We start from the raw sequence: 226,339 nt of genomic DNA on the forward strand, positions 1-226,339 counted from the left end.
CAAAAAAAACATCTCCTGGCGGGTGCGGCCCTGGTCCATGCCCCGTCAGGGGCGGCCGCCTCTTCGCTGCGCCGCGACCACTATAGCCCAGGCGCCCGCCCTTTCGGCAAGGTCAGACCGCCACGGGAAGGTCCATGCCGGTGCGGACGACCGTATCGCGGCCCGCCACGGTGGCCAGCAGGTCGTCGACGCTGCGCCCGATGGCGGGGTGCTGGAGGCCGCCCGCGATGTCGGCCAGCGGGGCCAGGACGAAGGCGCGCTCCGCGATGCGGGGATGGGGAATTTCCAGTTCCGGCGCGTACATCACCAACTCGCCATAGAGCAGGATGTCGATGTCGATCGGCCGTGGTCCGAAGCGGAGACCGCCGTCCAGGTCGCGGCCCATCTCCGCCTCGATGGCCTTGACGTGGCGCAGAAGCTCCCATGGGCCGAGTGCCGTCTGCCCGCACAAAGCCATGTTCAGGAAAGCCGGCTGGTCGGTCACATACATCGGGTCGGTTTCATAGACGGGCGATGCCAGCGTGACGCGGACTTGCGGAGCAAGCCGCCGCTGCGCCGCCGCCAGATTGGCGGCGCGATCGCCCAAATTGCTGCCCAGCGCAAGGTAGACCGTGGTCATCGCAGAACCGTTGCTAGTCGAAACCATACCCTTCTCACTCATACCACGATCCTCCGTTGCATCAACCGTCAAAGCGCCATCGCATGCGATACCGGCTTATCGTCCCTTGACGATCGCTGCGGAGCACGCTCCGGTTTAGGTAGCCGGCTTTCTCCGGGAACCGCAAGCGGTGGGCGGGGTTGTGCCAGTCGTGCAATGCTGCGTTGGAGGGTGAGGGTCATGACGCTTCGGCATGGTGGGACGGCGGCTCTGCTCGGGCTGGCCGGGGCGCTCCTGGCGTCCTGCGCGACGGGGCCGGACCCGCAGATCGCCCGGCGCGCCCAGACTGAATTGGTCGGCATGCCGAAGGAAAGGCTGCTCGCCTGTGCCGGGGTTCCGGCGCGCCAAGCCCAGGCCGGTGGGCGGGAATACTATACCTATGTTTCCGACCCCGGCGTGGCGGTCAGCCCGCTCGGCGGCAGCAGCATCGGCGTCGGCGGTTTCGGCGGGGGCGGTTCCAGCGGCGTCGGCCTCGGCCTGGGATTCGGGTTGCCGCTGGGCACATCCTCGCCCGGCATGTGCGAGGCGACCTTCGTCCTGGGGCCGGGCGGGACCGTGGAGCAGGTGTCCTATCCGGGCAACGCGTCGCTGTCCGCCTGCACGCCGATCGTTCAGAACTGCGTGCCGCCCGCCCCGCGCTGAACCCTCCCGTCCTGGCTGAAAGAGGGACTGTCGCCGGTTGCGGCCTTGCCGTATCGTCCGGCTAAGGCTTGGCTGTAAAAGAAGGCAGGGGAGGACAACGTCATGGACATGAGCGGCAGCCAGCGCATCACGGCCCCGCGGGACGAGGTTTGGGCGGCGCTGAACGATCCTGACATCCTGCGCCAGTGCATTCCCGGCTGCGAGGAGGTCCAGAAGACGTCCGACACGGAGTTCACCGCCAAGGTGGTTGCCAAGGTGGGGCCGGTCAGCGCCAAGTTTTCCGGCAAAGTGACGCTGTCCGATCTCGATCCGCCCAACGGCTACACCATCACCGGCGAAGGCTCCGGCGGTGCCGCTGGCTTTGGCAAGGGCGGCGCCAAGGTTTCGTTGGAACCGGATGGCGAGGAGGCGACGGTCCTGTCCTACACCGCCCACGCCACGGTCGGCGGCAAACTGGCGCAGATCGGTTCGCGGCTGGTGGACGCCACGGCGCGCAAGATGGCCGATGATTTCTTCAACCGCTTCACGGCGGTGGTCGGCGGGCCGCCCGAGCCGGTCCCCGAACCGGCCTCTGACGTGGCGCCTGCGGTGGTTGCGCGGCCCGTTGCGCGGAGTGCGGCGGCTCCACAGCCGATTACGCCCGAGGTGGCGGCTCCCGCCCCGGAAATTCCCATCCCGCTTCCCGCCGCCCGTGGGCGGGGCGGCTTCTATGTGCCCTGGGCGGCGCTGGTCGTGGTGGCGGTTCTTGTTCTTCTTCTCGCCTGGATGAAATAACCCGTATTTGGTGTTTGTGCTGTGGGCGCGACACGTTGAGGGGTTGGCCTTAACCACAGAATGTGTATGCTGCGCCCGAACCTGCCGGCATCCGAACGCCGGCCTCATCCGGAAGGGGGAATCTGACCAATGAACAAGCATATCCTGGGCGCCGCTCTGATCGCCGGCATTGCCATGGGCGCGGGCGCCGCGCAGGCCGCCGATGCCACCGCTGGTAAGGACGTCTTCAAGCAGTGCATGGCTTGCCACACCGCCGAGCAGGGCAAGAACAAGGTCGGCCCGTCGCTGTTCGGCGTCGTGGGGCGCCCGGCCGCCTCGATCGACGGCTTCAAGTATTCCAAGCCCATGCAGGAGAAGGCCGCCGGCGGTCTGGTCTGGACCCCGGACAATCTGAAGGCCTACATCACCGCTCCGAAGGAAGTCGTTCCGGGTGGCACGATGGCCTTCGCGGGCATCAAGGACGCCGGCAAGGTGGACGATCTGATCGCCTTCCTGGGCGAGCAGAAGTAAAGACGCCCGCGTTTCGGCGCGGGGGTGAGGACGGGCCGGAGGGGAAACCCTCCGGCCCGTTTCCTTTTCACTCAGCCTGCGGCCTCCAGGCTCTTGCTCGCCACTTCGAAGACGTCCGGCGACAGGCCCGGCGTGGCGACGATGCGCTCCAACTCGGCTTTCATCAGGGCGCGGCGCGGACCGTCGTAACGACGCAGGCGCGAGAAGGGCCCCACCATGCGGGCCGCCACCTGCGGATTCATCGGGTCGAGCCGAAGGACCTGATCGGCGAGGAAGCGATAGCCCGCTCCGCTGATGTCGTGGAAGCGCACCGGGTTGCCGCCCGCGAAGCCGCCGATCAGCGCATAGACCTTGTTCGGGTTGCGGATCTCGAAGGCGGGGTGGGCGAGCAGGCCCGTCACCCGCTCCAGCGTGTCGGTCCGGTGCGAGGTCGCCTGCACGCCGAACCACTTGTCGACCACCAGCGCCTCGCCCTTCCAGCGCTCGTAGAAGCCGGCGACGGCCTCGTCCCGCTCCGGTGCGCTGGAGTTGCTGAGGAACTGGAGCGCCGCCATCACGTCGGTCATCGCCTGGGAGCCGTGATACTGGCCGAGGCAGAGGCCGAGCGCCTCCTCGTCCTCCAGGGCCATCAGATAGGCGAGACACAGATTCTTGAGCGCCCGCCGGCCGATGGCCGCAGCGTCCACCGAGAAGGGCTCGTTGCCCGCGTTGCGGCGGTAGGTGTCCAGCCAGCCGGGCCGCAGCGCCTCGGCGAGCCGCCGGCGGGCGAACTCGCGCACGGCGTGGATGGCGTCGGGGTCGATCACCTCCATCTGCGTGCCGAGGTAGCTCTCGGTCGGCAGCACCAGGGCCTGCGCGGCGAAGGCGGGGTCCTGGTCGGCGTCCTTCAGAACGGCGCCCACCGCGTCGATGAAGCTCTGGGGCAGAGCCAGGTCCCGCCCGGCCTGCCGGTCGGCGACCAGCGAGAGCAGCAGGCGGGTGGCCAGCGTCTGCCCGGCCTCCCAGCGGTTGAAGGCGTCGCTGTCGTTGGCCATCAGGAAGGTCAGATCACCGTCCGTCAGGTCGGCCCGCAGCTTCACCGGGGCGGAGAATCCGCGCAGCAGCGACGGCACGGGACGGGCCGGCACGTCCACGAACGTGAAGCTCTGCTCGGCCTCGGTGATGTGCAGCGTGCGGCTGGTGCCGGCGGCTTCCGCCTCGCCCGTCAGGCGCAGCGGCAGGTCCGCCCCGTCCGGGCCGAGCAGCCCCATGACCAGCGGGATGTGCATCGGCTCCTTCACCGGCTGGCCGGGGGTGGGCGGCACGGTCTGCCTGACGGTCAGCCGATAGGTCTTGGCCGCCTCGTCATAGGCGCCGCTCACGTCCAGTTCCGGCGTGCCGGCCTGCCGGTACCAGCGCTTGAACTGCGTCAGGTCGACGCCGGTGGCGTCGGACATGGCCGCGGCGAAGTCGTCGCAGGTCACCGCCTGTCCGTCGTGGCGCTGGAAATACAGGTCCATGCCCTTGCGGAAGCCCTGCGCCCCCAGCAGCGTGTGGTACATGCGGATGACTTCCGACCCCTTGTCGTAGACGGTGGGGGTGTAGAAGTTGTTGATCTCCACATAGCTGTCCGGGCGCACGGGGTGCGCCATGGCGCCGGAGTCCTCGGGGAACTGCACGGTGCGCAGGCGCTGCACGTCGGCGATGCGCTTGACCGCCCGCGAGTTCATGTCGCTGGAGAATTCCTGGTCGCGGAAGACGGTCAGCCCCTCTTTCAGCGAGAGCTGGAACCAGTCGCGGCAGGTGACGCGGTTGCCGGTCCAGTTGTGGAAATACTCGTGGGCCACCACGGCCTCGATGCCCAGGAAATCCTGGTCGGTGGCGGTCTCCGGCTTCGCCAGGATGTATTTCGTGTTGAAGACGTTGAGGGACTTGTTCTCCATCGCCCCCATGTTGAAGTCGCCGACCGCGACGATGTTGAAGATGTCGAGGTCGTATTCAAGCCCGAACACCTCCTCGTCCCAGCGCATCGACTTGATAAGCGAGCGCATGGCGTGGTCGACCTTGTCCTCGTTCCCCGGCTCGACATAGATTCGCAGGGTCACGTCGCGGCCGGACGCGGTGCGGAAGCGGTCCTCCTGATGGACCAGATTGCCGGCGACCAGGGCGAACAGGTAGCAGGGCTTGGGAAAGGGGTCCTCCCACACCGCGCGGTGGCGCCCGTCGGGCAGGTCGCCGGATTCGAGGAGATTGCCGTTGGACAGCAGCACCGGGTAACGGGCCTTGTCCGCGGTGATCGTGGTGGTGTAGCGGGCCATCACGTCGGGCCGGTCGGCGAAATAGGTGATCTTGCGGAAGCCCTCGGCCTCGCACTGGGTGCAGAAGTTGCCGGAAGACTTGTAGAGCCCCTCCAGCGCCGTGTTCTCCTGCGGCTTGATGCGGACGACGGTTTCCAGCGTGAAGGTCTCCGGCACGCTGTGGACGGTCAGGTGGTCCGGCGTGACCGTGTAGTCGGCATCGCCCAGCGGCCGGCCGTTCAGCGCCACGGACACCAGCTCCAGCCGCTGCCCATCCAGCGTCAGTGGCTGGGAGGCCGCGTCGTCCCGCGCCGGATTGCGCCGCAGCCGGAGCTGAGCGCGGACCGTGGTCGCGTCCTCGCCGAGATCGAAGAACAGATCGACCGTGTCGATCAGATGCGCGGGCGGGCGGTAGTCCTGCAGGCGGATGGCCTTGGGCGTGCCTTTGTCCATGGTGGCTTTTCTCTAACCTTGTTTTGGCTGTGTCGGCGTCGCGGGTATGGACTCTAGCATGGAGAGTGGGGACGCGGGACGCCGTTGGACAGGGGCAACGGCCCATTCTTCACGCCTTGTTTCCGGAGGACGCGAGCGGTGATTTCAGGTGGTGGTAGTTGTTGATTATGCACTTAAAAATACATACAATCCAAAAAGTTTAACCCGAGTGATGTGAATATCCCAGTATGATGGAGCTTTTGCGTGCACGCTCGATCGTTTCCTGCGCTTTCGATGATCGGTAGGGTCGTCGCTGTTCTTTTGGCGGTGTTTCTGGTGTCAGCCTGCCAATCCTCTGTAAAACATGTCGAAACGATCAAGCGACCGGGAAACAGCACCCGGATCGTGCTGATGCCATTGGACGTGGAACTCAGCGAACTGTCGGCCGCCGGAATGAAGGAACCGAAGGCCGAATGGACCGAGGCGGCGCGCCGTCATCTGACCGTAGCGTTCGACGAACAACAGGCGGATCTGGGCCTGAGCATCGCCGCCTTCGACGAGAGCAAGGCCAAGCCGGAGGTTGTGGACACTCTGCACCAGTTGCAGCGGCTGCATGAGAAGGTCGGCACGTCGGCCATGATCCACCATTTCTTCGACGTCAAAAAACTGCCGGCCAAGCACGGCAAGTTCGACTGGACCCTGGGGACTGACGCCAGAACGCTGAAGGAGGCTACCGGGGGCGACTATGCGCTGTTCGTCTGGGTGCGTGACAGCTACGCGAGCGGGGGCCGGGTCGCGCTGATGGTCGCGGCGGCGGTCCTGGGCGTCGGGGTGCAAGGCGGTACGCAGGTCGGCTTCGCATCGCTGGTCGATCTCGAAACCGGGGACATCGTCTGGTTCAACCGGCTGATGCGGGGCGCTGGCGACCTGCGCACGGTGGAGCCGGCGCGCGAAACAGCCAAGGTGCTGCTGGCGGATTTTCCGAAATGACCGCAGTGCATCGCCACGCGGTGCATCGCCCGACACTGCATCGCCGAAGCCTTCTGGCCGGCTGCGGTTGTTGCGCGGCGCTGGCGCTGACCGGCTGCACGACCACAGGGACCGGGGAGGGCATCGCCGCGCCCGGCTACCGGCCGGCCGCGGCGACGGACGAAGGCGGCTTGTGGCAGGTGATGGATCGGACGGAGAGCGAACTGAAGCGTTCCCGAGCCCTCGTGCGCGACGAGGCCGTGAACACCTATCTGCGCGATATCGTCTTCCGCATGACCGCGGACCACTGCGCCGACATCCGGGTCTATGTCGTGCGCACCCCGGTGTTCAACGCGTCGATGGCGCCGAACGGGATGATGCAGGTCTATTCCGGCCTGCTTCTGCGCACCCGCAACGAGGCGCAACTGGCCGCCGTTCTGGGGCACGAGATTGGGCATTACCTGAGAAAGCATTCGTTGCAGAGATGGCGCGACGCGCGGGCCAAGGCGGATTTCGGGGCGTTCCTGAGCCTCGGCCTGGCCCTGGCCGGCATCCCCGCGGTGGGAAGCCTGACCCAGATGGCTCTGCTCGCCAGCGTATTCTCCTACTCCCGCGACCAGGAACGGGAGGCCGACGATATCGGCATCCAGCTCATGGCAAAGGCTGGTTATGCTCCGGGGGAAGCCGCCCGCGTCTGGGAACAATTGGTCGCCGAGAAGAAAGCGATGGCGGAGGAGGCCGAGCGCAACGTCTTCTTCGCGTCGCACCCGGAGCCGGAGGAGCGCCAAGCGATCCTGAAGGCGAAGGCGACCGGCTTGGCCCAGCCGGACCAGACCGACGGGGCCGAGGCTTACCGCAGAAACTTGCGGGGTTTGCGCCGGACGCTGTTCGAGGATGAATTGCGGATGCGCCAGTTCCAGCGGACGCTGGTTCTTCTCGATCAGCTCTGTTCCGACATCCCGCCCGACGCGGACATCATGCATTTTTACGGTGAGGTCCACCGTCTCCGCGCCGAGAACGGCGACCTGGGCCGCGCACGGGGATGGTACGAGCGGTCGGTTGCCATCCCGGACGCCCCGCCCGAAGCCTGGCGCGGTCTCGGCCTCGTCCTGCGCCAGCAGGGGGAAAGGGGACCGTCGGCTGAAGCCTTCCAGCGTTATCTGTCGCTCGTCCCGCGGGCGACGGACCGCGACCTGATTCAAAGCTACATCGCCCTGGGGAGTTGAACCGATGCCGCAGTTTGCAATTCGCACCCTGGCCGTGCTGTGCGCCTTGGTGGCGCTGTCCGGCTGCGTGCACTACGCGCTTGTCCCGTCCACGGAAAAGGTGACCGTCCGCAGCGGCATGACCATCGAACCGGGCATCGAATGGAACCGGATCACGGCTCTGGGGGCGGCGGATACGGGAAACCTGGATTTCTGGACGGTCGATGGCGAACAGCTGGATCTGCTGATCCTCGCCGCGGGGATCGAGGATGGAAAACCCCTGTTCAACATCGCCGCAAGCAACGAAAAACCTCCGGCCTACCGGTCAGGGATGCCAAACGAGGAGCTGAGCAGTCTGTTCGAATCAGCCTTCACCAAGGCTTTCACGGCCAAGGTCTTCACGGTCCGCTCGCTGAAGCCTCAGACGGTGTCCGGGGGCGAGGGCATTCGCCTCGATTTCTCCTTCTCAGGAGAGGATGAGCTGGATCGTGACGGTGTCGCCGTCCTGATTCAGAAGAATGGCAAGCTGTACATGATCGCCCACCAAGGGGCGAGGCTGCACTACCGCCCGAAATACGCCCCGGAGGTGGACCGCATCATCGCGTCGATGCGCATCATCGACAAAGCGTAACCGGGGCGTTCCGACGGATGCCAAGTGCTCGTCGCCTCTCCCGCTGGGAAGCGGGAGAGGCGGGGGCGTCAAACGTGGAAGCTCTCGCCGCAGCCGCAGCGGCCCTTCTCGTTCGGGTTCTTGAAGACGAAGCCGGTCTGGAACTTGTCGTCGACGTAGTCCATCTCGCTGCCGATCAGGAACATCACGGCGGCGGGATCGATCAGGACGGTGACGCCCTTGTCCTCCACCACCTCGTCGAACTTCATCTTTTCCTTGGCGTACTGCACGTCGTAGCTGAGGCCGGAGCAGCCCTTCGCCTTCACGCCGATGCGCAGGCCGATGTAGTCGTCGGTCGCCTTGGACATCAGCATCCGCACGCGCTCCGCGGCGGCGTCGGTGATGGAAAGGGCCTTGGGGAGAGAAGCCGTAGAAGCCGTGGCCATGGGGATCTTCGCCTCCTTAAAACATGTCCAGTTGGACCCGTGCGACCTCGGACATCATGTCCTGGCGCCAGGGCGGTTCCCAAACCAGTTCCACCTTGCATGTGGTGACGTCCTCAACGGACTCAACCGCCTGCTGCACCTGCATCGGCAGTTCGCCGGCCACCGGACACATCGGGCTGGTCAGGGTCATGTCGATCTCGACCTCGTTGTTCGGGCCGATATCGACGCGGTAGATCAGCCCCAGCTCCCAGATGTCCACGGGGATTTCCGGGTCGTAGCAGCTCTTCAGCGCCGAGATCACCGCCTCGCTCAGCGCGGCGCGCGGGTCGTAGGCGGCCTTGGCCGCGGCCATGTCCGCTTCGGTCTGGTTCATCGGCCTGGCCTCCGCGGCGTCGGCTTCCTTGGAGATCGCGTCATCGGGCATCGCGTTTCACCGTTTCCTGCAACTTACTCGCTGCTCGCCTTGTCCTCGCCTTCGATGGCCGCGTTCATCGCGTGCCAGGCGAGGGTGGCGCATTTCACGCGCACCGGGAACTGACGGACGCCGGACAGCACCATCAGCCGTTCCATGGCGTCCTCGTCCACCGGGCCGTGGTCGCCATGCTCGTGGTCGTCCTTGGTGCAGAGGTCATGGAAGGTCTCGAACAGGGCCTTGGCCTCCGCCTCGGTCTTGCCCTTGACCACCTCGGTCATCATGGACGCGCTGGCGGTGGAGATGGCGCAGCCGCGGCCCTGGAAGGCCACGTCCTCCACCACCCCGTCCTTCAGCTTCAGATAGACCATGAAGCGGTCGCCGCACATGGGGTTCTCGCCCTTGGCCTCCCGGTTGGCATCGTCGGGATGCCGGAAGTTCCGGGGGTTCTTACCGTGGTCCAGGATCACCTCCTGGTACAGCTCGCGCAGTTCGTCCATCATGCTCCGAAGAACTCCTTCACCGCGATCACCGATTCGACCAGAGCGTCGGCCTCCGCCCGCGTGTTGTAAAGGGCGAAGCTGGCCCGCGCCGTGGCGCCGACGCCGAAACGATCCATCAGCGGTTCCGCGCAGTGGCGGCCGACCCGCACGGCGACGCCGTACTGGTCCACGATGGTGCCGAGGTCGTGCGGGTGCACGCCCTCCAGCGTGAAGGAGATGATCGGACCCTTGCCCGGCGCGGTGCCGTAGACGCGCAGGCCGTCGATCTGGGAAAGCTGCTGCGTGGCGTACTGGAGCAGGTCGTGCTCGTGTGCCGCGATGGCCTCGCGGCCCAGCTTTTCCATGTAATCCAGCGCCACGCCCAGCCCGATGACCTCGGTGATGGCCGGGGTGCCGGCCTCGAAGCGGGCCGGCGGGGCCTTGAAGGTGGTGCCTTCGAAGCTGACGCTCTCGATCATGTCGCCGCCGCCCTGGAAGGGAGGCATCTTCTTCAGCAGATCGTACTTGCCGTACAGCACGCCGGTCCCGGTCGGGCCGTACAGCTTGTGGCCGGTCATGATGTAGAAGTCGGCGTCGATGTCCTGGACGTCCACCACGCCGTGCACGGCGGCCTGGCTGCCGTCGAACAGCACCGGCACGCCGCGCTCGTGCGCCATGCGGGCGATGATCTTGGCCGGCGTCACCGTGCCCAGCACGTTGGAGCAGTGGGTCATCGCCACCAGCTTCGTGCGGTCGGACAGCAGATCCTCGAAGGCGTTCAGGTCCAGCACGCCGTGCTCGTCCACCGGGACGACGCGGATGCGGATGCCCTTGTCCATCTGGAGGAGCTGCCACGGCACGATGTTGGCGTGGTGCTCCATGACCGAGAGGATGATCTCGTCCCCCTCCGACAGGAAGGTCCGGCCATAGCTGTGGGCGACGAGGTTGAACGCCTCGGTCGCGCTGCGGGTGAAGACGATGTTGCGCTCCGACGGGGCGTTCAGGAAGCGGGCGACCTTGCGGCGGGCCTCCTCGAACTGGTCGGTCGCGGTCTGCGACAGGAAATGGACGCCCCGGTGGATGTTGGAATAATCCTCCTCTAGGAAGCGGGTCATGGCGTCGATGACCTGCCGCGGCTTCTGCGCGGAGGCGGCGCTGTCGAGATAGACGAGCGGCTTGCCGGGCTTGCCCTTCCGCTCGTGCACGCTGCGCGACAGGATGGGGAAGTCGGCGCGGACGCGCTCGACATCGAAAGCGGCGGAGGCGGGGAGGGTGATCTGGGTGTCCATGTCCGGGTCCCTCCTCAGCGCGCGTTCTGCCAGTTGGCGACGTAGCTCTGGAAGGCGTCACGGACGCTCTCCTCGGCGATCTCCTCCAGCGCCTCGGACAGGAAGGCGCCGATCAGCAGGCCGCGCGCCGTGTCCTTGTCGATGCCGCGGGCGCGCAGGTAGAAGAGCTGGTCGTCGTCCAGCTCGCCCACCGTGGCGCCGTGGCTGCACTTCACGTCGTCGGCGTAGATCTCCAGCTCCGGCTTCGCGTCGATCTCCGCGGTGTCGGAAAGCAGGAGCGCGCGGTTCTGCTGGTAGCCGTCGGTCTTCTGCGCGTCGGGGCGGACGATGATCTTGCCCTGGAAGACGGCGCGGGCCTGGTCGTCGATCACGCCCTTGTAGACCTCGCGGCTGGTGCAGCAGGGCTTGGCGTGATCGATGAAGGTCGTGGTGTCGACATGCTGGCCGCCGCGCACCATGTAGGCGCCGCTGACATGCGTGTCGCCCTCCTCGCCGTCGAGGACGCTGTTCACCTCGTTGCGCGAAAGCTTGGCGCCGATGGTCAGGATGAAGTTGTCGTATATGCCCTTGCCGGCCACCTTCGCCGCGGTGTGCGACAGGTGGAAGGACTCCGTGTGCTCGCGCTGGACCTTGTAGTGGTGGACCGACGCGCCGGCGCCGACGAAGACCTCGGTCACGCCGTTCGACAGGGTGGTGCAGGAGCCCAGGCCCACGTGATGCTCGACGATCACGGCGCGGGAGTCCGCCTCCGCGACGATCAGGCCGCGCGGGTGGAAGGCGGTGGGCTGCGCCTCGGAGCCGACGGACACGAAGACCAGCTCGATGGTCTCGTCCACCGTGACGCCGCGCGGCACATGCAGGACCGGGCCGTCCGCCAGGAAGGCGGTGTTCAGCGCGACCAGGGGCTGATCGTCCGGTGCGGCGATGCGGCCCAGATGCCCGGCGACCAGATCGGGGTTGCGCGCCAGGACGTCGGCGAGGTTCAGCAGCTCGACCCCCGTCGGGAGGCCGGCGGTGGAGGACAGCTCCGCCCGGAAACGTCCGTCCACGAAGACCAGACGCGGGCCGGTCGTACCGTCCGCGCGGACCGTCGGCAGCACGTCGAAGCGAACGGCTTCGCCGGCGTCCGCGGCCGGCTGGAAGGCCAGCTTGTCGAGCGCGCGCAGGTTGGTGTAGCGCCAGGACTCGTTCTTGACGGTCGGCAGGCCGAGTTCCGCGAAGCGGGCGCCGCCCTGGTCGCGCAGCCCGTCCAGCCACGACAGGCCGCCGCCGGGCAGGCCGCCCTTCACGCGGTCGAGCTGCTCCAGGAAGGGCGTGGCCGCCGCCGGGTCGTAACCCCGCGGCGCCTTGGTGAGGGTCGTCGTCGCCATGGTCAGGCCGCCTCGTTCACGCCGAATTCGGCGTAGCCGTTCTTCTCCAGCTCCAGCGCCAGCTCCTTGCCGCCGGAGCGCTGGATCTTGCCGAAGGCCAGCACATGGACATGGTCCGGCACGATGTAGTCGAGCAGGCGCTGGTAGTGCGTGATGACCAGCATCGACCGCTCCGGCGAGCGGAGCGCGTTCACGCCCTCGGCCACGATCTTCAGCGCATCGATGTCCAGGCCGCTGTCCGTCTCGTCAAGGATGGCGAATTTCGGCTGGAGGACGGCCATCTGGAGCGTCTCGTTGCGCTTCTTCTCGCCGCCCGAGAAGCCGACGTTGACCGCGCGCTTCAGCATCTCGTCGGTCATGCTCAGCGCCTTGGTCTTCTCGCGCACCAGCTTCAGGAACTGCATGGCGTCCAGCTCCGGCTCGCCGCGCTGCTTGCGGATGGCGTTCAGGGCGGACTTCAGGAAGGTGGTGTTGGCGACGCCGGGGATCTCGACCGGGTACTGGAAGGCCAGGAACAGGCCGGCGGCGGCGCGCTCCTCCGGCTCCATCTCCAGCAGGTCCTTGCCGCAGAAGCTCACCGAGCCCTCGGTGATCTCATAGCCGTCGCGGCCGGCCAGCACGTAGCTGAGCGTGCTCTTGCCCGAGCCGTTCGGCCCCATGATGGCGTGCACCTCGCCCGGGTTGATCGTCAGGTCGATGCCCTTGAGGATTTCCTTGCCGTCCACCGTGGCGTGCAGGTTCTTGATCTCGATCATCGTTTCTTCTTCCTTCGCGATACGGTGGGCGGTCAGCCGACGCTGCCTTCGAGGCTGATGCCGACGAGCTTCTGGGCTTCCACGGCGAATTCCATGGGCAGCTCCTTCAGCACTTCCTTGCAGAAGCCGTTGACGATCAGCGACACGGCGTCCTCTTCCGACAGGCCGCGCTGGCGGCAGTAGAAGAGCTGGTCCTCGCTGATCTTGGCGGTCGTCGCCTCGTGCTCGACGCGGGCGGTGCGGTTGCGGTTCTCGATGTAGGGCACCGTGTGGGCGCCACACTGGTCGCCGATCAGCAGGCTGTCGCACTGGGTGTGGTTGCGCGCGCCCTCCGCCTTCGGCAGGATCTTCACCAGCCCGCGGTAGGTCTGCTGCGCCCGCCCGGCGGAGATGCCCTTCGACACGATGGTCGAGCGGGTGTTCTTGCCGATGTGGATCATCTTGGTGCCGGTGTCGGCCTGCTGGAAGTTGTTGGTGATGGCGACGGAATAGAACTCGCCCACCGAATTGTCGCCCTGCAGGATGCAACTCGGGTACTTCCAGGTGATGGCGGAGCCGGTCTCCACCTGGGTCCAGGAGATCTTGGAGTTGCGGCCGCGGCAGGCGCCGCGCTTCGTCACGAAGTTGTAGATGCCGCCGACGCCCTCCGCGTTGCCGGGATACCAGTTCTGGACCGTCGAGTACTTGATCTGTGCGTCGTCCAGAGCCACCAGCTCGACCACCGCGGCGTGCAGCTGGTTCTCGTCGCGCTGGGGCGCCGTGCAGCCTTCCAGATAGCTGACGTAGCTGCCCTCGTCGGCGATGATCAGCGTCCGCTCGAACTGGCCGGTGTTGGCCTGGTTGATGCGGAAGTAGGTGGACAGCTCCATCGGGCAGCGGACGCCCTTCGGAATGTAGACGAAGCTGCCGTCGGTGAAGACCGCGCAGTTCAGCGTCGCGTAGAAGTTGTCGGTGTAGGGCACGACGGAGCCGAGATACTTCTGGACCAGCTCCGGACACTTGTGCACGGCCTCGGAGATGGAGCAGAAGATGATGCCCATCTCCTCCAGCTTGGCCTTGAAGGTGGTGGCGACCGAGACGCTGTCGAACACGGCGTCCACGGCGATGGCCGGGCTCTTGCCCTCGGCCCCCTCGACGCCGGCCAGGATCTCCTGCTCACGCAGCGGGATGCCCAGCTTCTCGTAGGTCTTCAGCAGCTCGGGATCGACCTCGTCCAGCGACTTCGGGCGATCCTTCATCTTGGGCGCGGCGTAGTAGTGCGCGTCCTGATAGTCGATCGGCGGGTAGGACAGCTTCGCCCAGTGGCGCGGCTCCTCCATCTCCTGCCAGACGCGGAACGCCTTCAGGCGCCATTCGAGAAGCCATTCCGGCTCCTCCTTCTTGGCGGAGATGAAGCGGACGGTGTCCTCGTTCAGGCCCTTGGGCGCGACATCCGATTCGATGTCCGTCGTGAAGCCGTACTTGTACTTCTGCTCCGTGACGGCGCGGACCTGTTCGACGGTTTCGGTCGTGGCGGCCATGCTTGTCTCTCGTTCCCTGAAAGCGTTTCCGATGAAGGCGCCGAAACGTCAGACGGCGGCGCGCCGTGCCGGACCTGGGCCGGCTCCAATGCTGTCGAGCGGGCCGGGTGGGCCCTCCGCCCAGGCGGGCGGTCCCATCATGTCGGCCAGCGTCACCTGTTCGAGCGCGCCGCGGATGGCGCTGTTGACCTTCTCCCAGCCGCCGCGCATCGGGCAAAGGCGCTGCACGCCGCACTGGCTGTCGCCGCCCTCCACGCAGGCGGTGAGCGCGATCGGGCCGTCGAGCGCCGTGATGATCTCGGCGATAGAGATTGCATCGGCGGCGCGGCTGAGCGCATAACCACCGGCGGCGCCGCGGTGCGAGGTCGTGAGGCCCGCCGGGGTCAGCGTCTTCATGAGCTTGGCGACCGTGGGGGAGGGCACGCCCGTGCGCTCCGCCAGATGGGAGACGGTGTGAACCGTGCCCACATGGCGCGCCATTTCGCTCATCACGACGATGGCGTAGTCGGTCAGCTTGCTCAGCCGGATCATGACCACCCCGATACAGGACTAAATTGGTCCTGATTAAGTGGCCATCATAGGACCTTTGTCAAGCGGAACCGGAGCGGGATAACCGGGAAAAACACTCGGGTATAAGGATGGCAGGCCTGCGCCCGGCGCACGCTGCGGCGAACTGTCGCGGGTTGTCTCCACCCGCGGGAAACCCTGCGCCGCGGTCGGACAACGAAAAACCGGCCCCGCGGTCGAGGCCGCAGGGCCGGTGCAGTCGGCGTGGAACCCGAAAGGAGCCGTGAGCAATGCCGGATCAGCCCGGCTTGCGCACCTCTTCCCGCGCCGCGTCGCTGACCGCGCTCACCGCGTCGCCGACCTCTTCCTTGGCGGCTTCGACCGCCGCGCGGGCGGCGCGGGTACCGCGGTCCATGGCGTCGAGGGCCATTTCCTTGGCACGGTGCGTCGCTTCGTCGGCGTAGTCGCCGACCCAGCGGTCCTCATAGCGGGAGGAGGGGATGCTGGCGCCCAGCGCAGCGCCCAGGGCCACGCCCATCATGCCCGCGACCATCGGATGATCGTCCACCATCTCCCAGAAGCGGCCGGTGGCGCTGTGCAGGCGGTCCGACGCCCGGAAGTGGCTGGCACCGCCCTGGTTGCCGCCGTGGTTGCCGATATGGCTGTCCACGCGGCTGCTCATGTCGCGGCGCATGCCCTGTGCCCGGTCCCGTGCGTGATCGGTCAGATCCTGCGCTCGGTCCCGCGCGTGGTCGGCCAAGCCGCGAACGCGGTCGCTGGCTTCGTCCACCGCGTCGTGCGCCCGTTCATAGACGTGACTGGCCGCATCCCGCACACTGTGGCCGGCGCTGTAGAAGGTGTCGCGGGCGTACTGCGCGGCGCTGCCGGCGCGGTCGCGAACGTTGTGCATCGCGCCGCTGCGCGCGATGCGCCGGTCGTAACCCGAGGCGGTCAGGGCCAGCCAGCCCAGCCCGATGCCGATCATGGCAAGCGGGATCGGGTTGCTGCGCATGGTGTCGCCGACCGAGTGGGACCGCTGGCGGGTCTGGTTGCGGATCGGCTCGTAATAGCGGTCCTGGGCGCGTTCGCCGTAGCCGCCGGTCGTGGTGTGCATCCGGTTCATGGTTTGCTCCATCAGGTGACGGGGAGCGAGCCGCGCGGCCTTGCGTTTCAGGACCTGGATCGTGTCGCCGATCCGGGCCTGACGTTCGCGGATCTCCCTCTGCATCGCGTCGTAATCGTGGGGCGACCCGTGCCCCTTCTCTCCGCCGTTCATTGGTTCATCGCTCATCGGGCAAGCTGGGAGCGGGCCCAGCGCTTGTCGTCCCGCAGCGTCTCGATGGTGCGTTGCGGCTGGAGATTCTCAGGGCTGAGCCGCTTCTTCCCGATCATCGCCAGCACGCCGCCGATGACGAGCACGACGGCGCCGACGATGACGGCGGCCAGCCAAGGTTCGACCACCTTGGACAAGGCCAGAACCCCCGCGGCCAGCAGCACGAGAACGCCCGCAAAGGCGATCAATCCGCCGGCGACGACGTAGGCCGCACCGCCCGCCGCCTGCCCGGCCTTCTCGGTCAGTTCGGCCTTGGCCAGTTCGATCTCGGTGCGGGCGAGGTTGGTGGTCTCCCGCGCCAGATCGGCGAAGAGGCCGGCGATGGGCCGGTCCTGCCGCGGATCGTAGGAACGGTCCTCCGCAGCGCTCATGGTTTGATTCCCTGGATCGGGGTGCCGCCGGACACAGGCTTGGATTCGGTGCCGCTGCCCTGTGTGGTGCCGGGCGTGGTGCCGGCGACCATCTCGGCAGCGTCACGGGTGCGTGCGGCGGTGGTCGCCGCGGTGGCGGTGTTCAGCGGGCGCGGGCCTTCCTGGTTGCGGCCGATCCCGCCCCCGGCCGACGTTATGGCCGTCGTCGACGTCATGCCGGTCGACGTCATGCCGGAGGAGGCGATGCCGGACGACAGGCCGGATCTCGGGCGCGCCGCGCCGGGGCCTTCCGTGGAGGTCGCTCCGCCGATGCCGCCGGTCCCGGTCCGGCGATGGCCGGCGAGATCATGGTCCGTGCGCAGAGCCTCCTGTCCGGCACGGTCGGCGCCGCGCAGGCCGAAGTCACGGTAGTCGTGATGCTCCTGGTCGCGACCACCGTAGCCACGATCATGCCGACTGTAACCGCCGGTCAGATGCGACGACGATGCGCCGCGAAATCGCCGTTCCCCGGAGCTTTTGACGAAGCGGGCGAACAGAAAGCCCACGGCGAAGGCGGCGCCGACGAAGACCTCCGGCTGGCGCCGCGCGAAACGCTCCACTTGGCCGACCATGTCGTCCACGGTCGAGTTGCGCAGCATGTCGGCCACCCGCTCCACCCGGTCGGCGGCCTGTCCGGCGTAATGGGCTGCGGTTCCGTTGTTCTCGTCGTTCAGCTGTTCCGCAGCCTTGTGCAGCGCGTTGGCAACACTGCCCAACTGGTCAGCGGCGCGGTCTGTCTGCGTTTCCAGAAGCGAACGGATGCGGCCCTGGGCGGCGCCGAGGGTGTCGCGGCCGGCATCGGCGGCCTCGCCGGACAAGCGGTGGATGTCGTCCGAGGAACCCCGGTGCTGCGAACGATCACTGCCCGATCCACTGCCCGGCCCATTGCCCGATCCTCTGTTCGCCATCGGGTCCGGCGTCTTGCGGTTCGGTTCGCCGGTGCCCAACGTATCGCGGTCTGCCATCTGTCTTCCTCCTCGGGGTCGGCTGCGGGGGTGTGTCCCGGTCCGCAGCCTGCGGCAATTCGCCGCGCTTTGCGGTGTCCGATGTCGGGAATCAAACACCTTCATGGGCATCGGAGTTCCAGGGTGTGTATTGCGTTCCTGCGAGGCAACGCGGGGTTGCCGGAGCCGGATGTGCGGGTGTTGTCGGAATTGGACCTATAAAGAAAGTGTGCTAAACTTATCCGTGAATTCGTGAAGGTTCCGATGAACCGGAGGAGGCGGCCGTGAACGGCATTTTTTCCGCTCTCGCCAACGGCCAGAACAGCCTTTTCCAACTCCAGAAAGCCAAGAAGGATTGGGAGCGGGCGCTGGAGGCCATGAATTACAAGGACGCCACGCAGAGTTTGGCCGACAAGGCCGACCAAGCGAAGATGCCGTTCACCATGACTCCGGAGCAGCAGAAGAACTTCACCGCCGTGGTCAACGCGTTGGAAGAGGCCAAGCGTGTCGGTGGTCCGAAGGCCGTCGCCGCGCAAAGGCTGGAGGAGGTCGAGCGCAAGATCGAAGAACTGAAGATGATGATGCGCCACAGCCGGGGCGACCGGGAAAAGCTGGTGCAGCTGGCGCGGGAGGCTGCGATCCTCGCCAAGCAGGCTGGACGGGCGGCGAAGGAGTATGGCGCGGGCGTGGCCGCCGCGGCTGAGATGGGGCTTCCCGGCGGGGCTGGGGCGCCTTCCGCCGGTGGCATTACCATTGAGCGAACGATCACCCGCACCTCCATCACCATGGTTCAGACGGAAATCGCCGTCGATGTGACGATGACCATCCGCGGCGACGGCGCGACGGCCGAGGGCGCCTTGACCGAAGGGACGCCGCCGGGGATGGCGGCGGCTCCGCCAACTCCGCCGCTGGCAACGGACGCTGTGACCGCAGACGTCACGAGCACGGCCGAGGATATGGCGGCCGGCGAAGAGGCGGCGGAAGACGGAGAGGCGCGTGCCGCCGAGGCTGTCGCGGCGGAGGTCGCCGGTCTGGCCGGGCAGGCCACGGCCCAAGGCGTTGCCCCGGATGGCAAGACCCTGTCGGACGGTAAGTCCGCTACCGAAAAGACGGCTGCTGAAAAGACGAAAGACGAAAAGGAAAAGGACTGGGCCGAAGGCAAAACCGACGAGGACGCCAAGGGCGGGCAGGGGACCGACCTTGAGCAGCTTATGAAAGACGTGGCGCCCAGCCTGAACGCCGCCCCCAACGCCCCGCCGGGCGACCGGATCCGCAACTACATCCAGCGGATGATGGCCGACAACGATCTGAAGATGTCGCGCTACCGCGAGGCCGACGAATTCGGGCGCCGGGTGGAGGCCGTCCTCGCCGAGGCGAAGTCGATCATCTCCGAAGCAAAGGCCGCCAACGAGTTGGATCAGGCCGAGGAGCGGCGAAAGGCGCGACGGGAATCTTTTAAGGATTACGACAAGATCGTTGAGGAATCCCAGGACAACGTCAATGAACTGCGTCAGGCGGCGTTCGGGTCCGGCACGACCCTCAAGGACTTCGTCGAGGCCATGACCGACCCGACCGACACCGACAGCACGGACGGCGGTTCCGGCGATCCCGAGACTACCGGTGGGGAGTCCGCAACCATGCTTCCGGCGGACAGTCTGCCGGACTTCGGTGGGGCGGCGGATCTGGGAATGCCGTCGCTGTCCGGTTCGATCAATCTGCTTGCTTAGATGCGCCGGTGCGCCGACGCGGCGGGCAACCCCTTCGCAAGCGTGATGGGCTCATCATTGGAAGTATCGCCATTAGGGTAATCCAGCCCATTTCGCAGTCAAAGCAGTCTTGACGAGGGCATCGGACGGGCGCAGGATCGCGGGTGTGAAGGTTGATGCTCGAAAAGCATTGTACGCACATCGCCGACCAGCGGTAACGCTGGCCGGATAGAAGGCTGGAGTTCAAGCGGCAACATCCTGTGAGACGCTGATACGGCGCTCTCATCTTAGAGATACTGTTGCCCGTCCGGCTGACCGGCGGTGGGGCCATACCCGGGTGGCTCCGCCGCCGATTGTTTTTGGGGCTCTTTTCCGCCCTTTCCTTTTCCCTTCCCATCCGCCGGTTTCTGCGCCCATGGGCTCGCGGTGCCACGCGCCGTGCGCAAGGACTCCCCATGCTTTTCCCGTCATAGGATAAGCCAAAGGGAAGTAAGGGTATTTGAAGCGATCGGCGCCCTCCGATCTAACCTCCAAATAGGGAATTTAGTTCGAAATCCGACCTATCGATAGGAGTAGGAACAAAAATTGGCCGCAAATGTGCGCAAAAAGGGGGTATCAAACAGGGGTTTAACGCCACATTAACCAGACTGGACTGACCTTGATCTCACGGAGGCGGCAAGTGCAGGCATGGGGCCAGCAACACCGCCCGCGAATTCAACCACGATGCTTGAAAGGCCCGACGATGACGATGACGGGTACCATATGCGAAGTGGCTGGAACCAATGCCGGAGTGGGGTGCCGGCGGCGGAAGGCGGGCCTTGTGCTGGCGGTTCTTCTGCTGGCCGGGTGCCCCGGCACCACGGTTCCTCCCGAAACTCAGACCGCCGGACCGACCGCCATGGCCGTTCCGGTGCCGAAGACGAAACCTGCTCCTCCGCGCGTCAAGACCGCGGGCAAGGATCAGGCGGCCACGCCGGCGGTGAACGGTCCGGGGACCGGCCCCGCCGCCGCGGTCATCGCCATGGCTGGGACAGAGGTGGCGGGGCTGCCCCCCGTACCGTTCGGCGGCGCCAGCCCGCCCGCCACCCTGTCCCCCGAAACGCTCGTCGGCCTGGACCAAGTCCAGACCCGGCGTCTCCTGGGCACCCCTGCCGCAACGGAAGAGGCGCCACCTGCAAAGGTGTGGCATTACGCTAAGGGCGATTGCTCGCTCAAAGTCTTCTTCTTCATGGACATGACGTCCTCCCAGGACTTCCGTGCCCTTTCCTACGATATGAAGAGCAGCGAAAATGTCCCAGATGTCGATAAACGATGCTTCGCTCAACTCCTTGCCCAAGGCTGGGATGTCCGCAATGACTGAGGCCGCCGTCGCCCGCGTGGCGCTGGTCGACGACGATGACCTGTTCCGCGAATCCCTCAGCCTCAACCTCGCCGACGAGGGGTATGAGGTCATCACCTTCGACCGTGGCGAACCCGCGCTCGACTTCTTCGCCGAGGGCGGTTCGGTGGACATCGTCCTGCTGGACTGGCGCATGCCGAAGATGGACGGCATCGACGTTCTCCGCCAGATGCGCTCCCGCGGCATCGACCTGCCGGTGATCTTCCTCACCGTGCTGTCGGACCAGATTTACGAAGAGGCCGCCCTGGCCGGCGGCGCGCTCGACTTCGTGGAGAAGTCGCGCAGCCTGTCCATCCTGCTGAAGCGCATGCGCCTCATCGTGGACGGCTCCAAGGGCACGCCCGAGGAGGCCGAGGGGCCGAAGGAGTCCGTCTACGCTCTGGGCAACCTCGACCTGCGCCTGGACAACAGCCGTGCCCTGTGGAACGGCAAGCGCATCGACCTGACGCTCACCGAGTTCAACATCGTCAAGCTGATGGCGACCCGTCCGGAAGAGGACGTGTCCTACCGCGAAATCTACGACCTCGTGCATGGCAAGGGCTTCCTGGCCGGTTACGGCCCGTCGGGCTACCGCGCCAACGTCCGCGCCTTCATCAAGCGCATCCGCCAGAAGTTCCGCGTGGTGGACTCCGAGTTCGATTGCATCGAGAACTATCCGGGCTTCGGCTACCGCTGGGGCAACGGCACCGGTGGCACGGGCCGCACGCGCGACGACGACGCGGATGTGATGGCCGATGGCGCTGCTGCCGATTGAGGCCCGCGGGCCTGACGAGGTGCGGGACGGGGCGGAACTCACCAAGGGAGGCTTCTCCATGGCGGGTTTCCCCGGCGGCCGGTTGCGGTGGCTGTGGCACTCGCTGGCCAGCCGGCTGGCGCTGCTGACCATCGTCTTCCTGGCGGTCCCGGTGCTGATCTACGATCAGTTCCAGCGGGCCGACACCACAACGCAGACCCTGCTGCTGCAAAGCGCGCAGCGGCAGGGCGAGCTGATCGCCCGCGCGCTGGAGCCGGATCTGTCCCGCGCCAACCGCGCGGCCCTGCCGCAGCTCGGCCCCATCCTGCGCCGCTTCGCGGACGGGAACACGCGGCTGAAGCTGCTCGTCCGGCCGCGCGCCCTGGCCGGCAACAACCTGATGGGCAGCGACGGCTTCTACTACGTCGCCGCCGCCCCGTCGGTGCCCACCGACGACCTCGATGCCGAGCGGCACCAGCTTCTCGAACAGGGGGTCCTGGACCGGCTGGGCGCGTCCTGCGCCGGCAACGAACCGCTGGCCCTGCGCCTGCCGCGCGCCTCCGGCGGCTACGAGATTCTGACCTCGGTCACGCCGATCAACACCGCCTTGGGCTGCTGGGCGCTGGTGACCAGCCACACCGCCGGCGGCTATCTGGAATCCTCCCTGGGTCGGCCTTATTGGAGCACGCCGGTCGTCCAGGCCGCGGCGATGATCTACATCGTCATGGCGGCGCTGGTGATGGCCGTGCTGCTGGGGGTCTGGCGCAACCTGCACCGTTTCGGTGACCTGGCCCGCGACATCGTGTCGGGCGGCATCGGCGAGGGCGGGCAGGGGTCCTTCACCAACCGCAACACCGTGCCGGAGCTGTCCGGGGTGGCCGAGGATTTCGACCGGCTGGTCGATACCCTGCGCGAAAGCGCGCGGTCGTTGCGCCGCGCGGCGGAGGACAACGCCCACGCCTACAAGACGCCCATCGCGGTCATCCGCCAGTCGGTGGAGCCGCTGCGCCGCTCCCTGTCCACCGAGGACAACCGCAGCCAGCGCGCCCTGACCATGATCGAGAAGTCGGTGGACAAGCTCGACGGTCTGGTCTCCTTCGGGCGGCGCATGGACGAGGCGGCCGCCGACCTGCTGGTCCCGCCGCGCCGCCGGGTGGACCTGTCCGATCTGGTCGAGCGCATGGCCGGCGGCTACACCAGCCTGCTCGCCGAACGGCAACTCCACATGCGCTCGCGCATCGAATCCGGGGTGGTCGTCCGGGCCAGCGAGGACATCCTGGAGACCGTCATCGAGAATCTGGTGGAGAACGCCGTCAGCTTCTCCCCGCCGGACGGCACCGTCAGCGTGCGTCTGACCCGCATCGGCGCCTGGGCGGAGCTGGTGGTCGAGGACGAGGGGCCGGGCGTCGATCCGGCAAACCTGCCGCGCATCTTCGAACGCTACTTCTCCCAGCGCGAGCCGGGACGGGGCATGCCGGAGGACGCGGCGGCGCAGAACCAGGCCGAGGCGACCCATTTCGGCATCGGCCTGTGGATCGTGCGGCGGAACATCGAAGCTTTCGGAGGCAAGGTGCGGGCCGAGAACCGCTCCACCGGCGGCTTCCGCATGACGGTGACCCTGGCGGTGGCGTGACGGGCGGGGCGCCCTGTACGCGCCCCTCCGTACGAGTGTGACCGGACCGTACGTCCGGTCACACGTACGGAACAGCTTTGTCCCTTATCCTGACCTTGCTCCCGCCCCAATCGGGCGATACCGTGCGCCGCGACCCTCCAAGGGCAAGGCAGCCCCATGCACGTCATCGTCATCTATGTCCTCGCGGTTTCCGGCCTTTTGGCGCTGGTCAGCCTGCTGCCGCCATTGGCGGCCCGGCTGCGGGTTCCCTACACAGTGCTGCTGGCTGCCGTGGGCGTGGCCCTGGGACTGGCGATCCAGACCTTTGCCGGGCAGGGCGGCACCGGACCCTTTCATGACTTCCTGAATTCCCTGGCCGAGATGGACATCTCGTCCGAAGTGCTGATCTACATCTTCCTGCCGGTGCTGTTGTTCGAAACGGCGCTGGCGGTGGACGTGCGGCGGCTGTTCGACGACGCGTGGCCAATCCTGCTGATGGCCGTGGTGGCGGTGTTCGTCTGCACCTTTGCCGTCGGCTACGCGCTCAATCTTTTCACCTCGATGGGGCTGGTTGCCTGCCTGCTGCTGGGGGCGATCGTCGCCACCACCGATCCGGCGGCGGTCGTCAGCATCTTCCGCGACCTCGGCGCGCCGCGCCGCCTCACCATGCTGGTCGAGGGCGAAAGCCTGCTGAACGATGCCGCGGCCATCGCGCTCTTCACGCTGCTGCTCGGCATGCTGACCCGCAACGCCCATGGCGGGGCGACCGAAGCGGCGATGGAGTTCCTGCGCGACTTCGCGGGCGGTGTGGCCACCGGCTATGTCTGCGGGCGCGTGGTCTGCATGATCGTCGAGCCGGTGCGCGGCCAGCCGATGGCCGAGATCACGCTGACGGTGGCGCTCGCCTATCTCAGCTACGTGTTGGCGGAGCATTACGTTGGGGCTTCCGGCGTCGTGGCCGTGGTCACGGCGGCGCTGGTCGTCGGGTCGATCGGACGCACGCGCATCTCCCCGGCCACCTGGGGGGCGCTGGAGCATGTCTGGAAGCAGCTCGGCTTCTGGGCCAATTCGCTGATCTTCCTGATGACGGCGCTGCTGGTGCCGCGCCTGCTCGGCGGCATCGGCTGGAGCGACGTCGGGCTGGTGCTGGTCGTGGTCGGGGCGGCGACGGTGGCGCGCGCTCTGGTGCTGTTTGGTCTGCTGCCGCTGCTGTCCGGCGCCGGTCTGGCCCAGCGGGTCAGCCACGCCTACAAGGCGGTGATGCTGTGGGGCGGCCTGCGCGGGGCTGTGTCGCTGACGCTGGCCCTGGCGGTCACCGAGAACGGGCGCGTTCCCGACCGGGTGCAGGGCTTCGTCGCCGTTCTGGTCACCGGCTTCGTCTTCTACACGCTGTTCATCAACGGGACGACGCTGCGCGCCGTCATCAACCTGCTCGGCCTCAACAAGCTGTCGCCGGTCGAGCACGCCATGCGCAATCGCGCGCTGGCCCTGTCGCTGGCCGGCGTGCGCGAGCGGGTGGAGGAACTGGCCCATCGCTACGAGGTGGATGAGCAGGCCGTCGGTTCCACCGTCTCCCAGTACAGCGACCGGCTCGACGCCATCGACCGGGAGCGGTCGACCGAAGCGCCGCTGAGCAACGAGGACCGCGTGACCATCGGCCTCGTCATCCTGGTGAACCGCGAGGAAGAGCTGTATTACGAGCACTTCCGCGAGGGCATCCTGTCGCGCGGCGTGGCGGAGCTGCTGAATCGCCGGACCGGACGCCTGCTTGACGCCGTGAAGGCCCAGGGACGCGCCGGTTACCGCGCCTTCGAAGAGCCCTTCATCTCCTTCACGCCCTGGATGCGGGTCGCCAGCCTGCTGCACCGCCGGCTGGGCATCCACGCGCCGCTGGCCCGCCGGCTCGCCTTCCGGTTCGAGATTCTTCTGGGCGTGCGCACCGTGCAGCGCGAGCTGCTGGAGTTCATCAACGACAAGGTCGGGCAGGTGCTGGGCACCGACGTCGCCTGCGAGCTGGAGGGCATCCTCACGGTGCGCCTCGCCATGGTCGAGCAGGCCCTGGCGGCCCTGAAGCTGCAATATCCCGACTACGCGCTGCTCCTGCAGAGCCGCTACGTCAGCCGCGCCGCCCTGCGGCTGGAGGAGGCGGATTACCGGGCGCTCTTCGCCGAATCGATCATCAGCCAGGAGATCCTGAGCGATCTGCAACGCGACCTGGACGACCGCCGCCGCGCGCTCGACGCCCTGCCGAAACTCGATCTGCGGCTTGATCTGATGGACCTCGTCGGGCGGGTGCCGCTGTTCGAAGGGCTGGAGGGCGACCGTCTGCGCGGCATCGCCACCTTGCTGAAGCCGCGGCTTGTCCTGCCCGGGGAAACCATCGTCCGACGGGGCGAGCGCGGCGACGCTATGTTCTTCATCGCGTCCGGCGCCGTGGAGGTGCTGGTTCCGGGGCTGGACGAGCCGGTCCAGCTCGGCACCGGGGAGGTGTTCGGCGAGATGGCCCTCCTGACCCGCCAGCGGCGCAACGCCGATGTGCGCGCGATGGGCTATTGCCAACTGCTGGTCCTGGATGTGAGAGACTTCCATCGGCTGGTGAAGAAGGACGCGAGCCTGCGCGCCCATCTCCAGTCGGTGGCCGAGGCGCGGCGCAACCCGCCGCCAAAGCCGGCCGAGACCGTTCAGGAGGTTGCCCCGCCGGTGGCGGACGCGCCTGCGATGGTCGAGGCCCCCGCCGCCGAAAGCGCGCAGGCACGGGGATAGGAGACGACGAGAGACGATGACCGTGCAAGCGACCACCGCCGCCGCGGGCGGGCGGCCCGATTGGGTGCGCCTGATGCCGGGCGTTTTCGTCCTGCTGTGGAGCACCGGGTTCATCGGCGCCAAATACGGCCTTCCCTACGCGGAGCCGCTGACCTTCCTGCTGGTCCGTCTGGGGCTGGTCGCGGTGATCCTCGGCGTCGTCGCCCTCGTCACCGGCGCCCCCTGGCCGAAGAGCTGGGCCGAGGCCGGGCGCATCGCGCTGGCCGGTCTGCTGGTGCATGGCGTCTATCTGACCGGCGTGTTCTGCGCCATCGCGAAGGGGATGCCGGCGGGGGTCACCGCTCTGATCGTCGGCATCCAGCCGCTGCTGACCGCCGCCCTCTCCGGCCCTTTGTTGGGCGAACGGGTGACGGGGCGGCAGTGGATCGGCTTCCTGATGGGGCTGGCCGGAGTCGGGCTGGTGGTGGGCGAGAAGCTCCATTTCGATTCGACCGACGCGCTGGGCATCGGTCTGGCGCTGGCCGCCCTGCTGGGCATCACCTTCGGCACGCTCTACCAGAAGCGCCACGGCACGGCGATGGACCTGCGCAGCGGGGCGGCCATCCAGTACGCCGCGACCGCGGCGGTTCTGGCCGTTCTGGCGCCGCTGTTCGAGACCATGCGCATCGACTGGACCGGGGAATTCGTCTTCGCGCTGCTGTGGCTCAGCTTCGTTCTTTCGGTGGGGGCGATCTTCCTGCTGTTCCTGCTGATCCGGCGCGGCGCCGCGGCGCGCGTGGCGAGCCTGTTCTATCTGGTCCCGCCGGTGACCGCGGTGATCGCCTGGGCGATGTTCGGGGAGCGGCTGGGGCTGCTGGCCCTGTCCGGCATGGCGCTGGCGGTGGCCGGGGTCGCCCTGGTGAACCGGAGCGCCAGACGCGCGGCCTGACGCCGTGCGCATTGCCTCGGCGGAGCGGTCCGACTATGCTTCCCCGCACCGGCACGATGTCCGGCGGTGTCCGCTGGTTCAACCACGCTTCGGCAAACCAACTCGGAAGTGAGTGTCATGGACGGCCTGGAGCCCATCTCGCTCGATGACAACCAGACCCTGCAGGCGATCGGCATCCTGGCCGATGTCCTGGATGGTGTGGACGGCCCCGGCGGGCTGGACACGGTTCTGGTTTCCAAGGCGCTGCGGCAGGTGATCGCCACCAAGTCCCAGCCGGCCTTCGAATTCGCCACCCGCGCCTTCAACACGCTCGACGCCGACGTGCGCCGTCAGGTGGCGGAGAACGCCGATCAGGCGGCCCACGATTCGGTCGAACTGCGCGCCCGCGTCGGCGGCTTCCTGGCGACCTCGGCCAAGGCGCCGGGGGCCGGGGGGCCGGCCACGCCGGCGCAGGCCACCAGCTTCCTCAACGCGCTCAACCTGCGCAACCGCCGGCGGTCGCCCCAGTCGGAGTGAGCCGGCTCGGCATTGGTCAGAGGTTCAGATCACCTGGGTGTAGCGGTTCGGCTGGCCCTCGGCGGACCAGCGGGCGTGGATCTGCCCCTTGCCGTCGAAGATCAGGGAAAGCCAGTTGCGCTGCCGGATGATTCGCTTGCCCGATTCGGGGAAGGCGGGCATTTCGAAGACATAACCGTTGGACAGGGTTTCCTTGCGGCCGGCCAGCCACTCCAGCGCGAAGGCGGTGGCCTTGGCGGGCGGCGGATGAACGACCCCCGACGCGATGAGCTGCCAGATCTCCACGCCGCCGCCGCGCAGCACCGCCCGCGCGCCCGCATGGATTTCGCCCGACACGGACGTCACCCGGCACCCGGTGCGCCGCGAGAACTCGGCCAGCAGGTCGAGCAGGCGCAGCCACTCCTCGCCGTGGGCTGGGCTGCGCCACTGGTCGCGCAGATCGTCTTCGATTCCGACCCGGACGGGCGATAGGCCGACCGCCCGCTCCATCACGCCGGTGTCGAGATAGAGCAGGGGCACGCTGGACATCAGGATCAGATGCCGGCAGCCCTTGAAGCGTTCCAGCCACTCCGGCAGGGCGTCCCAGACCCGGTCCGACAGAACGCGGCGGGGCGTGCGGTCACTGCGCATATCGAGCGCCAGAACGCCGACATCGCCAAGCCGGAATCCTTGGCTGAAGGAGTTCAACGGCGCTCCCCACACGCATTCCGGCTGGGCGTCTTCCATGGCCGCCAGTTGGAACAGCGAGAAATGGCGGCGGGCGGCCTCATAGACGCCGCGCCAGGTCGGGGACGTCATTTCCTCGTCCGGGTGGGACCCCCAGCCATCGAAGATATCGTGGTCGTCCCACATCATCACCGAAGGAATGCGGGCCGTCACCGCCGCGGTTTCCGGCTGGCTCCAGACCCGCAGGTAAAGGTCGAAGTAGAAGTCCGCCGCCTCTTTCGCCATGGCGGGGGTGAAGGGCTCGTCCAGGCGGGCGGCGTCCGTCCGCTTTTTCCAGGCGCTGAGCAGCGGCGGTTGGCGCCACACCGCGTCGGCGTAGAGCTGGTCGCCGCCTTGCAGCAGCAGATGGAAGCGCTCGGTCTCATGGCGGCGGCGCAGGTCGCCCCACAGGGCGTTGCGCGGTGCGGTCAGACTGGCAATCTTCTCTTCGTCTTCCGCCCCGTTGCAAGAGACATAGGCGATCCGTGGCGACGAGACGCGTCCCGGCACGGTCACCGCCCAGATGTCCCCCGGCGAAGCGCTGTCGGTGAAGCCATAAGCGGCCTCGACATCGCGGACGCCGCGAGGAATCGCGAAATCGAACCGCCAGACATGCCGGTTGCCCCACTGGGCGAGGTGGCGGGGTGGAACGGGCAGGGTGACGCCATCCACCCGCAGATCGTAGGGTTCAGCGTCGCCGTCCAACACGAAGAGGGCGGACAGCCACCAGCGGTCGCCTTGCTCTCCCCGGAAATAAAGGACGGGACCCAGAATGATGTTCGGTGCCGGCCTGCCGCGCGCCATGGACGCTGTTCATCCTCTTCGTTCCCGCCGGTCCGGGCGCCCATGGCCCAGCTTCCGTTTCTGCGGCTCCTGTTTATGGGAAAAGCCGCGGGTCTGTAAAAGGGGCAAGCATCGATCCGAAGGGGGAAGCCGGGTGAAAATGCGGGAGACCCCGCCATGGCGCCCACCATGGGGAGGGAGGCGCCGGGGGTGCGCACAAAAAAGCAGGCGGCCGGAACGCCCGGTCGCCCCTCATGTGACGATGGAACACGGGAATCGGGCGGCTAGCTTTTGCGGCGTTGCCTCAGCAGTTCGAGCATGCGCGCCGGTACCGGTTCTTCCAGCACGGGATCGTAAAGGCGGTGAAGCTCCTCCACATGGCTTCTGTGGAAGGTCACCACGGCCTTCGCGTCGGCGTCGTCCTCTACGGACTGCTCGAACTCCTGACGCTCCTTATCGTCCAAGGCACCGTCAAGATATGCGTTGATATGGTTCATCGTCACACGCTTCATATCTTTTGATCCCGGAACGTCTCCGGAGGCCATCCCCCCGAGACGGAAACGATCCGCGACGCAGAGTTCAATATAGTACGGCGGGCACGGCGTCGGGAGTGGTGTCGTACCTCTTCTTATGGGGATGATGCCGATACCGCCAAATGGTAGGCCTAGCGTATCCGATCGTTCCCCGTGGATGGTTGGCCACTCCGCAGCAGCCCTGCTCGTTTCGCTCGCGGGATGTAACAGCCGCTCTCATCGGTTGTTCCGACGGCCGAATGTCCGGACGCGACGGAAAAATCAATCTGTTGTACGGCTGCCATACCCCGCGGCGCATTCCCTGCCACGTCCCGGGCAGTCCTCAGGCAGCCATCAGGTTGTTCAGACGCTCGCGGGCCCGGCACAGGCGGGACCGGATGGTGCCAATCGAGACATTCAGCTTCTCGGCGGCTTCCTGATAAGGGCGACCCTCGATGGCGACCAGCTTCACGACCTTGCGCTGGCTGGGTGTGAGGGCGCCGAAGGCGCGGTCGACGTCGCGGAAGACGAGGCGGGCAATCTGGGACGCTTCGACCGACATGGCGCCGTCCCACAATTCGACCTTGGTGACGTGCTTCTCACGTTGGAGGTTGTTGAAATGCAGATTCTTCAGCATCGTGGTCAGCCAGGCCTGCATGTTGGTGCCGGGCTCGAAACGATGCTGGCGGGACAGCGCGCGAGCAAGACAGTCTTGGGTGAGATCCTCGGCGGCGCTGACGTCACGCGTCAATTTGCAGGCATAACGCTGCAGGTTCGGCATGCAACGGATCAGTTCGGATTCGAAACAATACGCCATTGTCGCTCTTCCTCCAGCTTCTCTTCATTCGGCGGGGCTGCCGGTCGGTGGTGACGGCGCCCCCGTCCCGAGATTTCAGTTCCCGAGATTCCGACTCCCGAGGCTTCGATGGGAGACGATCCCTTTTTCGACGCGTGGTCCCTTCCGGCGCCGGTCCTGTGGCCGCGCCGGTTCTGTGAATCGTGTCGGTGGTTTAGAATTCGGTGGTGCTGTCTAGCAGTGTCCGGGCGTCGGTCCGGCGCAGCACATCGAGCAGTTCGTCGTCATCAACGGTCTCCCGCTCTCCAGCTTGGGCAACTCCAAAGCGTTGATGCGCTTCGGTGTTGCTCCCGTTCGTGGTGACGTTGAATTCATAACGCGGTGGAAAGAGGCTTGTTCCCCGGCGGCCACAGCCGAAAACATCTTAGGAGGAGAAGTGTTTGGAATCCGGGGGGTATCCAAAGGGATGGCGGAACTGCCCGAAAGGGGATTTCAGGCTCCGGCGCTGGGCTTGCGCGGCCGCGCTTCCAGGCGGCGCAGGAATTCGCCCATGATGAGGCGGTACAGACCGTCCTTCAGCTTGGCATCCTCGACGCCGAGGTCGATGCTGGGGTTGTCGTTGATCTCGATGACGAAGACGCCGCGCTCGTTCTGCTTCACGTCCACGCCATAGAGCCCGTCGCCGATCAGCCCCGCCGCCTTCACCGCGGTCTCAATGACCTCGCGCGGCGCTTCCTCGACGGCCAGCGTGCGGGAGGAGCCCTGCTCGGCCCGGCCGTTGCCGCCGTGCTTGACGATCTGCCAGTGCTTCTTCGCCATCAGGTACTGGCAGACGTAGATCGGCTGACGGTTCAGCACGCCGACACGCCAGTCGAACTCGGTGTACATGAACTCCTGGGCCAGGATCACGTCGGACTGCTCGAACAGGCTTTCGGCCGTCGCCTCAAGCTCGCTGCGGCTCTGCACCTTGAAGACGCCGCGGGAGAAGGAGCCGTCCGGGATCTTGAGGACGATGGGGTAGGGAATGTCCTGGTCCAGCGTCGCCAAGCCGCGCTTGTCGAAGATCACCGTCTTTGGCGCCGGAATGCGGTTGGCGCGCAGCAATTCGGCCAAGTAGACCTTGTTGGTGCATTTCAGGATCGAGTTCGGATCGTCGATCACCGGCATGCCTTCCGTCGCCGCCTTCTTGGCGAAGCGGTAGGTGTGATGGTCGAGATTCGTCGTTTCGCGGATGAACAGCGCGTCGAACTCGGCGAGGCGGGCGTAGTCCTTCTTCTCGATCAACTCCACCGCGATGCCCAGGCTTTCCCCGGCCTTGACGAATTTCTGGAGCGCGCGCGGGCTGGAGGGGGGAAGCTCCTCCTTCGGGTTGTGCAGGATGGCCAGCGTGTAGCGCGGCGGCGCCTTTGCCGCCGGCTCCCGCCAGGACGTGCGGGTGTAGGCGTCCAGAGCCGCCTGGAACAGCGGCTCCTGGTCGGGCTGCAGGTCGGCCAGCGACAGCGGCTCCAACGCGTGAACGCTCCACCCCTCCTTCAGCCGCACCTGAACCTTCAGCAAGGGACAGCGGAACAGGTCGAAGATCGTCCGGGCAATGTCCTGGAAACGGGGGTCGTCGGCGTGGCCGAAGAAGAGGGTGAGGTTGAAGGAGGCTTCCGGCGGATGGTCCATCCGCTTGATGGCCTTGCGCAGCGCCTCCTCCACCTCGGCCAGTTGGGCGCGGTAGAAGGACTTCTGCGACAGGTCCAGGATGGTCCGCACGGAGGGGATCACCCGCTCGCCGCGCGCCTCCGCCAGCAGAGAGACGTAATAGCCGGTGCCCAGATAGCGGTAGCTGCGCGACAGGTTCAGCACCCGCGCACCGCGCGGCGCCTGCTCCGGGTGGGCGATGTAGTCGCGGGCGCTGATCACCGGCAGCCCGTCCTTCGCCCATTTCACGTCCGCCCGGCGGTCAACGACGAGAAGATGCGCGGGCATCAGCCGGAGAACCCATCGGTGGCCCGATCAGAGGACTGGGGGCGGAGGAGAAGGGCAGCCTTCAACTGGGCCTTGCCGTAGCGGGCCATGCGCTCGAAGTCGGCTTTCGGGATCGGCATGTTCATCCGGTCGATGTGAGCGTGGTGACGGTCGTACACAAGCGGATCATGAACATAGAGAAAGCGGTCGTCGGCACCGGTCACGACGACCCAGTGCGGAAATTTTTCGTGATAGATCCGGTAGGAGCTGATGAGCACGATGGGGATGGCCCCGCCCGCCACCGCGTCGGCCATGTCCTGGGCGCTCAGGGTGTTGTGGCGGACGGTGGCGCCGCTGCCCTCCAGCTCGTCGAGGAAGTCCTCGTGCACGATGCGCATGACCTCCTTCTTCTCGTCGCTGCGCACGCTGTCCAGGAAGGGGGTGGCGTTGTCCTTGATGTGGATGTCCACCGCGAAGCCGCGCCGCGCCGCCGCCAGCGCCAGCCCGAACGGGCCGCAGCCGCCATGGCCCGAGGTCATGAAGACGGTGGTCGATTCCCGCCACAGCCGGATCTCCAGCTTCCGCCCCAGTTCGATCTCGGCGGGCTTCAGCGCCTTCATCGCCATCATCAGCGCCGACGGGCCGCAGGTGAAGTCCAGGGTCTGCTGGTAGTAGGGGACCAGGGGGCCGCCCAACGGCGCGCTGGGGCCGCTGTGGCCGAGGCGCTTCTCCAGCCGCAGCGCCTCCATGTGGTCTTCATAATAGTCGGTGTAGACGCCGAACTCGCGGTAGCCGGCCTTCTTGTAGAGATCGATCGCCGCGGCGTTGTCGCGCCGCACCTCCAGCCGCAGGTAGATGCAGTCCCGCGAGCGGGCCGCCTGCTCCGCCGCGGCGAGCAGCCGCTTGGCGACGCCCTGGCCGCGGTGGTCGGGATCGACGGCGAAGGAGTAGAGCCGGGCGAGCGAGGTCCCGGAATGGAAGGACACCAGGGCGTAGCCGACGACGGCGCCGCTGTGGACTTCCACAAGTCCAGTGGCCTTGGCTTTCGTCAGCAAATATTGAAAACTACGTCGGGTCAGGCGGTCGGTGGCGAAACACCGCTCCTCGATGGCCAGCAGCGCGGGGATGTCCGCCGGCTGGGCCTGACGGAGCAGGATGGTGGCGTCGCCGGGCAGCTCCTGGCGGGAGTCCGCAGATACGGTATTGTCGAGCATCGGGAGGTTCAAAGAGGCTGACACGGACGCCATCTTACTCCCTCCAGCGGGGCTTCGCAGCGATTACCGATCTTCGGTGCGCCGCGGGGACGGTTCCCGTTTTGGCACAGCGCGTGTGGCACAAGGGCAAGTCTTGGCTGTTGCTCTGGACGAACGGCCTAGCCAATTCGACAGGCCGATTCGACTGGTTGGCGCAGCGACTTAAACGTTGCTTAACCATGGACCCCGGAAACTGCCGCCGATGGAAGACCGGCTGAATAACCGCCGCTCCAGTTGGCCCTGGAAAGAAGAAAGTCAAGACATGGACGCTCGGTATAAGTCCCGCGAGATCGAACGCCGCAGTCTGGATGTCGACGGGCTGAAGCGCTCGTTTCTGGAGTGGCTGGTTTATTCCGTCGGCAAGGACGCCCGGGCGGCGACCCGGCGCGACTGGTTCCACACCGTGGCGCTGGCCGTGCGCGACCGCCTCGTGGACCGCTGGATGGACACGACGCGGACCTATTACCAGCAGGACGCCAAGCGCGTTTACTACCTCTCGCTGGAATTCCTGATCGGCCGCCTTCTGACCAACAGCCTCGCCAACCTCGGCATCACCGACCAGTGCCGCCAGGCGCTCGACCGCATCGGCCTGAACCTCGACGACGTGGTGGAAGCGGAGCCGGACGCCGCGCTCGGCAACGGCGGCCTCGGCCGTCTGGCCGCCTGCTTCCTCGACAGCATGGCGTCGGAAGCGCTGCCCGGCTACGGCTACGGCATCCGCTACGAGTTCGGCCTGTTCGAGCAGCGCTTCGAGCATGGCTGGCAGGTCGAGTATCCGGAACAGTGGCTGCAATTCGGCAACCCGTGGGAATTCCCGCGTCCGGAGGTGCTGTATCCCGTCCAGTTCTATGGCCGTGTCGAGGAGTTCCGGGACTCGGTGGGCGAGCGCGCCTACCGCTGGGTCGACGCCGAACGCGTGCTGGCCATGGCCTATGACACGCCGGTGGTCGGCTACGGCGGCGATACGATCAACACGCTGCGCCTGTGGTCGGCCCGCGCCACGCGCGACTTCAACTTCGGCCACTTCAACGACGGCGCCTACATGAAGGCGGTCGAGCAGAAGGTGCTGACCGAGAATCTGAGCCGCGTCCTCTACCCGAACGACGCGACGGAGGGCGGCAAGGAGCTGCGGCTGAAGCAGGAGTACTTCTTCACCTCCGCCTCGCTGCAGGACATCCTGCGCCGCTATCTGCAGCACCATTCCAACTTCGACAGCCTGCCGGACAAGGCGGCGATCCAGCTCAACGACACGCACCCGGCGATCGGCATCGCCGAGCTGATGCGGCTGTTGGTGGACCAGCACGGCGTGACCTGGGACAAGGCGTGGGACATCACCCGCGCGACCTTCTCCTACACCAACCACACGCTGCTGCCGGAGGCGCTGGAGGCGTGGCCGGTGCGCATGATGGAGCGCGTGCTGCCGCGCCACATGCAGATCATCTACGAGATCAACGCCAAGTTCCTGAACCGCTCCAAGGCGCGGGCGGCCGGCGACAACGGGCGGCTGTCCCGCCTCTCGCTGATCGACGAGCGCGGCGACCGACGGGTGCGCATGGGCAATCTGGCCTTCCTCGGCTCGCACAAGGTCAACGGCGTGTCGGCCCTGCACACCGAGCTGATGAAGCAGACCGTCTTCGCCGACTTCCACGCGGAATTCCCGGAGCGCATCAACAACAAAACCAACGGCATCACCCCGCGCCGCTGGCTGCATCAGGCGAACCAGCCGCTGGCCGCGCTGATCACCAGCCGCATCGGCAACGGCTGGATCAAGGACCTCAGCCAGATCAGCGCGCTGGCGGAGAAGGCCGACGATCTGGTCTTCCGCGAGGAATTCCGCCGCGCCAAGCGCAAGAACAAGAAGCGGCTGGCCGCCTACATCGCGCGCCAGACCGGGGTGGACGTGCAGGTCGACAGCCTGTTCGACGTGCAGGTCAAGCGCATGCACGAGTACAAGCGCCAGCTCCTGAACATCCTCCAGGCGATCGCGCTGTACAACGAGATGCGCGACAACCCGACCGTCTCCTGGGTGCCGGTGACCAAGATCTTCGCCGGCAAGGCGGCGCCGAGCTATCACATGGCGAAGCTCATCATCAAGCTCATCAACGATGTGGCGAAGGTGGTGAATCACGACCCGTCGGTGCACGACAACCTGAAGATCGTGCTGCTGCCGAACTACAACGTGACGGCGGCGGAGATCATCATGCCGGCGGCGGACCTGTCGGAGCAGATCTCCACCGCGGGCATGGAGGCGTCGGGCACCGGCAACATGAAGCTGGCCCTGAACGGCGCGCTGACCATTGGCACGCTGGACGGCGCCAACGTCGAGATCCGTGAGCATGTGGGCGAGGACAACATCTTCATCTTCGGCCTGACCGCCGAGGAGGTGAACGACCTGCGGGCCAGCGGCGGCTTCAACCCGCGCGACGTCATCGCGTCGAACCCCAGCCTGAAGCGGGCGCTGGACATGATCTCCACCGGCGTCTTCTCGCCGGACGATCCTCACCGCTACCACCCGATCCTCCAGGCGCTGACCGACGGCGGCGACCATTTCCTGGTGACGGCGGATTTCTCCGACTACTGCCAGGCGCAGCAGGCGGCCATGGACCTCTACCGCGACCAGGAGGAATGGACGCGAAAGGCCATCCTGAACACCGCCAACATGGGCTGGTTCTCCTCCGACCGCACCATCATGGAGTATGCGACGGAGATCTGGGACGTGCATCCCGTGAAGCCGGAGCACCCCGCCGAAACCAAGGACTGACGCAGGGCCGTCCGGCACCGGACAAAAATTGCGGCGCGAAGGCGCGGGCGCTTTACAAGCCCCGCGCCTTTCGTTTATCTACCGGGTTATGAATCGCTCGCTCGCCATCACCACCACCACTACCAAAACGACCCGCTCCGGCGGGCCGTCGGATGGTGGCGTGCGTTGATCGAGTAAGACGCTTCACCCACCACGAAGGCCCCGCCGGACACGGACGGGGCCTTGGTGCATCTGGGGCCGCCGTCCACGCTCGATCCGGGCAAGACCAAAGGACGGACCACACCCATGAGCACCTCTTCTCCTTCTCCCCGCCGCGTCGCCATCGTCGGTGCCACGGGCGCCGTCGGCCGCGAGATGGTCGATGTTCTTCACCGCCGTTCGTTTCCGGTCGCGGAACTCGGCCTGTTCGCGTCGGAGCGCAGCGCCGGCCGCAAGGTCGAAACCCCGTTCGGCGAGAAGACCCTCGTGGCGTTCGACGTCGAGAAGGTGAAGGGCTACGACATCGTCCTGCTCGCCGTGTCCGGCGATTTCGCCAAGGAGCACGCGCCGGCCATCGCCGCCGGCGGGGCGCTGGTGATCGACAACTCCTCGGCCTTCCGCTACGACGACAACGTCCCGCTGATCGTGCCGGAGATCAACGCCCACGCCATGGGCGACGCCAAGCTGGTCTCCAACCCGAACTGCACGACCGCCATCGCCGTCGTGGCGCTCGGGCCGCTGCACAAGGCCTTCGGCCTGAAGCGCGTGATCGTCTCCACCTATCAGGCGACCAGCGGCGCCGGTGCGGAGGGCATGGCCGAGCTTGAGGAGCAGACCCGCAACCAGCTCGACGGCAAGCCGGTCGTCAACAGCGTGTTCCGCCACCCGATCCCCTTCAACCTGATCCCCCAGATCGACGCCTTCCAGGAGAACGGCTACACGAAGGAGGAGATGAAGGTGACCTGGGAGACCCGGAAGATTCTGGAGATCCCGGATCTGCCGGTGAGCTGCACCGCGGTGCGCATCCCGACCTACCGCGCTCATTCCGAAGCGATCACGGTCGAGACGCTGTCCCCGGTCACCCCGGACGCTGCCCGCGCCGTCCTGGCCGACGCGCCGGGTGTGGTGGTGAAGGACGTGCCGGCGGACGGCGTCTACCCGATGCCCATCAACGCCACCGGCCAGTTTGACGTCGAGGTCGGCCGCATCCGCACCAGCCTGATCTTCGGCGACCACGGCCTGGACCTGTTCGTCTGCGGTGACCAGCTCCTGAAGGGTGCGGCTCTGAACGCGGTGCAGATCGCCGAGCTGAGCCTCTGATCCACGGCCCGATCCCCCTCTCCCGCATCCAGCGGGGGAGGGGCGGTCAGGCCACCCCGTCGTCGAGAATATTGCGCAAACGCGCGCACGCGGCATCGACGAAACGTTCGACCGCCGCCGCATCGTCGGCGTTCCGGAACACCGGCCGGATGTTGGGGCACCACAGCGAGCGCCCGTCGCGCAGGCTGAAGTTCTGAACGAAGGGGCGCGTCAACAGAACCGTCGGAACGCCCAGAGCATCGGCCAAGTGGGCGGTGACGTTGGGAATCGACACCACCGCGTCCAGCGCGGCGATCGCGCCGGCGAGCCGGTCGATGTCGGTGAACGGGTCGAAGGCGCCAGGTGAGTGAAGGACAAAGCCATGGCGGTCGCGCAGCGCGCGGATTTCCTCCGCATGGTCGCCGTACTGGAGCGTGACGAAGACGACACCCGGCAGGCCGAGCAGCGGGCGCAGCGCTTCCAGGGTGAGTGATTTTCCGGTGTCGGCGGTGCTGGAACTGGTCCAGGAAATGCCGACCTTGGGACCCGCTCCTAAGGCTTCGAAGTGGCGCCGGCTGTCGGCGACGGCGGATGGATCGGCGACCAGATAGCGGCGTCGGGCTGGGATGGTCGCCTCCGTGGGGCGCAGCCACCGCATCAGGTCGAAGGCGCTGCACTGCCGGGTGATCCCCCCCACCGTCGTGACCGGCGGATCGGTGCGCGGTATGAAATCGATGTCGGGAAAGCTGCGCCGGAACAGCGGCAACAGCTTTGGGGTGGTGTCGATGACGACGCGCTCCGCGCGTTCGGCGATCTCACCATAGAGGCCGGCATAGAGAATTTCCTCCCCGATGGCGTATGGCTGCCAGACCCGCAGCCGCTCTCCGGCAAGGGGGGCTCCCACCCAACGCGGCTCCGGAAACCGGCGCGCCCGTCCGGCGAATGGGCCATCGGGATAGGCGGCGTACCCTCGGTCGAGGTGGTGCCAAGCCTCCGCAAGACGGCCAAGGCCAAGGTGAATCCGGCAAAGGTTGAAATGTGCCCGCCAATCCCGGGCGTCGCCGGCCACGGCGCCGGTCAAGGCATCGACCGCTTCGCCGATCCGGGATTGCTGGAACAGTGCCAGGCCCAACGCGCACAACAGTCGCGGATGGTCCGGAGCGGTCCGCAGGCCGGCGCGGGCATGCTCCTCGGCGCCGAGCAGGTCATTGACCTCCCTGCGCGCGTCGGACAGGACGGCCCTGGCTTCGGGACATTCGGGATCGGTCCGCAACACATCCTGGGCCGTCTCAGCGGCCTCGTCGAACCGGCTGAGCGACGAGAGCGTCTTCGCCAGTTCGATCAGCGCCCCACCATGACCGGGCGCCAGGGCGAGGCAGGAGCGCAGGCTGTGCTCCGCTTCCTGAAATTGACCAGACAGCAGGTGGACACGGCCGAGATTCAGGTGAATGTCCGCGTTATCGGGGATGCGTGCGACCGCCGTGGCGAGGCTGTCCCGTGCCTCGTCCAGTCGGTCCATCTGCGCCTGGGCGATTCCCTGAAGGTACAGCGCATTGCCGTTTTCCGGATCGACCGCCAGGATTTGCCGGCAAACATGCTCGGCCTGCGCCGGTTGCCCCGCTTGCAGGCAGTCGACGGCCACCATCAGCGCTTCCTGGAGCGTCGCCATCCGGGTTCTTCCTCACACGGGCGTTAAGCCGGTGGAAGGCTACGGGTTGGAAATGGCGCCAGTCAAGCCACGCGGCGGTGCAGGCATATGGTCCCGCTCATACGGCGACACTGGCACCTTTGCCATCCCGCTGCTAAATATAGCCCCGAACGATGAGGGCCGAGGGGCAGCGACGCTTCCGGCCCTCCTTCTCTTTGTCGCTACGCTGGTTACGGGATTCGCGCATGTCCGAGCTTCTGGACGCTGTTTCCCGGCGTCGAACCTTCGCGATCATCGCGCACCCCGACGCCGGCAAGACCACCCTCACCGAAAAGCTGCTGCTGTTCGGTGGTGCCATTCAGATGGCCGGCGCCGTGAAGGCCCGCGGCGAGCAGCGCCGCGCCAAGTCGGACTGGATGAAGGTGGAGCGCGAGCGCGGCATCTCCGTGACCGCGTCCGTCATGACCTTCGATTACGAGGGGCGCACCTTCAACCTGCTGGACACGCCGGGCCACGAGGACTTCTCGGAGGACACCTACCGGACGCTGACCGCGGTGGACAGCGCCGTCATGGTGATCGACGGCGCGAAGGGCATCGAAAGCCAGACCCTGAAGCTGTTCGAGGTCTGCCGCCTGCGCGACGTGCCGATCATCACCTTCTGCAACAAGATGGACCGCGAGGCGCGCGATCCCTTCGACCTCATCTCCGAGATCGAAAGCTCGCTGGCGCTGGAGGTCACCCCGGCGAGCTGGCCTATCGGCATGGGCCGCGATTTCCTCGGCTGCTACGACCTGATCCGCGACCGCCTGATCCTGATGGATCGCACCAAGGGCGACGAGATCGACGACGGCATCGAGTGCAACGGCCTCGACGACCCGCGCCTCGACGAGCTGCTGCCGGACCACGCCGTGGCGAAGCTGCGCGAGGAGGTGGAGATGGCCCGCGGGCTGATGCCGCCCTTCGACCTGGAGGCCTATCGCGCCGGCCATCTGACGCCGATTTATTTCGGCTCGGCGATCAACAACTTCGGCGTGCGCGAGCTGCTCCAGGGCCTCGCTGAGAACGCCCCGCCGCCGCGCCCGCAGCCGGCGGAGCAGCGCTCGGTGCAGCCGGACGAGGGCAAGTTCAGCGGCTTCGTGTTCAAGGTCCAGGCCAACATGGACCCCAACCACCGCGACCGCATCGCCTTCGTGCGCATCTGCTCCGGCAAGTTCAAGCGCGGCGCCAAGCTGAAGCATGTCCGCTCGGGCAAGCTGATGGCGGTGAACAACGCCGTGCTGTTCCTGGCCCGCGACCGCGAATTGGCGGAAGAGGCGTGGCCCGGCGACATCATGGGCATCCCCAACCACGGCAGCCTTCGCATCGGCGACACGCTGACCGAGGGTGAGGATCTGCGCTTCACCGGCGTGCCGAGTTTCGCGCCGGAACTGCTGCAGCGCGTTCGGCTGGAAGACCCGATGCGCGTGAAGCACCTGCGCAAGGCGCTGGAGCATTTCGCAGAGGAGGGCGCCTCCCAGGTGTTCAAGCCACTGACCGGGGCGGATTGGGTGGTCGGCGTGGTCGGCCAGCTCCAGTTCGAGGTGCTGGCCGCCCGCATCGAGGCGGAATACGGCCTCGCCGCCCGCTTCGAAGGGGCGGGGGTGGACGCCGCCCGCTGGATCGAGACGGACGACGAGGACCAGCTCAAGAAGTTCCTCGACCTCAACCGCTCGGCGGCGGCGGAGGACCATGACGGCGCGCTGGTGTTCCTGGCCCGCAACGCCTGGCATCTGAACCGCACGCAGGAGGATTTTCCGGCCCTGCGCTTCCTGAAGACCCGCGAGCAAAACCGCAAGGTGCATACCGCGGCGTAACGTTCATACAGAACCATGCGGAACGCGCTGACCATTGGCTGGCATCGCGTTCCGCGTGTTGCTCCGCCCCTCTGATTCGAGTAGCGTTCGCTGATGCAGCCTCCGCGGCATGGTGCCGCAAGGCGTTGTGCTTCAAGGTTTCGGGGCGAGATCAGAGAAACGGCGGAATTTCTGGACCCGGCTGGACCGTGGTCGGAGACCGAAAAAGAGGGGCGGCATGTTCGGTGGCGTGGAAGCCTTCTTCGACACCAGCGCGTACTTGCCTCACGGCGTATGCCTGTTCTGGCGTCCGGAAATCCTGACCCTGCACATCGTCTCCGATGTGCTGACTGGCTTGTCCTATTATTCGATCCCGGTGGCGCTGCTTTACTTCGTCGTGAAGCGCCGCGACGTGGCCTTCACCTGGATCGTCTGGCTGTTCGCCGCCTTCATTCTGGCATGCGGCACGACGCATTTCTTCAGCTTGTGGACCTTGTGGTACCCCGACTATGCCGTGGAGGGCATTGTCAAGGCGCTGACCGCTCTGGTGTCCGTGCTGACCGCCGTCGCCTTGTGGGTGCAGATGCCGAAGGCGCTCGCCCTGCCCAGCGCCACCCAGCTCGCCGACGCCAACGCGGCATTGCAGCGCGAGATCGAGATCCGGCGCCAGGCCGAACTGCGCTACGCCAGCTTCTTCAACAATCTGGCGGAGGGGCTGTTCGTCGTCACGGTGCTGCCGGATGGTGACTTTGTCTTCGACACGCTGAACCCAGCCCATGCGCGGGCGACGGGGATCGACCCGGAAACCATCCGCGGCCGGCTGGTCCGCGAGGCCGTTCCCCCGGAGACGGCCGATGCGGTGATCGAGCGCTACAGCGCCTGCGTCGCCGCGGGGGGACCCATCGATTACGAGGAGACGCTGGCTCTCCCCGTTGGACAGCGCACGTGGCACACGGTTCTGGTGCCGGTGCGCGGCGAGGATGGTCGGGTGGTCCAGATCCTCGGCAGCTCCCGCGACATCACCGACCGCAAGAGGCTTCAGGAGGAGCTGGTCCAGACCTCGAAGCTGGCGACGCTGGGCACGCTCGCCGCCGGCATGGCCCATGAGATGAGCCAGCCCCTGAACATCATCCGGATCTGGGCGGAGAACGCCCTGTCCCGCCTGCGCGACGGCGACACCGACACCGCGCGCCTGGACAAGGTGTTGACCATCATGTCGGAGCAGGCGGAGCGCATGGGCCGCATCATCGACCACATGCGCACCTTCAGCCGCCGCGACGGCGCAACCCAGCGCTTCGAACCAGCGGCCTGCGTCCGCTCCGCCGTGGAGTTGGTGTCCAACCAGTTCGCCCTGGAGAACATCGAGGTCGTGAGCGACGTCCCGGCTGTCGACTGCGTCGCTCGCGGGCGTCCCCTGCAACTGGAGCAGGTGCTGGTGAATCTGCTGTCCAACGCGCGCGACGCCATCCTGGAATGGCGCGCCGACCCCGACGGGTCGCCGGCCGCCGGCCGGATCGACGTCTGGATGCGCTGCGACCTGACCGCTGGGCGGGCCGTCATCACCATCACCGACGACGGTGGCGGCATCGACCCGGGCATCCTGCCACGCATCTTCGATCCCTTCTTCACGACCAAGGAGGTCGGGAAGGGATCGGGCCTCGGCCTGTCCATCGGCTATGGCATCATCGATTCCATGGGCGGACGGATCGACGCGGCGAATATCGATCACGGGAATGGAAGCCGGGGCGTCCGTTTCACCATCACCGTGCCGGTGTCCCATCCCTCCGTTCAGGACGTGGAGCGCGCTCATGCCTGACCCCGTCACCGCTCCGCTGCATGTCCTGGTGGCCGAAGACGAGGCTCTGGCCGCCATGGCGCTGGAGGATTTTCTATCCCGCAAGGGATACCGGGTGACCCTGGCCCAGGACGGGCAGGAGGGGCTGGAGCGCTACAGCGCCGACCCCGCCGATCTCGTCATCACCGACCTGCGCATGCCGCGGATGGACGGCCGCGCCCTGATCCGCGAGCTGCGGACCCGGGCGGCCGGCCTGCCGATCCTGGTGATGACCGGGTTCCTGTCGATGGAGGCGGGGGAAGACGACCTGACGTCTGACCGCTGGCAGCCGCTGGTGGTGCTGCGCAAGCCGGTCAGCCCGCAGGTCATCCTGGACACGCTCGCCAGCCTCGCCCAGGCGGCGAAGCTGCGACCCGCATGATCGCCGACCGTTAGAAGCGGATTGCGATCCGCTTTGGACCGCGACGGTGGTCCCGGTCGCGCATGCGACCGGAGCCCGCCTCTCGCGGGAACAGAGTTCCCGCTGGCGGCAGGCGGATGCTGTCGGCATCCGCTGAGAGCTGGCAAACGAGGCGATGAGAGTCTAAAGCGAACGATAGTTCGCTTTAGAAACGGTCGCGCAGTTCCGGCAGGGGGACGATGCGGACCCCTTTGGCCTCCAGCGTGCGGCGCAGGTTGCCGGCCATGGCGACGGCGCTCGGCTCGTCGCCGTGGACGCAGACGGAATGGACGGTGCAGGGGATGCGCGTGCCGGTGACCGACAGGATCACGCCCTCCTCCAGCATGCGCAGGACGTTGGCGGCCGCCACGTCCGGGTCGTGGACCATGGCGCCGGGCTGGCCGCGCGGCACCAAGTTGCCGTTGTCGTCGTAGGCGCGGTCGGCAAAGACCTCCTCCGCCGTGGGCAGGCCCAGCGTCCGCCCGGCCCGCGCCATCTCCGAACCGGCGGTGGCGAGGTAGATCAGCGAGGGATCGACGCCCTTGATCGCCCGTCCGATGGCCAGGGCCAGCCCCTCGTCCACCGCCGCCATGTTGTTCAGCGCGCCGTGCGCCTTCACATGGGTAACCGTGCCGCCGCTGGCGGCGGCGACGCCCATCAGCGCGCCGATCTGGTAGGCGACCATCGCCTCGACCTCCGCCGCCGACATCCGCAGGGGCCGGCGCCCGAAGCCCTGGAGATCGGGGTAGGAGGGGTGGGCGCCCAGGCTGACGCCTTTCGCCACCGCGTTCCGGACGGTCCGCGTCATCACCAGCGGGTCGCCCGCATGGAATCCGCAGGCGATGTTGGCGGAGGCGACGATGCCGAGCATGGAGTCGTCGTCGCCGATGTCGTAGGCGCCGAAGCCCTCGCCCAGGTCGGCGTTCAGGTTCACGGTGATGGTCATGGTGCCCTCCCGCACATCTCTTCTCGGTTCAGGATGTCGCCGTTGCCGTTGACGATGTCGACGACTCCGGACACGAGGTTTTCCGCGTAGAGCGCTTCCAGATCGACGCCGCCCGCCGGGCGCACCGGGCGGATGGCGCGGACCCAGGCGGCGATGGTCTGTTCCTGGCGCCGCCGGATGACCTCCGCCTCCTCCACCGTGACGGCGCGGAAGCTGAGGGTGCAGCCAGGGCTCAGCCGGCCGACGCGGGGAAGGTCGGCTGAGATCACCGTGGCGATCTTGGCGTAGCCGCCCGCCGTCTGGTGGTCGTTCAGCAGAAGGATCGGCTGGCCGTTGCCCGGCACCTGGATCGAGCCGGTGACCAGCCCGTCCGACGGGATGTCGGCGGAGCCGGTGTGGGCCAGCGTCGGCCCATCGAGCCGCAGGCCCATGCGATCGGCGTCCTTGCCAACGCGGTAGGTCGCCGACAGGAAGGTCTCCACCGCTTCCGCCGTGAAGCGGTCCTCCTGCGGGCCGAGCACCACCCGTACCGGCCCGCCGCCGTAGTCCGGCGGCTCCGGCAGTTCCACGTCGCCGTCCGGCGGGGCGTCGTTGCGGTTGAGCGGCAAACGCGCCCCGTCGCCCAGCGGCTTGCCGCCGAGCGGCCCGATGCCGGCGCGCACGTAGGTGGACAGGCTGCCCAGGAAGGGCTCCAGCGCGAAGCCGCCAGCCACCGCCAGACAGGCGACCGCCGCCCCGGTGATGGCGCCCAGCTTCAGCACGTCGCCGCGGGCCAGCGTGTGGCTGCGGTGGGGGGCCAGCGCTTGGGGTGATTCTCCCTCGCGTTCCAGGCTCAGCGCCATTGGGCCGACGACGGCGACGCGCACGCCGTCGGCCTCCACCTTCAGCGCCGGTCCAAGCAGGGCGATCTCCACCCCCGCCGTGCCCGGCGGGTTGCCGACCAGCGCGTTGGCCAGGCGCAGGGCGATGGGGTCGAGCGCGCCGGCCACCGGCATGCCGAGTTCCTGATGGCCGAAGCGGCCGAGGTCCTGGATGGTGGCGAAGAGCCCCGGCCGGACGACGGTCAGGCAGGGGGCGTTCATGGCGTAGCCCTCAGCGTGTCGGGATCGAAGCGTCCGGTGGCGGCCTCGGCCGACAGCGCGTCGAAGCGGGCGCGGTCCACCGCCTCGAACCGCACCCGGTCGCCCGCGGCCAGCAGGACCGGGGAGGGGCGGGCGCCGTCGTAGAGCGGCACCGGGCAGCGCCCGATCAGATGCCAGCCGCCGGGGCTCTCCCACGGGTAGACGGTGGTCAGCCGCCCGGCGGTGGCGACCGACCCCGCCGGCACGCGGACGCGCGGCTCGCTGCGCCGCGGCTTCTCCAGCTCCGCCGGCAGATCGCCCATGTAGGCGAAGCCCGGCATGAAGCCCAGCATGTAGACGAAATACTCGGTCGATCCATGGAGATCGATCAGCCGCTCCTCCGACAGGCCGAGCGAGGCGGACAGCTCCGCGAGGTCCGGTCCCAGCTCGGCGTCGTAGCAGACGGGCAGGCGCCACAGGGCGCCTTCGGCCGGGGCGTCCCCGGCGTGGGCCAGTTCCGCCTCGACCGCGGCCTGGACCTCCCGGCGGCTGGTCACCGCCGGGTCGTAGACGACCTGGAGCGAGCGGAAGGTCGGCACCGTCTCCACCAGACCCGGCGGCGCGGCGGCCTTCAGCCGGGCGTGCAGGGCCATGACGCGGGCGTTGGTCGGGCGGTCGATGCCCTCGCCGAACTCCACGTTGAAGGCGGTGTCGCCCGCCGTGGTGAAACGGACGTCCATGATGCCCCTCATCACCCGATCATCAGCGAGGGCAGCCACGACACCATGCCCGGGAAGATCCAGAGCAGGGCCACCATGACGATCATCATCAGGAAGAAAGGCAGGCTGGCCCTGGCGATGGTGAAGATGTTCTTGCCCGTCATCGATTGCAGGACGAACAGGTTGAAGCCCACCGGCGGGGTGATCTGGGCCATCTCCACCACGATGATGATGTAGATGCCGAACCACAGCAGATCGATCCCGGCGTTCTGCACCATCGGCAGGATCACCGAGGTGGTCAGTACGACCATCGAGATGCCGTCGAGGAAGCAACCCATCACGATGAAGAACAGCGTCAGTACGACCAGCAGCGACGCGGTGGAGAGCTGCATGGAGGTGATCCACTCCGCCAGCAGGCGCGGAATGCCGGTGTAGCCCATGGCGACGGTCAGGAAGGCCGCCCCCGCCAGGATGAAGCCGATCATGCAGGAGGTGTGGGCCGCGCCCAGGACGCTGTCGCGGAAGGTCGCCCAGCTCATCGTGCCGGTGACCAGCGCCAGCAGCAGCGACCCCAGGACGCCGATGCCCGCGGCCTCCGTCGGCGTGGCGATGCCCGCGTAGATGGAGCCGAGCACGCCCGCGATCAGCAGCATCACGGGGATCAGCGACCCGGAGTCGCGGATCTTCTCCGCGAAGCTCTGGCGCGCCTCACGCGGCGGCACGCGGCCGGGATTGAGCAGGGACCAGCCGCCGACGTAGAGCATGAACAGGCCGGTCAGCACGATGCCCGGAATGACGCCGGCGATGAACAGCCGGGCGATGGACACGTCCGCCGCCACGCCGTAGACGATCATGATGATCGAGGGCGGAATCAGCAGGCCCAGCGTGCCGGCGCCGGCCAGCGAGCCGACGATCATCATCGGGTCGTAGCCGCGCCGGGTCAGTTCCGGGATGGTCATCCGCCCGATGGTCGCGGCGGTCGCGGCCGAGGAGCCGGAGACGGCGGCGAAGATCGTGCAGCCGACGATGTTGACGTGCATCAGCCGCCCCGGAAGCCAGCCCGTCCATGGCGCCAGCCCCTTGAACATGTCGGACGAGATGCGCGTCCGGAACAGGATCTCGCCCATCCAGATGAACAGGGGCAGGGCGGTCAGGGTCCAGCTCGTGCTCGCGCCCCAGATGTTGGTCGCCATGACCATGCCGACGGGGCGGGTGGTGAACAGCGCCATGGCGACGAAGCCGACGCCGGCCAGTGCCAGCGCCACCCAGATGCCGGTCCCCAGCATCAGGAGCATCGTCACGACGACGACGATGGAAGCGGTTGTCTGGTCCATCGGTCAGCCCTCGCTCTGCATGCCGGCGCTTTGGTAGGACGCCTCGCGCCCCTGGATCACCGCCAGCAGATCGTCGAGGAAGGCGATCACCAGGATCACCAGCCCGACGCCCATGGCGGCCTGCGGAATCCACAGCGGGATGGGCAGAACGCCCTGTCCCAGATCGCCGAAATCGTAGGAATCGTAGGTCATGCGCAGCCAGTACCACGCGAAATAGCCGCTGAGCGCCGTGCCGAAGCCGAGGCAGATCAGCTCCACGACGCGCCGGGGGCCGCCGCGCAACCGGTCCACCAGCACGCCGACGCGGATGTGCGCGCCGCGGCGCAGCGCCGGACCGAGCATCAGGAAAAAGGAAGCGGCCATGCAGTAGCCGGCCAGCTCGTCGGCTCCCGGCACCATGCGGTTGGCCAACCGGGCGAAGACCTGGGACACGATCAGCACGGCGATCAGCACCAGGAACACCGCGCCCAAAATCTCGGCGGCGCGGTAAAGGAAGGTCAATGCGGTGCGCATGGCGCGACCACCTCCGGGTAGGGCGGGCGGGGAGTGCTTTTTTTGGTGGTGGGCGTGTTGCCCCCACCCCGGCCCTCCCCCGCTATCGCAGGGGAGGGAGTTTAAATCCCCTCCCCTGCGAAGCGGGGAAGGGTTAGGGTGGGGGCAAGCGCCGCCGCTTACTTCCGGAAGGCCGAAATGATCGCCTCGCCGTCGGCGCCGGCGGCCTTGGTCCACTCGTCGGTCATCGTCTTGCCGATGGCGGCGAAGCCGTCCTTGATCGCCGCGGACGGGGTCAGCACCTTCATGCCGTTGCCGGACAGCGTCTGGTTCAGCTCCGCCGTCTTCTTCTCCCACTCGGTCCAGCCGGTGGCCTCGGCCTTGGCGGCGGCCTGCTCGACGGCCTTCTTCGTGGCGTCGTCCAGGCCCTTCCAGACCTCGGTGCTGACGAACACCATGTTGCGCGGCAGCCAGGCCTGCACGTCGTAATAGACGTTCACGAAGTCCCACGCCTTGGTGTCCACGCCGGTCGCGGCGGAGGTCATCATGGCGGTGACGATGCCGGTGCCGAAGGCCTGCGACACCTCGGCGGCTTCGATCTTGGTCGGCACGGCGCCGGCCAGCTCGGCGATGCGGGTGGTGGCCGGGTTGTAGGCGCGGAACTTCTGCCCCTTCAGGTCGGCGACGGAGCCGATCTCCTGCTTCACGTAGAGGCCCTGCGGCGGCCACGGGATCGAGTAGAGGAGCTTCAGGCGCTGACGCTCCAGCTTCTTCTCCAGATAGGGCTTCGACGCCTCGTAGAGCTTCTTCGAGGCGGCGAAATCGGTCGCCAGGAAGGGCACGGAGTCGAGGCCGTAGAGCGGGTCCTCGTTCGCCCAGGAGCTGATGAGCACCTCGCCGATCTGGGCCTGACCCGACTGGACGGCGCGCTTGATCTCCGGATGCTTGACCAGCGAGCCGTTGGAATGGACGGTGATCTGGATCTTGCCGTTGGTCGCCGCCTTCACGTCCTCGGCGAACTGGCGCACCGTGATGGTGTGCAGGTTCGTGTCGGGGTAGGGGGTCGGCATGTCCCAGGTCTCGGCGAAGGCCGCGACCGGGGTGGCGCAGAGGCCGATGCCGAAGGCGGCGGCGGCGAGGCGGGTCCGCAGGGTGATCGCGGTCATGTGATGAAGCTCCCTGTTCTTATCTGAAGAGTTGCGCGACCGAAGGGGACACGCCCTCCAGCTCGGCGTTCAGCCGGTCGGTGACCAGCATGTGGCCGGGGCTGTGGGCGATGGCGAAGGGCAGGCGGGCGGCGGCGAGCGCCACCTGGGGGGTGACGCCGCAGGCCCAGAAGACGGGGACCTCGCCGGGGGCGAGCGGAACGGAGTCGCCGAACTCCGGCCGGGAGAGGTCGCGGATGCCGAGCGCCGCCGGGTCGCCAACGTGCACCGGCGCGCCGTGCACGGCGGCGTAGCGACCGGTCACCGCGGCGGCGCGTTCGGCCTGCGCGGGCGTCATCGGGCGCATTGACACCACCATGCGGCCGGCGAAGGGCGGGACGGCCACGCAGTGCCGGTCGGTCAAGTACATCGGCACATTGCAGCCGCGCTCGATGTGGCGGACCGGCAGGCCGGCGGCGAGCAGCGCCTCCTCGAAGGAGAAGGAGCAGCCGATGGCGAAGGCGACCAGATCGTCGCGCCAGACCGACAGCAGGTCCTCCGGTTCCTCCGCCAGCCGGCCGTCGCGGTAGACGCGGTAGCGCGGGAAGTCGGTGCGCAGGTCGAGGTCCGCGCCAAGCTCGGCGAAGCGGTGGTCGCCCGGCGCCGACACGGCGAGCAGCGGGCAGGGCACCGGGTTGGCGCGGCAGAAGCGCTCGAAGGCGGGGGCCACGTCGGCGGGGACGATGGCGAGGTTCGCCTGCACATGGCCCGGCGCCAGTCCGGCGGTCGGCCCGCGATGCTCCCCCCGGCGGATCGCCAGACGCGCCAGCAGGGCGGCGGACGGGGTGCCGGGCGGGGAAGGGGTGCTTGGGGTCACGGACTGCATGGCGGGCAAAACCTCGGTGACCGAACTGTTGTGTCCTAAGGGTTCACGCATCGGACCGATCCGTCAAATTTTCATTTTGGATCGTTTGCGATAAATGGCGTTTATCAGTCGGCGCCCCGTGCCGTTGCGCCCGCACGATCTCCAAGGCCATGTCCGCCACGATGGGCACCAGCGGGTTGTCGCTGTCCACCGGGTGGCAGATGGTGAAGTCGAGATCGGGCAGCGGGTCCTCCGCCGGGATCAGCCGCAGCAGCCCCTCGGCCAGCTCGCGCTCGATCACCGCGGGCGGGATGGCGCTGATTCCGATGCCGTCCAGGGTCATCCGCACGATGCTGGCGAGCGAGCTGTTGCCGTAGAAGCGCAGCGGGGGCAGGCCGGGCCGCTTGAACATCTGCTGGATGGCCACCGACGGCTTGGTCTGCCGCGAAAAGGTGATGACCGGGTAGCGCGCCAGATCGGCCAGCCCCAGCCGCCCGGCGGGCAGGTCGAGCGAGGGGCTGGCCACCCAGGCCATGGAGTAGCTGCTCAGTTCGTGGTTGCGCATGTCCGGCTCGGCCACCGGACCCAGCATGAAGGCGATGTCGAGGTCGTGCGCCAGCAACCCGTTGCGCAGATGGATGGAGGTGTCGACCTCAATCTCCAGGCTGACCAGCGGGAAGCGGTTGTGCAGCCGCTCGATCAGGCGGCTCAACCAAGTGTGGACGATGGTTTCCGCCACGCCCAGCCGGATCAGCCCGCGCAGGGTCGTCGATTCGGCGACCGCGTGGACCAGCTCGGCCTGGAGCGTCAGCATCCGCTCGGCGTGGTCCAGCAGTTCCATGCCCTTCAGCGTCAGCGTCACCCGCCGGGTGCCGCGGTTGAACAGCTGGACGCCCAGCTCCTTTTCCAACTGGGCGATGCGGGCGGAGATGGCCGGCTGTGTGGTGTTCAGCCGCCCCGCCGCGGCGCGGAAGCCGCCCAAACGGGCGATCCACACGAAGGCTTCCAAGTTCTTTAGGTCCAGCATCGCCGAATTGCTCCGCAGCCCATACCCGCTGTTACAGTCTGTTACCAAATGGCTGTAGGATGGACATTAACCTGCAAAGCCTCTCCTGCGATAATGGGCCGCATTGCCTTATGGCGGGATGGCGCGCTCCGGCCGGACCGGGCAGCCCTACCGGGAGTTCGATGTGACGAAACGCATAGCGCTGTTTGCGCTCCTGCTGGCCGCGCTGATGGGCGGCGGTTACTGGTACACCCACCGGGCGGGCGGGGCCGACGCGCAGACGGCGAAGGCCGCCGCCCCGGCCGGACCTCGCGCGCTCCCAGTGGTCATCCGCACGGTCGAGCAGCGCGCGGTGCCGGAGCGGTTGGGCACCATCGGCTCGGTCCAGCCGGTGGCCGCCATCGCCATCAAGGCGCGCGTCGATTCGGTCGTCGAGACGGTCCACTTCACCGAGGGGCAGGAGGTGAAGGCGGGCGACCTGCTGTTCACCCTCGACTCCCGCGCGCTGGAGGCTCAGCTCCGTCAGGCCCAGGCCAATCTGGAGCGCGACCGCGCCAACCTCGACAAGGCGCGCGGCGACGTGAAGCGCTACGAGCAACTCGTCCGCTCCAACACCGTTGCCCGCCAGCAGTACGACGCCGCGGTGGCCGCCGCCGACGCGCTGGAGGCCACCGTGAAGGCCGGGCAGGCGGCCATTGAGGCGGCCAAGGTCTCGCTCAGCTTCACCCGCATCGCTGCCCCCATGGACGGGCGCACCGGTGCGGTGAACGCCAAGCCCGGCACGATGGTGCGCGCGGCGGACGCCACGCCGCTGGTCACGCTGACCCAGCTCCGCCCGATCACCGTCGCCTTCAACGTGCCGGAACGCCATCTGCCGACCATCCGTGCGGCGATGGAGACGAGCAAGCTGGCGGTCACCGCCGGCATTCCGGGCGCCGCCGTGCCGCCCGCCGAGGGCGTCTTGAATTTCGTGGACAGCCAGGTCGACCAGCAGACCGGCACGATCCTGGTGAAGGGCCAGTTCGAGAACGCCGACACGCGGCTGTGGCCGGGCCAGTTCGTCGACGTGGTTCTGACCCTGCGGGTCGAGCCGCAGGCCCTGACCCTGCCGGAAGAGGCGGTGCAGACCGGCCAGCAGGGCCGTTTCGTCTATGTGGTCAAGCCCGACGACACGGTGGAAATCCGCAACGTCACCGTGGCGCGCAGCCAGGAGGGCACCGCCGTCATCGCCGACGGGGTGCAGGCCGGTGAGCGCGTGGTGGTCGACGGCCAGTCCCGCCTGTATCCCGGCGCCAAGGTCGCCGCCGCCAAGAACGGCGGCAAGGAGGGGGCCAACGGCAAGGCTCCCCTCACCGGAGGCGCGTCATGACCCTCTCGGAGCTGTGCATCCGCCGTCCGGTGATGACCATCCTGCTGACGGCGGCGCTGGTTCTGGGGGGGCTCGCGGCCTACCGCCAATTGCCCGTCGCGGCGCTGCCGCGGGTGGACTTCCCGGTCATCAACGTCTCCGCCACGCTGCCCGGCGCCAGCCCGGAAACCATGGCGGCCTCGGTCGCCAGCCCGCTGGAGCGTGAATTCTCGACCATCGCCGGCATCGACACGATCACCTCGACGTCGAGCCTCGGCAACACCTCCATCACCATCCAGTTCGTCCTGGAGCGCGACATCGACGCCGCCGCTCAGGACGTCCAGGCGGCCATTGCCCGCACCCAGCGCCGCCTGCCGGCGGAGATGACCACCGCGCCCAGCTATCGCAAGGTGAATCCGGCCGACCAGCCGGTGCTGATGCTGGCGCTGTCGTCGCCGACGCTGACGCTGTCGTCGCTGAACGACTTCGCGGAGACCGCGGTCCAGCCCAAGGTCGCCACCCTGCCGGGCGTCGCCCAGGTGCAGATCTACGGCGCGCAGAAATACGCCGTGCGCGTCCAGGTCGACCCCAACGCGCTGGCCGTGCGCGGCATCGGCATCGACGAGCTTCAGCGGTCGCTGGCCGCCGCCAACGCCAACACGCCGGTCGGCACGCTGTCCGGGGCCAAGCAGCAGCTCGTGCTGGCCGCCAACCCGCAGCTTCCCGATGCCGAGGCCTTTCGCGGCCTGATCGTCGCCTACCGCAACGGCGCCCCGGTCCGGCTGGGCGACGTGGCGACCGTTCTGGACAGCGTCGAGAACGCCCGCACGGCGAGCTGGCACAACGGCACCCGCGCCATCGTGATGGCCGTGCAGCGCCAACCCGACGCCAACACGGTGGACGTGGTGGACCGGGTGCGCAACCTGCTGCCCACCTTCCGCGCGCAGCTTCCGCCCAGCGCCAAGGTGGAGGTGGTGAACGACCGGTCCACCTCGATCCGCGAGGCGGTGGAGGACGTCCAGTTCACGCTGGGCCTGACCATCGCGCTGGTCGTTCTGGTCATCTTCCTGTTCCTGCGTCGCCTGACGGCGACGATGATCCCGGCGCTGACCGTGCCGATCTCGCTGATCGCGACGGCGGGCGGGATGCATCTGATGGGCTTCTCCATCGACAACATCTCGCTGATGGCGCTGACGCTGGCGGTCGGCCTCGTCGTCGACGACGCCATCGTGATGATGGAGAACATCGTCCGCTACGTCGAAGAGGGGATGCAGCCCTTCGAGGCGGCCCTCAAGGGCTCGCGGGAGATCGGCTTCACCATCATCTCCATCACTGTATCGCTGGTGGCCGTCTTCATCCCGATCCTGCTGATGGGCGGGGTGGTCGGGCGCGTCTTCCACGAGTTCGCTCTGGTGGTGACCATGGCGATCAGCGCCTCGGCCTTCGTGGCGCTGACGCTGACGCCGATGATGTGCGCCCGCATGCTGACCCACGAACCGCACGGCGCCAAGGAGGGCTGGTTCGGCCGCGTCCTGGAGGGCGGGTTCAGCGCGCTGCACCGCGGCTACGCCGTGACCCTGCGGATGGCGCTGAGGCACCGCCCGGTGATGGGGCTGGTCATGATCGCGACGGTGGTGGGCTCGGCCCTGCTGTTCCAGGCCATCCCCAAGGGCTTCTTCCCGACCGAGGACATCGGCCAGATCACCGTCTCGACGGAGGCGGCACCCGACATCTCCTTCCCGGCCATGGCCGAGCGGCAGCAGGAGGTGGCTCGGATCATCCAGGCCCACCCGGCGGTGGCGGACATGACCTCGTCGGTCGCCATCGGCGGCAATTCGGTGAACACCGGCCGCATGTTCGTCGTGCTGAAGCCGCGCGCCGAGCGGCCGCCGGCGGGCGAGGTGATCCAGCAGCTCCGCCGCCAGCTTGCCGGGATTCCCGGCATGGCGGTCTACATGCAGCCGGTGCAGAATCTGCGCATCGGCGGCCGTTCGTCCAAGAACGAGTTCCAGTACACCATCCAGGGCTTGAACACGGAGGAGTTGTACGCGTGGTCCGCAAGACTGGAGCGGGCGATGCACGACATTCCGATCCTCCAGGACGTGACCAGCGACCTCCAGCTCAACAGCCCGCAGGCCTATGTGCATGTGGACCGCGAGAAGGCGGCGACGCTGGGGATCGGGGTCGATCAGGTGCGCTCCACCCTCTACAGCGCCTTCGGCCAGCGGCAGGTGTCGACGATCTACACGCCGACCAACGACTATCAGGTGCTGATCGAGCTGGCGCCCAAGTACCAGCAGGACGACAACGCGCTGTCGCGAATCTATGTGCGCTCCGGCTCCGGCAAGCTGGTGCCGCTGGACGCCTTCGCCAGCGTGCAGCGCACCGCCGGGCCGCTGACGGTCAACCATCAGGGCCAGCTTCCCGCCGTCACCCTGTCCTTCAACGTGGCGCCCGGCCATTCGCTGGGCGAGGCGGTGAACGCCGTCCGGCAGGCGGAGCTGGAGATGGCCCTGCCGCCGGGCATCACCACCGGCTTCGCCGGCACCGCCCAGGTGTTCGAGGATGCGCAGAAGAGCCAGGGCCTGCTTCTGCTCGCCGCGGTGCTGGTGATCTACATCGTGCTCGGCGTGCTGTACGAGAGCTTCATCCACCCGCTGACCATCCTGTCCGGCCTGCCGTCCGCGGCCATCGGGGCGCTGGCGACGCTGATGGTGTTCGGGCAGGAGCTGAGCGTCATCGCGATCATCGGCATCCTGATGCTGATCGGCATCGTGAAGAAGAACGCGATCATGATGATCGACTTCGCCATCGACGCGCAGCGCAACCAGGGCATGACCGCGCGCGAGGCGATCGAGCAGGCCTGCCTGCTGCGCTTCCGCCCGATCATGATGACGACCATGGCGGCGATCATGGGCACCCTGCCCATCGCCGTCGCCCACGGCGCCGCCGCAGAGCTTCGCCAGCCGCTCGGCCTCGCGGTGGTTGGCGGCCTGTGCGTGTCGCAGATCCTGACGCTCTACATCACGCCGGTCCTGTTCCTCTACATGGAGGACGCCGGCAACGCCGTCTCCCGCCTGTGGAAACGCCGTCACGGCGCCGCCCCGGAGGCGCCGCACCCGGTGCCGGGCGCGGAATGAGCGGCGAAGGCTAGGTGGCGCCGCCGGCCAGCCGCGTCACCAGCTCGCGGCTGTGGCTGGGCAGGGCGCCCAGCCGGCGGACGCAGACGACCAGCGAGCGGACCGCCCAGGGGTCGGTCAGGCGCACCGTGCGGATTTTCGTGAAGCGGCGGCAGCGCTTCGCCGAGGCTTCCGGGACGATGCCGAGCCCCACCCCCTGCTCGACCATCCGGCAGATCCCGTCGAAGCCGCGCACCCGCACGCGCAGCTTCAGCGGGCGGCCGGCACGGATGGCGTGCTCGTTGATGTGCTGCTGAAGGGCGTTGCGCGTCGCCAGCCCGACGAAATCCTCCTCCAGAACCTCGCGCAAGGCGACGCTGCGTCGGTTGGCCAGCGGGTGGCCGTGCGGGGTGACCAGCACCATGCGGTCGGTGCGGAAAGGAAAGACCTCCAGCCCCGACAGGTCGGCGTGATCGGACACCACCCCGGCGTCGGCCAGACCCTCCGCCACCGCCCGCACGATCTCGTGGCTGGGCCTTTCCTCCAGATCGATGTCGATGTTGGGATGGGCGGCGAGGAAGGGCGCCAGGGCCTCCGGCAGGAATTCCGCCAGGGCGGCGGTGTTGGAGAGCAGCCGGACATGGCCCTTCAGCCCCTTGGCGTAATCGCCCAGCTCGCCGCGCATCCGCTCCACCTGCTGGAGGAGGAGGCGGGCGTGATGGACCAGCGCCTCACCCGCCGGGGTCGGGCGGACGCCGCGCCGTCCGCGCTCCAGCAGCGGCACGCCGAGCGTCTCCTCCATCCCGCGGATTCGCGCGCTCGCCGAGGCGAGGGCGAGGTGCGTGCGCTCCGCGCCGTGGGTGATGCTCTCCGCCTCCGCCACGTTCAGGAACAGCCGCAGGTCGGTCAGGTCGAAGCGCATGGGCGGGTCTCCGGCAGGATAGAGCAGCCTTCGTCCAGCCCGAAGGCTGACTGCGTGACATCCACATTGCCGGAAGCCGTGGCCGGGCTTCAAGTGGTGAGCATGACCGACCTTCCCCTCCTCATCGTCGCCGCCATGGCCCTGACCTTCCTGCTGGCCGGGTTCGTCAAGGGCATGATCGGCCTGGGCCTGCCGACCGTCGCCATGGGTCTGCTCGGCCTCGTCATGCCGCCCGCCGAGGCGGCGGTGATCCTCATCGTGCCTTCGCTGGTGACGAATCTCTGGCAACTGGCCTTCGGCCCCGGCCTCGGCGCCACCATCGAGCGGTTCTGGCCGATGATGCTGGGGATCACGCTGGGCACCTGGGCCGGGGCGGGGCTGCTGGCCGGCGCCTCGTCGGGGCAGGCGGCGGCGGCGCTGGGCGGGGCGTTGGCGCTCTACGCGGTGGCCGGGCTGGTGAGGCTGCCGTTGCGGGTTCCGCCCGCAGCGGAATCCTGGCTGTCGCCGCTGGTTGGCGTGGCGACCGGTGTGGTGACGGCGGCCACCGGGGTCTTCGTCATCCCCGCCGTGCCCTATCTCCAGGCGCTCGATCTGGAGCGCGACCGGCTCATCCAGGCGCTCGGCCTGTCCTTCACCGTGTCCACCCTGGCTCTGGCCGCCGGGCTGGCGCAACACGGGCTGTTCGACGGCACGCTGGCCTGGGGCTCATTGGCCTCGCTGCTGCCGGCGCTCGCCGGGATGGCGCTCGGCCAGAGCCTCCGCCGGCGGGTGCGGGCGGAGGTGTTCCGGCGCTGCTTCTTCCTCGGCCTGCTGGCGCTCGGGCTGTTCCTGATGCTGGAGCATCTGGGGTGATGACTATTCGGCAGCCGTGCCCTGTGCGGCCGTGCCGTGCGCCACCGCGTCCGGGTCCTTGTGGGCGAACCAGCGCTTGAAGCGCCGGGACAGCGCGTCGAGGTAGGTCAGGATCACCGGAACCACCAGGAGGGTGAGCAGGGTGGAGCTGATGAGGCCGCCGATCACCGCGTGGGCCATGGGGGCGCGCTGCTGAGCGCCCTCGCCGATGCCGAGCGCCAGCGGGATCATGCCGAAGATCATCGCCATGGTGGTCATCACGATGGGGCGCAGCCGGATGATGCCGGCCTCCACCACCGCGTCGCGCAGGTCCACCCCGCGGGCGCGGGCCTGGTTGGCGAAGTCGACCAGCAGGATGGCGTTCTTGGTCACCAGACCCATCAGCATGATGAAGCCGATGGCGCTGAAGATGTTCAGGGTGGAGCCGGCGACCAGAAGCCCCAGGAACACCCCGACCAGCGACAGCGGCAGCGACATCATGATGGCGATGGGCTGGAGGAAGCTGCCGAACTGCGAGGCCAGGATCAGGTAGATCAGGATCACCGCCAGCAGCAGCGCCTGGGTGGCGTAGGCCGACGTCTCGGCGATGTCCTTGGTCGAGCCGCCGAAGACGATGCGGTAGCCGGGCGGCAGCTTGATCTCCGCGATGGCCGCCTGAAGCTCCTTGCCGGCGTCGCCCGCCGGGCGGCCCTGGACGTTGGCCTGGACGTTCACCTCGCGCGACAGGTCGCGGCGGTTGATCTGCGAGGCGCCGAGCGTCGTCTCGACCCGGCTGACCTGCGACAGCGGCACCATGCGCGGCGCCCCCTCGGCGTCGTTGGAGCCCGTCAGGTAGATGCGGTCGAGGTCGGCGCGGCCCACCCGGTCGTTTTCCGGCAGGCGGACCAGCACGTCGTAGGTCTCGCCGTCAGGCGCCTTCCAGGTGGACACCTTGTCGCCGGCGAAGAGCGGACGCAGCGTGTTCGCCACCTGCGCCGTGCCGACGCCGAGATCGCTCGCCAGATCGCGCTCCAGCCGCACCGACAGGGTCGGCTTGGCCGCCTTCAGGCTGACGTCCACGTCCACGAAGCCGCGGATGCCGGCCATGGCGGCGGTCACCTGCTTGCCGATGCGATCCAGCTCCGCGATGTCGCGGCCTTGGACGGACACCTGGATCTGCTTCTGCACGCCGCCGACGCCGGGAATGCCGATGCCGATCTGGACGCCGGGGATCGCCGACAGCCGTTCGCGCAGCGGCGGGGCCAGGGTGTTCGGGGTGCGCGTGCGCTGGTCGATCGGCTTCAGCCGGACATAGACGCTGCCCCGGTTCTTGCCGACCGACGCACCCGTGTTGACCGTGGAGTAGGTGTAGGCGACCTCCGGAAACTCGCGGATCGCCGCCTCGACCTGCCGCAGCTTGGCCGCCGTGTAGTCGAGCGACGACCCGACCGGCGTCTCCACATCGACGATGGATTCCCCGAGGTCGGCGGCGGGCACGAACTCGACGCCGATGCGCGGCACCAGGAAGAAGCTGCCGACGAAGATCCCGAGCGCCATCAGCAGGACCAGCCAGCGCCAGCGCAGCGCCCAGCGGAGCGTCCGGCCATAGACCCGCGCCAGCGCGTCGAAGGCGGCCTGGAAGCCCGCCGCGAAGCGCCCGAAGACGCCGCGTCCGTGTCGCCCGTGGGCCGCCGGGTCGTACCACAGGCTGGACAGCATGGGGTCCAGCGTGAAGGACACGAACAGCGAGATCAGCACCGCCGCCGACACGGTGATGCCGAACTGCAGAAAGAAGCGCCCGATGATGCCGCCCATGAAGGCCACGGGCAGGAACACCGCCACGATGGTCAGCGTGGTCGCCAGGACGGCCAGCCCGATTTCCTTGGTGCCGTCCAGCGCCGCCTGCCGGTGCCCCTGGCCCTTGCCCAGGTGGCGCATGATGTTCTCGCGCACCACGATGGCGTCGTCGATCAGGATGCCGATGGCCAGCGACAGCGCCATCAGCGTCATCGTGTTCAGGGTGAAGCCGAAGGCCGCCAGCACGCCGAAGGTGCCCATCACCGCCACCGGCAGGGTCAGCGCGGTGATCACCGTGCTGCGCCAGGAGCCCAGGAAGACCATGACGATGGCGATGGTCAGCACGCCGCCCTCGACCAGCGTGCGCTGCACGTTGCTCAGCGAGTTGGTGATCCCGCGCGAGGTGTCGCGCACCACCTCCAGGGCGACGTCGGAGGGCAGGGAGCCGTCGCGGCGCAGCTCGTCCAGCGCCTTGTAGAGGCCGCGCGCCACCTCCACCGTGTTGGAGCCCTGGATCTTCACCACATCGACGGCCAGCGCCGGCTGTCCGTTGAACAGGGCGACCGAATCCTGCTCCTCCTGGCCGTCGAGCACCTCGGCGACTTGGCGCAGCCGCACCGGCTCGCCGCCGCGGCGGGTGACGATGATGTCGAGAAGTTCGCGCGGGTTGATGACGCGGCCGTCGACCTGAACGACGCGCTCCGCCCCGTTGCCGGAGACGGTGCCGGCCGGGATGTCCTGGTTCTCGTCGCGGATCGCCGTGAGGACCTGATCGACGCCGACGCCCAGCGCCTCCAGCCGTTCGGGGCGCAGCCGCACCTGAACCTGCCGCTTGACCCCGCCGGCGATGGTCGCCCGCCCGACGCCGCGCACGTTCTGCAGGCGCTTCAGGACGATCTGGTCGGCCATGGTGGTCAGGTCGCGCAAGGACCGGATGTCCGACTTGACCGCGAGGGACAGGATGGGCTGGTCGTCCGGGTTGAAGCGGGTGATCTGCGGGTCCTTCACCTCGTCCCGGAACCTGGGGCGCAGGGCCGACACCTTCTCGCGCACGTCCTGCAACGCCTGGGTGGAGGCGGTCTTCAGGTCAAACTCGGCGATCACCACCGACTGGCTCTCGTAGGAGCGGGAGGTCAGCGTCTTGATGCCGGCGATGGTGTTGACCGCGTCCTCGACGGGACGGGTGACGTCGGTCTCGACCGATTCCGGGCTGGCGCCGGGGTACTCGGTGGAGATGACGACCAGCGGGAAATCCACGTCGGGAAACTGGTCGACGCCCAGCCGGTTGTAGGAGAACAGGCCCAGCACCATCAGCGCCACCATCATCATGGTGGCGAAAACGGGGTTGTCGACGCTGATGCGGGTGATCGGCATGGCGCGGCCCGCTCCCTTACGAATCCACGACCTTGACGGCCCGCCCGGCGGTCAGGCCGGGCAGGGGGGCGGTCACCGCCAGATCGCCGTCGGCCAACCCGCGCACCTCAACGAGATCGCCGCGCGACCAGGCGCCCAGCACCTCGACCTTGCGCCGCTCCACCCGGCCTCCGGAGACGACCAGCACGAAGTCGCCGTCCTGGTCATGGCGGACGGCGGCCGGGGGCAGGGCGAAGGCGCCCTCCACCTCGTCGACCACCGCGTCGCCCGCGGCGAACATGCCGCCGCGCAGGGCTCCGTCGGCGTTGTCCAGCACGATGTAGACGGGAATGGCGCGGGTGCCGGCGCGGGCCATCGGGTTGATGCGGGCGATCTGACCGGAGAAGTCGCGCTCGCCGAAGCCCTCCACGCGCAGCCGCACGGTCTGGCCGGGCTTCAGCCGGGCCACGTCGTCGGCGGGCACCGCCGCCTCGACCTCGACACGGCTGAGATCGACGACGGAGAACATCTTGGCGTTGACCGCCAGCGTCTCGCCGGGGTTGACCGCACGCTCGGCGACCGTGCCGTCGATCGGGCTCGCCACCACCGCGTCGCGCAACGCCTTGCGGGCGAGGTCCACCTGGGCCTCCAGCGCCGCGACGGTGGCCTGCTGGAAGCGGAAGGTGCTCTGCGCCTGATCCATGTTGGTTTCCGACACGATGTCCTTCTGGCGCAGCGCCAGATTCTTGGCGCGGGTCTTGTCGGCCAGCACGAGTTGCGCCTTGGCACCCTCCAGGTTGCTCAGCTTCTCGTCCAGCTTGGCCTGAAGCTCCACCGTGTCGAAGCGGGCCAGCACTTCGCCCTTGCGGACGGCCTGCCCCTCGCGCACCGGCACCTCGACCAGCCGGGCGGCGACCTCCGACTTCACCATGGACTGCTCCATCGGCTTCACCGAACCGCTGAGCCGCACCAGTTCGGTCAGGCGGCGCGGGGCCATGCGGGTCAGCTCGACGGGCGACAGCTCCACCGCCCGCTCCGCCGGGGGCAGGCTGGCCGCGGCCGGCGACACCGCGTCGTGGCTGCTCGTCACCTTCCAGGCGACGCCACCTGCGGCCAGCGCCCCGGCGATCAGCAGGGGCAGCAGCAGGCGGCGCCGCGGCTTGGCGGCGGGACCATCGGTACGGGCGGCGTCGATCATGGGGTGCGGTCCTTGGGTTCGGCCCTCAGCCCGTTGAGGACGAGGTCGAGATAGGCGTCGAGGTAGGATTCGGCGGAGGCCGCGGCGGGGTCCGGCTCGAAGGGGCGCAGCGAGTGGTTCCACAGCGAGAGCATGCTGAGCGGGGCGGCGATGACGCGGGCCATCTGCTCCACATCGACGGGGCGGAACTCTCCGCGCTCGATGCCGCGGCGCAGGATGCGCGCGAAGAAGCGCCGCCCGCGCAGGACGACCTCCTCCATGTAGAAGCGGGCGAGGTCGGGGAAGTTTTGCGCCTCGGCGATGACGAGCTTCGACAGCCCGGCGTTGGGGCTCTGCTCCATCTCCCAGAAGCCGTGGGCGAGGCCGCGCAGGAACTCTTCGCTGCTGCCGGTGAAGCTGTCCAGCAGGTCCTCGCCCATCTGGAACTGCGGCAGGATGGACTCCCGGACGACGGCTTTGAACAGCCCTTCCTTGTTCTCGAAATAGAGGTAGGGCAACCCGACGCTGACGCCGGCCCGGCGCGCGACATGCTCCAGCTTGGTTGCGGCAAATCCGCGCGAGATGAACAGGTCGCGCGCCGCCTCGATCACCTCGGCGGGGCGGGCCTCCTTGCGCCGGGACCGGCGTGAGGGGGGAAGGGGAGAGCTGTCGGGCATCGGTGCGAAGCTATAAATGAACGTTCATTCAATATGGAATGGTCATTGAAAAGTCAAGCGGTTGACGGGCGCTGCGGCGATCGGCCCGCAAGTTTAGGGCGTGACAGGAATGGGTCTCTCGCCTGCCTCGGCAAAGACGGCAACAGTGCCAAATGGGGCAGAAAAAGGGCCAATACGGATGAACAGCATTTGCCTGAAAACCATTCCAATGGGCTATGAAAAAGGGAAAGGCCGTGGAATCAGGACATTACACCCGCCTTGTTGCTTGACAGCCGACACCATTACATCGCAAAGAGAGGGTAACGCTTTCGATCTTTGTGCAACAAGCACGGACCCCTCCTCGTGGCTTATCGCGACTTCACCGCGGCCCGCGCCGCCGGTGCCGCCCTGATTCTCGCCCTCGGCTTGGCGGGTTGCGCCTCGAACGCTCCGGAAACGGCGGAACTTGCCGTCAAGGCCCCGGAGGTGGCCGAAGTCCCGATTGATCTGAACGACCCGCTCGGCCGCTGGGTCCCCCACATGCGCGAGGCGTCGGAGCGGTTCGACGTGCCGGAAAAGTGGATCAGGGCCGTGATGATGCGCGAAAGCGGCGGGCGCTCCGTCGTGAACGGCCGCACCATCACCAGCCATGCCGGCGCCATCGGGCTGATGCAGGTGATGCCCGGCACCTACGACATGATGCGCACGCAATACGGGCTGGGGTCCGACCCGTCCGATCCGCGCGACAACATCCTGGCCGGCACCGCCTACCTGCGCGAGATGTACGACCTGTTCGGCGCGCCGGGCTTCCTCGCCGCCTACAATTGCGGCCCGGCCTGCTACGCCTCGCATCTGGCGGGCAAGCAGCGGCTGCCGCGCGAAACCCGGATGTACATCGCGGCGTTGACGCCGAACCTGCGCGGCGCGGCGCCGCGCGAGCCGTCTCAGGCGGCGGGCGCCAGCGCGATCGAGGTCGCCATCGTTCCGGCGAGCGCTCCCGCGCCGACGCCCGTGGCGGTGGCTGCCAAGCCCGCCACCAAGCCGGCGGCTCCGGAACCGGTCGCCGTTGCCGCGGTGGTGCCGGAACCGGTGGCGCCGGTGCCGCAGACCCCGGCCGCCCTCGCGCCGGTCGCCGTGGCCGCCCTGGAACCCCGCCCGGCTCCGCTGGTGGTGGAACCGAGTGGCCGTGGCGAAGCCCGCCCGCCCGCGGAGTTCGTCGCCGCCACCGACCGGGACGCGCCAACCGCGATGGCGGCCCGGACCGGGCGGACGCCGTCCCGGACGGTGGAGACCCTGGTCGCCGAGGCGATGCTGCCGCCCCACGCGGTCGGCAAGGGCGAGCGGGTGGTCATCCGCTTCGTGTCCCAGCGCAGCGGCGGCTGCGGCAGCCTGGAGGGCCGCGACCGCGTCTGCGTCGCCCTGGCCGGAGGGGAGGGCGCCGGCCTGTAACGGTCCCTTCCGCTTCCATTTCACAGCATCGGCAACAACCAGAGGCGGCGCCCACCGGACGGTCGGGCGCCGTCTTCGGTTTTCCACAATAGCCTCACACCCACGTCCCCGAGCATATAGGTACTCAAACAATAAAGCCCCGGAGGAGCCGCCCCAGTGCCGCCCATCCGGAACAACGAAGAGTTCGGGGGAACGCTGCGGATGAGGTGCGGAGATGGTATCCGGTACAAGTGAGCGGGCGAAGCGCTCGACCTTTCAAGTCGTTGTGGTGGATTGCCTGATTGCGGGCGTCGTGGTGGCCGCCCTGGCGGTGTTCGGCGGCATGACCGCCATGGAGGCGACGCGCATCGCCGACGGCAACGCCGAGCTGGCGCAGCGGGTGGCCGAAAACCAGAGGATCGCGCTGGAGGCGGAGCGGCTCGCCAAGCTGGGCGAGGCGGTGATCGCCAGCGGCGACGAGGCGACGCGCGCCGAGGCGCTGAGCGGCCTGGACGCCCACGCCGCGCGGATGTCCGCCAACGCCGAGCCGGGCATCGCCCAGACCGTCGCCAAGGCGGTCGCGGCCAGCCGGGATGCCGCGACCATCGGCGCCAAGGTCGAGGCGCTGGACAAGAAATTCGGCTTCAACATCAGCCGCGCGGAAAGCCTGTCGGGCGACATCGCCCGCGGCCTGTCCGCGGCGATGCGCGCGACGACGCAACCGGCGGACGAGCAGGCGCTCGCCACGCTCTTCTCCACCATCCGCGACGCCAAGTTCCTGCTGACCCGCCTGCCGTCCCAGCTCTACCCGCCGGCGGTCGGCAACGACCTGCGCCAGTTCCGCGAACACATGGCCAAGGCGATGGAACTGCGCCGGCATCTGCCGGACGCCGACGAGTTCGAGAGCGTCGCCGACGACATCGCCTCTTTCGCGGCACTCGACGAGACCTTCGCGCAGCGCACCGAAACGCTGCGCCTGACCACCGACGCCCACGCCCACAACCAGGAGGTCCGGACGCTGGTCGACGGGCTGGTGCAGGGGATGAACGCCGCCTCCGACGCGGTGACCACGCGCAGCCAGGAGGGAGCCGCGGCGCTGACCGCGGTGCTCGACCGGCTGACGCTCATCGCGCTGGGCGCCTTCGTGGTGATCGGGCTGATCGGCGGCCTGAACATGCTGCTGGGCTACCGCTTCATCATGCAGCCGGTGCGCGACGCCAGCCGGGCGCTCCAGGCGCTGACCCGCGGCGAGGGCGCGGTGAACCTGCGCCCCTCGCCGCTGCGCGAGATCGCCGACATCCATGGCGCCGTCGAGGCCTTCCGCGAAGCGCTGGACGCCCGCCAGCGGGCGGAGGAGACCCGGCGCGAGCAGGAGCGCCGGGCCGAGCAGGAGCGCCGCGCCCTGATGGCGACGCTGGCCAACGGGCTGGAGCGCACCGTGCAGGCGGTGGCCGGCTCGCTGTCCGTGGCGGCGTCGGAGGTCACCGGCTCCGCCCGCGCCGTCGCCGGCATGGCGTCGGACACCGCGCAGCGCACCCGCGCCGCCGCGGACGCGGCCGGCACGGCGACCAGCAATGTTGGTGCCGTTGCCTCGGCCAGCGAGCAGCTTTCCGCCTCCATCGACGGGATCGGCCAGCAGATCGCCCAGTCGCGCAGCGTGGCGGAGGACGCCGTCGCCGAATCCCGGCGCGCCAACGGCCTGACCAAAGGACTGTCGGACTCCGCCCAGAAGATCGGGGAGGTGGTCGCCATCATCACCGCCATCGCCCAGCAGACCAACCTCCTGGCGCTCAACGCCAGCATCGAGGCGGCGCGGGCTGGCGACGCCGGCAAGGGCTTCGCCGTCGTCGCCACCGAGGTGAAGGCGCTCGCCTCCCAGACCGCCTCCTCGACGGAGGAGATCGCCACGCTGGTCCACGGCATCCAGCAATCGACCATGGGGGTGGTGGAGGCCATCGCCCGCATCGGCTCCACCATCGCCGTCATCGGCGAGAGCGTGTCCGGCATCGCCGCGGCGGTCGAGCAGCAGCGCCAGGCGACCTCGGAGATCACCCACAACGTGCGCATCGTGGAGTGCATGAACACCGACGTGTCGTCGAACATCGGCGACGTCAGCCGGGTGGCGGTGGACACCGGGCGCTCCGCCGACGCCATGATGGGGGCGGCCGACCGCCTGTCGGAGCTGGCCGGGACCCTGAACGGCGCGGTGGACGATTTCCTGCGGCAGGTGCGGGCCTGACGCCGGAGCGTCGGACCGGAGCGCTTTCCGGCGCTCCGGTCACCGGAGCTTCGAGCGGTCGCCCTTGTGGGTGTCCAGATACGCTTGCAGCTTGGGATCGTCGAGGACGGGCTTTCCATCGACGCCGTAGATCAGGCAGGGAACGCCCTTCGAATTGGTTTCGCAGACGCTGATGGCGGTGGCTTCCGACGGCCCGGCGCAGCCGCCGAAATCCGGGCAATAGACGATTCCGACGGCGCGGCCATTCTCGCTGACCGCGAAGGCCTTGGCGTGGGGGATGGCGGCCCAGTCGGCAAAATACTGCATGGCCGCGGGGGACATGCCGATGGGCTTTTGTGCGTAGGTCGTCTGGCAAGCGGCGAGCATCGTGATGCACGTCACAAGCACCATGGCATTTCTTTTCACAAAGTCCCCCTCGTGCGCGTCTAACCTGCGGGGGAATATCTAATAATGAATTCTTCTTATGGGAGCAACGCGCGTGATGCCCGTCCGCTCATTGTCCATTCCCGAACGGGCGGGCGGCGTGCTAACAGGCGGAACGACGACCACGCCTGCCCCCTCCCGGACCCATGGAACTCCCCCCTTCGCTCCGCCACGCGGTGGACCGCGCGCTCGACGGCATCGCCCTGTCCGACCTGAAGCGCGCGGCGGACCGCCTTTCCCAGCGCTACCGCGCGGAGGTGCGGGACGGGCGTTTCCACCTGTCCGACGATCTGGCGGCGCGGGCCTACCTTGCCACCCGCCTGCCGGCGACGTTCGCCGCCGTGCGCTCCAGCATGGCGGCGGTGGCCGAGGCGCTTCCCGATTTCGCTCCGGTGACCGCGCTGGATGTCGGGGCGGGGCCGGGAACGGCGCTATGGGCGGCGTCGGACTGCTGGGCCAGCCTGGACGACGCCCTGCTGATCGAGGGCAGCCCGGCCATCCGCGCGGTCGGCGAGACGCTGGCGCAGGCGGCGGCACCGGCGCGGATCGCCTGGCGGGCCGGCGACGCCGCCGGGGACCTGCCCGATCTGGAGCCGCGCGATCTGGTGACGCTGGCCTATGTGCTGGACGAGCTGGCGGAGCTGGCGCGCGACCGGCTGGTCGACCGGCTGTGGTCGCTCACCGCCGGGACGCTGCTGATCGTGGAGCCCGGCACGCCCGCCGGCTGGGTGCGGATCGTCCGGGCGCGGGAGCGGCTGGTTGCTGCCGGCGCGCATTTGGTGGCGCCCTGCGTGCACAGCGCCGCCTGCCCGCTGGCGGCGCCCGACTGGTGCCATTTCTCCCGCCGGGTCGCCCGCTCCCGCCTGCACCGCATGGCCAAGGGGGCGGAGGTGCCGTGGGAGGACGAGAAGTTCGTCTACGTCGCCGCCTCCCGCCGGCCCGGCACGTACCCCCACGCCCGCATCATCGCGCCGCCCTGGAGCGCCGGGAACGGGCGCATCGGCTTCAAGCTGTGCGGCCGGGACGGCGCCCGGACGGAGCGGATTCTCGGCAAGCGCGACGGCGCCGCCTTCAAGGCCGCGCGCCGGCTGGACTGGGGTGACGGCCTGTCGCTGACCGCCCCCCCGGAGACCTGACGGTTCCTACGCCGCGCGCCGCCGCCGGCTCTCGCTGGCGCGGGACCGCCGCTCGCGCTCCAGCCGACCACGCAGAAAGGCCAGCACGGCGGCCTCCTCGGCCTCCAGCTCGGGAAGCTCCTCGCGCAGCTCGGTCTCGACCTCGCGGGTCAGGGAGTCCAGCAGGTTGCCTTCCAGATAGGCGTCCAGAATCTCCGGGTGAACGTAGCTCTTGCGGCAGACGCTGGCGGTGTTGCCGAGACGGGCGGCGACCTGCTCGATGGCGTGGGTGACGTTGCGTTTGGCCTTGGCGGTGCTGTCGAAGGTCTCGAACTCGCGCAGCGCCATGGCGGCCAGGACGGTGCCGGCCCAGGTGCGGAAGTCCTTGGCGGTGAAGTCCTGTCCGGTGGCGGCGCGCAGATACTCGTTCACGTCGCCGGAACTCACCGCGTGGCGCTGCCCGTCGCGGTCGACATACTGGAACAGCTCGTCCCCCGGCACGTCGCGGCAGGCGCGGACGACGCGGGCGAGGCGGCGGTCCTTCAGCGCGACGTTCCATTCCTTCCCGGATTTGCCCTTGAAGGTGAAGCGGATTTCCGAGCCCTCGATGTCGGCGTGGTCGTCGCGCAGGGTGGTCAGGCCGTAGCTGCTGTTCTCCCGCGCGTAGCTTTCGTTGCCGACGCGGATCAGCGTGGTTTCCAGCAGCCGCACCACGGCGGCCAGCACCTTTTCCCGCGGCAGGCCACGGCGGGCGAGGTCGCCGTTAACCTGACGGCGGATGGCGGGCAGGGCGCGGCAGAAGTCGAGCATCCGCCCGAACTTCGTGCCCTCGCGCAACTCGGTCCAGCGGGGGTGGTAACGGTACTGTTTGCGCCCGCGCGTGTCGCGCCCCGTGGCCTGGAGGTGGCCGTCCGGGTCCGGGCAGATCCAGACGCCGCGGTAGGCCGGGGGGATCGCCAGCTTGCGGATGCGCTCCAGCGTGTCCTCCTCGGTCACCCGCGTGCCGTCGGGCCAGCGATAGGAGAAACCCTTGCCGGCGCGGCGTCGCCGGATGCCCGGCTCGTCGTCGCAGACGTAGCTCAGCCCGGCGCAGGCCGCGGCTTCTTCCGCGTCGTTACGGGGATCGGTGACCGTCAAACCGTCCATGCTGGTGTCCCCATCGCTTGCCGCCCGCTGGCGGCTTGGGGGAAACATCGCCGCCGCGTTTTGGTTGCACGGTTGCGGCGGGCGCGCCGTTCGGCGACCATGGCCCCGGCAAAGAGGCCACGCCGGCACCGAAGGGAAGAGGACGATGGACGAGACCAAGCTGACCGCCGCCCTGCCGAACCTGGAGATCCAGATCCTGCACCGGGACGACCCGGAGCGCGGGGCCGAGACGATCGCCGTGCAGATCACCGCCACGCCCTCCTTCGACGCGCTGCGCGGGATGATGGGGCCGGCGCTTCTGGCCTCGGCCAACCCGCTGCTCAATCCGGCCTTCACCAACGCCAACCCGATGCTCTCCCTGTGGATGGCGCCGATGCGTCTGTGGAGCGACGCCGTGCGGCAGGCCTGGGCGCCCTGGCTGCGCCTGACGCCGCCGCCGGGCGGCCGGAAGCCGTGACCAAAACCGGCCCGGTAACCGATCGTTAGGGCTATGGGGGGACCCTTTCCACGAGTCTCGTGTGGAGGGTCCTTATGTCCCAGGCGTCTTCGTGGCTGCGCGGTGCAGCGCTGTACCAGATCTATCCCCTCAGCTTCCTCGACGGGAACGGCGACGGCTGGGGCGATCTGGACGGCGTGCTGGACGGCCTCGGCCATGTGGCGTCGCTCGGCGTGCAGGGGGTGTGGATCAGCCCCTTCTATCCGTCGCCGCAGAAGGACTTCGGCTACGACATCACCGACCACCGGGCGGTCGACCCGCGCATGGGCCGGCTGGAGACGGTGGACCGCATCATCGAGGCGGCGCACGGCCACGGGCTGAAGGTGATCCTCGATCTGGTCTGCGGCCACACCTCGGACGCGCACCCCTGGTTCACTGACAGCCGCCGGTCGCGCAGCGGCGCGTTCGCCGACTGGTACGTCTGGGCCGACCCGCGCCCCGACGGCACGCCGCCCAACAACTGGCTGTCGGTGTTCGGCGGCCCCGCCTGGACCTGGGAGCCGCGGCGGCGCCAGTATTACCTGCACCATTTCCTGTCCAGCCAGCCCGCCCTGAATCTGCACGACGAGGCGGTGCTCCAGGCGCTCGACGACACCGCGGCCTTCTGGCTGGAACGCGGAGTCGACGGCTTCCGCATCGACGCGGTGGACTTCTTCGCCCACGACCCGCAGCTCCGCTCCAACCCCGCCGCGGCCTGGAGCGGGGCGGAGCCGCCGGCCAAGCTGTTCGCCCTGCAGCAGCATCTCCACGACATGATGCACCCCGCCATTCACACCGTGCTGGCCCGGCTGCGTGCGGTGGTCGACCGCTATCCCGACCGGGTGCTGCTGGGCGAGCTGTCGAGCCAGCCGGGCGCGGCGCGGCGCATCGCCGCCTATTGCGGGCCGCAGGGGCTGCACGCCGCCTACACCCTGTCCCTGGCCAAGCAGCCCTTCACCGCGCAGAACTTCGCTGGGGCGCTGACCGGTGTGCCGCAGCCGGAGGCCATCTGCTGGAGCTTCTCCAACCACGATGTCGAACGCGCCGCCAGCCGCTGGCTGCCGCCCGGCGCCGATCCGGAGCGCTTCAACGCCCTGCTGGCCACGCTGTTCGCGGCGCTGCCGGGCACCGTCTGCCTTTACCAGGGAGAGGAGTTGGCGCTGCCCAACGCGGTGCTGGAGGCGGGAGACCTGCGCGACCCGTTCGGAATCGCCTATTGGCCGGACTTCCAGGGGCGCGACGGCAGCCGCACGCCGATGCCCTGGCGGTCCGGCGCCGCCAACGCCGGTTTCTCCAGCGCGGTCGAGACGTGGTTGCCGGTGGCGGAACCCCACCATGCCCTGGCGGTCGACGCGCAGGAGCGGCGTACCGGGAGCCCGCTCGACGTTTGGCGGTCCGCCCTGCGCCTGCGCCGGCGTCATCCGGCGCTGACCCAGGGCGGCGTGGCGGCGGTGGAGGAGGCGGGCAGCGTGCTGGCCTTCGAACGGGCGGCGCAGGACGAAGACCTGCTGGCCGTCTTCAACCTGTCCGACCAGCCGGCGGAATACGCGCTGAAGCGCAAGCCGCCGATGGCGGCGCTCGACCTGCCGCGCCCGCCGGGCGCGCCGGTTCCCGAGGTCAGCGCGGACGGGCGGACGCTGGTCCTGCCGCCGCTCGCCGCCTTCCTGGGGCGGCGCGGCTGAGGCGATCGCATAATCCGTAGGACCAGGGTAGACCTGTCATGCGCATTTGTGCGATGAATCGGAACGAAAACGCTGCTTTGTTACAGTTGTGAAAATTCCCTCGCAACAAGTGGTCCGACGGGCTGCTTGAAACGAAAAGGGAAGGCGGAGTCCACGGGAGAAGAATCGTGAAAAGACGTGCGTTTCTGAAGTCGGCGGGTGCGGGCGCTGCGGCCGCGGGTGCGGGGCTGGCGGTTGCCGGCGTGGCCGCGCCGGCCATTGCGCAGTCGCAGCCGGAAATCCAGTGGCGCCTGGCGTCGAGCTTCCCGAAGAGCACCGACATCCTGTTCGGCGCCTCGGAGCTGATCGCCCGCCGCGTCGCCGAGAGCACGGACGGCAAGTTCCAGATCCGTGCCTTCCCGGGTGGTGAACTGGTGCCCGGTCTCCAGGTGCTCGACGCCGTGCAGAACGGTTCGGTCCAGTGCGGCCACACCTGCGGCTATTATTATGTCGGCAAGGACCCGACCTTCGCCTTTGACACGGCCATTCCGTTCGGTCCGAATGCCCGTCAGACCACCGCTTGGTTCCAGGCCGGCGGCCTGGAACTGATGCGCGCCTTCATGAAGAACCACAACGTCATCCAGTTCCCGGCGGGCAACACCGGCGCCCAGATGGGCGGCTGGTACCGCAAGGAAATCAAGACCGCGGCGGACTTCCAGGGCCTGAAGATCCGCATCGCCGGCATCACCGGCCAGATCATGTCGAAGATGGGCGCCACCCCGACCCAGATCGCCGGCGCGGACGTCTATCCGGCGCTGGAGAAGGGCACCATCGACGCGACCGAGTTCGTCGGCCCCTACGACGACGAGCGTCTGGGCTTCCATCAGGTCGCCAAGTACTACTACTACCCGGGCTGGTGGGAAGGCGGGCCGAACGTCTCGCTCTACGTCAACCTGCAGGAGTGGGAGAAGCTCCCCAAGTCCTACCAGTCGATCCTGACGGCCGCCTGCGCCGAGGCGAACACCTACATGATCGCCCGCTACGATTCGGAGAACGCCAAGGCTCTGAAGCGTCTGGTCGCCAAGGGCACCCTCCTGCGCGCTTACCCGCGCGACCTGATGGAGCAGGCGCACAAGATCGCCTTCGAGTATTACGACGAGTTGGCGAAGACCAACCCGAACTTCAAGACGATCTACGAAAGCTGGAAGCCGTTCCTGGACGAGACCCAGCTCTGGTTCCGCGTCGCCGAGCTGCCTTACGACAGCTTCGTCGCGTCCGCCGGCACCAAGAAGTAAGAGCGTCCCTTTAGAGAATGTGCCCCCATCCGCATCGCGGGTGGGGGCTTTTCTTTTTGGATCAGCCGACGTCCGTCTGCGGCATCAGCGCCATCTGGCGCTTGGCGCCGGGCTGGGCCAGCATGCGGGCGTGCCACGCCTGGACGTTGGGGTAGGTGGCGATGTCGATGTTCGACTCCTCCACGAGGTCGATCCACGGGAACGCAAAGATGTCGGCGATGGTGACCCGCTCGCCCTCGATGAAGGTCCGTCCCGCCAGATGCCGGTCGAACTGGGCAAGCCCGCTGGTTGCCGCGGCGTCGATCCAGGGCAGGGCGTTGGCGTCGCCGTGGAACTTGCGCACCGCGCGGGCGCGCTGGACCGGCAGCAGCACGTCGGCCAGCCAGGACAGCCATTCCGCCAGCCGGAGACGCTCCGCCTCGTCCCGCCCGCCGAACCGGCCGGTCTTCTCCGCCAGATAGGTCAGGATGACGCCCGATTCGGAGATGCTGAGGTCGCCGTGGACCAGGGTCGGGACCCGGCCGAAGCGGTTGATGGCGAGATAATCCGCCGACTTCTGCTGGCCGCCGCGCAGGTCGATGTGACGGTAGGCGTAGGGCACGCCGGCCATCGACAGGAACAGGACGACCCGGGTGGCGGGCTGCGAGTTGAGGTTGCCGTAGACGGTGAATTCGGCGGACACGATCGAAAACCCTCCATGCTGGTCGCGCTTGGCCGCGCGGATTGGCGAAAACCATGACCGCAAGCCCGCCGGGACACCAGAGCAAATCGCGGGGCGCCATGCCGCGGGGTGGGGAAGGGGGTTTCGCACCGCTTTGCCCCTCCCACATGTTATCAGAGCGGAACCGGTGCCGAGCGCTCCGGAGAGAACGATGGGAGGGTGGGGCATGCGCCGTATGGCCGCTGGATTGTTGATCGGGCTGATCGCCGCCGCCGTGGCCGGATCGGCGGGCGCCCAGACACAGAACGGCATGGCGCGGCACGGCATGGCGCTGTACGGCGAGCCGAAATACGGGCCGGACTTCCGGCATTTCGATTACGTCAACCCGGACGCCCCGAAGGGCGGGAAGGTGACGCTCCAGGCCATCGGCTCCTTCGACACGCTGAACCCCTTCACGCTGCGCGGCGTTCCCGCGGCGGGGGCGGCGCTGATCTATGACACGCTGATGACCGGGTCCGCGGACGAGCCCTTCACCGAATACGGCCTTCTTGCGGAAAGCGTGGAGATGCCGGAGGACCGCTCCTCCATCGCCTTCAATCTGCGCTCCGGCGCGCGGTGGCACGACGGCAAACCGGTGACCGCCGAGGACGTGGTGTTCTCCTTCACCATCCTGACGGAGAGCCATCCTTTCTACCGCAGCTATTACGGCGCCGTGGACAAGGTCGAGGCGGAGGGGGAGCGCCGGGTCCGCTTCACCTTCAAGCCGGGCGACAACCGCGAGCTTCCGATGATCGTCGGGCAGTTGCCGGTGCTGCCGAAGCATTACTGGGAGGGCAAGGACTTCCAGGCGACCACGCTGGAGCCGCCGCTGGGCAGCGGTCCCTACCGCATCGCGTCCTTCGATCCGGGCCGCGGCATCACCTATGAGCGGGTCGCCGACTATTGGGGCAAGGACCTGCCGGTGAATGTCGGCCGGAACAATTTCGGCAGCATGGCCTACGAGTATTACCGGGACGCCAGCGTCGCCCTCCAGGCCTTCCGCGGCGGGCTGTACGACTTCCGCCAGGAGAACGTCGCCAAGACCTGGGCCACCGGCTACGACTTCGACGCGGTGCGCGACGGCAAGGTGGTGAAGGAGGAGATCGCCAACGAGGTGCCGGCGGGCATGCAGGGCTTCGTTTTCAACACGCGCCGCCCGGTCTTCGCGAACCCCAAGGTGCGCCAGGCCATCGCCTACGCCTTCGACTTCGAATGGACGAACCAGACCCTGTTCTACGGCGCCTACAAGCGGACGGAGAGCTACTTCGAGAACTCGCCGCTCCAGTCCAGCGGGCTGCCGCAGGGCCGTGAACTGGCGATCCTGGAGCCTCTGCGCGGGAAAATCCCTGCCGAAGTCTTCGAGAAGACCTATCATCCGCCCAGCACGGAGGGCCAGAACGGGCTGCGCCGCAACCTGCTGGAGGCCAAGCGGCTGCTCGACGAGGCGGGGACCGACGTGCGCAACGGGGTGCGGGTCGACGTCGCGACCGGCAAGCCGCTGGACTTCGAAATCCTGCTGGACAGCCCGACCTTCGAGCGGGTGACGCTGCCCTTCATCGAGAATCTGAAGCGTCTGGGCATCCGGGCCAGCATCCGCACGGTGGACACCACCCAATACGAGAACCGCACGCGCGACTTCGATTTCGACATGGTGGTCCATGTCTGGCCGCAGTCCCTGTCGCCGGGGAACGAGCAGACCGGCTATTGGGGTTCGGCCTTCGCGGACCGTCCGGGAAGCCAGAACATGGCCGGGGTGCACAGCGAGGCCGTCGATCACCTGATCGGCGAAATCGTCCGGGCCAACAGCCAGGAGGATCTGAAGGCTGCGGTGTCGGCTCTGGACCGGGTGCTGCTGTGGAACCATTACGTGGTGCCGCACTGGTACTCCGGCGTCTACCGCGTGGCCTATTGGAACCGGTTGAAGCGCCCCGACACCGTGCCGCCTTATTCGCTCTCCTTCGATTCCTGGTGGCTGACGGGCGCCTCGTCCGCGACGGCGGCCGGCAAGACGGCGCCGTAACGGGCGGGACGGACGCTATGAATCCCCATTCTTCGGACGGGACGAGGACCATCCTCGTCGTCGATGACAACGCGCTGATGCGCAAATTGCTGGTCCGTTGCCTGGAGGAAGGCGGCCACCGCGTCACCGAGACGGATGACCCGCGGGGCGTCTTGGACCTGATGCGCACGCTGAAGCCCGACCTGGTGATCATGGACGTGGTGATGCCCGGCCTGTCCGGCGTCGAATTGGTGCGGATGATCCGCGCCGACCCGGCGTTGGCACGCACGCTGGTCGTCGCTGTCACCAATCTGTCGACGCCCACGGACATGCTCCGCTTTTCAAGCGCCGGCTTCGACGGGCATGTGCCCAAGCCGATCCAGCCGAGAGACTTCCTGACGACGATCACCCGCTATCTGGAGGGCAAAGGAGAGCGGATATGAAATTCCTTTTAAAACAGTATCTTAAAGATGGTTAATGAATTCTTGCTTTAAGGATGAAGCCGTATAGTGTTTTTATGATTATGTTTAGAAAAGCCTTTTAATGAATTGAAAGGAAACGATTTTCTCAGTTCTCGCTCGCCCTTCGCCCCCCGCTGGCCGGCTGTTCGTGCTATGATCCTGTCGTCCCCGGCGTTTTCACCGCTCAGACCATGAAAGCCATCGCCGCTGTTCCACTGTTGCTCGCGCTGTTGGCAGGGCCCGCGGCGGCAGACCCGATGCGGGTCGAGCGGACCGACCCCAGCCATCTGCGCGCCTTGAATCGCTCCCTCCTCTCCCCCGAGGTCATTCCGCCCCGCACCCGCCATGTGCGCAGCCAGGTGGTCTACAATCTGCCAACGGGGCTCGACGGGCTCGCCCGCTACGACGCCGCCCTGTCGCGCCTCTGCCAGCGGGGCGCCTTCGGGCAGGAGATGGACGGCTTCTATTGGGCGCGGACGCCGGAGAAGCGATACGGCGTCGCCTTCTCCGGCGGGGCGAACCTGTCGGACCCGCAGAACAAGCGGAAGGCCGGTCAGGTGTATTTCTTCGACGGCCAAGACAGCCGCTGCAATGTCCATGTCGGCGATCAGGCCAAGCTGATGCCGCATTACGTTGGCCCCTGAAAGCTGCCCCTGAAAGCTGGCCTTAGAAAGGGCCGCAAAAAGGCCCCGCCGGGCGGGGCCACGGAGACCGCTACTTCGCCATGAACGCCGAAATCGTGTCTCCGGCCTTGGCGATGTTGGCAATGCCGTCGAGATGGCCGAGGCTGGTGGTGATCGCGTCGGTGTAGGTGACCGCCACACCCTGCTTTTCCAGCCGTTCCTTCAGCGGATGCATGGCGCGCTCCGGCGGGAAGACGAGGTCGTCGGCGGAGGGGATCAGCAGAACCGGCGCCTTGATCTTCGCCAGCCCCTCGTCCAGCGCTCCGCCGCCGCCCACCAGAAAGGTCTGGTTGGCCTTCACCAGATAGAGGAAGTGGTTGGCGTCGCTGACCGCGGCGCGGGCCGCCGCCGCCTTGTCCAGCCACGCTTCGATGGCGTACTGGTTGTTCATGCTGGCGGCGGGATCCTTGCCGTCCTCCGCCCAACCGCGGCCGAAGGTGGCGTCCGCCCATTTCCAGTGGCGGGCGTGCAGGGTCACCAGTTTCAGCGCCTCGGTCAGCCCGGCTTTCGGCTCGGCCTTGCCATAGTAATCGCCGCCCTGCCAGTTCGGATCGACGCGGATGGGGGCCGCCCACAGGTTCAGCCAGCCGATCAGGAAGGGATCGGCCTCGGCCCCGCCAATCACCGCGACCACGCGCTTGACCATCTCCGGATGGGCGGCGCCCCATTCCAAGGCCTGGAGCGATCCCATCGACCCGCCCGTCACCGCATGCAGAGACTTGACATTAAGACTGTCCAGCAACGCTTTCTGTACATTGACAAAATCGCGGATGGTGACGACCGGGAAACTCATGCCGTAGGGCTTGCCGGTGTCGGGGTTGACACTGGCCGGGCCGGTGGTGATGACAGCCGGGTCCTTCGGCGACAGGTTCACCAGCGTGTCGGAACTGACGATGAAGTACTTGTCGGTGTCCAGCGGCTTGCCCGGCCCGATGATGGAGTCCCAATAGCCGGGAGCCGGGTCCTCCATCTTGTATTTGCCGGCGGCGTGGCTGTTGCCGCTGAAGAAATGGGTGACGAGGATGACGTTGTCCCTGGCGTCGTTCAGCTTGCCGTAGCTTTCCCAGCCGATCCGGACGTTCTTGATCGTGCCGCCGCCCACCGTGGTGTAGGACGGCATCTCGAACACCTTCTTCTCCACGAGGCCCTCGAAGGCCAGGGCCGGCGCCGAGCAGAAGAGCCCGGCGGCCAGGGCCAGGCCGCCGAGCCTTTTCGCCAGAGAACGCATGTCGTCCCTCCCGTTTATCAGGTCCCTATCGATGCGGGGAGGGAGTGTAAGGGGGTGCGACCGCCCGTCCAGGCGGGCAATCGGCCTAAACGGTTGGGGGAACTCAGCCCAGCCGGACGGCGGTTCCGTTGATCGAAACCATCAGCATGCCGTTTTCCTTGCCCAGCACCTCGTAATCGATGTCCACCCCGACGATGGCGTCGGCGCCCAGCGCCCGTGCGGCGTCCTGCAGATCGGCGAAGGCGGCCTCGCGGGCGTCGCGCAGCGCGTTCTGGTAGCCGCCCGCCCGGCCGCCGACGATGTCGCGGATGCCGGAGAACAGGTCGCGGAACATGTTCACGCCCAGAATGGCTTCGCCCGCGACCATGCCGAGATACTGGGTGACGGGACGGCCTTCGACGGTGTCGGTGCTGGTGACGATCATCGGTTCCTCCGGTTTCGTTGTCGCCAAGCAGATGGCGGCGGGCGCGGCGCGGCGCAATGGGATCCGTCGAAATGGAAGGGTGCGGTCCGGGCGCGCTTCACGGTGTCGGGTCGGCCGGCAGGCGCGGCTCCAGGATGATGGAAAGGAGATCCTGCGGTTTGTACGCTCTGCAACTCGGCGCCCACATGATGGTGGCCAGCAAATGCGGCGTTGGCGTGACCCTCTCGATGCCCTTGGCGGGCGAAGCCGCCGGCCGTCGGGAGACATGAACATCCCCTTTGCGCCCACCAATGCCTTGCCATGCCATCTTGCCGGCGGAGCCCTGCGCACATCGTGTAAGCCGGGGAGGCGGGGAGTCCGTCGCGATACTGCGAAATCGCAGCGCATCCTCGGCGAAATTGCGACATAAGCAAAGAAACCTTGCACGTTCTTTCAACGTTCTCTCTTATAGAACGCTCTTTTGGCGGAGAGGACGGCGGTTATGGACGACACGCGGCGGGCGATCCTGCGTTGGATGACCGGCGTGATGGAGGCCCAGGGCTGGAGCGCCGGGGCCTGGGCCCGGATGGCCGACGTCACCGCAACCAACATCACGCGCTTCCTGCGCGATCCGGCGCGGGGCAGCGTTCCCAGCGCGGAGACTCTGGGGCGGTTGGCCCGCGTCGCCGGCACCGAGCCACGATTCCTCGACGAGACCGCCTATCCGCCCGTCGCACGGGTGCCTCTGCTGTCCGTGGAGCAGGTGCGGGCCTATCTGGACTTGGGGCGTCGGGCTGGGGAAGCCTTCATCGCCGCGGCGCTCAGCGGCGGGGCGCGGGGCATCGCCGTGGACCGTCCCGCCTCGCGCCGCGCCTTCGCGCTGACCATCGCCTCCTCCAGCCTGAACGCTGCCGGGGTGTTGCCCGACGATTGCGTGGTGCTGGAACCGCTGGACGTGCTGGAACCGCAGGCCGGCGACGTGGTGGTGACGGTGGGCGATGGAACGGTGTGCGGCTACCGCTTCTTCCCACCGCATCTGCTGCCGGTCAGCACCGACCCTGGCTGCCGTCCGACGCCCATCGAGCGCGCAGACGTCGCCGGTGTCGCGGTTCACGTCACGCGCTGCCTGCGCGCCTGAACGCGCGTATTTGGCGGGAATCTAAAAGAAAAACGGTGCATTCGGGCACCGGAAATTCTTTTCCGCAGCCCCCTTTGACGCCACGAATCCATACCCATCTGTGCCGAGTCGCTCGAGTCGGTCATAGCGAGACCACGGCTGCGGCGCATTCTACTTAGTTTTTTGAAAAGGTTCGAAGATTCGATCCTACGGCCAAGCCGCAGGTTCTCTTTTTGTTCTTGAATCCTGCGTGTTCGCAGCTCATATTCACGATACGGGTGATGGTTAACGGCGACAGCGCTGCGAAGACGCACCGACTCGAAGCCAGAATGCAGGGAAACGGCTGGGGGCCGGCAACGGAATGGCGATTACGGACGCGCAGCGCGCCGCGCGGGCAGGGCGGATCGGGTCTTCCGACACCACGCGCATCATGGCGGGCGATTGGCTGACGCTGTGGCGCGAGAAGACGGGGCGGTCGGCGCCGGCCGACCTGGATCTCGTCGCCGCGGTGCAGATCGGCATTGCGACCGAGCATCTGCACCCCCGCTTCGTGGAGAAGGCCACCGGCCTTCCCTGCGTGCCGGCCGAACGGACCTGGGTCCATCCGGAGCATGACTGGATGGTCGCCCACCCGGACTTCCTGACATGGGAGGACGGCACGGATGGCGGCGTGCCGGGCACGCTGCCGGACACGCTGGTGGAGGCGAAGTTCACCGGTGGATTCCAGACGGACGCGGAACTGGCCCAGCGCTACCACTGGCAGGTCCAGCACCAGCTGGTGGTCACCGGGCTGGACCGGGCGATGCTGTCCATCCTGCGCCCCACCGGCCATACGCTCGTCCGCGTGCCGCGGCGGGCGGCGGATTGCGGGCGGCTGATGGAGACGCTGGACGCCTTCTGGTGGCACGTCGTCAACGATGTGGAGCCCGGCGACCCGCTGCCCACGGAGGCGCCGTCCTACGAGACCCGCCGGGTGGTCGACATGGCCCGGCACAACCGTTTCGCCGCCCTGGCCGCGGAGCTGGTCGACCGCCGCGCTGCCGCGCTCGCCGTCCGCGAGGCGGAGGCCGCCCTGAAGGCATTGATGCCCGCCGACGCGCGCATCGCCTTTGTGGCGGGGGACGAGCCGGGCCGCGGCCTGTATCTCGCCCGCGACCGCGAGGGGCGGCTGTCGCTGCGTTACGGCGCGCCGCCGCGGCGGGCGCTCGACACCGCTGAACCGTGGCAGCCCGCCACGGCCGATCCGTCCCCTGACCCGAGCCTGGACGCTGTGCTCAGCGGCGGCTGGGGTGAGGGGAGAGACGAACGCTATTGAACAAAGGGGAACCCGACGACCATGGGACGCATGAGCAAGACCGACACCGTTGCCGAGACCGAGAAGACCGTCAGCACGGCGGCCCCGAAGATCGCGGGTTCCCAGACCGCTGCCGTGGACCCCATGCATTTGTGGAACCGGCTGAAGCGGACGGACCCGAAGGCGACCAAACCCTTCACCCGCTCCGGCGGATTCCGCGGCACGCAGATCGATCCGACCTGGCGCCTGATGATGATGACCGAGGTGTTCGGTCCGGTCGGCAAGGGCTGGGGCTATGAGCAGATGGACTGGACCATCGCCGAACGCATGGTCTTCATCTGCGCCCGGGTCTGGTACCTCGACCCGGAGACGCGCGAGAAATGCTGGACCGGGCCGCAGTGGGGCGGCACGGAAATGGTCCGCCGCCGCAACGGCATCGAAGCGCCCGACGATGAGTGCTTCAAGATGTCGATGACCGACGCGGTGGGCAAATGCCTCGTCCAGCTCGGCCTCGCCGCGGACGTCCATATGGGCCAATTCGACGACAGCAAGTACCGGGAGGAGGCCGAGGCCTTCTTCGCCGCCAAGTCCAACCCGGACCTGCAGCCGGCTGCCATCGCCGCCTTCGAGGAGGAGATCCGCAAGCGGCTCGGCGCCTGTCTGGACCTGGACGACCTGGAGGAGCTGTGGCGCACCGGCGCCGGCACCCGCCTTCGCGAAATCGGCACGGTGGACCGCACGGCCCAGCACCGCATCACCAGCCTGTTCGCCCAGAAGAAGGCGGAAATCCTGAAGCAAGACGAAGAGGGCGGCGATCTGGAGGCCGCCTGAGCCACGCCACTCTGCGGCGTGGAAGGGAGAAGCCCTGTATGACACCCGCAAGCACCACCACCAAAGGCTCGCGCACCGAACGCTCGCCCAGCGGCCTGTTCCGCATGAGCGCTTGGGAAGGCGAGATGGAGCGCAGTTACCCCCAGCTTCCGCGCTGGTACTGGAACGAGGCGGAACGCCGCAAGCAATACGCCCGCTGGGTCGAAGCGGAGGCGGAATCGCTCGCCCTGCGGCTGGCCGGGCTGCTCCGCCCCGACACCCCGGCGGACTCCGCCGGCCCGGCCCGCCTGCTGGTCGAATCGCTGGCCCGCGACGCCGAATGGGCGCGCAGCCTGGAAGATCGGCTGCTCAGCAACGCCGCGTGATCGAAAGGCTGCCTGATGTTCAAGAAGGATGCACGCGCCATGACCATCGAAGAGGTCCAATCCAGGCTGCGCGCGGCCCACGCCCGCATCGGGCATGAGGGACGCTTTGCCCTGACGCTTACTTTGAACGGGACCGAGGACGGCTACATCACCCACTGGTTCCGTCCCGACCCGCACGCCTTCGAGGACTGCCGGGCGGTCGGGTCGGGTTCGATCGCCGACTGCCTCACCGCCCTCGACCGCTATGTGGAGGCCTACCGGCGCCAGCCGACGACCGAGGAGGTCGGCCGGACAATCGGGCTGCCGGACCTGCTGCCGCACGCCCACCACGGCACGAGCTTTCTAATGGCCGCGGAGTGACGGCAGGCGGAACGCCGCGACCAATTGACCGGCTGACGATCAAGCCCGCCATCCCTAAACTGCGGCTTTTCCGATCAACGGAGCCGGGACCATGGCTGGGTCCGTTCTCGCCCTATTGAGCATCCTCGGCGCCTTGACCGTCGGCGCCGTCAGCCCCGGACCCAGTTTCGTCCTGGTGGCCCGCACCTCCATCGCCGTGTCGCGCCGCGCCGGGCTTGCCGCAGCCGTGGGCATGGGGATCGGCGGCGTGGTCTTTGCCACCCTGGCTCTGCTCGGCCTGCACGCCGTTCTGACCCAGGTCGGGTGGCTCCATCTCTTCCTGAAGATCGCCGGCGGGCTCTACCTCGTCCATCTGGCGGTGCGGATCTGGCGCGGGGCGGCGGAGCCCATCCGCGTTCCCGACGGCACGGCCGACGCGGGCGGTGTCCTGCGCGCCTTCGGAATCGGCCTGGCGACGCAGATCAGCAACCCGAAGACCGCCATTGTCTATGCCAGCATCTTCGCGGCCCTTCTGCCGGCCTCGCCGCCGGCCTGGGTTCTGCTGGCCCTGCCACCCGCCGTGTTCCTGGTCGAGACGGGCTGGTACGCCGTCGTTGCCGTTGCCTTCTCCGCCGGCCGCCCCCGCGCCGCCTATCTGCGGTCCAAGGCATGGATCGACCGGGTGGCGGCCTCGGTCATCGGGGCGCTGGGCATTCGGTTGGTGATGGACGCGGCCAAGCCGTCCTGACGCCGCCGTCCTGACGCCGTTATCCCGGTCAGGCGGTGCCGAGTTCCAGCCGGTTCTTCCCCAGGCGCTTGGCACGGTACATCGCCTGATCGGCGCAGCGCAGCAGAACACCGGCATCGGCGCCGTCCGACGGGTAGAAGGCCATGCCCACGCTGGCCGACACCGACGGGTCAAGGCCGGGCGTCGGACGGTCGATCGACGCGATGATCTTTTCCGCGACGGCCCGGGCGTTCTCGACGGAAATGTCCCCCTCCAGCAGGACAGCGAACTCGTCGCCGCCGATGCGGGCGATGGTGTCGCTGCTGCGCAGCGCGTCGGACAGGCGCTGGGCGGTGGTCACCAGCACCTCGTCACCCTTCTGATGGCCGTGGGTGTCGTTGACCTCCTTGAACCCGTCGAGGTCGAGGAAGAGCAGGGCGAAGCTCCTGCCCTCACGCTTGGCGCGGGCGATGGCGTGCTCCAACCGGTCCTCGAAGCGGATGCGATTGCACAGCCCGGTTAGGGCGTCGTGTCCGGCGAGGTAGCGCAGCCGCTCCTCAAGATGGTGCTGGGCGGTGGTGTCGCGGGCGATCCCCTCGACCCCGATCGGCCGTCCAGCGGGATCGCGGCGGACGTAGGCGTTGGCGGAAATCCAGAAGGTGCTGCCATCCTGCCGCCGCATCGGCATGCGGTGGTCGCGGACCTCGCCACCCGATTCTTCCAGCGCGGCGAGGAACTTGGCGCGCCCGTCCTCCTCCACGTAATGGTCGGCGATGCGGGTGCCGATCACTGTTTCGGGGGACAGCCCGAACTCCCGCGCGAACTGCGGGGAGGCCATGCTGACCCGGCCGTCGAGGTCCGTGCGGAAGAAGGCGTCCGGAAGCTTCTCGATGACCGAGCGGAGGTCGGCCTCCGACTGGGCCAGCCGTTCCAGCGTGGAGCGCAGGGCGTCCTCCGACCGGGTGCGGCGCTGAAACTCCTGGCGCAGGAAACCCCACAGGGCGAGGGCGGTGAACAGGACGAAGGCGGTGCCCTTGACGTTCTGGATCAGCACCACCTCGCCCAGCCCGGCGGCATCCAGAAGGCGGTCGGACCCCACCACCCAGGCGGTGGCGAGGACCGTGTACAGGCCGACGATTCGGGTTGCCGAGGAGAGCATGGGCGCCTGTGCGGTTGGCGTCGGTGAAGACTAGCCTTTGGCGCACGAAGCGTCCATGGGGAGAGTACCGGAGCTCCGGAACCCGCCCCACGCTGCGCCCGCCGTGGCCTTATCGCTTCTTTCCGGCCTGCGCCCGCGCGAAGGCTTCGGCGAAGGCGTTGTTGATGGGTTCCGGCGCCTTGGCGGGTTTGGGGGCCGGCTTCGGAGCCGAGCCGCCCTTGCCGGGCGGCGGGCCGCGGCGGTCATCCCGGCGCTTGTCGTCGCCGCGCTGCCCCTCGGCACGCTGCCCCTCTGCCCCCCGGCCTTGGCCACGCTCCGGGCGCGGGACGGCGTCGGTCAGGCGCATGGTCAGGCCGATGCGCTTGCGCGGGATGTCCACCTCCAGCACCTTGACCTTCACGATGTCGCCGGCCTTCACGACGGTGTGCGGGTCCTTCACGAAGGTGGTGGAGAGCTGCGAGATGTGGACCAGACCGTCCTGGTGCACGCCGATGTCCACGAAGGCGCCGAAGGCGGTGACGTTGGTCACCACCCCTTCCAGAACCATGCCGGTCTCGAGATCCTTCAGCTCCTCCACCCCGTCCTGGAAGGTCGCGGTCTTGAATTCCGGTCGCGGGTCGCGGCCCGGCTTCTCAAGCTCCTTCAGGATGTCCTCGATGGTCGGCACGCCGAACCGCTCGTCCGTGAAATCCTCGGCGTTCAGCCCGCGCAGGAAGCGCGCGTCGCCGATGACGCTGCCGAGATCCTTGCCGGTCTTCTTCAGGATGCGCTCGACCAGCGGGTAGGCTTCCGGGTGGACGGCCGAGGTGTCCAGCGGGTTGTCGCCCTCGCGGATGCGCAGGAAGCCGGCGGCCTGCTCGAAGGTCTTCGGGCCGAGGCGCGCCACGTCGAGCAACTGCTTGCGCGAGCGGAAGGCGCCGTTGCGGTCGCGGTGCTCAACGATGTTGCGGGCGATCGTCTCGTTCAGGCCGGACACGCGGGTCAGCAGCGGGACCGACGCCGTGTTCAGGTCCACGCCGACCGCGTTCACGCAGTCCTCGACCACCGCGTCCAGCGAGCGGGCGAGCTTGCCGCCGGACACGTCGTGCTGGTACTGGCCGACGCCGATAGACTTCGGTTCGATCTTCACCAGCTCGGCCAGCGGGTCCTGGAGGCGGCGGGCGATGGAGACGGCGCCGCGCAGGCTGACGTCCAGCTTCGGGAACTCCGCCGCTGCGGTCTCGGAGGCGGAGTAGACCGACGCGCCGGCCTCGCTGACCACCAGTTTGGTGAGCTTCAGCTCCGGGTGGCGTTTGAACAGGTCGGCGACCAGCTTATCCGTCTCGCGGCTGGCCGTGCCGTTGCCGATGGAAATCAGCTCCGCCTTGTGGCGCACCGCCAGGGCGGCGATGGTGGCGATCGAGCCGTCCCAGTCGTTCCTCGGCTGGTGCGGGTAGACGGTGGCGGTGTCGACCAGCTTGCCCGTGGCGTCCACCACGGCGACCTTCACGCCGGTCCGGATACCGGGGTCGAGGCCGATGGTGGTGCGCGGGCCGGCCGGGGCGGCCAGCAGCAGGTCGTGCAGGTTGCGGGCGAAGACGCGGATGGCCTCGTCCTCGGCGCGCTCGCGCAGGTCGCCCATCAGGTCGGTCTCCACATGCGGGCCGATCTTCAGCTTCCAGGTCCAGCGCACCACGTCGGACAGCCATTTGTCGGCTGGGCGGCCCTGGTCGCGGATGCCGGTGTGAGCGGCAATCGTGCGCTCGGCCGGGTGGGGCTGGCCTTCCTCGACCGGCAGGTCGAGGCGGATGTCCAGAACGCCCTGCGTCCGGCCGCGGAACAGCGCCAGCGCGCGGTGCGAGGGCACCTTCGCCCAGGGCTCGTCGAACTCGAAGTAATCGGAGAACTTGGCGCCTTCCGCCCGCTTCTCCTCGATCACCTTGGAGGTCACCACGCCCTTGTCGGCCATGGTGGCGCGCAGCCGGCCGACCAGTTCGGCGTCCTCGCCGAAACGCTCCACCAGGATGTGGCGGGCGCCGTCGAGCGCCGCCTTGACGTCGGCGACGCCCTTGTCGGCGCTGACGTAGCTGGCGGCCTCGGCGTCCGGCTGGAGCGACGGATCGGCGAGAAGCCGGTCGGCCAGCGGCTCCAGCCCGGCCTCGCGGGCGATCTGCGCCTTGGTGCGGCGCTTCTGCTTATAGGGCAGGTAGAGGTCTTCCAGGCGCGTCTTGGTGTCGGCCTGACGGATCTGCAGCTCCAGCTCTGGCGTCAGCTTGCCCTGCTCGCGGACGGAGGACAGAATCGCCTCGCGCCGGTCCTCCAGCTCGCGCAGGTAGGACAGGCGTTCCTCCAGCGTGCGCAACTGCGTGTCGTCGAGCCCGCCCGTGGCTTCCTTGCGGTAACGGGCGATGAAGGGAACGGTCGATCCTTCGTCGAGCAGCTTGACGGCCGCGGCGACCTGGGATTCACGGACCGAAAGCTCGTCGGCGATGCGTTGGCTGATGGACGTGGACGGCATGGAGGACCGGTGACTGATGAAAGGGAAGGGGCCTCCTATAGCGCGAAGCGGGCCTTTTCGGCCAGTGCCGATCTGGGAGAGGGCGGGGAGACCGGTCCGGAGTGGACGCGCGAACCCGCGGCGCGCCGTGTGCGAAAAAGTATAGCCAAAGAAAAAGCCCGCGCCCTTTACGCGTCGTTAACCTTAACGGGCGCATATCTTCCCTTGCAACTTGGTTGCGTTTCCTCCCGAACAGACTCCGGCGGCTCCCAATTTGGTGAGCCGCCTTTTTTCTGTGCGCGTGGCGCCCAAGGCACGCGCACTCCCAAGATGAACGCGACAGAGTTTTTCCCCTTGCGTTCGTTGGGAGAAACATCCTTACTGATTGTGGGTCTAATCCAAACGGATTCGCAGCCTTGGGACTGGTCGTTTCGGCAATCGCCTTCCTGTTCGCTGTGGCCGTCGCCGGCGCCGCGGCGAGGCGGCTGCCGCAAGCGTCCACGGTGGTCTATGGCGGAACGGCGGCGACCTGCGCGCTGATCGCGCTGTGGGCGGCGCTCCGGCTGGCCGAGGGCGGGCCGGACGCGACGCTGGTCCTGCCGGTCGGGCTGCCCTGGGTCCAGGCCCATCTGCGCGCCGACGCGCTGTCCGCCGTCTTCCTGATCGTCGTCAACCTGGGCGGCATCACGGCCAGCCTGTTCGGCTGGGGGTACGAGCGGGCGCATCACGAGTCCCACGGCGGGGACCAGGATGGCCACAAAGAGGGGCCGGTGTTGCCGCTCTACCCGCTGTTCCTGGCGGGCATGAACATGGTGCTGATCGCCGCCGACGCCTTCACCTTCCTGCTGTCCTGGGAGTTCATGTCGCTGGCCTCCTGGCTGCTCGTGCTCTCCACCCACCGGGAGCCGGACACGCCGAAGGCCGCACGCCTCTACCTCCTCATGGCGAGCTTCGGCACGGCCTGCCTGCTGCTCGCCTTCGGGGTCCTGGCGACGGCGCACGGCGACTACAGTTTCGCCGCCATCCGCGCCCACGCGCCGGACGCCGGGGCGGCGGCGCTGGTCGTGGTGCTGATCCTGTTGGGGGCAGGGTCGAAGGCGGGGCTGGTGCCGCTGCATGTCTGGCTGCCGCTGGCCCATCCGGCGGCACCCAGCCATGTGTCGGCCCTGATGTCCGGGGTGATGACCAAGGTCGCCGTCTACGCGATGATCCGCGTGCTGTTCGACCTGCTGGGCGAGCCGGAATGGTGGTGGGGCGGCGTGACCATGGGGTTCGGCGCCCTGACCGCCGTGATGGGCGTGCTTTACGCGTTGATGCAGGACGACGTGAAGCGGCTGCTCGCCTATTCGACGGTCGAGAACATCGGGGCCATCGCCATCGCGCTCGGGCTGGCGCTGGTCTTCAAGGCCGCCCACACGCCGGTGATTGCCGCGCTCGCCCTGGCGGCGGCGCTGCTCCATGTGGTCAACCATTCCCTGTTCAAGAGCCTGCTGTTCTTCGCGGCCGGCGCCATGCTGACCGCCACGGGGTCGCGCGACCTGAACCGGCTGGGCGGTCTGATCCACCGGATGCCGACCACCGCCGTCCTCGCCCTGATCGGCGCGGCGGCGATCTCGGCCCTGCCGCCGCTGAACGGCTTCGTCGGGGAATGGCTGCTGTTCCAGGCCATCCTGAACGCTCCGGCGCTGTCGGAATGGTCGCTGAAGATCGAGATCGCCGTGGTCGGCGCCGCCCTGGCGCTTGCCACCGCGCTCGCCGGGGCCTGCTTCGTCCGGCTCTACGGCATCGCCTTCCTGGGCCGCCCGCGGTCGCGCGCCGCGGGGGAGGCGGTGGAGGTCGGGCGGGCGATGCGGCTGGGCATGGCGGTTCCGGCGGTGCTCTGCGTCGTTCTCGGCGTCCTGCCGACCCCGCTGATCCGCCTGTTCGAGCCGGCGCTGCGCCTGCTGGTGGAGGCCGGGCCCTTCGACGGGCGCTCCTACCAGCCGTGGTTCTGGCTGGCCCCGACCTCGGCCATCGGAAACTCCTACAACGGCCTGATCATGTTGGTGGTGATCGCGCTCCTGTCGGTCGTGCTGGTGCTGGGCATCCACCGCAAGGCGAGCGACCGGGTGCGCTGGTCGATCCCCTGGGGCTGCGGCTTCGACGGGCCGGACCCGGCGGCGGTCACCCAATACACGGCCTCCAGCTTCGGCCAGCCGATCCGCCGCGCCTTCGGCAGCACGGTGTTCCGCGCCCGCGACCATGTGGACATGCCGGCGCCGGGCGACACGCGCCCCGCCCGCCTGTCGGTGACCTGGACCGATCCGGCCTGGGTCGTGGTGGTCGAGCCGCTGGCCCGCGCCGTGGGCTGGCTGGCCGAGAAGGCCAACCGGCTGCAGTTCCTGACCATCCGCCGCTACCTGACCCTGATGTTCCTGGCGCTGGTCGTGCTGCTGGTGATGGTGGCGGTGACGCAACGATGACGCTGCTGCTCGCCACCCTCTACCAGATCCTGCAGATGCTTCTGGTGCTGGCCCTGGCGCCGCTTCTGACCGGCTGGGTGCGGCTGGTCAAGGCGCGGCTGGTCGGGCGGCGGGGGCCGTCGGTGGTCCAGCCCTACCGGGACCTGCTGCGGCTGCTGCGCAAGGAGGTGGTGCTGGCCCGCAACGCTTCCTGGCTGTTCCGCGCCGTGCCCTACATGATGTTCACGGCGATCTGGCTGGCCGCCGGGCTGGTGCCGGTCTTCACCACGCAACTGGCGCTCGCCCCCACGGCGGACCTGATCGCGCTGATCGCGCTGCTCGGCTCGGCGCGGTTCTTCCTGGCCCTCGCCGGAATGGACACGGGGACGAGCTTCGGCGGCATCGGCTCGTCGCGTGAGATGATGATCGCGGCGCTCGCCGAACCGGCCATGCTGATGATCGTCTTCTCGGTGGCGATCCTGGTCCGCAGCACCTCGCTCGCCGAGATCGCCGATTTCATGTTGTCCGGTGCGGTCGGGCTGCGCATCTCCCTGGCCCTGGCGCTGATCGCATTGGTGATGGTGGCGATCGCCGAGAACGCGCGCATCCCCATCGACAACCCGGCCACGCACCTGGAACTGACCATGGTGCACGAGGCCATGGTGCTGGAATATTCCGGCCGCCACCTCGCCCTGGTCGAGGCGGCGAGCATGCTCAAGATGCTGCTCTACATGGCGCTGATCGCCTGTGTCTTCGCGCCCTGGGGCATGGCGACCGCCGGGTCCGGCGTGGCGGCGGCGCTGGGCGGCGTGGTCGTCTTCGTAGCGAAGCTGGCCGTCGGCGGCACCTTGCTGGCGCTGTTCGAGACCTCCATCGCCAAGATGCGCGTCTTCCGGGTGGGCGAGTTCCTCGGCGGCGCCCTGCTGCTCAGCCTGCTGGGTGCCATCTTCCTCTACGTGTCGCGGGGGGTGTGAGGTGAGCGACCTGGGTTATGACGCCGCGCACATGCTGGGGGCCGTCGTCCTGCTGATGAGCTTCGCTCTGCTCTACCAGCGGCGGCTGTTCTCCCTGCTCAACGTCTTCACCATGCAGGCGCTCGCCCTGACCGCCACGGCGGCGTGGCAGGCCTATTCCCATGGGGAGCCGCACCTCTACATCACCGCGCTGCTGACGCTGGTCCTCAAGGCCATCCTGATCCCGGTGGCGCTGCACCGCATCGTCGTGAAGATGAAGATCCACCGCACCATCGAACCGGCGTTGGGCATCGGGCTGACCATGGTGGCGGGCGTGTCGCTGGTCACCCTGTCGATCCTGCTGGTTCTGCCGGTGACCGCCGACGCCACCGCCCTGACCCGCGAGAATCTGGCGCTGTCGTTGTCGGTCGTCCTGCTCGGCCTGCTGATGATGATCTCGCGGCGCAACGCGGTCAGCCAAGTGGTCGGCTTCATGTCCATCGAGAACGGGCTGATCCTGGCGGCGGTCGGGGCGGCCGGCATGCCCCTGGTGGTCGAGATGTCTGTGGCCTTCTCCGTCATGGTCGCCTTCATCATCTTCGGCATCTTCCTGTTCCACATCCGCGAGCGATTCGACACGCTCGACATGCAGAAGATCGAGAGCTTCCGGGGGGAAAGCGATTGAGCGCCGTCGCCGTCATCGTCGCCACCCCGCTGATCGGCGCCGCCATCCTCGCCCTGGTTCCCGGACACCGGCTGGGCGCGCGGCTGAACATCGGCTTCTCCGCGATCACGCTGCTGGCGTCGCTGGCCCTGTTCGTCGTGGAGCCGTCGAGCGGTGCGCTGTTCGTGGTGGACGCCTTCAACATCTACCTGATCGCGCTCACCGCCTTCGTCGGGCTGACCACAAGCGTCTTTTCCGCCGGCTACATCGCGCACGAGATCGCGATAGGGAAGCTGGACGAGCGCAAGCTGCGCTTCTACCACGCCATGTACCAGGCCTTCATGTTCACCATGCTGCTGGCCCTGTCGGCCAACAACCTGGGCGTCATGTGGGTGGCGGTGGAAGGGGCGACGCTGACCACCGTCCTGATGGTCAGCCTGTACCGCACCGCCGCCAGCATCGAAGCGGCGTGGAAATACTTCATCCTGTGCGGCGTCGGCATCGCGCTTGCCCTGTTCGGCACCATCCTGATGTACATGGCCGCCCAGCCGGTGATGGGGCCGGGCATGGCGGCGATGACCTGGACCGAGCTGATGGGGCATGTCGCCAAGATCAGCCCGGCGATCCTGAATCTCGCCTTCGTCTTCCTGCTGATCGGCTACGGCACCAAGGTCGGGCTGGCGCCGCTGCACGCTTGGCTGCCCGACGCCCACGCGGAAGGGCCGACGCCGATCTCCGCCGTGCTGTCGGGCCTGCTGCTCAATGTGGCGCTCTACGCGGTGCTGCGCTTCAAGATGCTGCTGGCGGCGAACGGGCAGGCCATCGCGCCGGGGCCGCTGATGATCGCCATGGGGCTGGCCTCGCTGCTGCTGGCCGGGCTGATGCTCTACCGCCGGCGTGATGTGAAGCGTTTCTTCGCCTACAGCTCCATCGAGCATATGGGCATCATCACCTTCGCCTTCGGCATGGGCGGGCCGCTCGCCAACTTCGCCGGGCTGCTGCACATGGCGATGCACAGCCTGACCAAGTCGGCCATCTTCTACGCGGTCGGCCACGCCGTGCAGGTGACGGGCACGCAGCGGATCGAGCGGATTTCCGGCCTGACGGTCAGCCATCCGGCGCTGGGCTGGGGGCTGCTGGCCGGAGTGGTCGCCATCGCCGGCCTGCCGCCCTTCGGCGTCTTCATGAGCGAGTTCCTGCTGGTCACCAGCACCTTCGCGCGGCAGCCGCTGCTCGCCCTGCCGCTGGTGGTCGGCATCCTGGTCGCCTTCGGGGCGCTGGTGCTGCGGGTCCAGCAACTGTGCTTCGGTGCGCCCGGCACGGTGGAGGGCAGCGGCGCCCCGGTGGCGTCAGTGCCGGTGCAGGGAACGCTGGTTCCGCTCTACGCGCATCTGGCGCTGGTTCTGGTGGCGGGGGTCTGGCTGCCGGGGCCGCTGGTCGCGTGGTTCCAGACCGTCGCGGCGCTGCTGGGGTAGGGGAGGCGGCATGTACGGGGAAGAACCGCTGTTCGGCCTGTTGAACCGCATCGGCACACCGGTGGAGGGGCACCGGCCCTGGCCGCGCTACCGGCTGGGCCGCGACGGCTGGCTGCGCCTGATCGAGGGGTTGGCGGGCAACGGCTGGAGCCTGCTCGGCCTGTGGGGCGAGCCCAAGGCGGTCCACGCCGCCTTCCGCGAGGATTTCTCCGGCGACGTCGCGGTGGTCAGCCTCGACTGCCCGCAAGGCCGCTTCCCGAGCCTGAGCACAGTGCGCCCCGCCGCCAACCGGCTGGAACGCGCCGCCCACGACCTCTACGGCCTGGTGGCGGAGCGCACGACCGACCCGCGCCCGTGGCTGGACCACGACGCCTGGGGCGTGCGCCGTCCCCTGTCCGAACAGCCGGCGGCACCGGTGCCCAACCCCGGCCCCTACACCTTCCTTCCGGTCGAAGGCGAAGGGCTGCACCAGATTCCGGTCGGCCCCGTCCATGCCGGCATCATCGAGCCCGGCCATTTCCGCTTCACCGCCAACGGCGAGACCGTCGTCCGGCTGGAGGAGCGGCTCGGCTACGTCCACCGCGGCGTGGAGGGACTGATGCAGGGCAGGCCGGCGGCGGAGGCGGCGAAGCTGGCCGCCCGCATCTCCGGCGACTCGACGGTGGCGCACAGCCTCGCCTTCGCCCGCGCGGTGGAGGCGGCGCTCGGCGTCGAGGTGCCGGCGCGGGCGGTGTGGCTGCGCGCCCTGATGGCCGAGATGGAGCGGATCGCCAACCATCTCGGCGACATCGGGGCGATCTGCAACGACGCCGCCTTCGCCTTCATGCTGGCCCAGACCAGCCAGTTGCGGGAGCGCGTGCTGCGCACGGCGGACGCCTGCTTCGGCCATCGGCTGATGATGGACCGGGTGATCCCCGGCGGCGTCGCCACCGACCTGCCCGAGCGCGGCGCGGGCCTGCTGCTGGAATTGGTGGCCGAACTGCGCAAGCGCTTCCCGCCGCTGGTCGCCATCTATGACGGCAAGGCGTCCTTGCAGGACCGCACGGTCACCACCGGGTTCGTGTCCGCGGAGCTGGTCACCCGCTTCGGCGCCGGCGGTCATGTCGGGCGCGCTTCCGGCCGCGACCAGGACGCCCGCCGCAGCCCCGGCTACGCGCCCTACGACGGGCTGACTTTCGAGGTGCCGGTGCTGACCGAGGGCGACGTGAACGCCCGCGTCTGGGTGCGCATCCGCGAGGTGGAACAATCTCTGTCGCTGATCGAACAGATCGTGGCCCGCCTGCCAGCGGTCTCCCGCGGCCTGGACCATCCGTCGGTCGCGCTGGAGGCCGGGCGGGGCGGGGAGGGCATGGCCCTGGTCGAATCCTTCCGCGGCGAGATCCTGACCTGGGTGCGGTTGGACGGGGAGGGCGTCGTCACCCGCTGCCATCCGCGCGACCCGTCCTGGTTCCAATGGCCGTTGCTGGAGGCGGCCATCGGCGGCAACATCGTCGCCGACTTCCCGCTGTGCAACAAGTCGTTCAACTGTTCCTACGCCGGACACGACCTGTAAGGAGGCCGCCGATGCTGAAGCACATCCTGACCTCCCTGACCGGCGGCCCGGTCACCGAAGCCGCCCCGGCTCCCTCTGATCCGGCCCTGGCCGAGCTGGCCGGAAAGCTGGACAAGGCCGCCAAGGCCCGGCTGGGCCGCAGCCTGTCGATCCGCGAGGTCGATGCGGGGTCCTGCAACGGCTGCGAGCTAGAAATCCACGCGCTGAACAACCCGATCTACGACCTGGAACGGTTCGGCATCCGCTTCGTCGCTTCGCCACGCCACGCCGACGTCCTGCTGGTCACCGGCCCTGTGGCCCGCAACATGCGCGAGGCGCTGGTCCGCACCTGGGAAGCCACCCCCGGCCCGAAATGGCTGGTGGCCTGCGGCGACTGCGCGGTCAGCGGCGGGCTGTTCGCCGGCGGCTACGCCTGCGTCGGTCCTGTGGAGGAGGTGCTGCCGGTCGATCTGCGCATCCCCGGCTGTCCGCCGCGGCCGACCGATCTGCTGGCCGGCCTTCTGGCCTTGCTGGAGACCAGCGCGGCGCGATGAGGGAGGGTCAGGACTCCCCGCGTTCCTCGCGCTTGGCCTGCTGCCAGAAGGCCTCCATCTCCTCCAGCGTCGCCTCCTTGGGCGTGCGGCCCTGCGAGGACAGCAGCGCCTCGATGCGGTGGAAGCGGCGTTCGAACTTGGCGTTGGTGCCGCGCAGCGCCGATTCCGGCTCGACCTTCAGGCGGCGGGCGAGGTTGACGAGAGCGAAGAGCAGATCGCCCAGTTCGTCGGCCACCCGGTCCGGGGCGGAGCCGCTGTCCATCTCATGCCGCAACTCGCGGACCTCCTCCTCGATCTTGTCGAGGATGTCCCGCGCGTCGGTCCAGTCGAAGCCGACGCGGGCCGCGCGATTCTGCAGCTTCAGGGCGCGGGTAAGGGCAGGGAGGCCGGCGATCACGCCCTCCAGGGCGGACGGGGCGCGGCCTTCCTCGGCGGCCTTGGCGGCACGCTCGGCCGCCTTGTGGTCCTCCCAACGCGAGGTCTGCATGTCGGCGCCCTTGACCTCCTCGGCGCCGAAGACGTGCGGGTGGCGTCGGATCATCTTGTCGGCGATGACGCCGGCGACCTCGTCGAAGTCGAAGAGGTTCTCCTCGCGGGCCATCTGGCTGTAATAGACCACCTGAAAGAGCAGGTCGCCCAGTTCCTCGCGCAACGCCGGCATGTCGCCTTTCTCGATGGCGTCGGCCACCTCATAGGCTTCCTCGATCGTGTGCGGCGCAATGGTGGCGTAGGTCTGCTCCAGATCCCACGGGCATCCGCCGTTGGGGTCGCGCAGACGGGCCATGACGTCGATCAGGCGGTCGATGTTGCGGGCCATGGGAAAGTCTTCTTCGGCAGCGGGATGGGACGGGACAGCGACCTTAGCCGACCCGTCACAGCGAGAAAAGGGAACAGGCCCTGCCGGATCATCAAAATCGTATAAGCAAGATTATGGAAAATAATGTCAGGAGGAAGCGAGGAGGGCGACTCTGGCCGCCCTCTGCTCTCCGATTCTTCAGCCTCCGCGGAATCCCTTCAGGCTTTCAGCAGGCGGCGGCGGCGGAAAATCCGCGTCACGGGCGGCCTGGATCAGCGATTCCACGAAAGACCGGTACGGATCGCTGGACGTTTTGGGAGCCTCAGCCGGCTCGATCGGACCGTCATAGCCGGTGTCACTCGGAATGAGCGCTCCATACTCCGAACTTTCCAGCGTTGGCGATAGAAAAACCGAATGGGTCGTCGTGGCCGGCTCGCCGACATGACGTTGGGAAGGCTTCAGCGAGAAATTCCCGTTGGCGTCCGGCATCGACAGGATCATCACCCCGTGCTCCACCGTCTCCTTGTCCCGCGCGTTCTGCCGCGCGTCGGTGTCGAAGGCGCTTCGTGGGTAGACGCTCTCGATGCTCGAGGGATCGTGGATGTTGGCCGTCTGCATGGAATCACCCGCCGTTGTTGCGTTGGTCCAACACACATTGGCAATGCCGGGTTCCGGGAGGCCGGGGCCCATGTCACTCCATGGAATGCACGTGCGCGGCGGGGCGCGCCTTCCGTCGCTGCGGCGGCGCCACGCTGAGCACCGGCTCGGTGTCGATCGCGCGAACCTCCTCATGTTCCAAGGCAACATCCGCGGTGTCGGAGTCCGAGGAGCACCGCACCGCACCGGCGAACGATGTGCTCCCATCTGCGGGTTGACAGTCGGCTATCCGCTCCGCACAGGCCGTAGGCACCAGCAATGCCGCCACCAACAGCACGCTCTTCAGGGCAATGGCCTTCATGTTCGGGCGCTCCGCAAGGCTCACGGCGGCCGTTTCCGGCATCCTGGCACTATAAGGCCGCCGTGCTCGCCGAGTTCCCGCCGAATCCGGTCCCCGCCGTAGGACGTGTGCGGTAGTCCGGTGCGCCCCCGCCTTAGCCGAACAGATGCCGGTGCATCACCTCCCAACTCGCACGGTCGGGGGTCAGCATCACCCCACCGTTGAGGACGGTCGGACGATAGGGCGAACCGTCGAACAGCGCGCTGTAGCCGCCGGCCTCCGCGTGGAGCAGAACGCCCGCCGCGTGGTCCCAGGGCATCAGGCGATGGTACATCGAGAAATGCGCCCGGCCGTCGAGCAGGCGTAAATACTCCTGCGCGGCGCTGGACAGGCAGACGCGCGGTCCGAGGGAGCGTCCGCGCTCGTCCAACTGGCGCCCCAAATCCTCGGCGCAGAAGCGCGTCGACAGCGCACCGGTCATCTCGGTCAGCGGGACCGCCGGGGCGACCGTAACGCGCTTGCCGTTCAGGTAGGCGCCCTGCCCTTTCACCGCCGTGGCGATGCGACCGTCGCACGGGTCGTAGATCCAGCCGGCCAGCGTTTCGCCGCGGCAGGCCAAGGCAATGATTACCGCAAAGAGCGGGCGCCCGTTCGCGAAGTTCAGGGTGCCGTCGATCGGGTCGATGATCCAGACCGGTGCGTCGCCGTGGATGCGGTCGAGCAGCGATTTGTCCTCGGACACCGCTTCCTCCCCCACCACCGTGCTGCCGGGAAGCAGGTCCAGCAGGCGCGGCGTCAGAGCGCGTTCGCCCGCCTCGTCGGCCAGGGTCACGAGATCGGCCGGCCCGGTCTTTTCCCGGATGCCGGCGTTCGCCAGATCGCGGAAATAGGGAAGGATCTCGCTTTCCGCGACCTCGCGGATGATCGCGGTGACACGGTCGACGTCAGGAATCGGAAAATCTGTCACGGTTTCGGTGCCGCTTTGTTGGATCGGGGGTCGAGTCTCAGAACCGTTCCGCCATCCTTCGGCGGTTCGGGCAGCATGACTTTGCCGTCCAAGCCGCTGTCTTTCAACGCTTTGACCAGCGCGTCATAGGTGGCCTGATCGGCCGTCGGGTTCGGGGCGGGCGGCGTGCCGGTCAGCGGACCGGGTTCCGGCGGCTTGCGCGGCGCGTTCGGGTCGGGCGGAGACTGCGGCACGTCACGGGCCCCCCGCGTCTCCTCCTTGGGCGGTGGCGGGGGCGGACGCCACAGGCGGAAGCAGTCGGTGAAGGTCGCTTCCTTGCAGGCTTTCAGCAATTCCTTCGGGTCCGGCGCCACAACCAGCGGGCTGAACGGGGCGGCGGGAAATTCCGCGGGTTCCGGTGGCAAGGGATCTTCCGGCGCGACCGGAGGCTCTTCGACGAATCCCGGCGGCAACACCCGCTCGGCGGCGGCAGCGGTGCCCGCGAAGGCCAAAAACGCCAGGGACAGGAGAGCGATCGGGACGCGCAAGGGAATCCGAAAACGAAAAGGAGCGGGCCGAGCACCCATTATGGCGCCCTGCCCGCTGCATAGCCACGGACAAATCCTTGTCCGGCCACCCGTCACCTTCGTCAGGAGCGTGGCAGGCTGTCGCTTGGGGTGGCGTGCAGCGCCCAGGCGGCCAGCTCGGATCGCAGGGCGGCAATCTTGCCGCTTTCCGTCGGGTTGGTTTCCTTGCGCCAAGCGTCGCTGATGATTTCCAGAAGACGGGCGCGACCGGCGGTGTCGCGCGACAGTTCCTGGATGCGCAGCACCGCGGCACCGGGCGACAACTGCTCCTGCCGGGCGACCAGGGTCACCTGATCGGCCAGAAAGGCGGTGATCGAAAAGTGTGTTGGATCGGTCTGCAAACGCATAGGCGGGCCTCCTCCCGGGGATAACCCATCGGCTCCCCGGCTCAAATATCGGGGGCGCGTTGGGAAAAGGCTACACCTCGGACGTCGTAGGACGGGGCTGAAATCGGGCGCGTCATGTCGTCGCACGTATGCGAATGAATTATGACGCGCCCGATGCCTCTATGGCGAAAGATCAGCCGTGCACGAACCTTTTCTCGAAACGGGCCAGATCCGCAGGGTCGATGGCCACCTGGATGTGGGCCTGGACCTCGTCGTCCCGTCGTTCCAGCACCTCACCTTTTGCATAGAGCCACGCGAGCGCCGCTCCGTCTCCCAACTCCACGGACAGGTCCACCACATGGCGGTGGGCGTTCATCCGCTGGTCGAGCAACCGGTCGAGGTCGGCGATCCCCGCACCCGACAGGGCGGACACCGCAACGGCGCGCGGGTTGCGGGCCGTCTGGGCAAGGATCGCCTCGCGGGACTCGTCGTCCAGCGCGTCGATCTTGTTCAGCACCTCGATCACGCGGTCGTCGGCGTCCGGGTCGATGCCCATGTCGCTCATGACTTCGTGCACGTCGGCCTTCTGGGCCTCGCTGTCCTGGTGGGACACGTCGCGGACATGCAGGATGATGTCGGCGGCGTCCACCTCCTCCAGCGTCGCTCGGAAGGCGGCGACGAGGCCGTGCGGCAGGTCGGAGATGAAGCCCACGGTGTCCGACAGTATCACCTTGCGCCCGGATGGCAGGGTCACCTGACGCATCGTCGGGTCCAGCGTGGCGAACAGCAGGTCCTTGGCGAAGACATCGGCGTTGGCCAGCCGGTTGAACAGCGTCGACTTGCCGGCGTTGGTGTAGCCGACCAGCGCCACCACCGGGTACGGCACCTTGGCGCGGGCCTTGCGGTGCAGGCTGCGGGTGCGGCGCACCTCCTCCAGCTCCTTCTTGATCTTGACGATGCGGTCGCCGATCAGGCGGCGGTCCATCTCAAGCTGGGATTCGCCGGGGCCGCCGAGGAAGCCGAAGCCGCCGCGCTGGCGTTCCAGGTGGGTCCAGGAACGGACGAGGCGTGACTTCTGGTAGGTCAGGGCGGCCAGCTCGACCTGGAGCATGCCTTCGCGCGTGCGGGCGCGGGCGCCGAAGATCTCCAGGATCAGGCCGGTGCGGTCGATGACCTTGACCTTCAGGGCCTTTTCCAGATTGCGCTGCTGCACCGGCGACAGCGCGTGGTCGAGGATGACGAGGGATGCCTCCGTCTCCTCCACGATCTGGGCGAAATGCTCCACCGTCCCCGACCCGAGAAGGATCGAAGGCTGCGGGCGGTTCACCCGCGCGCATTCGGCGTGCACGACCTCCAGATCGATGGCGCGGGCAAGGCCCACCGCCTCGTCCAGGCAGGATTCGGGATGGCGCAGGACCCCGTCCGCCTCATTGCGGAGGACGGGGTGGACCACGATGGCGCGGCCGGAGGCATCAGGCGTCCGGCCGTTGCCATTGGTCGGAAGATCAGACGTTTTCACCTTCCTTGGGCGGCTCGAAAAGTTGAATCGGATGCGCGGGCATCACGGTGGAGATGGCGTGCTTGTAGACAAGCTGCGAATGCGCGTCGCGTCGCAGCAGAACCGAGAAGTTGTCGAACCAGGTGATGATTCCCTGAAGTTTAACACCGTTCACGAGGAACACGGTTACGGGAGTCTTGTTCTTGCGGACGTGGTTGAGGAACACGTCCTGCACATTTTGGCTTTTTTCAGACATTTTATGTCGCCCCCTTCTTCAGTGTTTTTTGGAGCTCCTTGTTGGAAGCCCGCCCCCTGCAGCGATAAGGTTATGGTTGGTCGCAACCGTCTCGACTACTGGTCATCCGATATGGTGTCACCACCGCTGCCCACCAAGCCGCACAATGCATGGCAGGTGTCGTACCGATGGGCCGGAGGGAAGCGGGTGAAGCCGCTGCCCTCGCCCGCCCCTATTAGCACCGGGACCATTCCCGCGCCATGGGCACATTCCATGTCGATGTCGGCGTCCCCCAAGAACCAGACGTCCGGGCCGGGCGGAATGTTCGCCGGTTCGAGCGCCATGAGGACCGGCGCCTGATGCGGCTTGTCGAATTCGGCGTCCTGGGCGCCGACCAGACGGCCGAAAAAGCCGGTCCAGCCCAGCGCGTCGGCCTCCGCGCGCAGGAAGCGGCCGGTCTTGTTCGACACCACCGCCTGGTAGATTCCGCGGTCTGCGAAGCCGCGCAGCAAGGATTCCGCACCCGGCAGGGGCCGGAGATGCTCCAGGTGATGCGCCTCGAAATAGGCGTAGAAGAGGTCGCGCGCGTCGGTCCAGCGCTCCCCGAAGATCCGGGGGAAGCTGTCACGCAGCGACTGCTTGATGCGCTCCCGCGCCTCCTCCTCGGTCCAGGCCGGATGGCCGAAGGTGACCAGCGCGTGGTTCAGCGCGGCGCGCACGGTGCCCCAATTGTCGACCAGCGTGTTGTCCCAGTCGTAGAGGACGGCGCGCGGCAGCACGGGCAGACGGTCGATGACGGCGGCGGCGTCGCTCATGACGGCACCCCGGCGGCCACGTAATCGAGATAGGCCTGACGCAGCGTCCGGGTGATCGGCCCCGGTTTCCCCTCGCCCACTGGCTTGCCGTCGATGCGGGTCACCGGCAGCGCAAAGGTGCCGGCGGACGACACGAAGGCCTCGCGGGCGGCGAGCGCCTCCTCCACCGTGAAGCTGCGCTCCTCCACCGGGATGCCGCGCCCGCCGGCCAGCCGCAGGAGCGACTGGCGGGTGATGCCGTTCAGGATCTCCCGCGACGGGGCGCGGGTCACCAGAACGCCGTCCTGGGTGACGATCCAGGCGTTGGAGGAGGAGCCCTCCGTCACCGTGCCGTCGGGGGCGACCAGCCACGCCTCGTAGGCGCCGGATTCGGCGGCCTGCTGCTTCGCCAGCACGGGAGCGAGCAGGCCGACTGTCTTGATGTCGCACCGGCCCCAGCGGATATCGGGCGCCGTGACGACGGCCACCCCCTTCTCAAGCTGCTCCGGCTTGGCGAAGGCGGTGACCTTCTTGACGGTCATCACCAGCGTCGATGGAATGTCCGCCGGAAACTTGAAGTCGCGCGGGGCGACGCCGCGGGTGACCTGGATGTATAGCGAGCCGTTGCGGACGCCGTTCCGCCGCACCAGTTCGCGGGCGATCATCGTCACGACGCGCGGCGCCGCCGGCCAGTCCATGCGCAGTTCCGACAGGCTGCGGCCCAGACGCTCCATATGGCCGTCCAGATCCGCGAAGCGCCCGTCGAGGAGGGTGACCACCTCATAGACGCCGTCGGCGAACTGAAAGCCACGGTCTTCCACATGAACCGACGCCTGCCGGTGCGGCAGGTAGCGGCCGTTGACGTATGCCCATCGAGCCATGGATGTTCTTTTTGTTGGTGCCAGAAACGATACGAGGATGGATCAGAAAAATTCAAGCCGGACGGCGAACATCTTCTCCACCTTTTTCACCTGACCGGCGGTGGCGAGGATGATGACGCGGTCCTTCGGGCGGATCACCGTGGCCGGACGCGGGATGATCACCTCGTCGCCGCGCACGATGGCTCCGACGATGACACCGGAGGGCAGTTTCACCTCCCGCAGGGGGGTGTTCACCACCGCAGAGGTTTCCAGCGCCTCCGCCTCGATGACCTCGGCGAAGCCGTCGCGCAGGCTGTGCACCGCGCGGATGCGGCCGCGACGGACGTGCTGGAGGATGTTGGACACGGTGATGGCGCGCGGGCTGACCACCGCGTCGATTCCCAGCGGCGACACCAGCGAGGTGTAGGACGCCTTGTTGATCAGCGTGATGGCGCGCTTCGCCCCGTGCCGCTTGGCGAGCAGCGAGGACAGGATGTTGCCCTCGTCGTCGTTGGTCACCGCGACCACCGTCTCGGTGGCCCGGACGTTGGCCTCCTCCAGAATTTCCGGGTCCAGCCCGTCGCCGTGCAGCACCATGGTGCGCGACAGGCGCTGCGCCACATACTGGGCGCGGCTGCGGTTCATCTCGATGATGCGGGCGCTGACCTGGGGGTGTTTGGCCTCCAGTTCCTCCGCCAGACACAGCCCGATGTTGCCGCCGCCCAGGATGATGATGCGGCGGGCCTCCACCTCCTCGTGGCCGAAGGCGGCCATGGCGCGGTTCAGGTGGCGGTTGTCGCAGGCGAAATAGACCTCGTCGCCGGGCAGCATCTGGTCGTCGCCGCCGGGGATGAAGGACCGGTCGTTGCGGATGATCGCCACCACCTCCAGCCCAAGGTCGGGGAACAGGCCGGTCAACTGGCGCAGCGGCGTGTGCAGCACCGGGCAGGTCTCGGTGCACAGCACGCCGACGACGCGGACCTTGCCGTCCGCCAGCGGGATCATGTCGAAGGCGCCCGGCACCTGAAGCCGGCGCGCGATGGCCCGGGCCACCGCGATCTCCGGCGAGATGATGACGTCGATCGGCATGTGGTCGCGGCTGAACAGGTCCGCCCAGATCGGCTTCAGATAGCTCTGGTTGCGCACGCGGGCGATCTTCGTCGGCACCTTGAACAGGGCGTGTGCGACCTCGCAGGCGACCATGTTGATCTCATCGATCTGGGTGACCGCGATGATCATGTCGGTTTCGCCCGCCCCGGCCGCCTCCAGAACATCCGGGTGCGAGGCGTGGCCGACCATCGCCTGCACGTCGAGCGTGTCGCCGATCCGCTGGATGAGTTCCGGCGAATGGTCGATCACCGTGACGTTGTTGCCCTCCGACGCCAGATAGCGCGCGATGTTCGAGCCGACCTGGCCGGCTCCGCAAACGATGACCTTCACGGCCTCTGCACCCTTCCCTGCCCATTCTCCAGGCACTTAGGACAGGGACCTTATCATTTTGCGCGAGGGCGCACCAACTCTATGTTTGCGAAGGAAAATACGGGCCGACAGGCAAGCGTGGACAGGATGAAGGGTGATGGACGCGCCCTGCCCCATCACCCTCCCCCAGCGGTCATCGCGAAACGGATGCCCGTCTTCCAGCCTTGGCGTCAGCTGTTGTCGATCGTGTAATAGAACTGCGTAACGACTCCTTCCGGAGCACCGTCCTTGCGGGTGTCGAAGTTGAAGTCCTGCGATCTGCCGTCGATGTTGACCGAACCCTGGACATGGGCCGGCCCGTTGAAATTCACTCCGACTAGCAGAAGCTGATTCACGCCGGCCTGGAGATTGCCGGTCAACGCGACCTGTTCATTGATCGATTCACCGCCGCCAATACGGTTGTAAACTTGAGCGCCGTTCAGATAGGCAACAAGTTGGTTGTCAGTGTAATTGACCGTCAAAACAGCAATGGTCGCCATATTGCGATTCCTCCTCACAGAAAGAAATTTTGTTCGTCTTTAAGCAAGTCCATAAGACAATAATTATTTAGGCAACTATGTTAGATCAACGCTAAAAATGTTAATATTGATTTCATAAAATATATAAATACGACTGTATTTACCTACACTTTGAAAAGATAGAAAGGACTCACTCTGGGTTAATCAAAAATAATAGAATTTTCGCGGCGCAAATTTAGAAGACACACACACTTATGAAGCAAATCGGCATCCACCGTTTTCAAGAAAACAAAAGCAGGTTTTCAAGCCGTCCGCGTTCAGGACATGCTCGAGAAACCTGCTTCTGGAGAAAAAATGGCGCCTTGTGCTTGACGAAGCTGGACCAGCCTATTCGACGAACAGCTTGCCCTTCTCGCTGCCGTGCACGCCAAGCGATTTCAGCTTCCGGTGCAAGGCCGAGCGCTCCATCCCCACGAAGGAGGCGGTGCGTGAGATGTTGCCGCCGAAGCGCGTCACCTGGGCCAGCAGATACTCGCGCTCGAACACCTCGCGGGCCTCGCGGAGCGGCAGGCCCATGATCTCGCCGCCCTTGTCCCATTTCAGGACGGTGGGGGTGATGGCGCCGATCTCCGGAGGCAGCTGATCGGCGCGGATCGGCTCCTTGGGGTCGCCCTGCGCCATGATGAGCAGCCAGTCGACCACGTTGCGCAGCTGGCGCACGTTGCCCGGCCAGTCGTAGGCCTGGAGCGCAGCCATGGCGTCCTCGCCGAAGTCACGCGCCGGCAGGCCGGCGGCCTCGGCGGAGCGCTGCATGAAGTGGCGCGCCAGCAGAGGAATGTCCTCGCGCCTCTCGGCCAGCGAGGGCACGCGGATCGGCACGACGGCGAGGCGGTAGAACAGGTCCTGGCGGAACCGGCCCTGGTCGATTTCCGCCTGGAGGTCGCGGTTGGAGGTGGCGACGACGCGCACGTCCACCTCCACCCGCTGGCCGCCACCGACCCGCTCGAACACCTGTTCCTGCAGGGCGCGGACGATCTTGCCCTGGGTTTCCAGAGGCATGTCGGCCACCTCGTCGAGCAGCAGCGTGCCGCCGTGCGCCTGTTCGAAGGTGCCGATCTTGCGGCCGCCGCCGTCCACCCCGGCCTCGGTCCCGAACAGTTCCATCTCCAGCCGGTCGGGGCGCATGGTGGCGCAGTTCAGCCCGACGAAGGGACCACCAGCCCGGCGCGACCGCGCGTGGATCAACCGGGCGACGACCTCCTTGCCGGATCCGGCGGGGCCCGTGACGAGGACGCGGCTGCCGGTGGGCGCCACCTTCTCGATGCTCTGGCGGACGTGGTTGACGGCGGTGGACCGGCCGATCAGCTCCACCTCGCCGCCGGCCCGCAGCTTCAGCTCCTCGTTCTCGCGCTTCAGCCGGGCCGCCTCGATGGCGCGGTCCACCATAAGCAGCAGCCGGTCGGCCTTGAACGGCTTCTCGATAAAGTCGTAGGCGCCGATCTTGATCGCCGAGACGGCGGTCTCGATGTTGCCGTGGCCCGAAATCATGATGACGGGCAGGTTCCGGTGGTCGCGCATGAGCTGTTCGAGAATCTGCAGCCCGTCCAGCCGGCTGCCCTGCAGCCAGATGTCCAGCACCACGAGACTGGGCCGGCGCGCGGAGACCTGGGCGAACGCCTGGTCGGCGTCCGCGGCCTCGCGCGTTTTCATACCCTCATCGTTCAGGATGCCGGCGATCAGCATCCGGATGTCCGCTTCGTCGTCGACGATCAGAATGTCATGCGCCATGGGCTGCGTGCCTCTTCTCTTCACCGGTCTCCGCCGGCGTGCCAACGCCAGCGGGGGCGTCGCCCGCGGCCATGCCGGAGCTGGTGGACGTGTTGGGGATGACCAGACCGACGCGCGCCCCGCCGCCTTCGCGGTCCTCCAGGGTCAGCACGCCGCCGTGGTCCTCCATGATCTTCTTGACGATCGCCAGCCCCAGCCCCGTGCCTTTGGCACGCGTCGTCACGTAGGGTTCGGTCAGCCGGTCGCGCTCTTCGGTCGGCAGGCCCTTGCCGTTGTCCTCGACGATCATCGCGATCCGCTCGGCATCGGCCTCGACTCGGATGGCGACATGGCCGGGCGGCAGTTCTGCACCCTCGGCGGGCGGCGGGCGCCCTTCGATGGCGTCCGCGGCGTTCTGCAGCAGGTTGGTCAGCGCCTGGCTGATCTGGCGGCTGTCGCAGGGCACGGTCAGCGGCCCCTGGGGAAGCACCATGTCGAACTTGATCTTCCCGGCGTGCGCGCTGGATTGCAGGAACACCGCCTGTCGAACGAGGTCGTTGAGGTTGCAGGGCTTCATCACCGGCTGCGGCATGCGCGCGAAGGCCGAGAATTCGTCCACCATGCGGCGGATGTCGTCCACCTGCCGGACGATGGTGTCCGTGCACATGGTGAAGACCTCGGTGTCGCTGGTGATCTCCTTCAGGTACTTGCGGCGCAACCGTTCGGCGGAAAGCTGGATCGGGGTCAGCGGATTCTTGATCTCATGGGCGATGCGGCGGGCGACGTCGGCCCAGGCCGCCTTGCGCTGGGCGGACACCAGTTCGGTGATGTCGTCGAAGGTCACCACATAACCGCGGATCTCTCCGCTGCCCCGCCCTTCGGTGGAGATGCGGACGAGCAGGGTCAGCGGCGTCGTGCCGGGCCGGCGGATCTGGATCTGGTCCTGCACCACGCGGCCCGGGCGCCCCGGCGCGTGGTCCAGAAGCTCCCCCATTTCCGGTGACAACTCGGCCAGCCTCATGCCGATCAGGCTTTCCGCATCCTCGACGCCGAGAAGGCGTGCGGCGGAGAAGTTGGGCAGGGTGATGCGGCCTTCGGCATCCAACCCGATCACACCGGCCGACACACCGCCCAGAACGGTCTCTGTGAAGCGGCGGCGCTCGTCGATCAGGCGGTTGGCGGAAAGAAGCTCGTGCCGCTGGCTTTCGATTTCCGTGGTCATGCGGTTGAAGGCGCGCGACAGCAGGCCAAGCTCGTCCTCACCCGGCGGTTCGGTCACGCGCACGGTCAGATCACCGGCGCGCACCCGCTCCGCCGCACCGATCAGGGCGCTGATCGGCCGCGCCAGACGCGTCGCGAAGATCAGCCCCGCCCAGACCGCGGCCAGCAGAAGCAGCATGGCCACGACCAGGAAGATCAGAGTGAAGGTGATCTGCAGGCTGCCGCGCTGGCTTTCCAGCGCCCCGAACTCCCGCACCGCCCCTTCCGCCGAGGCCATGTGCGAGAGCACGCGCGGCTCGACCATGCGCCCGACGTAGAGATAGGTGTCGGCGAAGCGGTCCAGCCGGACCAGCGCGCGCACGCGGTCGTCGTTCTCGCTGACGATCATCGCCACCTCGCCGCGGCGGGCGGTGGCGAGCTTGTCGTCGGGAATCGGATCGAACTCCAACGCGAAGGTGTAGCCGGAGCGCGCGACGATGGCGCCGGTCGTCCCGTTGAAGACGATGGCCTCCGACAGGGCGCGCAGCATCGCCTGGGTGGCGACCACCTGCTCGAACCGCTCGGGGTCGCTGGCCAACCGCGCCGCCTCCTGGTTCAGGTCGTTCGCCATGGCGAGCGCGTCGGCGCGGATGTTCTGCTGATGCTCGTGCAGATAGGCGCTGGCGACCGCCAACGATTCGTTGACCGCCGTGCGCACCCGCTCGCTGAACCAGGACTGCACGCCGACATAAAAGAAAACCGTGGAGAAGATGGCCATGATGATGGCCGGGGCGACGGCGAGCAGGCTGAACACCGCGACCAGCCGCACATGCATCTGCGACCCGGCGAGGCCGCGCCGCCGCCCGATCCACAAATAGACAATCCTCCGCGCGATCAGCACGCCGAGAAGGAGCAGAAGCGCCAGATCGAGGGTCAGCAGCCACGTGACGGTGCGCGGGTTGGTCTCCCCGAAGGGCGCGCTCTCCGTCAGCGCCGTGTAGGTCGCGAAGCCCGCCACCAAGGCGGCCAACGACAGCGCGAAGGCAAGCCGCTTCGCCAACCCGACCCGGGTTGCCCAGCGAAGGAACTGCTGCCAAAGCGGCGTGGCGGTTTCAGGGGGTGTGGGCGACATCAATCCGGCAACCAGTCTGTTGCCAGAATGATACATGAGCTGTTGCCGTCCTGCCAAGCGGCAACCCCTCTGCCTTTCGCACAGTCCCTAAGGAGCATCGCGAACGGCAGAGGCGCCGCAGGCCTGTCGCAAAAACAACACGCTGTGGAGCGGCAGCGACGCCCTGCCGCCCCGTCGGGCGTCGGGTCACTTCAGCCCGCGCACCACCTGGATGTCGAGATCGCGGATCTTCTTGCGCAACGTGTTGCGGTTGAGGCCCAGCAGTTGCGCCGCCTTGATCTGGTTGCCCCGTGTCGCCGAGAGGCTGAGCGAGATCAGCGGCCGCTCCACCTCACGCAGCACCCGGTCGTAGAGGCCATTCGACGGCATGCCGTCCTTGTGTGCGGCGAAATAGTCCTTGAGGTGCCGCTCCACGGCGGCGGACAGACCCTCGCCCTGGGGTTCCTCCACCGTTTGGACGGCGGGCGTGGCATCCGCGAGTTCCGCCTCCACCACGTCCAGCCCGATGACCTCCTGCGAATAGAGCGCGGCGAGGCGGCGGACCAGATTCTCCAGCTCGCGCACATTGCCCGGCCAGCGGTAGCGCTTCAACCGGTCCATGGCGGGCTGGTCGATGCTCTTCACCGGCAGCCCTTGGGCCGAGCACTGGTTCAGGAAATGGCGGACCAGGAGCGGCACGTCCTCCGTACGCTCGCGCAGCGGCGGCAGGCGGATGGGGACGACGCACAGGCGGTAGAACAGATCCTCGCGGAACAGGCCCTGGCGGATCAACGTGCGCAGGTCGCGGTGGGTCGCGGCGACGATGCGTACGTCCGTCTTGATGGGTGTACGCCCGCCGACGGTGGTGTACTCCCCCTCCTGCAGCACGCGCAGCAGGCGGGTCTGCGCCTCCAGCGGCATGTCGCCGATCTCGTCGAGGAACAGGGTGCCGCCCTGCGCCTGCTCGAAGCGGCCGGTCGAGCGGTTGGTGGCCCCGGTGAAGGCGCCCTTCTCGTGGCCGAACAGCTCGGACTCGATCAGCTCGCGCGGGATGGCCGCCATGTTGATGGCGACGAAGGGACCGTTGCGTCGCTTGCCGTAATCGTGCAGCGCACGCGCCACCAGCTCCTTGCCGGTGCCCGACTCGCCGGTGATCGTCACCGTCAGGTCGGTGCCCATCAAACGGGCAAGGACGCGGTAGATCTCCTGCATCGCCGGCGAGCGGCCGATGAGGGGAAGCTGTTCGTCCGCCTCGCCGGCATCGGCGGGGAGAGGGGCCGGCGGGGTGTTGGAGTTCAACGCCCGCTCGACGACGGAGACCAGCTCCTTCAGATCGAAGGGCTTGGGCAGATACTCGAAGGCGCCGCGCTCCGCCGCCTTCACGGCGGTGATCAGCGTGTTCTGCGCGCTCATCACGATGATGCGCAGGTCGGGCCGGATCTTCTTGATCCGCGGGATCAGGTCCAGACCGTTCTCGTCGGGCATCACCACGTCGGTGATGATGAGGTCGCCCTGCCCGTCCGCCACCCAGCGCCAGAGCGTGGAGGCGTTACCGGTGGTGCGCACCTCGTGGCCGAGGCGGGCGAGCGCCTGGGTCAGAACGGTGCGGATGGCGCGGTCGTCGTCCGCAACCAGGATCGTGGCCGCACTCATCCGATGGCCCCTCGGATGCTTCTGGCCGGTGCCGGATCGCCGCTCATCTGCGCTTCATCGAACATGGGTAGCGAGACCTTGAAGACGGTGCGGCGCGGCTGGCTGTCAAATTCGATGACGCCGCCGTGGTCGCCGACGATTTTGGCTACCAATGCAAGTCCCAGGCCAGTCCCATTGACCTTGGTCGTAATGAACGCATCGAACAGGTTGGAGCGCAGGTCGTCGGGTATGCCGTCCCCATTATCCTGAACGGACACCAGCAACGGCAGGTGCAGCCGGGTATCGCCGCCGGGCAGCGCCATGCGGACACCGTGCTGATAAGATGTGCTGAGTATGATCTCGCCGCCCGATTCTGGTGCAGCTTCTGCCGCATTTTTAATCAGGTTGAGGAAAATCTGAATGAGCTGGTCACGGTTGCCGTAGACCGGCGGCAGCGACGGGTCGTAGCGCTCGATGAAACGGATGTTCCGCGCGAAGCCGCTCTGGGCCACCTTGCGGACATGCTCCAGAACGGTGTGGATGTTCACCGCATCGCGCTCCAGCGGGCGCTGGTCGGAGAAGACCTCCATCCGGTTGACCAGGGCGACGATGCGGTCGGCCTCGTCGCAGATCAGCCGGGTGAGCACCCGGTCGGCCTCGCTGCAGTTCTCCTCCAGAAGCTGCGCGGCCCCGCGGATGCCCGACAGCGGGTTCTTCACCTCGTGCCCGAGCATCGACGCCATTGCGGTGACCGAGCGGGCGGCGTTGCGGTGGGTCAGCGAATTGTCGATCTTGCGGGCCAGCGTGCGCTCGTTGACCGTCAGCAGCACATGGTCGGCCGGCTCGCCCAGCGCGGTCACCCGCACGGTGACGTGGTGCGGGCCGATGCGTGGGGTGTCGATGACGACGCCCTCCTGGGAGGCGCGATGCCGGCCCTGCTGGACCTGCTCGATCAGCTGGCTGACCGGGCTGTTGGGCGGCAGCAGCTCGGCCAGCGGCATGCCTTCCATCATGGCGGCGGACAGGCCAAAGAACTCCTGCGCCTCCAGATTCACGTAGCGGATGTCGCCGGAGCCGTCGACGACCAGAACCGGGTCGGGGAGCGCGTTCAGCATGACGGACGGATCGATGCAGGGACGGACGGGGCGGTAGGAACTGGAGGGCGCGCGGGGCCGCGCCGGGCGGCGGGGCAACGGAGCAGCGGCAGATGCACGGGCCATCAGGCAGCCATCCTTTCGATCGCCGGGGCGTAGAAGTCGCGGATGAAGCCGCGCACTCGTTCGGGATCGGACATGCGGTTGACCTCCGAGCGGAATTCGGCGGAGTCGCGCAGGCCCGTGGAGTACCAAGAGATGTGCTTGCGGGCGACGCGCAGCCCGCCCTCGACGCCGTAATGGGTCAGCATGGCGTCGTAATGCTCCAGCAGCGTGTTGAGCTGCTCGTGGAGCGGTGGATCGGGCAACCGCTCGCCGGTGCGGATGTAATGCATCACCTGGGCGGGGAACCAGGGGCGCCCGTAGGCACCGCGCCCGATCATCACCCCGTCGGCGCCGGACTCGGCGAGCGCGCGGTCCACCGCGTCGAAGGACGTGATGTCGCCGTTGACCACCACCGGGATCGACACCGCCTCCTTCACGGAACGGATGAAGGACCAGTCGGCGGTGCCGTTGTAGAATTGCTCGCGTGTCCGGCCGTGGATGGTCACCAGCTTGATCCCGCACTCTTCGGCGATGCGGGCCAGCCGGGGAGCGTTCAGGCTGTTGTCGTCCCAGCCCTTGCGCATCTTCAGCGTCACGGGGATGGACACCGCCTTCGCCGTGGCCTCCAGGATGCGGGCGGCGAGCGCCTCGTCCCGCATCAGGGAGGAGCCGGCGTGGCCGTTGACCACCTTCTTCACCGGGCAGCCGAAGTTGATGTCGACGACGGCGGCTCCGCGGTCCTCGTTGAGCTTCGCCGCCTCGGCCATCACCTCGGGCTCGCAGCCGGCAAGCTGGACGGCCATGGGGAACTGCTCCGGCTCGCATTCGACCATGCGCAGGGTCTGGCGGTTCTCGCGGATCATCGCTTGGCTCGCGACCATCTCGGAGACGACCAGCCCGCAGCCGGACCGCTTCACAAGCCGCCGGAACGGCAGGTCCGTGACGCCGGACATAGGGGCGAGGATCACCGGACCCTCAAGCGAGATGGTGCCGATTTGAATGGCCATGTTCACCTGCCCACATGATGGGCACATTAGCGATATGATGAGAATTTGTGCACGGTAGCACAGCGTTTCGGCATGTTGCAAGTGCACATCCCGCGTGCGCCGCGGTGGCTGTCATGCGCCGGGTTTAGCCAATCAGAACGTCGGTGACGAATTTGACGCCCGGATAGGCGAGGGTCAGCAGCAGATAGGCGATCAGCACGAGACGCGCCGCCATCCGCCCGCGCACACCGGTGCGGGCGTGGGCCAGCAGCAACCCGCCGATGACGACGAAGCTGGCGACCGACAGAAGCGTCTTGTGGTCGGCGCGCAGCGGCGCGCCGGTTTCGTAATAGAGCACCGCCATTCCCGTGGCGAGACCGGCGCCCAGGACCGCCTCCGACGCGGCGAGCAGATGGAGCTGCATCCGCTCGCTTTCCGCCACCGGAGGCAGGAAGCGGGTCAGCGGGGTCGGGCGTTTCGACTTCAGCGCCCGCTCCTGAAGGAAGGCGGCGAGCGACGCCACGGCGGCCATGGTCAGCAGCGCGTAGGTGATGACCGACACGGCGATGTGCAGGTCGATCCAGATGCCCGGGGCGCCGCCGCGCAGCACCGGCGCCGGGGCCTGCTGGGCCAGCGTCGCGAAGGCGCCGACGGTCAGCAGATAGGGCAGCAGCAGCGGCGACAGCCGCCACGCCGACCGGGTCAGCGCGCTCATGGCCATGAACAGCAGCATGCAGGCGGCGATGGTGATCCACAGCGCGGTGGACAGACCGGTGTGCCAGCGTCCCGCCACCTGGGTCAGCGCCCAGGCCGCCGGCCCGGCGAAACCCAGCGCCAGGGCGCCCCAGAAATAGGCGGAGCGGCCGTCCGCCCCCTGCCCTGCGATCCGGTGGTACGGGTAGATGGACGCCGGCAGCAGCGCCATCAGCGCGGTCAGGCTGTAGACGATGTTCTGCGACATGCGGCGGACCCGTGCCCTTCCCTCTGCGGAAACCCAAAGTCGCTGTTGGACAAGTCTCTGAAGCTCTTGGCGGAACGCCGGTGAGCGGCTAGGCTCCGCTGCATCCGGCCGCCATGACGTAAGCGTCATGCGGACGGCCCGTCAAGCGCGGATACCATAGCCCAAACGGCACGGATACGTCCCATGTCTTCCTGTATCGCGCTGATCGTCGCCGCCGGAAGCGGCCAGCGTTTCGGCGCCGAACAGCCCAAGCAGTATCTCGATCTGGCCGGGCAACCCGTTCTGCGCCGCACGGTCGAGGCCTTCCGTCGCCACCCCAAGGTGAGCGCGGTGCGCGTCGTCATCAATCCCGTGTTTCGCGATCTCTACGATGCGGCCGTCGCGGGGCTGGACCTGCCCGAACCGGTGGCCGGCGGGGCGTCCCGCCAGGATTCGGTGCGCAACGGGCTGGAGGCGTTGGCCGACTCGGCCCCTGACCTGGTGCTGATCCATGACGCGGCCCGCCCGCTGATCGATGCCGACACCATCGACAGGGTAATCGCGGCTCTGGCGACCCACCCCGCGGCGCTCGCCGCCGTGCCGGTCGCCGACACGCTGAAGCGTGGCAATGGAGATCCGGGCGGCGGGTTGGTGGCCGGCACGGTGGACCGCAGCGGCCTGTGGCGTGCCCAGACCCCGCAGGGTTTCCGCTTTCCCGACATCCTGGCCGCGCACCGTGCCGCCGCCGGGCTGGAACTGACCGACGACGCGGCGGTCGCCGAACGCGCAGGCCTGCCGGTCGCGCTGGTGCCCGCCAGGGAGGAGAATTTCAAGGTGACGACCCCCGACGACCTGACCCGCGCCGCCCGCGCGCTCGACTCCGCCCTGTCCGACATCCGAACCGGGTCGGGCTTCGACGTGCACCGCTTCGCCGAGGGCGACCATGTCACGCTCTGCGGCGTGCGGGTGCCGCACACGCACCGTCTGGACGGCCATTCGGACGCCGACGTCGGGCTGCACGCGCTGACCGACGCCATCCTGGGCGCGCTCTGCGCCGGCGACATCGGCAGCCATTTTCCGCCCAGCGACCCGCAATGGCGCGGCGCCGACAGCGCGCTGTTCCTGAAACACGCCGCGGAGCTGGTGACGGCGCGCGGCGGGCGGATCGCCCATGTCGACGTGACGATCATCTGCGAGCGCCCGAAGGTCGGCCCGCACCGCGAGGCGATGACCACGCGCGTTGCCGAAATCCTGGGCATGCCGGTGGACCGGGTCAGTGTGAAGGCGACGACGACGGAGCGGCTGGGCTTCACCGGGCGCGGCGAGGGCATCGCGGCGCAGGCGATGGCGACGGTCCGCCTGCCGGGATAGGTATTCTCAGCCCTCTCCCCTTTGGGGAAAGGGGATTCCGCACGACGACGAAAGGGACCCCGCATGTTTCCCGATCACATCCGTGAACTCGCCGCCAAGCTGCTCGCGGAATACGAACTGGCCGGCTACACGGTGGCGACCGCCGAATCCTGCACGGGCGGCCTCGTCGCGGGGGCGCTCACCGACATCGCGGGGTCGTCCAAGGTGGTGGACCGCGGCTTCGTCACCTACTCCAACGTCGCCAAGTCCGAGATGCTCGGCGTGCCGCCCAGCCTGATCCATGCCCACGGCGCGGTCAGCCCGGAGGTGGCGGTGGCGATGGCGGTCGGGGCGCTGGCCAAGTCGAAGGCCGACGTGACGGTGGCGGTGACCGGAGTCGCCGGTCCCGGCGGCGGGACTCCGGAAAAGCCGGTCGGGCGGGTCCACATCGCCACGGCGGTCCGCCGCGGGACCGCCAAGCACAAGGAATACACTTTCCCCGGAGACCGCGAGGCGGTGCGGTTGGCGACCGTGCAAGCCGCGCTGGAGCGGCTGCGCACGGCCCGCCCGGAAACCGCGATCCGTTGAGGGAGGACCGGCCTCAGGCGGTCCGCGCCGCGGCGGGCCGGGTGGCGCCGGCACCGTAGAGCTGGTTGGCGCGGGTCTCGAAGGCCTGCACCATCCGGCGCACCGCCTCGTTGAACAACACGCCCATGATCTTCTGCAGCATCTTCGAGCGAAACTCGAAGTCCACGTAGAAATCCACGCAGACACCGCCCTCGTGCGGGGTAAAGATCCAGTGGTTGTTCAGGTACTGGAACGGTCCCTCGGTGTACTGGACATTGATGCGGCGGTTCGCCTCGTCCAGCTCCACGCGCGAGGTGAAGCGTTCGCGCACCATCTTGAAGCCTATGACAAGGTCCGCGAACATCACGTCGCCTTCGTGGCGGCGGATGCGGGCGGCGAGGCACCAGGGCAGGAATTCCGGGTACTTCTCCACATCGGCGACCAGCCGGTACATCTGCTCCGGCGTGTAGGGAAGAACCTTCTTTTCCGCGTGCGTCGGCATACCCGCTCCGTTTCTCTTTCGGCCGCCTCTCAGCCCACCGCTGCCGCGAGCTTGCGGAGGCGAGCCTCCCGCAGCTTCGCGAAGTCCGCCCCCGCGTGATAGCTGGAGCGGGTCAGCGGCGTCGAGGCCACCATCAGGAAACCCTTGCCGCGGCCAAGTGTTGCGTAGCTCTGGAATTCTTCCGGAGTCACGAACCGGTCCACCGCCGCGTGCTTGGGCGTCGGCTGGAGGTACTGGCCGATCGTCATGAAGTCAACATCGGCGGCGCGCAGGTCGTCCATCACCTGCCCGACCTCCTCGCGCGTCTCGCCCAGGCCCACCATGATTCCGGACTTGGTGAACATGGACGGGTCCAGTTCCTTGACCCGTGCCAACAGTTGCAGCGAGGTGAAGTAACGGGCGCCCGGACGGATCGTCGGGTAGAGGCGCGGGGCGGTTTCCAAGTTGTGGTTGAAGACGTCGGGCTTCGCCTCGACCACCACCTCCACCGCACCCTTCTTCTTCTGGAAGTCGGGGGTGAGGATCTCGATGGTCGTGTCGGGTGACGCCGCGCGGATGGCGCGGATGGTGCGGGCGAAATGCTCCGCCCCGCCGTCCTCCAGGTCGTCGCGGTCCACCGAAGTGACGACGACGTGGCTCAGCTTCAGCTGGGCCACCGCCTCCGCCACATTGTCCGGCTCGTGCGGGTCGAGCTGGTCCGGGCGACCGGTGCCGACGTTGCAGAAGGCGCAGCCGCGGGTGCAGACGGAGCCGAGGATCATGAAGGTCGCGTGCTTGTGCTTCCAGCACTCCCCGATGTTCGGGCAGGCGGCCTCCTCGCACACGGTGTTGAGCTTGAGCCCGCGCATCAGGTTGCGCGTCTCGTTGTATTCCTGGCTGGTCGGCGCCTTGACGCGAATCCAGCCCGGTTTGCGCTGGATCGGGTTGTCGGGCTTGTGGGCCTTTTCGGGATGGCGAAGCTTCTCGGGGTGATCGGCCACGGTCATGGTCTGAAGTGCTCCCACGGGCTGCCCGATGGCAGCGCCGATGCTGAACGGTAACGCGCCGCCAACCGCGCAAGGGGCGGCGCAAAGGAACGGCGCAAGGCCGGCAGACACGGTCCCGCCGGATAGGCCGGAATGACCGACCGGTCAAGTCTGATTATTGGCCGCGACGAAACGACACCGCCAAAAGGATGACGGAGCCGCAATCGTTGCTCCCCCGCCCCGGAGGGCGAGGGAAGAAACGACCGTCGATCAGACTCGCCACTTAGAAGTGGATGGCCCGGCCATAGGCATCAAGCACCGACTCGTGCATCATTTCCGACAGGGTCGGATGCGGGAACACCGTCTGCATCAGCTCCTGCTCGGTGGTCTCCATGGTCTTGGCGACCGTGTAGCCCTGGATCAGCTCCGTCACCTCGGCGCCGACCATGTGGGCGCCCAGCAGCTCGCCGGTCTTGGCGTCGAACACGGTCTTCACCATGCCGTCCGCCTCGCCCAGCGCGATGGCCTTGCCGTTGCCGATGAAGGGGAAGCGGCCGACGCGGACCTCGTAGCCCGCCTCCTTCGCCTTCTTCTCGGTCAGACCGACCGACGCGATCTGCGGGTGCGAGTAGGTGCAGCCCGGGATGTTGCGGACGTCCAGCGCGTGCGGGTGCTTGCCGGCGATGTGCTCGACGGCGATGACGCCTTCGTGGCTGGCCTTGTGGGCGAGCCAGGGAGCCCCCGTCACGTCGCCGATGGCGTAGACGCCCGGCTCGTCGGTCTGGCAGTTGGCGTTGGTCTTGATGTGGCCACGGTCGGTCTGGACCTTGGTGTTCTCCAGGCCCAGATTCTCCGTGTTCGGCGAAATGCCGACGGCGAGGATCACGCGGTCGACCGTGATGTCCTCGGTCTTGCCGTTGGCCTCCACCGCCACCGTCACGCTGTCGGCGCCCTTGCGCAGGTTGCCGGCCTTGCCGTTGGTGATGATGCGCATGCCCTGCTTTTCGAACTGCTTGCGGGCGAAGGCCGAGATTTCCTCGTCCTCGACCGGCAGGATGCGGTCCATCACCTCGACCACCGTCACCTTGGCGCCCAGCTCGTTGTAGAAGCTGGCGAACTCGATGCCGATGGCGCCGGAGCCGATGACCAGCAGCGACTTCGGCGTCGTGTTCGGGGTCATCGCCTTGCGGTAGGTCCAGACGAGGTTGCCGTCGTCCTCCAGACCCGGCAGGGTGCGGGCGCGGGCGCCCGTGGCGATGATGATGTTCTTCGCCCCGAAGGTGCCGACCGCCGCACCGCCCTTGGACACGGCCACCTGCCCCTTGCCGAGCAGCTTGGCCTCGCCCTCGATGACGGCGACCTTGTTCTTCTTCAGCAGGTGCTTGACGCCGCCGTTGAGCTGCCCCGCCACCTTGCGGGACCGCTGAACGACCTTGTCCAGGTCGAAGGACGGGTTCTGGATGACCAGCCCGTACTCCGTGGCGTGCTTGGCGTTGCGCAGCACCTCGGCCGAGCGCAGGAGCGCCTTGGTCGGGATGCAGCCCCAGTTGAGGCAGATGCCGCCGAGGTTCTCGCGTTCCACCACCGCGGTGCTGAGGCCGAGCTGGGCGGCGCGGATCGCCGCCACATAGCCGCCCGGGCCGCCGCCGATGACGATGAGGTCGTAGTTCATGTCAGCCATGGTCGGCGCCCCCTTACAGCAGCATGCTCAGCGGGTCCTCGATCAGCTTCTTGAAAGCCGCGAGGAATTCCGCACCCTGCGCGCCGTCGGCGACGCGGTGGTCCACGGTGACCGAGACGGTCATCACAGTGGCGATGGCGAGCGCGCCGTTCTTCACGACCGGACGCTGCTCACCGGCGCCGACCGCCATGATGCAGGCCTGCGGCGGGTTGATGATCGCCGCGAACTCCCGGATGCCGTACATGCCGAGGTTCGAGATCGAGAAGGTGCCGCCCTGGTACTCTTCCGGCTTCAGCTTGCCGTCGCGGGCGCGCTCCGCCAGACCCTTCATCTCGTTGGAGATTTCGGCCAGGCCCTTGGTCTCCGCCTTCTTGACGATGGGCGTGATCAGGCCGGTCGGGGTGGCCACGGCGACCGAGATGTCGACGTGGTCGTAACGGAGGATGGCCTCCTCCGACCAGGCGGCGTTGATGTTCGGGAACTTCTTCAGCGTCAGCGCGGCGGCGCGGATGATGAAGTCGTTGACCGACAGCTTGTAGTCCTTGGAGCGGGCGTTCAGGTCGGCGCGGACCTTCAGCAGCGCGTCCAGTTCGCAGTCGATGGCCAGGAAGTAATCCGGCACCGTCTGCTGCACCTCGGTCAGACGACGGGAGATCGTCTTGCGCATGGAGCTGTTCGGCTGCGCCTTGTAGCGCATGCCCAGCTTGTCCGAGAGGTCCTTGGCGTCGATGCCCGCGGCCTTCGGGGCCGGAGCGGCAGCCGGAGCAGCCGCCGGGGCCGCGGCGGGAGCCTGGGCGGCGGCCTGCGGAGCGGCGGCCTTGGCGGTGCCGCCGGCCTTCGCGGCCTCGATGTCGGCCTTGACGATGCGGCCGTTCGGACCGGTGCCCTTGACGGCCTTCAGGTCGAGACCGGCCTGCTCGGCCAGACGGCGGGCCAGCGGGCTGGCGAACACGCGGCCACCGCCATGGGCGGGGGCCGAGGCCTGCGGAGCAGCCGCCGGAGCCGGAGCGGAAGCCGTCGGGGCCGGGGCCGCGGCGGGCGCCGCCGCGGGGGCGGGAGCCGGGGCAGCCGCCTTGGCGAGCGCGCTGTCGTCCTCGCCCTCTTCCAGCAGCACGGCGATCGGGGTGTTCACCGCGACGCCCTGCGTGCCGGCCTGCACGAGGATCTTGCCGAGACGGCCTTCGTCCGCCGCCTCGACTTCCATAGTGGCCTTGTCGGTTTCGATCTCGGCGATCACGTCGCCGGACTTCACCGCATCGCCTTCCTTCTTCAGCCACTTGGCGAGGTTGCCCTCGGTCATGGTCGGAGAGAGGGCGGGCATGAGAATCTGGATGGTCATTCGCTCGCCCTCCTTACTTGCGGTAGCAGGCCTTCTTCGCCGCTTCCGCGATGCGGTCGGGCGAAGGAAGGACGAGCTTTTCCAGGTTCGCCGCGTAGGGCATCGGCACGTCGAGGCCGGTCACGCGGATCACCGGGGCGTCCAGATAGTCGAAGGCCTGCTCCATCATCAGGGCCGACAGCTCGGCGCCGATTCCGCAGGTCGGCCAAGCCTCCTCGACGGTGACGAGGCGGTTGGTCTTCTTGACGGAGTTGACGATCGTCTCCGTGTCGAGCGGACGGATCGTGCGCAGGTCGATGACCTCGGCGCTGATCCCGTCCTTCTCCAGCAGATCGGCGGCGGCGAGCGCGTAGCTGACCATCAGCGAATGGGCGGTGATGGTCACGTCCGTGCCGGCGCGGCGGATCTTGGCGCGGCCGATCGGAACGATGAAGTCCTCGCTCTCCGGCACCTCGAAGGACTGGCCGTAGAGGATCTCGTTCTCGAGGAAGATGACCGGGTTCGGATCGCGGATGGCTGACTTCATCAGGCCCTTGAAGTCCGACGCGCTGTAGGGCGCGACGACCTTCAGGCCGGGCACACTGGCGTACCAGGGGGTGAAGTCCTGGCTGTGCTGCGCGGCGACGCGGGCGGCGGCGCCGTTCGGGCCGCGGAACACGATCGGGCAGCCCATCTGGCCGCCGGACATGTACAGCGTCTTGGCCGCCGAGTTCACGATGTGGTCGATCGCCTGCATCGCGAAGTTGAACGTCATGAACTCGACGATCGGGCGCAGGCCGCGGAAGGCCGCACCGACGCCCAGGCCGGCGAAGCCGATCTCGGTGATCGGCGTGTCGATGACGCGGTCGGCGCCGAACTCCTGGAGCAGGCCCTGCGACACCTTGTAGGCGCCCTGGTACTGCGCGACTTCCTCGCCCATCAGGAAGACGGTCGGGTCGCGGCGCATCTCTTCGGCCATGGCGTCGCGCAACGCTTCGCGGACGGTCTTCTTCACCGTCTTGTCGAAGAACTTGTCCTCGTCCGAGGCCGGCGGCGCGGCGGCCGGGCCAGAGGCCGGACCGACCGGCAAGGTGGCCGGGGCGTGCGCGCCCGTGTCCTTCACCACCGGCTCGGCGGCGACCTTCGGGGCCGGCGTCGGGGAGCCGGACACGGCGTCGGTGACGCTCTCGCCCTCGCCGAGGATCACGGCGATGGGGGTGTTCACGGCGACGTTCTCGGTGCCCTCGGCGACCAGGATCTTGCCGATGCGGCCTTCATCGACCGCCTCGACCTCCATGGTCGCCTTGTCGGTCTCGATCTCGGCGAGCACGTCGCCGGACTTGACCTCGTCACCTTCCTTTTTGACCCACTTCGCCAGCTTGCCCTCGGTCATGGTGGGCGACAGCGCCGGCATCAGCACTTCGATCGGCATTCCTCAACCTCCGGCGGCGCGGGTTCGCCGGGAGGCATAGCCTCCGGCCCTCGGCGCCGCTCCTCTTATCGTTGTCGTCAGGCTTCGACCAGGACGTCCGTCCACAGCTCCGCCGGATCGGGCTCGGGGCTCTGCTGCGCGAATTCGGCAGCCTCGGTCACCACGGCCTTGACCTCGCGGTCGATCTCTTTGAGCTGGTCCTCGGTCACGTAAGCGCCTTCCAGCAGGACGCGCTTCAGGTTGTCGATCGGATCGGACTCGCTCCGCATCTTCTCGACCTCCTCCTTGGTCCGGTACTTGGCCGGGTCGGACATCGAGTGGCCGCGGTAGCGGTAGGTCTTCATCTCGAGGATGACCGGGCCGTTGCCGGCGCGGATGTACTCGACCCACTTGTCGGCGGCCTCGCGGACCTCGAGGACGTCCATGCCGTTGACCTGATGGCCGGGAATGCCGTAGGCCGCACCGCGCTGGTGCAGTTCGCCCGCCGAGGCGCGCTCCTGCGAGGTGCCCATGGCGTACTTGTTGTTCTCGATCACGTAGAGCACCGGCAGCTTCCACAGCGCCGCCATGTTGAAGCTCTCGTAAACCTGCCCCTGGTTGATGGCGCCGTCGCCACAATAGACCGCGGACAGGCCGTCGTCCTTGTTGTACTTGTGCGAGAAGGCGAGGCCGGTGCCCAGCGGGACCTGCGCGCCGACGATGCCGTGGCCGCCGTAGAAGTTCTTCTCGCGGCTGAACATGTGCATCGAGCCGCCCTTGCCCTTGGAGTAGCCTCCACGGCGACCGGTCAGCTCGGCCATCACGCCCTTGGGGTCCATGCCGCAGGCCAACATGTGGCCATGGTCACGGTAGCTGGTGATGACGTCGTCGTTGTCCTTCAGCGCGGCCTGGATGCCGACCACAACGGCTTCCTGGCCGATGTAGAGGTGGCAGAAACCGCCGATGAGACCCATGCCGTAGAGCTGGCCCGCCTTCTCCTCGAAGCGGCGGATCAGAAGCATCTCGCGATAGTACTTGATCAGGTCCTCGGTCGAAGCGGCCTGCTTCGACGCGGAGTCAGTCTGCGCCTTCGGACGGCGTCGTGACGCGGCCATGTTTCCTCCCCAGGGTTTATGCAGCGACGGCAAGCGAACAGCCAGGGCTGCAGCACGTTGCGAGGGTACATCCCACTTATGAGGGTGCATCCCCCTCGCACCGGAAGCGGATGCGGGGCGCACAGTACACGACAAGCGCACGAGACGCAAATATCTGTTTTTAAACGCGAAATTCGGCGTTAACCGACTTTCGGTTAATTCACTGATATGGCCTACTTCTCAGCGCTAGCATCACCTTCGACCTGCGCCGGAGGGAGTGCGATTATGACGTCGCGGGGGCCTGAAAGGTTCAACATCGTGCGCGCACGCTCGTCCAGCATGTCGCGGTCCAGGTGGTCGCTGCGCATCAGTTGCGCGCGGCGGTCCATTCGCTCGCGCTCGGCCTTCACCTGATCCAGGACGGATTCCGCCGTGGCGATCTCCGCCTTCAGGTGGTTCATGGCGAGCAGCCCGCGGTCCCCCTGGACGGCGTAATAGACGAAGTAGGCGACGACGCAGGAGCCGATGGCCGGCCCGATGGCCTGGCGAAGGGCGCTTTTGGCGGCGCGTTTCAGCGAGTCGGTGAGGTTCTGGAGCATGGTCATGGCGGTATGATGGAATCATACGCGATTCCTTCGGTCAAACGGAAAAGAAGCAATCCGAAAGAATTCACCGCGCCATGCTCTTTGCGGCGCCGAGTAATAGGCGGTTTACACCCCCAAAGGAGAATGACACAGCGCGCAACCTTCGAAAGAAGGCGGGTTGCGCTTCACTCCGGCGGGACCTCGCGCGGGCGGCGGTCCTCGCCGATGGCGACGTAGGTGAACACGCCCTCCGTCACCTTGATCGCCTCCCCCGCGCTGCGCTGGCGGCGCACCCAGGTCTCGACCCGGACGCGGATGGAGGTGCGGCCCACCTTGGTGACATGGGCGAAGCAGCTCACCTCATCGCCGACATAGACCGGCTTGTGGAAGGTCATCGCCTCGATCCCCACCGTCGCAACGCGCCCGCCCGCACGGCGCAGGGCGGCGACGCCGCCGGCCAGATCCATCTGGGACAGCAGCCAGCCGCCGAAGATGTCGCCGTTGGGGTTGGTGTCCGCCGGCATGGCGATGGTGCGCAACGCCGGACCGCCTTCCATGTCGGGTTGGGCTTGGTTCTGATCGGTGGGAGTGCCGTCGCTCATCGTGCCTCCGCCCTCGTTCATTCTGGGGTCGAAAAAGCGCATCACAAAATATGGTGCGGGGAGTATATAGGAGCCACCGCATGCGCTTGCGCAGCCCTGACGAAATTCCTATAACTGGGGCCATGAGCGATCTTTTCGAGAACACGGCGCGCAAGGCCGAGACCTATTCCGCCCAGGATATTGAGGTTCTGGAGGGGCTTGAGCCCGTCCGCCGGCGCCCCGGCATGTACATCGGCGGCACCGACGACCGGGCGCTGCACCATCTGGTGGCCGAGGTTCTGGACAACGCCATGGACGAGGCGGTGGCCGGCCACGCCAGCCGCATCGACCTGGAGCTGACCGCCGACGGCACGGTGGTGGTGCGCGACAACGGGCGCGGCATCCCGATCGACGACCACCCCAAGTACCCGGGCAAGTCGGCGCTGGAGGTCATCCTCACCACCCTGCATTCGGGCGGCAAATTCTCCAACAAGGTCTACCAGACCTCCGGCGGTCTGCACGGCGTCGGCCTGTCGGTGGTCAACGCCCTGTCCGACCGGCTGACGGTGGAGGTGGCGCGCGACCGCCAGCTCTACGTGCAGCAGTACAGCCGCGGCCTGCCCCAGGGGCCGCTGACCCGCCAGGGCGCGGCCAATCGCCGCGGCACGACCATCCGCTTCCACGCCGACCCCGAGATTTTCGGTGAGGCCGCCCATTTCGAGCCGCACCGGCTGTACCGGCTGGCGCGCTCCAAGGCCTACCTGTACCGGGGCGTGGAGATCCGCTGGAGCTGCGACCCGTCGCTGCTGTCGGCGGAATCCACCACTCCGGCGCAGGAGACGCTGCACTTCCCCGGCGGCCTGCTCGACTACCTGAACGCCGCCCTGAAGGAACGCCGGACGCTGACCCGCCTGCCCTTCTCCGGCGCGCTGGACTTCCCGAACCAGCAGGGCCGCGTGGAATGGGCCATCGCCTGGCCGGAGGATGACGAGGGCTTCTCCCACACCTACTGCAACACGGTGCCCACCCCGCAAGGCGGCACCCACGAGGCCGGCCTGCGCGCCGCGCTGACCCGCGGCCTGAAGGGCTACGGCGAGCTGACCAACAACAAGCGCGCCGCCCAGGTCACCGCGGACGACGTGATGGGCGACGCCTGCATCCTGCTGTCGGTCTTCATCCGCGAGCCGCATTTCCAAGGCCAGACCAAGGAGAAGCTGGTCACGGCGGAAGCCCACCGGCTGGTCGAGGCGGCGATCAAGGATCACTTCGACCACTGGCTGTCCGGTGACCCGTCCTCGTCCAAGGCCCTTCTGGAACGGCTGATCGAGAAGGCGGAGGAGCGCGCCAAGCGCAAGCAGTCCAAGGAGTTGGGACGAAAGTCCGCAACCCGGCGCCTGCGCCTGCCCGGCAAGCTGGCCGACTGCTCGCGCAACTCGCCGGAGGGGACGGAGATCTTCCTGGTCGAGGGCGATTCGGCAGGCGGTTCCGCCAAACAGGCGCGCAACCGCGAGACCCAGGCCATCCTGCCGCTGCGCGGCAAGATCCTGAACGTCGCCTCGGCCTCCTCCGACAAGATGAAGGCCAACCAGGAGCTGAACGACCTCACCCAGGCGCTGGGCTGCGGGGTGGGCAAGGACTTCTCCAGCGACAAGCTGCGCTACGAGCGGGTCATCATCATGACCGACGCCGACGTGGACGGCGCGCACATCGCCTCGCTGCTGATGACCTTCTTCTATCGGGAGATGGGCGGGCTGATCCAGAACGGGCACCTGTATCTGGCCCTGCCGCCGCTCTACCGCATCAGCCACGGCGCCAAGTCGGTCTACGCCCGCGACGACGCACACAAGGACCAGCTCATGAACAAGACGTTCAAGGGCAAGAAGGTGGAGATCAGCCGGTTCAAGGGCTTGGGCGAAATGATGCCGGCCCAGCTCCGCGAAACGACCATGGACCCGGCCAAGCGGACACTGCTGCGCGTCGTCGTGCCGAACAGCGCCGACCCCGAGCAGGCCGAGGACGTCAAGGCCACCAGGACCCGCGTCGAGGAACTGATGGGCCGCCGTCCGGAGCTGCGCTTCCAGTTCATCCAGGAGAACGCAAAGTTCGTCCGGGTCGACGACATCGACGTGTAAGCCGCGGCGCGCTACGCTCGTTGGCGCACGAATCAACGTCATGGACCCCGGCCGTATGACCGCGACGCTCGCTTTGTACCAGACGGACCTCTTCCGCCCGACCTACCGTCCATGGAAGGGCGAGCGCTGGGAGCTTCTGCTCGCCCCGATGCTGATCTGCAAGGGCTATTGGAGCGAGGCGATGCTGGTCACCGACATGGCCGGGCTGATCCGCCATGACGGGCCGGCGTCGCGCACCTGGATGTCGATGACCCCCATGGAGATTGAAAGCCAGGAGATCGGCTGCCGCTTCGCGGCGGGGCACACGGTGGTCATGGGGCTCGGCATGGGCTGGGCCGCCGCCAATGCCGCCCTGCGGCCCGAGGTCACGCGCGTCACGGTGGTCGAACTCGACCCCGAGGTGATCGCGGTGAACGCCACGATGGACGTGTTCGGCCAGCTTCCGCCCGAGGCCGCCGCCAAGGTGACGGTGATCCAGGGCGACGCCCTCGCCCACAGGCCCGACGAGCCGGCGGACACGCTGATGGCCGACATCTGGCAGCCGCTTTACGGCGACGACCGGCTGGAGCAGGTGCGCCGCATGCGGGACAACACCGGCGCCTCCCAGGTCTACTACTGGGGCCAGGAGATGGACATCGCCCATCGCGCCCGCCAGCTCGGCCTGCCTCTGGACACCGCCTCGGTGGGCCGCATCGTCGGGGACATGGGGCTGCCGCTGGTCGGCCCCACGGAGGTCCCCAATTATCCGGAGCTGATCGAGCGCGCCGCCCGGAACTGGCTGCGCACCGACTGGACCCCGCCGGGATACGCGGTCGGCTGAGCGGCGGTTCTTCCGGAGGGCATGGGCTTGCCGGTGCCGAAGCGGCATCCCATGATTGTTCACCCCCCTGTCCACTCAGAAGCCCAGGCGAGCCATGACCTTCCTGCCCCGTGCCAGCCTTCTCGCCCTCTGCGCGATGGCGGCGGCCTGCACCAACGAGCGCGTGGTGGCCGACCTGCCAGTTCCCGCCTATACGCTGAGCGAGGTGTCCTACGCCGCCTCCAACCGCGACCTGCGTGTGGTGATCCACGGCAATCCGTTCGGCATGGACCCGCAAACCTTCGGGCCTCTGGTGACCGCCAACATGCAGAACCGCATCTCCGGCGTGCGCACCAACTTCACCACCACGCCGAACCAGACGGCTCGGCCCGACTACCGGGTCGTCCTGGCCTTCAACCCCGCCGAGACGACGCTGAACTCATACCTGTGCAGCGGCCAGCCCCTGCGCACCAGCCCGCCCGGGGGTCCCATCGTGGTCCAGGGCGCTTTCTGCCGCGGCGGCGGCACGCTGTCCTCGGCCACCGGCTGGCTCGACCGTCCGCAGGGACCGAACGACCCGGATTTCCGGTCGCTCATCAGCGATATGACCTTCGCCCTTTTTCCGGCCCGCCGCGCCGACCTGGACGGCTGCAGCGGAGGCCCTGACTGCTGAGGCGAGACGGCGTTCAGGCGTAGAGAAGCCACTGCCGAAGCAACGCGGTGACCGCCTGCGGCCGCTCCATGGCCGACAGGTGGCCGCAATCCTCGATCAGGGCGAGACGGGCGCCGGGGATCCCCTCGGCGATCTCCTCGTGCAGCGCCGGGGGCGTGATGGCGTCCTGCCGTCCGCACAGCACCAGCGTCGGGCAGGCGATGGCCCCCAGCCCGGGGCGGCTGTCCGGGCGGTTCATGATGGCGGTCTGCTGCCGGATATAGCCGTCCGCCCCGACCCGCTGGGCCTGGGCCTGCACCGAGTCGACCAGAGCGGCTTCGCCGCTGCGGTCGGGATGGACGAGGCGCGGCATGCCGGCGGCCACCACCTGGCGCAACCGTCCCTGCCCCACCAGACGCATGGCGTCTTGGCGGGTGGCCGTCTGCTCCGGCGTATCGGGGCGGGCGCTGGTGTCGAGCAGGGCGAGCTTCGCCACCCGTTCCGGCGCCTGCCGCAGAATCTCGAAGGCGACATAGCCCCCCATCGACAGGCCGGCAAGCGCGAATCGCGCCGGAGCCTGCGCCAGCACGGCGGCGGCGAGGGCGGTCATGGAGTCTTGGCCGGTCAAGTCGCCGACGACGGTCTCCGCCACATCGGCCAGATGGCCGGTCTGGTGCTCCCACAGCGCGGCGTCCAGCGGCATGCCGGGCAGCAGGATCAGGGGAATTCGGTCGCTCATTCCTCTTCCTTTCCCACAGTCAGCGGATCAGATCCAGAACCGCCTTGAAAGCGGGGATGTCCGACCGCTCCATCCATTCGAACAGGACCATCTCGGTGCTGACGATGGTCGCCCCGGCGGCGCGCATGCGGGCGATGCCAAGTTCCGCGTTGGCGGGCACGCGCGACGACACGGCGTCGGCCACCAGCACCACTTCGAACCCCAGTTCGACCAGCGACAGCGCCGTCTGCATGACGCAGACATGGGCCTCCGACCCAGCCAGCACGATCTGCCGACGGCCGATCCGCTCCAGCCGCTCCAGGAAGGCCGGCTCCCGCGCGGCGGAGAAGCTGATCTTCTCCACCACCCCGTCCGGCGGCAGCAGGGCGCGCAGGGAGGCGGCGGTGGGACCGAGCCCCTTGGGATATTGTTCGGTGGCGAAGGCCGGCACGCCGAGCAGCGCCGCGCCCTTCAGCAGCCTCGCGGCGTTGTGCTCCACCCGCGCGGACTCGGCGATCGACGGCATCAGCTTTTCCTGGATATCGACCACCACCAGGACGGAGCGTTGGGAAGAAAGGAGCATCGCGGGACTGCCTTTTTGATTGTCCGGTTCAGACGGCGAAAATGGACGCCAGAGCGTCCACAACCGCCGCAAGGGCCGGATTTCCGCGGTTTGCGCGGCCTTTTCACAGCCTAGCCGAGCGGGCGCGGGACGCCAAGCGGCCCGTCCGGACCCGCGCGATGAGCGATTTCATCACAAGGTCTATTGACACCGCCCTTTGACTTCATATTCTGCCGCACCATCTACTCGTCGGGCCGCATCGGCACGATTTTCGCACTCCAGACAGAAACAGGTTGGATGCTCTTTTCGGAACTTGGGCTTGGACCTGACGTCCTGCGGGCAATCGAGGACAAGGGTTACACCCAGCCGACGCCAATTCAGGAACAGGCCATTCCCTGGGTCCTGCAAGGCCGCGACGTGCTCGGCTGCGCGCAAACCGGCACCGGGAAGACGGCCAGCTTCACCTTGCCGATGATCAGCATCCTGGCTTCGGGCCGGGCGCGGGCGCGCATGCCCCGATCGCTCATCCTGGAGCCGACTCGGGAGCTGGCGGCGCAGGTCGCCGAGAGCTTCGAGACCTACGGCAAGCACCACAAGCTCAGCATGGCGCTCCTGATCGGCGGGGAAACCTTCACCGAGCAGGTGAAGCGGCTGGACCGCGGTGTTGACGTGCTGATCGCGACGCCGGGCCGTCTGATCGATCTGTTCGAACGCGGCAACATCATGCTCAACGACATCAAGGTCTTCGTCATCGACGAGGCGGACCGGATGCTCGACATGGGCTTCATCCCGGACATCGAGCGGATCGTCAGCAAGCTGCCCAAGCTGCGCCAGACGCTGTTCTTCTCCGCCACCATGCCGCCGGAGATCCGCCGTCTGGCCGACGCCTTCCTGTCGAACCCGAAGGAAGTGACCGTCGCGCCGCCGGCCTCCCCGTCGGAGACGGTGACCCAGGCGATGGCCTTGGTGCACGAGGAGGACAAGCGCAAGGCGCTGCGCCACCTGCTGCGCACCGAGGACGTCAAGAACGCCTTCATCTTCTGCAACCGCAAGCGCGACGTCGCCATCCTGCAGAAGTCGCTGGAAAGCCACGGCTTCAACGCTGGCGCGCTGCACGGCGACATGGTGCAGTCGAAGCGGATGGAGACGCTGGAGGCCTTCAAGAAGGGCGAGATCACGCTGCTCGTCTGTTCCGACGTGGCGGCGCGCGGCCTGGACGTCCAGGGGCTCAGCCACGTCTTCAACTTCGACGTTCCGGTCAGCGCCGAAGACTATGTCCACCGCATCGGACGCACCGGCCGGGCGGGCCGCTCGGGCCGCGCCTTCACGCTGGCCAGCCCGCTGGACGGCAAGCAGGTTTCGGCCATCGGCCGTCTCATCAAGCGGGAGATTCCGTTGATCGCGATTGACGGCCTCGAATCGGCCGAGTTCCTCAGCGAGGACGAGGCGCGCCGTGGCCGCAGCCGGGGCCGCGGCAAGGACAAGGAGCGCGGCGACCGCGCGCCGCGCGAACAGCGTGCCGAACGTCCCGACCGCGAGGATCGGGCGCCCCGCGAGGATCGGGCGCCCCGCGAGGAGCGTCAGGCCCGGGAGGAGCGCCCGGTGCGTGAGGAGCGTCAACCGCGTGAGGAGCGCCAGCCGCGCGAATCGTTGGCCGCCGCCGAGGCCCGCCGCCAGCAGGAGCCCCGTCGGGACCGCGACCGTGATCGCCGCCGTCGCCGCGACGAGGACGAGGACGACGCGCCTGTGATCGGCTTCGGCGACCATATGCCGGCCTTCATGCTCCGCTCCGCGCGGCGCCCGGCCCCGGCTGAACCCGCCGAGCAATCCTCGCAGGAGGGCTGACCGCCATGCAGACCATCTTCGTCATGGTCAAATGCGAGCTGGGCAAGGCTTATCAGGTGGCCGATCAGGCCGTTCAGGACATCGAGCAGGTGTCGGAGGTGCACTCCATCTCCGGCCAGTACGATCTGCTGATGAAGTGTTACCTGCCCCAGGATCTGGACATCGGCCGATTCGTGACCGAGAACATCCAGACCCTGGCCGGGGTGCGCGACACCTTCACCCTCATCGCCTACAAGGCCTTCGCCTAGGCGCTCGACGGGTGCGAAAACCGCCTCCACGAGGCGCGGACCGGGCATGAATGAGGGGACCTCCGCGACTTGCGGCCGGTCCCTTTTTTCATGACTCAGCCTTACGGCAACAGGCCTTGGACAATTCGCGAGACGCGCCGCGAAACCGTTGACTTGGCCGGTTGGTTACCTCAAACGTTCCGCATGTCCCAGCTCCCGTCCCGACATGCCCGGCGCGCCCGCGCCACCAGCCCGAAGATGCACCGCCCGTTGGACCGCCGGTCGCTGGTCCTGCGATCCGGCATCGTCGCCCTGATGGCCTCCTGCGGCGTCGTCCTGGCCGATCTGGCCGACGCGCAGCAGCCCCCCCCTCCGGCACCGCAGGCGAACGCCGCTCCGCCGGTCGGGGCGGATCGGGGCGGACGTCTCGACGTCGTCGTGCCGTCGCCGGGACCATCCAACGGAAAGCCGCAGGACCCGCCCGTCCTTCTCGGAGCCGACACGGTTACCTTCGACGAGGCGAACAGCCTCGTGACGGCGTCCGGCAACGTGGAACTGTCGCAGGGCGCGCGAACCGTTCACGCCGACTCGATCACCTACAACCAGAAGACCAAGGTGGTCATCGCGTCCGGCAACGTCCGTCTGGTCGAGCCGTCGGGCGACATCCTGTTCTCCAACTACGCGGAACTGACCGACGACATGCGCGACGCGTTCGTCGAGAACGTCCGCATGCTGATGACCGACAACAGCCGCATGGCCGGCACCGAGGGCGAGCGCCGTGGCGGAAGGCTGATCCGCCTGAACCGCGCCGTCTACAGCCCCTGCGAGCTGTGCAAGTCCGATCCATCCAGCCCGCCGGTCTGGCAAATCCGCGCCGCCCGCGTGGTCCAGGACAACGAGGACCACGAGGTCCGCTACCGCGACGCTGTCATGGAGATGTTCGGCGTCCCGTTCTTCTACACTCCCTACCTGTCCCACCCCGATCCCACGGTGGACCGGCGCTCGGGCTTCCTGACGCCGAGCTTCCGGAACAACTCCGAACTCGGCTTCGGCGCCATCTCCCATTATTACTGGGACATCGCGCCGGACCAGGATGCCACCTTCGACCTCGGCGGCTACTCCAACCAGGGCCTGTTCCTGGGCGGCCAGTACCGCAAGCGTTTCGAAAACGGGCGGTTGCAGCTCGACGTGTCGGGGACGCAGGGCGAAATTCCCAACGGCACGCTGAAGGGCGCCGACGACCGCCGCTGGCGCGGTCACGCCTTCGCCAGCGGCCTGTTCGACATCGACGAGACGTGGCGCTGGGGTTTCAACCTGAAGCGGGCGAGCGACGAACTGTATTTGCGCCGCTACTTCAACATCCGGGACGAGGTGCTGACCAGCCGGGCCTTCGTCGAGGGCTTCAACGGCCGCAACTACGCGGCGGTGAACGCCTACAGCTTCCAGGATCTGCGTTGGGGCAACACGGTGCAGGAGCCCTACGTGCTGCCCGAGGCGCGCTACAACGCCCTGGGCGAGCCGGGCAGCCTGCTGGGCGGGCGCTGGTCCCTGGACAGCAGCCTGCTGGCCGTCGCCCGCCCAGGCAGCGGTGGCCCGGACACCCAGCGTCTGGCCATGCAGCCCGGCTGGCAGCGCGACATCTATTCCAACCTCGGCTTCGTCACCACGATCGAGGGCAGCGTCCTGCTGGCCGGCTACACCGCCCAGCGGTTCGATCCGAACGATCCGGCCGGTACCGGCAACGACAGCGTCCAGCGCCTGCGCTTCTTCCCGCAGGCCACGACGACGGTGCGCTATCCCTTCGTCCGGTACGGCGAAAGCAATTTCCAGACCATCGAGCCGATCGGGCAGATCAGCGTGTCGCCGAATGTGGACAACGATCCGGCCTTCCCGAACGAGGACAGCCTCGACGTCGAGTTCGACGAGGTCAACCTGCTGATGCCGAATCGCTTCACCGGCATCGACCGGCTGGACGGCGGCCTTCGCGCGACCTATGGCCTGCGCACGACGTTCCAGGGCTACAAGGTCGGATCGGCCAGCCTGTTCGTCGGTCAGAGCTTCCGCGCCGACGACACGGAGAATTTCCGCGGCGGGTCGGGTCTCGACAAGAAGTCGTCGGATTATGTCGGTCGCCTCGACCTGCGCCCGGCGGACTGGCTGGACGTGAACTACGGCTTCCGCATCGACCACGACACGCTGAAGCCACGCCGCCATTCGGTCAACGCGTCGGCCGGCGTGCCGCTGCTGCGCGTCGCCAGCACCTACACCTACGTCGACCAGACCGAGAATCCCTACGTCGTCGAGCGGAACGAGGTGGAGCAGGCGGGCATCTCGGTGTCGTCCCAGTTCTCGCAGCACTGGTCGATCGGCGTGTCCCATTCCCAGTCCTTCCGTCCCGATGCGGGACCGCGCTCCAGCGCGGGCATCCTGCGCTACCAGGACGAATGCCTGATCTTCGAAACCATCGCCCAACGCGACTACACCGTCATCCAGAACGGCGAGCAGGAGGGGAACACCATCTTCTTCCGCTTCGTGTTCAAGAATGTCGGCGAGTTCCGCACGCCGGGGATCAGCGCCGGATTCCTCGGCCCGTCCGGGGCCAGCAACTGATCGGGAGCCGAGTCTCCCGCCAAGGTCAAGGGGTTGCATCGGGCGGCCGATCTGGGTAGCCATAGCACCCTCTCCTTCCGCTCGGGTTTGCTGCACATGGCCTTGGGACGCTACGACTACGAACGCCGTTATCGCCGCCGCTTCTGGGCGGGGTTTGCGAAATTCGGTCTGTTCGCCGCCGTACTCCTCGGCGTCGGCCTGTTCGCCTACCAGATGGGCATCGAGCAGTTGAAGGGCCGCGACGTCACGCTGCGCGAGGAAATCTCGACGCTGTCGCGCCAGAAGGCAGAGTTGGAACTGCTGGCCAGCCAGATGCAGCATGCCGCGCGCACGGCGGAGGCCCGCGCAGCGGAACTGGAGGGCCGTCTCCAGCGCGAGGTGCCCTCCGGCGATCTGGCGCGGCTGACCGGGCTGGTGTCGGAACGGCTGAAGGGCGGCATGGACCCCAACCGGCTCGCCTTCGTGATCGCCCAGGTGCAGGCGGTGCGCAACTGCCAACCGGCGGAAACCAAGCGCTTCGCTCTGGCCACCCCCCTCCTGAAATCGGGCAACCGCAGCACCAGCTTCAACAATGGCGCGGTCACCGTGAGCGGCGAGGGCCAGTCGTCGCGCAACCCGCAGGGCAACGCGGAGAGTTGGTTCGACCCGGCGCAGCCGGTGACCATCAAGATCGCCGGCATGGGCGGCAAGGAAACGGTCGCCAAGGGCGTTCTGCCCCTGCACCAGACGGTGGTGCTCGACAATACCGAGTACCGCTTCACCTTCACGCCCGGCGCCCGCTCCTTCGTAGACGTGACCGCCGACCGCTGCCCCTTCCCTTAATCACCCTCGTCCGGAACGGTGAAGGCACGGGGCGGCCTGCCGGACTCATGGATATCCCACATCGTCGCGTAGGCGCGCTCCAGCGCGCGGGCGAAGCGTTCGGCGTCGAACAGCGGCGCGCGGTTCCGCTCCGCGGCGAGGCGCGCCTTCAACCGGGTGAGTCCCTCCGGATCGCCGGCCAGCCGCAACGCCGCGGCCTCATAGTCATCCAGCGAGCGCACCGCCAGTTCAGGCAGGCCGGCGGCGCGCAACAGGCTCGCTCCGACGCGGGACGCGAACCCCTCCCCCGGCACCGTCAGCACCGGCAGGCCCGCCCACAACGCGTCGCTGGCGGTGGTGTGGGCACCGACCGGCGTGGTGTCCAGGAACAGGTCGGCCAGCCGGTAGCGCGCCAGATGCTCCGCCGGGGAGCGCCGCGGGGCAAAGACCAGCCGGCCGGCCGGGACACCCCGGCGCTCGGCCTCGCGCCGCAGGTTCGCGCTCGCCTCCGGATGGCTGTCGAGCAGCCAGAGCACGCTGTCCGGCGCCGCGCGCAGCAGGCGGCACCAGCGGTCGAACAGGTCCGGCGTGATCTTGTAGGCGGCGTTGAAGCAGCAGAAAACCATGCCCCGCTCCGGCAGGCCGCAGGCGGCGCGGGACGGGATCGGCCCGATCGGCCGGCTGCGGTCGTTGGGCTGGTAGCAGACCGGAAGCTGGACGATCCGCTCCGCATAGAACGGCTGGTGATCGAACGGCGTGACCAGCGGGTCGCCGATCACGTAATCGATGAAGCCAGCGCCCATCGTTCCCGGATAGCCCAGCCATTGCACTTGCACGGGGGCGGGCCGATGGGCGGCGATCTCCGGCCGGGCGTGCTGGGTGTAGCCCTTGAGGTCCACCAGGATGTCGATCCCATCCGCGCGGATGCGCGCCGCGGCGTCGGCGTGGGAACCGGCGGCGAGGTCAACGAAGCGGTCGAAGCCGCCGGCCAGCCGGCGCCGCATCGGGCCGCCGTCGTCGGGGCCATAGCTGTAGCCGGCGACCTCGAACCGGCTCCGGTCGTGGCGCTCGATCAGTTCGGCGATGAGGGCGGCGGTGGCGTGCTCGTGATAGTCGGCGGACAGATAGCCGACGCGCAGCCGGTTGCCCAGGGCGGCGTCGCGGCGGGCTGGCATGGCGGCGATGCCACGGGTCCGCCAATCCGCGTAGCGGCCGGCGCAGGATAGCTCCGCCGCCGGCCCGGCGCCCTCGCCGAGGAAGATCCAGGGATGGATCTGCCGCGTCGCGCCGCCGCGCACCAGGGCGGCCAGTCGCGCGGAGCGCTCCGCCAGCCCGTTCCAGCGGCAGAGGTGCCGCATCTGCTGGACGAGTTGGGCGAGCACGCCGCCGGCGTCGGGCAGGCCGGCCGCCAGGGCGCGCTCGAAGGCCGGCAGGCTGTCGGCGAGGCGCCCGGCCTCCCGCGCCGCCAGCCCGAGATTCGCGTGGGCCTCGGCCAGATCGGGACGCAGCGCCAGGGCGTTGCGGTAGCAGCCGGCGGCCTCCTCCGCCTGCCCCCCCTCCTGGACAACCGCGCCGAGGTTGAGCCAGGCTGGAACCAGCGCGGGGTCGAGCGCCACCGCCCTGCGCAACGCCGCCTCCGCCGCCGCGCGGTGCCCCAGCGCGCGGAGCAGGACTCCCTGGTTGCAAGGGGCCGGGGCGAAGCGCGGCATCAGCCGCGACGCCTCGCCGTAGGCGTCGGCCGCCTCCTCCCTGCGGCCGAGCGCCTGGAGCGTCAGGCCCAGATTGAAATGGTTGCCGCCGAAATCGGGGAGCCAGGAGAGGGCGGCGCGATGGTGCGCTTCGGCCTCCGCCGCCCATCCCTGCCGCCTCAGCGCCTCGCCGAAGGCGGAGCGGGCCACCGCTTCTTCCGGCGTGCCGGGCTCGCCCAGCGCGTCGAGCGCGCCGAACAGCTCCCCCAGCGCGGCGGAGTCGCCGGGCCGGGCGGCCAAGGCCGCCCGGCACTCCTCGACCCGGGCGCGGAGGGCGGCGGTCATGGTCGCAGCCGGCCTACTTGCGGACCCACCGCCCACCCGACAGCACATACTGCCCGGCAGGGGTCCGCTCGATGAGCTGCTTGCCGGCGAGGGCCTGGACCTGGTCCACCGAGGTGCCGTTGCTTCCGGCGATCTCACGGTAGCGGGCGATGCGCTGGGCGTTGACCTGCTCGGCAAGTTGGGCCGCGGCGGCCGGCGCGCCGGGCACCGCCCCGACCAGCCCGTCCGGCCGTTCGCCGATCTGCCCGGCGGCCTTGGCGGCGCCCAGGGCGTCCTGGGCCGGCGCCGTCGCCGGACCCGACAGGGTGAGCGCCAGGACCAGCCCGGCGGCGGCAACGATGCGCTTCATGGCTTTTTCCCTCCCTTCATGCCGCCCGAGCCGTCCTGGGCCGGCGGCAGGCCGAACAGGGCCGGATCGTCGGCGATGGCCTTCTCCAGGTCGCGTTCGACCTTCACCCGGACCTCCTGCTCGATGCGGATGTTCAGGTTGATCTCGATGGGCTTGTCCGGGGCCTCGACCTTGACAGTCGGGGTGCAGGCGCCCAGTCCAGCGCCCATGGCGGCGGCCAACCCGGCGATCAGTGCGGCGGTCGGGACGCGCCGGCTTCGAACCGTGTGTCTCATGGATTCTTTCGTTGGAACTCCGTCATGCGGTCGCGCACCGTCTCGGGAATGCGGTAGGTATCCAGGCTCTGCCGCAGTATCCGGTCGAGCGCGCCGCTCACCTTAAGATTAAGCGCGACCGGATAGCCATCGTAGAATGCCGGGTTGGAACCGCGGATGGCGATGCCGACCGCCAGTTCCCCGCCCGCCTGCCCCTCCATGGTGGCGCTCAGCGTGTCGTAGCGGAAGTCGGTCAGCGCCCCCATCAGCAGGGCCGTCGGACTGCCCTCCTCCCCCTTCAGGAAGCCCGGCGGATTCTCGGGGTCGTAGCGCAGCGTGCCGGGAGCGTCAGCCTCCAGCAGCCCGTTGTCCAGATGGACGGAGTCGGCCTCGATGCGCACCGGCAGGCTTCCGCTGACCGTTCCGCTCGCCTCCAGCCCGTCCACCGCGACCATCTCCAGCATGGGGCCGAGATGGACGCGCTCCGCCCGCAGCGTAACCGTCCCCCGCGGAGCCGCCGGGTCGATGGCGAAGGGATCCGCCCGCAACACTCCGCCGGCCCAGTGCCATTCGGCGTGCTCCACATTCAGCCGGCCCTTCGTCCCATAGCCGAAGCGAAGGGTGCCGTCGGTCAGCGGCAGCCCGACGTCGAGCAGCTTCACCGCCAGCGTCTGGCCGGGCGCGACCACCGGTGGGAACAGGCTGGGAAGCGACAGCACGCCGTTGATCCCACTGGCCGACACCGGTCCGAACCGCCCGGCGAGGTCGGCGAGCAGCAGGTCGCCCTGGGCTTTCAGCGCCGTGCCGTCCCAGGTGAGGCGGGCCTTCGCCGTCAGGGTGCCCACCGTCTCGGCGATCGTGCCGGCGCCGGTCCAGTGGGTCAGGACGGACAGGCCCTTGGCGGGGGCGGTCAAGGCCGCCTGCCCGCGGTGGATCGCGCCGTCGCGGGTCATGGTCAGGCGCAGCGTCCCGACGGCCGTGCCGCGCGGAGTGGCCAACGTCACCGCGGTGTCGCCAAACTGGATGGCGTCGATGGGAATCGCCAAGGCGCCGTCGCCTGCCGGCCCACCTTTGCCCGCCGCCCCGGCGGTATCGGCCAACGGGTGGCCGGCGATGCTCAGGCCGCCGTCCTTGGCCACGTCGATCCTCAACCGGGCGTCCGTCAGGTCCAGCCGTTCGATTCGCCCCTCCCGCAGGGCGTCCAGAGGGTGATGGAGGGTGAGGGTGCCGGCGACCGTCCCCTGCCGGTCCAGGCGGACCAGGGCACGGGTCTGCTCCGCAGACAGTTCGGACACCGTCACGGCGGCGTCCGGAAAGCCGGCGCGGCGCAGCGCCTGGGTGGCGGCGGTGCCGGCAAGGTCGGTCCGGTGCTCGACGGCCAGGGCGACCGCCCCGCCGATCAGCGCCAGCTTCACCAGAACCAGCCATCGTCTCATCCGCCGCACGCTCTGCTGCCGCACGCCCCACCCCTCGCCGTCACGTTCGCCATTGCCTCTTTCGGGTATGAACACCCGAACGGCAGTCTATCGTCCATCGGGGGCGGGGCGCGACCACGCAGCGTTGGGACAATGATGGGCCGGCGGCGGAAAGGGGCTGCGTTCGCGCCGATGAAGGCAGCCCCGCAGGGCGTCTTTGCATCGGCGCCGGTTTCCCCTATGGTCGCGTCCGCGGAATCGGCACATCGGAGTGTTTCGCATGTTGCGGTGGACGCGCATTCTCATGGCGGCACTGTTCGCCACTTTCATCTTCGCTCAGGGGGAGGCCAAGGCCTTGGATCCGGAAAACACCCTCTACCTCGACCTCAAGGACGGCCGCGTGGTCATCGAACTGCGCCCCGACCTGGCACCGAACCACGTCGCCCGCATCAAGGAACTGACCCGCCAGGGCTTCTACAACGGCGTCGTCTTCCACCGCGTGATCGACGGCTTCATGGCCCAGACCGGCGACCCGACCGGCACCGGCACTGGCGGCTCCGGCAAGAAGCTGAAGGCCGAGTTCAGCGGCGAGCCGCACGTCCGCGGCACGCTGTCGATGGCCCGCACGCCGGACCCGGACAGCGCCGACAGCCAGTTCTTCATCTGCTTCGCCCCGGCCCCGTTCCTGGACAAGCAGTACACCGTCTGGGGCAAGGTCGTCGAAGGCATGGAATTCGTCGACAAGATCAAGAAGGGCAGCCAGTCCCGCAACGGTCAGGTCAGCGACCCGGACAAGATCGTCAAGATGCAGGTTGCCGCCGACGCCAAGTAACGGCCTCGGGATCGGGCCGCCGAGCAGGGCGGCCCCGATCAGGCGATCGGGGCGGTGAAACCGCGCACCGCCCCATCCCCTGTGCCGACCCTCCCGGCGTTCACGGCCCGTTGATCGCCGAGGTCAGCGCCACCAGGAGGTCCCGCATGCTGCGCGGGCGATCCTGCCAGCGCATCGACAGGCCGCTCAGCAACACCTTCTCGAACCCAGGCGGCACCGTGGCGCCGCCTTCGGCCAGACGGGGCACCCGGTCGCTCATGAAGCGGCTCGTGGCGTCGGGCGGCGTCTTGCCGGTCAGCGCGTAGTAGACGGTGGCGCACAGCGCGTAGACGTCCGTCCAAGGCCCCTGCTTGCCATCCGGCGCATACTGCTCGGGCGGCGCATAGCCCGGCTTCAGGATCACCGTCAGGTCGGCGCTCTTGCCCGCCGCGTGGCGCGCGGCGCCGAAATCCAACAGCTTGCGTTCGCCGCCGCTCGTCAGGAAGATGTTGTCGGGACTGATGTCGCGGTGGATCAGGCCCTGTTCGTGCACGGCGTGCAGCGCCTTGATGATCGGCGACAGCAGGGTCAGCGTCGGACGCGCCGCGATCCGCCCACCGCTTTCGGCGACATGCCGCTTCAGCGTCCGTCCGTCAAGAAGCTCCATGACGAGGTAGGCGGTCTCGTTCTCCTCGAAGAAATCCTGGACGCTGACGATTTCCTTCACCTCCCGCAGGCGGGCGAGCATCCGCGCCTCCTCCAGGAACTTCGCCAGCCCAGCCGAAAAGCCGCGCGCATGATCGTCGGAAAAGGGGACGACTCCCGACGATCCGGCGGCGCGCGACACCAGATTGGCCGGATAGAACTCCTTCACCGCGACCTTGATCTGCAGCCGTTCGTCCCAGCCGAGATAGGTGGCCCCGAAGCCCCCCTGCCCCAGGACCCGGCCCACGAGGTAGCGCCCCAGAAGCCGCGTGCCCGGAAGCAGATGGACGCCGGCCCGGTTCTGGACGCGGACCGGGTATCCGCAATCCCGGCACGCCTCGCGCGGTCCCTTCGGCACGAAGCAGGCCGGACACAGGCCCGGTGCGGTAACCGGCGCCTCTGTCATCGCAGCGGCGATGGCGGCGGGCGGGACGACGCCGCGAATCGATGGCGCCACGACGGTCGGCAGCGCCGTTGCACCGCAGGGTTCGGACACGCCCGCTGATCCCAAACGGCCGGCGGGCGGCGATGGCTTGGCCGTGGGCAGCGCCTTCTGGCTCAATCGGTCCAGAAGCTCGTAGAGGCGGCGGACCTCCGCCTGGGCGATGTCGTCCCCCTGGGCAGCCGCCAGTTCGGCCTGGAACGGCGGCTGGCGGACCGTGTCCAGAATGTGCTGGCGCAGCGCCGAAAGAGCCGCGTCGTCGCCGATCAAACCGGAACAGGCCAGCTCAGCCAACCGGATGATCCGACGGCGCGGCAGCGGTTCGATCTGGCGGAGCCGCTGGACGAGCCGGCCCCGGCGGGTGAATTCGTCGACCACCGAGGCGGCGCGGGCGGCGATCCGCTCCCGGTCGTGGTCAGGCAGGGCGGCCGCCCCCCGGATGGCGTCCACCGCGCCGGTCAGTGCCTGCCGCACCAACGCCGTGTCCGGCGTTTGGAGCACCATGTTTTCCACCAGCAGTTCGTTCTTCAACGCGGCGTCCAGCGCGTCCACGATCTCGCCCATGTGCCGCTCCGCTGCGGGCACCATGGAGACGGCGGCCAGATAATGGATCCGGCAGATCAGGTCCGGCTGCGTTTCGCTGAGTCCGACGATGGAGCGCCGGAAGGCGCTCGCCCCGCCCTGCTCCAACCGGCGGGAGTAACGGACCGTCAGCGCGTCGGCCATGGCGGCGCCGCCGGTCAGCCCCGCCGGTGACAGCAGATGTCCCATCAGCGCGCGCAGCAGGTTGGCCTCCTGCTCCGCCGTGCCGCGCCCGAGCGGCTGCGGGGCGCGGAGCTGGCGCCGGATGCGCTCCAGCACCATGGCGCGGGCGGCAGGCAGCCGGCCCTGGCGGAACAGACCGTTGAGAACGCCCAGCCGGTTCGGCCCGAAGGCGTCCATCGGCACCCGCCCGAACAGCAGGTTGCACAGCGTGACCAGCGGCGCTCCGCCGGCCGGCGCGCTTCCCAACAGCTCATGCGTGGCCGCGGGAGAGGCCAGCAGGTCGCCGATCACCTCGTCCAAAGCCGTCGACAGCGCGTCCTGCCGCTCCGCCGGGAACATCTGCATCAGAGCGTCGAGCTTCGACGTCCAGGTCCGGCATTCCTCCAGTTCCATGGAGAGCGCCGCGCGCAGGTCGAATTCGACGTCGCCGGTCGGCGATTTTCCCGCCGCGTTGCGCAGGATGGAGTCGATGAGGGCGCGCCCCCGCGCCAGACCAGAGAGGGCGCTCTGCGCGGCGCGCGCCTTCGCCGCGGTTTCGGCGACGGCGTTGTCCAGCGCGCGGCGGCGGGCCTTCGCCTCCTGGCCGGGAAGGCGAGCCTGGACCGTGGCGATCCGGCCAAGGGCGGACTCCATCAGCGTCGCCTTGGCCTGGAGCGCCTTGAGATGCCGGCTGTTGTGGATCAGCTCCGTCGGGGTCAGCACGAGGCCGTCCAGATGCGGCCGCAGGACGATGCCGATGACCATCCGCGCCGGTCCGCCATGGTGCTCCGCGAGCGTTTGGCACAGCGCCGCCTCATCGAGCGTGCCGGCGGAGCCGGTTGCCCCTGCGGAGACGGGCATCCTGGAGGCGGGCATTGACACGGGCAGCCTTTGGGCGGGATCGGCGCGGCGGCGGATGGCGTGGGCGGTCCGTCATCATCCGGGCGATCCGGTAAACAGCCGGTATACGGGCTCCGAAATGGCTGAACGGTCCGGTTGCGCAGCAAACCGGGCCGTTTGCGCAAAGGTGTTGCAAGAGGCCATCGGGCTTGGCCCGTGGCACACCTTTGCGCGCAAGCCCGCCCTTTCCTTCCCCTGCGGGCTGTGCGATACCCGAACGATACCGGCGCCCAACCACCGCCGGCAGGAGGACGCATGGAGCAGGTCGCACTGGACCAGGGAATCGGCGCCCAAACCCTAACGCTGAATCGCAGCGCTGCGAACGGTTCCTTTGAATGCACGCTGTGCCCGGAGCGCGGCGGCGTCGTGGTCCGGCTTGCCTGGCGCGGTACGGACGGCACCATCGACCTTCTCCGCCCGGCCTCCGACTGGGCGCTGCGCCACGGGTCGGCCGTCGACACGGGCTGTTTTCCGCTGGTGCCCTTCTCCAACCGCATTGCCGGGGGGCAGTTTACCTTCGACGAACGGCGAGTGCGGCTTCCGCTCGACGGGGACGGCAACCCGCACGTCATCCACGGCCATGGCTGGCGCGCCGGCTGGACGGTCGAGGACGCCAGCGCCTCGGCCGCGCGCATGGTCTTCCGGCACCGCGCCGACGCCTGGCCCTGGCGCTACCGCGCGACGCAGACCGTGGTGCTGGAGGAGGATGGGGCCAGCCTGACCCTCTCCCTCGTCAACGAGGACGACCGGCCGATGCCGGCCGGGATCGGGCTGCATCCTTATTTCCCGAAGCCGCCGGGCACCCGGCTGACCGCCCGCGTGGACGGCGTCTGGCTGAACGGCCCGACCATCCTCCCGGTGGAGCGGGTCGCTGTACCGCCCCGTTGGGCCTTCACGGACGGGATCGTCATGGACCGGACCGTTCTCGACAACGGCTTCACCGGCTGGGACGGGAAGGCGATGCTCGACTGGCCGACGCTCGGCCGGCGGCTGTCGATCGAGACGGAGGGGCCGTTCGGCCATCTCATCGTCTACGCCCCGCCGGACGCGGATTATCTCTGCGTCGAACCGGTGTCCCACATGACCGATGCGGTCAACCGACCGGAGGAGCCGGACAGCGGCCTGCGCCGTCTCGAACCGGGCGAGGAGTTGGCCGGCACCATGCGCCTGCGCCTGGAACCGCTCGCCCGCTGAGCGCCGGGCCCCGGAGTCAGCGGCAGCGGACGAAGGTGGCGCCGAAAGCCGGTTGGTCCAGAGACAGGAACAGGCGGTCCAGCCGCGGCGCATCGGCGACGTCCATGCGCAGCATGCCTTCCGGCAACCCTTCCTCTCCACCGAAGGACAGCCCCTCCGCCAGATCGCCCTCGCCGGGCGCCAGCGGGCCTTCCAGCGGAAAGGCGGCGATCCGCGGGTCGTGCAGGCTGAAGGCGCCGTCGCCGGTGATCTCCAGATAGGAGGTCCGGCAATCGTCGATGGGCGTCCGCGTCACCGGGTCGGCCTTGGCCCAGCGGCCAATCAGTGCCGGCAGGTCCGCCGAGCGCTTCGCCGGACCCGGCTTCGTCTGGCTCTGGGCAACGCTGGCAACCGGGCGCTGCGGGGCCGACGCCGAAACGGTCAGCGGCTCGTCGGCCACCGGGGCGCGACGGGCGGCCAGTTCGGTCTCCAGCGTCTTGGTGCGTTCGGCCATCTGGCGCGCCAGACAGGCCGCGCGGTCCTTGCCCTTCTTCGGGTCGGCCAGATCGGCCTCCGCCACCGGACAGGCGGCGTCCCGCCGCTGGACCCACGCGCGCTGGCCGGCGGCGACCGCTTCCTCCCCCGCCTTCCCGGCCTCGTCGGACAGCGCCCGCAGCGCCGAATCGAGCTTGTCGGCAGCGGTGGCGAGCGAGGCGTCGCGGCAGAGCAGAAGCGCGACCGGCGCGTCCCCGGCGCAGTCCGCGGGCTTGGCGGCCTCCCCGCTGGTGTCCGCCGCCATGGCCGTGCCGGCCATCAGCATGCCCGCCAGAAGAATCGCTGCCCGCATCGCCAAAATCCCTTACGCCGGAAACGCTTCCAGGACGGCCCTCACCTGCCGCTGGAAATCCTGGTCGCTGCGATAGCGCGTCAGGACCGTCTTGTCACGCTGAACGAGGAAAAAGATGTCCTCGCGGCTGGGCAGAGAGCGCGGGTTGGGCTTGTCCAGCAGCTCCCCGTTCCAGCCGATCCGCGCCATGAAGTAGACGGCGCGCGAGTTCAGCATGAACAGCTTGTTGTCCGGCGCCAGCTTTTCCCGACGCAGCAGCGCATAAAGGTAGTAGTTCCGTCCGTGAAAATAATTGACGTAGATCGATTGCAGCGCAGCGAAGCGCTCGTCGGGGCTGGTGTATTTCTTGATCTGCCGCTCCAGCTTGAAACCGGCAAAGAAATACTCACGCGCCTCGTTCTCAAAGGAGAAAGCGGAGCCGCGTATCTGGGTGAGCTGTTCCCCATACTTGCGCAGGACGCGCCCCATCAGCAGTTCGAGGAAGCGCCGCTCCGCCGCGAGGTCATCGGGCGGCTGCAGGATCATCTCGAAGACATGGCGGAGATGATAGGGGTGCCGGACCACGATGACCGGAACGCTCGACGCCGGACGCTTTTCCCGCCATCCCCGCTCCCCCAGCATGGTCGCCGCCGGCGACACCGAGGCGATCACCGAGGCGATGGTGTCCTGGATCTTCCAGCGCCGCTTCACCTGGGCGGACTGTTTGCCGATGTGGAAACGCGCCAGACGGCGCTGCCACCGGCTGCGCCACGTCTCCTTCGGGGCCTTGTGGGTCGGCAGGTTGGCGACGACCAGCGGGTTGCCGAGCATGTCCGGCGGCGGCGGCAGCGGATTGAAATTGAAGTATTTGCCGGTAACGACGCCGCGCGTGGCACCGCCGGGCGCTCCGTCGCCCGCCGAAGCACCGCCACCCAAGGACAGGCCCGCCAGCGTCGCCATTTTCGATTCACACTCTGCTTGGGTCGCTCCCGTCCGGCGGGCAGGGCCGTCGGTCAGGGATCAGGTCTTTATAAAGCGGGCCGAGCGCTGATGAAAGACGCAACCGATCCACTCTGACACTGCATGTTTTTTGTGCAACCAGTTCGTGCCGCGTTTGCGAAGGCGCTCTGGTCTGCGCGAACTCTTCGATGGTACTATGCCCTTGTCCGTGCGGCGGGGAGCCGCAGGGGACCGGCCAGCGCAGACAACGGGTGGAACTTCATGGCGATCCACGTCGCTCTCAACCACAAGACCGTCTACCGTTACGACCGTTTGGTCAATCTGGGGCCACAAATCGTCCGGCTCCGCCCGGCCCCCCACTGCCGTACCCCGATCCTCAGCTACTCGCTGCGCGTCACCCCGAAGCACCATTTCCTGAACTGGCAGCAGGACCCGCAGTCCAACTACCAGGCCCGCTTCGTCTTCCCGGAAAAGACCCGCGAGTTCGTCGTGGAGGTCGATCTCGTCGCGGAGATCGCGGCGATCAACCCCTTCGACTTCTTCCTGGAGGAGAAGGCCCAGACCATCCCCTTCGCCTATGAGCCATGGTTGGAGCGCGAACTGCGCCCCTACCTGGAGGTGGAGAAGCCGGGTCCGCTGCTGGCCGACTACCTGACCGGCATTTCGCGGGAGCCGGCGGCGTCCATCAACTTCCTGGTCGACGTCAACCAGCGGCTCCAGAAGGACATCGGCTACGTCATCCGCCTGGAGCCCGGCATCCAGACCTGCGAGGAGACGCTGGGCAAGCGCACCGGCTCCTGCCGCGATTCGGCGTGGCTGCTGGTGCAGATCCTGCGCAACCTCGGTCTGGCCGCCCGGTTCGTCTCCGGCTACCTGATCCAGCTCACCGCCGACCAGAAGGCGCTCGACGGACCGTCCGGTCCCGAAGAGGACTTCACCGACCTGCACGCCTGGACCGAGGTCTTCCTGCCCGGCGCCGGCTGGGTCGGGCTCGACCCGACCTCCGGCCTGCTGGCCGGCGAGGGGCACATCCCGCTGGCCTGCACGCCGGACGCCTCCTCCGCGGCCCCCATCTCCGGCCTCATCGACGAGTGCGAGGTGGAGTTCGGGCATGAGATGTCGGTCACCCGCATCTATGAGGCGCCGCGCGTCACCAAGCCCTACACCCCCAAGCAGTGGGCGGGAATCGAGGCGCTGGGCCACCGCATCGACGAGGAGCTGGCCGCCGGCGACGTGCGCCTGACCATGGGCGGCGAGCCGACCTTCGTGTCCATCGACGACATGGACGGGGCCGAGTGGAACACCACCGCGCTCGGGCCCAACAAGCGCAAGATGGCCGCCGACCTCGTTCACCGGCTGGCCAACCGCTTTGCGCCGGGCGGGCTGCTGCATTTCGGCCAGGGCAAATGGTATCCCGGCGAATCGCTGCCGCGCTGGGCGATGACCGTCTACTGGCGCCGCGACGGCGAGGCGCTGTGGGCGAACAGCGACCTGCTGGCCCGCGAGGACACCGACTACGGCCACACGGCGGAGGACGCCGGCGCCTTTCTGGTCACGCTGGCCAAGAAGCTGGGGCTAGACTCGGCGCTGGTGCTGGCCGCCTACGAGGACCCGTGGCACTACCTGCGCCGCGAATCGTTGCTGCCGGTCAACGTCGATCCGCTGGACAGCAAGCTGGAGGACAAGGAGGAGCGCGCGCGCCTCGCCCACGTCTTCACCCGCGGCCTGAACGAGCCGGTCGGCTTCGCCCTGCCGATCAACCGCAAGATGACCCAGCAGGGGCCGGTGTGGCTGTCCAGCGCCTGGCCGCTGCGCCAGGAACGGCTGCTGCTGATGCCGGGCGACAGCCCGGTCGGCTACCGCCTGCCGCTCGGCTCGCTGCCCTGGGTGGCGCCGCAGGACTATCCCTACTCCTGGGAGACCGACCCGTTCGAGGAGCGGGCGCCGCTGCCGCCCAACCGGGTACCGCTGCGCCAGCACGCGCTCCGCGAGGAGGCCGAACGGCAGGACGCCACCCGACGCAACGAGCGCGTCCAGCGCGCCATGGCCGAGGTGCGCAGCGAGATGCCGGAGCACGGCAAGTCGGCGTGGTGGGTGGTCCGCACCGCCCTGACCTGCGAGGCGCGCAACGGCCGCATCCACCTGTTCATGCCGCCGATGAACACGCTGGAGGACTATCTGGCGATGCTGGCGGAGATCGAGGCGACGGCGGTCGAGCTGGACATGCCGGTGGTGATCGAGGGCTACCAGCCGCCGAAGGACCCCCGCCTGAACTCGCTGGCCGTCACCCCCGACCCCGGCGTGATCGAGGTGAACATCCACCCCTCGCACACTTGGGACGAGCTGGTCCGCAACACGCTGGAGCTTTACGAGGACGCCCGCCAGTCGCGGCTGGGTGCCGAGAAGTTCATGATCGACGGGCGCCACTGTGGCACCGGCGGCGGCAATCATGTGGTGATGGGCGGCGCCACCGCGGCGGACAGCCCCTTCCTGCGGCGGCCCGACATGCTGCGCAGCCTGATCACCTTCTGGCAGAACCACCCGTCGCTGTCCTACGCCTTCTCCGGCCTGTTCATCGGCCCGACCAGCCAGGCGCCGCGCGTGGACGAGGCCCGCGACGACGCGCTCTACGAGCTGGAGATCGCCTTCAATCAGATCGACAAGGCGGCCGCGACAGGCGATTGCCCGCCCTGGATGGTCGACCGCGTGCTGCGCAATCTGCTGACCGACGTGCAGGGCAACACCCACCGGGCCGAGTTCTGCATCGACAAGCTCTATTCCCCGGACAGCTCCACCGGGCGCCTTGGGCTGGTCGAGTTCCGCGCCTTCGAGATGCCGCCCCACGCGGAGATGAGCCTGACCCAGCAGCTTCTGCTGCGTGCCCTGGTCGCCCGCTTCTGGAAGACGCCCTACAAGGGCAAGCTGGTGCGCTGGGGGACGGAACTGCACGACCGCTTCATGCTGCCTTACTTTGTGCAGCAGGACTTGGCGGACGTCGTCGCCGACCTTCGCGATCACGGCTATCCCATCGAGGAGCGCTGGTTCGACCCGCACATGAACTTCCGCTTCCCGGTCTACGGCCACGTCAACCAGCGCGGCATCGCGCTGGAACTGCGCATGGCGCTGGAGCCCTGGCACGTCCTGGGCGAGGAGCCGGGCGGCGGCGGCACCGTGCGCTACGTCGACAGCTCGGTCGAGCGGGTGCAGGTGCGGGTCACCGGTCTGACCGACGCGCGCTACGCCATCACCTGCAACGGCCGCCGCGTGCCGCTGATCCCCACGGGGACAGAGGGCGAGTTCGTGGCCGGCGTGCGGTACCGGGCGTGGCAGCCACCCTCCTGCCTGCACCCGACGATCCCGGTGCATACGCCGCTGGTCTTCGACATCCTGGACCTGTGGGCGGGCCGCTCCATCGGCGGCTGCACCTACCACGTCATGCATCCGGGCGGGCGCAACTACGACACCTTCCCGGTCAACGCCAACGAGGCGGAGGGGCGGCGCCTCGCCCGCTTCTTCCCCTTTGGCCACACCCCCGGCCCGATGGACGCACCGGCGGAGGAGCGCAACCCGCAATTCCCGATGACGCTGGACCTGCGGCGGGGCTGATCGGGCCCCCTTCCCCCGGCCGGAATACGCCTTTCGGCCGGGGGGCACCGATGCGCCGCTTGCATCGGCGGGACCGGGCGTTCACACTTGCTGCGCATTGCACCGCCGTGAACGTACGATCCGAACCTTGGCCGACCGCGAATCCCCCTTTCTTGACCCCGGCGCGCCCCCTCCTCCGGGGCTGCGTCCGGTGCCGTTCCTCCAGGGATCGCTGTTCGGCGAGGCCGACGCCATGGGCTACGGCCGCGGCGAGGTCTATGACGAGATGGTCACCGGCCAGGGCCGCCTGCGCCCGCACTGGCAGACCTTCATGGGCACGCTGGGCCCCCTCGACCCGGAGCTGATGGCCGAGCGGTGGGAGGAGGCGCGGCGCCTGCTGCACCAGAACGGCGTCACCTACAACATCTACGGCGATCCCAAGGGGATGGAGCGGCCCTGGCCGCTCGACATGGTGCCGCTGCTGATCCCCTCCCACGAGTGGAAGGCGGTCGAATCTGGTCTGATCCAGCGCGCCACGCTGCTGAACGCGGTGCTGGCCGACATCTACGGGCCGCAGACCCTGACGCGCAGCGGGCGGCTGTCCCCGGCGGTGATCCACGCCGATCCCGGATTCCGCCGCGCCGTGCACGGCATTCCGGTGCCCAACGACATCCATCTGCATTTCTACGCGGCGGACCTCGCCCGCGCGCCGGACGGGCGCTGGTGGGTGCTGTCCGACCGCACCCAGGCGCCGAGCGGCAGCGGCTACGCGCTGGAGAACCGGGCGGTGCTGGCGAAGGTCCTGCCGGACAGCTTCCGCCACTGTCAGGTAGAGCACCTCACGCCCTTCTTCGAAGCGTACAAGGAAACGCTGCTGTCGCTGAGCCCGCGCCGCGACCAGCCGCGGATCGTCCTGCTGACGCCCGGCCCCTACAACGAAACCTATTTCGAGCACGTCTATCTGGCCCGCTACCTCGGCATCACGCTGGTGGAGGGGGCCGACCTGACCGTGCGCGACCGTCAGGTCTATCTGAAGACCCTGTCGGGGCTGGAGCCGGTGGACGTCATCCTGCGCCGCCTGGACGCCGATTTCGCAGACCCGCTGGAGCTGCGCGCCGACAGCTCGCTGGGCGTGGCCGGGCTGATCGAGGCGGTGCGCGCCGGCAACGTCGTCGTGGCGAACTCGCTCGGTTCCGGCTTCCTGGAATCCATGGCGGTCAAGCCGTCGCTGCCCATGCTCTGCCGCCATCTGCTGGGCGAGGAGCTGAAGATGCCCGGCGTCGCCGTCTGGTGGTGCGGCAACGACGACGAGCGCGCCTACGTCATCGAGCATCTGGACGGGCTGGTGGTGAAGCCGGCCTTCCCCTCCCTGTCCTTCGAGCCGATCTTCGGCGCCGACCTGTCCTCGGCCGAGCGCGCCGCCCTGGTCGAGCGCATCAAGGCCCGCCCCTGGTGCTACGTCGCGCAGGAGCGTCTGGCCCTGTCCACGGCGCCGGTCTGGCAGGGCGGGCGTCTGCAGCCGCGCCCCCTGGTGCTGCGCGTCTTCCTCTGCGCCCGCCCGGACGGGAGCTACACCGTCATGCCCGGCGGCCTGACCCGCGTGTCCACCGAATCAGGGAAGCTGGTCGTCTCCATGCAGCGGGGCGGCGGCAGCAAGGACACCTGGATCCTGTCCGGGCGCCGGGCCGAGGCCACCCCGGCAACGCCGCGCCCGCAGCCGGTCCAAGAGCCGCAGCCGGCACCCAAGGCGGCCTCCGCCGACCTGCCCAGCCGGGTGGCCGACAGCCTTTATTGGTTGGGCCGCTACGCGGAGCGGTCGGAGGGCACGGTGCGCCTGCTGCGTTCCACCCATTCCCGCCTCACCGACGGCAACGTACCGGGCGCGTCGCTTCAGCTCCGCCCGCTGCTCCATCTGATGGCCTGGGAGGGCATGATCCCCTGGGACCTGACTCGGGTCACCGCGCTCGGCGGCGGACGGGCGCTGCGGGCGGCGCTCTACAGCTCCGTCGTCGATCCCGACCATCCCAACAGCCTGCGCGCCCAGGTGCAGCGGGTGCACCGTACCGCCTATTCGGTGCGCGACCGCCTGTCGCTCGACATGTGGCGGGTGGTGACGATGCTGGAGCGGCAGAGCCAGCCGCCGGCGCACAAGCTCGACGCCGCCGCCATGCTGCTGCGGCTGGACGACCTGATGACCTGCCTCGCCGCCATCGCCGGGCTGGAGCAGGAAAGCATGACGCGCGGCCAGGGCTGGCGCTTCCTCGACATCGGCCGGCGCATCGAGCGGGCGCTCCACATCATCTCGGTGATGCGCGGCATCCAGATCCAAGCGCTCGACCGCCAGGACGAGCCGGTCCAGGTGGCGACGCTGAGCGTACTGCTGGAGTTGGGGGAGAGCGTGATGACCTACCGGTCCCGCTATCTGACCAGCGTGCGCCGCCGCCCGGTTCTGGAACTGCTGCTGGCCGACGAGTCCAACCCGCGCGCCCTGGATTTCCAGCTCGCGGCCCTGGAGCGCCATGTGGCGGCCCTGCCCACCGGTTCGCAGGCCGTGCCGGGCGACACGGCCGCCTCGGCCCGCTCGATCCTCGGCGCCGCCCGCGCCTCGCTGCGCGCGCCGGAGGCTCTGGACTCGGGCACGGCCCTGCACACGCTGCTCGACTCGCTCGCCCTGTCGCTGCCCGAAATTTCCAACCTCCTGACCCACGCCTATTTCAGCCATGCCTTTGCCCGACCGGCCTGACCTCTCCCCGACCGTGGCCGGCGCGGCCCCCGCCGACGATCCCTCCGGCGATGGATTCGGCGTCCGCTTCCGCGTGCGCCACACGACCCGCTACGAGTATGGCGAGGACGTGTCGGTGTCGCACCACCTGCTGCACCTGACCGCCCGCCCGCAACCGCGCCAGCGCGTTCACCAAAGCGCCCTGACCATCCTGCCGGCGCCGGCGGTGCAGTCGTCCCACACCGACTATTTCGGCAACACCGTCACCTACGTCGCGATGCAGGAGCCGCACCGGCACCTGATCGTCACCGCGGAAAGCGAGGTGGAGGTCGGCCCGCCGCCGCCGCTGGACGCCGCGGCGACACCGACCTGGGAGCATGTGCGCGATTCGTTGGGCGGCCTGAGCGGCCCGGAGGACGGGGCGGAAGTGGTCCAGTACCGCTTCGACAGCACGCTGGTGTCGGCCAGCCCGACGCTGCAGGACTACGCCGCGCAGTCCTTCACGCCCGGCCGCCCGGTGGCGGAGGCCGCGCTGGACCTGATGCGGCGCATCCACGACGATTTCACCTTCGACCCCACCGCGACGACGATCGCCACCCCGATGGCGGAGGTGATGCGGCACCGCCGCGGCGTCTGCCAGGACTTCGCCCACATCGTGGTCGGCTGTGTGCGGGCGATGGGACTGCCGGCCCGCTACGTCTCCGGCTATCTGCGCACCCTGCCGCCGCCGGGCCGGCCGCGTCTGGTCGGCGCCGACGTCAGCCACGCCTGGGCCTCCGTCTGGTGCGGCGCCGAGGCCGGCTGGATCGACGTCTGCCCGACCAACGCGCGGCGCGCCGACCAGGACTTCATCACCATCGCCTGGGGCCGCGACTACGACGACGTCAGCCCCGCCCGCGGCGTCCTGATGGGCGCCGCCGGCCACACTCTGTCGGTCAGCGTCGATGTCGAGCCGTTGAGCGGGTTCGGGGCGCCCTCCTTCCCCTGATAGCGATCGAGTCCTCGCGTTGGCCCCCACCCCGGCCCTCCCCCGCTAACGCAGGGGAGGGTGCCTTCTGCGAAGCCGCGGCAATTCCCTCCCCTGCGTTAGCGGGGGAGGGTTAGGGTGGGGGCCCAACGCAACCACTCGCCAAGCACCTCTGCCTTCCTGCCCGGCTGGTCACTCCGCCGGCTGAGGGTGCGCGCCCGTGGGGTGGCTGGCGGAGCCGTCCACCGCCGGCAGGGGCTTCTTCCTGGCGATGTAGCTGTAGACCGTCGGCACCACAAACAGCGTCAGGAAAGTGCCCAGCAGCATGCCGCCAACGATCACCGCGCCGATGGCCTGCCGGCTCTCCGCGCCCGCCCCGTGTGCGTTGGCGAGCGGCACGGCGCCCAGCACCATGGCGCCGGTGGTCATCAGAATCGGGCGCAGGCGCAGCACGGCGGCCTCTTCCACCGCCTTGCGGATGTCCACCCCCTCGCGCTGGAGCTGGTTGGCGAACTCCACGATCAGGATGCCGTGCTTGGTGATGAGGCCGACGAGCGTCACCAAGCCGATCTGGCTGTAGACGTTCATCGTCCCGCCCGTGAAGTGCAGGGCGGCCAGCGCGCCGGTCATCGACAGCGGCACCGTCAGCATGATCACGAAGGGATCGATGAAGCTCTCGAACTGCGCCGCCAGCACCAGATAGATGAAGGCCAGCGCCAGGATGAACACGAAATACAGGCCCGTCGCCGATTCCCGGAATTCGCGGCTTTGCCCTGCATAGTCGGTCTGGGCGGTGGCCGGCAGCACGCGGTTCGCCGCCGCCTGGAGGTAACCCAGCGCCTCGCCCAGCGAGGTGCCCGGCGCCAGAGTGGCGGTGATGGTGACGGAGCGCAGCTTGTTGAAGTGGTTCAGCTCCTTGGGCGCCACCCGTTCCTCGATGCGGACGAGGTTGGCGAGCGAGATCATCGCCCCGGCGCTGGTGGCGACCCCGGCTTCCGCCGCCATGGTCGGCGTGCCGCGGACGTAGATGGAGGCGATGTCGTCCGGGTTGCGGCGGTCGAGGTCGCCGACCTGGACCACCACGTCGTACTGCTTGCCCTCCTTCTTGAAGCGGGTGACCTGCCGCCCGCCCAGCAGGGTTTCCAGCGTGCGGCCCACCGTCTCCACGTCCACCCCGAGGTCGGCCGCCTTGTCGCGGTCGATGGTGATGCGCAGCTCCGGTTTGTTCAGCTTCAGGTCGGTGTCGAGGTTGGTCAGGCCGGGGAACTTCCGCGCCTCGGCCATCAGCCCGTCGACCATCTTCTGAAGCTCGTCGTAGGGCAGCGAGCTTTGGATGACGAAGTTGACCGGCTTGTCCACCGGGCTCTGCCCCAGCGAAGGCGGGTTGGTGACGAAGGCCAGGATGCCCGGAATGCCGAACATCTTGGGGAAGAGCTGGGCGGTGATCGCCTGCTGCTTCACGTCGCGCTCGTCCCAGTCGATCAGGCGGACGAAGGAGATGCCCTGGTTGACCACCGGGAAGCCGACCACCACGAAGAACTTCTCGACAATGGGGATCTGGCGGAACAGCTCCTCCATGCGCTTGGCGTAGCTTTCCGTATAGTCGAGCGTCGAACCCTCCGGCGCGATGGCGATGCCGACAATGGTGCCGCGGTCCTCGACCGGGGCCAGTTCCGACTTCAGCCCGGTGAACAGCGTGTAGCTGAGCCCCGCCACCACCGCGCCGACCAGCAGCACCAGCGGACGCGCCTTCAGCGACACGCGGAGCAGCGCCCGGTAGCCGTTGGTCAGCCCGTTCAGCAGCCGTTCGATGGCGTTGTAGAGCGCGTTGTGCTTGGTCTGGTGCTTCAGCAGCTTGGAGCACATCATCGGCGACAGCGTCAGGGCGACGAAGCCCGACACGATCACCGCCCCCGCCAGCGTCAGGGCGAATTCGGAGAAAAGGCGGCCGGTGCGGCCGGTCATGAAGCCGATGGGTGCATAGACCGCGGCCAGCGTGATCGTCATCGCGATGACCGCGAAGCCGATCTCCTTCGATCCCTGCAAGGCCGCCTGGAAGGGTGGCACGCCCTCCTCGATGTGGCGGTAGATGTTCTCCAGCATCACGATGGCGTCGTCCACGACGAGGCCGATGGCCAGCACCATGGACAGCAGCGTCAGCGTGTTGACCGAGAAGCCGAAGGCGTACATCAGCGCGAAGCCGCCGATCAGCGACACCGGGATGGTCACCAGCGGCACCAGCGTGGCGCGGAAGCTGCGCAGGAAAACGAAGATGACCAGCACGACCAGGACGATGGCCTCGAAGATCGTGCTGAACACCGCGTCGATCGACTTGGCGATGAAGACGGAGCTGTCATAGCCGACATCCACCCCCATGCCCTCCGGCAAGGCGGCGCGGATCTTCGGCAGCGCCTCGTTCACCGCTTTGGAAACGTCCAGTGGGTTGGCGGTGGACTGTTTGACCACGCCGATGGCGACGGCGCCGCGCCCGTTGAAGCGGGCGCTGACCCGCTCGTCCCGCGCCCCCAGTTCGGCCCGGCCGACGTCCTTCAGCCGGACCAGATAGCCGCCGTCGTCGCGCAGGATGATGCGGTCGAACTCCTCCGGCGTGCGCAGGTCGGTCTCGGAAACGACGGTGAACTCCCGCGCCTTGCTCTCGACGCGGCCCGCCGGAATCTCGACGTTCTGCTTGCGCAGCGCGTTCTCCACGTCCTGCGGGGTGACGCGGTAGGCGGCCATGCGCTGCGGGTCGAGCCACAGCCGCATGGCGAAGCGCCGCTCGCCGAAGATGCGCACCTGGGCGACGCCGGGCAGGTTCTGCAGCCGGTCCTTGACGTAGCGGTCGGCGAAGTCCGTCACGTCCAGCGGCGAATGGCGATCGGACGAGAAGGCCAGATAGATGATCGGCTGCGCGTCGGCCTCCACCTTCGCGATGACCGGCTCGTCGATCTCGTTGGGAAGCTGGGCGCGCACGCGGCCGACGCGGTCGCGCACGTCGCTGGCCGCCGTGTCGACGTTGCGGTCCAGGCGGAAGCGCAGAGTGATCTGGCTCTTCTCGGCGCGGCTGATCGAGGACATCACGTCGATGCCCTCGATGCCCGACAGCGAGTCCTCCAGGATCTGGGTGACCTGGCTTTCGATGATCTCGGCCGACGCGCCCTTGTAGGTGGTCTCCACCGTGACGACGGGTTCGTCGATCTTCGGGTATTCGCGCACCGACAGGCGCTGGTACGACACGATGCCGATCAGCATAAGCGCGAGGCTCATGACCGTCGCCAGGACGGGCCGGCGGATGGAGATGTCGGAGAGGACCATCGGCTCAGCTCCCCGCCGGCTTGTTGTTGACGACCATCACCGGTGCGCCGTCGCGGATCTTCAGCTGGCCGGCGGTCACCACCACGTCGCCGGGCTGCAGGCCGGCGGTGATCTCCACCTCGGCGTTGCGGCGCTCGCCCAGCGTGACGGTGGTCTGCACGGCCTTGCCCTCCACCACCTTGAAGACGAACTGCTTGTTGCCGAAGGCGCTGACCGCCTGCTCGGGCACCAGCACGGCGTTCGGGGTCTGGTCCAGCGTCAGGGCCACGCGCGCGAACAGGCCGGGGCGCAGCGCACCGTCCGTGTTGGGGACGCGTGCGCGGATCACCACTGCACGGCCGTTCACGTCCACCAGCGGGTCGATGGCGTAGACCGTGCCGTCGAAGGTCCGCCCGCCGAAGGAGTCCACGGCGACCTTCAGGGTCTGGCCGGTGCGGACGGTCGGCAGATACAGCTCCGGCACCCGGAAATCGAGCTTCAGGATCTCGATGGCCTCCAGGTTCACGATGTCCTTGCCCGCCGCCACCACGTCGCCCACCGAGACCTTGCGCAGGCCCAGCACGCCGTCGAACGGCGCGGTCAGGGTCAGCTTCTCCAGCTGCGCCTTGGCGAGCTGCACCGCCGCCTCGTCGGACTGGAGCTTGGCGAGTGCCTGCTCGCGGTTGCGGGCCGGGCCGGTGCGCTGGCGGTACAGCTCCTCGGCGCGGGACAATTCGGCACGAGAAAAGGCGATGCTCGCCTGGGCCTGGGCCAGCGTGGCGCGGGCGATGGAATCGTCCAGCCGGATCAGCACCGCGCCCTTCCTCACCGCCTGCCCTTCCAGGAAGGCGATCTCGGACACCTTGCCGGCCACCTCGGGCCGGATGACCACCGATTCGCTGGACAGCAGCGAGCCGACCGCGGTGACCTGACGCGACACGGTGCCGACCTTGACCGGCGAAGCCTCGACCGGCATCGGCGGCGCACCGCCCGGCGGCCCCCCCGCCGCCGGAGCGCCAGACGACGCGCCTCCGGGAGACGGAACCTTGCCGGCGAGCAGTGTGTTGATGGTTCCGCCCTGCTTGACGAAGTACCAGTAGGCGCCGCCGCCGAGAGCGACCAGGACCAGAAGGGCGACGATGCGAAGCGTGTGGCGCATGGATACGGAACCCGCACAGGCCCGACGGCCCGCCGGGCGGGCGCGCGGAGCGTTTCGTGTCAACCGGGCCGCTGCGATGGGCGGACGGTAAACTGAACTATATCGTTCAGTTCAGTTCCGGAGTCGAGACGGTTGCGCGGGTTCAGACGCCGGATGGCGGAAGATCGGGTTGCACAACCCGGCCCTTCTCCATCTCCAGCCGTTCTCCATCAGGAAGAATCACCGTCAGATCAGCGGGTTGACCGGGACCGACCGCGGCGCAGCCGCCACGCGGACGGACCGGCCCGCCATCGAGGCAGAGGCCGGGCGCGCAGCAGGGCGCTTCGCCCGCCGGTAGAACCGCGCGAATCCGATCGCCTTCGATGCGAACATCGGCCAGCAGGGCGCCATCCGCGCCGGGTGGCGGGGTGCCTTCGCCGAGGTCCGGGGATTCGATGCGGGCGCGCTTCAGCCAGAACTTCCCGGACACCAGCAACCGTGCGAGCAGGCAGGAGGAGGTGGACGCGCTCATTCCCCGATCCGATGCTGTGGCGGCAAGACGGTCGTTCGGCCGACGGCTCAGCCTGTCACGGAAGCGTAAAGGAAGTTTTGCTCCGGTTGGACTCTTGAACACATCCGGGAAATCGGCGATGTGACAATCCTTGGTCCTCCGACCCTCGCGTCCCCAGGGGTGCCCGATGCTGATCGCCCAGATGTCCGACCTGCATGTGACGGCCCCCGGCACCGCCCCGACGACAGCCTACGACACGAACGCCCGCCTCGCCGCCGCGGTGGCCCATCTCAACGCGCTGGTGCCGCGTCCCGACCTCGTCCTGATCACGGGCGACCTCGTCAACGGGCCGAAGCCCGGCGAGTACGAGGCGCTGTCCGCCCTGCTGGAACCACTTGCCGTTCCCGTCCGCGTGCTGCCGGGCAATCACGACGACCGCATGGAACTGCGCCGAACCTTCACCGGCAGCGGCTGGATGCCCATGGAGGGACCCTTCCTCCACCACGCGGTGGAGGAGTTTCCGGTCCGCATCCTGATGCTCGATTCGGTCGTCCCCGGTTCGGCGGTGGGCGGCCTGTGCGCCGGCCGGCTGTCCTGGCTGGCGGAGCGTCTGGCGGAGCAGCCGGAGCGGCCGACGGTGCTGGCGCTGCACCACCCGCCCTTCGACACCGGGCTGACCTTCCTCGACACGCTGCGCTGCCTGGAGGGCGCGGAGGAATTGGGGCGGCTGGTGCGGAGCCGTCCGAACATCCGGGCCGTGCTGTGCGGCCACACCCACCGCCAGACCGCGGTCGCCTGGAACGGGGCGCACGGCTATGTCGCCCCATCGGTGGCGTATCAGATTGCCCTGGATCTGGCGCCGGAGCCGCCATACCGATGGACGGAGGAGCCGTCCGCGCTCGCTCTTCATCAGTTCCGACCGGATGGCACGGTGGTGACGCATCTGAGCGTGATCGGCGACTATCCCGGCAGGGAGTTTTCCCGCAAGGCCAGGAACTCCTGAAAATTGACGCAGCGTCCGGCGGCCTGCGCGGCGATGTAGGCGGCGTTGAGCGCGCGCTTGGCGTCCAGGGCGGCGGCGAAGCGGTGGCGCAGCGCGGCGTCGGCGATCCGCAGACCGTCGCCGGACAGCCGGTCGAGGACATGGCGGTAGCAAAGGTCGGCCCGCGTCCCACTGTCGGCGGAGCAGGTGATCGACCCCTCCCGCTGCCGATACTCGTAGAGCGGTTCCAGCACGAGTGGCAGACGGCCCAGCCGGTCGAGGAGTTGGACGTTGAAGACCACGTCGTCGCAGAAATCGACGTCCTCCTCCCAACCGCGGACGAGGTCGCGGCGCACAACGGGGAACATCGGGACGGAGGTCTCCAGAAAAGCCGCCGCGTCCAGTGCAGCGGTCCCGGCACCGGGCGGGAACAGAGTGGAGAGCGGCGAGCCGTCGCCGTCGCGCACCACCGCCACGTTGTCCGCCGCCGCCCCCTGCACCACCGCCAGCGGGGCGAGCCGCGCCAGCCGGTCCGGCTCGAACCGGTCGTCGGCGTCCAGCGGTGCGATCAGCGGCAGGCGCGCGCAGCGCAGCCCGGCGTTGCGCGCCGCCGGTGCGCCGGACCCGACGCGGCCGGTCCCGGTGAAGGTCAGGCGCGAATCGGCGATGCCGGCAGCCGCCAGAAAAGCGCGGTAGTCGGCGCCGTCGTCGCTGATCACCACCGCTTCCCAGTCGGGAAAGCTCTGCGCCAGAAGGCTGGACACGGCGCGGGCGATGGTGCCCTGCGCCCGGAAGGCCGGAATGATGACCGAGACGCCGCTCCCGCTGCCCCCCTCCATGCACCGCCCTCCGATTGTGCAGAGGATAGTGTGCCTCTCGTTCCCGACGGTCGGCAAGCGGCGATCCGCGTCGATACGGCCAGCCTGAGCGCGACTATGACGGTGCGGGGGTGGGATTTGGCGTCGCGGCCCGTTGAACAAGGAACCGATACGGGCTATGTGGAGAAACGAGTGGCGTGGTTCGGTTCCCATCCGACATCACAGGCCCCCGCAAGCCAAAGCCCCCCGGTAGACACGCCGACCTCAGGGAGTTCAAAAACGATGGCGCAAGACGGATACACCCGCTTCGACGACGAACCCGAGCAGGAGCCGGACGAGAAGTCGAAGGAAAGCGCCCCGCCGCCGTTCGCTGCCGTGCAGTCGAACCTGTTCAAGGCGCGCACGGTGCTGATCTTCGGGCAGATCGACATGAAGCTGGCGCAGGCCGTCTCGGCCCAGCTGCTGGCTCTGGCCCACGAGAGCAACGACGACATCACGGTCGTGGTGAACTCCCCCGGCGGCCACGTCGAGGCGGGCGACACCATTCACGACATGATCCGCTTCGTGAAGCCGCGCGTGAAGATGCTGGGCACCGGCTGGGTCGCCAGCGCCGGCTGCCACATCTTCCTGGCCGCGAAGAAGGAAGACCGCTTCTGCCTGCCGAACACCCGCTTCCTGATCCACCAGCCGCTGGGCGGCACCGGTGGCCGGGCGACGGACATCGCCATCGAGGCGAAGGAAATCATCCGCATGCGTGAGCGCCTGAACCGCATCATCGCGCGCGAGACTGGTCAGCCGGTGGAGAAGGTGTCCAAGGACACCGACCGGAACTACTGGATGATGGCCGACGAGGCCCGCGAGTACGGCATCGTCACCCATGTCATCGAAAGCTTCGACGAGCTGAAGTAAGCGGTCCTCCGGAACGCACGAAGCCCCTCTCCTGCGAGAGGGGCTTTTTTTATGTCCGCGGCTCGGCTTGAGCGATCAAGCCAGTCACATCAGCCGTTTAGACAACGATGTTCAGATTCTGTCCGCGCGTGGCCGTGACGTTGCCACCGGCCGATGAGGACCCATCCGTTCCGCCCTGGAGCAGCGCGGCAATGGCCTGATCCTGCTGCTGCGCGGTCTGATTCAGCGTCTTCACGCCGAAATCCATCTGTCCCTGCGCCTGCCGCAAGCCGACCGCGGCACCCAGGGTGGAGGAGGATATGTCGAGAGCCATCGGAAAAAAGCCTTCAAAGGGAACCGTCGGCCGAATCCGACCGCCCGCGCCGTGCCGGTCAGATGACCACGTTGACGGAACCGGCCCCCACCGAGGGAGCGGCCGCCGCGTGTGCCACCACCGGGGTCGAGGCTACCACCGGAGACGTGTGCGCGGAAGTCCCCTGTGACAGGCTGGAGCGGCCCCCACCGGTTCCGGAATGGCCCGCGGCCCAGCGGTGCACGGGCGAGAAGTTGGCTAAGGTCCCGCTCTGGCCGGCACCGTTCAGCTGGTCCTGCCCGTCCGAGCCACCAACCAGAAGCTCAAGCGACGCCTTGCCGCTCTTCCGGTCCTTCTGCGCCTCGCGGTACTGCCGCAGCGCCGCCTCGGTCGGAATCTGGTCGAGGGTCGCCCCGTCCTCCGGGCTGCGGAACAGCAGCACCAGCCGCGACGCGTCGGCGTCGTACCGGTAGGCGGTCTTCGTGTAGCGCCCGCCGAGCGGTTCGGACTGTCCGGTGACGGGATCCTTCGTGGACGGAGTCCCGGCTTCGGCCGCGTTTTCAACAGCGTCGCTGTTGCGGGCCGTCATGAAGGCCAACGGCCTTGCAGCCGTTGCGGTGGCGATGGCCACGTTCATGACATTACACCGATAATTGGACAATCCAGATCATATATTGCAGTCGTATTCTTGCATTGTAAAGGGTTCGTTCACCTTTTTTCGGGCTATGCCAAAGGACGAAATCGCCCAAGCTGTTTCCGGTACCAAAGCTTCGCATTTCAGGACCATTGGGGCCGTCGCCCACCCATTTCACAGCCATGGCGCTTGCGGAGGGGCGCCGGGGTGCTTAAGCCTGTAGGCATGGTTACGATCGCGGAAGCGCTGACGCTCGCCCTGGACCACCATCTGGCCGGCCGGCTGGCCGAGGCCCAACAGCTGTACAACCGCATCCTCGATGTGGACCCGGATCAGCCGGACGCCCTGCATTTCCTGGGCGTCCTGGCCGGGCAGGTGGGCGAGCGGGCACTCGGGCTGGACCTCATCGCCCGCGCCATCGTCCAACGGCCCGAGGCCGCGGACATGCACGCCAACAGCGGCAACATCCGCCGCTCCTCCGGGCAACCGGAGGTCGCGGTGGAGGACTACCGGCGCGCCGTCGCCCTCCAGCCAGATTTCGCGGAGGCCTGGACCGACATGGCGAACGCCCTGCGCGCCCTGGGCCGCTCCGTCGGCGCCATCACCGCCCTGGAGCGCGCCGTCGCCTCCGTCCCCAGCCTGACCATCGCCGTGGAACGCCTGGGCGCGCTGCGCCACGAAGAGGGGCGCCTCCTGGTCGAACAGGGGCGCGGCACCGAATCCCTCCGCCCGCTCGGCCGCGCCGCCGAACTGCTGCCGCTGGACGCCGACGTCGCCTTTCTCTATGGCAACGCCCTGTTCGCCATGGGACTGCGGGAGGACTCCACCCTCGCCTACCGCAACGCCTTGGCGATCACGCCGGATTTTCCCTCCGCCACGTTCAACCTGGGGATCGCGCTGGGGGGCGTGGACCGGCTGGAGGATTCCGCCCGCGCGCTGGAGCGGGCCGCCCGCCTGGACCCCCGCCATCTCGACGCCATCGACCGGCTGGTCGTCGCCCTAGCCCTTCTCGGCCGGGAGGACGAGGCCGCCGCGTGGGGCGAACGCGCGCTGGACCTGAAGGACCGGACGGCCATCGACACGGCACCCGCCCTGCCCCCTTTGCCCGCCCGGCCACGCGGGGCCGAGGCGCGGCGGCACAACGTCATCGCCTTCAACCTGTGGAGCGGCCAACCGTCCGGCACCCACGACCCTGCGGAGATTCTGCGGCGGACCGGTGCGCTCTATCCGGGTTGGACCTGCCGGGTTTATCACGATGACACCCTCGCCGCCGACCGGCTGGCCGAGCTGGCCGCGGCCGGGGCGGAGCTCATGGCGGTGGCCTCCGATGCGTCGACCGGCGGTCCCTACTGGCGCCTGGCCGCCGCCGACGATCCCACCGTGGCGCGCTTCCTCTGCCGCGACTGGGACGCCCTGCCGTCCGCCGACGGAAAGGCGGCCGTCGATGCCTGGGCCGCGTCCGCCCGGCCCTTCCACGTCCTGCGCGACGGGGTTCTGCACACGGAGGTGATGTCGGGCGGTCACTGGGGCGGCATCGCCGGGCTGCTGCCCGACCTGTTGCCGCTCGCCGAGCGCCACGCCGCCGCCGAAGCGGACCGGGCGCAGGACCACCGATTCCTGCGCCGCATCGTCTGGCCGATGATCCGCGACCGCGCCCTGATCCACGACCGCGCCCACCCCCGGCACGGCCTGCCCTTCCCCGCGGTGTGATCGGCTACAGCACCTGCTTCGGCAGCGACAGCAGCTCCTTGCGGATCTGGCCCATGCTCGGCCGGTTGTCGGGACCGAAGGCGATGGGACGGCACAGATGCATGGCGGTCAGCCCGACCCGCGCGGTCAGCAGACCGTTGATCACCCCCTGCCCCATGCGGGTGGAGATGGCCGCGGCGATGGAGCCACCCAGCGCCTCGACGGCAACGTGGTGGGCGCTTTCCGCCACCCCGGCCACCGCGAGGTTGGCGAGCATCCGCCGCAACAGCCGCAGCGACCCGACATAGCCGGGCCGCGCCCCGTAGAGCGCCGCAATCTCGCGCACCAGCTTCAAGTTGCGCCACAGCACCACGGCGAGGTCGACGACCGCAGCCGGGCTGAGCGCCGTCGCTACGGCGGTGTCGCGCGAGGCGCGCAGGACGGTCTGGTAGGCGCGGCGGTCGAGCGGCCCCATCACCTCGCGGTCGAGCAGGCGCAGGATCTCCGCGTCGTCGTGGGCGTCGGTCACATGGTCGCGCACCCGCTCCAACGAAGGCGCCAGATCGGGACGGCCCTCATAGAGGCGGGTCAGCGACCCGGCGAAGCGCTCGGCGTGGCCCGGCTCCCCGGCCTGCGTCACAATCTCCGTGGTCAGGCGCCCGGCCTCGCCGCGCAGTTCCTCGATCTTGCGCAGGCGACGCAGCGCGCGCAGTTCGCGCAGCAGCATCGCCACTGCCGCCCCGCCGGCCACGGTCACGGCGGCGGCCACCAGGACGCCCAGCGCGGCGCTGGTGGCGAAGGCGCGGTTGAACAGGTCCCAGGTGTCGAAGCCCAGCGCGATCAGCACCAGCGCGGCGACCGAGCCGGCCAACCAGCGGCCGAGCCGGCTGCGCGGCCGGTCCTCCGCCAGCAGCGCGGGGAGGCGCTCCGCCGCCGAACCGGCCAGGGGGCCGGCCAGGGGGCCGGCGATGATCGCCTCCTCCTCCGCCGCGGGGACGGCGGCGGCGCGGGCGGGGTCCAGCTCCATCGGCGGGACCCAGCGGCGGTCGCGCGTGTCCTCGCTCATTCCAGATAATCCCCCAGCAGGAACTGCATGGCCTGGTCGAGCCGGATGTGCGGCAGGCCGCGCGCCTCGCGGGCAAGGTCGGCGGGCGGCTGGAAGGCCATGAAGTTGTAGGGCCGCTCCTGCCCCGGCGGGAAGTCGGCATCCTCGGGGATCTCACCGGGGAACAGCACGGTCGGACGGTCGCGCCCGAGCGGCACGCCGCGCACGCAACGCAGTTGCCGCCCCTCATGCTCGGTCACCACCGTCTCTGTGGACTTCAGGGCGGCGATGGCCATGGTTTCCACCCGCGCGCCTTCGAAGCGGATGCCGGCGCGGGCGTCGGACACCAGCCGGTCCAGCAGATGGCGCAGGCTGTTGTGCTGGTGCGAGGCGACATGGTCGGCCTTGGTCGCGGCGAACAGCACGCGGTCGATCTTCCGGCCCAGCAGCCAGTCCAGCCAACTGCTGGACCCGTGCCGGAACGGCTCCAGGCTCAGTTCCAGGGCGCGCTTCATGTCCGCCATGCCCGCCGGGCCGGAGTTCAGCGCCCCCAGCACGTCGATCAGGACGATCTGGCGGTCGAGCCGGGCGAAATGCTCGGCGAAGAAGCGGCGGACCACCTTGGACTTGTACGCCTCGTAGCGGTCCTCCATCAGCGCCCACAGGCTGCCGCGGGTGCGCGGACGGTCGCCCGGCAGCGGGCAGAAGGTCAGCAGCGGTGCGTTGGCCATGTCGCCCGGCTCGACGAAGCGGCCGGGCTGGATCAGGCTGAGCAGATTGTCGGAACGGCGGCAGGCGTGCAGGTAATCGGTGAACAGCGCCGCGCCGCGCCGCGCCTCCTCCTCCTCCGCCGGGGCTCCCGTGTCGATGGTGGCGAGCCAGCCGCGCCAGGACACCGACAGCTCGTCGCGCGGCGGCCGCCCGGCCAGTTCCAGGGTCAGCGCGCTCCATTCCGCGAAGGACTGGTGGAGCAGCGGCAGGTCGAGCAGCCATTCGCCGGGATAGTCGACGATGTCGAGATTCAGCGTGGCGACCGGCTGCACCGTGCGCTTCAGCACCGCGTTCGGGCGGTAGCGCATGGACAGGCGGAGTTGGCTGATGCCCTGCGTTTCCTTTGGCCAGCGGGGAATGGGCCCGGTCAGCTCGGCAAGCCGCTGCTCGACCTCGAAGCGGGGAACCTGGGCGTCGGGCTGGGGGCGCAGACGCGACGCCTGGAAGCGCCCGGACGACACCACGTCCAGGAAGGGAAGCCGCCCGGCCTTCAGCAGATTGTCGACCAGCGAGGTGACGAACACGGTCTTGCCGGCCCGCCGCAGCCCGGTGACGCCGAGACGGACGTCCTGCTCCAGGATGCCGCCGGAAACGAGATCGCCGGCCCGCCCCAACAGGCGCGAGCCGGCGTCGTAAAGGTCGTTGAAAATGGGCACGCGCACGCTCAGCCGGTCCGTGTTGGGGACGATCGCCCCTCTATATGGGGGACCGTCCGCCCACGCCTATACCCTGACCGGCGCTTTAGGACGCCCCGAAGTCGAGGTTCCAGGCCTCGTAGCGCTCCGGATCGTTCTCCCAGTCCTCGCGCACCTTGACGAACAGCATCAGGTGGACGCGCTGCTCCAGCATCTCTTCCAGCTCGGTGCGGGCGGCCTGCCCCAGTGCCTTGATGCGGGAGCCCTGCTTGCCGAGCACGATGGCCTTCTGGCTGTCGCGCTGGACATACACGACCTGGGAGATCTTCACCGACCCGTTCTCGAACTCCTCCCACTGCTCGGTCTCGACCGTCGCCGAATAGGGGAGTTCCTGGTGAAGCTGCTGGAACAGCTTCTCGCGGGTGATCTCCGCCGCCAGCAGGCGCATCGGCATGTCGGAGATCTGGTCCTCCGGGTAATGCCAGGGGCCTTCCGGCATGCGGGCGGCCAGGAAGCCGCGCAGATGCTCCACCCCGTCGCCGGTCGAGGCGGACAGCATGAAGATGTCGGTGAAGATGCCTTCCTGGTTGAAGCTGTCGGCGAGACCCAGCAGCTTCTCCCGCGGCACGAGGTCGATCTTGTTCAGGATCAGGATGGCCTTGCGCCCCTGCTCCTTCAGGCGGGCAATGATGCCCTGCGTGTCCTGGTCGATGCCGCGGCGCGACACGTCGAACAGCAGGCCGACCAGATCGGCGTCCTCCGCCCCCTGCCAGGCCGCCGCCACCATGGCGCGGTCCAGACGGCGTTTCGGCTTGAAGATGCCGGGCGTGTCCACGAAGATGATCTGGCTGTCGCCGGCGATGGTGATGCCCAGCACACGCGTACGGGTGGTCTGCACTTTCGAGCTGACGATCGACACCTTGGAGCCGACCATCGCGTTCAGCAGGGTCGACTTGCCGGCGTTCGGCGCGCCGACCAGCGCGACGAAACCGCAGCGCGGGTTCTCGGGCACATAGGCAGCCTCTTCGGCGCCTTCTTCGGCACCAGTGTCGGCACCCTCGTCCACGCTCTCGCTCACGCCCTCGTCCTTATCGTCGAAATCGTCGTCTTCAAACTTGTCGCGGCCGTCAGTCATCGACCTGCACTCCCAATTGGCGCAGCAAAGCGCTGGCCGCTTTCCGTTCGGCGACCCGCTTGGACGGGCCGGTGGCCGTGACCGGCTCCATGCCCTTCAATCGGACCGCGATGCGGAACACCGGCTCGTGCGCCGGGCCGCTCTGCTCGATCAGTTCATAGGTGGGAAGGGGCCGCTTGTTGCCCTGCGCCCATTCCTGCAACGCCGTCTTGGAATCCAGAGGCGGCGGGTCCGCGCGGTCGATCAGCCCGGCCCAGGCCCCGCGGATGAAGTCCCGCGCCTTGTCCATGCCGCCATCCAGATAGAGCGCCCCGATCACCGCCTCGCAGGCGTCGGCCAGGATCGTGTTGTTGCTGCGTCCGCCGCCCTGCGCCTCCGACGGGGACAGGCGCAGGTAGCGCCCCAGATTCAGCGTGTCGGCGACGCGGCTCAGCGCCTCCCGCCGGACCAGCGAAACGTGCCGCTTGGCGAGCGCGCCCTCGCGTTCGTTGGGGAAGCGCTCCAGCAACCATTCCGCAATGACGAGGCCGAGCACCCGGTCACCCAGGAACTCCAGCCGCTCATAGGCGAGGCCGGGGCCCTGCTCGGGCCGCCCGCCGCGGACGTTGCGCTCCAGCCCCATCAGGCTGGGATGGGTGACCGCGTCGGCCAGCCGCTGCGGGTCGGCGAAGCGATGGCCGATGGCCGCGGCCAGCTCCGCGAGGTCGGCGGAATCGGCGCTCACGTCCGGATCGGACGCCATGGGGGTCTCCCGTTCTTCAGGGCTCACAACAACAAATCTCCGCGCCCCGGTGCTCGACGGGGCTCACTTCACGGCGTTGAACAGGCGGCTGAACCGCAGGTCCGCCGGCCAGCGCCACACCTCGAAGAAGCGCGTCCCGTCCTCCAACGAGAAGAACAGGAATTCGGCGCGACCGACCAGATTCTCCATCGGGACATACCCCACCTGCGACGGCACGCGGCTGTCCAGCGAGTTGTCGCGGTTGTCGCCCATCATGAACAGGTGGTTCGCCGGGACCTTGAAGGCCGGGGTGTTGTCGAGCGGACCGTTGTCCGACTCCTCGATGATGCGGTGGCTGCGCCCGCCCGGCAGGGTCTCGACATACTGGGCGATGCGGACCTCGCGGCCCAGCGCGTCGCGGGACACGTAGTCCTCGATGCGCTCGCGCTTCACCGGCTGGCCGTTGATGTGCAGGACGCCGCCGGTCACCTGCACGGTGTCGCCCGGCAGGCCGATGACGCGCTTGATATAGTCGGTCTTGTTGTCGCGCGGCAGCTTGAACACGGCGACGTCGCCGCGCTCCGGCGCGTGGCCCAGGATGCGGCCCTCGAACAGCGGCAGCCCGAAGCCGACCGTGTACTTGCTGTATCCGTAGGAGAACTTGGACACGAACAGGTAGTCGCCGATCAGCAGCGTCGGGATCATCGACCCCGACGGGATGTTGAAGGGCTCGAAGGCGAAGGTCCGCACGCCGAAGGCGATGATGACCGCGTAGAGGACCGTCTTCACCGTCTCGGCAAAGCCGCCTGTCTCTTTGGATTTGCCGGTCAAGGCGGTCTCTCTGTTCATGGTCATGCGGATGGTGCCGTGGAGGTGGTGATGGAAGTGTCGGCCGGTTCGGCGCTGATGATGACGAAGGCCTCGGCCATCGGATACTCGTCCGTCAGCGTCACGTGGATGCGCGCCTGCATGCCCGGCGGGGTGATCGCCTTCAGCCGCTCCAGCGCTCCGCCGGTCAGGCGCATGGTCGGCTGGCCGGAGGGCAGGTTCACCACCCCCATGTCGCGCCAGAACACGCCGTCGCGGAAGCCGGTGCCCAGCGCCTTGGAGCAGGCCTCCTTGGCGGCGAAGCGCTTGGCGTAGGTCGCGGCCCGTGCGCTGTGCTTGCCGGCCGCGCCGGCGCGGCGCTCGGACTTGGCGCGTTCCACGTCGGTGAAGACGCGGGCGATGAAGCGGTCTCCGAAACGGTCCAGCGACTGCTCGATCCGGCGGATGTCGATCAGGTCGTTCCCGATGCCGAGGATCATGAAACGACTCCGGCCGCCGCTCGGGCGTCCTTCATGACGGCGCGCATGCGCTGGAGCGTGTTGCCCAGCCCGACGAAGATCGCCTCGCCGATCAGGAAATGGCCGATGTTCAGCTCGACGATGGTCGGGATGGCGGCGACCGCCCCGACCGTCTCGTAGCTCAGCCCATGGCCGGCGTGGCATTCCAGGCCGATCGCCTCGGCGTGGGCCGCCGCCCGGACGATGCGCTCCAGCTCCGCCGCGCGCTCCGCCCCGGCGGGCGCGTCACAATAGGCGCCGGTGTGCAGTTCCACAACGGGTGCGCCCAAGGCCTTCGCCGCGTCGAGCTGCGCCGGTTCCGGGTCGATGAACAGCGAGACGCGGATGCCCGCGGCGCCGAGATCGCCGACGGTGCGCTTCAGATTCTCCATCTGGCCGGCGACGTCCAGCCCGCCTTCGGTCGTGACCTCCGTGCGCTTCTCCGGGACGAGGCAGCAGGCGTGCGGCCTGTGGCGCAGTGCGATGGCGAGCATCTCGTCCGTTGCCGCCATCTCCAGATTCAGCGGCAGCCGGATGTCCGCCATCAGCCGCTCGATGTCGGAATCGATGATATGGCGGCGGTCTTCGCGCAGATGGGCGGTGATGCCGTCGGCCCCGGCCTCGGCGGCGAGCTTCGCGGCGCGCACGGGATCGGGGTGGCGCCCGCCCCGCGCGTTGCGGACGGTCGCCACATGGTCGATGTTCACGCCGAGGCGCAGAGGGCGGGGCATAGGCTCGAAACTCCGGTGTCGCGCCGGTCCCGCATCCTGCATCCGGCGGGCACCGGTTCTCCCTGCTATATAGCGGTGGTGCAGCGTCGCGTCACGCCGTCATTGTCGGGCCCTCGCCCCGGCGGTGCCGCGCCGCCGGAGTTACCGTCCCCGCGCCCGCTCCACCGCGTTGATGGCGGGTGTGGCGCGCAGGGCCGCCATGATGTTGGTCAGATGCTTGGCGTCCTTCACGTCGATGTCGATCAGCAGCTCGAAGAAGTCGGTGTTGCGGCTGGTGATCTTCAGGTTCGTGATGTTGCCGCCGTTCTTGCCGATGACCGTGGACAGGGTGCCGAGCGAGCCCGGCTCGTTGTTGACCACCAGCGAGATGCGCCCGACATGCTCCTCCGGACTGTCCGGCCCGATGTCCCAGGCGACGTCGATCCAGCGTTCCGGCGACTCGTGGAAGCTCTCCAGCGTCTCGCAGTCGATGGTGTGGATGGTCACGCCCTTGCCGGTGGTCACGATGCCGACGATGCGGTCGCCCGGCAGCGGGTGGCAGCAGCGCGCGTAATGGACCGCCATGCCGGGGATCAGGCCGCGGATCGGCAGCGGTGCGTTGTGACCTTTCGCCTTCGGCTTGGGCTTCGGCACCGTGATGGCGTTCTTGTCGTCGCCTTCCTTCGGCGTCGCCACATGCGGCTTGTGGCCGGGGAAGACGGCGTGGAAGACCTCGCGGCCGGAATGCAGGCCCGATCCGACGCTGGCCAGCAGGTCGTCGGCGCTCGGCTGCTGGAAGATCTTGACGACTCCGTCCAGCGCCTTTTCCGAGAACTCGTAGCCTTCCGACTTGAACTGGCGCTGCAGGATGGCCCGGCCCAGTTCGATGTACTGGGTGCGCTGCTGGGTACGCAGGAACTTGCGGATGCGCGCCCGCGCCTTGCCGGTGACGACGAAGCGTTCCCAGCCCGGAACCGGGGTCTGGGCCTTGGACGTGATGATGTCGACCTGATCGCCGTTCTGCAGCTGCGTGCGCAGCGGCAGCATCCGCCCGTTGATCTTGGCGCCGACGCAGTGGTCGCCGACCTCCGAATGGACGGCGTAGGCGAAGTCCACCGGAGTGGCGCCGCGCGGCAGAGCGATCAGGTCGCCCTTCGGCGTGAAACAGAAGACCTGGTCCTGGAACAGCTCCAGCTTGGTGTGCTCCAGGAACTCCTCGGGCTTCTGGGCGTGCTCCAGGATGTCGAGAAGCTCGCGCAGCCAGCGGTACTCGCGCCCCTGCTGGGTGCGCGGCTCGCCCTGCTTGTAGGCCCAGTGGGCGGCGACGCCGAGTTCGCAGATCTCGTGCATGTCGCTGGTGCGGATCTGCACCTCGATGCGGTTGCGCTCCGGACCGATCACCCCGGTGTGGAGCGAGCGGTAGCCGTTGGGCTTGGGGGTCGAGATGTAGTCCTTGAAGCGCCCCGGAACGACCGGGTAGTGGGCGTGTATGACGCCCAGCGCCTGATAGCACTCTGGCACCGTGTCGACCATGATCCGGAAGGCCATGATGTCCGACAGCTGCTCGAAGCTGACGTTCTTGCGCTGCAGCTTGCGCCAGATCGAATAGGCGGTCTTCTCGCGCCCGGTGACCCCGGCGTTGGGCAGCCCCTCCTCCGCCAGCGTGCCGCGGAGTTCCTGGATGATCCGCTGGACGCGGTTCTCACCCTCGGTGCGCAGGCGGGAGAGCTGGGCCAAAATGCTGTCGCGGGCGTCCGGATTCAACTCCGCGAAGGAGAGATCCTCCAGCTCGTCCTTGACCTGATGCATGCCGATGCGCTCGGCGAGCGGCGCGTAGATTTCGATCGTTTCGCGGGCGATGCGCTTGCGCTTGTCCGGGTTCTTCAGGTGGAACAGCGTGCGCATGTTGTGCAGCCGGTCGGCCAGCTTGACGAGGAGGACGCGGATGTCCTCCGACATGGCCAGCACCAGCTTGCGGAAATTCTCGGCCTGCTTGGCCTGCTCGCTGTGCAGCTCCAGGCGCGACAGCTTGGTCACGCCGTCGACCAGACGGGCGATCTCCTTGCCGAAATGCTTTTCGATGTCCTCCAGCGTGGCGACCGTGTCTTCGACGGTGTCGTGCAGCAGCGCCGTCGCGATGGTCCCGGCGTCCAGCTTGAGCTGGGTGAGAATGCCGGCGACCTCCAGCGGGTGGAGGAAATAGGGATCGCCCGAAGCGCGGGTCTGCGACCCGTGCGCCTTCATGGAGAAGACGTAGGCGCGGTTGAGCAGCTCCTCGTCCGCCGAGGGGTCGTACGCTTTGACGCGTTCGACAAGCTCATATTGCCGGATCATGCCACCCGACCCGGCGCAGCGTGCGCCATGAAGTTTCGCAAATGTCTTGGTTCTGGACGGAAAGGGGGGCCATCGCCCCCCAAGGCCGGTCGCAATCGGTCAGCGTCAGAGATCCCCGTCCGCATCGCGGCCGACGACATCGTCCTCGGTCATGCCGAAGGCCGCCGCCGGGTCGCTCTCCATATCGGACAGCAGATCGTCGCCTTCGCCGACCTCCTCCGCCTCGCTCATCCCGTCCTCGTCCTCCAGCGACGTGTCGCCGCGGGCGGCCCAGTCGTGCTCGCCGGCCATCAGCTCGACGATCTCCTCCTCGGGCTCGTCGGGCTCGACGTGCTTCTGGTGGCCCTTGATCAGGGCGTTCTTCAGATGCTCCAGCATCACCGTCTCATCGGCGATCTCACGCAGGGCAACGACCGGGTTCTTGTCGTTGTCGCGGTCGATCGACAGCGGAGCGCCGGACGCGATCTCACGCGCGCGCTGGGCCGCCATCATGACCAGTTCAAACCGGTTCGGAACCTTGAGGACGCAATCTTCGACGGTAACGCGAGCCATACCAAACCAACTCCGGGATCTGCGAAGGCAACCGAATATATTGATGCCTTCGCGCCGGCGCAAGCGCTTCGAGCCTTGACGGGTGCGCCCGCCGTACCCCGCCCGCAGCGGCCTCATGCCCGCGCGCCCCCTTGCTCGCGCGTAGACGAAGCCCTACGTTACTTATCTGGTGGATCGCAATTTCGCGTATGCCTGAGATATAATTCAATCCATCGTGGAAGGATTACGGAATTGGATCGCAATACGACTTTGCCGAAGGATGTTACCAAGCTCTTTTATAAGGAAGAGCGTCTGGCGATGTTCATTGACGGCGCCAATTTGTACGCGGCCGCCCGGTCCTTGGGCTTCGATATCGACTACAAGCGCCTGCGCGACGGCTTCGCTTCCGAGGGACGCCTGGTTCGCGCCTTCTACTACACCGCGTTGGTTGAGGATCAAGAGTACTCGCCGATCCGCCCCCTGGTCGATTGGCTGGACTACAACGGCTACACCATGGTCACCAAGCCGACCAAGGAGTTCACCGACGCGTCGGGCCGGCGCAAGATCAAGGGCAACATGGACATCGAGCTGGCCATCGACGTGATGGAAATGGCCGAGCGGGTGGATCACATCCTGCTGTTCTCCGGCGACGGCGATTTCCGACGGCTGGTCGAGGCGGTGCAGCGCAAGGGCGTGCGGGTCAGCGTCATCAGCACCGTGCGCTCACAGCCGCCGATGGTCGCCGACGAATTGCGCCGTCAGGCCGACAACTTCATCGAGCTTCAGGATCTCGCCCCGAGCATTGCCCGCGTCCATCACCACCGCGAGCCGATGGGGAGTCCGGGCGCTCCGGGCGCTCCGGATATGTCCGGCCAGGGCGGCCCCTACGCCAACTTCTGATCCACGCCGCTTTCGGCGGGGCGCGTCTTCCGGTCAGCGCCCCGCTACGGTGGCTTTGAGGGCGCCGGCCGGAATCTGGAACATCATCAGATAGGTCCGCTGAAGCGGGCTGCGGTTGTCGTCGGAAACGACGTAGACGAACTGGTCGCCGTCCGCACCGGGCCGCACGGCCATACCTTCGAAGTTGTCGGTCAGCAGAGGCGGTTCCAACCGCGCCAGTTCCACCCCATCCATCGTCGCACCGCCACGCAGCGAGTCCGCCGACACATGGACGATGCGCGCCGCCCAGCCGCCCAGCAGGGACACCCGCCGCTCCAGGACCAGCACCCCGCCGTCCGGCAGGGGCGCCGCCGCCGTGGGACGGAAGCGCGGCGCCGCACGGTAGGTCAGCGGCTGCCAGTCGCGAACGGTTTTCAGGTCGGCGGACGCGATCCAGGCGTGGCGTTCCCGGACTCCGTCGTCGTCGCCTTCTTCGATGGCCAGGATGCGGCCGTCCGGCAGCGCGGCCAGCGCCTCGACCCCGCCGTTCGACGGCGCCGTCTCCAGGCCGGGCGGCATCGGCAGTTTGCGCGGCGCTCCCTCGGGCCGCCCGGCGCCATCGTAACGGAGGATGCGGTGGTTGCGCTCGAACGGCACCAGCCAGCCGCCGCCCGGCAGGCGGGCGAGGTCTTCCGAATCATTGAGTCGCCCGCGATGGCTCGGGTCCTTGTCGAGGACCAGGCGACGCGCATCATACTGACCGGCGCCGGCCAGATGCCCACGGGAGTCATAGAACAGCCGTCCCGTGACGCTTTTCCCGTCGTCGGAGACGGCGACGAAACGGTCGCCCGAGTCGCTGACCCACAGGCCGGACAGGCCCCCTACGCCCGCCCCGTCAGGCAGGCGGAGCGCACCACGGAATCGCAGGGCCCCGACCTCCGCCAGAGCGGGGCGATCCGAGTCCAGCGCAACCGGAACGGACGACTCGGCCGGCCCACCGTTACCGGCCACCGCGGCGCAGCCACCGGCCACCGCCAGCAGGGCGCAGAAGGGAATCACCAGGGTTCTCAAACGCATGGCGGCACTCATGCCACGACGGCGCGAACAGGGGAACGCATTTTCCGGCTTGCCCCGCCTGCCCGCGAATCCGACCCTTTGTCCGCCGGGCTCATAAGCCCTGCCCCTCCGTCCGAACGTGAACGAACGAATCGGATATGCGCAGAGGGTTACTTCCTCAGAACCAATTCGGTAGTGGGTTCAAGCGCATAAATTGTTCTGTACCTAAGGAAAACATTGCCCAGCTTCAGCCGAGAATTGCGTGATGCCCAATCCCCTCCGGTCCCAGCCGGTCGCCCTGCCTGCTGATCGCCCCGCCACCGGTTCGGGAGCGCCGGAGGACCCAATCGCGGATCGCATCCGCGAGCTGGAAGCCGAACTGCGCGAGCTTCAGCATCGGGCCAAGAACAGCCTCCAGCTCGTGATCAGCCTGCTGAAGCTGCAGACGGGCCGCATCCGCGATCCGGACGCCCGAGCCGCCTACGAGCAGACCCTGGTCCGCATCGAGGCGCTGGCCATCCTCTACCGCCAGCTCCACGAGTCGGGCACCGGCACCCATGTGAATCTTGGCCGCTACATCGAATCGCTCGCCGACGCGGTGAAGCACGGGACGCCCGGCGGCCTCGCCAACGTGCCCATCGAGGTGAAGAGTGATCCCATCCAGATCGGCTTGTACGAAGCCATGCCGTTGGGGCTGATCACCGCGGAGCTGATCACCAACAGCCTTCACCACGCCTTTCCGGAGCAGGGCTGGATTCGCGTCTCGGTGACGCAGGAGCACAACGGGCGGGCCCGCCTGATCGTCGAGGACAACGGACGCGCCCTGCCCGCCGGCTTCGACACGACGGCGGATGATGGGCTGATGCTGGCCGAAGCGCTGGCCGCGCAGCTCGGCGACACGCTGAACACGGAAAGCGACGCCGCCGGCACCACCGCCAGCGTGTCCTTCCCCGTGTGACGGTCAGGCCGGCGCCCCGTGATATTCCTGCGGGGCGTCCTCGGGGCCGTGATCGTGATGCTCGTGGGGATGTTCGGGCGGCGGCGCCGTCTTGACGGTCCCCGCGAACCAGTCGCGGATCGCCTGCACCGGGTTGGTTTCCAACGTGGTCACCGGCTCGATGCCGCGGCGCTTCATATGGTTGATGAAGCCCTCGCCGGAGGAGCCGGTGATGACCACCCGCACCGCGTCAATGGGATGGGGGCGCCCGTCGCCGGCGAGATGGAGCACCTCCCCCTCCGCCAGCTCGATCCGTCCGACCTCGACGGGGTCGCCGCCCGCCTCGGCCTCGAAGACCAGGAAACGGCGGGTGCGGCCGCCGTGGGTGGCGATGCTGCGGTAATCCTGCGTGCCGACGGCGAACTTCATCCCACATCCCCCTCGATGCCCAGCGGCCTCACCGTGGCACGGCGTCCCGCCGCGCGCACTGAGGGAGGTCAATGCGCGTCAGAGGATTTCCGTTTCGTCGGAGCGGATGACGTCCGTCCATTTGCGCTCCAGACGGCGCAGCGTGCGGTAGGTGACCTCGAAGTCCTGGCTGTCGCCGTCGGTACGGATCAGACCGTCGGAGTGGACCGACGCCATGTGGCGCAGCCGCTCGCACAGCTCCAGCCCCCTTGCCGACAGCTTCAGCCGGGCGGCGCGCTTGTCGCGCGGCGAGGCGGAGCGGTCCACATAGCCGCTGTCCACCAGCTGCTTCAGGTTGTAGGAGGCGTTGGAGCCGAGGTAATAGCCGCGCTCGATCAGGTCGCGCACGCTGATCTCTCCGTTGGAGATGTTCAGCAGCATCATCACCTGCACCGGGCTGATGTCGTCGATGCCGATGCGGGACAGCTCGATTCGCAGAACGTCGAGGAACCGGCGGTGCATCCGTTCGATGATCCGCGCCACCTCATGGTACATCTGGGTGGCGGAGGCCTTGCGCTCGGCGTCGCTGCGCTCGGCGTCTTCGGTCGGCTGGGGCTGAACGAGCGTCGTCATGGGCCTCGGTTCTGCGTGGGGATCGGGGGAGCACGGCCTTCCTTGCCCGACGCACCGTAGGGACCTAACTGTTTAATTTATATTAACTGTGATGGCGGCACGAAGGCGCACCGGACCTTCCTGAAAGGTTGGTGCGCCTGCCGCCAAGGACTGGATAAGGTCAGATCCAGCTGTCGTCTCCGCCAGCGTCGCCGCCACCGTCGTCGAACGAGGAATCGTCGGTCTGATAATCGACGTTCTGAAGGTTGTTGTCCTCCGGCGGGAAGCCCTGGTCCGCGCTCTGGTCGGCGGAGTCGCCGTAGTAATTGTTGATGACCGTCTCGCCATGGCTGGCCGTCTGGCCCGCCGCCGCGGCTTCGCCGAACGGTCCTGGCGAATGGCTGAGCATCGAGGAGATGGCGCTGGCCGCCAGCATGCCGCCGGCCACGCCCGCCGCCGTCTGGGCGGCACCGCTCAGGAACCCGCCGCCGCGCGGCGCGTAGCCCTGCGGGCCGAATCCGGGCTGGGGCGGATAGGCGGGCTGGCCGTAGCCGGGTTGCCCACCGGCCTGCGGGGCGGCGCCCCACGGGCTGCGCGACGGGGCCCCAGGGGACTGCATCGGGTTGTAGGCTGGCCCCTGGGGGGCCTGAGGCACCGGAGCGGGCCGCTGCTCCGCCGGACGATTGCCCCCGCCGGCCCACGGGCTGCGCCCCAGCCCGAGCGCGTTGGACAGGAAGCTGCCGCCGGACGGCTGCGTCTGGGTCTGCTGGGCGCGGGCCTGCGCCTCCCTCACCTGCCGCTCCAGATCCTCGATGCGCTGCTGGGCGGCGGTCAGCGCCTGCTGCTGCACCAGGACCGACTGCGCCATGTAGTAGGCGGCGGCGGGCTGGCCCTGGATCATCTGCTGGATGAAGCGTTCCGCCTCCGGATCGCGGGGTTGATTCTCCACCTCGCGCAGGTGCGTGAACAGATCGGAAAGGAGGGTGCGTTCCTCGGGCGTCATGATCGTCTCCTGTGCGCGCTCCGTGCGGGCGCGCCATTGATGTGGCGCACCGCACCCCTGGTGCGCAAGGGTCCCGGCCCCTGCGGAGAACGCTACCCGGCCTTGCGCTCCGCTGCCTCCTCGGAGGTCTCCGATACCAGAGCGGCGCGGACGGCGTCGTCCACCCGCTCCAGCCAGACGAAGCTCAGCCGCTCGCGCACCGCCGCCGGAATGTCGTCGAAGTCCTTGCGGTTGCGGGCGGGCAGCATGACCGTCTTCAGCCCGGCGCGCTGGGCGGCCACCACCTTCTCGCGGATGCCGCCGACCGGCAGGACCAGCCCGCGCAGGCTGATCTCCCCGGTCATCGCCGTGTCGGAGCGGATGCAGCGCCCGGACAGCAGCGACACCAGGGCCGTGAAGATCGCCACCCCGGCGGACGGCCCGTCCTTCGGAATGGCGCCGGCCGGGACGTGGATGTGGATGTCGAAACGGTCCAGTCCCTCCGGGTCGAGGCCGAGGTCCTTCACCCGCGACTTGACGAGGCTGAGGGCGGCCTGCGCGCTCTCCTTCATCACCTCGCCAAGCTGGCCAGTCAGGATCAGCCGGCCCGAGCCGGAGAAGCGGCTGGCCTCGATGAACAGGATGTCGCCACCGACCGGGGTCCAGGCGAGGCCGGTCGCCACGCCGGGCACGCTGGTGCGCATCGCCACGTCGTTCTCGAATCGCGGCGGCCCCAGGATCGCCGTCAGGTCCGCCGGCTCCACCCGCATCCGCTCGATCTCGCCCTCGGCGATGCGCACGGCGGCGTAGCGTCCGACCGCGCCGATCAGCCGTTCCAGCTGGCGGTTCCCGGCCTCCCGCGTGTGGTCGCGGATGATGGCGCGCAGCGTGTCGTCCGGGATCGCCAATTGCTCCGCCGTCAGCCCGTTGGCGGCGAGCTGGCGGGCCAGCAGGTAGCGCTTGGCGATCTCGAGCTTCTCGTCCTCGGTGTAGCCGGACAGCTCGATCACCTCCATGCGGTCGCGCAGCGGGCCGGGGATGGTGTCCAGCATGTTGGCGGTGGCGATGAACATCACCTTCGACAGGTCGAAGGGCACGCCCAGGTAATGGTCGCGGAAGGTGGTGTTCTGCTCCGGGTCCAGCACCTCCAGCAGGGCGGCCGAGGGGTCGCCCTGGAAGCCCTGCCCCAGCTTGTCCATCTCGTCCAGCATCAGCACGCAGTCGCGCGTCCCGGCCTTGCGGATGGCCTGGACGATGTTGCCGGGAAGCGCGCCGACATAGGTGCGGCGATGGCCGCGGATCTCGCTCTCGTCATGGACGCCGCCCAGCGAGACGCGGGCGAAGGCCCGCCCGGTCGCCCGCGCGATGCTCTGGCCGAGCGAGGTCTTGCCCACCCCCGGCGGGCCGACGAAGCACAGGATGGGGCTGCGCCCCTCCGGGTTCAGCTTGCGCACCGCCAGGAATTCCAGGATGCGGCGCTTGACCTTCTCCAGCCCGTAATGGTCCTCGTCGAGGATGCGGCGGGCCTCGGCGATGTCGATGCGGGATTCCGACCGGCGGTCCCACGGCATCTCGATCAGCCAGTCCAGGTAGCTGCGCACCATCGAGTATTCCGCCGCCGCCTCCGGCATGCGCTCCAGCCGGCGCAGCTCCTTTTCGGCGTGCTCGCGAACGTCGGGCGGCATGCCGGCCTTGGCGATGGCGTCCTGAAGCTCACCGATCTCGGCCTGCCGCCCCTCGTCGGCCTCGCCCAGCTCCTTCTGGATGGCGCGGAGCTGCTCGCGCAGCAGATACTCGCGCTGCCGCTCGTCCATCGCCTCGCGGGTGCGCTCGCGGAGGTCGCGGGACAGCCGCAGCACCTCGATCCGCCGGGCCAGCAGGCCACCGACTTTGTCGAGCCGCTCCGGCAGGTCGACGGTTTCCAGCACCTCCTGCTTCTCGGCGGGCTTCAGGTCCATGTAGCTGGCGGTCATGTCGGCAAGCTCGCCGGGGCTTTCGAGCGCCTGGACGGCGGCCAACAGCTCTTGTGGGGCCTGGGGCAGCAGTTGCAGCGCCTCCACCGCCTCGTTGCGCAGGTTCAGGAAGCGGGCCATGACCTCCGGCGTGGCGGTGTCGCTTTCCTCCACCATCTCCACGCGGGCGGCCATGAAGGGGTGGCCCGGCACCCACTCGACGACACGGAAGCGCTGCTGTCCCTGGCACACCAAGTGGTGCGAGCCGTCGGGCGTGGTGACGTAGCGCAGAATGCTGGCCGTCGTGCCGACGCGGTGCATGTCGGCTCCGGTCGGGTCCTCCACCGCCTCGTCGCGCTGAAGCAGGATGCCGACCGGCCGCTCGGTGCGGGCCGCTTCCTGGGCGGCGGCGACCGAGCGCGCCCGCCCCACCGTCACCGGAAGCACCACCCCCGGAAACTGCACGAGGTTGCGCACCGGGATGACCGGGATCACGTCCTCCGGCAATCCGGAGGCGGGCGGCGCAGCGCTTGACGTCTGGGACGTTGGCGGCGCTTCGGCGGCATGTTCATCAGTCATTCCGACGTCCTTCATCCCATCTTGTCGAGCGTCAGGACGAGGCAGCCCGTCGACAGCTCGCGCCGTCCCATGCGGAAGGCCCCGGCGGGCAGCTCGATCCGCCGCTCGAAGCGGCCATGGGGAATCTCAAGCCGATGGATGATCCCGTCGCAGCCCAGCGGCAGCGTCCGTTCCCCGGCGACCACCAGAACGCCGTCCTCGACGGCGACGTGAAGCTGGTCCGCGCCGACGCCGGGAAGAGCGACGACGATGGTCACCGCATCCTCCGTCTCGTAGACGTCGACGGGCGGTGTCCAGCAGGCGCGGCGCGAACCGGGCGGCGCCGGGCGGAAGAACTGCCGATGCAGCCGCTCGGCACGGTCCAGCAGTTCGACGGCCTCCGACCACATGAAGGAAGCGGGATCACGGCGGGGCGGCATGGCGACTCCTCGGAGCAAAGAGTGTGATGGGCGTCAGATGCCGGCGCCCGAATCCGCGGAGGCTTGGGCAAGGTCGCGCGGTTCCGAACCCTTTTCCTTCGTCCGCTCGTCCTCTTCCCGCAGTTCGCGGCAGGCGCGCTCCCAGTGCTCGGCGCGGCGGCCTTCGGGGCGGCCTTCCTGCTCCCAGATCTCGTAGGCACGGTGGCGGATGCGGTGCTCGTCCATCGCGGCGTTCCCCTCCTTCCCGCCCCGGCCGCAGGCATGGCCCGTCCGGCCGCAAGAACCGGGGCTCCTTCGTCCCTTTAGCAACGGCGGGGAATTGCAGGCGTTCCGCCGACCTTGCGGACATCAGACGGAAGAAAGGGCCGATGGCCCCTTTCGGGGTTGGGGCTTTAGAACCGATCCGGCCCGTCCGTGGGGTCCGGGCGGCCCGCCGCCTCGTCGTGGCCGCTGCGGTTGCTGAGAAAGACCAGAGCCATCAGGCCGATGGCGACGGCGCTGGTCAGCACGGCACCGCCGACCAGGGCGAGCAGGCCCGGCAGGCTGAGGCCGAACAGGTCGAAGCCCGTCGCCGCCCAGGCAGCGAACAGCGCCGCCAGGACGAGGACGGGACAGGCGATCAGGAAGACGCGGAGCCAGGACATGAACGCTCTCCAGCCGGTGCCGGGAAGCCTCTACATGGCCGCCCGGCACGGCGGAGGAAAGCCCGCCGCCTGTTTGCGCCAGCCGGACGGCGTCAGTGGGACAGCAGCAGAGGCACCGGGCAGGTGCGCAGGACATGGCGCGTCCCGCCGCCGCGGTGCAGGAAGGGGAAGCCGTAATGGCCGTGCGCGCCCATCACCAGCAGGTCGGCCCCGGAATCGATGCTGCGGGCCAGGAGCGCGTCCATCGCACCGATGTCGGTCACCGTGAAATGCGTCTGGTCAGCCGTCACGCCGTGCAGCGCCAGATGGTCGAGCAGGCCGATGCGCTGCGGCTCCGATCCGGCCGGCGGGGCGGCCTGGGTCAGCACGGTGATGACGGTGACCTCGTCGGCGGCCTGGAGGAAGGGCATGGCGTCGGCCAGGGCGCGGACGGCCTCGCGCTCGGCGTTCCAGGCGACGGCGACGCGCTTGCCGATCACCGGGAAGGTGCCCGCGAAGGGCAGCACCAGCACCGGGCGGCCCGAGTTCAGCACCACCTGCTCGTTCAGCTCCTCCGGCGCCACGCCGTCGGCGGGGGCGCTGCGGTCGAACTGGCCGAGCACCGTCAGGTCGGCGAAGCGCGACCAGATGATGACCTCGCGGATGACGTGGTTGTGCTCGCCATGGGTCAGGCCGTGCCACTGGCCCTGCAGGCCCGACGCCTGGAGCTTGTCGCGGAACATCGCCTCGCTGCGGGCGGCGGCCTGCTCCAGATGCTCGCTGGAGCGGCGGGCGATGACGCTGGTGGCGCTGCGGTCCGGCTGGGCGAACAGGCCGCGCAGGAAGGCGCCGCTGGTCTTCGCCAGCGCGATGGCCGCGTCGAGGCGGGTTTCCACCTGCGGGCCGGAATCGAGATGCACGAGGATGTGCTTGTAGGCCATAAAACTCCTCCCTCTGTTTTTGTTCGGGCCGTTGTTCTTGTTCGGGCGGGCGCGCCCGGGGGCGGCGCACCGGCTCCGATTGTTCCTCCTGCCGCGCCGCAACGCCAGCAGGAAAAAGCCCTCCGGGAGGATGGACCAGGCGATTCCTCAGAAGCTCATCCGCAAGCGGGCGGTGAAGGCGTGGTTGTGGCCATCCGCTCCCGACAGTTCGCCGCGGTAGCCGACCGTGGCGCCGACCGCCTGCCAGAGCTGCGCCGACAGGCCGGCGCCGATCACCAGGGAATCGCGGCCGTCGCCGCTCGGGCTGACGCTGTTGGCCGCCCCGCCGGGCAGGCGGACGGTGACGGTGCGCGCGTCCTCGGCGAACTGGTGCTCCCACGCGACGCCCAGGCTGGGCTGAAGCACCGTGCGCCCGATCTCGACGATCGTGGAGGCTTCGGCGCCGACGCTGCTCTCCAGCGATTCGGCGCTCTGCCGCTCGACGCCGAGCGACAGCAGGCCGGCGCCGCTCTCCTGATAGCCGTCGATCCGCGTGTGGATGTAACGGAGGCCCAGCCGCGGCCCCAGCGCCAGCGCCCCGAGTTGCGCCGTGTAGCCACCGGCGACCGTCAGGGCGTAGGTCCGGCCGTCCGTCTCCGCCGAGGCGTTGGGGAACGGCGCGAAGCCGGTGGTGCGGTCGATATCACCATAGCGGTCGAAGGAGACGCTGCCCGCCACGGCCAGTTGGAAGCCCCGCGCCTCGGTCACCGCGTGCAGGCCGATGATGGTGCTGGTCATGTCCAGCGTGCCCGCCCCCTCGTCCAGCTTGGCGCGGCCGCGCGAGCCGCCGACCGACAGGCCGACGCGCGAGGCCGTCCCGACCGGCAGTTCGGCGCCGACGCCGCCCGACTGGGTGTTGAAGCGGAAGCCCTGGCGCTCCGGCGTACCGCCGAGACGGCCCCAGGCGGCATCGCCGATCAGGAAGGCCCTCAGCTCTCCGTTGCCGAGCGGCGCCTCCACCCGCGTCGCGGCGGGGCCGGCGATGGAGCCGAGCAGCGCGCGGTGCCAGCTCCGCGTCGCCTCGAAGGCCAGTTCCGGCTGCATCGCCACGGTTTCGGCGGCATCGTTGAGGGCGAGCAGCGCACCCTGCATGTATTGCGCGATCAGCAGATGGGCGGCGCGTGTCGGGTGGATCTCGTCCCAATAGACGGTCTGGTCGGCCTGCGCCTCGGTCCCGCAGGCGCCGGTCGGCGCGTTGTTCGTCAGGCAGGGCGTCACGGTGTTGGTAAAGCCATAGGCCGTCGGGTTGGCCGCCACCGCGCGGTACAGCGCGTTGACGTCAGCCACCACGACGGTGACTCCCAGCCGCTTCTCCACATCGGCCATCGCCTGCGACAGCAGTGTGTTGTGGGAGGCGGTGACGGCGTTCAGCACGGCGGCGCGGTCGGAATTGCGGGTGTCCGGGATGGTGCCGAGGTCCGGCAGGTTCGGAACCAGGAAGGTCTTCCCGCCGACCGCCGCCAGACGCTCCACCGTGGTGACGATGTTGCCGACCGTCTGGGTGACGAGGCCCGACGGGTCCGCCCCGGCGGAGACCCGGTTGAAATAGTCGTTGCCGCCCGCCCAGACCGCGAACAGCCCACCGTTGGTGCCGCCCGGCCGGCTGAGCAGGAACTGTCCGACCTGCCCCTGGATGCCGGGAACGCCGGTCTGCGACAGGGGCCCGGTCTCGGCACCGCCATAGGCGAAGTTGGTCTTCTGGTCGGGCTGGCTGCCGATCAGCGGGGCCAGCCGCTCGACCCAGACGGGACCGTTGGAGAAACGCCCGTCGTAATAGGGTGGACTCTGCGGAATGCCGCCGCGCGTCAGCTCATAGACCCGGCCGGTGTCGGACAGGCTGTCGCCAAAGACGAACACCCGGTCGAAGGGTACCGCCCCGGCGGGCGCCGACACCAGCAACGCGGCTCCCGCCGCCATACCAATCGCCTTACCCGTCACCGCCTCACCTCCCCCGCTGGACAGCCGGAAAACAGGGGCGGTGCGTCAAAGCGGGGGGCGGTACCGCCATTGCGTCGGGAAGAGAAGCCGCTTGGGCGGGTTCATCAGACCATGGGGGACCCGAGCATGGGTCCATCCATGGAGGAGGCAGGACCTCGCCACTCAGCGGGCGGCGCCCACCGGAACCCCGGTGCCGGCGCCGCCCGCCCTTTTCTCATCTCAGCGGTTTCCCCAGGGCAGCATGCGGCTTAGCGTCCCGTCCTTCAGGACATACTGGTGGACCAGGGCCGCCACCGCGTGCAGGCCGGCCAGCACGATGATGGCGGTGCCGAGCAACTCGTGGGCTTCCTCCAGCGTGTCGCCGAAGGCATGGTTTTCACCCACGATGGTCGGCAGGGTGAACAGGCCGAAAAAGGCGACGGGATGGCCGTGGGCCTGCGTCATCGTCACGCCGGCCAACGGTACCGCGATCATCAGGGCGTACAGCGTCAGATGCCCGGCCTTGGCCGCCAGAAGGAGCAGCGGCGCGGTGTCGGCGGGCATGGGCGGTGGCGGGCTGACGGCGCGCCAGACCATGCGCAGGGCCACCAGCGCCAGCACCAGGACGCCGAGCGAGCGGTGAAGGTCCATCAGGGCGGTCCGCTCCGGCCCGCGTGGCACCAGCCCGCGCCCCTGGGCGATGGCGAAGGCCACCAGGATCAGCAGGGCGACGCTCCAGTGCAGGAACAGCATCACCCCGTCGTAGCGGGTTTTGACAGGCGGCCGGGCGGCAGCCTCGGAATAGGCGTTGGACATCGGAAGTCCCCTCATCGGCAAAATCGCGCAAGTCCTGCCGATCCTGTCCGGGGGCGACTGAACCGAAGCTGAACGGCGGAACCCGGGACTGAGATGGGGGCGCGAAGCGGATTCGCGCGGTGGTCGCACGGGTGACCCGGCCAGCCAGCCGGATCACCACCATCAGAGAGAGGCGCCCCGATGTCGGCTTTGACCAGCCCGCGTCACACCGCCGCTTCGGACTCCGGCGCCAGTTCGGACGCGGGCAGCAGGCGGCGGATGGTCAGGCAGACGATGTCGCCGGTCTGCCCGCCCGGACCCACATGAGCCTCCACCGCGCGCAGCAGCAGTTCGGAGCGGTCGCGCGCCGACAGGCCACGGCCCTGGTGCAGGACGGCCGCCAGACGCTCCTCGCCGAACGGCTCGCGCTGGGCGTTCACCGCCCGCAGCACGCCCTCGGTGCACAGGAACAGCGTGTCCTCCTGCTCCAGCCGGGTCACGGCCTCGCCGTAGGGGATGCCCTTGCGCACGCCCAGCGCCGGGCCGCCGGCATCGGCCAGGGTCAGAACGCTGCCGTCCGCCCGGATGCGGCAGGGCGCGCGGTTGCCGGCGCTGGAATGGCTGAGCATTCCGGTCTCGCGGTCGTAAAGGGCGACGAAGGCGGTGGCGAAGCCGTCGAAGGGGCTCTGCCCGCACAGCCGGTCGTTGGCCGCCGCCAGGATGGCCGCCGGAGTCATGCCGGGCCGGGCCGCCGCCTCGCGGATCGCGCCGCGCACCAGCAGCATCAGGAAGGCCGCCGGGACGCCCCAGCCGGACACTCCGGCCACCACCAGCAGGCAATGGCGCTCGTCCAGCTCGATCACGTCATAGAAGTCGCCGCTGACCGCCGGGCCGGGGACCAGCAGGCCGAAGAACTGGCTGTCGCGCCCGGCGGGGAGCTGCTGCGGCAGCAGATTCGCCTGCACGTCGCGGGCGGCGCGCTGCTCCTCCTCGATCAGCTGTTCGGCGGCCGCCAGCTTCTCCGTGCGGGTTTCCAGCTCAGCCGTGCGCATCAGGAGCTGGGCGTCCAGCGTCTCCTCGCGGTAGGACGCCTCCAGCGCCATGCTGCGGAAGACGCGGGCGAGGCGGCCCATCTCGTCGTTGCGCTCCATCGCCTCGTTCAGGGTGAAGGGGTTGAAGCGCCCGGCTTCGACGGCGGCGACGGCCTCGCCCAGCCGCTCGATCGGGGCCATCTGGCTGCGCGCGAAGCGGACGGCGCCGTAGACGCCCGCCGCCAGGACGAGCAGACCGACCAGAACGCCGATCTTCACATGGCGGCCGACTACCGACGACAGGTCCTCGGCCGGCAGGCGGACCACCGCGATCCCCGCCCCCTGCCCGGCCGCCCCCTGCCCGGCAACCGCCGGCACCGGGGCGAAGGCGGTCAGGTGATCACCCTCGCGCAGCAGGCCGGTCTCGCCGGCCGCCGCCGCGGCCTTCGCCGCCTCCACCGCCCGCTCCGACAGCGGCCCGGCGCTGGGGCCGGTGGCGTGCACGGCGAGGCGCCCGTCGCGCTCCAGCAGCCACGCGCCCTCCACCGTGCCGCCGGCCAGCAGGGAGGCCATCACCCCCTCCACCCCGGCCTTGCGGGCGATGTCGCCCAGCCGGCGCACGTCGGCGCCGACCTGGACGATGCGCGGCTTGTCGACGCCGGCCACGCCGGCGAACTTCATCAGCTTGCCGCCTTCGGTGGCGGCGTCGGTCACCACCCTCTCCGGCGCGCGGTTCAGCAGCCCGTAATAGGGCGCTTGGCGCGGCTGCGCCCGCGAGTCGGGGCCGAAGGTGATGTCGGGGCCGGGGATGTTGTGCAGATAAGCGCGGCCCCGGTTGTCGGTGACCCAGATCTCGTCCGGCCCGCCGCCGTCCGCAACGGCCTTCAGCCGGTCGGTCACCGCCTTGACCGGCGCCTTGCCCGCTTCCATCACCGCCACGAGGTGGGCGGCGAGCGTCGCCTCCGACAGCAGCCGGTCGCCGAGCAGCGCCTCGACGTCGCCCGGGACCTCGCGCGCCAGCGTGGCGGAGCGGGCCAGCAGGCTCGCCGCGCCGCGGCCGTCCGCTTCCACCCGCGACTGGATCGCCGAATGGGTCGTCCAGGCCAGCAGAATCGTGACCAGCGCCACCGCCAGCGTCACCAGCCCGGAGATCAGGAGGACCAAACGCCCTTGAAAGGTCATGGAGGGGACCCGCCTTTTGTAGCCAACCGACCGCCGCGGGCGCTCCGCCGTCCCCGGACAAGCCTGGGATCTGGAAAAATTGCCCGACCGCGCCCGTCGGTTCTACCCAGCCGGGCACCCCGAGTCCAGGAGTGGCGGACGCGCTCCCCTGTAACCTCAGTACCAGTAGCCGCCGATCCGGTAGCGCGGGCGCCGCAGCGCCGCCGGCATGGCGAGGTGCGGCGGGGCGTGCAGGGGCTGGGCGTCAAGCCCCAGCATGACCGGCGGCGGGGTGCGCAGCGCCATCAGGCGGCGCACGCGCTCCTCGGTCTCCGGGTGGGTGCGCAGCAGGGATGGGATGTTCTGCGCCCGGCGGCGCCCCGGAAAGCGCAGCCCTTCCCACGGGCTGTGCTGCAACCGCTCGATCCGGGCAAGCGCCGAGGCGACGCCCTCCGGGTCGCCGGTCAGGTGGGCGGCGTCGAGGTCGGCGTCGAACTCCCGCGTGCGTGACAGGGCGAGTTGCAGGAGCACGCCGATCCAGGGTGCGGCGATAAGCAGCAACACCAGCAGCCAGGGAACCGCCTCCTGCCGCATCATCAGCAGGGGCAGGTTGAGAATCAGCAGGGCCATGCCGAAGACCGACATCAGCCGGGTCAGGCTGGTCACCGTGTCGGCCAGCCCCATCACGGTCAGGTCGTTGTTGCGCACGTGGCTGACCTCGTGGGCCAGCACGCCGGCCAGCTCGCGCAGGCTGAGCGCGCGCAGCAGCCCGTCGGTAACCGCGATGGCCGAGCGGCTGCGGCTGCCCACCGCAAAGGCGTTCAGCGCCGGGCTCGCGACGTACCACAGCTCCGGCACCGCAGGCAGTTCCGCCCGGCGGGCGATGGCGGCCAGCGCGTCGAACAGGACCGGGGCCTCCGCATAGGTCAGGCGGCGGGCGCCGAACATGCCGAGGACCATGCGCGGCGACAGGCGCGGGCTGAACAGCAGGCTGATCGCGCCCCCGAGCAGCGCCCACAGCACCCCCTCCACCCCCGCCAGGATCATCCCGCACAGCGCCAGCAGCAGCACCATGCCGCCGAGCAGGAGGAGGGATTGCAGCACGTTCGCGATCTTGTGGCGCCGCCGCAGGTCGGCGGCCGCCTGATCCGTGGGCATGAAGGACCGGTGCGTGTGCGGCATGACGGGGGCTTCCTCCCTGACCATCTCCCTTTGGAACCGTTCAACCGGAACCAAGTCCGGCCCGCCTCATATTGGCGCGCGCCGCCCCGTCTTCATCCCGACCGCAAGCACAGGCGCCCTGCGTTGAACGGAAGGGCACCCCTCTTGATTTGCGGGGGAGCGTCGAACACATACACGTCGAACGTGCTCACCCGTCAGCCGCTGACCCCCGCTTTTCAATCACGGTCATCGCCATGAGCAATCCTTACGAGATTCTGGGCGTATCCCCCACCGCTTCGGACGACGAAATCCGCAAGGCCTACCGCAAGCTGGCCAAGAAGCACCACCCCGACCTCAACCCCGGCAAGGCGGAGGCCGAGCAGCGCTTCAAGGACATCAGCGCCGCCTACAGCCTGCTGTCCGACGCCGAAAAGCGCGCCCGCTTCGACCGTGGCGAGATCGACGCCTCCGGCCAGGAACGGCCGCAGCGTCAATATTACCGCGACTTCGCCGAAGGCCCGGCGGGCGCCCGCTACGCCCACGCCGAGGGTTTCGCGTCGGACGACCTGGAACACATCTTCGCCGACCTGTTCGGCGGCGGGCGCGGTTTCGCCCGCGGCGGCGGCGCCATGCCGATGAAAGGCGGCAACCTCAGCATGGCGCTGACCGTCGATTTCCTGGCGGCGGCCAAGGGCGGCAAGCGCCGCGTCACCATGCCGGACGGGAAGACGCTGGACATCGACCTGCCCGCCGGGCTGGAGGATGGCGGCACCATCCGCCTGAAGGGCCAGGGCCTGCCCGGCAGCAACGGCGGTCCGCCTGGCGACGCGCTGGTGACGGTCAAGGTCACCCCCCACCCCTGGTTCCGCCGCGACGGCGACGACGTCCAACTCGATCTGCCGGTGACCCTGGCCGAGGCGGTGCTGGGCGGCAAGGTCCGCGTCCCGACCATTGACGGGCCGGTGATGCTGACCGTTCCGAAGGGGGCGAACAACGGCACGCGGCTGCGGTTGAAGGGCAAGGGCCTTCCCGGAGCGAACGGCGCGCGGGGCGACCAGTATGTGACCCTGCGCATCGCCCTGCCCGACGCGCCCGATCCGGCGCTGGAGGCGTTCGTCCGGGACTGGAAGACCGACCACAACCCGAGGCGGGACATGGAGGCCGCGTGAGATGGGCCAAGATGACAGCAAACCGAACGGCGCGGGATGGCGGACCGAAGAGGTGCTGGCCACCTGCAGGCGCGTCTCCTCCGCCCAGCTGACGGTGTGGGTGGAGCGGCACTGGCTGAGGCCGCGGCACGAAGGGAGCGGTTTTGTCTTCAGCGCGGCCGACATGGCCCGGCTGGAACTGATTTGCGATCTGCGGGAGGATCTGGCGCTCGACGACGAGGCGATGCCGGTCGTGCTGTCGCTGCTCGACACCGTCTATGGGCTGCGGCGACGCCTGCGCGTGTTGGCGGAAGCCATCGGCGACCTGCCGCCGGAAGCCCGCTATCTTCTGCAGGACGAGCTGCGGAAGCGGGAGGAAAAGGAGGAGTAGGTCAGCTCCGGACGCCGAAGGCCCTGCCGCTCAGCGCGATGTCCTGGTTGAAACCTTCCGCGACCCGGTCGTTGCCGCCGGACTGCATGCACAGCGTCACGTTGATGGCGCTGAGAATGGCGTGGTCGATCTGCTCCGGCTTGGCGTTGTGGCGTTTGATGGCTTGAAGAGCGCGGGTCACGGATTGGGCCATGGAGCAGGTTCCGTTCGTTCTGGCAGGCTGCCCGGGTTGATCGATGACGGCATCATGCCGCCCTTTCGCTCGTCCCGCTGTGCACCGGGCCACAACCCGACGCTCGGACCGCCTTTCGCAATGGCGAGAGTCCTAAGGCCCAAATTCTTAATCAGGTGTAAACGTCTGGCCGAGCCCAAAAGGCATAACCCTTTATGTTCTTCCCGGAAGGCCCATCAAACCAAGAGCATAGCTTAAGTCGTTGGATTGGTATTACCGCTCATTAATGTCAAATGCGACATTTTGCCCTGCAGCGCGGCCCCGGACGGCGATGCCGGAGCCGTCACAGGTCCCCGTCCTCCATCAGGAGTCGGCGGTGGATGGCGGTGGAGGCGACCGCGGCCTGCCCCATGGCGACGGATATCTGGTTCAACCCCTCCACGATGTCCCCCGCGGCGTAAAGCCCCTCGATCCCCGTCTGCTGGTGCCCATCGGTGACCAGACGCCCGTCCGGGCCAATGCGCACGCCCAGCCCCTTCACCGGTTCGATGCGCGGGTGGCAACCCAGGGCGGAATACAGCGTGTCGAAGGTCAGCCGTTCGCCGGACGCCGTGGTCAGGGCGGCGATCCGCCCGCCCTCGGTGTGGATTTCGACCACCGGTTCCTCAACGGCGCGCAGCCCGGCCTCGGCCATGCGGCGTTCCTCCGCCTCCTCCAGATTCATCGGCTCGCCCAGCGTCAGGACGGTGATGTCGCGGGAATAGGTGCGCAGGAACAGTGCCTCCCCCAGGGCGCCGGTGCCGTGGCCAATGACGCCGATGCGATGGCCGGTCACCTCGAACCCGTCGCAGATCGGGCAATGGCGGACCAGCCCCCGCTGCACCGCCTGATAGAGGTTGGGCAGTTGCGGCTCGCGGTCGATCACGCCGGTCGTGGCCAGCACGGTTCGGGCGCGGAACAGCCGCCCGTCCTCCGTCCGCACGCGGTAGCCATCATCGCCCCGCTCCACCGCGGTCACCGTTCCCGGCACGATGCGGGCCCCGTAGCGCTCCGCCTGGGCGCGCATGCGGGCCAGCAGTTCGTCACCGGTCACCCCATCCGGAAAGCCCGCATGGTTGTGGGACAGCGGAATCCAGGAGGCCCGGCTGGCCCCGGAGTCCACCACCAGGAAACGGCGGCGGTAGCGCGCCAGATAGATCGCCGCGGTCAGCCCGGCGGGTCCACCACCGACGATCAGGGCGTCCAGACGCTGTTCTTCGGTTGCGGCGGTCATCGCTCGGGCGTCCCAGCGGTCGTTGACGACGTAGGGGAACAGACTGTGTCTCCCCAGGTTCCGCAGCGGAGTGCTGCAGCGCCGAAGCGTCCATTCGCCGCGCCCGCCCCGGCTTGACCGGGTTGAATTACCAAACGCACTTTGCGTCCATACCGTGTCCTGCCGGGAGCCGCCGCCGTGCCCCTGCCGCCGTCCTGCCCATCCGAACCGCCACCGGCCAACGCGACGTTGTGTGATCGTGAAATCCTTGATGTGGAGCCGATGCTGCGCAACTTCGGTGGCCCTGGCCCCACCGTCACCATGCTCTACGCCCTGTTCCTGGAAAACGCGGACGAGTTGTCGCGCGTTCTGAAAGAGCGATTGGCGCTCGGCGACCTGGACGGCGTGCGGCTGGCCGCCCATTCGGCGGCGGGGGCCGCCCGCACCGCTGGGGCGGGGCGGGTCGCCGACCTTTTCGGTTCTGTGGAAGAGGCGGCCCTGCGCGGCGACGCGGCAGTGGCGCGACGGGACGCGGCGGCCCTCGACCGTGCCCTGGCCGACGTGAAAATTCTGATCGCACGCATTTGAGTTTCTTTCGCGCTGATATATCATGCGTCCGTAAACCAATGGACGAAGCGCGAGGGTGGCCGTGTCGTTCAATTCGTGCGCGGTGCTGGTCGTTGAGGACGAGGTGGTGACCCGCAGCGTCTCGGTGCGGCTGCTGAAGCAGTTGGGCGTCGGCACGGTGATTGAGGCCGCCGACGGGGCGGAGGCGCTGGCCCGCTGCAACCGGGTCGATTTCGACGCGATCTTCTGCGACGTGGACATGGCGCCGATGGGTGGCTTGGCCTTTCTGAAGGCGCTGGATGGGCGGGCGCCGGTCATCATGCTGACCAAGCACGACGGGTCGGACGTCGTCCTGTCGGCCCTGCGTTCCGGCGCCACCGGCTATCTGGTGAAGCCGCTGACTCCGATCGGCCTGCGCCAGAAACTGCAGAAAGCGCTGGCCGCGAAAGAGTAGAACCTTGACCGCGACATTATACTTTTCGTAACCACGGCGGAATTATTCTGTACACGGTGCATCGCTGCACCCTTGTGCGGATTGCTGGGAGATTCCGCATGCCCATGAACGTTCTGGAAGTGGCGATCTACGCCATGGTGCTCACCGCGTCGCAGCCGCGCCCTTACGAATGCGTCGCGGTGCAGCCGGAGGGGGTGAACTGCACGAACGGCCTTGCCGTGGCGTCGGAGACGCCGAATGGCGTCATGGCCTTCAACACCGGCGTGCAGGTCATCAAAGACAACCAGGGCCGCGTGCGGCTGAGCAACGGGATCACCACCCATTTCGATTCCTCGGCCTGGGTGGCCTTCAAGAACCCCGGCGGACAGACCCTGATCAGCGTGCGCAAGACCGGGCCGTTCCGCTTCAAATTCTCCAACAGCTTCCAGTGCGAGATGATCGGGCAGAACCAGGACATGGCGCGCTGCTACAAGCCCTGAGGTTCGCTTACCCCACCTCCTCCCGTCCGTGCGGCGCGTCGAGATCCAGCGCCGGCCCCTTCGGCACGACGCCGGTCGGGTTGATCATGGTGTGGCTGGCGTAGTAGTGCCGCTTGATGTGGTGGAAATCGACCGTCTCCGCCACGCCGGGCACCTGATAGAGGTCACGCAGATAGCCGGACAGGTTCGGATAGTCGGCGATGCGGCGCAGGTTGCACTTGAAGTGGCCGACATAGACGGCGTCGAAGCGCACCAGCGTGGTGAACAGGCGCCAGTCGGCCTCGGTCTGCCGGTTCCCCAGCAGATAGCGCTGCTTGGCCAGCCGCCCGTCCAGTTCGTCGAGCGCGGCGAAGAGGGCGTCGAACGCCTGCTCGTACTTCTCCTGGCTGGTCGCGAAGCCGGCCTTGTAGACGCCGTTGTTGACGCGGTCGTAGACGAAGGCGTTGAGCCGGTCGATCTCCTCCGCCAGCTCCGCCGGATAGAAATCCAGCGAGGCATCGCCGAAGGCGTCGAATTCCCGGTTCAGCATGCGGACGATCTCCGCGGACTCGTTGCTGACGATGGTCCCGGTCTTCCTGTCCCACAGCACCGGGACGGTGACGCGCCCCGAGTAGGTGGGATCGGCCGTGGTGTAGACCTCGTGCAAACGGGTGGAGCCGGTGATCGGATCGGGTTCAGGAAAGGTCCAGCCCTCCTCCCGCATCAGGGGATCGACCACGGTGACGCCGATGACGTCCTCGAGCCCCTTCAGCGTGCGCAGGATCAGCGTGCGGTGCGCCCAGGGGCAGGCCAGCGACACGAACAGGTGGTAGCGCCCGGCCTCCGGCTGGAACGGGGTCGAACCGTCCGCCCGCACCCAGTTGCGGAACTGGGTTTCCGGGCGGACGAAGGCGCCGCCGCTGGTCTTGGTGTCGTACCACTGGTCGTGCCAGCGGCCGTCGATCAACAGGCCCATGCCCTGTACTCCCCTTGATCCGGTGCCGCCTCTCCCGCCCATGCGGCGGGAGAGGCGCGCTCCATCCTCAACCGTGCAGCTTCTTGGTGATCTCCGCGACGTGCCGCCCCTGGTAGCGGGCGCCGTCCAGCTCGACCGCGCTCGGCTGGCGGGAGCCGTCGCCGCCGGCGATGGTGCTGGCGCCGTAGGGGCTGTTGCCCATCACCTCGTCCACGCCCATCTGGCCCTGGAAGCTGTAAGGCAGGCCGACGATCACCATGCCGAGGTGCAGAAGCACGGTGTGGGTGGTGAGGATCGTGCTCTCTTGCCCGCCGTGCTGGGTGGCGGAGGAGGAGAAGGCGGCGCCCACCTTGCCGACCAGCGCGCCCTTCGCCCACAGGCCGCCCGTCTGGTCGAGGAAGTTCTTCATCTGGCCCGGCATGTTGCCGTAGCGCGTCGGCACGCCCAGGATGATGGCGTCGTAGTTGGCCAGCTCGTTCGGGTCGGCGATGGGAATGTTCGGCTCTTCCTTGAAGTGCGCCTTCTGCCGCACCTCCTCGGGGACCAGCTCCGGCACGCGCTTCACGGTCACCTCGGTACCGGCAACGGAGCGAGCGCCCTCGGCCATCGCCTGCGCCATGGTGGAGATGTGGCCGTAGCTGCTGTAGTAGAGCACCAGAACCTTCGCCATGTCTCGTCTCCCCTCTGTCGTTGCGGCCGCGCCGGAGGCTGCGGCGTCCCAAAAGATAGCGCGTTGCCTCGTTTCGGCAAATCCAGGGCGCTGGAACTTCATTGTTCCCGGGTGTAGAACAATGGCATGGATCGCCTCGACGACATGATGGCCTTTATCAAGGTCGTGGACACCAAGAGCTTCACCAGCGCGGCGGAGCGCCTGAACCTGTCCAAGTCCGTAGTTTCCCGCCGCATCGCCGAGCTGGAGAACCGGCTGGGGGCGCGGCTGCTGAACCGCACCACGCGCAAGCTCAGCCTGACCGAGGTCGGCCAGGCCTATTACGAGCGCTGCACCCGCATCATCGCCGACCTGGAGGAGGCGGAGCAGGCCGTCGCCGACCTGCACGCGGCGCCGCGCGGACGGTTGAAGGTCAACGCGCCGGTCTCCTTCGGCCTGCTGCATCTGGCGAAGGCGGTGGCCGAGTTCCTGGAGCGCTACCCGTCCATCGAGATCGAAATGGACCTGAACGACCGCTACGTCGATCTTATCGATGAGGGCTACGATCTGGCGGTGCGCATCGGGCGGCTGCGCGACAGCTCGCTGATCGCCAAGCGTCTGGCCCCCAACCGGCAGGTGGTCTGCGCCAGCCCGGCCTATCTGGAGAAGCACGGGACACCTCAGACGCCGGATGAGCTGTCCAACCACAACTGCCTGATCTACACCAACATTCCAACGGCCGAGCAGTGGCAGTTCCGCGTCAACGACGCCATGCGGTCGGTCCGCGTGTCGGGGTCGCTGCGCACCAACAACGGTGACCTGCTGCGCGAGGCCGCCATCGCCGGCGTCGGCATCATCGTGCTGCCCACCTTCCTGTGCGGAGAGGCTCTGTCCAAGGGGCAACTCCAGTGCCTGCTGCTCGACTATTACATGGCGGAATCGAACGTCTTCGCGGTCTACCCGCAGAACCGGCACCTGTCGCCGAAGGTCCGTGTCTTCGTCGATTTCCTGGCCGAACGCTTCGGCTCGCGCCCCTACTGGGACTGCGCCCTGCTCAGCCTGCAGCCATTCCGGGCGGAGGCGTGACGCACACCCCCGTCCCGAAAAGCCGTTTTCGTCAGGCCGCCGGCTTCTCCAATATAAAGAGCAGACCCGGCACGCCCACACCCTTCTCCCGGCGGGGGGAGCAGGGCTCCATCAGCCGCACCGTCAGGCCGACCGCCGCCGCCATCTCCCGCAGATAGGCTTCGCTGTGGGCGTAACGCCGCGATGGGCCGAGCGCGTAGCCGGAGGCTGCCGCCTCGCCGTCCAGGCGCTCCACCGTCGCGGCGAAGCGGCCGGATGGACGCAGGGCCTTGGCGGCGCCCTCGAACAGGGCGTTCAGGTTGCCGAGATAGACCAGCACGTCGGCGGCGACCAGCAGGTCCCAGCTTCCCGGCGCTGGCGCCAGCGCCGCGACCACGTCGCCGACCGACAGCTCATCATAAAGCGCGCGGGCGCGGGCCTTCTCGACCATGCGCGGGGCAAGATCGACCCCGGCGAGATGCCCGGCCAGCGGCCGGAACGCCACGCCCGCCAGCCCGGTGCCGCAGCCGAGGTCCAGCACCCGCAATCCGGACGCCCCACGTTCGGACGCCGGCCCCAGCCGGTCCACCGCCTCGCGCAGCAGGGCCGGCGCGGCATAGCCGAGCTTGCCCACCAGATCCTGGTCGAAGCGGTCGGCGTAGCGGTCGAACAGGGCGCGCACATAGGCCGCCGACAGGTCTTCCCCGGCACCGTGCTCCAAGGTGGCGATCAGCGCTGCGCAGCCGAGCCGCCCCTCCGAGTCGAGCCCTTCGGCACGACGCAACGCGGTCAGGGCCTTCGCCGGCTCCTGCAGCATGATCCAGGCGCGCCCGATGGCGGCGTGCAGGTCCGCGTCCTCCGGGTCCCGGCGGGACAAGGGCTGAAGCAGCTCGACCGCGCCCAGCGCGTCGTCGGCCTCGACCAGCAGGGCGGCCAGCTCCAGTGCCGCCTCGCGGTCGCCGGGGCGCAGGGCCACGGCCTCGCGGTACTCCCCCAGCGCGGCGTCCCGCCGGCCCGCCGCCGCCAGGGCACGGGCGAGGCCGAGCCGGGCCGTCGCGGAATCCGGCCGTTCCGCCGTCAGCACCTGTCCGGTGATCACCGCCTCCTCGAACCGGCCCGCGGTGCGCAACGCCTCGGCCAGGGCGATCCGCCAGGGCCACACGCCGGGGTCGAGCGCCACCGCCCGCCCGCAGGCGGCCAGCGCCCCGGCGGCCTCGCCCGCGTCCCGCGTGCTGTCGGCCAGGGCTCCCCAGGCCTCCCCCGACCCCGGATCGGCGGCGCAGGCGAGCCGGAAGGCACGCGCCGCCCCCGCCGCGTCGGCGGCGTAGAGGCGGTCATAGCCGGTCTGGAACAAAATGCCCGGAACGTCTCCGGGTTGGACGAGGGGGTCTGCCCCCTCCCGGTCGGCTTGAGCCGTCGAATCGCGATCCACGATCACTTCGCTATGGGAGATGCGCTGTCGCCGCCCCCGCTCCGGGAGACTCCGGAATGCGGAAGAAGACACGAACTCCTGCACCAGCTTGCACGCACGCGCAAGAGGCATCCGAAGGGTGGGCGTCCGGCGGCGAGTCGTGCTTCAGACCGTCGCATTAGGTCGTTTGGACGAAATTGTACGCCTTTTGCACAATCCACCACTTGCGGTTTTCCAAACGGCTTCGGAATCAGTGCCTTAATGGCTAAGGCCGAGGCTATGAGTCGGCCTTTTCCGCCGCCCTGTGACATCGTTCGAGCGAAAGGCGTGGTATTACCGGGCAGCAAATAGATTGACGCTGTATAAAATTTTTGGAAGTGTGGCTTCGGCGCCCGATGGTGGGCGCTGAACTTTCGGGTAGGAGGCGGTCACCGTAAGCGACTCGGTGACCGGTAATGGCGGCCCCGCGCGGGGGGCCAAAACGAAGCCGGATGAACCCGGCAACGAAGAGGGGACCGAGGACATGCAGGATCGAACTCAGCGCGTGCGACGCACGTATGGCGGCTGGATCGCTCTTGCACTGGGCTTAGCCGCCGCTCCGGTCCTCCCCGCCAAGCCCGCCGCCGCCCAGGACAGCAGCTGCGTCTCCCACGCCGTCGAGGCCGAACGCAAGTTCAACATCCCCTCCGGCCTGCTCGTCGCCATCGCCCTGGTGGAAAGCGGCCAGGATGGCGCCCCGACCCCCTTCGCGATGAGCGTGGAAGGCCGCCCCGTCTACGCCCGCAACGCCAACGACGCCGCCCGGCACCTGCGCGACAAGCGCGGCCAGCTCCGCCAGAACGTCTATGTCGGCTGCATGCAGATTTCGCTGGGCACCCACCGCGGCGAGTTCCAGCCGGTGGAGCGGATCGTCGATCCCCGCGAGAACGTCTACTACGCCGGCCGCCTTCTTCTCCGTCTCCATGGCGAGCAGGGAAGCTGGAAGACGGCCGTCGCCCGCTACAACGGCGGCTCCACCCGTCAGGCCCAGAACTACGTCTGCAAGATCTGGCAGCACCTGAACGAGTTGGACCCGAAAAGCGCCAAGTTGTTGGAATCCGCCCGTTGCGGCGACTCCGAACCGGCCAGCATCGCGCCGAGCACCCGCCGCAGCTTCCGCAATGCCCAGCAGGTCGCCTCCCTCGACTGATAACCCGGCCTCGCAGGGGATGGCGCGGAACGCCCCGATGGGCTAAATCCCTGCTCCATGAACTACCGTCACATTTTCCACGCCGGCAACCCCGCCGATGTGATGAAGCACGCCGTTCTGGCGCTGATCATCGATCATTTGCGCGCCAAGCCGGCGCCCTTCTGCGTGCTCGACGCCCACGCCGGCATCGGGCGCTACGACCTGGACTCCGAACCGGCGCGCAAGACGCTGGAGTTCCAGGACGGGATCGGACGGCTGTTCGGCCAGCCGGCGCCGCACCCGGCTCTGCGGCCCTACCTCGACGCGGTGTCCGCCCTCAACCCGGACGGGCGGCTGCGCTGGTACCCGGGATCGCCGCGGCTGGCGCGGGCCCTGCTGCGCGAGCATGACCGGCTGCTCCTCAATGAACTGCACCCCGACGACTGGCAGACCCTGAAGGCGGAGTTCGCCGGGGACCGTCAGGTCTCGGCCTTCAAGACCGACGCCTATCAGGCGCTGAAGGCGCACCTGCCGCCGCGGGAGAAGCGCGGCCTCGTCCTGATCGACCCGCCCTTCGAGCAGCCGGACGAGTTCGCCCGGATGGCGGAAGGGCTGAAGGCAGCGCACAAGCGCTGGTCCACCGGCGTCTACGCCCTGTGGTACCCGATCAAGGAACGTGCCGCCGTCTGGCGCTTCCAGGAGGCGGTGGAGAACACCGGCATCCGCAAGATCCTGAGGGTCGAGCTGACCTGGCACCCGGAGGACACCCACCTCCGGCTGAACGGCTCCGGGCTGCTGATCGTCAACCCGCCCTGGACCCTGGACGACACGCTGCGCGCCATGCTGCCAGCGCTGCACACCGCCCTGCCCTCCACCGGCGGTGGCTGCACGGTCGACTGGCTGGTTCCGGAAGGTTGAAACCGCACATTTCAACGGAGAAGCGGCAACCGGTCACAGAGGTTGCCGTTGCAACGGCCCCGCCAATCGCCCTAGGCTGAACGGGATTACTCCGTTCCGGCAAGGCCACGATGTCCCGTTCCAACGATTTCGCCAGCAGCTTCATCAAGGCTCACGCCGATGCCGGGCTGGAGCGCGTCTCGATCGCCCACATCCTCCAGACCATCCAGAAGGACCCGGCCTTCCTGTTCAGCGAGGAGTTGCGCCGCGGCGGCGGCCAGTGCCCCATGCACGCCGCCCCCAACGCCGACGACGCGGACAAGGTGACGGTCAACACGCTGCTGGCCTATCTGTTCGACCGGCTGCGCGACCATGTGGCGTCCAAGCTGCCGCTGGACGAGCGCGGGCAGGTGATGCTGCCGATCCCGCCGCGCTCCCCCCACGGCATCAATCCGGCCGACCGCGCGGCGATGGCGGCGGCTCCGCTCGACGTGATGGCCTCGGTCCTGCGCGACGCCACCTGCCATCTGCTCGACGGCCTCATCACCGGCTGGGCGGCCGACCTGCTGACGGAGGAGGAGCACTACCGCGCCCAGGGCACGGGCGAAATCTCCGCCGCCGCCGCCGCCACCTTCATCCTGCGCACGACGCTGGAGGACTCGACCCTCTACCAGCGCGCCGGCTACGACATGCTGTCGATCACCAAGACCGGCAGCCACACCGCCATTCACATCTGCTGGGCCATGGTGGAGGCCGCCCCCCTGCTGCTTCCGGACAAGGACGCGGCGGCCTACGACGACCTCGTCCGGCGCAGCCTGAAGCAGGTGGTGCCGCTGTCGATGGCCAGCCTGGGCATGCTGGTCCATTACATGGAGGCGTCGGGGATCGAGCCGCACGACGGCCTCGCCATCCATCTGCTGCCCAAGGACCAGACCGCCTTCGTCCTCGACGAGGCCGGGCTGATCTGCCTGAACCCGGAACCGATCACCCGCTTCGCCAAGCCCGAGGAGCGGCACTACACCGGCTGCCCGGCCTTCTACACCCCCGGCTTCATCAAACTGTATCTCGACATCGTGGCCAGCATCGCCATGGACTACGGCGTCTACGACCGGCTTCGCGACCGCTGACCGTCCTCACCCACGAGATTGACGCCCCATCATGGCCCGCTCCAACGATTTCGCCCTGACCTATTTCGCCGCGCATGAGGAGGCCGGGATGACCCGGATCAGCCTCGTGCCGATCCTGCACCGCATCGCCGAGGACCCGAACTACCTCTTCACCGAGGAGCTTCAACGCCTCGCCGGCCATTGCCCGGCCCATGCGGACACCCGCAAGGAGGATTACGAGAAGGTCGCGATCAACACGCTGCTGGCCTTCCTCTACAACGACCTGCGCGACCACATCACCAACCGCATGCCGCTGGACGCCGACGGCCATCTGCTGCTGTGCAACCCGCCGGACTCGCCGCACGGGCTGGACGTCGCCGACACCGCCGGTCTGGAGGCCGCCCCGGCGGAGACGCTGATCGGCTTCCTGCGCGACAGCGTGTGCCACCTGCTGGACGCCATCATCAAGGATTGGGCGATCAAGGTGACGCTGGAGGAGGAGCGCTGCCGGGCGGAGGGCGCGATCACCCCGCTCGCCGCCGCCAGTTTCGTCCTCGCCAACACGCTGGAGGCGTCGGTGCTGCACGCGCCGTCCGGCTACGACATGCTGTCGATCACCAAGACGGGCAGCCACACGGCGCTCCACGTCTGCTGGAACCTGTGCGAGTCGGCGCCGATGCTGAAGCCCGGCCTGAACCCGGCCGAGTACGACGACCTGTCGCGCCGCAGCCTGAAGCAGGTGCTGCCGCTCGCCATGGGCAGCCTGGGCATGCTCTGCCAGTTCATGGGGGCGGGCCACATCGAGGCCGACGACCATCAGGCGATCCACCCCCTGCCCCGCCACCAGACCGCCTTCGTCTATGACGCGGAGGCGCCGGGCGGCATGATCGTCCTGAACGCCGACCTGATCGAGCCGACCGCTCAGGCGGGCGAGCGCCACTACACCGGCTGCCCGGCCTTCTACGCCAACGGCCTGATCAACCTCTACATGGAAATCGTGCTGTCGCTGGCCGCGCGTTACGACATCTACGGGCGCGTCCTGCGGGCCGGATGACCAAAGCGCCGCACAGCCCAGCGGTGCGGCGGCCTTGACGCCACGCGAAGTGTGCCTATCTTGGCGGCCTTGTCGATTTGGAGACTGCTTGCGTGGCCACCACCAGGAAGATGTTGCGCCGTTACACGACCACCGCTCTGGCCGACGGGATCAAGCGGGCGCGCGGGCGCATGATCTCCCCGCTGCAACGGGCGCTTGGGCATGTCGAAAGCGTGTTCATCGACCACGCCTGTTTCCGGCTGGTCTATTCGAACACCCACCGCATCTCCCCCAACATGTACCGGGCGAGCCAGCCCTCGCCCTCGCACATCCGCGAGGCGGCGCGGCACGGCGTGAAGACCATCCTGAACCTGCGCGGCAGCCGCGACTGCGCCTCCTACATCCTGGAGGCCGAGGCCTGCCGGGCGGCCGGGCTGACTCTGGTGGACTTTCCCGTCAACTCCCGCGACATGCCCAAGAAGGAGACGCTGCTGAAGGCCCGCGACCTGTTCGCGAGCATGCAGTACCCGGCGCTTCTGCACTGCAAGTCGGGGGCGGACCGCGCCGGATTCATGTCGGCGCTCTACCTCTTCATCCATGAAGGGGTGCCGCTGGAGCGGGCGACCAAGCAACTCCACTGGAAGTACGGCCACTTCAAGCAGGCGAAGACCGGCATCCTCGACTATTTCTTCGAGCTGTACGCCGCCTACAACGAGAAGCGCCCGATCGCCTTCTGGGACTGGGTGGAGCGCGTCTACGACCCGGTGGAGGCCAAGGCCAGCTTCCGCTCCCGCGAGTGGGCCGACACGGTGGTCGACCGGGTTCTCGGGCGGGAGTGAAGCGGACGACGCGTCCGCACCAGAAGCATTGCCAACACCCGCAACGCACCTCGATTCGCCGGCTCGCGTTCCAGCAGGGCGCGATAGAGCGGCTCCGTCTCCGCACGGTTGCCGAATTTGTGCAGGCGGATCGCCTCATCAGGGGCTGTTTCCATGACGCGCGACCATCGACGGGATCGGCCTCTGCGCCGTTCGCCGACCTTGGACGCGTACCGAGGCAATCCAGGAACGCGCTTCGTGCGTCCGGCCGTCGTCTGAACGCTTTGTCATAAATGGATGGATGGATTATCAACCGATTATTGCGTGATATGATACAGTCTGGTCGAGCGAGATGCCCGCAACCGGTTACCTCAGAAATGGTCTGCGATATGCCTCGGTACGTTCGGACCGGACACGCCTCCTTGATCAACCGCCTTCCTCACGCGATCCGGCACAAGGGTACGACTGAACGCCGGCCGATCCGATGACCTCCACCCCGGAATTCACACGACAGCCGGCTTGGCATCGGACGTGGTGGATGCGACCGCAACGGGTTCGGGGCTGGCTCGTCCTTCTGGTGATGGCAATCGCGGTGCCGCTGGTCCTCTTTTCGGTGTTCCTGCTCATCCGCAACGTCGATGCACAGGCCCAGCAAACCGAACAGCTCGTGCTCGACCGAACGCGCCTGCTGGCCGAGGACGTGGAACGCGAGGTGAGCCGCCAGATCGCCGCCGCCGAGGTGCTGTCCACGTCGGAAAACCTGACGACGGGTGATATGGCCGCCTTCTACCGGCAAGCTGTCGGCGTGCGCGACCGGTTGGGCACCAACGTGGTTCTCCGCGATCCGCAAGGCCGCCAACGGGTCAACAGCCGGGTGCCCTGGGGCACGGAACTGCCGGGCAGCACCGTGCTCGAAGCCGACCAGCGGGTGATTGAGACGGGAAGGCCGCAGGTCACCGGGCTTTTCATCGGCGATGTGAGCCGGGAGCCGCTTCTGGCGGTGATCGCCCCGGTGATCCGCGACGGCCAGATCCGCTATCTGCTGAGCCTGAACATTCCCTGGGAGCGGCTTCAGTCCCTCGTGTCACCGGAGCGCATTCCGGCGGGCTGGCGGGCCGGGATGATCGACCAGGACGGCGTGGTCATCGCCCGCTCGCATTTGAGCGAGCAATTCGTTGGCAAACGGCTTCCCGCTTCGCTGTGGAATGGCATGCAGGGGACGCCGGATGGAATTCACCGCGCCGTCAATCTGGAGGGGGTGGAGGCGATCCAGGCCTACAGCCGGTCCCGGAGCTTCGGCTGGGTGGTCGCGACCAGCGTCTCCACAGCCCTGGTCGCGACGCCGGCACGCCACACCCTGCTGCTCTTCACCGGCGGCGGCGTTGTTCTTCTGCTGATCGGCATCGGGGCGGCGATTCTGTTTGGGCGGCGCCTCACACGCTCCGTCTCCCAGTTGGCGGGAGCGGCGGAAGCCCTGGGCGCCGGTCATCCCGTTCCATCGCCCGTCGGCGGCGTGTCCGAGATCGACGCGGTGGGCCGCGCCATCCGCAACGCCGCGGACCTCATCCGGCAGCGCGAGGCGGCGCTGGCGGAAAGCGAGGCCCGCCACAGGGCCATCGTGCAGACCGCGGTGGACGCCATGCTGGTGATCGACGAGACCGGAACGATCCAGAGCTTCAACCCGGCGGCGGAGCGCATCTTCGGCTATGAAGCCGGCGAAGCGGTCGGCCGGAACATTCGCATTCTGATGCCGGAGCCCTACCACTCCGCCCATGACGGCTATCTGCAAGCCTATCGGCGGACGGGCGAGAAGCGCATCATCGGTGTCGGGCGCGAGGTCGAAGGACGGCACAAGGACGGCTCGATCTTCCCGATCGAGCTGGCGGTCACCGAATGGACCGCCGGGGAGCGCCGGTACTTCACGGGCATCGTCCGCAACATCACCGAACGCCGCCGCACCGAGGACGCGCTGCGCGCCTCCAAGGCCGAGGCCGACCGCGCCAACGTCGCGAAGTCCAAGTTCCTCGCCGCCGCAAGCCATGATCTGCGGCAGCCGGTCCAGGCGATGATGCTGTTCCAATCGGCGCTGGCGGAGCGCCTGAACGGGCACCCCGCGGCACCGGTTGTCGACTCCATGGGCCAGGCCATGGACGGGCTGCGCATGCTGCTCGACAGCCTGCTCGACGTGTCCAAGCTGGATGCCGGGCTGATCGTGCCGCAATTGCAGGATCTGTTGATCGGCCCGATCATCGAACAGCTTGGCGCCGAGTACCATCCCCAGGCGGAGGCCAAGGGCCTGCGCCTGCGCGTGGTCCCTTGCACCCTGATGATCCGCAGCGACCCGGCCCTTCTGATGCGCATCCTGCGCAACCTCGTGGAAAACGCACTGCGCTACACGGAACGGGGCGGCCTGCTGATCGGTTGCCGGCGCCGGGGCGACCGCCTGCGCATCGAGGTGATGGACTCCGGCGTCGGCATCCCGTCCGACAAGCACGAGGAAATCTTCGAGGAGTTCTTCCAGGTCGGCAACCAGGAGCGGGACCGCAGCAAGGGGTTGGGCCTCGGTCTGGCGGTGGTGCGCCGCCTCTCCCGCCTGCTCGGACACAAGGTTCATCTGCGCTCGAAGCTCGGGATCGGGTCCGCCTTCTGCGTCGACGTGCCGCTGATCGCCCGTCACGCCACCCGCGCCGAACCGGCGGAAGCCCGGCTGGTGACGAGCGACGGGCGTGGCATGATCCTGGTGATCGACGACGAGCCGCTGATCCGCCTCGGCCTGCAGGCGATGCTGGAGGGCTGGGGCTACCGGGTGCTGACGGCGGGCTCCATCGAGGACGCGGTCCGGCACGTCGAGAGTGGGGAATGGCCGAGCGCGATCCTGGCCGATTACCGGCTGCGCGATGGGAAAACCGGCTTGGACGCCATCCGGGCGGTGTGCGAGCGGTTGAGGGCGCCGGTGCCGGCGACGATCATCACCGGCGACACCGCCCCGGAGCGGTTGGCAGAAGCCCGTGCGGGCGGCCACACCCTGCTGCACAAACCCATCGCCGCCCACGAGCTGCGCAACGCCGTGGTGGAGATGGTGGCCGCGGCGGATTGAGCCCGGTTCGCATTTGCCCGATCAGGGCGCTAGCAGGGCGGCCTCGCCGTCCTCGCCGAACTGGAGCTTGCACAGGCGGGCGTAGGTGCCGTTCTGCGCGATCAGGGCGTCGTGGGTGCCCTGCTCCAGGATGCGCCCGCCCTCCATCACGACGATCCGGTCGGCGTTGCGCACGGTGGCCAGCCGGTGGGCGATGACCAGCGTCGTGCGCCCCTGGGTCAGCCGCTCCAGCGCGCCTTGCACCAGCCGCTCGGACTCGCTGTCCAGCGCGCTCGTCGCCTCGTCCAGCAGCAGGATCGGCGCATCCTTCAGGAAGGCGCGGGCAAGCGCGAGGCGCTGGCGCTCGCCACCCGACAGCTTCACGCCGCGGTCGCCGATCACCGTGTCGTAGCCTTCCGGCAGCCGGGCAACGAAGTCGTGCGCGGCGGCGGCCTTCGCGGCGGCCACGATGTCGTCGAAGGGGGCGTCCAGCCGCCCGAAGGCGATGTTGGCGCGCACCGTGTCGTTGAACAGGACCGTGTCCTGGCTGACCAGCGAGATCACGCCGCGCAGGCTCTTCAGGGTCACCGCCCGCACGTCCTGCCCGTCGATCATCACCTGCCCGCCGGTCGCGTCGTAGAGGCGCGGGATCAGGTTGAACACGGTGGACTTGCCGGCGCCGCTGCGCCCGACCAGGGCGACCGTCGCCCCCGCCGGAACCTCCAGGTCGATGCCCTTCAGCGTCTCCATCCCCTCCTCGTAGGCGAAGCGGACGCCGCGCAAGGACACGGCGGCGCGCTCCACCGTCAGGGGCTTGGCGCCGGGCTGCTCGGTGATGGTCGGCTTCTCGTCCACCAGCTCGAAGATGCGCTGGGCGGCGGCCAGACCCTCCTGGAGCACGGCGTTCAGCGTGCCGATGGCCCGCACCGGCTGCGCCGCCATCAGGAGCGCGCCCACAAAGCCGGAGAAGGCGCCGACCGAGCCCTCGCCCATCGCCATGCGGTAGCCGGCGAAGGCGATCACCCCGGCCACAGCGGCGCCGCCCAGAACCTCCATCATCGGGTCGATGCGCGAGCGGGCGCGGGTCGCCTTCATGGTCAGGGCGAAGTTGTCCTCGAAGGCGCGGGCGGCACGGGCGCGCTCGTAATCCTCCAGCGAGTAGGTCTTGACCATGCGGGCGCCGGCCAGGCTTTCCGTCAGCAGGGCGGTCATGTCGCCCATCTGCGCCTGGGTGTCGCGCGACACGCGGCGCAGCCGCTTGCCGATGTTGACGATGGGAATGGCGGCGATCGGGTAGATCAGGAAGACGATCAGCGACAGCACCCAGTCGAGATAGAACATCGACCCGACGAGCGCGATCACCGTCAGGATGTCGCGCACCAGCCCAGTCAGGGTCCGCGACAGGGCGTTGCGGATCAGGTCGACGTCGCTGATAAAGCGGGAGGTCAGCGTGCCGGTGGGGGCGGCGTGAAGCTGGGCGGTGTCGGACCGCAGCAGATGGTCGAACATCGACAGGCGCACGTCGGTGATGATCCGCTGCACGATGTCGGTGGTCACCACCGTCTGGGAGTACATGGACAGCGCCTTGACCGCCGTGACCACGATGATCAGGAGCGGGATGACCAGCAGCATGCCCCGGTCCTGCTCGGAGAACATCGAATAGGCTTGGTCGATCAGCAGCGGATAGGCGCCGGTCGCCGCCGCCACCACGGCCATCAGCAGGAAGGACAGCATCAGCTTGCCGGTGTAGGGGCGCACCCATTCCCGCAGCATGCGGCCGACCAGCCGCTCCGTCGCCGCGTCGAGGCGCAGCCGTTCTCCGCTCTTCTTGCTCACGTGCACGTCTTCCTGTAGCGCAATCGCGATGGCTTAGCCGATGGCCCCGGTGCTTGTCCACCGGGCCTTACTTCACCGGACCTTGTCCGGCGGGCCTTGTCCACCGGAGCGGAACCGATCAAGCTTCCCTGACCGGGCGGATGGCACGATACCGACCGGAACGCGATCCACCCCGTGCAAAGGAGGCGCCATGGCAGCGGACGGCGGAAACGGACAGGGTCCCGGCAATCGCTACGGCCAGCACCACCATCGGCCGCGCATCGGTCTGGCGCTGGGTGCCGGGGTGGCCCGCGGCTGGGCGCACATCGGCGTCCTGCGGGCGCTGGCGCGCTACGGGATCGAGGCGGACATCGTCTGCGGCAGTTCGGTGGGGGCGCTGGTCGGCGGCCTCCATCTCGCCGGCAAGCTCGACGCGCTGGAGGAATGGACGCGCAGCCTGACCCGGATGAAGATCGTCGGCTATCTGGATCTGCGTCTTCGCCAGGGCGGCGGGCTGATCGGCGGGGACCGGCTGGTGGCGGAGATGCGCCATCATCTGGGCGACGTCCTGATCGAGGAGCTTCCCAACCCCTTCGCTGCGATCGCCACCGATCTGGTCACTGGGCACGAGGTGTGGATGCGCAACGGCCCGCTGGTGGACGCGTTGCGCGCCTCCTTCTCCCTGCCCGGCGTTTTCCCGCCGGTGCGGTTCGAGGGGCGCTGGATGGTCGACGGCGCCCTGGTCAACCCGGTGCCGGTGTCGGCCTGCCGGGCCCTGGGCGCCCAGATGGTGATCGCCGTCAATCTGGCCGCCGACATCATCGGCAAGTCGCGGCGCCCCGGTGCCGCCGTGCCGACCGCGGCGGGGTTCGACCTGCTGAAGCTGATCGACGAGGAGCAGGGACCGGACGGGGAGTCCAAGCCCCGCACCGGCTTCCGCGTGCCCATCGGCGCGCTGAGCCGCCGCATCTTCCGGCGCGACTACGAGGGGCCGAGCCTGTTCGGCGTCATGATCTCCTCGCTGGGCATCGTCACCGACCGCATCGCGCGGTCCCGTCTGGCGGGCGAGCCGCCAGACGTGCACATCACGCCGCGGCTGGGGCACATCGGCCTGTCGGAGTTCGACCGGGCGGATGACTGCATCCGCGAGGGGGAGGCGGCGGTCGAGCGCGTCCTCCCCGACCTTCAGGACGCGCTGAGAGTGTTCGGTTACGCGCCCCCGGTCTGAGCGGCCCGGGTCTGAGCGGCCCCGGTCTAAGCGAAATCAGGCGGTCAGGTCGACCGCGGCGCCGCGCCGGTCCTTCTCGCCGGACAACTGACGCTTCAGTTCCTCGGCGATCTGCTTTTCGACCGCGGCGCGCTTCTCCGCGGGCATGGACGCGAGGGACTCCTCGTCCAGCTTCATGCGGGCGAGAATCTGGTCCCGGATGCGTTGGGCGGGCGACTTCCGCGCCTCCTTGAGGAAGGCGTCGGTGGCGCTGACTCCGCCCGCCTCCTTCTCCGGTTCGGTCTTCTCATTCTGCGCCGTGAACTTGGCGACGACGCGGGAAACGTTGCTGATATAGTTGGAAATTTGCATGACGGTTTCTCGTGACCGATGGGCTGGAGATCCGACAAGCAAGTTTTGTGCAACCTTAAATATGCTTGGCAATCAACCGCATACGTGGGATCTCTGATGGAGTGGATGTGCCGGTCGGCAAAAATGACCGGCTCATGATCTGCCGGCTTCCGGTTCCGGCTCCCTCCTCTGAGACGACGCATGGACCCCATCACCACCGACCGCCTGATCCTGAGGCCCTTTCGGGAGGGGGACGCGCCCGACCTGCTCGCCTATCTGAGCCAACCCCGAGCAAGCTGCTTCCTCTCACTCAAACTGGACGACCTCGACGCGGCGGCCGCGGAGGTGGACGCGCGCAGCCGGAGTGATGAACACGTCGCCGTGTGCCTGCGCAGCACCGGCCGGGTGATCGGCGACCTGTTCCAAATGCCCGAACCGCCGGACACCCATTCGGTCGGCTGGAACTTCAACGCGGAGTTCGCGGGGGCGGGATATGCCGCAGAGGCCGCGCGCGCCCTCTTCGACCATCTCTTTACGGTGATGCAGGCCCGCCGCCTCTACGCCTATGTCGAGGAGACCAACGTCGCGTCGCAGCGCCTGTGCGAAAGGCTCGGCATGAGAAAGGAAGGGCTGTTCGTTGAGTTCATATCCTTCGAGACGGATGGCGACGGGCATCCGATCTTCGAGAACACGATGCAGTACGCCATCCTGCGCAAGGAATGGCGGGCCTGAAAAAGCGAAAGCGCGCCGCGCCTAGTCGGCGCGACGCGCTTGTCGTCCTTGGCAACGGATCGTGTCCGTCGCGTCCGGTCAGCGATCCAGAGCCGTGCCCAGCGCGGCGCCGCCCAGGCCACCGATGATGGCGCCACGCTTGCCGTCCACCGCGTAGCCGCCAGCGGCGCCAGCCGTGCCGCCCACCACGCCGCCGGTCGAACAGGCCGCGAGCGTCAACAGCGCAATGGCGGTCCCGATCAGGCGCAAACGAGACATGTCCAAACCCTCCTTGTGGTGCTTCTCGCCCCTGTAAACAGGCGAGAGGGCGATTTGCTTCCACGACATCGCGATTCCGTCGGGAATCCACCCTTGGATAAGGACGAAAGAGGGATATCAGGCCCGTTCGGGCACCGTTTCAGAACAGAACGCGGGTTCCGACGCGCAGCATCGTGCTGTCGGACGGATCTCCGCTGTAGGTCATGGTCCCCAGATCGGCGGTGACGCTGACCTTCGGCGACATGCGGAACCGCAGGCCCGTCGACCAGGCTTCCTGCGGGGCCTCGGCGCCGACCTGGCTGTGGGCCAGCCGCCCCATCACCGTCCAGCCCCGGACCGGCGTGCCCTGCTCCAGATAAAGCCCGGCGTTGAGCGTCCGCCGCGCCGCCCCGTCGTCGGGCAACTGCTCGCGGTAGCCGGCGCCGACCGTCACGCCGGGCAGCGTCACCTGCCCGCCGACCACCCAGGACCGGCGTGGCGTGGCGTGGTCCTTGGCGACGGCGGCCTTCCCCGCCCCGGCGGTGATGCGCAGCCGCGCCTTGCCCAGCCGGCCGTCGTGCCGCACCACGCCTTCCACCACATGGCGGGCGAGCGGGTCGGCCGCTCCCAGCTCCGTGCGCACGGGGGTGTAGCCGAGGCCGATGTTGAAACCGTGCAGGCGCGGCGAATAGTAGGTCGCCCGGGCGTCCGGTCCGCCGAAGGCGCCATCGTTCATGAAGACCGGGTCGGAAAACCACTGGTCGCGCACTGGCGTGGTCACCACCATCCGGCGCGACGCGCTTTCCGTCTGGCCGACCTCAAGAGCTCCCCACCCGCCAAGATCAATGGCTTTCTTGTCGAACCGGATCGGCATGGCGCCGCCGCCCGCCGCCGTACGGTCCAGGTCGGGCAGAGCTCCCGCCATGACTGTTGGGGATGACAGGACCAGGATCAGAGCTGCGAGGGGTGATGCCAAAATACGCCGTGTACGAAACATAAAATGCCCCTCGCCCGTTGCATTAACCCGGAAGGATTGTAGCCCGCTGCAATGCTGCATTGCGGGAGACATTTCTGTATTATTTTAGGAACATTGGGAAATTTTGGCCGCTGCGTTGCACTCGCGCCCAAGAATTGCCAAAATCGGATGACCGCGAAGGCGGCATCACCCCATCCCGGCGCGAGGACTATGGAGACGGCGAGCACCATCATCCTGATCGGGTCGTCGCTGCTGATCGTCAGCATCCTGACGAGCTACCTAGCGCTGCGGATCGGCACGCCGCTGCTGCTGATCTTCCTCGGCGTCGGGCTGTTCGCCGGGGTCGACGGCGTCGGCGGCATCAGCTTCAACGACGCGGACAGCGCCTTCCTGATCGGCTCCATCGCGCTCGCCGTGATCCTCTTCGAGAGCGGCCTCGACACCAAGCTGTCCAGCTACCGCGCCGCCGCATGGCCGGCGCTCAGCCTCGCCACCTTCGGGGTGGCCATCACGTCCGGGGTGATCGGCGTCGCCGCGCATGTCCTGCTGGGCTTGCCCTGGATCGAATCCTTCCTGGTCGGCGCCGCGGTCAGCTCCACCGACGCCGCGGCCGTATTCTTCCTGCTGCGGGTCGGCGGGATCACCATCCGCGACCGCGTGCGCTCGACGCTGGAGATCGAATCCGGCAGCAACGACCCGACCGCGATCCTGCTGACCGCCATGCTGGTGGAGGCGGCGCTGCACGGCTGGGGCACGCCGCTGGAACTGGCCGGCTTCCTGGTCAAGCAGATCGCCGGCGGAGCGGTGCTGGGCATGCTGGGTGGGGCCGGGCTGGCCGCCTTCATCAACAAGGCGCGCCTCGACCCCGGCCTGAACCCGGTGGTCACCCTGGCCTTCGCCCTGTTCCTGTTCGCCGGCACGAACGAGCTGGGGGGCAGCGGCTTCCTGGCCGTCTACGCCGCCGGTCTCGTTGCCGGCAACGTGAAGCTGCGCGGTGCGCTGGGACTGCGGCAGTTCCACTCGGGCCTGACCTGGCTCAGCCAGATCGTCATGTTCGTCATGCTGGGCCTGTTCGCCACCCCGCACGACTTCGGGGCCATCGCCCTGCCCGCCCTGGCCCTGGCCGTCCTGCTGATCCTGCTGGCGCGCCCGCTGGCGGTCTGGCTGTGCCTGCTGCCCTTCCGCTTCTCGGCCAACGAGAAGACCTTTATGGCCTGGGTCGGGCTGCGCGGCGCGGTGTCGATGCTGCTGGCGCTGGTCCCGATCCTCGGCGAGCTGCCGGGCGGACAGGTGATCTTCAACACGGCCTTCCTCGTGGTGATCGTGTCGCTGGCCGTGCAGGGCTGGACCATCGGCCCGATGGCCCGCTGGTTGAAGCTGATCGTCCCGCCGCGGCGCGGCCCGGTCGAGCGGTTCGAGTTGGAACTGCCCGGCGGGGCCGACCAGGAGATGGTCGCCTACACCGTCCATCCCAAGAGCCCCGCCGCCCGCGGCCAGCGCACGCCGCGCTTCGCCCGCCCCTCCCTGGTCGTCCGCGACGGGCGCGTGGTGCCGTTGCACAAGGCGCGGACGCTTCAGGCCGGGGACATGGTCTATCTGTTCACCCCGCCCAGCCAGTTGCCGCTGATCGACAAGCTGTTCGCCGAGAGCCGGCCGCTGGATCAGGACGACCGCGCCTTCTACGGCGATTTGGCGCTGAATCCCGACGCCACGGTCGAGCAGATCGCCGAGATGTATGGCCTGCCCCTGTCGCTGGCCAACGCCCAGCGCTCACTGCGCGACCTGCTGCGCAACGAGTTCGGCGGCGCCTGCGAGCTGGGCGACCGGATGCGGATGGGCGGCGTCGAGCTGATCGTCCGCGACATGCAGGACGGGCAGATCACCTCGGTCGGCCTCGCGCTGGAGCCGTCGGCGATGGACAAGCCCCGCGTGCCGCTGTTCCAGAATCCGGAACGGTTTTGGCGGACGATCGAAGCCTGGTGGTCGAAACGCTCCTTCCGCCGCTGGCAGCGCCGGGAAACCCGCCGCGGGCGCCTGCCCGCCTGTGCCATCGAGACACCCGCCCTGGCCGGGAAGGAACCGGAACGGCTGGACGGATGATCCACCTTCGGGCGTTCCCGCCGGATGCTCAGGCCATCGCGGGCTGCTGGGCGCGGACCATCGCCGCGAAGGCGTCCGGGGCGGCGGGGCGGCCGAACAGATACCCCTGGAGCAGGTCGCAGCCGACGGACACCAGAAAGTCCCGCTGCTCCTCCGTCTCGACCCCTTCGGCCACCGTGACGAGGCCGAGACCGTGCGCCATGCCGACCGCCGCGCGGACCAGCGCCCCATTCTTCAGGTTGTCCGGGATGTCCGCCATGAAGGCGCGGTCGATCTTCAGCTTCGACACCGGAAGCTGCTGCACGTAGCTGAGCGACGAATAGCCCGAGCCGAAATCGTCGATGGCCACCTGGACGTCGATGGCCTCCAGCTCCGTCAGGGTCTGCACGGCGGCTTTCAGGTCGCGCACCGCCGCCTGCTCGGTGATCTCCAGCCCCAGCCGCCCCCGCAACTCCGGATGGCGGCCCAACAGATCCTCAAGACGGGCGCTGAGGTTGCCGCGCAGGAACTGCGGGCCGGAAATGTTGATGAAGATCTGCTTGGGCAGAGTGCCCGCTTTCTCCCACACGGCCATCTGCTCGACGACCGCGGTCAGCACCCAGTCGGTGATGGGGACGATCAGGCCGCTTTCCTCGGCGACCGGAATGAATTCGCCGGGCGAAACCGGACCCAGCGTGTGCTGGTTCCAGCGCAACAGCGCCTCCGCCCCGACGATCCGGCCGGAGCGGGCCTCGACGATGGGCTGGTAGGCCATGTGCAGCTCGTTCCGCTCGATGGCGTGGGCGAGATGCATGGTCAGGAACATGCGCCGGGTCGCCGCCGCGGCCATCTCCGGGGTGTAGAAGCAGACGGCGTTGCCGCCGTTGTGCTGGGCGGCCTGAAGCGCCAGCTTGGCCTTGGCGTTCAGCTCCTCCAGCGTGCGGATGTCGGCGTCCTGCACCGCGGCGCCGATGGACAGGCGCAGCCGCACCCAGTGGCGGTCGGCGTAGATGGAGGCGGTCAGACGGTCGTGCAGCAGATCGGCCAGCGTCTCCGCCTGCTCCGCGCTCTCGACGCGGGACAGGGCGGCGAACTCGTCGGCGGCGATGCGGCAGACGTAAGTCTGCTGCGGCAGCACTTCCGTCACCCGGCTGACCATCGCCTTCAGCGCGGCGTCGCCGACATGGAAGCCGAACGCCTCGTTGATGTCGCTGAACTGGTCCACGTCGAGCGCGTAGAGCGCGAACAGCCCCCCTTCCTGGCCTGGAAAGGGCGTGGCCAGCACGGCCTCGCACTCCTCCAGGAAGGCCGTGCGGGTCAGGACGCCGGTCAGCGGGTCGTGCCGGGCGAGATAGGTCGCCCGCTGTTCCGCCGCCAACCGCTCGGAGATGTCGCGGATGATGCCGACGAACACGATCTCGCGCGCCAGGCGGGCCTGGCCGACGCTGAGATGAATCGGGAACACCGCGCCGTCCTTGCGCCGGCCCAGCGCGTCGCGCCCGATGCCGATGATCTTGGCCCGCTCCGTCTCCAGATAGCTGCCGATGTATTTGTCATGATCGCGGGAGAAGGGGGGCGGCATCAGGACGGAGACGTTCCGCCCGATCAACTCCTCCTCGTCGTAGCCGAACAGATCGCGGCAGGACCGGTTGACCGTCCGGATGATGCCGTGGCGGTCCGCCACCACCACCCCATCCACCGCCGCGTCGAGCAGCGTCGTCACGAAAGGGTCGCGGCGCAGGACGAAATCGGCGATGCGGGCCGGGTCGGCCACATCCTGGAACAGGCCGAGAAATCCCTGGACTCCGTCACCGGTGCGGTGGGGAAGGACGCTGCCGGTCAGCACGCCGCGTCCGCCGTCCGCCCGCTCGACCTCGCAATCCACCGGAGCGGCCTCACCAGTCTGGCCGGAGCGGTCCAGCGCCTGCACGACGGCGCGCGCCAGGGGATGATCGAACTCAGCCAGCGAACGCCCCGTCAAAGCGTCGGGTGACGTTCGCAATGCGACAGCGAAGACGGGGTTGGCGAACAGGCAGCACCGCCCGGCGTCGGCGTAGACCAACGCGAAGGAAGCCTGATGCATGAGGCTTTCGGCCAGCGACGCCAGAAACGCCGATGTGGTCGGCATTGCCGGTGTGGGCGGGCCGCCAGGCCCCTGATGCTCTGCCGGAGACACGTTGGACAAAACCGTACCCGCTCACCAAAACGCCCCCGAGGCCCGGTACGAGGCCCGATACCCAAGGGTGCACAGAAACCGAGTTGTCATTATGACGGCTTGCGGAGCATTTTCCAACAAATTGCGGCGAAATCACAACATCTGTTGCATCCAACCCTCCCCGAACCACAACCCGAGGCAGGAGAACGCCGTCGCGTTTCACCCGGAGGAACAGCGTCGGCAAGCGAAGCCAACCCTCCAGGATCTACGCCTTTTGATATACACCAGGACGGAGCGGGAGGCAACATGCCCCCCTTTACGCCGCTGCGGCGAGTTCCCGCACCCGCTGGGACAGTTTCTGGAAGGCACGCTCCTCGATCTGGCGGATGCGTTCACGGCTGACGCCATAGACGGCGGCCAGATCCTCCAGCGTCTTCGGCGACGGGCTGAGGCGGCGGGCGGTCAGGATGTCGCGCTCGCGATCCTTCAGAACCGCCATCGCGTCGCGCAGCAGGGCGCTGCGGTGCGTCGCCTCGTCGCGCTCCAGAAGGCTGTCCTCGGCGTTCGGGCGCTCGTCGGGCAGGAAGTCCTGCATTTCCGCGGTCCCCTCCCCGGCGGAGAGCGGCGCGTTCAGCGAGGCGACCGGCTGGACGAAGCGGCGGTTCACCGCCACCACGTCGCTTTCCGGAACGTCGAGTTCCTGGGCGATGCGGGACACGCTTTCCGGCTTCAGGTCGCCGTTGCCGAACTCGCCCAGCTTGCGTTTCAGGCGGGACAGGCCGAAGAAGAGCTTCTTCTGGGCGCCGGTGGTGCCCAGCTTCACGAGGCTCCAGGAGCGCAGGATGTATTCCTGGATGGACGCCTTGATCCACCACATCGCGTAGGTGGACAGGCGGAAACCACGGTCCGGTTCGAATTTGCGGACGGCGGTCATCAGGCCGATGTTGCCCTCGCCGACCAGATCGGTCATCGGCAGGCCGTAGCCGCGGAAGCCGGTGGCGATCTTGACGACCAGACGCAGATGGCTGGTCACCAGCTTGCGGGCCGCCTCCATGTCGCCATGCTGGCGCCATGCGGTGGCCAGCACATACTCCTCCTCCGCGCCCAGAACGGGGAAGCGGTGGACCTGTTCGATGTAACGGGACAGCGACTCGCCGGGAAAAGGCGTGGTCAGCGTCAATGCGGTGCTCATGTCACATCCTCTTGAAAGCGATATGACCCAATCCGCCGGCCCCCGTGATGGGCGGCCAGCAGCCCCCTTGCGAAGGCCGCTTATAGTTTACGCGGACGGCCCCTCAAGTCAACGCCATGCGGGCATGACTGTCGGCACCCCTGACGTCGCTGCATGGCCGCCCCTCTCCCATAAACGGGACGTAAACCACCTCGGCCTTAATCAGGTTGGCAAAATGCCGAACCACGAGAGGGCAGACTCCGATGGCCGACATCCTCGTCGTCGATGACGACCCGGTATCCCTCACCATCGTCACCAAGATCTTGGAGAAGGAAGGCAACACCGTGACCGGCTGCAGCAACGCGCGGGCGGCCATCGAAGCCTTGACCTTCCATGAATTCGACCTTCTGGTCACCGACCTCATCATGCCGGACCATGACGGGTTCGAGGTCATCCAAGCGGCCAGGAACCTTCGTTCGGGCCTGCGGATCATCGTCCTGTCCGGAATTGACGAGCGGGTGCCGCCGGAACTGACCATGCAGGCCCTGACCAAGCTGGGCGTCGCCCGGATGGTCCGAAAGCCGATCAAGCCGGCCGTGCTGGCCTCCGAGGTGCTGGCGGTGCTGATCGGCGGCTGATCGGCGTTGCTCCAGGCGGCGTATGGCTTCCTTGCGATTGCGTCGGAAGGGGGCTTGCCTCACCCTGCCCTCGCAGACCCGCCTCTCCGCCCAGGGAAGCCCGCATGACACGCATGGCGCTCACCGCCCTCCTGTCCGCCAGCCTGTTCACGGGTGCGCTGACTTTTGCCGGACCTGCTGAGGCGGAGGCGCCGGCCTTTGGGTCGCCGGTCGATTGCCGGGTCGGGGAGACCTGCTTCATCCAGAATTACGTCGACGAGGACTCCGGCCCCGGCTGGCGCGACCATGCCTGCGGGCGGCTCAGCTATGACGGCCACGACGGCACGGACTTCCGCCTGCCCGACTACACGGCGATGGACAAGGGCGTCGCCGTGCTGGCCGCGGCCGCGGGCACCGTCCTGAGGGTGCGCGACGGCATGGAGGATGTGAACGTCAACGTGATCGGGCGCGACACGGTGATGAAGGTCGGGGGTGGAAACCTCGTCATCATTGAGCATGGCGACGGCTGGCAGACGGTTTACCTGCACATGAAACGCGGCAGCGTCGCGGTGACCCCCGGCCAGCGGGTGGAGGCCGGGCAACGGCTGGGCGAGGTCGGGCTGTCGGGGCTGACCGAGTTCCCCCATCTGCATTTCGGCGTGCGCCACAACGGGGCGGTCGTTGACCCCTTCGTCGGCCAGCAGCCCTTCACCGCCTGCGGCCAGACCATGGCGCCGCTGTGGAACGCCGCCACGGCCAAGGCGCTGGCCTACCGGCCGACCGCCGGCCTCAGCGCCGGCTTCGCCACCAGCCGGGTTCCGGAGGCTGAGCCGGCCCGCCACGGCGAGTTTGCCGGGGAGGAACTGACGGCGGACTCGCCCCTGCTGGTTCTGTGGTCCGACATCATGGGCGTCCGCGACGGCGACACCCAGCGTATCCGCATCCTCGACGGCGATGGGCGCACCCTGTTCGACAACAGCAAGGGCATCACCGGGGACAAGGCCGCGTGGTTTTCCTATCAGGGGTTGAAGCGCCCGGCCTCGGGATGGCCGAAGGGACCCTACAAGGGCATCGTGACCCTGGCCCGCGACGGCAAGACGGTGGTCACGCTGGAGCGCCGCCTGGACGTTCGCTGACGCCCCGCCGTCCGATCATCGGGCCGATCCCGACGTCATGCGGTCGGGGACGCCTTGGGTCAGCAACGTGGTCAGCCAGCGGAAGTTCGGCGCGCTTTCGGCCTGGAGAGCGCTCTGGACCACCTGCATGGCCTCCTCGGCGTTGGGCGCCCGCATGTCAGGCGTGTGGCCTTCGGCAGTCTGGCCGTCCGATGCCTTGTCCGCACCGCTCTGCGCGAAGACGCTGACGGCGCCGACGCCCAGCCGGTGGGCGATCGCCGAACTCCCCGTGACCGGCCCCGCCGCGGTGGAGGTCATCAGTCCGGAGGCGCCGTCGTCCACACCGCCGACACCGTTCAACTGCTCCAGCATCGCGGCGAACTGGCCGGCGAGTTCCCCCGCCTGCCGGGGCGCGCCCGTGCCTTTGCGCTCCAGAAGCTCTTCAGCCCGGATGCGCATCAACTGGGAAGCGTCGGCGTTTGCCGGTATCGACATGGTGCGTGGACCCTGCGGCGTTCGGCTGCCGGATCAGGGCAAGCAAGCGACGGGCCATCATCGGAATGGGCCGACGGCCGGTCGGTTCGGTTCCCCTGCCGCCCGGGTGCCCGGCAAAAATTTCCGCCCCACCCGGCAAGAATGACCGTCCGACCGGCAAGAATGACCCTGCGGAGCCTTGCCGCCGGTCAGTCCCGGAAGTTCAGATACTGCAGGGGCTGCTCGATCTTCAGCCCGCGCACCAGGGCGATGGCGTCCTGGAGGTCGTCGCGCTTCTTTCCGGTGACGCGCAGTTCATCGCCCTGGATGGAGACCTGGACCTTCATCTTGGCGTCCTTGATCGCCTTGACGATGGTCTTGCCGAGGTCCTGGGCGATGCCCTGCTTGACCGTGACGACTTGGCGCAGCGCGTCGCCGGCCGCCCGCTCCGGCGGCTTGGAATAGTCGAGCGCGCCGGCGTCCAGCTTGCGCCGGGTGACGTAGACCCGCAGCAGCTCCTGCATCTGCTCCAGTTTGGGACCGTCATCGGCCAGCAGGGTGATGTCGTTCTCGGTGCGCTCCACGGTGCAGCGCGAGCCCTTGAAGTCGAAGCGGGTCTCGATCTCGCGGCGCATGCCGTTCAGCGCGTTGTCGATTTCGTGAATGTCGGTCTTGGACACGATGTCGAAGGACGGCATGGGACTCTCTTTGCTCAAGCGGGGTGATTCGCGGAACCGTAGACGAGGCCGCACCCCGCCTTCAAGGGCCTGCACGAAGGCCGTGACGGAAAACGGCCTGTCGGGAATCAGGTCGGCTGGCCGGGGTGCTGGAACTCGATCCCCGGATTGCCGCCCGGTCCGCCGTTGCCGGGGGCGTTCTCGTAGGGCTTGTCCGGCATCTTCGGCTGCGGCTGCGCGTAGAAACGCGGCTCCCGGTCGTCCCAGGACCGCTCAAAGGGCAGCCGCATCATCGGGTTGGTGCCGTTGCGCTGGGCCTCGCGCTGGGCTTCCTGCAACTGCTCCGCCATGCGGCGATCCCAAGGCAGGCGGTAGAGGTTGGGCGCCTGCTCCCAAAGGAGGGTGAGGTAGATGGCTTCGTTCTCCACCAGCGTGGCGCTCAGCACCTTCGCCTCGCGGACGTTGGCCCCCATCCATTCCAGCGTGACCGGCTTCGCGCGGCCCAGCAGCGCCGCCGGTGCGGCGTAGGCCGCCGGCAGCAGCAGGGCGAACAGCAGCAGGATCACCACGCGCGCCATCCGGCTGCGCGTCCAGCGCAAGGCCGACAGGACGAGCAGCAGGGTGACGACGGCGACGAAGCCGAAGATGACGGTCAGGCTTTCCATGGCGCACTCTCGATCCGACGGGTCAATTCTTCGCCGAACGCAGCGGCTTGAACACGGCGTTCAGGGACCCCGGCACCAGCTCGCCCCGTTCGGTCAGGTTGAAGCGGAACGCGGTGATCTCCTGCCCTTCGTGGTCCAGCCGGACGCGCGTTGCGGCTACAGTGGCGGCCCCCGATTCATGCTCCGCCTTGACGCGGGCGACCACCCGGACCCAGATGGGAAAGACATTCTCCAGATTGCGGAACATGTGCACGTTGACCGTGTATTCTCCTGGAGGAATGCCGCGGGAATAGGAGGTTTCGAAATTGATTTCCGTGGGATCGGCGTAGGCCCCCAGATCGTCGCGCAGCAGGTTGAAGATCAGCCCCGACTTGTTCGAGTAGCCGACCGGCACGTCGCCCGGTGCCTGCACCCACAGATCGACGTCGCTGCGCAGCTTGTCGTCCCAGCGCGCCTCGATGATGACGTTTCCCGGCGGTTCCATGCCCGCCGCGGCGGACGACGAAGACTCGTTCTGCTGATTGGCCTCGGTCTTCTTGGCCTCGTTGATGAAGGGTACCGCCAGCACCGCGCAGGCCACGAAGCCGCACAGCAGCAGCGTCAGCAGGTCGCGCGCGACGAGCACACCGGTTTGGTCCTCGCCCAGGAAGTCGTTCATGGTGTGGCCTCACCGCCCAGGGCGCCGTAGGGGGCCGTTTGCGGCGTGGCGAAGTCCGGCGCCCCCGTCGTCCGCGGAGCCAGCCGCGAGCGGGCGTGGGCCTCGTCCATGATCAGGGCACACAGCGACGCCGTGGCCCCGCGCAAGAGTTGAAGGTTGCAGGTGGTCCACAAGCACAGCGCACCGCCCAGCATGGTGGCATAGATCGCGACGCCCAAACCGCTGGCCAGCGTCGTCACCATGGCGCCGGCCGAGGCGGCGTTGCCCACCATGTCGGGCGTGATGTTCGCGGCGAACAGGCTGAAGCCCCAGGCGGTGCCGATCAGGCCGAGCATGCCCAGCGCGTTGGCGATGTGCTGAAGGTGCGAGATCCGGGAGAACAGGCGGATTTCCAGGGCGCGCTCGCTCTCGACCTTCATCAGCCGTCCGCCGCCGAGCTTGGCCTTGTCCAACTCACCACCGATCTTCCACACCCGATAAGCCGACATCACCAGCCCGACGAGGAAGACAATCCCGATGATCGCGGTCGCCACGGCGATGTGCCCGGTCAAGACCCGGTCCAACCACCCCTGTACATAGAGGACGAAGACGAACGCCGAGATCGTCAAATTGAAGGCAACGAATTTCGCCTTGAGGAGCCACTGTTCTTCCATGGTTTTGACCCTGTGACGGTTGCGTGTGTCTCCGGATCGTCATGTTCAGGCGGCAGTGGCGCATAACGGCGGCGCCGCGGAAAGCCGGGCGGCGATGGCGGGATCGGGAGAGCGGAAGACGAATGTGCGGCGGCATGCGCTGGCGGCACCAGCGCCGTTGGTCTGGGCGCTGGCGGCAGGACGGCTCCGTGTCGGCCATCGGTTCATCGGCGCACCTTCGCCGGAATTGCGCGACGACGGAGCCATTCAGGAGTCATCCGTCACCTCATGAACCCCGGCCCAGGCCAAGAGTTCCCGACACCCGGCGACGGACCTACCGGGTTGACGCGCGACACGGCGGGGGAAAAGCGCCCGCGACGGGAGAGAGGAAGTGAGCGACCCGCGGCGTTACGCCCCGGCAACCATCCTTACGGAATTGGCCCTTTACGCCACGCCCTTTTCCTTCAGGAAGGGGCCATACTTCTTGTCGGTACCCTGGATGTGCTTGATGAGCCAGTTCTTCAGGAAGTTCATCACCTCCATGCTCAGCGTGGCGGTGGCGCCGGCGTGATACTTGCGCTGCACCTCCAGCACCTGATTGGCCAGCGCATCGTGCTCCGCCTTGTGGGCGTCGCGGTCCGGATAGCCGAGGCGGGCGAAATGCTCCTCCTCATGGGTGAAGTGCGACTTGGTGTAGGCGACGAGGCTGTCGAGGATGCCGCCCAGCGCCTCCTTGCTGCGCCCCGCCTGAACGGCGTCGAACAGCTCGTTGACCAGGGCGACCAGTTGCTTGTGCTCCTCGTCGAACTGCTTGATCCCGACGCTCAGCTTGTCGTTCCACACCATCAGCGGCATTTCGTTCCGTCCCCTCGCGCTGGGCCTCACATGACCGGCCGGGGAAAACCCCAGGCCGCGAAAGGGTAACGTCTTCGCGTGGACGCTTCAACGGTCGGCAACGCAACGCCCGGAACCAATCCGACGGGCGGCTGTTCGTCAGACGTTTCCAGAACAAAGGAACATTCCATGAACGCGAAACGCGACAGCAATGGCGAGAAGCAGCCCCCTCGCGCAGAGGCCCCGAATCCGGAGAGCAACCCGAAAACGACGCCCGCCGGGGGAACCGACCACTCGAACCGCGAGAAGGACCCGGACGACTGGACGACGGGTGACGAGCCGATGACCGGGGCGCAGGCCTCCTACCTGAAGACGCTCAGCGAGGAGGCCGGCGAAGGCTTCGATGGAGATTTGACGAAGGCCGAAGCCTCCAAACGCATCGACGCCCTTCAGGACAAGACCGGCCGCGGCACCTGACGGGAGACGCCGCGGCCCCAGGCCCAGATGCTCAGGCCCTCAGGCCATCTCCTCCGCGAAATGGCAGGCGACCAGCCGTTCGTCTACGGGGCGCAGCGCCGGCACCTCCGCGGCACAGCGCTCCGTGGCGTGGGGGCAGCGCTTGTGGAAGGGGCAGCCCGGCGGCGGGTTCAGCGGCGAGGGCAACTCGCCCTTGGGGATCACCCGCTCCGCCCGCAGCGCCGGATTCACCCGCGGCGTGGCGGCCATCAGAATGCGGGTGTAGGGGTGGCGCGGGCGGCTGTAGACCACGTCCTTCGGCCCGTGCTCCACCGGACGGCCCAGATACATCACCATGACCGCGTCGGCGATGTGCCGGACCACGCTGAGGTCGTGGGAGATGAACAGGTAGGCGAGGTTCAGCTCCTCCTGAAGATCCATCATCAGGTTCAGCACCTGCGCCTGGATCGACACGTCGAGCGCCGACACCGGCTCGTCCGCCACGACCACCCGCGGGTTCAGCATCAGCGCACGCGCGATGGCGATGCGCTGGCGCTGGCCGCCGGAGAACATGTGCGGGTAGCGGTCGACCTGATCGGGGCGCAGACCGACCTTCGCCATCATGGCGACGGCCCGCTCCCGCCGCTCCTGCTTGCCCATCGGGGTGTTGATGACCAGCGGCTCCGACAGGATCGAGCCCACGGTCTTGCGCGGGTTCAGCGATCCGTAGGGGTTCTGGAACACCATCTGGACGGTGCGCCGCAGTTCCTTCATCTCCGACGCGGTGCGCCCGACCACGTCGCGCCCGTCGTAGAGAAGCTGGCCCGAGGACGGCGGCTCAATCATCGTGACGGAGCGTGCCAGCGTCGACTTGCCGCAGCCGGATTCGCCGACCACGGCCAGCGTCTTTCCGGCTTCGAGCTGGAAGGACACGCCGTCCAGCGCCTTGACGGTGGCCGCCGGCTTGAAAGCGCCGCGCTTCACCGCATAGTGCTTGCGCAGGTGGATGGCTTCCAGGACCACCGGACCGGTGGCCGGCATGACGTCGGTGAGGATGTCGGTCATCACAGAACCTCCCCGGCGCCGACCGGAGCATCGGGACTCAAATTGTCGGATAGCGGATAGAAACAACGCGCCTTGCCGGCGTCCACGTCGAACAGGGCCGGCCGCTCGATGCGGCAGCGGTCGGTGGCGAAGCGGCAGCGCGGGTTGAACAGGCAACCCTGCGGCCGGTCGCCGATGCCCGGCACCACGCCGGGAATCGTCGGCAGCCGGCGCTTGCCGAGCGCCCGCTCCGGCAGTGCGTCGAGCAGCGCGCCGGTGTAGGGGTGGCGCGGCGCCTTGAACAGGGCGTCCACCGGGCGCGTCTCGGCGACCTGACCGGCGTACATGACGACCACCCGCTGCGCCGTCTCCGCCACCACGCCCATGTCGTGGGTGATGAGGATCAGGGCCATGCCCCGCTCCTTCTGGAGGCGGACCAGCAGGTCGAGGATCTGCTTCTGGATGGTCACGTCCAGCGCTGTCGTCGGCTCGTCCGCGACCAGCAGGCGCGGGTTGCAGGCGATGGCGATGGCGATCATCACGCGCTGGTTCATGCCGCCGGAGAGCTGGTGCGGGAAGGCCGACAGGCGGCTTTCCGGGGCCGGGATGCCGACCTGCTCCAGCAGCTCGATGGCGCGGTTGCGCAGCGCCTTGCCGGACAGCCCCTCATGCACCTTCAGCGTCTCCATGATCTGGAAACCGACGGTGAAGCAGGGGTTCAGGCTGGTCATCGGCTCCTGGAAGACCATGGCCACGTCCTTGCCGGTGATCTTCCGGCGCTGCGACGGGCTCATCGCCAGCAGGTCCTTGCCGCCGAACTGCATGCGGTCGGCGATCACCGTGCCGTTGGAGCCGAGCAGGCCCATCACGGCGAGCGAGGTCACGGACTTGCCGGACCCGGACTCGCCGACGATGCCCACCACCTCGCCCTCGTCCACGGTGAGGTCGATCCCGTCCACCGCGCGGAAGGTGCCGGCGCGCGTGGTGAACTCGACGGACAGGTTCTTGATGTCGAGAAGAGGCATGGCAGGCATCAGCGTTTCAGCTTGGGGTCGAGCGCGTCGCGCAGCCCGTCGCCCAGCAGGTTGAAGGCCAGCACCGTCACCAGGATGGCCACACCGGGCCAGGTGACGACCCAGGGGGCGCGCTGGAGGAACTGGAGGGAGGAAGCCAGCATGGTGCCCCATTCCGGCGTCGGCGGCTGCGCGCCCAGGCCGAGGAAGCCCAGCGCCGCGGCATCCAGGATCGCCGTGGAGAAGCCGAGCGTCGCCTGGACGATCAGCGGCGCCACGCAGTTCGGCAGGATCACCACCAGCATCAGCCGCAGCGGCCCGGCTCCCGCCACGCGGGAGGCGACGACGTAGTCCTTGTTCGTCTCCGCCATCACGGCGGCACGGGTCAGGCGGGCGTAGTGCGGGATGACCACGATGGACACGGCCAGCATGGCGTTGACCAGCCCCGGCCCGAGGATCGCCGCCACCACCACGGCCAGCAGCAGGCTGGGCAGCGACAGCAGGATGTCCATAAAGCGCATGACCAGCGCGTCGGTGACGCCGCCGAAGAAGCCGGCGACCATGCCCAGCGCGAGACCGACCGCCAGCGACAGCGTGACGACGATCAGGCCGATCATCATCGACAGCCGAGCGCCGAAGATCAGGCGGGACAGCATGTCGCGCCCGATGTCGTCGGTGCCGAGGAGGAAGGCCCAGCGCCCGCCCTCCTGCCAGACCGGCGGCACCAGGATGGCGTCACGGTACTGGATGTTGGGATCGTGCGGCGCCACCAGCTCGGCGAACAGCGCGACCACCGCGATCAGCAGGATCACGGCGAGGCCGGCCATGGCCCCCTTGTTCTGCCGGAAATGGTACCAGAACTCGACCAGCGGGTGCGGCGGCTGGGAAACCGGCGGGGAGGCGGCCGGAAGAGTCTCCGGAAGGCCCGTCGTCGTAGGAGTCGTCATGGCTCACCTCACCGCGAATGGCGGATGCGCGGGTTCAGGACGCCGTAGAGAACGTCCACCAGCAGGTTCACGGTCATCACCGTCGTCGCGATCAGCAGTACCCCGCCCTGAAGCGCCGGATAATCGCGGCGGTTGATGCTCTCGATCAGCCACTTGCCCACGCCGGGCCAGGAGAAGATGGTCTCGGTCAGGATCGCGCCGCCCAGCAGCGTGCCCACCTGGAGACCGATCACGGTGACCACGGGGATCAGCGCGTTGCGCAGCGCGTGCAGGCCGATCACTCGCTTGCCCGCCAGCCCCTTGGCCTTGGCGGTGCGGATGTAGTCCTCGCCCAGCACCTCCAGCATGGCGGAGCGCGTCATGCGCGCCACGACGGCCAGCGGAACGGTGCCGAGAACGATCATCGGCAGGATGAGGTGGTGCAGCGCCGACCAGAAGGCGCCGTATTCGCCGGCCATCAGCGTGTCGATCAGCATGAAGCCGGTCACCGGCTCCACGTAATAGAGCAGGTCGAGCCGCCCGGACACCGGGGTCCAGCCAAGCCCCACCGAGAAGAACAGGATCAGCAGCAGGCCCCACCAGAAGATCGGCATGGAATAGCCCGTCAGGCTGATGCCCATCACGCCATGGTCGAAGACCGAGCCGCGCCGCACCGCCGCGATGATTCCCGCGGGCAGGCCGACCACGGTGGCGAACAGCATGGCAAGCGCCGCCAGTTCCAGCGTCGCCGGGAACAGCGTCACGAATTCGCTGAACACCGAATTGCGCGTCACCAGCGACACGCCGAGGTCGCCCTGGAGGACGCCGCCGATGTAATCGAGGAACTGCTGCCACAGGGGCCGGTCCAGCCCCAGCTCGTGCCGCAGTTCGAGAAGCCGTTCGGGGGGGATTCCGCGCTCGCCGACGCGCACCTCGATGGGGTCGCCGGGGACAAGGCGGATCAGAAGGAAGGTCAGGAAGGTGACGCCGAGAAAGGTCGGAATCACCAGGCTCACCCGCGTCAGGATGAAGCGTAGCATCGGATCGTCACCGGGGGCTCGAAACGAAAGCAAGGGGGCCGCGGCCCCCTTTTTACCTCTGCATCCGCAAAGGGAAGCCGGGGGTTTAATGCCCCGGCGACCGCTTTGTAAAGCCGCTTGCTACGCTGAGTTTATTGTTTCAAATCGACGCCGTAGAAACGATGGATGCCGAACGGGTCCATCTTGTAATCGACCACATTCTTGCTCAGCGCCATGTGCACGACCGAGTGCGCGACGGTCAGCCACGGGGCCTCTTCCTTGAAGATGACCTGCGCCTGCTCGTACAGCTTGGTGCGGGCGGCGATGTCGGTGGTGCGCTTGGCCTGGAGGACGAGGTCGTCGAACTCCTTGTAGCACCACTTGGCGATGTTCGACCCGCCCGGACGCGCGGCCTCGCAGCCGAGCAGGACGTGCAGGAAGTTGTCGGGGTCGCCGTTGTCGCCGGTCCAGCCCAGCATGCCCATCTGGTGCTCGCCGGCCTGGAGGCGCTTGCGGTACTCGCCCCACTCGTACTGCACGACCTTGGCCTTGATGCCGACCTTGGCGAGGTCAGCCTGCATCATCTCGGCCATGCGCTTGGCGTTGGGGTTGTACGGGCGCTGCACCGGCATGGCCCACAGGTCGGTCTCGAAGCCGTCCGGGAAGCCGGCCTCGGCCAGCAGCTTCTTCGCGCGCTCCGGATCGTAGGGGTAGTCCTCGATCTCCTTGTTGTACGACCACATGGTCGGCGGGATCGGGTTCTTCGCCGGGACGCCGGCGCCCTGGTACACCGCGTCGACCACGGCCTTCTTGTCGATGGCCATGTTCAGCGCGCGGCGGACGCGCACGTCGTCGAAGGGCTTCTTTGTAACGTTGAAGGACAGATAGCCGACGTTCAGGCCTTCCTGCTCCATCAGATTGATGGCGGTGTCCTTCTTCATCGCTTCCAGATCGGCCGGGTTCGGGTACGGCACGATGTGGCACTCGCCGGCCTTCAGCTTGGCGTAGCGGACGGCGGCGTCGGGCGTGATGGCGAAGACGAGGTTGTCGAGCGGCGCCTTGCCGCCCCAATACGGCTCGAACGCCTTGTAACGGATGACGGCGTCCTTCTGGTAGGCGACGAACTGGAACGGGCCGGTGCCGATCGGCGCCTGATCGATCTTGTCGATCTGGTTCTTCTTCTGAAGGGAGTCGGCGTATTCGGCGGACTGGATGGCCGCGAAGGGCATCGCCAGATTGGCGATGAAGGGCGCCTCGACCTTGTTCAGCGTGAACTTGACCGTGTAGTCGTCGACCTTCTCGATCGACTTCAGCAGGTCCGGCATCGCCATGTCGTTGAAGTAGTCATAGGCGCCGCCGGACACCTTGTGGAAGGGATGATCCTTCTTCCACTGACGATTGAACGACCACAGCACGTCGTCCGCGTTGGCGTCGCGGGTCGGCTTGAAATCGTTGTTGCTGTGCCACTTCGCGCCCTTGCGCAGGTGGAACGTGTAGGTCAGCCCGTCCTCCGACACGTCCCACGTCTCGGCGAGGCCGGGGACGACCTTGGTGCCGCCGCGCTCGAACTGCACGAGATTGTTGTACACGGGCAGCGAGACGTCGAAGCTCGTTCCGGTCGTGTTGACCATCGGGTTGAAGTTTTCGGGGCTGCCCTCGGAGCAATAGACGAGGGTCTTGGCGGCCTGGGCCGGCGCAGCAAGCGCCAAGGTGGCGGCAACGCCGAGCCCGGCACCCAGCAGGATGCGCTTCATTCCTAACAACCTCCCGTGTTCGGTCGAATGGCCGCCCGTTCTTTTCGGCGGCCGGTGATGCGGGTTCATTTGGCGCGTGGCCGAATCGTCTGTCAACACGCAACCAAGCCACATCACGCAAGCTCCACGGCGGGCGTCAGGCCAAGCGGAATTTCAGGCGCGGCCCGATCTCCGTGAAGCCTTCGCGCTTGTAGAACCGCAGGGAATCCGGCCAGTCCGCGGCGGACGGCGCCCCCACCTCCACCCGCGTCCAGCGATGGCGACGGCCGTGGTCGAGAACGGCCCGGATCAGCACCCGCCCCACCCCCGCGGAGCGCGACTCCGGTTTCACGTACAATTCCCGGATCGTCCCGAACCGGCCCAACGTGGAGATGCAGGCCCCCTCCGACAGGGTCGCGACGCCGAGCGGGCGCCCCGCCGCATCCTCGGCCAGGAAGACCATGTAGGACTCGCCGGCGCCGCCCAGCAGGGACTCCGCGGCCGCCAGCATGACGGCCCGCGGCGTATCGTTCTGCCCGGCGGTGAGTTCAGAGAGCAGCGCCGCCACGAACCCGGTGACCACACCCGCGTCGGCAAGCCCAGCCTTACGCACACGAATGTCGGTCATGTCCCAACACCTCCGCTCACGTTTCGCGAGGCAATCGTACTTGGGAAGTTTGTGATCCGAAACACCTTGCTTCGATCCTCGACCCTTCGATCCGTAGACCCGACTGCCCCTTTCACCGCACTCCCAACAATCGTGAGGGATATGAATTCAGATGAAGCCGAAACCGAGAAGGCCTATAAACCCCATCAATCACCGGTTATAAAAGTTCAATGATGCACATCAGTGGATACAGCATGCGCCCCATGATCGCCCTGGCTTGCGGGATGTTGCTGTCGGTCGCTCCGGCAATGGCTCAAGCTCAAGGCCCCGACATCCTCACAATATGGCAACAGTTCTCAGTTTCCAATTCACTTGCCAGCAAATGCGTGAAGCCCGACAAAGCGAAACTCACAAAATTTATAGAGAACTACCAAATCATCTCCACTCATGCGACCCTTCGCCTCAAACAAATGAATCCGGAATGGGGCCGCGATCGCGTTGATAAGACGATGACAGAGCACTACACCGCGATTGACAAAGCCGTATCGGAATTTCTTGCTCAAGAAACATGCGGTGGACAGAAAACTAAAGAAGCTTTGCAACGTTTTGATATGCAGGCTGAAATGGATTTTTCCAGAAACAAGCAGTGATCTTGCAGAGGGAATGGCTCCCTATCGCCACTATCCCTCTGCCATTGCGTCAACAGTCAGCAAGCCTCCGCTTCGATGGTCAGGCTGTCCAGGAGAAAGCTGCCGTCCTCCAGGATGTCGAAGTGGCGGCGCACCTCGTCGGAGGCGAGATCCTGCAAGGCGCGGATGGCCTGGGCGCGCAGCTCCGGGGTGGAGGTGCGGGCGGTCCAGACGGCGAACTCCATGCGCAGGCGGCGCGGCGTCAGGCCGGTCACCGCGAAGCCGGCGCGCGACAGGGCGGCCATCCATTCCGCGGCGCTGTAGTTGCGGACGTGCGAGGTGTCGCGCAGCAGCTCCACCGCCTGGAGATGGGTGTCCAACAGCGGGTGCCCCGGCGACACGATGTCCACGAAGACCGCCCGCCCGCCCGGAGCCAGCACCCGCCGCGCCTCGCGCAGGCCGGCCTCGGCGTTCAGCCAGTGATGGGCGCTGAAGCGGCTCAGCACCACGTCGAAATGGCCGTCCGGGAAGGGCAGTCGCTCGGCGGGGGCCTGTGTGGTGGTGATGTTGGCCAAGCCGCGCTCCGCCGCGTTGCGGGCCACCACCTCCAGCATTTGGGCGGTGACGTCCACAGCGACCACCTCGGCGGCGTGGAGGGCGGCGCGGTAGGCGACGTGGCCGCCGCCGCAGCCGAGATCCAGCACGCGGGCGGCGCTCTTCCCGCGCAGCGCATCCTCGATCTGGTCCAGGTCGGCACCGGAGGCGTGGACGACGCTGGTCACATAGGCGTCGGCGCGCTGGCCGTACTGCGCGGCGACGACGCCGTGGTGGCTGTTGCTCATGATGGCGATTCCGTTCGTGTGTGTTGGGGCGGGTTCGTCGTGAGGCTCCAGCATCGGCCGTTCGGCAAACTGGTACAAGGCAAGCGCTTATCCTGGTATAAGCGCTGCCACCATGAGTTCCGACGACGATGCCCGGCACCGGCTGGGCGCCTTCCTGCGCGCCCACCGGGAGCGGCTGACCCCGGCGGAGGCCGGCATCCCGCAAACCGGCTCCGCCCGCCGCCGCACGCCCGGCCTGCGACGGGAGGAGGCCGCCCAGCTCTGCGGCCTCAGCCCGACCTGGTACACTTGGCTGGAACAGGGACGCGAGGTCTCCGTCTCCCCGCAGGCGCTGGCGCGCATCGCCGGGGCGCTGCGGCTGACCGCGGCGGAGCGCGTCTATCTGTTCGAGCTGTCGCGCAAGCGCGATCCCGACACCGACGCGGCGGACCGATCGGACCAGCCGCCGGCTCCGCTGCTCGCGGCGCTGGAGTCGATGACGGCGCCGGCCTATCTGCTCGACCGCGTCTGGAACGCCCGCTGCTGGAATGACGGCGCGGCCCATCTCTTTTCCGGCTGGCTGGGCGGGGTGGAGCGCAACCTGCTGCGCTACGTCTTCCTCGACCCCACCGCGCGGGGCTTCATCGCCGACTGGGAGGACCGCGCCCGTCGGCTGCTGGCCGAGTTCCGCGCCGACACCGCCCGCCGCGCCGGGGATGCCGCTGTGACCGCCCTGGTCGACGGCCTGCGCGCGGCGTCGCCCCGCTTCGCCCGGCTGTGGGAGGACCAGGGCGTGCTGGAGCGGGAGGGCGGCACTCGCGGCTTCACCCATCCCCAGGACGGGACGCTGGTCTACGAACAAGTGACGTTGTGCCCCGCGGGACGATCCGACTACAAGCTGGTGATGCTGCTGGGGCCGCAGGCTCCGTAAGACGCCCACCGACACGCTCCGGACGCCCCATGGACCGCCAGCCGCCCGACGCACCTCAAGACAGTGCCGCGAAGACCAACGCCGTTTTCACAGCCTACAGTCTGTATCTGCTCTCCTCGGCCTTCTTCGCCTCCAATGTGGTGATCGGGCGGGCCGCCGCCGCCATCGTGCCACCGGTCGGGCTGGCCTTCTGGCGCTGGGTGCTGGCCTTCC

Annotated in this window: 208 protein-coding genes (2 of these 208 only partly in view); 82 read left to right on the forward strand and 126 right to left on the reverse strand. The window is 68.1% G+C overall.

Translation table 11 applies throughout. The features are described 5' to 3' along the window. Window positions 1-3: the beginning of a dihydroneopterin aldolase gene (locus tag FHW79_RS08775; RefSeq protein ID WP_247884238.1), read on the reverse strand. Its footprint begins 405 nt before the window's first position; 3 of the gene's 408 nt are visible here — the first part of the coding sequence; it begins with the start codon at window positions 1-3; its stop codon lies off the left edge, out of view. Window positions 4-112: 109 nt separating this feature from the next. Then, window positions 113-619 carry a 2-amino-4-hydroxy-6-hydroxymethyldihydropteridine diphosphokinase gene (gene folK / locus FHW79_RS08780; RefSeq protein WP_183178561.1) on the reverse strand — a complete coding sequence of 169 codons (507 nt, stop codon included), beginning with the start codon at window positions 617-619 and terminating at the stop codon, window positions 113-115. 219 nt (window positions 620-838) lie between these two features. Here folK and FHW79_RS08785 point away from each other — a divergent pair, with 219 nt between their 5' ends. The 3 genes from FHW79_RS08785 (at window position 839) to FHW79_RS08795 (ending at window position 2,584) form a co-directional block, all read left to right on the forward strand. Further along, window positions 839-1,300, forward strand: a complete 462-nt coding sequence (locus FHW79_RS08785; RefSeq protein ID WP_183178562.1) for a hypothetical protein — start codon at window positions 839-841, stop codon at window positions 1,298-1,300. 102 nt (window positions 1,301-1,402) lie between these two features. Further along, complete coding sequence (locus FHW79_RS08790; protein ID WP_183178563.1) at window positions 1,403-2,074, forward strand: carbon monoxide dehydrogenase subunit G; 672 nt, start codon at window positions 1,403-1,405, stop codon at window positions 2,072-2,074. Window positions 2,075-2,203: 129 nt separating this feature from the next. Continuing rightward, complete coding sequence (locus tag FHW79_RS08795; RefSeq protein WP_183178564.1) at window positions 2,204-2,584, forward strand: cytochrome c family protein; 381 nt, start codon at window positions 2,204-2,206, stop codon at window positions 2,582-2,584. Window positions 2,585-2,655: 71 nt separating this feature from the next. Here FHW79_RS08795 and pepN read toward each other — a convergent pair whose 3' ends face one another. Further along, on the reverse strand, window positions 2,656-5,313 hold the full coding sequence (pepN, locus tag FHW79_RS08800; RefSeq protein WP_183178565.1) for an aminopeptidase N: 2,658 nt from the start codon (window positions 5,311-5,313) through the stop codon (window positions 2,656-2,658). Between the two features lie 243 nt (window positions 5,314-5,556). Between pepN and FHW79_RS08805 the strand changes: the two genes are divergently transcribed. From FHW79_RS08805 to FHW79_RS08815, 3 genes are read left to right on the forward strand one after another with little or no spacing between them, the layout of a single operon-like run. Further along, window positions 5,557-6,282 (forward strand): hypothetical protein, encoded by a 726-nt coding sequence (locus FHW79_RS08805; protein ID WP_183178566.1) that lies wholly within the window; start codon window positions 5,557-5,559, stop codon window positions 6,280-6,282. Further along, window positions 6,279-7,487 (forward strand): M48 family metallopeptidase, encoded by a 1,209-nt coding sequence (locus FHW79_RS08810; protein ID WP_183178567.1) that lies wholly within the window; start codon window positions 6,279-6,281, stop codon window positions 7,485-7,487. The genes FHW79_RS08805 and FHW79_RS08810 overlap by 4 nt, the downstream gene beginning before the upstream one ends. 4 nt (window positions 7,488-7,491) lie before the next feature. Beyond that, window positions 7,492-8,097 carry a hypothetical protein gene (locus tag FHW79_RS08815; protein WP_183178568.1) on the forward strand — a complete coding sequence of 202 codons (606 nt, stop codon included), beginning with the start codon at window positions 7,492-7,494 and terminating at the stop codon, window positions 8,095-8,097. A 68-nt stretch (window positions 8,098-8,165) separates the two neighbouring features. Here FHW79_RS08815 and FHW79_RS08820 read toward each other — a convergent pair whose 3' ends face one another. From FHW79_RS08820 to FHW79_RS08870, 11 genes are all read right to left on the reverse strand, one after another. Continuing rightward, window positions 8,166-8,522 (reverse strand): iron-sulfur cluster assembly accessory protein, encoded by a 357-nt coding sequence (locus tag FHW79_RS08820; RefSeq protein WP_035676164.1) that lies wholly within the window; start codon window positions 8,520-8,522, stop codon window positions 8,166-8,168. Between the two features lie 16 nt (window positions 8,523-8,538). Further along, window positions 8,539-8,946, reverse strand: a complete 408-nt coding sequence (locus tag FHW79_RS08825) for an iron-sulfur cluster assembly protein (RefSeq protein ID WP_137141036.1) — start codon at window positions 8,944-8,946, stop codon at window positions 8,539-8,541. A 23-nt stretch (window positions 8,947-8,969) separates the two neighbouring features. Then, window positions 8,970-9,437, reverse strand: a complete 468-nt coding sequence (sufU, locus tag FHW79_RS08830) for a Fe-S cluster assembly sulfur transfer protein SufU (RefSeq protein WP_109069516.1) — start codon at window positions 9,435-9,437, stop codon at window positions 8,970-8,972. Beyond that, window positions 9,434-10,705, reverse strand: coding sequence for a cysteine desulfurase (locus tag FHW79_RS08835; RefSeq protein ID WP_183178569.1), 1,272 nt, complete (start codon window positions 10,703-10,705; stop codon window positions 9,434-9,436). The genes sufU and FHW79_RS08835 overlap by 4 nt, the downstream gene beginning before the upstream one ends. Before the next feature lie 14 nt (window positions 10,706-10,719). Continuing rightward, on the reverse strand, window positions 10,720-12,075 hold the full coding sequence (sufD, locus tag FHW79_RS08840; RefSeq protein WP_183178570.1) for a Fe-S cluster assembly protein SufD: 1,356 nt from the start codon (window positions 12,073-12,075) through the stop codon (window positions 10,720-10,722). A gap of 2 nt (window positions 12,076-12,077) precedes the next feature. Continuing rightward, window positions 12,078-12,830, reverse strand: coding sequence for a Fe-S cluster assembly ATPase SufC (sufC, locus tag FHW79_RS08845; protein ID WP_183178571.1), 753 nt, complete (start codon window positions 12,828-12,830; stop codon window positions 12,078-12,080). 32 nt (window positions 12,831-12,862) lie between these two features. Continuing rightward, on the reverse strand, window positions 12,863-14,350 hold the full coding sequence (gene sufB / locus FHW79_RS08850) for a Fe-S cluster assembly protein SufB (protein ID WP_137105143.1): 1,488 nt from the start codon (window positions 14,348-14,350) through the stop codon (window positions 12,863-12,865). Window positions 14,351-14,398: 48 nt separating this feature from the next. Further along, complete coding sequence (locus FHW79_RS08855) at window positions 14,399-14,881, reverse strand: SUF system Fe-S cluster assembly regulator (RefSeq protein WP_149165066.1); 483 nt, start codon at window positions 14,879-14,881, stop codon at window positions 14,399-14,401. Between the two features lie 274 nt (window positions 14,882-15,155). Continuing rightward, window positions 15,156-16,148: a hypothetical protein gene (locus FHW79_RS08860; RefSeq protein WP_183178572.1), complete on the reverse strand. Its 993-nt coding sequence runs from the start codon at window positions 16,146-16,148 to the stop codon at window positions 15,156-15,158. Then, on the reverse strand, window positions 16,145-16,561 hold the full coding sequence (locus tag FHW79_RS08865) for a phage holin family protein (protein WP_183178573.1): 417 nt from the start codon (window positions 16,559-16,561) through the stop codon (window positions 16,145-16,147). The genes FHW79_RS08860 and FHW79_RS08865 overlap by 4 nt, the downstream gene beginning before the upstream one ends. Further along, window positions 16,558-17,565, reverse strand: coding sequence for a hypothetical protein (locus tag FHW79_RS08870; protein WP_183178574.1), 1,008 nt, complete (start codon window positions 17,563-17,565; stop codon window positions 16,558-16,560). The genes FHW79_RS08865 and FHW79_RS08870 overlap by 4 nt, the downstream gene beginning before the upstream one ends. 383 nt (window positions 17,566-17,948) lie before the next feature. Between FHW79_RS08870 and FHW79_RS08875 the strand changes: the two genes are divergently transcribed. The 7 genes from FHW79_RS08875 (at window position 17,949) to FHW79_RS08905 (ending at window position 27,201) form a co-directional block, all read left to right on the forward strand. Then, a complete protein-coding gene (locus FHW79_RS08875) occupies window positions 17,949-19,271 on the forward strand; it encodes a hypothetical protein (protein ID WP_247884239.1) in 1,323 nt (440 codons plus the stop codon). A gap of 877 nt (window positions 19,272-20,148) precedes the next feature. Continuing rightward, window positions 20,149-20,610, forward strand: coding sequence for a hypothetical protein (locus FHW79_RS08880; RefSeq protein ID WP_247884240.1), 462 nt, complete (start codon window positions 20,149-20,151; stop codon window positions 20,608-20,610). Continuing rightward, complete coding sequence (locus tag FHW79_RS08885; RefSeq protein WP_183178575.1) at window positions 20,603-21,403, forward strand: response regulator transcription factor; 801 nt, start codon at window positions 20,603-20,605, stop codon at window positions 21,401-21,403. The genes FHW79_RS08880 and FHW79_RS08885 overlap by 8 nt, the downstream gene beginning before the upstream one ends. After that, window positions 21,384-23,015: a HAMP domain-containing sensor histidine kinase gene (locus FHW79_RS08890; protein ID WP_183178576.1), complete on the forward strand. Its 1,632-nt coding sequence runs from the start codon at window positions 21,384-21,386 to the stop codon at window positions 23,013-23,015. Before FHW79_RS08885 ends, FHW79_RS08890 begins: the two co-directional genes overlap by 20 nt. Window positions 23,016-23,171: 156 nt before the next feature. Further along, window positions 23,172-25,757 (forward strand): cation:proton antiporter, encoded by a 2,586-nt coding sequence (locus FHW79_RS08895; protein ID WP_183178577.1) that lies wholly within the window; start codon window positions 23,172-23,174, stop codon window positions 25,755-25,757. Between the two features lie 16 nt (window positions 25,758-25,773). Continuing rightward, window positions 25,774-26,685 carry a DMT family transporter gene (locus FHW79_RS08900; RefSeq protein ID WP_183178578.1) on the forward strand — a complete coding sequence of 304 codons (912 nt, stop codon included), beginning with the start codon at window positions 25,774-25,776 and terminating at the stop codon, window positions 26,683-26,685. Between the two features lie 117 nt (window positions 26,686-26,802). Then, the gene (locus FHW79_RS08905) at window positions 26,803-27,201 is read left to right on the forward strand and encodes a hypothetical protein (protein ID WP_109069503.1); all 399 of its coding nucleotides are present in this window, start codon (window positions 26,803-26,805) and stop codon (window positions 27,199-27,201) included. Between the two features lie 24 nt (window positions 27,202-27,225). Here the strand turns inward: FHW79_RS08905 and FHW79_RS08910 are convergent, their stop codons facing one another. From FHW79_RS08910 to rimI, 5 genes are all read right to left on the reverse strand, one after another. After that, window positions 27,226-28,710, reverse strand: coding sequence for an alkaline phosphatase D family protein (locus tag FHW79_RS08910; protein ID WP_183178579.1), 1,485 nt, complete (start codon window positions 28,708-28,710; stop codon window positions 27,226-27,228). A 263-nt stretch (window positions 28,711-28,973) separates the two neighbouring features. After that, the gene (locus FHW79_RS08915; RefSeq protein WP_246653896.1) at window positions 28,974-29,201 is read right to left on the reverse strand and encodes a NepR family anti-sigma factor; all 228 of its coding nucleotides are present in this window, start codon (window positions 29,199-29,201) and stop codon (window positions 28,974-28,976) included. A gap of 343 nt (window positions 29,202-29,544) precedes the next feature. Then, window positions 29,545-29,982: a sigma-70 family RNA polymerase sigma factor gene (locus FHW79_RS08920; RefSeq protein WP_237906122.1), complete on the reverse strand. Its 438-nt coding sequence runs from the start codon at window positions 29,980-29,982 to the stop codon at window positions 29,545-29,547. Between the two features lie 507 nt (window positions 29,983-30,489). Further along, window positions 30,490-31,971, reverse strand: coding sequence for a RimK family protein (locus tag FHW79_RS08925; RefSeq protein WP_183178580.1), 1,482 nt, complete (start codon window positions 31,969-31,971; stop codon window positions 30,490-30,492). Next, on the reverse strand, window positions 31,971-33,164 hold the full coding sequence (rimI, locus tag FHW79_RS08930) for a ribosomal protein S18-alanine N-acetyltransferase (RefSeq protein WP_247884241.1): 1,194 nt from the start codon (window positions 33,162-33,164) through the stop codon (window positions 31,971-31,973). Before rimI ends, FHW79_RS08925 begins: the two co-directional genes overlap by 1 nt. 301 nt (window positions 33,165-33,465) lie before the next feature. On the opposite strand from rimI, the gene FHW79_RS08935 reads away from it, so the two are divergent. Together FHW79_RS08935 and FHW79_RS08940 are read left to right on the forward strand one after the other, a co-directional pair. Next, window positions 33,466-35,964 (forward strand): glycogen/starch/alpha-glucan phosphorylase, encoded by a 2,499-nt coding sequence (locus tag FHW79_RS08935; protein ID WP_183178581.1) that lies wholly within the window; start codon window positions 33,466-33,468, stop codon window positions 35,962-35,964. A gap of 285 nt (window positions 35,965-36,249) precedes the next feature. Next, window positions 36,250-37,263 (forward strand): aspartate-semialdehyde dehydrogenase, encoded by a 1,014-nt coding sequence (locus tag FHW79_RS08940; RefSeq protein WP_183178582.1) that lies wholly within the window; start codon window positions 36,250-36,252, stop codon window positions 37,261-37,263. Between the two features lie 46 nt (window positions 37,264-37,309). Here the strand turns inward: FHW79_RS08940 and FHW79_RS08945 are convergent, their stop codons facing one another. Further along, on the reverse strand, window positions 37,310-38,911 hold the full coding sequence (locus tag FHW79_RS08945; protein WP_183178583.1) for a tetratricopeptide repeat protein: 1,602 nt from the start codon (window positions 38,909-38,911) through the stop codon (window positions 37,310-37,312). Between the two features lie 224 nt (window positions 38,912-39,135). Between FHW79_RS08945 and FHW79_RS08950 the strand changes: the two genes are divergently transcribed. The 3 genes from FHW79_RS08950 to FHW79_RS08960 all read left to right on the forward strand — a co-directional run bounded on the left by FHW79_RS08950 (window position 39,136) and on the right by FHW79_RS08960 (window position 42,938). Then, window positions 39,136-40,743 carry a peptide chain release factor 3 gene (locus FHW79_RS08950; RefSeq protein ID WP_103039104.1) on the forward strand — a complete coding sequence of 536 codons (1,608 nt, stop codon included), beginning with the start codon at window positions 39,136-39,138 and terminating at the stop codon, window positions 40,741-40,743. A 217-nt stretch (window positions 40,744-40,960) separates the two neighbouring features. Further along, window positions 40,961-42,538: an ATP-binding protein gene (locus tag FHW79_RS08955; RefSeq protein ID WP_183178584.1), complete on the forward strand. Its 1,578-nt coding sequence runs from the start codon at window positions 40,961-40,963 to the stop codon at window positions 42,536-42,538. Continuing rightward, window positions 42,531-42,938 (forward strand): response regulator, encoded by a 408-nt coding sequence (locus tag FHW79_RS08960; protein WP_183178585.1) that lies wholly within the window; start codon window positions 42,531-42,533, stop codon window positions 42,936-42,938. The genes FHW79_RS08955 and FHW79_RS08960 overlap by 8 nt, the downstream gene beginning before the upstream one ends. A gap of 184 nt (window positions 42,939-43,122) precedes the next feature. Here the strand turns inward: FHW79_RS08960 and FHW79_RS08965 are convergent, their stop codons facing one another. From FHW79_RS08965 to FHW79_RS09000, 8 genes are all read right to left on the reverse strand, one after another. After that, window positions 43,123-43,902 carry a 5-oxoprolinase subunit PxpA gene (locus FHW79_RS08965; RefSeq protein WP_183178586.1) on the reverse strand — a complete coding sequence of 260 codons (780 nt, stop codon included), beginning with the start codon at window positions 43,900-43,902 and terminating at the stop codon, window positions 43,123-43,125. Next, window positions 43,899-44,984, reverse strand: a complete 1,086-nt coding sequence (locus tag FHW79_RS08970; protein ID WP_183178587.1) for a biotin-dependent carboxyltransferase family protein — start codon at window positions 44,982-44,984, stop codon at window positions 43,899-43,901. The genes FHW79_RS08965 and FHW79_RS08970 overlap by 4 nt, the downstream gene beginning before the upstream one ends. Further along, window positions 44,981-45,703, reverse strand: a complete 723-nt coding sequence (pxpB, locus tag FHW79_RS08975; protein WP_183178588.1) for a 5-oxoprolinase subunit PxpB — start codon at window positions 45,701-45,703, stop codon at window positions 44,981-44,983. The genes FHW79_RS08970 and pxpB overlap by 4 nt, the downstream gene beginning before the upstream one ends. Before the next feature lie 11 nt (window positions 45,704-45,714). After that, window positions 45,715-47,016 (reverse strand): TRAP transporter large permease subunit, encoded by a 1,302-nt coding sequence (locus tag FHW79_RS08980; protein ID WP_183178589.1) that lies wholly within the window; start codon window positions 47,014-47,016, stop codon window positions 45,715-45,717. Window positions 47,017-47,019: 3 nt separating this feature from the next. Next, complete coding sequence (locus FHW79_RS08985; protein WP_137141014.1) at window positions 47,020-47,529, reverse strand: TRAP transporter small permease; 510 nt, start codon at window positions 47,527-47,529, stop codon at window positions 47,020-47,022. Window positions 47,530-47,687: 158 nt separating this feature from the next. Then, the gene (locus FHW79_RS08990; RefSeq protein WP_183178590.1) at window positions 47,688-48,674 is read right to left on the reverse strand and encodes a TRAP transporter substrate-binding protein; all 987 of its coding nucleotides are present in this window, start codon (window positions 48,672-48,674) and stop codon (window positions 47,688-47,690) included. A 19-nt stretch (window positions 48,675-48,693) separates the two neighbouring features. Further along, window positions 48,694-49,539 carry a putative hydro-lyase gene (locus tag FHW79_RS08995; RefSeq protein ID WP_183178591.1) on the reverse strand — a complete coding sequence of 282 codons (846 nt, stop codon included), beginning with the start codon at window positions 49,537-49,539 and terminating at the stop codon, window positions 48,694-48,696. A gap of 43 nt (window positions 49,540-49,582) precedes the next feature. Further along, window positions 49,583-50,545, reverse strand: a complete 963-nt coding sequence (locus FHW79_RS09000) for a LysR family transcriptional regulator (protein ID WP_183178592.1) — start codon at window positions 50,543-50,545, stop codon at window positions 49,583-49,585. A gap of 163 nt (window positions 50,546-50,708) precedes the next feature. On the opposite strand from FHW79_RS09000, the gene FHW79_RS09005 reads away from it, so the two are divergent. Together FHW79_RS09005 and FHW79_RS09010 are read left to right on the forward strand one after the other, a co-directional pair. Further along, window positions 50,709-51,893, forward strand: coding sequence for an efflux RND transporter periplasmic adaptor subunit (locus FHW79_RS09005; RefSeq protein WP_348984094.1), 1,185 nt, complete (start codon window positions 50,709-50,711; stop codon window positions 51,891-51,893). Next, window positions 51,890-55,012: an efflux RND transporter permease subunit gene (locus FHW79_RS09010; protein WP_183178594.1), complete on the forward strand. Its 3,123-nt coding sequence runs from the start codon at window positions 51,890-51,892 to the stop codon at window positions 55,010-55,012. Before FHW79_RS09005 ends, FHW79_RS09010 begins: the two co-directional genes overlap by 4 nt. Before the next feature lie 10 nt (window positions 55,013-55,022). Here FHW79_RS09010 and FHW79_RS09015 read toward each other — a convergent pair whose 3' ends face one another. Beyond that, window positions 55,023-55,913 carry a LysR substrate-binding domain-containing protein gene (locus FHW79_RS09015; protein ID WP_183178595.1) on the reverse strand — a complete coding sequence of 297 codons (891 nt, stop codon included), beginning with the start codon at window positions 55,911-55,913 and terminating at the stop codon, window positions 55,023-55,025. Window positions 55,914-56,015: 102 nt separating this feature from the next. Here FHW79_RS09015 and FHW79_RS09020 point away from each other — a divergent pair, with 102 nt between their 5' ends. After that, window positions 56,016-56,765, forward strand: coding sequence for a sulfite exporter TauE/SafE family protein (locus tag FHW79_RS09020; RefSeq protein WP_183178596.1), 750 nt, complete (start codon window positions 56,016-56,018; stop codon window positions 56,763-56,765). A 3-nt stretch (window positions 56,766-56,768) separates the two neighbouring features. Here FHW79_RS09020 and FHW79_RS09025 read toward each other — a convergent pair whose 3' ends face one another. From FHW79_RS09025 to FHW79_RS09035, 3 genes are read right to left on the reverse strand one after another with little or no spacing between them, the layout of a single operon-like run. Then, window positions 56,769-59,915: an efflux RND transporter permease subunit gene (locus FHW79_RS09025; RefSeq protein WP_183178597.1), complete on the reverse strand. Its 3,147-nt coding sequence runs from the start codon at window positions 59,913-59,915 to the stop codon at window positions 56,769-56,771. A 16-nt stretch (window positions 59,916-59,931) separates the two neighbouring features. Further along, window positions 59,932-61,092, reverse strand: a complete 1,161-nt coding sequence (locus tag FHW79_RS09030; RefSeq protein WP_183178598.1) for an efflux RND transporter periplasmic adaptor subunit — start codon at window positions 61,090-61,092, stop codon at window positions 59,932-59,934. Next, complete coding sequence (locus tag FHW79_RS09035; protein WP_183178599.1) at window positions 61,089-61,748, reverse strand: TetR/AcrR family transcriptional regulator; 660 nt, start codon at window positions 61,746-61,748, stop codon at window positions 61,089-61,091. The genes FHW79_RS09030 and FHW79_RS09035 overlap by 4 nt, the downstream gene beginning before the upstream one ends. A gap of 342 nt (window positions 61,749-62,090) precedes the next feature. Between FHW79_RS09035 and FHW79_RS09040 the strand changes: the two genes are divergently transcribed. Together FHW79_RS09040 and FHW79_RS09045 are read left to right on the forward strand one after the other, a co-directional pair. After that, window positions 62,091-63,176: a lytic transglycosylase domain-containing protein gene (locus FHW79_RS09040; RefSeq protein ID WP_183178600.1), complete on the forward strand. Its 1,086-nt coding sequence runs from the start codon at window positions 62,091-62,093 to the stop codon at window positions 63,174-63,176. A gap of 214 nt (window positions 63,177-63,390) precedes the next feature. Beyond that, a complete protein-coding gene (locus tag FHW79_RS09045; RefSeq protein ID WP_247884242.1) occupies window positions 63,391-65,394 on the forward strand; it encodes a methyl-accepting chemotaxis protein in 2,004 nt (667 codons plus the stop codon). Window positions 65,395-65,433: 39 nt separating this feature from the next. Here FHW79_RS09045 and FHW79_RS09050 read toward each other — a convergent pair whose 3' ends face one another. Then, on the reverse strand, window positions 65,434-65,784 hold the full coding sequence (locus FHW79_RS09050) for a hypothetical protein (protein ID WP_183178601.1): 351 nt from the start codon (window positions 65,782-65,784) through the stop codon (window positions 65,434-65,436). A gap of 179 nt (window positions 65,785-65,963) precedes the next feature. Between FHW79_RS09050 and FHW79_RS09055 the strand changes: the two genes are divergently transcribed. Then, window positions 65,964-66,953: a small ribosomal subunit Rsm22 family protein gene (locus FHW79_RS09055; protein WP_183178602.1), complete on the forward strand. Its 990-nt coding sequence runs from the start codon at window positions 65,964-65,966 to the stop codon at window positions 66,951-66,953. 6 nt (window positions 66,954-66,959) lie between these two features. Here FHW79_RS09055 and FHW79_RS09060 read toward each other — a convergent pair whose 3' ends face one another. Beyond that, window positions 66,960-68,078, reverse strand: a complete 1,119-nt coding sequence (locus FHW79_RS09060) for a DNA topoisomerase IB (protein WP_183178603.1) — start codon at window positions 68,076-68,078, stop codon at window positions 66,960-66,962. A gap of 145 nt (window positions 68,079-68,223) precedes the next feature. Here FHW79_RS09060 and FHW79_RS09065 point away from each other — a divergent pair, with 145 nt between their 5' ends. The 3 genes from FHW79_RS09065 to FHW79_RS09075 all read left to right on the forward strand — a co-directional run bounded on the left by FHW79_RS09065 (window position 68,224) and on the right by FHW79_RS09075 (window position 71,509). Then, window positions 68,224-68,535, forward strand: coding sequence for a hypothetical protein (locus FHW79_RS09065; RefSeq protein ID WP_183178604.1), 312 nt, complete (start codon window positions 68,224-68,226; stop codon window positions 68,533-68,535). Window positions 68,536-68,609: 74 nt separating this feature from the next. Further along, window positions 68,610-70,235 carry an alpha-amylase family glycosyl hydrolase gene (locus tag FHW79_RS09070; protein ID WP_183178605.1) on the forward strand — a complete coding sequence of 542 codons (1,626 nt, stop codon included), beginning with the start codon at window positions 68,610-68,612 and terminating at the stop codon, window positions 70,233-70,235. Window positions 70,236-70,402: 167 nt separating this feature from the next. Next, window positions 70,403-71,509: a TRAP transporter substrate-binding protein gene (locus tag FHW79_RS09075; RefSeq protein WP_137140999.1), complete on the forward strand. Its 1,107-nt coding sequence runs from the start codon at window positions 70,403-70,405 to the stop codon at window positions 71,507-71,509. A 61-nt stretch (window positions 71,510-71,570) separates the two neighbouring features. Here the strand turns inward: FHW79_RS09075 and FHW79_RS09080 are convergent, their stop codons facing one another. After that, a complete protein-coding gene (locus tag FHW79_RS09080) occupies window positions 71,571-72,191 on the reverse strand; it encodes a glutathione S-transferase family protein (protein ID WP_183178606.1) in 621 nt (206 codons plus the stop codon). A 205-nt stretch (window positions 72,192-72,396) separates the two neighbouring features. Here FHW79_RS09080 and FHW79_RS09085 point away from each other — a divergent pair, with 205 nt between their 5' ends. From FHW79_RS09085 to FHW79_RS09095, 3 genes are all read left to right on the forward strand, one after another. Continuing rightward, complete coding sequence (locus FHW79_RS09085; RefSeq protein WP_183178607.1) at window positions 72,397-74,229, forward strand: extracellular solute-binding protein; 1,833 nt, start codon at window positions 72,397-72,399, stop codon at window positions 74,227-74,229. A 17-nt stretch (window positions 74,230-74,246) separates the two neighbouring features. After that, complete coding sequence (locus FHW79_RS09090; protein ID WP_183178608.1) at window positions 74,247-74,651, forward strand: response regulator; 405 nt, start codon at window positions 74,247-74,249, stop codon at window positions 74,649-74,651. Window positions 74,652-74,926: 275 nt separating this feature from the next. After that, the gene (locus FHW79_RS09095) at window positions 74,927-75,313 is read left to right on the forward strand and encodes a hypothetical protein (protein ID WP_247884243.1); all 387 of its coding nucleotides are present in this window, start codon (window positions 74,927-74,929) and stop codon (window positions 75,311-75,313) included. Between the two features lie 70 nt (window positions 75,314-75,383). Here the strand turns inward: FHW79_RS09095 and FHW79_RS09100 are convergent, their stop codons facing one another. After that, window positions 75,384-76,580: a homoserine O-acetyltransferase gene (locus FHW79_RS09100; protein WP_183178610.1), complete on the reverse strand. Its 1,197-nt coding sequence runs from the start codon at window positions 76,578-76,580 to the stop codon at window positions 75,384-75,386. A 103-nt stretch (window positions 76,581-76,683) separates the two neighbouring features. Beyond that, window positions 76,684-77,004, reverse strand: a complete 321-nt coding sequence (locus FHW79_RS09105) for a heavy metal-binding domain-containing protein (protein WP_014197078.1) — start codon at window positions 77,002-77,004, stop codon at window positions 76,684-76,686. Between the two features lie 481 nt (window positions 77,005-77,485). Between FHW79_RS09105 and FHW79_RS09110 the strand changes: the two genes are divergently transcribed. The 6 genes from FHW79_RS09110 (at window position 77,486) to FHW79_RS09135 (ending at window position 81,677) form a co-directional block, all read left to right on the forward strand. Further along, window positions 77,486-78,121, forward strand: coding sequence for an XRE family transcriptional regulator (locus FHW79_RS09110; protein WP_183178611.1), 636 nt, complete (start codon window positions 77,486-77,488; stop codon window positions 78,119-78,121). A gap of 340 nt (window positions 78,122-78,461) precedes the next feature. After that, window positions 78,462-79,415: a YqaJ viral recombinase family protein gene (locus tag FHW79_RS09115; protein WP_183178612.1), complete on the forward strand. Its 954-nt coding sequence runs from the start codon at window positions 78,462-78,464 to the stop codon at window positions 79,413-79,415. 30 nt (window positions 79,416-79,445) lie between these two features. Further along, entirely contained in the window at window positions 79,446-80,225 is a 780-nt protein-coding gene (locus FHW79_RS09120; protein WP_247884244.1) for a hypothetical protein, read from the forward strand. A 38-nt stretch (window positions 80,226-80,263) separates the two neighbouring features. Continuing rightward, entirely contained in the window at window positions 80,264-80,590 is a 327-nt protein-coding gene (locus tag FHW79_RS09125) for a hypothetical protein (protein ID WP_247884245.1), read from the forward strand. A 39-nt stretch (window positions 80,591-80,629) separates the two neighbouring features. After that, entirely contained in the window at window positions 80,630-80,950 is a 321-nt protein-coding gene (locus FHW79_RS09130) for a hypothetical protein (protein WP_183178614.1), read from the forward strand. Window positions 80,951-81,041: 91 nt separating this feature from the next. After that, window positions 81,042-81,677, forward strand: a complete 636-nt coding sequence (locus tag FHW79_RS09135) for a LysE family transporter (RefSeq protein ID WP_183178615.1) — start codon at window positions 81,042-81,044, stop codon at window positions 81,675-81,677. Between the two features lie 28 nt (window positions 81,678-81,705). Here the strand turns inward: FHW79_RS09135 and FHW79_RS09140 are convergent, their stop codons facing one another. Beyond that, window positions 81,706-82,815, reverse strand: a complete 1,110-nt coding sequence (locus FHW79_RS09140; protein WP_183178616.1) for a sensor domain-containing diguanylate cyclase — start codon at window positions 82,813-82,815, stop codon at window positions 81,706-81,708. Window positions 82,816-82,924: 109 nt separating this feature from the next. After that, window positions 82,925-85,312: a Tex family protein gene (locus tag FHW79_RS09145; protein ID WP_183178617.1), complete on the reverse strand. Its 2,388-nt coding sequence runs from the start codon at window positions 85,310-85,312 to the stop codon at window positions 82,925-82,927. Between the two features lie 395 nt (window positions 85,313-85,707). Between FHW79_RS09145 and hyfB the strand changes: the two genes are divergently transcribed. Genes hyfB through nuoB form a run of 6 tightly spaced genes read left to right on the forward strand, consistent with a single transcriptional unit; the run spans window position 85,708 to window position 92,909 of the window. Continuing rightward, complete coding sequence (gene hyfB, locus FHW79_RS09150) at window positions 85,708-87,753, forward strand: hydrogenase 4 subunit B (protein ID WP_183178618.1); 2,046 nt, start codon at window positions 85,708-85,710, stop codon at window positions 87,751-87,753. Further along, a complete protein-coding gene (locus tag FHW79_RS09155) occupies window positions 87,750-88,706 on the forward strand; it encodes an NADH-quinone oxidoreductase subunit H (protein ID WP_183178619.1) in 957 nt (318 codons plus the stop codon). Before hyfB ends, FHW79_RS09155 begins: the two co-directional genes overlap by 4 nt. Before the next feature lies 1 nt (window position 88,707). After that, entirely contained in the window at window positions 88,708-89,370 is a 663-nt protein-coding gene (locus FHW79_RS09160; RefSeq protein WP_183178620.1) for a hydrogenase-4 component E, read from the forward strand. After that, on the forward strand, window positions 89,367-90,824 hold the full coding sequence (locus FHW79_RS09165; protein ID WP_183178621.1) for a hydrogenase 4 subunit F: 1,458 nt from the start codon (window positions 89,367-89,369) through the stop codon (window positions 90,822-90,824). Before FHW79_RS09160 ends, FHW79_RS09165 begins: the two co-directional genes overlap by 4 nt. Window positions 90,825-90,834: 10 nt before the next feature. Further along, entirely contained in the window at window positions 90,835-92,376 is a 1,542-nt protein-coding gene (locus tag FHW79_RS09170; protein ID WP_183178622.1) for a nickel-dependent hydrogenase large subunit, read from the forward strand. A gap of 11 nt (window positions 92,377-92,387) precedes the next feature. Then, complete coding sequence (gene nuoB / locus FHW79_RS09175) at window positions 92,388-92,909, forward strand: NADH-quinone oxidoreductase subunit NuoB (RefSeq protein ID WP_183178623.1); 522 nt, start codon at window positions 92,388-92,390, stop codon at window positions 92,907-92,909. Window positions 92,910-92,916: 7 nt separating this feature from the next. On the opposite strand, the gene mazG is transcribed toward nuoB, so the two are convergent. The 18 genes from mazG to ccsA all read right to left on the reverse strand — a co-directional run bounded on the left by mazG (window position 92,917) and on the right by ccsA (window position 110,681). Beyond that, the gene (gene mazG / locus FHW79_RS09180) at window positions 92,917-93,726 is read right to left on the reverse strand and encodes a nucleoside triphosphate pyrophosphohydrolase (RefSeq protein ID WP_183178624.1); all 810 of its coding nucleotides are present in this window, start codon (window positions 93,724-93,726) and stop codon (window positions 92,917-92,919) included. A 177-nt stretch (window positions 93,727-93,903) separates the two neighbouring features. Beyond that, entirely contained in the window at window positions 93,904-94,323 is a 420-nt protein-coding gene (locus tag FHW79_RS09185; protein ID WP_183178625.1) for a hypothetical protein, read from the reverse strand. A 73-nt stretch (window positions 94,324-94,396) separates the two neighbouring features. Beyond that, window positions 94,397-94,663: a hypothetical protein gene (locus FHW79_RS09190; protein WP_247884246.1), complete on the reverse strand. Its 267-nt coding sequence runs from the start codon at window positions 94,661-94,663 to the stop codon at window positions 94,397-94,399. Between the two features lie 133 nt (window positions 94,664-94,796). Continuing rightward, the gene (locus FHW79_RS09195; protein ID WP_183178627.1) at window positions 94,797-95,609 is read right to left on the reverse strand and encodes an inositol monophosphatase family protein; all 813 of its coding nucleotides are present in this window, start codon (window positions 95,607-95,609) and stop codon (window positions 94,797-94,799) included. Continuing rightward, the gene (locus FHW79_RS09200; RefSeq protein WP_183178628.1) at window positions 95,606-96,175 is read right to left on the reverse strand and encodes a hypothetical protein; all 570 of its coding nucleotides are present in this window, start codon (window positions 96,173-96,175) and stop codon (window positions 95,606-95,608) included. Before FHW79_RS09200 ends, FHW79_RS09195 begins: the two co-directional genes overlap by 4 nt. Before the next feature lie 62 nt (window positions 96,176-96,237). Next, the gene (locus FHW79_RS09205; protein ID WP_183178629.1) at window positions 96,238-96,522 is read right to left on the reverse strand and encodes a hypothetical protein; all 285 of its coding nucleotides are present in this window, start codon (window positions 96,520-96,522) and stop codon (window positions 96,238-96,240) included. Window positions 96,523-96,694: 172 nt separating this feature from the next. Then, a complete protein-coding gene (hflX, locus tag FHW79_RS09210; RefSeq protein ID WP_183178630.1) occupies window positions 96,695-97,954 on the reverse strand; it encodes a GTPase HflX in 1,260 nt (419 codons plus the stop codon). 52 nt (window positions 97,955-98,006) lie between these two features. After that, a complete protein-coding gene (hfq, locus tag FHW79_RS09215; RefSeq protein ID WP_035675971.1) occupies window positions 98,007-98,255 on the reverse strand; it encodes an RNA chaperone Hfq in 249 nt (82 codons plus the stop codon). Window positions 98,256-98,350: 95 nt separating this feature from the next. Then, the gene (locus FHW79_RS09220) at window positions 98,351-99,049 is read right to left on the reverse strand and encodes an HAD family hydrolase (RefSeq protein WP_183178631.1); all 699 of its coding nucleotides are present in this window, start codon (window positions 99,047-99,049) and stop codon (window positions 98,351-98,353) included. Further along, window positions 99,046-99,909 (reverse strand): D-amino-acid transaminase, encoded by an 864-nt coding sequence (locus tag FHW79_RS09225; RefSeq protein ID WP_183178632.1) that lies wholly within the window; start codon window positions 99,907-99,909, stop codon window positions 99,046-99,048. Before FHW79_RS09225 ends, FHW79_RS09220 begins: the two co-directional genes overlap by 4 nt. A gap of 42 nt (window positions 99,910-99,951) precedes the next feature. Beyond that, the gene (gene trkA, locus FHW79_RS09230) at window positions 99,952-101,328 is read right to left on the reverse strand and encodes a Trk system potassium transporter TrkA (protein ID WP_183178633.1); all 1,377 of its coding nucleotides are present in this window, start codon (window positions 101,326-101,328) and stop codon (window positions 99,952-99,954) included. Between the two features lie 209 nt (window positions 101,329-101,537). Beyond that, window positions 101,538-101,846 (reverse strand): hypothetical protein, encoded by a 309-nt coding sequence (locus FHW79_RS09235; protein WP_183178634.1) that lies wholly within the window; start codon window positions 101,844-101,846, stop codon window positions 101,538-101,540. A gap of 366 nt (window positions 101,847-102,212) precedes the next feature. Continuing rightward, window positions 102,213-103,613: a sigma-54 dependent transcriptional regulator gene (locus FHW79_RS09240; RefSeq protein WP_183178635.1), complete on the reverse strand. Its 1,401-nt coding sequence runs from the start codon at window positions 103,611-103,613 to the stop codon at window positions 102,213-102,215. After that, complete coding sequence (locus FHW79_RS09245) at window positions 103,603-105,924, reverse strand: PAS domain-containing sensor histidine kinase (RefSeq protein WP_183178636.1); 2,322 nt, start codon at window positions 105,922-105,924, stop codon at window positions 103,603-103,605. The genes FHW79_RS09240 and FHW79_RS09245 overlap by 11 nt, the downstream gene beginning before the upstream one ends. A gap of 186 nt (window positions 105,925-106,110) precedes the next feature. Then, a complete protein-coding gene (gene ntrC / locus FHW79_RS09250; RefSeq protein ID WP_183178637.1) occupies window positions 106,111-107,556 on the reverse strand; it encodes a nitrogen regulation protein NR(I) in 1,446 nt (481 codons plus the stop codon). Beyond that, window positions 107,553-108,755, reverse strand: coding sequence for an ATP-binding protein (locus FHW79_RS09255; RefSeq protein WP_183178638.1), 1,203 nt, complete (start codon window positions 108,753-108,755; stop codon window positions 107,553-107,555). Before FHW79_RS09255 ends, ntrC begins: the two co-directional genes overlap by 4 nt. Continuing rightward, entirely contained in the window at window positions 108,755-109,741 is a 987-nt protein-coding gene (gene dusB / locus FHW79_RS09260; protein WP_183178639.1) for a tRNA dihydrouridine synthase DusB, read from the reverse strand. The genes FHW79_RS09255 and dusB overlap by 1 nt, the downstream gene beginning before the upstream one ends. Window positions 109,742-109,865: 124 nt before the next feature. Then, window positions 109,866-110,681 (reverse strand): cytochrome c biogenesis protein CcsA, encoded by an 816-nt coding sequence (gene ccsA / locus FHW79_RS09265; RefSeq protein WP_145672028.1) that lies wholly within the window; start codon window positions 110,679-110,681, stop codon window positions 109,866-109,868. 183 nt (window positions 110,682-110,864) lie between these two features. Between ccsA and FHW79_RS09270 the strand changes: the two genes are divergently transcribed. After that, entirely contained in the window at window positions 110,865-112,031 is a 1,167-nt protein-coding gene (locus FHW79_RS09270; protein ID WP_183178640.1) for a bifunctional 2-C-methyl-D-erythritol 4-phosphate cytidylyltransferase/2-C-methyl-D-erythritol 2,4-cyclodiphosphate synthase, read from the forward strand. Between the two features lie 63 nt (window positions 112,032-112,094). Continuing rightward, window positions 112,095-112,598: a CinA family protein gene (locus FHW79_RS09275; protein WP_183178641.1), complete on the forward strand. Its 504-nt coding sequence runs from the start codon at window positions 112,095-112,097 to the stop codon at window positions 112,596-112,598. 13 nt (window positions 112,599-112,611) lie between these two features. On the opposite strand, the gene FHW79_RS09280 is transcribed toward FHW79_RS09275, so the two are convergent. From FHW79_RS09280 to FHW79_RS09315, 8 genes are all read right to left on the reverse strand, one after another. After that, on the reverse strand, window positions 112,612-113,079 hold the full coding sequence (locus FHW79_RS09280) for a type II toxin-antitoxin system RatA family toxin (protein WP_183178642.1): 468 nt from the start codon (window positions 113,077-113,079) through the stop codon (window positions 112,612-112,614). A 29-nt stretch (window positions 113,080-113,108) separates the two neighbouring features. Beyond that, on the reverse strand, window positions 113,109-114,065 hold the full coding sequence (gene lipA / locus FHW79_RS09285) for a lipoyl synthase (protein WP_183178643.1): 957 nt from the start codon (window positions 114,063-114,065) through the stop codon (window positions 113,109-113,111). Window positions 114,066-114,327: 262 nt separating this feature from the next. Continuing rightward, window positions 114,328-115,725 (reverse strand): dihydrolipoyl dehydrogenase, encoded by a 1,398-nt coding sequence (gene lpdA / locus FHW79_RS09290; RefSeq protein ID WP_183178644.1) that lies wholly within the window; start codon window positions 115,723-115,725, stop codon window positions 114,328-114,330. Between the two features lie 13 nt (window positions 115,726-115,738). Beyond that, window positions 115,739-117,064 carry a pyruvate dehydrogenase complex dihydrolipoamide acetyltransferase gene (locus FHW79_RS09295; RefSeq protein WP_183178645.1) on the reverse strand — a complete coding sequence of 442 codons (1,326 nt, stop codon included), beginning with the start codon at window positions 117,062-117,064 and terminating at the stop codon, window positions 115,739-115,741. 13 nt (window positions 117,065-117,077) lie between these two features. Beyond that, a complete protein-coding gene (locus FHW79_RS09300; protein WP_114860155.1) occupies window positions 117,078-118,475 on the reverse strand; it encodes a pyruvate dehydrogenase complex E1 component subunit beta in 1,398 nt (465 codons plus the stop codon). A 77-nt stretch (window positions 118,476-118,552) separates the two neighbouring features. Further along, window positions 118,553-119,569: a pyruvate dehydrogenase (acetyl-transferring) E1 component subunit alpha gene (gene pdhA, locus FHW79_RS09305; protein ID WP_014198781.1), complete on the reverse strand. Its 1,017-nt coding sequence runs from the start codon at window positions 119,567-119,569 to the stop codon at window positions 118,553-118,555. Window positions 119,570-119,781: 212 nt separating this feature from the next. Beyond that, window positions 119,782-120,153, reverse strand: coding sequence for a septum formation initiator family protein (locus FHW79_RS09310; RefSeq protein ID WP_014198780.1), 372 nt, complete (start codon window positions 120,151-120,153; stop codon window positions 119,782-119,784). 164 nt (window positions 120,154-120,317) lie between these two features. Then, window positions 120,318-120,734: an acyl-CoA thioesterase gene (locus FHW79_RS09315; RefSeq protein WP_014198778.1), complete on the reverse strand. Its 417-nt coding sequence runs from the start codon at window positions 120,732-120,734 to the stop codon at window positions 120,318-120,320. 122 nt (window positions 120,735-120,856) lie between these two features. Here FHW79_RS09315 and parE point away from each other — a divergent pair, with 122 nt between their 5' ends. The 3 genes from parE (at window position 120,857) to FHW79_RS09330 (ending at window position 124,317) form a co-directional block, all read left to right on the forward strand. Next, on the forward strand, window positions 120,857-122,845 hold the full coding sequence (gene parE, locus FHW79_RS09320; protein WP_183178646.1) for a DNA topoisomerase IV subunit B: 1,989 nt from the start codon (window positions 120,857-120,859) through the stop codon (window positions 122,843-122,845). A gap of 55 nt (window positions 122,846-122,900) precedes the next feature. Next, on the forward strand, window positions 122,901-123,665 hold the full coding sequence (locus tag FHW79_RS09325) for a hypothetical protein (protein ID WP_183178647.1): 765 nt from the start codon (window positions 122,901-122,903) through the stop codon (window positions 123,663-123,665). A gap of 94 nt (window positions 123,666-123,759) precedes the next feature. After that, entirely contained in the window at window positions 123,760-124,317 is a 558-nt protein-coding gene (locus FHW79_RS09330) for a hypothetical protein (protein ID WP_183178648.1), read from the forward strand. Between the two features lie 13 nt (window positions 124,318-124,330). Here FHW79_RS09330 and FHW79_RS09335 read toward each other — a convergent pair whose 3' ends face one another. After that, the gene (locus tag FHW79_RS09335; RefSeq protein ID WP_183178649.1) at window positions 124,331-125,035 is read right to left on the reverse strand and encodes an alpha/beta fold hydrolase; all 705 of its coding nucleotides are present in this window, start codon (window positions 125,033-125,035) and stop codon (window positions 124,331-124,333) included. Between the two features lie 19 nt (window positions 125,036-125,054). After that, window positions 125,055-125,597 carry a hydrolase gene (locus tag FHW79_RS09340; protein ID WP_183178650.1) on the reverse strand — a complete coding sequence of 181 codons (543 nt, stop codon included), beginning with the start codon at window positions 125,595-125,597 and terminating at the stop codon, window positions 125,055-125,057. 276 nt (window positions 125,598-125,873) lie between these two features. Here FHW79_RS09340 and FHW79_RS09345 point away from each other — a divergent pair, with 276 nt between their 5' ends. The 4 genes from FHW79_RS09345 to FHW79_RS09360 all read left to right on the forward strand — a co-directional run bounded on the left by FHW79_RS09345 (window position 125,874) and on the right by FHW79_RS09360 (window position 131,080). Further along, window positions 125,874-127,421, forward strand: a complete 1,548-nt coding sequence (locus FHW79_RS09345) for a DEAD/DEAH box helicase (RefSeq protein WP_183178651.1) — start codon at window positions 125,874-125,876, stop codon at window positions 127,419-127,421. Window positions 127,422-127,426: 5 nt separating this feature from the next. Then, a complete protein-coding gene (locus tag FHW79_RS09350) occupies window positions 127,427-127,669 on the forward strand; it encodes an Lrp/AsnC ligand binding domain-containing protein (RefSeq protein WP_149466929.1) in 243 nt (80 codons plus the stop codon). A 183-nt stretch (window positions 127,670-127,852) separates the two neighbouring features. After that, window positions 127,853-130,258, forward strand: coding sequence for an LPS assembly protein LptD (gene lptD / locus FHW79_RS09355; protein ID WP_183178652.1), 2,406 nt, complete (start codon window positions 127,853-127,855; stop codon window positions 130,256-130,258). A gap of 96 nt (window positions 130,259-130,354) precedes the next feature. Further along, the gene (locus FHW79_RS09360; protein ID WP_183178653.1) at window positions 130,355-131,080 is read left to right on the forward strand and encodes a hypothetical protein; all 726 of its coding nucleotides are present in this window, start codon (window positions 130,355-130,357) and stop codon (window positions 131,078-131,080) included. Here the strand turns inward: FHW79_RS09360 and FHW79_RS09365 are convergent. From FHW79_RS09365 to FHW79_RS09380, 4 genes are read right to left on the reverse strand one after another with little or no spacing between them, the layout of a single operon-like run. Next, window positions 131,077-133,092, reverse strand: a complete 2,016-nt coding sequence (locus FHW79_RS09365; protein ID WP_183178654.1) for a tetratricopeptide repeat protein — start codon at window positions 133,090-133,092, stop codon at window positions 131,077-131,079. The two genes, FHW79_RS09360 and FHW79_RS09365, sit on opposite strands and share 4 nt — an antisense overlap. Before the next feature lie 13 nt (window positions 133,093-133,105). Continuing rightward, the gene (locus FHW79_RS09370) at window positions 133,106-133,441 is read right to left on the reverse strand and encodes a YdbL family protein (RefSeq protein ID WP_183178655.1); all 336 of its coding nucleotides are present in this window, start codon (window positions 133,439-133,441) and stop codon (window positions 133,106-133,108) included. Next, window positions 133,438-133,716, reverse strand: a complete 279-nt coding sequence (locus FHW79_RS09375; protein ID WP_183178656.1) for a YnbE family lipoprotein — start codon at window positions 133,714-133,716, stop codon at window positions 133,438-133,440. The genes FHW79_RS09370 and FHW79_RS09375 overlap by 4 nt, the downstream gene beginning before the upstream one ends. Next, window positions 133,713-135,131 carry a YdbH domain-containing protein gene (locus FHW79_RS09380; RefSeq protein ID WP_211108171.1) on the reverse strand — a complete coding sequence of 473 codons (1,419 nt, stop codon included), beginning with the start codon at window positions 135,129-135,131 and terminating at the stop codon, window positions 133,713-133,715. Before FHW79_RS09380 ends, FHW79_RS09375 begins: the two co-directional genes overlap by 4 nt. A gap of 283 nt (window positions 135,132-135,414) precedes the next feature. On the opposite strand from FHW79_RS09380, the gene FHW79_RS09385 reads away from it, so the two are divergent. Beyond that, a complete protein-coding gene (locus FHW79_RS09385; RefSeq protein WP_246472358.1) occupies window positions 135,415-135,942 on the forward strand; it encodes a peptidylprolyl isomerase in 528 nt (175 codons plus the stop codon). A gap of 100 nt (window positions 135,943-136,042) precedes the next feature. Here the strand turns inward: FHW79_RS09385 and FHW79_RS09390 are convergent, their stop codons facing one another. Further along, on the reverse strand, window positions 136,043-138,688 hold the full coding sequence (locus FHW79_RS09390) for a serine/threonine-protein kinase (protein WP_183178659.1): 2,646 nt from the start codon (window positions 138,686-138,688) through the stop codon (window positions 136,043-136,045). Window positions 138,689-138,967: 279 nt separating this feature from the next. On the opposite strand from FHW79_RS09390, the gene FHW79_RS09395 reads away from it, so the two are divergent. Then, window positions 138,968-139,906, forward strand: coding sequence for an aldose 1-epimerase (locus FHW79_RS09395; protein ID WP_183178660.1), 939 nt, complete (start codon window positions 138,968-138,970; stop codon window positions 139,904-139,906). A 16-nt stretch (window positions 139,907-139,922) separates the two neighbouring features. Here the strand turns inward: FHW79_RS09395 and FHW79_RS09400 are convergent, their stop codons facing one another. Both FHW79_RS09400 and FHW79_RS09405 read right to left on the reverse strand, forming a co-directional pair. Continuing rightward, complete coding sequence (locus FHW79_RS09400) at window positions 139,923-140,732, reverse strand: lysozyme inhibitor LprI family protein (RefSeq protein ID WP_183178661.1); 810 nt, start codon at window positions 140,730-140,732, stop codon at window positions 139,923-139,925. A gap of 12 nt (window positions 140,733-140,744) precedes the next feature. Continuing rightward, complete coding sequence (locus FHW79_RS09405) at window positions 140,745-141,671, reverse strand: hypothetical protein (RefSeq protein ID WP_183178662.1); 927 nt, start codon at window positions 141,669-141,671, stop codon at window positions 140,745-140,747. A gap of 261 nt (window positions 141,672-141,932) precedes the next feature. On the opposite strand from FHW79_RS09405, the gene FHW79_RS09410 reads away from it, so the two are divergent. The 3 genes from FHW79_RS09410 to FHW79_RS09420 all read left to right on the forward strand — a co-directional run bounded on the left by FHW79_RS09410 (window position 141,933) and on the right by FHW79_RS09420 (window position 148,966). After that, window positions 141,933-145,277: a transglutaminase family protein gene (locus FHW79_RS09410; RefSeq protein ID WP_183178663.1), complete on the forward strand. Its 3,345-nt coding sequence runs from the start codon at window positions 141,933-141,935 to the stop codon at window positions 145,275-145,277. 127 nt (window positions 145,278-145,404) lie between these two features. Continuing rightward, window positions 145,405-147,999 carry a circularly permuted type 2 ATP-grasp protein gene (locus tag FHW79_RS09415; protein WP_247884247.1) on the forward strand — a complete coding sequence of 865 codons (2,595 nt, stop codon included), beginning with the start codon at window positions 145,405-145,407 and terminating at the stop codon, window positions 147,997-147,999. Then, window positions 147,977-148,966, forward strand: coding sequence for a transglutaminase family protein (locus FHW79_RS09420; protein WP_211108172.1), 990 nt, complete (start codon window positions 147,977-147,979; stop codon window positions 148,964-148,966). Before FHW79_RS09415 ends, FHW79_RS09420 begins: the two co-directional genes overlap by 23 nt. Before the next feature lie 171 nt (window positions 148,967-149,137). Here FHW79_RS09420 and FHW79_RS09425 read toward each other — a convergent pair whose 3' ends face one another. The 3 genes from FHW79_RS09425 to FHW79_RS09435 form a co-directional block, all read right to left on the reverse strand. Further along, complete coding sequence (locus tag FHW79_RS09425; RefSeq protein WP_183178664.1) at window positions 149,138-152,260, reverse strand: efflux RND transporter permease subunit; 3,123 nt, start codon at window positions 152,258-152,260, stop codon at window positions 149,138-149,140. A 4-nt stretch (window positions 152,261-152,264) separates the two neighbouring features. Next, the gene (locus FHW79_RS09430; protein WP_183178665.1) at window positions 152,265-153,398 is read right to left on the reverse strand and encodes an efflux RND transporter periplasmic adaptor subunit; all 1,134 of its coding nucleotides are present in this window, start codon (window positions 153,396-153,398) and stop codon (window positions 152,265-152,267) included. A gap of 142 nt (window positions 153,399-153,540) precedes the next feature. After that, complete coding sequence (locus FHW79_RS09435) at window positions 153,541-153,909, reverse strand: hypothetical protein (RefSeq protein ID WP_183178666.1); 369 nt, start codon at window positions 153,907-153,909, stop codon at window positions 153,541-153,543. Window positions 153,910-154,075: 166 nt separating this feature from the next. Between FHW79_RS09435 and FHW79_RS09440 the strand changes: the two genes are divergently transcribed. After that, window positions 154,076-154,891, forward strand: a complete 816-nt coding sequence (locus FHW79_RS09440; RefSeq protein ID WP_183178667.1) for a phosphodiesterase — start codon at window positions 154,076-154,078, stop codon at window positions 154,889-154,891. Here FHW79_RS09440 and FHW79_RS09445 read toward each other — a convergent pair. Further along, window positions 154,849-155,709: a glycosyltransferase family 2 protein gene (locus FHW79_RS09445; protein ID WP_183178668.1), complete on the reverse strand. Its 861-nt coding sequence runs from the start codon at window positions 155,707-155,709 to the stop codon at window positions 154,849-154,851. The two genes, FHW79_RS09440 and FHW79_RS09445, sit on opposite strands and share 43 nt — an antisense overlap. 261 nt (window positions 155,710-155,970) lie before the next feature. Between FHW79_RS09445 and FHW79_RS09450 the strand changes: the two genes are divergently transcribed. Beyond that, on the forward strand, window positions 155,971-156,597 hold the full coding sequence (locus FHW79_RS09450; RefSeq protein ID WP_183178669.1) for an ATP-dependent Clp protease proteolytic subunit: 627 nt from the start codon (window positions 155,971-155,973) through the stop codon (window positions 156,595-156,597). 97 nt (window positions 156,598-156,694) lie between these two features. Here FHW79_RS09450 and FHW79_RS09455 read toward each other — a convergent pair whose 3' ends face one another. Continuing rightward, window positions 156,695-156,910, reverse strand: a complete 216-nt coding sequence (locus FHW79_RS09455) for a hypothetical protein (RefSeq protein ID WP_183178670.1) — start codon at window positions 156,908-156,910, stop codon at window positions 156,695-156,697. 58 nt (window positions 156,911-156,968) lie between these two features. Next, a complete protein-coding gene (locus tag FHW79_RS09460; protein ID WP_183178671.1) occupies window positions 156,969-157,526 on the reverse strand; it encodes a hypothetical protein in 558 nt (185 codons plus the stop codon). A gap of 222 nt (window positions 157,527-157,748) precedes the next feature. Between FHW79_RS09460 and FHW79_RS09465 the strand changes: the two genes are divergently transcribed. Beyond that, window positions 157,749-159,233 carry a tetratricopeptide repeat protein gene (locus FHW79_RS09465; protein ID WP_183178672.1) on the forward strand — a complete coding sequence of 495 codons (1,485 nt, stop codon included), beginning with the start codon at window positions 157,749-157,751 and terminating at the stop codon, window positions 159,231-159,233. A gap of 4 nt (window positions 159,234-159,237) precedes the next feature. Here FHW79_RS09465 and FHW79_RS09470 read toward each other — a convergent pair whose 3' ends face one another. The 9 genes from FHW79_RS09470 to rpoZ form a co-directional block, all read right to left on the reverse strand. Further along, window positions 159,238-160,278, reverse strand: coding sequence for a TIGR01620 family protein (locus FHW79_RS09470; protein ID WP_183178673.1), 1,041 nt, complete (start codon window positions 160,276-160,278; stop codon window positions 159,238-159,240). Further along, complete coding sequence (locus FHW79_RS09475) at window positions 160,275-161,690, reverse strand: YcjX family protein (protein ID WP_183178674.1); 1,416 nt, start codon at window positions 161,688-161,690, stop codon at window positions 160,275-160,277. The genes FHW79_RS09470 and FHW79_RS09475 overlap by 4 nt, the downstream gene beginning before the upstream one ends. A gap of 79 nt (window positions 161,691-161,769) precedes the next feature. Beyond that, the gene (gene era / locus FHW79_RS09480; protein WP_183178675.1) at window positions 161,770-162,798 is read right to left on the reverse strand and encodes a GTPase Era; all 1,029 of its coding nucleotides are present in this window, start codon (window positions 162,796-162,798) and stop codon (window positions 161,770-161,772) included. Then, complete coding sequence (gene rnc / locus FHW79_RS09485) at window positions 162,791-163,540, reverse strand: ribonuclease III (RefSeq protein WP_183178676.1); 750 nt, start codon at window positions 163,538-163,540, stop codon at window positions 162,791-162,793. The genes era and rnc overlap by 8 nt, the downstream gene beginning before the upstream one ends. A 63-nt stretch (window positions 163,541-163,603) precedes the next feature. Next, window positions 163,604-164,374 carry a signal peptidase I gene (lepB, locus tag FHW79_RS09490; protein ID WP_183178677.1) on the reverse strand — a complete coding sequence of 257 codons (771 nt, stop codon included), beginning with the start codon at window positions 164,372-164,374 and terminating at the stop codon, window positions 163,604-163,606. Continuing rightward, complete coding sequence (gene acpS / locus FHW79_RS09495; protein ID WP_183178678.1) at window positions 164,371-164,826, reverse strand: holo-ACP synthase; 456 nt, start codon at window positions 164,824-164,826, stop codon at window positions 164,371-164,373. Before acpS ends, lepB begins: the two co-directional genes overlap by 4 nt. Beyond that, window positions 164,823-165,575 (reverse strand): pyridoxine 5'-phosphate synthase, encoded by a 753-nt coding sequence (locus FHW79_RS09500; RefSeq protein ID WP_183178679.1) that lies wholly within the window; start codon window positions 165,573-165,575, stop codon window positions 164,823-164,825. Before FHW79_RS09500 ends, acpS begins: the two co-directional genes overlap by 4 nt. 141 nt (window positions 165,576-165,716) lie before the next feature. Next, on the reverse strand, window positions 165,717-167,888 hold the full coding sequence (locus FHW79_RS09505; protein WP_183178680.1) for a bifunctional (p)ppGpp synthetase/guanosine-3',5'-bis(diphosphate) 3'-pyrophosphohydrolase: 2,172 nt from the start codon (window positions 167,886-167,888) through the stop codon (window positions 165,717-165,719). A 105-nt stretch (window positions 167,889-167,993) separates the two neighbouring features. Beyond that, window positions 167,994-168,440 (reverse strand): DNA-directed RNA polymerase subunit omega, encoded by a 447-nt coding sequence (gene rpoZ / locus FHW79_RS09510; protein ID WP_094302572.1) that lies wholly within the window; start codon window positions 168,438-168,440, stop codon window positions 167,994-167,996. 297 nt (window positions 168,441-168,737) lie between these two features. Between rpoZ and FHW79_RS09515 the strand changes: the two genes are divergently transcribed. Beyond that, window positions 168,738-169,319 (forward strand): NYN domain-containing protein, encoded by a 582-nt coding sequence (locus tag FHW79_RS09515; protein ID WP_183178681.1) that lies wholly within the window; start codon window positions 168,738-168,740, stop codon window positions 169,317-169,319. Window positions 169,320-169,352: 33 nt separating this feature from the next. Here FHW79_RS09515 and FHW79_RS09520 read toward each other — a convergent pair whose 3' ends face one another. Beyond that, window positions 169,353-170,375 carry an esterase-like activity of phytase family protein gene (locus FHW79_RS09520; protein WP_183178682.1) on the reverse strand — a complete coding sequence of 341 codons (1,023 nt, stop codon included), beginning with the start codon at window positions 170,373-170,375 and terminating at the stop codon, window positions 169,353-169,355. Between the two features lie 244 nt (window positions 170,376-170,619). On the opposite strand from FHW79_RS09520, the gene FHW79_RS09525 reads away from it, so the two are divergent. Next, a complete protein-coding gene (locus FHW79_RS09525; protein ID WP_183178683.1) occupies window positions 170,620-171,312 on the forward strand; it encodes a histidine kinase dimerization/phosphoacceptor domain -containing protein in 693 nt (230 codons plus the stop codon). Between the two features lie 3 nt (window positions 171,313-171,315). On the opposite strand, the gene FHW79_RS09530 is transcribed toward FHW79_RS09525, so the two are convergent. From FHW79_RS09530 to FHW79_RS09585, 12 genes are all read right to left on the reverse strand, one after another. Beyond that, window positions 171,316-171,720, reverse strand: coding sequence for a NifB/NifX family molybdenum-iron cluster-binding protein (locus FHW79_RS09530; protein ID WP_183178684.1), 405 nt, complete (start codon window positions 171,718-171,720; stop codon window positions 171,316-171,318). 78 nt (window positions 171,721-171,798) lie between these two features. Further along, on the reverse strand, window positions 171,799-172,332 hold the full coding sequence (locus FHW79_RS09535) for a MarR family transcriptional regulator (protein ID WP_014198729.1): 534 nt from the start codon (window positions 172,330-172,332) through the stop codon (window positions 171,799-171,801). A 160-nt stretch (window positions 172,333-172,492) separates the two neighbouring features. Beyond that, window positions 172,493-173,314, reverse strand: a complete 822-nt coding sequence (locus FHW79_RS09540) for a DUF2076 domain-containing protein (RefSeq protein WP_183178685.1) — start codon at window positions 173,312-173,314, stop codon at window positions 172,493-172,495. A gap of 92 nt (window positions 173,315-173,406) precedes the next feature. After that, the gene (gene lon, locus FHW79_RS09545; RefSeq protein WP_247884248.1) at window positions 173,407-175,824 is read right to left on the reverse strand and encodes an endopeptidase La; all 2,418 of its coding nucleotides are present in this window, start codon (window positions 175,822-175,824) and stop codon (window positions 173,407-173,409) included. Window positions 175,825-175,835: 11 nt separating this feature from the next. Next, window positions 175,836-176,243: an Hsp20/alpha crystallin family protein gene (locus FHW79_RS09550; protein WP_183178687.1), complete on the reverse strand. Its 408-nt coding sequence runs from the start codon at window positions 176,241-176,243 to the stop codon at window positions 175,836-175,838. A gap of 33 nt (window positions 176,244-176,276) precedes the next feature. After that, window positions 176,277-176,468, reverse strand: a complete 192-nt coding sequence (locus FHW79_RS09555) for a DUF2934 domain-containing protein (protein WP_183178688.1) — start codon at window positions 176,466-176,468, stop codon at window positions 176,277-176,279. Between the two features lie 167 nt (window positions 176,469-176,635). Further along, complete coding sequence (locus FHW79_RS09560) at window positions 176,636-176,887, reverse strand: hypothetical protein (RefSeq protein WP_183178689.1); 252 nt, start codon at window positions 176,885-176,887, stop codon at window positions 176,636-176,638. Between the two features lie 92 nt (window positions 176,888-176,979). Beyond that, entirely contained in the window at window positions 176,980-177,807 is an 828-nt protein-coding gene (locus tag FHW79_RS09565; protein WP_183178690.1) for a universal stress protein, read from the reverse strand. A 147-nt stretch (window positions 177,808-177,954) separates the two neighbouring features. Beyond that, window positions 177,955-179,763, reverse strand: a complete 1,809-nt coding sequence (locus FHW79_RS32595) for an autotransporter domain-containing protein (RefSeq protein WP_247884249.1) — start codon at window positions 179,761-179,763, stop codon at window positions 177,955-177,957. 240 nt (window positions 179,764-180,003) lie between these two features. Beyond that, the gene (locus FHW79_RS09575) at window positions 180,004-180,579 is read right to left on the reverse strand and encodes a cytochrome b (RefSeq protein ID WP_183178691.1); all 576 of its coding nucleotides are present in this window, start codon (window positions 180,577-180,579) and stop codon (window positions 180,004-180,006) included. 203 nt (window positions 180,580-180,782) lie between these two features. Further along, complete coding sequence (locus FHW79_RS09580; RefSeq protein ID WP_183178692.1) at window positions 180,783-182,771, reverse strand: PP2C family protein-serine/threonine phosphatase; 1,989 nt, start codon at window positions 182,769-182,771, stop codon at window positions 180,783-180,785. Between the two features lie 156 nt (window positions 182,772-182,927). Next, a complete protein-coding gene (locus FHW79_RS09585) occupies window positions 182,928-183,932 on the reverse strand; it encodes a zinc metalloprotease HtpX (protein ID WP_183178693.1) in 1,005 nt (334 codons plus the stop codon). 233 nt (window positions 183,933-184,165) lie between these two features. Between FHW79_RS09585 and FHW79_RS09590 the strand changes: the two genes are divergently transcribed. Together FHW79_RS09590 and FHW79_RS09595 are read left to right on the forward strand one after the other, a co-directional pair. Next, entirely contained in the window at window positions 184,166-185,080 is a 915-nt protein-coding gene (locus tag FHW79_RS09590) for a J domain-containing protein (RefSeq protein WP_183178694.1), read from the forward strand. Window position 185,081: 1 nt separating this feature from the next. Then, complete coding sequence (locus tag FHW79_RS09595; RefSeq protein ID WP_183178695.1) at window positions 185,082-185,450, forward strand: chaperone modulator CbpM; 369 nt, start codon at window positions 185,082-185,084, stop codon at window positions 185,448-185,450. A 1-nt stretch (window position 185,451) separates the two neighbouring features. On the opposite strand, the gene FHW79_RS09600 is transcribed toward FHW79_RS09595, so the two are convergent. Next, window positions 185,452-185,643, reverse strand: a complete 192-nt coding sequence (locus FHW79_RS09600; protein WP_014198714.1) for a hypothetical protein — start codon at window positions 185,641-185,643, stop codon at window positions 185,452-185,454. A 322-nt stretch (window positions 185,644-185,965) separates the two neighbouring features. Beyond that, window positions 185,966-186,895 (reverse strand): NAD(P)/FAD-dependent oxidoreductase, encoded by a 930-nt coding sequence (locus FHW79_RS09605; RefSeq protein WP_183178696.1) that lies wholly within the window; start codon window positions 186,893-186,895, stop codon window positions 185,966-185,968. A 177-nt stretch (window positions 186,896-187,072) separates the two neighbouring features. Between FHW79_RS09605 and FHW79_RS09610 the strand changes: the two genes are divergently transcribed. The 3 genes from FHW79_RS09610 (at window position 187,073) to FHW79_RS09620 (ending at window position 188,374) form a co-directional block, all read left to right on the forward strand. Beyond that, window positions 187,073-187,462, forward strand: a complete 390-nt coding sequence (locus FHW79_RS09610) for an Hpt domain-containing protein (protein WP_183178697.1) — start codon at window positions 187,073-187,075, stop codon at window positions 187,460-187,462. A gap of 61 nt (window positions 187,463-187,523) precedes the next feature. Continuing rightward, the gene (locus FHW79_RS09615) at window positions 187,524-187,895 is read left to right on the forward strand and encodes a response regulator (RefSeq protein ID WP_348984097.1); all 372 of its coding nucleotides are present in this window, start codon (window positions 187,524-187,526) and stop codon (window positions 187,893-187,895) included. A gap of 98 nt (window positions 187,896-187,993) precedes the next feature. Then, window positions 187,994-188,374 carry a hypothetical protein gene (locus tag FHW79_RS09620; protein ID WP_183178699.1) on the forward strand — a complete coding sequence of 127 codons (381 nt, stop codon included), beginning with the start codon at window positions 187,994-187,996 and terminating at the stop codon, window positions 188,372-188,374. 7 nt (window positions 188,375-188,381) lie between these two features. On the opposite strand, the gene FHW79_RS09625 is transcribed toward FHW79_RS09620, so the two are convergent. Then, window positions 188,382-189,329 carry a glutathione S-transferase family protein gene (locus tag FHW79_RS09625; protein WP_183178700.1) on the reverse strand — a complete coding sequence of 316 codons (948 nt, stop codon included), beginning with the start codon at window positions 189,327-189,329 and terminating at the stop codon, window positions 188,382-188,384. Between the two features lie 67 nt (window positions 189,330-189,396). Next, entirely contained in the window at window positions 189,397-189,999 is a 603-nt protein-coding gene (gene wrbA, locus FHW79_RS09630; protein ID WP_174437061.1) for an NAD(P)H:quinone oxidoreductase, read from the reverse strand. Window positions 190,000-190,125: 126 nt separating this feature from the next. Between wrbA and FHW79_RS09635 the strand changes: the two genes are divergently transcribed. Beyond that, on the forward strand, window positions 190,126-191,064 hold the full coding sequence (locus FHW79_RS09635; protein ID WP_183178701.1) for a LysR family transcriptional regulator: 939 nt from the start codon (window positions 190,126-190,128) through the stop codon (window positions 191,062-191,064). Window positions 191,065-191,095: 31 nt separating this feature from the next. On the opposite strand, the gene FHW79_RS09640 is transcribed toward FHW79_RS09635, so the two are convergent. Next, complete coding sequence (locus tag FHW79_RS09640; protein WP_183178702.1) at window positions 191,096-192,475, reverse strand: tetratricopeptide repeat protein; 1,380 nt, start codon at window positions 192,473-192,475, stop codon at window positions 191,096-191,098. Window positions 192,476-192,977: 502 nt separating this feature from the next. Here FHW79_RS09640 and FHW79_RS09645 point away from each other — a divergent pair. From FHW79_RS09645 to FHW79_RS09670, 6 genes are all read left to right on the forward strand, one after another. Continuing rightward, complete coding sequence (locus FHW79_RS09645) at window positions 192,978-193,643, forward strand: transglycosylase SLT domain-containing protein (protein WP_183178703.1); 666 nt, start codon at window positions 192,978-192,980, stop codon at window positions 193,641-193,643. 57 nt (window positions 193,644-193,700) lie between these two features. Further along, window positions 193,701-194,540 (forward strand): 23S rRNA (adenine(2030)-N(6))-methyltransferase RlmJ, encoded by an 840-nt coding sequence (gene rlmJ, locus FHW79_RS09650; RefSeq protein ID WP_183178704.1) that lies wholly within the window; start codon window positions 193,701-193,703, stop codon window positions 194,538-194,540. Between the two features lie 110 nt (window positions 194,541-194,650). Continuing rightward, window positions 194,651-195,646: a hypothetical protein gene (locus FHW79_RS09655; RefSeq protein WP_183178705.1), complete on the forward strand. Its 996-nt coding sequence runs from the start codon at window positions 194,651-194,653 to the stop codon at window positions 195,644-195,646. Between the two features lie 31 nt (window positions 195,647-195,677). Then, a complete protein-coding gene (locus tag FHW79_RS09660) occupies window positions 195,678-196,679 on the forward strand; it encodes a hypothetical protein (RefSeq protein ID WP_183178706.1) in 1,002 nt (333 codons plus the stop codon). Between the two features lie 92 nt (window positions 196,680-196,771). Next, window positions 196,772-197,497: a sulfur transferase domain-containing protein gene (locus tag FHW79_RS09665; RefSeq protein WP_348984098.1), complete on the forward strand. Its 726-nt coding sequence runs from the start codon at window positions 196,772-196,774 to the stop codon at window positions 197,495-197,497. 517 nt (window positions 197,498-198,014) lie between these two features. Next, on the forward strand, window positions 198,015-200,573 hold the full coding sequence (locus FHW79_RS09670) for a PAS domain S-box protein (RefSeq protein WP_247884250.1): 2,559 nt from the start codon (window positions 198,015-198,017) through the stop codon (window positions 200,571-200,573). Window positions 200,574-200,594: 21 nt separating this feature from the next. Here FHW79_RS09670 and FHW79_RS09675 read toward each other — a convergent pair whose 3' ends face one another. Further along, complete coding sequence (locus FHW79_RS09675) at window positions 200,595-202,388, reverse strand: ABC transporter ATP-binding protein (RefSeq protein ID WP_183178708.1); 1,794 nt, start codon at window positions 202,386-202,388, stop codon at window positions 200,595-200,597. A gap of 190 nt (window positions 202,389-202,578) precedes the next feature. On the opposite strand from FHW79_RS09675, the gene FHW79_RS09680 reads away from it, so the two are divergent. After that, complete coding sequence (locus tag FHW79_RS09680; protein WP_183178709.1) at window positions 202,579-203,595, forward strand: patatin-like phospholipase family protein; 1,017 nt, start codon at window positions 202,579-202,581, stop codon at window positions 203,593-203,595. 36 nt (window positions 203,596-203,631) lie between these two features. On the opposite strand, the gene FHW79_RS09685 is transcribed toward FHW79_RS09680, so the two are convergent. Next, window positions 203,632-203,946, reverse strand: a complete 315-nt coding sequence (locus FHW79_RS09685; protein ID WP_183178710.1) for a hypothetical protein — start codon at window positions 203,944-203,946, stop codon at window positions 203,632-203,634. Between the two features lie 180 nt (window positions 203,947-204,126). Between FHW79_RS09685 and FHW79_RS09690 the strand changes: the two genes are divergently transcribed. Next, window positions 204,127-204,657, forward strand: coding sequence for a GNAT family protein (locus FHW79_RS09690; protein ID WP_183178711.1), 531 nt, complete (start codon window positions 204,127-204,129; stop codon window positions 204,655-204,657). Window positions 204,658-204,735: 78 nt separating this feature from the next. Here the strand turns inward: FHW79_RS09690 and FHW79_RS09695 are convergent, their stop codons facing one another. Together FHW79_RS09695 and FHW79_RS09700 are read right to left on the reverse strand one after the other, a co-directional pair. After that, entirely contained in the window at window positions 204,736-204,915 is a 180-nt protein-coding gene (locus tag FHW79_RS09695; protein ID WP_014198692.1) for a hypothetical protein, read from the reverse strand. A 139-nt stretch (window positions 204,916-205,054) separates the two neighbouring features. Beyond that, window positions 205,055-205,819 carry a porin gene (locus FHW79_RS09700; RefSeq protein WP_247884251.1) on the reverse strand — a complete coding sequence of 255 codons (765 nt, stop codon included), beginning with the start codon at window positions 205,817-205,819 and terminating at the stop codon, window positions 205,055-205,057. Window positions 205,820-206,080: 261 nt separating this feature from the next. On the opposite strand from FHW79_RS09700, the gene FHW79_RS09705 reads away from it, so the two are divergent. Beyond that, window positions 206,081-207,970, forward strand: a complete 1,890-nt coding sequence (locus tag FHW79_RS09705; protein ID WP_183178713.1) for a potassium/proton antiporter — start codon at window positions 206,081-206,083, stop codon at window positions 207,968-207,970. Between the two features lie 28 nt (window positions 207,971-207,998). On the opposite strand, the gene FHW79_RS09710 is transcribed toward FHW79_RS09705, so the two are convergent. Together FHW79_RS09710 and rpoH are read right to left on the reverse strand one after the other, a co-directional pair. Beyond that, on the reverse strand, window positions 207,999-210,032 hold the full coding sequence (locus tag FHW79_RS09710) for a bifunctional diguanylate cyclase/phosphodiesterase (protein ID WP_247884252.1): 2,034 nt from the start codon (window positions 210,030-210,032) through the stop codon (window positions 207,999-208,001). Window positions 210,033-210,420: 388 nt separating this feature from the next. Further along, window positions 210,421-211,296 (reverse strand): RNA polymerase sigma factor RpoH, encoded by an 876-nt coding sequence (rpoH, locus tag FHW79_RS09715; protein WP_183178715.1) that lies wholly within the window; start codon window positions 211,294-211,296, stop codon window positions 210,421-210,423. Between the two features lie 242 nt (window positions 211,297-211,538). On the opposite strand from rpoH, the gene FHW79_RS09720 reads away from it, so the two are divergent. Together FHW79_RS09720 and FHW79_RS09725 are read left to right on the forward strand one after the other, a co-directional pair. Then, a complete protein-coding gene (locus tag FHW79_RS09720; RefSeq protein ID WP_183178716.1) occupies window positions 211,539-211,913 on the forward strand; it encodes a response regulator in 375 nt (124 codons plus the stop codon). 104 nt (window positions 211,914-212,017) lie between these two features. Further along, window positions 212,018-213,028 carry a M23 family metallopeptidase gene (locus tag FHW79_RS09725; RefSeq protein ID WP_183178717.1) on the forward strand — a complete coding sequence of 337 codons (1,011 nt, stop codon included), beginning with the start codon at window positions 212,018-212,020 and terminating at the stop codon, window positions 213,026-213,028. Between the two features lie 15 nt (window positions 213,029-213,043). Here the strand turns inward: FHW79_RS09725 and FHW79_RS09730 are convergent, their stop codons facing one another. The 6 genes from FHW79_RS09730 to FHW79_RS09755 all read right to left on the reverse strand — a co-directional run bounded on the left by FHW79_RS09730 (window position 213,044) and on the right by FHW79_RS09755 (window position 216,968). Next, window positions 213,044-213,502 carry a hypothetical protein gene (locus tag FHW79_RS09730; protein ID WP_183178718.1) on the reverse strand — a complete coding sequence of 153 codons (459 nt, stop codon included), beginning with the start codon at window positions 213,500-213,502 and terminating at the stop codon, window positions 213,044-213,046. A 188-nt stretch (window positions 213,503-213,690) separates the two neighbouring features. Continuing rightward, window positions 213,691-214,179 (reverse strand): YajQ family cyclic di-GMP-binding protein, encoded by a 489-nt coding sequence (locus FHW79_RS09735; protein WP_145672163.1) that lies wholly within the window; start codon window positions 214,177-214,179, stop codon window positions 213,691-213,693. 107 nt (window positions 214,180-214,286) lie between these two features. Beyond that, a complete protein-coding gene (locus FHW79_RS09740) occupies window positions 214,287-214,823 on the reverse strand; it encodes a hypothetical protein (RefSeq protein ID WP_014198683.1) in 537 nt (178 codons plus the stop codon). A gap of 22 nt (window positions 214,824-214,845) precedes the next feature. Further along, a complete protein-coding gene (locus FHW79_RS09745) occupies window positions 214,846-215,481 on the reverse strand; it encodes a hypothetical protein (protein WP_183178719.1) in 636 nt (211 codons plus the stop codon). Continuing rightward, entirely contained in the window at window positions 215,478-216,134 is a 657-nt protein-coding gene (locus FHW79_RS09750; RefSeq protein ID WP_183178720.1) for a MotA/TolQ/ExbB proton channel family protein, read from the reverse strand. The genes FHW79_RS09745 and FHW79_RS09750 overlap by 4 nt, the downstream gene beginning before the upstream one ends. Before the next feature lie 423 nt (window positions 216,135-216,557). Beyond that, the gene (locus FHW79_RS09755; protein ID WP_183178721.1) at window positions 216,558-216,968 is read right to left on the reverse strand and encodes a bacteriohemerythrin; all 411 of its coding nucleotides are present in this window, start codon (window positions 216,966-216,968) and stop codon (window positions 216,558-216,560) included. Between the two features lie 168 nt (window positions 216,969-217,136). On the opposite strand from FHW79_RS09755, the gene FHW79_RS09760 reads away from it, so the two are divergent. Next, window positions 217,137-217,424 (forward strand): DUF3072 domain-containing protein, encoded by a 288-nt coding sequence (locus FHW79_RS09760; protein WP_183178722.1) that lies wholly within the window; start codon window positions 217,137-217,139, stop codon window positions 217,422-217,424. Window positions 217,425-217,463: 39 nt separating this feature from the next. On the opposite strand, the gene FHW79_RS09765 is transcribed toward FHW79_RS09760, so the two are convergent. The 6 genes from FHW79_RS09765 to FHW79_RS09790 all read right to left on the reverse strand — a co-directional run bounded on the left by FHW79_RS09765 (window position 217,464) and on the right by FHW79_RS09790 (window position 223,766). Beyond that, window positions 217,464-218,468, reverse strand: coding sequence for a peptide ABC transporter ATP-binding protein (locus FHW79_RS09765; protein WP_114860915.1), 1,005 nt, complete (start codon window positions 218,466-218,468; stop codon window positions 217,464-217,466). Continuing rightward, window positions 218,468-219,472 carry an ABC transporter ATP-binding protein gene (locus FHW79_RS09770; protein WP_183178842.1) on the reverse strand — a complete coding sequence of 335 codons (1,005 nt, stop codon included), beginning with the start codon at window positions 219,470-219,472 and terminating at the stop codon, window positions 218,468-218,470. Before FHW79_RS09770 ends, FHW79_RS09765 begins: the two co-directional genes overlap by 1 nt. An 8-nt stretch (window positions 219,473-219,480) precedes the next feature. Next, a complete protein-coding gene (locus FHW79_RS09775) occupies window positions 219,481-220,407 on the reverse strand; it encodes an ABC transporter permease subunit (protein ID WP_183178723.1) in 927 nt (308 codons plus the stop codon). An 8-nt stretch (window positions 220,408-220,415) separates the two neighbouring features. After that, window positions 220,416-221,426, reverse strand: a complete 1,011-nt coding sequence (locus FHW79_RS09780) for an ABC transporter permease subunit (protein WP_183178724.1) — start codon at window positions 221,424-221,426, stop codon at window positions 220,416-220,418. 131 nt (window positions 221,427-221,557) lie between these two features. Then, window positions 221,558-223,159, reverse strand: coding sequence for an ABC transporter substrate-binding protein (locus tag FHW79_RS09785; RefSeq protein WP_183178725.1), 1,602 nt, complete (start codon window positions 223,157-223,159; stop codon window positions 221,558-221,560). 136 nt (window positions 223,160-223,295) lie between these two features. Next, on the reverse strand, window positions 223,296-223,766 hold the full coding sequence (locus tag FHW79_RS09790) for a GNAT family N-acetyltransferase (RefSeq protein WP_183178726.1): 471 nt from the start codon (window positions 223,764-223,766) through the stop codon (window positions 223,296-223,298). 233 nt (window positions 223,767-223,999) lie between these two features. On the opposite strand from FHW79_RS09790, the gene FHW79_RS09795 reads away from it, so the two are divergent. Further along, window positions 224,000-224,395, forward strand: a complete 396-nt coding sequence (locus tag FHW79_RS09795) for a hypothetical protein (protein WP_183178727.1) — start codon at window positions 224,000-224,002, stop codon at window positions 224,393-224,395. A gap of 56 nt (window positions 224,396-224,451) precedes the next feature. Here the strand turns inward: FHW79_RS09795 and FHW79_RS09800 are convergent, their stop codons facing one another. Next, on the reverse strand, window positions 224,452-225,216 hold the full coding sequence (locus FHW79_RS09800) for a class I SAM-dependent methyltransferase (RefSeq protein WP_183178728.1): 765 nt from the start codon (window positions 225,214-225,216) through the stop codon (window positions 224,452-224,454). A gap of 112 nt (window positions 225,217-225,328) precedes the next feature. Between FHW79_RS09800 and FHW79_RS09805 the strand changes: the two genes are divergently transcribed. Both FHW79_RS09805 and FHW79_RS09810 read left to right on the forward strand, forming a co-directional pair. Further along, the gene (locus tag FHW79_RS09805) at window positions 225,329-226,126 is read left to right on the forward strand and encodes a helix-turn-helix transcriptional regulator (RefSeq protein WP_183178729.1); all 798 of its coding nucleotides are present in this window, start codon (window positions 225,329-225,331) and stop codon (window positions 226,124-226,126) included. A 29-nt stretch (window positions 226,127-226,155) separates the two neighbouring features. Next, on the forward strand, window positions 226,156-226,339 hold the start of the coding sequence (locus FHW79_RS09810; protein WP_183178730.1) for a DMT family transporter. The gene runs 788 nt beyond the window's last position; 184 of the gene's 972 nt are visible here — the first part of the coding sequence; its start codon is at window positions 226,156-226,158; its stop codon lies beyond the right edge, outside the window.

This window comes from Azospirillum sp. OGB3 (assembly GCF_014192915.1).
Classification (GTDB): Bacteria; Pseudomonadota; Alphaproteobacteria; order Azospirillales; family Azospirillaceae; genus Azospirillum.

Coding starts and splice junctions, on each gene's coding strand:
- folK (WP_183178561.1), bottom strand. CDS start 619: ATGACCACGGTCTACCTTGCGCTGGGCAGCAATTTGGGCGATCGCGCC.
- FHW79_RS08785 (WP_183178562.1), top strand. CDS start 839: ATGACGCTTCGGCATGGTGGGACGGCGGCTCTGCTCGGGCTGGCCGGG.
- FHW79_RS08790 (WP_183178563.1), top strand. CDS start 1,403: ATGGACATGAGCGGCAGCCAGCGCATCACGGCCCCGCGGGACGAGGTT.
- FHW79_RS08795 (WP_183178564.1), top strand. CDS start 2,204: ATGAACAAGCATATCCTGGGCGCCGCTCTGATCGCCGGCATTGCCATG.
- pepN (WP_183178565.1), bottom strand. CDS start 5,313: ATGGACAAAGGCACGCCCAAGGCCATCCGCCTGCAGGACTACCGCCCG.
- FHW79_RS08810 (WP_183178567.1), top strand. CDS start 6,279: ATGACCGCAGTGCATCGCCACGCGGTGCATCGCCCGACACTGCATCGC.
- FHW79_RS08815 (WP_183178568.1), top strand. CDS start 7,492: ATGCCGCAGTTTGCAATTCGCACCCTGGCCGTGCTGTGCGCCTTGGTG.
- FHW79_RS08820 (WP_035676164.1), bottom strand. CDS start 8,522: ATGGCCACGGCTTCTACGGCTTCTCTCCCCAAGGCCCTTTCCATCACC.
- FHW79_RS08825 (WP_137141036.1), bottom strand. CDS start 8,946: ATGCCCGATGACGCGATCTCCAAGGAAGCCGACGCCGCGGAGGCCAGG.
- sufU (WP_109069516.1), bottom strand. CDS start 9,437: ATGATGGACGAACTGCGCGAGCTGTACCAGGAGGTGATCCTGGACCAC.
- FHW79_RS08835 (WP_183178569.1), bottom strand. CDS start 10,705: ATGGACACCCAGATCACCCTCCCCGCCTCCGCCGCTTTCGATGTCGAG.
- sufD (WP_183178570.1), bottom strand. CDS start 12,075: ATGGCGACGACGACCCTCACCAAGGCGCCGCGGGGTTACGACCCGGCG.
- sufC (WP_183178571.1), bottom strand. CDS start 12,830: ATGATCGAGATCAAGAACCTGCACGCCACGGTGGACGGCAAGGAAATC.
- sufB (WP_137105143.1), bottom strand. CDS start 14,350: ATGGCCGCCACGACCGAAACCGTCGAACAGGTCCGCGCCGTCACGGAG.
- FHW79_RS08855 (WP_149165066.1), bottom strand. CDS start 14,881: ATGATCCGGCTGAGCAAGCTGACCGACTACGCCATCGTCGTGATGAGC.
- FHW79_RS08860 (WP_183178572.1), bottom strand. CDS start 16,148: ATGAGCGATGAACCAATGAACGGCGGAGAGAAGGGGCACGGGTCGCCC.
- FHW79_RS08865 (WP_183178573.1), bottom strand. CDS start 16,561: ATGAGCGCTGCGGAGGACCGTTCCTACGATCCGCGGCAGGACCGGCCC.
- FHW79_RS08870 (WP_183178574.1), bottom strand. CDS start 17,565: ATGGCAGACCGCGATACGTTGGGCACCGGCGAACCGAACCGCAAGACG.
- FHW79_RS08880 (WP_247884240.1), top strand. CDS start 20,149: ATGGCCGTTCCGGTGCCGAAGACGAAACCTGCTCCTCCGCGCGTCAAG.
- FHW79_RS08885 (WP_183178575.1), top strand. CDS start 20,603: ATGACTGAGGCCGCCGTCGCCCGCGTGGCGCTGGTCGACGACGATGAC.
- FHW79_RS08890 (WP_183178576.1), top strand. CDS start 21,384: ATGGCGCTGCTGCCGATTGAGGCCCGCGGGCCTGACGAGGTGCGGGAC.
- FHW79_RS08895 (WP_183178577.1), top strand. CDS start 23,172: ATGCACGTCATCGTCATCTATGTCCTCGCGGTTTCCGGCCTTTTGGCG.
- FHW79_RS08900 (WP_183178578.1), top strand. CDS start 25,774: ATGACCGTGCAAGCGACCACCGCCGCCGCGGGCGGGCGGCCCGATTGG.
- FHW79_RS08905 (WP_109069503.1), top strand. CDS start 26,803: ATGGACGGCCTGGAGCCCATCTCGCTCGATGACAACCAGACCCTGCAG.
- FHW79_RS08910 (WP_183178579.1), bottom strand. CDS start 28,710: ATGGCGCGCGGCAGGCCGGCACCGAACATCATTCTGGGTCCCGTCCTT.
- FHW79_RS08915 (WP_246653896.1), bottom strand. CDS start 29,201: ATGAAGCGTGTGACGATGAACCATATCAACGCATATCTTGACGGTGCC.
- FHW79_RS08920 (WP_237906122.1), bottom strand. CDS start 29,982: ATGCCGAACCTGCAGCGTTATGCCTGCAAATTGACGCGTGACGTCAGC.
- FHW79_RS08925 (WP_183178580.1), bottom strand. CDS start 31,971: ATGCCCGCGCATCTTCTCGTCGTTGACCGCCGGGCGGACGTGAAATGG.
- rimI (WP_247884241.1), bottom strand. CDS start 33,164: ATGCTCGACAATACCGTATCTGCGGACTCCCGCCAGGAGCTGCCCGGC.
- FHW79_RS08935 (WP_183178581.1), top strand. CDS start 33,466: ATGGACGCTCGGTATAAGTCCCGCGAGATCGAACGCCGCAGTCTGGAT.
- FHW79_RS08940 (WP_183178582.1), top strand. CDS start 36,250: ATGAGCACCTCTTCTCCTTCTCCCCGCCGCGTCGCCATCGTCGGTGCC.
- FHW79_RS08945 (WP_183178583.1), bottom strand. CDS start 38,911: ATGGCGACGCTCCAGGAAGCGCTGATGGTGGCCGTCGACTGCCTGCAA.
- FHW79_RS08950 (WP_103039104.1), top strand. CDS start 39,136: ATGTCCGAGCTTCTGGACGCTGTTTCCCGGCGTCGAACCTTCGCGATC.
- FHW79_RS08955 (WP_183178584.1), top strand. CDS start 40,961: ATGTTCGGTGGCGTGGAAGCCTTCTTCGACACCAGCGCGTACTTGCCT.
- FHW79_RS08960 (WP_183178585.1), top strand. CDS start 42,531: ATGCCTGACCCCGTCACCGCTCCGCTGCATGTCCTGGTGGCCGAAGAC.
- FHW79_RS08965 (WP_183178586.1), bottom strand. CDS start 43,902: ATGACCATCACCGTGAACCTGAACGCCGACCTGGGCGAGGGCTTCGGC.
- FHW79_RS08970 (WP_183178587.1), bottom strand. CDS start 44,984: ATGAACGCCCCCTGCCTGACCGTCGTCCGGCCGGGGCTCTTCGCCACC.
- pxpB (WP_183178588.1), bottom strand. CDS start 45,703: ATGGACGTCCGTTTCACCACGGCGGGCGACACCGCCTTCAACGTGGAG.
- FHW79_RS08980 (WP_183178589.1), bottom strand. CDS start 47,016: ATGGACCAGACAACCGCTTCCATCGTCGTCGTCGTGACGATGCTCCTG.
- FHW79_RS08985 (WP_137141014.1), bottom strand. CDS start 47,529: ATGCGCACCGCATTGACCTTCCTTTACCGCGCCGCCGAGATTTTGGGC.
- FHW79_RS08990 (WP_183178590.1), bottom strand. CDS start 48,674: ATGACCGCGATCACCCTGCGGACCCGCCTCGCCGCCGCCGCCTTCGGC.
- FHW79_RS08995 (WP_183178591.1), bottom strand. CDS start 49,539: ATGCAGTCCGTGACCCCAAGCACCCCTTCCCCGCCCGGCACCCCGTCC.
- FHW79_RS09000 (WP_183178592.1), bottom strand. CDS start 50,545: ATGCTGGACCTAAAGAACTTGGAAGCCTTCGTGTGGATCGCCCGTTTG.
- FHW79_RS09010 (WP_183178594.1), top strand. CDS start 51,890: ATGACCCTCTCGGAGCTGTGCATCCGCCGTCCGGTGATGACCATCCTG.
- FHW79_RS09015 (WP_183178595.1), bottom strand. CDS start 55,913: ATGCGCTTCGACCTGACCGACCTGCGGCTGTTCCTGAACGTGGCGGAG.
- FHW79_RS09020 (WP_183178596.1), top strand. CDS start 56,016: ATGACCGACCTTCCCCTCCTCATCGTCGCCGCCATGGCCCTGACCTTC.
- FHW79_RS09025 (WP_183178597.1), bottom strand. CDS start 59,915: ATGCCGATCACCCGCATCAGCGTCGACAACCCCGTTTTCGCCACCATG.
- FHW79_RS09030 (WP_183178598.1), bottom strand. CDS start 61,092: ATGATCGACGCCGCCCGTACCGATGGTCCCGCCGCCAAGCCGCGGCGC.
- FHW79_RS09035 (WP_183178599.1), bottom strand. CDS start 61,748: ATGCCCGACAGCTCTCCCCTTCCCCCCTCACGCCGGTCCCGGCGCAAG.
- FHW79_RS09045 (WP_247884242.1), top strand. CDS start 63,391: ATGGTATCCGGTACAAGTGAGCGGGCGAAGCGCTCGACCTTTCAAGTC.
- FHW79_RS09050 (WP_183178601.1), bottom strand. CDS start 65,784: ATGGTGCTTGTGACGTGCATCACGATGCTCGCCGCTTGCCAGACGACC.
- FHW79_RS09055 (WP_183178602.1), top strand. CDS start 65,964: ATGGAACTCCCCCCTTCGCTCCGCCACGCGGTGGACCGCGCGCTCGAC.
- FHW79_RS09060 (WP_183178603.1), bottom strand. CDS start 68,078: ATGGACGGTTTGACGGTCACCGATCCCCGTAACGACGCGGAAGAAGCC.
- FHW79_RS09065 (WP_183178604.1), top strand. CDS start 68,224: ATGGACGAGACCAAGCTGACCGCCGCCCTGCCGAACCTGGAGATCCAG.
- FHW79_RS09070 (WP_183178605.1), top strand. CDS start 68,610: ATGTCCCAGGCGTCTTCGTGGCTGCGCGGTGCAGCGCTGTACCAGATC.
- FHW79_RS09085 (WP_183178607.1), top strand. CDS start 72,397: ATGCGCCGTATGGCCGCTGGATTGTTGATCGGGCTGATCGCCGCCGCC.
- FHW79_RS09090 (WP_183178608.1), top strand. CDS start 74,247: ATGAATCCCCATTCTTCGGACGGGACGAGGACCATCCTCGTCGTCGAT.
- FHW79_RS09095 (WP_247884243.1), top strand. CDS start 74,927: ATGCGGGTCGAGCGGACCGACCCCAGCCATCTGCGCGCCTTGAATCGC.
- FHW79_RS09100 (WP_183178610.1), bottom strand. CDS start 76,580: ATGCGTTCTCTGGCGAAAAGGCTCGGCGGCCTGGCCCTGGCCGCCGGG.
- FHW79_RS09105 (WP_014197078.1), bottom strand. CDS start 77,004: ATGATCGTCACCAGCACCGACACCGTCGAAGGCCGTCCCGTCACCCAG.
- FHW79_RS09110 (WP_183178611.1), top strand. CDS start 77,486: ATGGACGACACGCGGCGGGCGATCCTGCGTTGGATGACCGGCGTGATG.
- FHW79_RS09115 (WP_183178612.1), top strand. CDS start 78,462: ATGGCGATTACGGACGCGCAGCGCGCCGCGCGGGCAGGGCGGATCGGG.
- FHW79_RS09120 (WP_247884244.1), top strand. CDS start 79,446: ATGAGCAAGACCGACACCGTTGCCGAGACCGAGAAGACCGTCAGCACG.
- FHW79_RS09125 (WP_247884245.1), top strand. CDS start 80,264: ATGACACCCGCAAGCACCACCACCAAAGGCTCGCGCACCGAACGCTCG.
- FHW79_RS09130 (WP_183178614.1), top strand. CDS start 80,630: ATGACCATCGAAGAGGTCCAATCCAGGCTGCGCGCGGCCCACGCCCGC.
- FHW79_RS09135 (WP_183178615.1), top strand. CDS start 81,042: ATGGCTGGGTCCGTTCTCGCCCTATTGAGCATCCTCGGCGCCTTGACC.
- FHW79_RS09140 (WP_183178616.1), bottom strand. CDS start 82,815: ATGCTCTCCTCGGCAACCCGAATCGTCGGCCTGTACACGGTCCTCGCC.
- FHW79_RS09145 (WP_183178617.1), bottom strand. CDS start 85,312: ATGCCGTCCACGTCCATCAGCCAACGCATCGCCGACGAGCTTTCGGTC.
- FHW79_RS09155 (WP_183178619.1), top strand. CDS start 87,750: ATGACGCTGCTGCTCGCCACCCTCTACCAGATCCTGCAGATGCTTCTG.
- FHW79_RS09170 (WP_183178622.1), top strand. CDS start 90,835: ATGTACGGGGAAGAACCGCTGTTCGGCCTGTTGAACCGCATCGGCACA.
- nuoB (WP_183178623.1), top strand. CDS start 92,388: ATGCTGAAGCACATCCTGACCTCCCTGACCGGCGGCCCGGTCACCGAA.
- mazG (WP_183178624.1), bottom strand. CDS start 93,726: ATGGCCCGCAACATCGACCGCCTGATCGACGTCATGGCCCGTCTGCGC.
- FHW79_RS09185 (WP_183178625.1), bottom strand. CDS start 94,323: ATGCAGACGGCCAACATCCACGATCCCTCGAGCATCGAGAGCGTCTAC.
- FHW79_RS09190 (WP_247884246.1), bottom strand. CDS start 94,663: ATGAAGGCCATTGCCCTGAAGAGCGTGCTGTTGGTGGCGGCATTGCTG.
- FHW79_RS09200 (WP_183178628.1), bottom strand. CDS start 96,175: ATGGGTGCTCGGCCCGCTCCTTTTCGTTTTCGGATTCCCTTGCGCGTC.
- FHW79_RS09205 (WP_183178629.1), bottom strand. CDS start 96,522: ATGCGTTTGCAGACCGATCCAACACACTTTTCGATCACCGCCTTTCTG.
- hfq (WP_035675971.1), bottom strand. CDS start 98,255: ATGTCTGAAAAAAGCCAAAATGTGCAGGACGTGTTCCTCAACCACGTC.
- FHW79_RS09220 (WP_183178631.1), bottom strand. CDS start 99,049: ATGAGCGACGCCGCCGCCGTCATCGACCGTCTGCCCGTGCTGCCGCGC.
- FHW79_RS09225 (WP_183178632.1), bottom strand. CDS start 99,909: ATGGCTCGATGGGCATACGTCAACGGCCGCTACCTGCCGCACCGGCAG.
- FHW79_RS09235 (WP_183178634.1), bottom strand. CDS start 101,846: ATGGCGACCATTGCTGTTTTGACGGTCAATTACACTGACAACCAACTT.
- FHW79_RS09240 (WP_183178635.1), bottom strand. CDS start 103,613: ATGGCGCATGACATTCTGATCGTCGACGACGAAGCGGACATCCGGATG.
- FHW79_RS09245 (WP_183178636.1), bottom strand. CDS start 105,924: ATGTCGCCCACACCCCCTGAAACCGCCACGCCGCTTTGGCAGCAGTTC.
- ntrC (WP_183178637.1), bottom strand. CDS start 107,556: ATGAGTGCGGCCACGATCCTGGTTGCGGACGACGACCGCGCCATCCGC.
- FHW79_RS09255 (WP_183178638.1), bottom strand. CDS start 108,755: ATGGCCCGTGCATCTGCCGCTGCTCCGTTGCCCCGCCGCCCGGCGCGG.
- dusB (WP_183178639.1), bottom strand. CDS start 109,741: ATGGCCATTCAAATCGGCACCATCTCGCTTGAGGGTCCGGTGATCCTC.
- ccsA (WP_145672028.1), bottom strand. CDS start 110,681: ATGTCGCAGAACATCGTCTACAGCCTGACCGCGCTGATGGCGCTGCTG.
- FHW79_RS09270 (WP_183178640.1), top strand. CDS start 110,865: ATGTCTTCCTGTATCGCGCTGATCGTCGCCGCCGGAAGCGGCCAGCGT.
- FHW79_RS09275 (WP_183178641.1), top strand. CDS start 112,095: ATGTTTCCCGATCACATCCGTGAACTCGCCGCCAAGCTGCTCGCGGAA.
- FHW79_RS09280 (WP_183178642.1), bottom strand. CDS start 113,079: ATGCCGACGCACGCGGAAAAGAAGGTTCTTCCCTACACGCCGGAGCAG.
- lipA (WP_183178643.1), bottom strand. CDS start 114,065: ATGACCGTGGCCGATCACCCCGAGAAGCTTCGCCATCCCGAAAAGGCC.
- lpdA (WP_183178644.1), bottom strand. CDS start 115,725: ATGGCTGACATGAACTACGACCTCATCGTCATCGGCGGCGGCCCGGGC.
- FHW79_RS09295 (WP_183178645.1), bottom strand. CDS start 117,064: ATGACCATCCAGATTCTCATGCCCGCCCTCTCTCCGACCATGACCGAG.
- FHW79_RS09300 (WP_114860155.1), bottom strand. CDS start 118,475: ATGCCGATCGAAGTGCTGATGCCGGCGCTGTCGCCCACCATGACCGAG.
- pdhA (WP_014198781.1), bottom strand. CDS start 119,569: ATGGCCGCGTCACGACGCCGTCCGAAGGCGCAGACTGACTCCGCGTCG.
- FHW79_RS09310 (WP_014198780.1), bottom strand. CDS start 120,153: ATGACCATGCTCCAGAACCTCACCGACTCGCTGAAACGCGCCGCCAAA.
- FHW79_RS09315 (WP_014198778.1), bottom strand. CDS start 120,734: ATGAGCGACGGCACTCCCACCGATCAGAACCAAGCCCAACCCGACATG.
- parE (WP_183178646.1), top strand. CDS start 120,857: ATGAGCGATCTTTTCGAGAACACGGCGCGCAAGGCCGAGACCTATTCC.
- FHW79_RS09325 (WP_183178647.1), top strand. CDS start 122,901: ATGACCGCGACGCTCGCTTTGTACCAGACGGACCTCTTCCGCCCGACC.
- FHW79_RS09330 (WP_183178648.1), top strand. CDS start 123,760: ATGACCTTCCTGCCCCGTGCCAGCCTTCTCGCCCTCTGCGCGATGGCG.
- FHW79_RS09335 (WP_183178649.1), bottom strand. CDS start 125,035: ATGAGCGACCGAATTCCCCTGATCCTGCTGCCCGGCATGCCGCTGGAC.
- FHW79_RS09340 (WP_183178650.1), bottom strand. CDS start 125,597: ATGCTCCTTTCTTCCCAACGCTCCGTCCTGGTGGTGGTCGATATCCAG.
- FHW79_RS09345 (WP_183178651.1), top strand. CDS start 125,874: ATGCTCTTTTCGGAACTTGGGCTTGGACCTGACGTCCTGCGGGCAATC.
- FHW79_RS09350 (WP_149466929.1), top strand. CDS start 127,427: ATGCAGACCATCTTCGTCATGGTCAAATGCGAGCTGGGCAAGGCTTAT.
- lptD (WP_183178652.1), top strand. CDS start 127,853: ATGTCCCAGCTCCCGTCCCGACATGCCCGGCGCGCCCGCGCCACCAGC.
- FHW79_RS09360 (WP_183178653.1), top strand. CDS start 130,355: ATGGCCTTGGGACGCTACGACTACGAACGCCGTTATCGCCGCCGCTTC.
- FHW79_RS09365 (WP_183178654.1), bottom strand. CDS start 133,092: ATGACCGCCGCCCTCCGCGCCCGGGTCGAGGAGTGCCGGGCGGCCTTG.
- FHW79_RS09370 (WP_183178655.1), bottom strand. CDS start 133,441: ATGAAGCGCATCGTTGCCGCCGCCGGGCTGGTCCTGGCGCTCACCCTG.
- FHW79_RS09375 (WP_183178656.1), bottom strand. CDS start 133,716: ATGAGACACACGGTTCGAAGCCGGCGCGTCCCGACCGCCGCACTGATC.
- FHW79_RS09380 (WP_211108171.1), bottom strand. CDS start 135,131: ATGAGACGATGGCTGGTTCTGGTGAAGCTGGCGCTGATCGGCGGGGCG.
- FHW79_RS09385 (WP_246472358.1), top strand. CDS start 135,415: ATGGCGGCACTGTTCGCCACTTTCATCTTCGCTCAGGGGGAGGCCAAG.
- FHW79_RS09390 (WP_183178659.1), bottom strand. CDS start 138,688: ATGCCCGCCTCCAGGATGCCCGTCTCCGCAGGGGCAACCGGCTCCGCC.
- FHW79_RS09395 (WP_183178660.1), top strand. CDS start 138,968: ATGGAGCAGGTCGCACTGGACCAGGGAATCGGCGCCCAAACCCTAACG.
- FHW79_RS09400 (WP_183178661.1), bottom strand. CDS start 140,732: ATGCGGGCAGCGATTCTTCTGGCGGGCATGCTGATGGCCGGCACGGCC.
- FHW79_RS09405 (WP_183178662.1), bottom strand. CDS start 141,671: ATGGCGACGCTGGCGGGCCTGTCCTTGGGTGGCGGTGCTTCGGCGGGC.
- FHW79_RS09410 (WP_183178663.1), top strand. CDS start 141,933: ATGGCGATCCACGTCGCTCTCAACCACAAGACCGTCTACCGTTACGAC.
- FHW79_RS09420 (WP_211108172.1), top strand. CDS start 147,977: ATGCCTTTGCCCGACCGGCCTGACCTCTCCCCGACCGTGGCCGGCGCG.
- FHW79_RS09425 (WP_183178664.1), bottom strand. CDS start 152,260: ATGGTCCTCTCCGACATCTCCATCCGCCGGCCCGTCCTGGCGACGGTC.
- FHW79_RS09430 (WP_183178665.1), bottom strand. CDS start 153,398: ATGCGCCACACGCTTCGCATCGTCGCCCTTCTGGTCCTGGTCGCTCTC.
- FHW79_RS09435 (WP_183178666.1), bottom strand. CDS start 153,909: ATGAGCGCGTCCACCTCCTCCTGCCTGCTCGCACGGTTGCTGGTGTCC.
- FHW79_RS09440 (WP_183178667.1), top strand. CDS start 154,076: ATGCTGATCGCCCAGATGTCCGACCTGCATGTGACGGCCCCCGGCACC.
- FHW79_RS09445 (WP_183178668.1), bottom strand. CDS start 155,709: ATGGAGGGGGGCAGCGGGAGCGGCGTCTCGGTCATCATTCCGGCCTTC.
- FHW79_RS09450 (WP_183178669.1), top strand. CDS start 155,971: ATGGCGCAAGACGGATACACCCGCTTCGACGACGAACCCGAGCAGGAG.
- FHW79_RS09455 (WP_183178670.1), bottom strand. CDS start 156,910: ATGGCTCTCGACATATCCTCCTCCACCCTGGGTGCCGCGGTCGGCTTG.
- FHW79_RS09460 (WP_183178671.1), bottom strand. CDS start 157,526: ATGAACGTGGCCATCGCCACCGCAACGGCTGCAAGGCCGTTGGCCTTC.
- FHW79_RS09465 (WP_183178672.1), top strand. CDS start 157,749: ATGGTTACGATCGCGGAAGCGCTGACGCTCGCCCTGGACCACCATCTG.
- FHW79_RS09470 (WP_183178673.1), bottom strand. CDS start 160,278: ATGAGCGAGGACACGCGCGACCGCCGCTGGGTCCCGCCGATGGAGCTG.
- era (WP_183178675.1), bottom strand. CDS start 162,798: ATGACTGACGGCCGCGACAAGTTTGAAGACGACGATTTCGACGATAAG.
- rnc (WP_183178676.1), bottom strand. CDS start 163,540: ATGGCGTCCGATCCGGACGTGAGCGCCGATTCCGCCGACCTCGCGGAG.
- lepB (WP_183178677.1), bottom strand. CDS start 164,374: ATGACCATGAACAGAGAGACCGCCTTGACCGGCAAATCCAAAGAGACA.
- acpS (WP_183178678.1), bottom strand. CDS start 164,826: ATGATCCTCGGCATCGGGAACGACCTGATCGACATCCGCCGGATCGAG.
- FHW79_RS09500 (WP_183178679.1), bottom strand. CDS start 165,575: ATGCCCCGCCCTCTGCGCCTCGGCGTGAACATCGACCATGTGGCGACC.
- FHW79_RS09505 (WP_183178680.1), bottom strand. CDS start 167,888: ATGATCCGGCAATATGAGCTTGTCGAACGCGTCAAAGCGTACGACCCC.
- rpoZ (WP_094302572.1), bottom strand. CDS start 168,440: ATGGCTCGCGTTACCGTCGAAGATTGCGTCCTCAAGGTTCCGAACCGG.
- FHW79_RS09515 (WP_183178681.1), top strand. CDS start 168,738: ATGTTCATTGACGGCGCCAATTTGTACGCGGCCGCCCGGTCCTTGGGC.
- FHW79_RS09520 (WP_183178682.1), bottom strand. CDS start 170,375: ATGCGTTTGAGAACCCTGGTGATTCCCTTCTGCGCCCTGCTGGCGGTG.
- FHW79_RS09525 (WP_183178683.1), top strand. CDS start 170,620: ATGCCCAATCCCCTCCGGTCCCAGCCGGTCGCCCTGCCTGCTGATCGC.
- FHW79_RS09530 (WP_183178684.1), bottom strand. CDS start 171,720: ATGAAGTTCGCCGTCGGCACGCAGGATTACCGCAGCATCGCCACCCAC.
- FHW79_RS09535 (WP_014198729.1), bottom strand. CDS start 172,332: ATGACGACGCTCGTTCAGCCCCAGCCGACCGAAGACGCCGAGCGCAGC.
- FHW79_RS09540 (WP_183178685.1), bottom strand. CDS start 173,314: ATGACGCCCGAGGAACGCACCCTCCTTTCCGATCTGTTCACGCACCTG.
- lon (WP_247884248.1), bottom strand. CDS start 175,824: ATGACTGATGAACATGCCGCCGAAGCGCCGCCAACGTCCCAGACGTCA.
- FHW79_RS09550 (WP_183178687.1), bottom strand. CDS start 176,243: ATGCCGCCCCGCCGTGATCCCGCTTCCTTCATGTGGTCGGAGGCCGTC.
- FHW79_RS09555 (WP_183178688.1), bottom strand. CDS start 176,468: ATGGACGAGCACCGCATCCGCCACCGTGCCTACGAGATCTGGGAGCAG.
- FHW79_RS09560 (WP_183178689.1), bottom strand. CDS start 176,887: ATGTCCTGGCTCCGCGTCTTCCTGATCGCCTGTCCCGTCCTCGTCCTG.
- FHW79_RS09565 (WP_183178690.1), bottom strand. CDS start 177,807: ATGGCCTACAAGCACATCCTCGTGCATCTCGATTCCGGCCCGCAGGTG.
- FHW79_RS32595 (WP_247884249.1), bottom strand. CDS start 179,763: ATGGCGGCGGGAGCCGCGTTGCTGGTGTCGGCGCCCGCCGGGGCGGTA.
- FHW79_RS09575 (WP_183178691.1), bottom strand. CDS start 180,579: ATGTCCAACGCCTATTCCGAGGCTGCCGCCCGGCCGCCTGTCAAAACC.
- FHW79_RS09580 (WP_183178692.1), bottom strand. CDS start 182,771: ATGACCTTTCAAGGGCGTTTGGTCCTCCTGATCTCCGGGCTGGTGACG.
- FHW79_RS09585 (WP_183178693.1), bottom strand. CDS start 183,932: ATGCCGCACACGCACCGGTCCTTCATGCCCACGGATCAGGCGGCCGCC.
- FHW79_RS09590 (WP_183178694.1), top strand. CDS start 184,166: ATGAGCAATCCTTACGAGATTCTGGGCGTATCCCCCACCGCTTCGGAC.
- FHW79_RS09595 (WP_183178695.1), top strand. CDS start 185,082: ATGGGCCAAGATGACAGCAAACCGAACGGCGCGGGATGGCGGACCGAA.
- FHW79_RS09600 (WP_014198714.1), bottom strand. CDS start 185,643: ATGGCCCAATCCGTGACCCGCGCTCTTCAAGCCATCAAACGCCACAAC.
- FHW79_RS09605 (WP_183178696.1), bottom strand. CDS start 186,895: ATGACCGCCGCAACCGAAGAACAGCGTCTGGACGCCCTGATCGTCGGT.
- FHW79_RS09620 (WP_183178699.1), top strand. CDS start 187,994: ATGCCCATGAACGTTCTGGAAGTGGCGATCTACGCCATGGTGCTCACC.
- FHW79_RS09625 (WP_183178700.1), bottom strand. CDS start 189,329: ATGGGCCTGTTGATCGACGGCCGCTGGCACGACCAGTGGTACGACACC.
- wrbA (WP_174437061.1), bottom strand. CDS start 189,999: ATGGCGAAGGTTCTGGTGCTCTACTACAGCAGCTACGGCCACATCTCC.
- FHW79_RS09635 (WP_183178701.1), top strand. CDS start 190,126: ATGGATCGCCTCGACGACATGATGGCCTTTATCAAGGTCGTGGACACC.
- FHW79_RS09645 (WP_183178703.1), top strand. CDS start 192,978: ATGCAGGATCGAACTCAGCGCGTGCGACGCACGTATGGCGGCTGGATC.
- rlmJ (WP_183178704.1), top strand. CDS start 193,701: ATGAACTACCGTCACATTTTCCACGCCGGCAACCCCGCCGATGTGATG.
- FHW79_RS09655 (WP_183178705.1), top strand. CDS start 194,651: ATGTCCCGTTCCAACGATTTCGCCAGCAGCTTCATCAAGGCTCACGCC.
- FHW79_RS09660 (WP_183178706.1), top strand. CDS start 195,678: ATGGCCCGCTCCAACGATTTCGCCCTGACCTATTTCGCCGCGCATGAG.
- FHW79_RS09670 (WP_247884250.1), top strand. CDS start 198,015: ATGCGACCGCAACGGGTTCGGGGCTGGCTCGTCCTTCTGGTGATGGCA.
- FHW79_RS09680 (WP_183178709.1), top strand. CDS start 202,579: ATGGCAGCGGACGGCGGAAACGGACAGGGTCCCGGCAATCGCTACGGC.
- FHW79_RS09685 (WP_183178710.1), bottom strand. CDS start 203,946: ATGCAAATTTCCAACTATATCAGCAACGTTTCCCGCGTCGTCGCCAAG.
- FHW79_RS09690 (WP_183178711.1), top strand. CDS start 204,127: ATGGACCCCATCACCACCGACCGCCTGATCCTGAGGCCCTTTCGGGAG.
- FHW79_RS09695 (WP_014198692.1), bottom strand. CDS start 204,915: ATGTCTCGTTTGCGCCTGATCGGGACCGCCATTGCGCTGTTGACGCTC.
- FHW79_RS09700 (WP_247884251.1), bottom strand. CDS start 205,819: ATGGCGGGAGCTCTGCCCGACCTGGACCGTACGGCGGCGGGCGGCGGC.
- FHW79_RS09705 (WP_183178713.1), top strand. CDS start 206,081: ATGGAGACGGCGAGCACCATCATCCTGATCGGGTCGTCGCTGCTGATC.
- FHW79_RS09710 (WP_247884252.1), bottom strand. CDS start 210,032: ATGCATCAGGCTTCCTTCGCGTTGGTCTACGCCGACGCCGGGCGGTGC.
- rpoH (WP_183178715.1), bottom strand. CDS start 211,296: ATGAGCACCGCATTGACGCTGACCACGCCTTTTCCCGGCGAGTCGCTG.
- FHW79_RS09720 (WP_183178716.1), top strand. CDS start 211,539: ATGGCCGACATCCTCGTCGTCGATGACGACCCGGTATCCCTCACCATC.
- FHW79_RS09725 (WP_183178717.1), top strand. CDS start 212,018: ATGACACGCATGGCGCTCACCGCCCTCCTGTCCGCCAGCCTGTTCACG.
- FHW79_RS09730 (WP_183178718.1), bottom strand. CDS start 213,502: ATGTCGATACCGGCAAACGCCGACGCTTCCCAGTTGATGCGCATCCGG.
- FHW79_RS09735 (WP_145672163.1), bottom strand. CDS start 214,179: ATGCCGTCCTTCGACATCGTGTCCAAGACCGACATTCACGAAATCGAC.
- FHW79_RS09740 (WP_014198683.1), bottom strand. CDS start 214,823: ATGGAAAGCCTGACCGTCATCTTCGGCTTCGTCGCCGTCGTCACCCTG.
- FHW79_RS09745 (WP_183178719.1), bottom strand. CDS start 215,481: ATGAACGACTTCCTGGGCGAGGACCAAACCGGTGTGCTCGTCGCGCGC.
- FHW79_RS09750 (WP_183178720.1), bottom strand. CDS start 216,134: ATGGAAGAACAGTGGCTCCTCAAGGCGAAATTCGTTGCCTTCAATTTG.
- FHW79_RS09755 (WP_183178721.1), bottom strand. CDS start 216,968: ATGCCGCTGATGGTGTGGAACGACAAGCTGAGCGTCGGGATCAAGCAG.
- FHW79_RS09760 (WP_183178722.1), top strand. CDS start 217,137: ATGAACGCGAAACGCGACAGCAATGGCGAGAAGCAGCCCCCTCGCGCA.
- FHW79_RS09765 (WP_114860915.1), bottom strand. CDS start 218,468: ATGACCGACATCCTCACCGACGTCATGCCGGCCACCGGTCCGGTGGTC.
- FHW79_RS09770 (WP_183178842.1), bottom strand. CDS start 219,472: ATGCCTCTTCTCGACATCAAGAACCTGTCCGTCGAGTTCACCACGCGC.
- FHW79_RS09775 (WP_183178723.1), bottom strand. CDS start 220,407: ATGACGACTCCTACGACGACGGGCCTTCCGGAGACTCTTCCGGCCGCC.
- FHW79_RS09780 (WP_183178724.1), bottom strand. CDS start 221,426: ATGCTACGCTTCATCCTGACGCGGGTGAGCCTGGTGATTCCGACCTTT.
- FHW79_RS09785 (WP_183178725.1), bottom strand. CDS start 223,159: ATGAAGCGCATCCTGCTGGGTGCCGGGCTCGGCGTTGCCGCCACCTTG.
- FHW79_RS09790 (WP_183178726.1), bottom strand. CDS start 223,766: ATGACCGACATTCGTGTGCGTAAGGCTGGGCTTGCCGACGCGGGTGTG.
- FHW79_RS09795 (WP_183178727.1), top strand. CDS start 224,000: ATGCGCCCCATGATCGCCCTGGCTTGCGGGATGTTGCTGTCGGTCGCT.
- FHW79_RS09800 (WP_183178728.1), bottom strand. CDS start 225,216: ATGAGCAACAGCCACCACGGCGTCGTCGCCGCGCAGTACGGCCAGCGC.
- FHW79_RS09805 (WP_183178729.1), top strand. CDS start 225,329: ATGAGTTCCGACGACGATGCCCGGCACCGGCTGGGCGCCTTCCTGCGC.